Annotated in this window: 236 protein-coding genes, 2 pseudogenes, 2 riboswitches and 2 other annotated features (2 of these 242 cut by a window edge); of the genes and pseudogenes, 172 read left to right on the top strand and 66 right to left on the bottom strand. The window is 52.4% G+C overall.

The genetic code is table 11. The annotated features are described in order from the left end of the window. Positions 1-475: the start of a magnesium transporter gene (gene mgtE, locus EVJ34_RS09180; protein ID WP_131435943.1), read on the bottom strand. It extends 884 nt beyond the left edge of the window; 475 of the gene's 1,359 nt are visible here — the first part of the coding sequence; it begins with the start codon at positions 473-475; its stop codon lies off the left edge, out of view. 342 nt (positions 476-817) lie between these two features. Here mgtE and arcA point away from each other — a divergent pair, with 342 nt between their 5' ends. The 8 genes from arcA to cydC all read left to right on the top strand — a co-directional run bounded on the left by arcA (position 818) and on the right by cydC (position 12,500). After that, positions 818-2,047, top strand: coding sequence for an arginine deiminase (gene arcA / locus EVJ34_RS09185; protein ID WP_031199961.1), 1,230 nt, complete (start codon positions 818-820; stop codon positions 2,045-2,047). A gap of 16 nt (positions 2,048-2,063) precedes the next feature. After that, positions 2,064-3,092, top strand: coding sequence for an ornithine carbamoyltransferase (gene argF / locus EVJ34_RS09190; protein ID WP_131485387.1), 1,029 nt, complete (start codon positions 2,064-2,066; stop codon positions 3,090-3,092). A gap of 53 nt (positions 3,093-3,145) precedes the next feature. Continuing rightward, entirely contained in the window at positions 3,146-4,621 is a 1,476-nt protein-coding gene (gene arcD, locus EVJ34_RS09195; RefSeq protein WP_131485388.1) for an arginine-ornithine antiporter, read from the top strand. A 15-nt stretch (positions 4,622-4,636) separates the two neighbouring features. Further along, the gene (arcC, locus tag EVJ34_RS09200) at positions 4,637-5,599 is read left to right on the top strand and encodes a carbamate kinase (protein ID WP_131485389.1); all 963 of its coding nucleotides are present in this window, start codon (positions 4,637-4,639) and stop codon (positions 5,597-5,599) included. A gap of 180 nt (positions 5,600-5,779) precedes the next feature. Beyond that, on the top strand, positions 5,780-8,122 hold the full coding sequence (locus EVJ34_RS09205; protein WP_131485390.1) for a glycoside hydrolase family 31 protein: 2,343 nt from the start codon (positions 5,780-5,782) through the stop codon (positions 8,120-8,122). A 127-nt stretch (positions 8,123-8,249) separates the two neighbouring features. Continuing rightward, on the top strand, positions 8,250-8,936 hold the full coding sequence (locus tag EVJ34_RS09210) for a Crp/Fnr family transcriptional regulator (protein ID WP_131485391.1): 687 nt from the start codon (positions 8,250-8,252) through the stop codon (positions 8,934-8,936). A gap of 127 nt (positions 8,937-9,063) precedes the next feature. Continuing rightward, positions 9,064-10,788 (top strand): thiol reductant ABC exporter subunit CydD, encoded by a 1,725-nt coding sequence (gene cydD / locus EVJ34_RS09215; protein WP_131485392.1) that lies wholly within the window; start codon positions 9,064-9,066, stop codon positions 10,786-10,788. Beyond that, positions 10,785-12,500: a thiol reductant ABC exporter subunit CydC gene (gene cydC / locus EVJ34_RS09220; RefSeq protein WP_131485393.1), complete on the top strand. Its 1,716-nt coding sequence runs from the start codon at positions 10,785-10,787 to the stop codon at positions 12,498-12,500. The genes cydD and cydC overlap by 4 nt, the downstream gene beginning before the upstream one ends. Positions 12,501-12,746: 246 nt before the next feature. On the opposite strand, the gene EVJ34_RS09225 is transcribed toward cydC, so the two are convergent. Together EVJ34_RS09225 and EVJ34_RS09230 are read right to left on the bottom strand one after the other, a co-directional pair. After that, positions 12,747-13,271 (bottom strand): hypothetical protein, encoded by a 525-nt coding sequence (locus EVJ34_RS09225; protein ID WP_131485394.1) that lies wholly within the window; start codon positions 13,269-13,271, stop codon positions 12,747-12,749. A 147-nt stretch (positions 13,272-13,418) separates the two neighbouring features. Beyond that, positions 13,419-14,489, bottom strand: a complete 1,071-nt coding sequence (locus EVJ34_RS09230; protein ID WP_131485395.1) for a GGDEF domain-containing protein — start codon at positions 14,487-14,489, stop codon at positions 13,419-13,421. Between the two features lie 250 nt (positions 14,490-14,739). On the opposite strand from EVJ34_RS09230, the gene EVJ34_RS09235 reads away from it, so the two are divergent. The 6 genes from EVJ34_RS09235 (at position 14,740) to EVJ34_RS09260 (ending at position 18,866) form a co-directional block, all read left to right on the top strand. Further along, positions 14,740-14,922, top strand: coding sequence for a hypothetical protein (locus EVJ34_RS09235; RefSeq protein ID WP_021065984.1), 183 nt, complete (start codon positions 14,740-14,742; stop codon positions 14,920-14,922). 80 nt (positions 14,923-15,002) lie between these two features. Further along, a complete protein-coding gene (gene msrA, locus EVJ34_RS09240) occupies positions 15,003-15,953 on the top strand; it encodes a peptide-methionine (S)-S-oxide reductase MsrA (RefSeq protein WP_131485396.1) in 951 nt (316 codons plus the stop codon). A 13-nt stretch (positions 15,954-15,966) separates the two neighbouring features. Next, positions 15,967-17,262, top strand: a complete 1,296-nt coding sequence (locus tag EVJ34_RS09245) for a DUF2252 domain-containing protein (protein ID WP_131435922.1) — start codon at positions 15,967-15,969, stop codon at positions 17,260-17,262. Between the two features lie 68 nt (positions 17,263-17,330). Next, positions 17,331-17,609: a DUF5327 family protein gene (locus EVJ34_RS09250; RefSeq protein WP_131435920.1), complete on the top strand. Its 279-nt coding sequence runs from the start codon at positions 17,331-17,333 to the stop codon at positions 17,607-17,609. Between the two features lie 108 nt (positions 17,610-17,717). Continuing rightward, positions 17,718-18,083, top strand: a complete 366-nt coding sequence (locus tag EVJ34_RS09255) for a rhodanese-like domain-containing protein (protein WP_131435918.1) — start codon at positions 17,718-17,720, stop codon at positions 18,081-18,083. Positions 18,084-18,233: 150 nt separating this feature from the next. Further along, complete coding sequence (locus tag EVJ34_RS09260) at positions 18,234-18,866, top strand: HAD family hydrolase (RefSeq protein ID WP_131435916.1); 633 nt, start codon at positions 18,234-18,236, stop codon at positions 18,864-18,866. Positions 18,867-18,903: 37 nt separating this feature from the next. On the opposite strand, the gene EVJ34_RS09270 is transcribed toward EVJ34_RS09260, so the two are convergent. Continuing rightward, positions 18,904-20,316, bottom strand: coding sequence for an NAD-dependent succinate-semialdehyde dehydrogenase (locus EVJ34_RS09270; RefSeq protein WP_131435914.1), 1,413 nt, complete (start codon positions 20,314-20,316; stop codon positions 18,904-18,906). 86 nt (positions 20,317-20,402) lie between these two features. Here EVJ34_RS09270 and EVJ34_RS09275 point away from each other — a divergent pair, with 86 nt between their 5' ends. Genes EVJ34_RS09275 through EVJ34_RS09285 form a run of 3 tightly spaced genes read left to right on the top strand, consistent with a single transcriptional unit; the run spans position 20,403 to position 22,503 of the window. Then, on the top strand, positions 20,403-20,918 hold the full coding sequence (locus EVJ34_RS09275; protein ID WP_131485397.1) for a glycerol-3-phosphate acyltransferase: 516 nt from the start codon (positions 20,403-20,405) through the stop codon (positions 20,916-20,918). Beyond that, positions 20,911-21,459, top strand: coding sequence for a GNAT family N-acetyltransferase (locus EVJ34_RS09280; protein ID WP_131485398.1), 549 nt, complete (start codon positions 20,911-20,913; stop codon positions 21,457-21,459). The genes EVJ34_RS09275 and EVJ34_RS09280 overlap by 8 nt, the downstream gene beginning before the upstream one ends. Before the next feature lie 6 nt (positions 21,460-21,465). After that, positions 21,466-22,503: a pyridoxal-phosphate-dependent aminotransferase family protein gene (locus EVJ34_RS09285; RefSeq protein ID WP_131485399.1), complete on the top strand. Its 1,038-nt coding sequence runs from the start codon at positions 21,466-21,468 to the stop codon at positions 22,501-22,503. Here EVJ34_RS09285 and EVJ34_RS09290 read toward each other — a convergent pair. Next, positions 22,442-24,079, bottom strand: a complete 1,638-nt coding sequence (locus EVJ34_RS09290; RefSeq protein WP_131485400.1) for an ABC1 kinase family protein — start codon at positions 24,077-24,079, stop codon at positions 22,442-22,444. The two genes, EVJ34_RS09285 and EVJ34_RS09290, sit on opposite strands and share 62 nt — an antisense overlap. A gap of 94 nt (positions 24,080-24,173) precedes the next feature. On the opposite strand from EVJ34_RS09290, the gene EVJ34_RS09295 reads away from it, so the two are divergent. From EVJ34_RS09295 to EVJ34_RS09305, 3 genes are all read left to right on the top strand, one after another. Then, positions 24,174-24,779, top strand: coding sequence for a trimeric intracellular cation channel family protein (locus EVJ34_RS09295; RefSeq protein WP_131435906.1), 606 nt, complete (start codon positions 24,174-24,176; stop codon positions 24,777-24,779). Between the two features lie 14 nt (positions 24,780-24,793). Next, entirely contained in the window at positions 24,794-25,159 is a 366-nt protein-coding gene (locus EVJ34_RS09300; RefSeq protein ID WP_131435904.1) for a DUF423 domain-containing protein, read from the top strand. Between the two features lie 462 nt (positions 25,160-25,621). Beyond that, entirely contained in the window at positions 25,622-27,163 is a 1,542-nt protein-coding gene (locus EVJ34_RS09305; RefSeq protein WP_131485401.1) for a murein hydrolase activator EnvC family protein, read from the top strand. A gap of 96 nt (positions 27,164-27,259) precedes the next feature. Here the strand turns inward: EVJ34_RS09305 and EVJ34_RS09310 are convergent, their stop codons facing one another. After that, positions 27,260-28,627, bottom strand: coding sequence for an amino acid permease (locus EVJ34_RS09310; protein WP_483297323.1), 1,368 nt, complete (start codon positions 28,625-28,627; stop codon positions 27,260-27,262). Positions 28,628-28,816: 189 nt separating this feature from the next. Further along, positions 28,817-29,046, top strand: a binding site (T-box leader). Positions 29,047-29,096: 50 nt separating this feature from the next. Then, positions 29,097-29,321 (top strand) — a binding site (T-box leader). A 56-nt stretch (positions 29,322-29,377) separates the two neighbouring features. Here EVJ34_RS09310 and trpD point away from each other — a divergent pair. Genes trpD through trpA form a run of 5 tightly spaced genes read left to right on the top strand, consistent with a single transcriptional unit; the run spans position 29,378 to position 33,612 of the window. Continuing rightward, complete coding sequence (gene trpD, locus EVJ34_RS09315; protein ID WP_131485403.1) at positions 29,378-30,367, top strand: anthranilate phosphoribosyltransferase; 990 nt, start codon at positions 29,378-29,380, stop codon at positions 30,365-30,367. Next, on the top strand, positions 30,364-31,125 hold the full coding sequence (gene trpC / locus EVJ34_RS09320; protein ID WP_131485404.1) for an indole-3-glycerol phosphate synthase TrpC: 762 nt from the start codon (positions 30,364-30,366) through the stop codon (positions 31,123-31,125). Before trpD ends, trpC begins: the two co-directional genes overlap by 4 nt. Continuing rightward, a complete protein-coding gene (locus EVJ34_RS09325) occupies positions 31,101-31,673 on the top strand; it encodes a phosphoribosylanthranilate isomerase (RefSeq protein WP_131485405.1) in 573 nt (190 codons plus the stop codon). The genes trpC and EVJ34_RS09325 overlap by 25 nt, the downstream gene beginning before the upstream one ends. After that, positions 31,655-32,836: a tryptophan synthase subunit beta gene (gene trpB, locus EVJ34_RS09330; protein WP_131435892.1), complete on the top strand. Its 1,182-nt coding sequence runs from the start codon at positions 31,655-31,657 to the stop codon at positions 32,834-32,836. Before EVJ34_RS09325 ends, trpB begins: the two co-directional genes overlap by 19 nt. Beyond that, the gene (trpA, locus tag EVJ34_RS09335; protein WP_131485406.1) at positions 32,836-33,612 is read left to right on the top strand and encodes a tryptophan synthase subunit alpha; all 777 of its coding nucleotides are present in this window, start codon (positions 32,836-32,838) and stop codon (positions 33,610-33,612) included. Before trpB ends, trpA begins: the two co-directional genes overlap by 1 nt. Positions 33,613-33,662: 50 nt before the next feature. Here the strand turns inward: trpA and EVJ34_RS09340 are convergent, their stop codons facing one another. Beyond that, entirely contained in the window at positions 33,663-35,159 is a 1,497-nt protein-coding gene (locus EVJ34_RS09340; RefSeq protein WP_131485407.1) for a potassium/proton antiporter, read from the bottom strand. A gap of 154 nt (positions 35,160-35,313) precedes the next feature. On the opposite strand from EVJ34_RS09340, the gene EVJ34_RS09345 reads away from it, so the two are divergent. After that, positions 35,314-36,249 (top strand): ATP-grasp domain-containing protein, encoded by a 936-nt coding sequence (locus tag EVJ34_RS09345; RefSeq protein WP_131435887.1) that lies wholly within the window; start codon positions 35,314-35,316, stop codon positions 36,247-36,249. Between the two features lie 18 nt (positions 36,250-36,267). On the opposite strand, the gene EVJ34_RS15815 is transcribed toward EVJ34_RS09345, so the two are convergent. Both EVJ34_RS15815 and hemQ read right to left on the bottom strand, forming a co-directional pair. Next, positions 36,268-36,414 carry a hypothetical protein gene (locus EVJ34_RS15815; RefSeq protein ID WP_021066006.1) on the bottom strand — a complete coding sequence of 49 codons (147 nt, stop codon included), beginning with the start codon at positions 36,412-36,414 and terminating at the stop codon, positions 36,268-36,270. A 77-nt stretch (positions 36,415-36,491) separates the two neighbouring features. Continuing rightward, positions 36,492-37,271 (bottom strand): hydrogen peroxide-dependent heme synthase, encoded by a 780-nt coding sequence (gene hemQ / locus EVJ34_RS09350; RefSeq protein WP_131435886.1) that lies wholly within the window; start codon positions 37,269-37,271, stop codon positions 36,492-36,494. 338 nt (positions 37,272-37,609) lie between these two features. On the opposite strand from hemQ, the gene pta reads away from it, so the two are divergent. The 3 genes from pta to EVJ34_RS09365 all read left to right on the top strand — a co-directional run bounded on the left by pta (position 37,610) and on the right by EVJ34_RS09365 (position 39,199). Then, positions 37,610-38,599 carry a phosphate acetyltransferase gene (pta, locus tag EVJ34_RS09355; RefSeq protein ID WP_131485408.1) on the top strand — a complete coding sequence of 330 codons (990 nt, stop codon included), beginning with the start codon at positions 37,610-37,612 and terminating at the stop codon, positions 38,597-38,599. 136 nt (positions 38,600-38,735) lie between these two features. Next, the gene (locus EVJ34_RS09360; RefSeq protein ID WP_131485409.1) at positions 38,736-39,035 is read left to right on the top strand and encodes a rhodanese-like domain-containing protein; all 300 of its coding nucleotides are present in this window, start codon (positions 38,736-38,738) and stop codon (positions 39,033-39,035) included. After that, complete coding sequence (locus tag EVJ34_RS09365) at positions 39,011-39,199, top strand: hypothetical protein (RefSeq protein WP_131485410.1); 189 nt, start codon at positions 39,011-39,013, stop codon at positions 39,197-39,199. The genes EVJ34_RS09360 and EVJ34_RS09365 overlap by 25 nt, the downstream gene beginning before the upstream one ends. Positions 39,200-39,237: 38 nt before the next feature. Here the strand turns inward: EVJ34_RS09365 and folE2 are convergent, their stop codons facing one another. Further along, positions 39,238-40,146: a GTP cyclohydrolase FolE2 gene (folE2, locus tag EVJ34_RS09370; RefSeq protein WP_131485411.1), complete on the bottom strand. Its 909-nt coding sequence runs from the start codon at positions 40,144-40,146 to the stop codon at positions 39,238-39,240. A 252-nt stretch (positions 40,147-40,398) separates the two neighbouring features. Here folE2 and EVJ34_RS09375 point away from each other — a divergent pair, with 252 nt between their 5' ends. Together EVJ34_RS09375 and EVJ34_RS09380 are read left to right on the top strand one after the other, a co-directional pair. Then, positions 40,399-41,229: a TerC family protein gene (locus EVJ34_RS09375; protein ID WP_131435876.1), complete on the top strand. Its 831-nt coding sequence runs from the start codon at positions 40,399-40,401 to the stop codon at positions 41,227-41,229. Positions 41,230-41,572: 343 nt separating this feature from the next. After that, complete coding sequence (locus EVJ34_RS09380; protein ID WP_131485412.1) at positions 41,573-42,187, top strand: hypothetical protein; 615 nt, start codon at positions 41,573-41,575, stop codon at positions 42,185-42,187. A gap of 381 nt (positions 42,188-42,568) precedes the next feature. Here EVJ34_RS09380 and EVJ34_RS09385 read toward each other — a convergent pair whose 3' ends face one another. Genes EVJ34_RS09385 through EVJ34_RS09400 form a run of 4 tightly spaced genes read right to left on the bottom strand, consistent with a single transcriptional unit; the run spans position 42,569 to position 45,534 of the window. After that, the gene (locus tag EVJ34_RS09385) at positions 42,569-43,102 is read right to left on the bottom strand and encodes a 1,2-dihydroxy-3-keto-5-methylthiopentene dioxygenase (RefSeq protein ID WP_021066014.1); all 534 of its coding nucleotides are present in this window, start codon (positions 43,100-43,102) and stop codon (positions 42,569-42,571) included. 13 nt (positions 43,103-43,115) lie between these two features. Continuing rightward, a complete protein-coding gene (locus EVJ34_RS09390) occupies positions 43,116-43,733 on the bottom strand; it encodes a methylthioribulose 1-phosphate dehydratase (protein WP_131435872.1) in 618 nt (205 codons plus the stop codon). Next, positions 43,730-44,380: a 2-hydroxy-3-keto-5-methylthiopentenyl-1-phosphate phosphatase gene (locus EVJ34_RS09395; protein WP_131485413.1), complete on the bottom strand. Its 651-nt coding sequence runs from the start codon at positions 44,378-44,380 to the stop codon at positions 43,730-43,732. Before EVJ34_RS09395 ends, EVJ34_RS09390 begins: the two co-directional genes overlap by 4 nt. Beyond that, positions 44,377-45,534, bottom strand: a complete 1,158-nt coding sequence (locus EVJ34_RS09400) for a 2,3-diketo-5-methylthiopentyl-1-phosphate enolase (RefSeq protein ID WP_131485414.1) — start codon at positions 45,532-45,534, stop codon at positions 44,377-44,379. The genes EVJ34_RS09395 and EVJ34_RS09400 overlap by 4 nt, the downstream gene beginning before the upstream one ends. A gap of 70 nt (positions 45,535-45,604) precedes the next feature. After that, a riboswitch (SAM riboswitch) is annotated at positions 45,605-45,706 on the bottom strand. Between the two features lie 205 nt (positions 45,707-45,911). Then, a riboswitch (SAM riboswitch) is annotated at positions 45,912-46,014 on the top strand. Between the two features lie 81 nt (positions 46,015-46,095). Here EVJ34_RS09400 and mtnK point away from each other — a divergent pair. From mtnK to EVJ34_RS09425, 5 genes are read left to right on the top strand one after another with little or no spacing between them, the layout of a single operon-like run. Beyond that, positions 46,096-47,250, top strand: a complete 1,155-nt coding sequence (mtnK, locus tag EVJ34_RS09405) for an S-methyl-5-thioribose kinase (RefSeq protein WP_131485415.1) — start codon at positions 46,096-46,098, stop codon at positions 47,248-47,250. Continuing rightward, positions 47,247-48,281, top strand: coding sequence for an S-methyl-5-thioribose-1-phosphate isomerase (gene mtnA, locus EVJ34_RS09410; RefSeq protein ID WP_131485416.1), 1,035 nt, complete (start codon positions 47,247-47,249; stop codon positions 48,279-48,281). The genes mtnK and mtnA overlap by 4 nt, the downstream gene beginning before the upstream one ends. After that, positions 48,274-49,350, top strand: a complete 1,077-nt coding sequence (locus EVJ34_RS09415) for a sugar ABC transporter substrate-binding protein (protein WP_131485417.1) — start codon at positions 48,274-48,276, stop codon at positions 49,348-49,350. The genes mtnA and EVJ34_RS09415 overlap by 8 nt, the downstream gene beginning before the upstream one ends. Next, positions 49,350-50,723: a sugar ABC transporter ATP-binding protein gene (locus EVJ34_RS09420; RefSeq protein WP_131485418.1), complete on the top strand. Its 1,374-nt coding sequence runs from the start codon at positions 49,350-49,352 to the stop codon at positions 50,721-50,723. The genes EVJ34_RS09415 and EVJ34_RS09420 overlap by 1 nt, the downstream gene beginning before the upstream one ends. A 1-nt stretch (position 50,724) precedes the next feature. Further along, a complete protein-coding gene (locus EVJ34_RS09425; protein ID WP_131485419.1) occupies positions 50,725-51,726 on the top strand; it encodes an ABC transporter permease in 1,002 nt (333 codons plus the stop codon). Between the two features lie 9 nt (positions 51,727-51,735). On the opposite strand, the gene EVJ34_RS09430 is transcribed toward EVJ34_RS09425, so the two are convergent. Next, complete coding sequence (locus EVJ34_RS09430) at positions 51,736-52,221, bottom strand: GNAT family N-acetyltransferase (protein ID WP_131485420.1); 486 nt, start codon at positions 52,219-52,221, stop codon at positions 51,736-51,738. A gap of 79 nt (positions 52,222-52,300) precedes the next feature. On the opposite strand from EVJ34_RS09430, the gene EVJ34_RS09435 reads away from it, so the two are divergent. Then, a complete protein-coding gene (locus EVJ34_RS09435) occupies positions 52,301-52,681 on the top strand; it encodes a VOC family protein (protein WP_131435854.1) in 381 nt (126 codons plus the stop codon). Positions 52,682-52,709: 28 nt separating this feature from the next. On the opposite strand, the gene EVJ34_RS09440 is transcribed toward EVJ34_RS09435, so the two are convergent. Next, the gene (locus EVJ34_RS09440) at positions 52,710-53,015 is read right to left on the bottom strand and encodes a winged helix-turn-helix transcriptional regulator (RefSeq protein ID WP_131435852.1); all 306 of its coding nucleotides are present in this window, start codon (positions 53,013-53,015) and stop codon (positions 52,710-52,712) included. Positions 53,016-53,132: 117 nt separating this feature from the next. Between EVJ34_RS09440 and EVJ34_RS09445 the strand changes: the two genes are divergently transcribed. The 3 genes from EVJ34_RS09445 to EVJ34_RS09455 are packed head-to-tail and all read left to right on the top strand — an operon-like array spanning position 53,133 to position 55,716. Next, on the top strand, positions 53,133-53,624 hold the full coding sequence (locus EVJ34_RS09445) for a lactoylglutathione lyase family protein (protein ID WP_131485421.1): 492 nt from the start codon (positions 53,133-53,135) through the stop codon (positions 53,622-53,624). 2 nt (positions 53,625-53,626) lie between these two features. Next, on the top strand, positions 53,627-54,607 hold the full coding sequence (locus EVJ34_RS09450; RefSeq protein WP_131485422.1) for a zinc-binding dehydrogenase: 981 nt from the start codon (positions 53,627-53,629) through the stop codon (positions 54,605-54,607). 50 nt (positions 54,608-54,657) lie between these two features. Continuing rightward, a complete protein-coding gene (locus EVJ34_RS09455; protein ID WP_131485423.1) occupies positions 54,658-55,716 on the top strand; it encodes a threonine aldolase family protein in 1,059 nt (352 codons plus the stop codon). A gap of 57 nt (positions 55,717-55,773) precedes the next feature. Here EVJ34_RS09455 and EVJ34_RS09460 read toward each other — a convergent pair whose 3' ends face one another. Continuing rightward, a complete protein-coding gene (locus EVJ34_RS09460; protein ID WP_131485424.1) occupies positions 55,774-56,952 on the bottom strand; it encodes a TsoY family (seleno)protein in 1,179 nt (392 codons plus the stop codon). 332 nt (positions 56,953-57,284) lie between these two features. Here EVJ34_RS09460 and EVJ34_RS09465 point away from each other — a divergent pair, with 332 nt between their 5' ends. The 5 genes from EVJ34_RS09465 (at position 57,285) to EVJ34_RS09485 (ending at position 61,208) form a co-directional block, all read left to right on the top strand. Next, positions 57,285-58,478, top strand: a complete 1,194-nt coding sequence (locus EVJ34_RS09465) for an NAD(P)/FAD-dependent oxidoreductase (protein WP_131485425.1) — start codon at positions 57,285-57,287, stop codon at positions 58,476-58,478. Between the two features lie 17 nt (positions 58,479-58,495). Further along, the gene (locus EVJ34_RS09470) at positions 58,496-59,050 is read left to right on the top strand and encodes a hypothetical protein (RefSeq protein ID WP_131435840.1); all 555 of its coding nucleotides are present in this window, start codon (positions 58,496-58,498) and stop codon (positions 59,048-59,050) included. Positions 59,051-59,168: 118 nt separating this feature from the next. Continuing rightward, entirely contained in the window at positions 59,169-60,194 is a 1,026-nt protein-coding gene (locus tag EVJ34_RS09475; protein WP_161568902.1) for a sensor histidine kinase, read from the top strand. Then, a complete protein-coding gene (locus tag EVJ34_RS09480; RefSeq protein ID WP_236636681.1) occupies positions 60,181-60,822 on the top strand; it encodes a response regulator in 642 nt (213 codons plus the stop codon). Before EVJ34_RS09475 ends, EVJ34_RS09480 begins: the two co-directional genes overlap by 14 nt. A 14-nt stretch (positions 60,823-60,836) precedes the next feature. After that, positions 60,837-61,208, top strand: coding sequence for a YidH family protein (locus tag EVJ34_RS09485; protein WP_131435836.1), 372 nt, complete (start codon positions 60,837-60,839; stop codon positions 61,206-61,208). A 45-nt stretch (positions 61,209-61,253) separates the two neighbouring features. On the opposite strand, the gene EVJ34_RS09490 is transcribed toward EVJ34_RS09485, so the two are convergent. From EVJ34_RS09490 to EVJ34_RS09510, 5 genes are all read right to left on the bottom strand, one after another. Next, a complete protein-coding gene (locus tag EVJ34_RS09490; RefSeq protein ID WP_131485427.1) occupies positions 61,254-61,754 on the bottom strand; it encodes an SRPBCC family protein in 501 nt (166 codons plus the stop codon). A 78-nt stretch (positions 61,755-61,832) separates the two neighbouring features. Next, on the bottom strand, positions 61,833-64,127 hold the full coding sequence (gene gshAB / locus EVJ34_RS09495; RefSeq protein ID WP_131485428.1) for a bifunctional glutamate--cysteine ligase GshA/glutathione synthetase GshB: 2,295 nt from the start codon (positions 64,125-64,127) through the stop codon (positions 61,833-61,835). After that, on the bottom strand, positions 64,111-65,439 hold the full coding sequence (locus EVJ34_RS09500; RefSeq protein ID WP_131485429.1) for an MATE family efflux transporter: 1,329 nt from the start codon (positions 65,437-65,439) through the stop codon (positions 64,111-64,113). The genes gshAB and EVJ34_RS09500 overlap by 17 nt, the downstream gene beginning before the upstream one ends. A gap of 133 nt (positions 65,440-65,572) precedes the next feature. Further along, positions 65,573-66,049 carry a hypothetical protein gene (locus EVJ34_RS09505; RefSeq protein WP_131435828.1) on the bottom strand — a complete coding sequence of 159 codons (477 nt, stop codon included), beginning with the start codon at positions 66,047-66,049 and terminating at the stop codon, positions 65,573-65,575. Further along, a complete protein-coding gene (locus EVJ34_RS09510) occupies positions 66,046-66,255 on the bottom strand; it encodes a helix-turn-helix transcriptional regulator (protein ID WP_131435826.1) in 210 nt (69 codons plus the stop codon). The genes EVJ34_RS09505 and EVJ34_RS09510 overlap by 4 nt, the downstream gene beginning before the upstream one ends. Before the next feature lie 119 nt (positions 66,256-66,374). Here EVJ34_RS09510 and EVJ34_RS09515 point away from each other — a divergent pair, with 119 nt between their 5' ends. Continuing rightward, on the top strand, positions 66,375-67,307 hold the full coding sequence (locus tag EVJ34_RS09515; RefSeq protein ID WP_131485430.1) for a ring-cleaving dioxygenase: 933 nt from the start codon (positions 66,375-66,377) through the stop codon (positions 67,305-67,307). A 21-nt stretch (positions 67,308-67,328) separates the two neighbouring features. On the opposite strand, the gene EVJ34_RS09520 is transcribed toward EVJ34_RS09515, so the two are convergent. Further along, on the bottom strand, positions 67,329-67,769 hold the full coding sequence (locus EVJ34_RS09520) for an RrF2 family transcriptional regulator (protein ID WP_131485431.1): 441 nt from the start codon (positions 67,767-67,769) through the stop codon (positions 67,329-67,331). Positions 67,770-67,959: 190 nt separating this feature from the next. Between EVJ34_RS09520 and EVJ34_RS09525 the strand changes: the two genes are divergently transcribed. Together EVJ34_RS09525 and EVJ34_RS15885 are read left to right on the top strand one after the other, a co-directional pair. After that, positions 67,960-68,916: a globin domain-containing protein gene (locus EVJ34_RS09525; RefSeq protein ID WP_236636682.1), complete on the top strand. Its 957-nt coding sequence runs from the start codon at positions 67,960-67,962 to the stop codon at positions 68,914-68,916. Continuing rightward, complete coding sequence (locus tag EVJ34_RS15885) at positions 68,913-69,062, top strand: hypothetical protein (protein WP_236636683.1); 150 nt, start codon at positions 68,913-68,915, stop codon at positions 69,060-69,062. Before EVJ34_RS09525 ends, EVJ34_RS15885 begins: the two co-directional genes overlap by 4 nt. A gap of 61 nt (positions 69,063-69,123) precedes the next feature. Here EVJ34_RS15885 and EVJ34_RS09530 read toward each other — a convergent pair whose 3' ends face one another. Genes EVJ34_RS09530 through EVJ34_RS09555 form a run of 6 tightly spaced genes read right to left on the bottom strand, consistent with a single transcriptional unit; the run spans position 69,124 to position 72,717 of the window. After that, a complete protein-coding gene (locus EVJ34_RS09530; protein WP_131435819.1) occupies positions 69,124-69,672 on the bottom strand; it encodes a hypothetical protein in 549 nt (182 codons plus the stop codon). A gap of 22 nt (positions 69,673-69,694) precedes the next feature. Then, a complete protein-coding gene (locus EVJ34_RS09535; protein WP_131485432.1) occupies positions 69,695-70,207 on the bottom strand; it encodes a hypothetical protein in 513 nt (170 codons plus the stop codon). Between the two features lie 59 nt (positions 70,208-70,266). Continuing rightward, positions 70,267-70,680 (bottom strand): DUF350 domain-containing protein, encoded by a 414-nt coding sequence (locus tag EVJ34_RS09540; RefSeq protein WP_021066039.1) that lies wholly within the window; start codon positions 70,678-70,680, stop codon positions 70,267-70,269. Then, positions 70,677-71,900 carry a glutathionylspermidine synthase family protein gene (locus EVJ34_RS09545; RefSeq protein ID WP_131485433.1) on the bottom strand — a complete coding sequence of 408 codons (1,224 nt, stop codon included), beginning with the start codon at positions 71,898-71,900 and terminating at the stop codon, positions 70,677-70,679. Before EVJ34_RS09545 ends, EVJ34_RS09540 begins: the two co-directional genes overlap by 4 nt. Then, complete coding sequence (locus EVJ34_RS09550; protein WP_021066041.1) at positions 71,897-72,262, bottom strand: hypothetical protein; 366 nt, start codon at positions 72,260-72,262, stop codon at positions 71,897-71,899. Before EVJ34_RS09550 ends, EVJ34_RS09545 begins: the two co-directional genes overlap by 4 nt. Continuing rightward, the gene (locus EVJ34_RS09555; protein ID WP_021066042.1) at positions 72,259-72,717 is read right to left on the bottom strand and encodes a hypothetical protein; all 459 of its coding nucleotides are present in this window, start codon (positions 72,715-72,717) and stop codon (positions 72,259-72,261) included. Before EVJ34_RS09555 ends, EVJ34_RS09550 begins: the two co-directional genes overlap by 4 nt. Before the next feature lie 103 nt (positions 72,718-72,820). Here EVJ34_RS09555 and EVJ34_RS09560 point away from each other — a divergent pair, with 103 nt between their 5' ends. From EVJ34_RS09560 to amyS, 5 genes are all read left to right on the top strand, one after another. Further along, complete coding sequence (locus tag EVJ34_RS09560) at positions 72,821-73,852, top strand: ion channel (RefSeq protein ID WP_131485434.1); 1,032 nt, start codon at positions 72,821-72,823, stop codon at positions 73,850-73,852. After that, entirely contained in the window at positions 73,852-74,979 is a 1,128-nt protein-coding gene (locus tag EVJ34_RS09565; RefSeq protein ID WP_131485435.1) for a YfbR-like 5'-deoxynucleotidase, read from the top strand. The genes EVJ34_RS09560 and EVJ34_RS09565 overlap by 1 nt, the downstream gene beginning before the upstream one ends. Before the next feature lie 113 nt (positions 74,980-75,092). After that, positions 75,093-75,425, top strand: a complete 333-nt coding sequence (locus EVJ34_RS09570) for a PadR family transcriptional regulator (protein ID WP_131485436.1) — start codon at positions 75,093-75,095, stop codon at positions 75,423-75,425. Then, positions 75,422-75,949 carry a DUF2812 domain-containing protein gene (locus EVJ34_RS09575; protein ID WP_131485437.1) on the top strand — a complete coding sequence of 176 codons (528 nt, stop codon included), beginning with the start codon at positions 75,422-75,424 and terminating at the stop codon, positions 75,947-75,949. The genes EVJ34_RS09570 and EVJ34_RS09575 overlap by 4 nt, the downstream gene beginning before the upstream one ends. Positions 75,950-76,121: 172 nt before the next feature. Continuing rightward, entirely contained in the window at positions 76,122-77,666 is a 1,545-nt protein-coding gene (amyS, locus tag EVJ34_RS09580) for an alpha-amylase (RefSeq protein WP_131485438.1), read from the top strand. 56 nt (positions 77,667-77,722) lie between these two features. Here the strand turns inward: amyS and EVJ34_RS09585 are convergent, their stop codons facing one another. Then, the gene (locus EVJ34_RS09585) at positions 77,723-78,553 is read right to left on the bottom strand and encodes a lipoate--protein ligase family protein (RefSeq protein WP_131485439.1); all 831 of its coding nucleotides are present in this window, start codon (positions 78,551-78,553) and stop codon (positions 77,723-77,725) included. 18 nt (positions 78,554-78,571) lie between these two features. Further along, a complete protein-coding gene (gene lipA, locus EVJ34_RS09590) occupies positions 78,572-79,471 on the bottom strand; it encodes a lipoyl synthase (RefSeq protein WP_330857566.1) in 900 nt (299 codons plus the stop codon). A gap of 326 nt (positions 79,472-79,797) precedes the next feature. Here lipA and EVJ34_RS09595 point away from each other — a divergent pair, with 326 nt between their 5' ends. Beyond that, on the top strand, positions 79,798-81,747 hold the full coding sequence (locus EVJ34_RS09595) for a glycoside hydrolase family 3 protein (protein WP_131485440.1): 1,950 nt from the start codon (positions 79,798-79,800) through the stop codon (positions 81,745-81,747). Positions 81,748-81,787: 40 nt separating this feature from the next. Here EVJ34_RS09595 and EVJ34_RS09600 read toward each other — a convergent pair whose 3' ends face one another. Genes EVJ34_RS09600 through EVJ34_RS09610 form a run of 3 tightly spaced genes read right to left on the bottom strand, consistent with a single transcriptional unit; the run spans position 81,788 to position 83,833 of the window. Next, positions 81,788-82,135, bottom strand: a complete 348-nt coding sequence (locus tag EVJ34_RS09600) for a hypothetical protein (RefSeq protein WP_131485441.1) — start codon at positions 82,133-82,135, stop codon at positions 81,788-81,790. After that, positions 82,135-82,980 carry a DegV family protein gene (locus EVJ34_RS09605; protein WP_131485442.1) on the bottom strand — a complete coding sequence of 282 codons (846 nt, stop codon included), beginning with the start codon at positions 82,978-82,980 and terminating at the stop codon, positions 82,135-82,137. Before EVJ34_RS09605 ends, EVJ34_RS09600 begins: the two co-directional genes overlap by 1 nt. Before the next feature lie 4 nt (positions 82,981-82,984). Next, positions 82,985-83,833, bottom strand: a complete 849-nt coding sequence (locus EVJ34_RS09610; RefSeq protein WP_131485443.1) for a lipoate--protein ligase family protein — start codon at positions 83,831-83,833, stop codon at positions 82,985-82,987. Between the two features lie 100 nt (positions 83,834-83,933). Between EVJ34_RS09610 and EVJ34_RS09615 the strand changes: the two genes are divergently transcribed. Then, entirely contained in the window at positions 83,934-85,229 is a 1,296-nt protein-coding gene (locus EVJ34_RS09615) for an HD domain-containing protein (protein ID WP_131435790.1), read from the top strand. 23 nt (positions 85,230-85,252) lie between these two features. Beyond that, positions 85,253-86,839 (top strand): Na/Pi cotransporter family protein, encoded by a 1,587-nt coding sequence (locus EVJ34_RS09620; RefSeq protein ID WP_131485444.1) that lies wholly within the window; start codon positions 85,253-85,255, stop codon positions 86,837-86,839. Between the two features lie 40 nt (positions 86,840-86,879). Here EVJ34_RS09620 and EVJ34_RS09625 read toward each other — a convergent pair whose 3' ends face one another. Continuing rightward, positions 86,880-87,068 (bottom strand): 2-hydroxymuconate tautomerase, encoded by a 189-nt coding sequence (locus EVJ34_RS09625; RefSeq protein ID WP_012727443.1) that lies wholly within the window; start codon positions 87,066-87,068, stop codon positions 86,880-86,882. A gap of 164 nt (positions 87,069-87,232) precedes the next feature. Here EVJ34_RS09625 and ypfJ point away from each other — a divergent pair, with 164 nt between their 5' ends. The 9 genes from ypfJ to EVJ34_RS09670 all read left to right on the top strand — a co-directional run bounded on the left by ypfJ (position 87,233) and on the right by EVJ34_RS09670 (position 95,600). After that, positions 87,233-88,087 carry a KPN_02809 family neutral zinc metallopeptidase gene (ypfJ, locus tag EVJ34_RS09630; RefSeq protein WP_131485445.1) on the top strand — a complete coding sequence of 285 codons (855 nt, stop codon included), beginning with the start codon at positions 87,233-87,235 and terminating at the stop codon, positions 88,085-88,087. A 108-nt stretch (positions 88,088-88,195) separates the two neighbouring features. Next, positions 88,196-89,044 (top strand): MurR/RpiR family transcriptional regulator, encoded by an 849-nt coding sequence (locus EVJ34_RS09635; protein WP_131435782.1) that lies wholly within the window; start codon positions 88,196-88,198, stop codon positions 89,042-89,044. Then, positions 89,041-89,520 carry a GNAT family N-acetyltransferase gene (locus EVJ34_RS09640; protein ID WP_131485446.1) on the top strand — a complete coding sequence of 160 codons (480 nt, stop codon included), beginning with the start codon at positions 89,041-89,043 and terminating at the stop codon, positions 89,518-89,520. Before EVJ34_RS09635 ends, EVJ34_RS09640 begins: the two co-directional genes overlap by 4 nt. Positions 89,521-89,639: 119 nt before the next feature. Beyond that, positions 89,640-90,533 carry an N-acetylmuramic acid 6-phosphate etherase gene (gene murQ / locus EVJ34_RS09645; RefSeq protein ID WP_131485447.1) on the top strand — a complete coding sequence of 298 codons (894 nt, stop codon included), beginning with the start codon at positions 89,640-89,642 and terminating at the stop codon, positions 90,531-90,533. Between the two features lie 12 nt (positions 90,534-90,545). Beyond that, positions 90,546-91,919 carry a PTS transporter subunit EIIC gene (locus EVJ34_RS09650; RefSeq protein ID WP_131485448.1) on the top strand — a complete coding sequence of 458 codons (1,374 nt, stop codon included), beginning with the start codon at positions 90,546-90,548 and terminating at the stop codon, positions 91,917-91,919. 54 nt (positions 91,920-91,973) lie between these two features. Next, positions 91,974-93,026 carry a DUF871 domain-containing protein gene (locus tag EVJ34_RS09655; RefSeq protein ID WP_131485449.1) on the top strand — a complete coding sequence of 351 codons (1,053 nt, stop codon included), beginning with the start codon at positions 91,974-91,976 and terminating at the stop codon, positions 93,024-93,026. 57 nt (positions 93,027-93,083) lie between these two features. Then, a complete protein-coding gene (locus tag EVJ34_RS09660; RefSeq protein WP_131435772.1) occupies positions 93,084-93,587 on the top strand; it encodes a YwhD family protein in 504 nt (167 codons plus the stop codon). 157 nt (positions 93,588-93,744) lie between these two features. Beyond that, positions 93,745-95,007 carry a dicarboxylate/amino acid:cation symporter gene (locus tag EVJ34_RS09665; protein WP_131485450.1) on the top strand — a complete coding sequence of 421 codons (1,263 nt, stop codon included), beginning with the start codon at positions 93,745-93,747 and terminating at the stop codon, positions 95,005-95,007. Between the two features lie 59 nt (positions 95,008-95,066). Next, complete coding sequence (locus EVJ34_RS09670) at positions 95,067-95,600, top strand: TVP38/TMEM64 family protein (protein ID WP_131435768.1); 534 nt, start codon at positions 95,067-95,069, stop codon at positions 95,598-95,600. Here the strand turns inward: EVJ34_RS09670 and cls are convergent. Continuing rightward, positions 95,576-97,105, bottom strand: coding sequence for a cardiolipin synthase (gene cls / locus EVJ34_RS09675; protein WP_131485451.1), 1,530 nt, complete (start codon positions 97,103-97,105; stop codon positions 95,576-95,578). The two genes, EVJ34_RS09670 and cls, sit on opposite strands and share 25 nt — an antisense overlap. A gap of 133 nt (positions 97,106-97,238) precedes the next feature. Between cls and EVJ34_RS15730 the strand changes: the two genes are divergently transcribed. After that, the gene (locus EVJ34_RS15730) at positions 97,239-97,382 is read left to right on the top strand and encodes a hypothetical protein (protein WP_161566909.1); all 144 of its coding nucleotides are present in this window, start codon (positions 97,239-97,241) and stop codon (positions 97,380-97,382) included. A 38-nt stretch (positions 97,383-97,420) separates the two neighbouring features. On the opposite strand, the gene EVJ34_RS09680 is transcribed toward EVJ34_RS15730, so the two are convergent. Next, positions 97,421-98,341, bottom strand: coding sequence for an EAL domain-containing protein (locus tag EVJ34_RS09680; RefSeq protein ID WP_201739935.1), 921 nt, complete (start codon positions 98,339-98,341; stop codon positions 97,421-97,423). Positions 98,342-98,545: 204 nt separating this feature from the next. Between EVJ34_RS09680 and speE the strand changes: the two genes are divergently transcribed. From speE to EVJ34_RS09700, 4 genes are all read left to right on the top strand, one after another. Further along, a complete protein-coding gene (speE, locus tag EVJ34_RS09685) occupies positions 98,546-99,385 on the top strand; it encodes a polyamine aminopropyltransferase (RefSeq protein ID WP_131435764.1) in 840 nt (279 codons plus the stop codon). Further along, on the top strand, positions 99,382-100,263 hold the full coding sequence (speB, locus tag EVJ34_RS09690; protein WP_131485452.1) for an agmatinase: 882 nt from the start codon (positions 99,382-99,384) through the stop codon (positions 100,261-100,263). Before speE ends, speB begins: the two co-directional genes overlap by 4 nt. Before the next feature lie 2 nt (positions 100,264-100,265). Next, positions 100,266-100,634, top strand: coding sequence for a Na-translocating system protein MpsC family protein (locus EVJ34_RS09695; protein WP_131435761.1), 369 nt, complete (start codon positions 100,266-100,268; stop codon positions 100,632-100,634). Positions 100,635-100,827: 193 nt separating this feature from the next. After that, entirely contained in the window at positions 100,828-101,778 is a 951-nt protein-coding gene (locus EVJ34_RS09700; protein ID WP_131435759.1) for a sodium-dependent bicarbonate transport family permease, read from the top strand. Between the two features lie 36 nt (positions 101,779-101,814). Here EVJ34_RS09700 and EVJ34_RS09705 read toward each other — a convergent pair whose 3' ends face one another. Then, entirely contained in the window at positions 101,815-102,567 is a 753-nt protein-coding gene (locus EVJ34_RS09705; protein WP_131438132.1) for a homing endonuclease associated repeat-containing protein, read from the bottom strand. 418 nt (positions 102,568-102,985) lie between these two features. On the opposite strand from EVJ34_RS09705, the gene EVJ34_RS09710 reads away from it, so the two are divergent. The 5 genes from EVJ34_RS09710 to EVJ34_RS09730 all read left to right on the top strand — a co-directional run bounded on the left by EVJ34_RS09710 (position 102,986) and on the right by EVJ34_RS09730 (position 108,237). Beyond that, positions 102,986-104,905: a polysaccharide biosynthesis protein gene (locus tag EVJ34_RS09710; protein ID WP_131485453.1), complete on the top strand. Its 1,920-nt coding sequence runs from the start codon at positions 102,986-102,988 to the stop codon at positions 104,903-104,905. Positions 104,906-104,935: 30 nt separating this feature from the next. After that, positions 104,936-105,787, top strand: a complete 852-nt coding sequence (locus EVJ34_RS09715) for an NAD-dependent epimerase/dehydratase family protein (protein ID WP_131485454.1) — start codon at positions 104,936-104,938, stop codon at positions 105,785-105,787. Continuing rightward, positions 105,784-106,926, top strand: a complete 1,143-nt coding sequence (locus tag EVJ34_RS09720) for an aminotransferase class V-fold PLP-dependent enzyme (protein ID WP_131485455.1) — start codon at positions 105,784-105,786, stop codon at positions 106,924-106,926. The genes EVJ34_RS09715 and EVJ34_RS09720 overlap by 4 nt, the downstream gene beginning before the upstream one ends. Before the next feature lie 12 nt (positions 106,927-106,938). Then, positions 106,939-107,520, top strand: coding sequence for a hypothetical protein (locus EVJ34_RS09725; RefSeq protein ID WP_131485456.1), 582 nt, complete (start codon positions 106,939-106,941; stop codon positions 107,518-107,520). 63 nt (positions 107,521-107,583) lie between these two features. Beyond that, positions 107,584-108,237 carry a hypothetical protein gene (locus EVJ34_RS09730; protein ID WP_131485457.1) on the top strand — a complete coding sequence of 218 codons (654 nt, stop codon included), beginning with the start codon at positions 107,584-107,586 and terminating at the stop codon, positions 108,235-108,237. A 26-nt stretch (positions 108,238-108,263) separates the two neighbouring features. Here the strand turns inward: EVJ34_RS09730 and EVJ34_RS09735 are convergent, their stop codons facing one another. Both EVJ34_RS09735 and EVJ34_RS09740 read right to left on the bottom strand, forming a co-directional pair. Then, complete coding sequence (locus tag EVJ34_RS09735) at positions 108,264-109,028, bottom strand: MerR family transcriptional regulator (protein ID WP_131485458.1); 765 nt, start codon at positions 109,026-109,028, stop codon at positions 108,264-108,266. A 53-nt stretch (positions 109,029-109,081) separates the two neighbouring features. Beyond that, complete coding sequence (locus tag EVJ34_RS09740; protein ID WP_131485459.1) at positions 109,082-109,540, bottom strand: GNAT family N-acetyltransferase; 459 nt, start codon at positions 109,538-109,540, stop codon at positions 109,082-109,084. Between the two features lie 214 nt (positions 109,541-109,754). Between EVJ34_RS09740 and EVJ34_RS09745 the strand changes: the two genes are divergently transcribed. The 7 genes from EVJ34_RS09745 (at position 109,755) to EVJ34_RS09775 (ending at position 116,746) form a co-directional block, all read left to right on the top strand. After that, positions 109,755-111,464, top strand: coding sequence for a glycoside hydrolase family 13 protein (locus EVJ34_RS09745; protein ID WP_304988503.1), 1,710 nt, complete (start codon positions 109,755-109,757; stop codon positions 111,462-111,464). Positions 111,465-111,551: 87 nt separating this feature from the next. Further along, positions 111,552-112,211, top strand: a complete 660-nt coding sequence (locus EVJ34_RS09750) for a Type 1 glutamine amidotransferase-like domain-containing protein (RefSeq protein WP_131485460.1) — start codon at positions 111,552-111,554, stop codon at positions 112,209-112,211. 186 nt (positions 112,212-112,397) lie between these two features. Further along, positions 112,398-112,817, top strand: coding sequence for a YwiB family protein (locus EVJ34_RS09755; protein WP_131438152.1), 420 nt, complete (start codon positions 112,398-112,400; stop codon positions 112,815-112,817). Beyond that, positions 112,814-113,242, top strand: a complete 429-nt coding sequence (locus EVJ34_RS09760; protein ID WP_131485461.1) for a hypothetical protein — start codon at positions 112,814-112,816, stop codon at positions 113,240-113,242. The genes EVJ34_RS09755 and EVJ34_RS09760 overlap by 4 nt, the downstream gene beginning before the upstream one ends. Positions 113,243-113,288: 46 nt before the next feature. Then, positions 113,289-113,804 (top strand): GNAT family N-acetyltransferase, encoded by a 516-nt coding sequence (locus EVJ34_RS09765; RefSeq protein WP_131485462.1) that lies wholly within the window; start codon positions 113,289-113,291, stop codon positions 113,802-113,804. A 6-nt stretch (positions 113,805-113,810) separates the two neighbouring features. Beyond that, positions 113,811-114,527, top strand: coding sequence for a hypothetical protein (locus EVJ34_RS09770; RefSeq protein ID WP_131485463.1), 717 nt, complete (start codon positions 113,811-113,813; stop codon positions 114,525-114,527). Between the two features lie 89 nt (positions 114,528-114,616). Next, complete coding sequence (locus EVJ34_RS09775) at positions 114,617-116,746, top strand: (Fe-S)-binding protein (RefSeq protein ID WP_131485464.1); 2,130 nt, start codon at positions 114,617-114,619, stop codon at positions 116,744-116,746. Positions 116,747-116,781: 35 nt separating this feature from the next. Here EVJ34_RS09775 and EVJ34_RS09780 read toward each other — a convergent pair whose 3' ends face one another. Further along, positions 116,782-118,083, bottom strand: coding sequence for a globin-coupled sensor protein (locus EVJ34_RS09780; protein ID WP_131485465.1), 1,302 nt, complete (start codon positions 118,081-118,083; stop codon positions 116,782-116,784). Positions 118,084-118,254: 171 nt separating this feature from the next. On the opposite strand from EVJ34_RS09780, the gene EVJ34_RS09785 reads away from it, so the two are divergent. The 5 genes from EVJ34_RS09785 to EVJ34_RS09805 all read left to right on the top strand — a co-directional run bounded on the left by EVJ34_RS09785 (position 118,255) and on the right by EVJ34_RS09805 (position 123,520). Continuing rightward, positions 118,255-119,574: an MFS transporter gene (locus EVJ34_RS09785; RefSeq protein ID WP_131485466.1), complete on the top strand. Its 1,320-nt coding sequence runs from the start codon at positions 118,255-118,257 to the stop codon at positions 119,572-119,574. 80 nt (positions 119,575-119,654) lie between these two features. Further along, on the top strand, positions 119,655-120,134 hold the full coding sequence (gene rpoE / locus EVJ34_RS09790; protein ID WP_131485467.1) for a DNA-directed RNA polymerase subunit delta: 480 nt from the start codon (positions 119,655-119,657) through the stop codon (positions 120,132-120,134). Between the two features lie 235 nt (positions 120,135-120,369). Next, on the top strand, positions 120,370-121,965 hold the full coding sequence (locus tag EVJ34_RS09795; RefSeq protein WP_131438168.1) for a CTP synthase: 1,596 nt from the start codon (positions 120,370-120,372) through the stop codon (positions 121,963-121,965). A 133-nt stretch (positions 121,966-122,098) separates the two neighbouring features. Next, positions 122,099-122,929 carry a TVP38/TMEM64 family protein gene (locus tag EVJ34_RS09800; RefSeq protein WP_131438170.1) on the top strand — a complete coding sequence of 277 codons (831 nt, stop codon included), beginning with the start codon at positions 122,099-122,101 and terminating at the stop codon, positions 122,927-122,929. 42 nt (positions 122,930-122,971) lie between these two features. Continuing rightward, positions 122,972-123,520, top strand: coding sequence for a GNAT family N-acetyltransferase (locus tag EVJ34_RS09805; protein ID WP_131485468.1), 549 nt, complete (start codon positions 122,972-122,974; stop codon positions 123,518-123,520). A 14-nt stretch (positions 123,521-123,534) separates the two neighbouring features. Here EVJ34_RS09805 and EVJ34_RS09810 read toward each other — a convergent pair whose 3' ends face one another. The 3 genes from EVJ34_RS09810 to EVJ34_RS09820 form a co-directional block, all read right to left on the bottom strand. Beyond that, positions 123,535-124,203, bottom strand: coding sequence for a helix-turn-helix transcriptional regulator (locus tag EVJ34_RS09810; protein WP_131438174.1), 669 nt, complete (start codon positions 124,201-124,203; stop codon positions 123,535-123,537). Between the two features lie 114 nt (positions 124,204-124,317). After that, positions 124,318-124,530, bottom strand: coding sequence for a hypothetical protein (locus EVJ34_RS09815; RefSeq protein WP_131485469.1), 213 nt, complete (start codon positions 124,528-124,530; stop codon positions 124,318-124,320). A 267-nt stretch (positions 124,531-124,797) separates the two neighbouring features. After that, the gene (locus EVJ34_RS09820; RefSeq protein WP_131485470.1) at positions 124,798-125,913 is read right to left on the bottom strand and encodes an NADH-dependent flavin oxidoreductase; all 1,116 of its coding nucleotides are present in this window, start codon (positions 125,911-125,913) and stop codon (positions 124,798-124,800) included. Positions 125,914-126,175: 262 nt separating this feature from the next. Between EVJ34_RS09820 and EVJ34_RS09825 the strand changes: the two genes are divergently transcribed. After that, complete coding sequence (locus EVJ34_RS09825) at positions 126,176-127,831, top strand: glycerol-3-phosphate dehydrogenase/oxidase (protein ID WP_131485471.1); 1,656 nt, start codon at positions 126,176-126,178, stop codon at positions 127,829-127,831. 37 nt (positions 127,832-127,868) lie between these two features. On the opposite strand, the gene EVJ34_RS09830 is transcribed toward EVJ34_RS09825, so the two are convergent. Beyond that, on the bottom strand, positions 127,869-128,312 hold the full coding sequence (locus EVJ34_RS09830) for a hypothetical protein (protein ID WP_131485472.1): 444 nt from the start codon (positions 128,310-128,312) through the stop codon (positions 127,869-127,871). A 112-nt stretch (positions 128,313-128,424) separates the two neighbouring features. On the opposite strand from EVJ34_RS09830, the gene EVJ34_RS09835 reads away from it, so the two are divergent. The 10 genes and pseudogenes from EVJ34_RS09835 to EVJ34_RS09880 all read left to right on the top strand — a co-directional run bounded on the left by EVJ34_RS09835 (position 128,425) and on the right by EVJ34_RS09880 (position 136,783). Then, positions 128,425-128,775 (top strand): YxeA family protein, encoded by a 351-nt coding sequence (locus EVJ34_RS09835; protein WP_131438185.1) that lies wholly within the window; start codon positions 128,425-128,427, stop codon positions 128,773-128,775. Positions 128,776-128,855: 80 nt separating this feature from the next. Further along, the gene (locus EVJ34_RS09840; protein ID WP_236634648.1) at positions 128,856-129,218 is read left to right on the top strand and encodes a response regulator; all 363 of its coding nucleotides are present in this window, start codon (positions 128,856-128,858) and stop codon (positions 129,216-129,218) included. 157 nt (positions 129,219-129,375) lie between these two features. Continuing rightward, entirely contained in the window at positions 129,376-130,230 is an 855-nt protein-coding gene (fba, locus tag EVJ34_RS09845) for a class II fructose-1,6-bisphosphate aldolase (RefSeq protein WP_021066099.1), read from the top strand. A 171-nt stretch (positions 130,231-130,401) separates the two neighbouring features. Further along, on the top strand, positions 130,402-131,052 hold the full coding sequence (fsa, locus tag EVJ34_RS09850) for a fructose-6-phosphate aldolase (protein WP_131438187.1): 651 nt from the start codon (positions 130,402-130,404) through the stop codon (positions 131,050-131,052). Positions 131,053-131,078: 26 nt separating this feature from the next. Next, entirely contained in the window at positions 131,079-132,332 is a 1,254-nt protein-coding gene (gene murA, locus EVJ34_RS09855; RefSeq protein WP_131485473.1) for a UDP-N-acetylglucosamine 1-carboxyvinyltransferase, read from the top strand. Positions 132,333-132,349: 17 nt separating this feature from the next. Further along, positions 132,350-133,318 (top strand): class II fructose-bisphosphatase, encoded by a 969-nt coding sequence (gene glpX / locus EVJ34_RS09860; protein WP_029594665.1) that lies wholly within the window; start codon positions 132,350-132,352, stop codon positions 133,316-133,318. Between the two features lie 118 nt (positions 133,319-133,436). Beyond that, positions 133,437-133,859: pseudogene (locus EVJ34_RS09865) on the top strand (IS607 family transposase); the annotation flags it as partial. Next, positions 133,789-134,904, top strand: a complete 1,116-nt coding sequence (locus EVJ34_RS09870; protein ID WP_131485474.1) for an RNA-guided endonuclease InsQ/TnpB family protein — start codon at positions 133,789-133,791, stop codon at positions 134,902-134,904. The pseudogene EVJ34_RS09865 and the gene EVJ34_RS09870, both read left to right, overlap by 71 nt. A 192-nt stretch (positions 134,905-135,096) precedes the next feature. Continuing rightward, positions 135,097-136,023, top strand: a complete 927-nt coding sequence (locus EVJ34_RS09875; RefSeq protein ID WP_131438195.1) for an ATP-binding cassette domain-containing protein — start codon at positions 135,097-135,099, stop codon at positions 136,021-136,023. Beyond that, positions 136,013-136,783: an ABC transporter permease gene (locus tag EVJ34_RS09880; protein ID WP_131485475.1), complete on the top strand. Its 771-nt coding sequence runs from the start codon at positions 136,013-136,015 to the stop codon at positions 136,781-136,783. Before EVJ34_RS09875 ends, EVJ34_RS09880 begins: the two co-directional genes overlap by 11 nt. 10 nt (positions 136,784-136,793) lie before the next feature. Here EVJ34_RS09880 and EVJ34_RS09885 read toward each other — a convergent pair whose 3' ends face one another. Further along, positions 136,794-137,192, bottom strand: a complete 399-nt coding sequence (locus EVJ34_RS09885) for a hypothetical protein (protein ID WP_131436422.1) — start codon at positions 137,190-137,192, stop codon at positions 136,794-136,796. A gap of 118 nt (positions 137,193-137,310) precedes the next feature. Between EVJ34_RS09885 and EVJ34_RS09890 the strand changes: the two genes are divergently transcribed. After that, positions 137,311-137,817: a DUF421 domain-containing protein gene (locus tag EVJ34_RS09890; protein ID WP_131436420.1), complete on the top strand. Its 507-nt coding sequence runs from the start codon at positions 137,311-137,313 to the stop codon at positions 137,815-137,817. A 23-nt stretch (positions 137,818-137,840) separates the two neighbouring features. On the opposite strand, the gene EVJ34_RS09895 is transcribed toward EVJ34_RS09890, so the two are convergent. Beyond that, on the bottom strand, positions 137,841-138,542 hold the full coding sequence (locus EVJ34_RS09895; protein WP_131436418.1) for a C40 family peptidase: 702 nt from the start codon (positions 138,540-138,542) through the stop codon (positions 137,841-137,843). Between the two features lie 377 nt (positions 138,543-138,919). On the opposite strand from EVJ34_RS09895, the gene rho reads away from it, so the two are divergent. The 10 genes from rho to EVJ34_RS09945 all read left to right on the top strand — a co-directional run bounded on the left by rho (position 138,920) and on the right by EVJ34_RS09945 (position 147,140). After that, positions 138,920-140,260, top strand: a complete 1,341-nt coding sequence (gene rho, locus EVJ34_RS09900) for a transcription termination factor Rho (protein ID WP_021066108.1) — start codon at positions 138,920-138,922, stop codon at positions 140,258-140,260. Positions 140,261-140,342: 82 nt separating this feature from the next. Further along, the gene (locus tag EVJ34_RS09905) at positions 140,343-140,585 is read left to right on the top strand and encodes a type B 50S ribosomal protein L31 (RefSeq protein WP_021066109.1); all 243 of its coding nucleotides are present in this window, start codon (positions 140,343-140,345) and stop codon (positions 140,583-140,585) included. 99 nt (positions 140,586-140,684) lie between these two features. Beyond that, positions 140,685-141,908: a cation:proton antiporter gene (locus tag EVJ34_RS09910; protein ID WP_131485476.1), complete on the top strand. Its 1,224-nt coding sequence runs from the start codon at positions 140,685-140,687 to the stop codon at positions 141,906-141,908. 116 nt (positions 141,909-142,024) lie between these two features. Then, on the top strand, positions 142,025-142,636 hold the full coding sequence (locus EVJ34_RS09915; RefSeq protein ID WP_021066110.1) for a thymidine kinase: 612 nt from the start codon (positions 142,025-142,027) through the stop codon (positions 142,634-142,636). Between the two features lie 78 nt (positions 142,637-142,714). Then, positions 142,715-143,785 carry a peptide chain release factor 1 gene (gene prfA, locus EVJ34_RS09920; protein WP_114165369.1) on the top strand — a complete coding sequence of 357 codons (1,071 nt, stop codon included), beginning with the start codon at positions 142,715-142,717 and terminating at the stop codon, positions 143,783-143,785. Continuing rightward, a complete protein-coding gene (gene prmC / locus EVJ34_RS09925) occupies positions 143,785-144,657 on the top strand; it encodes a peptide chain release factor N(5)-glutamine methyltransferase (protein WP_131485636.1) in 873 nt (290 codons plus the stop codon). The genes prfA and prmC overlap by 1 nt, the downstream gene beginning before the upstream one ends. Continuing rightward, positions 144,623-145,633, top strand: coding sequence for an L-threonylcarbamoyladenylate synthase (locus EVJ34_RS09930; protein WP_131485477.1), 1,011 nt, complete (start codon positions 144,623-144,625; stop codon positions 145,631-145,633). The genes prmC and EVJ34_RS09930 overlap by 35 nt, the downstream gene beginning before the upstream one ends. 22 nt (positions 145,634-145,655) lie before the next feature. Continuing rightward, positions 145,656-146,156: a low molecular weight protein arginine phosphatase gene (locus tag EVJ34_RS09935; protein WP_131436411.1), complete on the top strand. Its 501-nt coding sequence runs from the start codon at positions 145,656-145,658 to the stop codon at positions 146,154-146,156. A 4-nt stretch (positions 146,157-146,160) separates the two neighbouring features. Beyond that, on the top strand, positions 146,161-146,601 hold the full coding sequence (gene rpiB, locus EVJ34_RS09940; RefSeq protein ID WP_021066115.1) for a ribose 5-phosphate isomerase B: 441 nt from the start codon (positions 146,161-146,163) through the stop codon (positions 146,599-146,601). Then, entirely contained in the window at positions 146,598-147,140 is a 543-nt protein-coding gene (locus EVJ34_RS09945) for a TIGR01440 family protein (RefSeq protein ID WP_131485637.1), read from the top strand. Before rpiB ends, EVJ34_RS09945 begins: the two co-directional genes overlap by 4 nt. A gap of 35 nt (positions 147,141-147,175) precedes the next feature. Here EVJ34_RS09945 and EVJ34_RS09950 read toward each other — a convergent pair whose 3' ends face one another. After that, positions 147,176-147,961 (bottom strand): alpha/beta hydrolase, encoded by a 786-nt coding sequence (locus EVJ34_RS09950; RefSeq protein ID WP_131485478.1) that lies wholly within the window; start codon positions 147,959-147,961, stop codon positions 147,176-147,178. Positions 147,962-148,090: 129 nt separating this feature from the next. Here EVJ34_RS09950 and glyA point away from each other — a divergent pair, with 129 nt between their 5' ends. From glyA to EVJ34_RS10000, 10 genes are all read left to right on the top strand, one after another. Continuing rightward, the gene (glyA, locus tag EVJ34_RS09955) at positions 148,091-149,344 is read left to right on the top strand and encodes a serine hydroxymethyltransferase (RefSeq protein ID WP_131436405.1); all 1,254 of its coding nucleotides are present in this window, start codon (positions 148,091-148,093) and stop codon (positions 149,342-149,344) included. Between the two features lie 3 nt (positions 149,345-149,347). Further along, positions 149,348-150,283, top strand: coding sequence for a hypothetical protein (locus EVJ34_RS09960; protein ID WP_131436403.1), 936 nt, complete (start codon positions 149,348-149,350; stop codon positions 150,281-150,283). Between the two features lie 108 nt (positions 150,284-150,391). Then, complete coding sequence (locus tag EVJ34_RS09965) at positions 150,392-150,661, top strand: hypothetical protein (RefSeq protein WP_131485479.1); 270 nt, start codon at positions 150,392-150,394, stop codon at positions 150,659-150,661. Positions 150,662-150,731: 70 nt separating this feature from the next. Further along, a complete protein-coding gene (locus EVJ34_RS09970; protein WP_131485480.1) occupies positions 150,732-151,409 on the top strand; it encodes a response regulator transcription factor in 678 nt (225 codons plus the stop codon). 1 nt (position 151,410) lies between these two features. After that, the gene (locus EVJ34_RS09975) at positions 151,411-152,649 is read left to right on the top strand and encodes a sensor histidine kinase (protein ID WP_131485481.1); all 1,239 of its coding nucleotides are present in this window, start codon (positions 151,411-151,413) and stop codon (positions 152,647-152,649) included. Positions 152,650-152,765: 116 nt separating this feature from the next. Next, the gene (locus tag EVJ34_RS09980; protein WP_236636685.1) at positions 152,766-153,455 is read left to right on the top strand and encodes a hypothetical protein; all 690 of its coding nucleotides are present in this window, start codon (positions 152,766-152,768) and stop codon (positions 153,453-153,455) included. Positions 153,456-153,583: 128 nt separating this feature from the next. Then, positions 153,584-154,813 carry a hypothetical protein gene (locus EVJ34_RS09985; protein WP_131485483.1) on the top strand — a complete coding sequence of 410 codons (1,230 nt, stop codon included), beginning with the start codon at positions 153,584-153,586 and terminating at the stop codon, positions 154,811-154,813. Positions 154,814-155,174: 361 nt separating this feature from the next. After that, positions 155,175-156,449: an endo alpha-1,4 polygalactosaminidase gene (locus EVJ34_RS15960; RefSeq protein WP_161568903.1), complete on the top strand. Its 1,275-nt coding sequence runs from the start codon at positions 155,175-155,177 to the stop codon at positions 156,447-156,449. A gap of 143 nt (positions 156,450-156,592) precedes the next feature. Then, on the top strand, positions 156,593-157,222 hold the full coding sequence (upp, locus tag EVJ34_RS09995; RefSeq protein WP_021066126.1) for a uracil phosphoribosyltransferase: 630 nt from the start codon (positions 156,593-156,595) through the stop codon (positions 157,220-157,222). A 155-nt stretch (positions 157,223-157,377) separates the two neighbouring features. Next, entirely contained in the window at positions 157,378-158,529 is a 1,152-nt protein-coding gene (locus tag EVJ34_RS10000; protein WP_236636686.1) for a GGDEF domain-containing protein, read from the top strand. A gap of 62 nt (positions 158,530-158,591) precedes the next feature. On the opposite strand, the gene EVJ34_RS10005 is transcribed toward EVJ34_RS10000, so the two are convergent. The 4 genes from EVJ34_RS10005 to EVJ34_RS10020 all read right to left on the bottom strand — a co-directional run bounded on the left by EVJ34_RS10005 (position 158,592) and on the right by EVJ34_RS10020 (position 164,212). After that, positions 158,592-160,178, bottom strand: a complete 1,587-nt coding sequence (locus EVJ34_RS10005) for an ABC transporter permease/substrate-binding protein (protein WP_131485486.1) — start codon at positions 160,176-160,178, stop codon at positions 158,592-158,594. Next, positions 160,175-161,299, bottom strand: a complete 1,125-nt coding sequence (locus EVJ34_RS10010; RefSeq protein WP_131485487.1) for an ABC transporter ATP-binding protein — start codon at positions 161,297-161,299, stop codon at positions 160,175-160,177. The genes EVJ34_RS10005 and EVJ34_RS10010 overlap by 4 nt, the downstream gene beginning before the upstream one ends. A gap of 184 nt (positions 161,300-161,483) precedes the next feature. Next, positions 161,484-162,815, bottom strand: a complete 1,332-nt coding sequence (locus tag EVJ34_RS10015; RefSeq protein ID WP_236636687.1) for a (Fe-S)-binding protein — start codon at positions 162,813-162,815, stop codon at positions 161,484-161,486. Next, a complete protein-coding gene (locus tag EVJ34_RS10020) occupies positions 162,812-164,212 on the bottom strand; it encodes an FAD-binding oxidoreductase (protein ID WP_236636691.1) in 1,401 nt (466 codons plus the stop codon). Before EVJ34_RS10020 ends, EVJ34_RS10015 begins: the two co-directional genes overlap by 4 nt. A gap of 645 nt (positions 164,213-164,857) precedes the next feature. On the opposite strand from EVJ34_RS10020, the gene EVJ34_RS10025 reads away from it, so the two are divergent. From EVJ34_RS10025 to EVJ34_RS10100, 16 genes are all read left to right on the top strand, one after another. Beyond that, the gene (locus tag EVJ34_RS10025) at positions 164,858-165,085 is read left to right on the top strand and encodes a hypothetical protein (protein WP_114165157.1); all 228 of its coding nucleotides are present in this window, start codon (positions 164,858-164,860) and stop codon (positions 165,083-165,085) included. Continuing rightward, complete coding sequence (locus EVJ34_RS10030) at positions 165,082-165,510, top strand: ATP synthase subunit I (protein ID WP_114165156.1); 429 nt, start codon at positions 165,082-165,084, stop codon at positions 165,508-165,510. The genes EVJ34_RS10025 and EVJ34_RS10030 overlap by 4 nt, the downstream gene beginning before the upstream one ends. Further along, on the top strand, positions 165,510-166,247 hold the full coding sequence (gene atpB / locus EVJ34_RS10035) for a F0F1 ATP synthase subunit A (protein WP_021066134.1): 738 nt from the start codon (positions 165,510-165,512) through the stop codon (positions 166,245-166,247). Before EVJ34_RS10030 ends, atpB begins: the two co-directional genes overlap by 1 nt. A gap of 78 nt (positions 166,248-166,325) precedes the next feature. Next, positions 166,326-166,538: a F0F1 ATP synthase subunit C gene (gene atpE / locus EVJ34_RS10040; RefSeq protein ID WP_024370837.1), complete on the top strand. Its 213-nt coding sequence runs from the start codon at positions 166,326-166,328 to the stop codon at positions 166,536-166,538. Positions 166,539-166,609: 71 nt separating this feature from the next. Beyond that, positions 166,610-167,137, top strand: a complete 528-nt coding sequence (gene atpF, locus EVJ34_RS10045; protein ID WP_131436383.1) for a F0F1 ATP synthase subunit B — start codon at positions 166,610-166,612, stop codon at positions 167,135-167,137. Next, complete coding sequence (locus tag EVJ34_RS10050) at positions 167,137-167,670, top strand: F0F1 ATP synthase subunit delta (protein WP_021066137.1); 534 nt, start codon at positions 167,137-167,139, stop codon at positions 167,668-167,670. Before atpF ends, EVJ34_RS10050 begins: the two co-directional genes overlap by 1 nt. Positions 167,671-167,688: 18 nt before the next feature. Then, positions 167,689-169,197, top strand: a complete 1,509-nt coding sequence (gene atpA, locus EVJ34_RS10055; RefSeq protein ID WP_131436381.1) for a F0F1 ATP synthase subunit alpha — start codon at positions 167,689-167,691, stop codon at positions 169,195-169,197. 36 nt (positions 169,198-169,233) lie between these two features. Beyond that, on the top strand, positions 169,234-170,091 hold the full coding sequence (gene atpG, locus EVJ34_RS10060; RefSeq protein WP_131485489.1) for an ATP synthase F1 subunit gamma: 858 nt from the start codon (positions 169,234-169,236) through the stop codon (positions 170,089-170,091). Positions 170,092-170,125: 34 nt separating this feature from the next. Beyond that, the gene (gene atpD / locus EVJ34_RS10065; protein WP_021066140.1) at positions 170,126-171,544 is read left to right on the top strand and encodes a F0F1 ATP synthase subunit beta; all 1,419 of its coding nucleotides are present in this window, start codon (positions 170,126-170,128) and stop codon (positions 171,542-171,544) included. A gap of 28 nt (positions 171,545-171,572) precedes the next feature. Next, on the top strand, positions 171,573-171,983 hold the full coding sequence (locus EVJ34_RS10070; RefSeq protein ID WP_021066141.1) for a F0F1 ATP synthase subunit epsilon: 411 nt from the start codon (positions 171,573-171,575) through the stop codon (positions 171,981-171,983). 172 nt (positions 171,984-172,155) lie between these two features. After that, the gene (locus tag EVJ34_RS10075; protein ID WP_131485490.1) at positions 172,156-173,352 is read left to right on the top strand and encodes an EAL and HDOD domain-containing protein; all 1,197 of its coding nucleotides are present in this window, start codon (positions 172,156-172,158) and stop codon (positions 173,350-173,352) included. Positions 173,353-173,552: 200 nt separating this feature from the next. Then, a complete protein-coding gene (locus tag EVJ34_RS10080) occupies positions 173,553-173,771 on the top strand; it encodes a DUF1146 family protein (protein ID WP_114165150.1) in 219 nt (72 codons plus the stop codon). A 243-nt stretch (positions 173,772-174,014) separates the two neighbouring features. Continuing rightward, a complete protein-coding gene (murA, locus tag EVJ34_RS10085) occupies positions 174,015-175,316 on the top strand; it encodes a UDP-N-acetylglucosamine 1-carboxyvinyltransferase (RefSeq protein ID WP_131436378.1) in 1,302 nt (433 codons plus the stop codon). A gap of 77 nt (positions 175,317-175,393) precedes the next feature. Further along, positions 175,394-176,380 (top strand): rod shape-determining protein, encoded by a 987-nt coding sequence (gene mreB / locus EVJ34_RS10090; RefSeq protein WP_131436376.1) that lies wholly within the window; start codon positions 175,394-175,396, stop codon positions 176,378-176,380. A gap of 148 nt (positions 176,381-176,528) precedes the next feature. Beyond that, the gene (locus EVJ34_RS16010) at positions 176,529-176,633 is read left to right on the top strand and encodes a DUF4275 family protein (protein ID WP_131436374.1); all 105 of its coding nucleotides are present in this window, start codon (positions 176,529-176,531) and stop codon (positions 176,631-176,633) included. Continuing rightward, a complete protein-coding gene (locus EVJ34_RS10100) occupies positions 176,634-177,395 on the top strand; it encodes an SDR family oxidoreductase (RefSeq protein WP_131436372.1) in 762 nt (253 codons plus the stop codon). A gap of 133 nt (positions 177,396-177,528) precedes the next feature. On the opposite strand, the gene EVJ34_RS10105 is transcribed toward EVJ34_RS10100, so the two are convergent. Beyond that, entirely contained in the window at positions 177,529-178,308 is a 780-nt protein-coding gene (locus tag EVJ34_RS10105; RefSeq protein ID WP_131485491.1) for a response regulator, read from the bottom strand. Next, positions 178,289-180,100, bottom strand: coding sequence for a sensor histidine kinase (locus EVJ34_RS10110; protein ID WP_131485492.1), 1,812 nt, complete (start codon positions 180,098-180,100; stop codon positions 178,289-178,291). The genes EVJ34_RS10105 and EVJ34_RS10110 overlap by 20 nt, the downstream gene beginning before the upstream one ends. Before the next feature lie 181 nt (positions 180,101-180,281). Here EVJ34_RS10110 and EVJ34_RS10115 point away from each other — a divergent pair, with 181 nt between their 5' ends. The 4 genes from EVJ34_RS10115 (at position 180,282) to EVJ34_RS10130 (ending at position 185,059) form a co-directional block, all read left to right on the top strand. Then, positions 180,282-182,213, top strand: a complete 1,932-nt coding sequence (locus EVJ34_RS10115) for a sensor histidine kinase (protein ID WP_131485493.1) — start codon at positions 180,282-180,284, stop codon at positions 182,211-182,213. Between the two features lie 119 nt (positions 182,214-182,332). Then, positions 182,333-183,106, top strand: coding sequence for a flagellar hook-basal body protein (locus EVJ34_RS10120; RefSeq protein WP_131485494.1), 774 nt, complete (start codon positions 182,333-182,335; stop codon positions 183,104-183,106). Positions 183,107-183,117: 11 nt separating this feature from the next. Continuing rightward, the gene (locus EVJ34_RS10125) at positions 183,118-183,897 is read left to right on the top strand and encodes a flagellar hook-basal body protein (RefSeq protein ID WP_131485495.1); all 780 of its coding nucleotides are present in this window, start codon (positions 183,118-183,120) and stop codon (positions 183,895-183,897) included. A 64-nt stretch (positions 183,898-183,961) separates the two neighbouring features. Continuing rightward, the gene (locus EVJ34_RS10130) at positions 183,962-185,059 is read left to right on the top strand and encodes a glycerate kinase family protein (RefSeq protein ID WP_236636688.1); all 1,098 of its coding nucleotides are present in this window, start codon (positions 183,962-183,964) and stop codon (positions 185,057-185,059) included. A gap of 27 nt (positions 185,060-185,086) precedes the next feature. Here EVJ34_RS10130 and mscL read toward each other — a convergent pair whose 3' ends face one another. Next, positions 185,087-185,464: a large-conductance mechanosensitive channel protein MscL gene (gene mscL / locus EVJ34_RS10135; RefSeq protein WP_131485496.1), complete on the bottom strand. Its 378-nt coding sequence runs from the start codon at positions 185,462-185,464 to the stop codon at positions 185,087-185,089. 206 nt (positions 185,465-185,670) lie between these two features. On the opposite strand from mscL, the gene EVJ34_RS10140 reads away from it, so the two are divergent. The 13 genes from EVJ34_RS10140 (at position 185,671) to arcC (EVJ34_RS10200) (ending at position 199,629) form a co-directional block, all read left to right on the top strand. Further along, positions 185,671-185,922: a DNA-directed RNA polymerase subunit beta gene (locus EVJ34_RS10140; RefSeq protein ID WP_029594701.1), complete on the top strand. Its 252-nt coding sequence runs from the start codon at positions 185,671-185,673 to the stop codon at positions 185,920-185,922. A gap of 13 nt (positions 185,923-185,935) precedes the next feature. Next, the gene (gene fabZ, locus EVJ34_RS10145; protein WP_131436363.1) at positions 185,936-186,358 is read left to right on the top strand and encodes a 3-hydroxyacyl-ACP dehydratase FabZ; all 423 of its coding nucleotides are present in this window, start codon (positions 185,936-185,938) and stop codon (positions 186,356-186,358) included. 12 nt (positions 186,359-186,370) lie between these two features. Continuing rightward, on the top strand, positions 186,371-186,820 hold the full coding sequence (locus EVJ34_RS10150) for a hypothetical protein (protein ID WP_131485497.1): 450 nt from the start codon (positions 186,371-186,373) through the stop codon (positions 186,818-186,820). A gap of 97 nt (positions 186,821-186,917) precedes the next feature. Then, positions 186,918-188,657 (top strand): methyl-accepting chemotaxis protein, encoded by a 1,740-nt coding sequence (locus tag EVJ34_RS10155; RefSeq protein ID WP_131485498.1) that lies wholly within the window; start codon positions 186,918-186,920, stop codon positions 188,655-188,657. Between the two features lie 63 nt (positions 188,658-188,720). Next, positions 188,721-189,770, top strand: a complete 1,050-nt coding sequence (locus EVJ34_RS10160; RefSeq protein ID WP_131485499.1) for a C45 family autoproteolytic acyltransferase/hydrolase — start codon at positions 188,721-188,723, stop codon at positions 189,768-189,770. Between the two features lie 110 nt (positions 189,771-189,880). Next, on the top strand, positions 189,881-190,159 hold the full coding sequence (locus EVJ34_RS10165) for a hypothetical protein (RefSeq protein ID WP_201739687.1): 279 nt from the start codon (positions 189,881-189,883) through the stop codon (positions 190,157-190,159). A 134-nt stretch (positions 190,160-190,293) separates the two neighbouring features. Continuing rightward, positions 190,294-192,831, top strand: a complete 2,538-nt coding sequence (locus EVJ34_RS10170; RefSeq protein WP_161568904.1) for a sensor histidine kinase — start codon at positions 190,294-190,296, stop codon at positions 192,829-192,831. Positions 192,832-192,834: 3 nt separating this feature from the next. Next, complete coding sequence (locus EVJ34_RS10175) at positions 192,835-193,518, top strand: response regulator transcription factor (RefSeq protein WP_131436355.1); 684 nt, start codon at positions 192,835-192,837, stop codon at positions 193,516-193,518. A gap of 125 nt (positions 193,519-193,643) precedes the next feature. Beyond that, entirely contained in the window at positions 193,644-194,885 is a 1,242-nt protein-coding gene (locus EVJ34_RS10180; RefSeq protein ID WP_131485501.1) for an MFS transporter, read from the top strand. Between the two features lie 12 nt (positions 194,886-194,897). Next, complete coding sequence (fdrA, locus tag EVJ34_RS10185) at positions 194,898-196,589, top strand: acyl-CoA synthetase FdrA (RefSeq protein WP_131485502.1); 1,692 nt, start codon at positions 194,898-194,900, stop codon at positions 196,587-196,589. Positions 196,590-196,601: 12 nt separating this feature from the next. Then, complete coding sequence (locus tag EVJ34_RS10190; protein WP_201739937.1) at positions 196,602-197,873, top strand: YlbE family protein; 1,272 nt, start codon at positions 196,602-196,604, stop codon at positions 197,871-197,873. Further along, positions 197,870-198,670 carry an oxamate carbamoyltransferase subunit AllH family protein gene (locus tag EVJ34_RS10195; protein ID WP_131485503.1) on the top strand — a complete coding sequence of 267 codons (801 nt, stop codon included), beginning with the start codon at positions 197,870-197,872 and terminating at the stop codon, positions 198,668-198,670. The genes EVJ34_RS10190 and EVJ34_RS10195 overlap by 4 nt, the downstream gene beginning before the upstream one ends. After that, positions 198,667-199,629: a carbamate kinase gene (gene arcC, locus EVJ34_RS10200; protein WP_131485504.1), complete on the top strand. Its 963-nt coding sequence runs from the start codon at positions 198,667-198,669 to the stop codon at positions 199,627-199,629. Before EVJ34_RS10195 ends, arcC (EVJ34_RS10200) begins: the two co-directional genes overlap by 4 nt. A gap of 99 nt (positions 199,630-199,728) precedes the next feature. Here the strand turns inward: arcC (EVJ34_RS10200) and EVJ34_RS10205 are convergent, their stop codons facing one another. Then, positions 199,729-200,079, bottom strand: a complete 351-nt coding sequence (locus tag EVJ34_RS10205; RefSeq protein WP_131485505.1) for a class I SAM-dependent methyltransferase — start codon at positions 200,077-200,079, stop codon at positions 199,729-199,731. A gap of 242 nt (positions 200,080-200,321) precedes the next feature. Between EVJ34_RS10205 and EVJ34_RS10210 the strand changes: the two genes are divergently transcribed. From EVJ34_RS10210 to EVJ34_RS10225, 4 genes are read left to right on the top strand one after another with little or no spacing between them, the layout of a single operon-like run. Continuing rightward, the gene (locus EVJ34_RS10210; protein WP_131436348.1) at positions 200,322-200,723 is read left to right on the top strand and encodes a hypothetical protein; all 402 of its coding nucleotides are present in this window, start codon (positions 200,322-200,324) and stop codon (positions 200,721-200,723) included. A 4-nt stretch (positions 200,724-200,727) separates the two neighbouring features. Continuing rightward, entirely contained in the window at positions 200,728-201,513 is a 786-nt protein-coding gene (locus EVJ34_RS10215) for an ImmA/IrrE family metallo-endopeptidase (protein ID WP_131436347.1), read from the top strand. Between the two features lie 6 nt (positions 201,514-201,519). Then, positions 201,520-202,425 carry a hypothetical protein gene (locus tag EVJ34_RS10220; RefSeq protein ID WP_131485506.1) on the top strand — a complete coding sequence of 302 codons (906 nt, stop codon included), beginning with the start codon at positions 201,520-201,522 and terminating at the stop codon, positions 202,423-202,425. A 31-nt stretch (positions 202,426-202,456) separates the two neighbouring features. Further along, entirely contained in the window at positions 202,457-203,938 is a 1,482-nt protein-coding gene (locus EVJ34_RS10225) for a cryptochrome/photolyase family protein (RefSeq protein WP_131485507.1), read from the top strand. Positions 203,939-204,023: 85 nt separating this feature from the next. Here the strand turns inward: EVJ34_RS10225 and EVJ34_RS10230 are convergent, their stop codons facing one another. Then, positions 204,024-204,698 (bottom strand): hypothetical protein, encoded by a 675-nt coding sequence (locus EVJ34_RS10230; protein WP_131485508.1) that lies wholly within the window; start codon positions 204,696-204,698, stop codon positions 204,024-204,026. 304 nt (positions 204,699-205,002) lie between these two features. Between EVJ34_RS10230 and EVJ34_RS10235 the strand changes: the two genes are divergently transcribed. The 6 genes from EVJ34_RS10235 to EVJ34_RS10260 are packed head-to-tail and all read left to right on the top strand — an operon-like array spanning position 205,003 to position 210,400. Beyond that, a complete protein-coding gene (locus EVJ34_RS10235) occupies positions 205,003-205,590 on the top strand; it encodes a glycerol-3-phosphate responsive antiterminator (RefSeq protein ID WP_483297307.1) in 588 nt (195 codons plus the stop codon). After that, on the top strand, positions 205,587-206,678 hold the full coding sequence (locus EVJ34_RS10240; RefSeq protein WP_131485509.1) for an ABC transporter ATP-binding protein: 1,092 nt from the start codon (positions 205,587-205,589) through the stop codon (positions 206,676-206,678). Before EVJ34_RS10235 ends, EVJ34_RS10240 begins: the two co-directional genes overlap by 4 nt. Further along, positions 206,675-207,580: a carbohydrate ABC transporter permease gene (locus tag EVJ34_RS10245; protein ID WP_131485510.1), complete on the top strand. Its 906-nt coding sequence runs from the start codon at positions 206,675-206,677 to the stop codon at positions 207,578-207,580. Before EVJ34_RS10240 ends, EVJ34_RS10245 begins: the two co-directional genes overlap by 4 nt. Beyond that, on the top strand, positions 207,577-208,386 hold the full coding sequence (locus EVJ34_RS10250; RefSeq protein WP_131436337.1) for a carbohydrate ABC transporter permease: 810 nt from the start codon (positions 207,577-207,579) through the stop codon (positions 208,384-208,386). The genes EVJ34_RS10245 and EVJ34_RS10250 overlap by 4 nt, the downstream gene beginning before the upstream one ends. Before the next feature lie 12 nt (positions 208,387-208,398). Continuing rightward, positions 208,399-209,709 carry an ABC transporter substrate-binding protein gene (locus tag EVJ34_RS10255; protein ID WP_483297324.1) on the top strand — a complete coding sequence of 437 codons (1,311 nt, stop codon included), beginning with the start codon at positions 208,399-208,401 and terminating at the stop codon, positions 209,707-209,709. A 1-nt stretch (position 209,710) separates the two neighbouring features. After that, entirely contained in the window at positions 209,711-210,400 is a 690-nt protein-coding gene (locus EVJ34_RS10260; RefSeq protein ID WP_161568905.1) for a glycerophosphodiester phosphodiesterase, read from the top strand. Positions 210,401-210,435: 35 nt separating this feature from the next. Here EVJ34_RS10260 and EVJ34_RS10265 read toward each other — a convergent pair whose 3' ends face one another. After that, positions 210,436-211,713, bottom strand: a complete 1,278-nt coding sequence (locus EVJ34_RS10265) for a glycoside hydrolase family 32 protein (RefSeq protein ID WP_131485513.1) — start codon at positions 211,711-211,713, stop codon at positions 210,436-210,438. Next, complete coding sequence (locus EVJ34_RS10270; RefSeq protein ID WP_131485641.1) at positions 211,710-214,049, bottom strand: glycoside hydrolase family 65 protein; 2,340 nt, start codon at positions 214,047-214,049, stop codon at positions 211,710-211,712. Before EVJ34_RS10270 ends, EVJ34_RS10265 begins: the two co-directional genes overlap by 4 nt. A gap of 171 nt (positions 214,050-214,220) precedes the next feature. Between EVJ34_RS10270 and EVJ34_RS10275 the strand changes: the two genes are divergently transcribed. After that, positions 214,221-214,934: a DUF1189 domain-containing protein gene (locus EVJ34_RS10275; RefSeq protein ID WP_131485514.1), complete on the top strand. Its 714-nt coding sequence runs from the start codon at positions 214,221-214,223 to the stop codon at positions 214,932-214,934. Here the strand turns inward: EVJ34_RS10275 and EVJ34_RS10280 are convergent, their stop codons facing one another. After that, complete coding sequence (locus tag EVJ34_RS10280; protein ID WP_131485516.1) at positions 214,935-215,951, bottom strand: LacI family DNA-binding transcriptional regulator; 1,017 nt, start codon at positions 215,949-215,951, stop codon at positions 214,935-214,937. Positions 215,952-216,181: 230 nt separating this feature from the next. Between EVJ34_RS10280 and EVJ34_RS10285 the strand changes: the two genes are divergently transcribed. The 7 genes from EVJ34_RS10285 (at position 216,182) to EVJ34_RS10315 (ending at position 223,119) form a co-directional block, all read left to right on the top strand. Then, a complete protein-coding gene (locus EVJ34_RS10285) occupies positions 216,182-217,459 on the top strand; it encodes an ABC transporter substrate-binding protein (protein ID WP_131485518.1) in 1,278 nt (425 codons plus the stop codon). Between the two features lie 60 nt (positions 217,460-217,519). Continuing rightward, positions 217,520-218,485, top strand: a complete 966-nt coding sequence (locus EVJ34_RS10290) for a carbohydrate ABC transporter permease (protein WP_131485520.1) — start codon at positions 217,520-217,522, stop codon at positions 218,483-218,485. A 12-nt stretch (positions 218,486-218,497) separates the two neighbouring features. Continuing rightward, on the top strand, positions 218,498-219,322 hold the full coding sequence (locus EVJ34_RS10295) for a carbohydrate ABC transporter permease (protein ID WP_084592872.1): 825 nt from the start codon (positions 218,498-218,500) through the stop codon (positions 219,320-219,322). A gap of 11 nt (positions 219,323-219,333) precedes the next feature. Continuing rightward, positions 219,334-219,984, top strand: a complete 651-nt coding sequence (gene pgmB / locus EVJ34_RS10300) for a beta-phosphoglucomutase (RefSeq protein ID WP_131485522.1) — start codon at positions 219,334-219,336, stop codon at positions 219,982-219,984. A gap of 55 nt (positions 219,985-220,039) precedes the next feature. Then, on the top strand, positions 220,040-221,653 hold the full coding sequence (locus EVJ34_RS10305) for an alpha-glucosidase (protein ID WP_131485524.1): 1,614 nt from the start codon (positions 220,040-220,042) through the stop codon (positions 221,651-221,653). A gap of 142 nt (positions 221,654-221,795) precedes the next feature. Beyond that, positions 221,796-222,182 carry a MerR family transcriptional regulator gene (locus EVJ34_RS10310; RefSeq protein WP_131485526.1) on the top strand — a complete coding sequence of 129 codons (387 nt, stop codon included), beginning with the start codon at positions 221,796-221,798 and terminating at the stop codon, positions 222,180-222,182. 88 nt (positions 222,183-222,270) lie between these two features. Further along, positions 222,271-223,119 (top strand): oxidoreductase, encoded by an 849-nt coding sequence (locus tag EVJ34_RS10315; protein ID WP_131485528.1) that lies wholly within the window; start codon positions 222,271-222,273, stop codon positions 223,117-223,119. Positions 223,120-223,184: 65 nt separating this feature from the next. On the opposite strand, the gene EVJ34_RS10320 is transcribed toward EVJ34_RS10315, so the two are convergent. Both EVJ34_RS10320 and EVJ34_RS15820 read right to left on the bottom strand, forming a co-directional pair. After that, positions 223,185-224,270: a GGDEF domain-containing protein gene (locus tag EVJ34_RS10320; RefSeq protein ID WP_131485530.1), complete on the bottom strand. Its 1,086-nt coding sequence runs from the start codon at positions 224,268-224,270 to the stop codon at positions 223,185-223,187. A gap of 257 nt (positions 224,271-224,527) precedes the next feature. Continuing rightward, positions 224,528-224,674, bottom strand: coding sequence for a hypothetical protein (locus tag EVJ34_RS15820; RefSeq protein ID WP_021066172.1), 147 nt, complete (start codon positions 224,672-224,674; stop codon positions 224,528-224,530). A 246-nt stretch (positions 224,675-224,920) separates the two neighbouring features. Here EVJ34_RS15820 and EVJ34_RS10325 point away from each other — a divergent pair, with 246 nt between their 5' ends. Next, positions 224,921-226,363, top strand: a complete 1,443-nt coding sequence (locus EVJ34_RS10325) for a carbon starvation CstA family protein (protein WP_131485532.1) — start codon at positions 224,921-224,923, stop codon at positions 226,361-226,363. A 30-nt stretch (positions 226,364-226,393) separates the two neighbouring features. On the opposite strand, the gene EVJ34_RS10330 is transcribed toward EVJ34_RS10325, so the two are convergent. The 4 genes and pseudogenes from EVJ34_RS10330 to EVJ34_RS10345 all read right to left on the bottom strand — a co-directional run. After that, on the bottom strand, positions 226,394-227,569 hold the full coding sequence (locus tag EVJ34_RS10330) for a sensor histidine kinase (RefSeq protein WP_131485534.1): 1,176 nt from the start codon (positions 227,567-227,569) through the stop codon (positions 226,394-226,396). A gap of 202 nt (positions 227,570-227,771) precedes the next feature. Then, a complete protein-coding gene (locus EVJ34_RS10335; RefSeq protein ID WP_131485536.1) occupies positions 227,772-228,488 on the bottom strand; it encodes a peptidoglycan DD-metalloendopeptidase family protein in 717 nt (238 codons plus the stop codon). Positions 228,489-228,962: 474 nt separating this feature from the next. Continuing rightward, positions 228,963-229,544, bottom strand: a complete 582-nt coding sequence (locus tag EVJ34_RS10340) for a YdhK family protein (protein WP_131485538.1) — start codon at positions 229,542-229,544, stop codon at positions 228,963-228,965. 26 nt (positions 229,545-229,570) lie between these two features. After that, positions 229,571-229,801: pseudogene (locus tag EVJ34_RS10345) on the bottom strand (multicopper oxidase domain-containing protein); the annotation flags it as partial. A gap of 394 nt (positions 229,802-230,195) precedes the next feature. Between EVJ34_RS10345 and EVJ34_RS10350 the strand changes: the two are divergent. Then, a protein-coding gene (locus EVJ34_RS10350; RefSeq protein WP_131485542.1) for a F510_1955 family glycosylhydrolase crosses the window boundary here: on the top strand, positions 230,196-230,686 show its 5' portion. 466 nt of this gene lie beyond the right edge of the window; 491 of the gene's 957 nt are visible here — the first part of the coding sequence; the start codon lies at positions 230,196-230,198; the stop codon falls past the right edge of the window.

Below are 230,686 nucleotides of genomic sequence, written 5' to 3' on the forward strand. Positions count from 1 at the left end.
CAAGCGTCGCCCCGATAGTCTTATCCGCTTTCAACACGATGAATTCGGTCGTCATGATCGCGCCGGCCGTATCGTCTGGATAGCGCATCAAGTCTTTGACCTCGGTCGCCTCGGTCTCGTCCATCAACTCGAACAGTTCGTTCATGAAATCGTCAGGGAGCTCGTTCATCAAGTCGGCAGCGTTATCTGAGAACATATCGTTCAACACGCGCACGGCGAACGGACGAGGCATTTCTTGAATGAACTGTTCTTGCTCATCGAGCTCAAGTTTTTCAAAGAGATCGGTGAACGACTCAGGGGACAAAGCATCGTAAACGAACTGGCGGTCCGGTTGTTCGAGCTCGATGAAAAGGTCGGCTTGTTCACCTGGATGGAGGGTGAGGAACATGTCGCGGAAATCGACCGGATCCCCTTTTTGGATGAGCGCTGTCACTTGGGCTTCATGACGGGCGCGTTCTGTACGTTCGATTGCCATCGACTCACTTCCTTTTCATATCATTTGTCTATATTATGTCACGACTTCAGTTGGGCTCAAACAAAATCAAAAAAATGTTATAGAATTTTTTCACAATCTATACGGAAGGTATACGTTACGTCTGCCCGGTTTCGTAGAACCGATCATTCCATTCTTGAGTGTTCATTCACCGTGTCGCACAGTCTATACACTTTTCTGTGGAATCCCCCACAGGCCAAACGTCGGACTTGCCCACCTCGGAATTGGGTAAGTTGATAATGTAAGGGTAGAAACACACCCGAATCACAAGGAGGAAGCGAGATGATATCGATGACGGATCAACAAACCGCACGGGATACAACGCTGAAACATCCGATCCACGTGTATTCAGAAATTGGTGAACTTAGGACGGTACTATTAAAACGCCCCGGGCGCGAATTGGAAAATTTGACCCCGGAATATTTGGAACGGCTCTTATTTGACGACATTCCTCATCTTCCGGTCATTCAAAAAGAACATGACTACTTTGCGAGCGTGCTCCAAAATCGTGGAGTAGAAGTGCTCTATCTAGAAAATTTGATGGCGGAGACGTTGTCGCTACCAGGAGTGCGCGAACGTTTTGTCGCCGATATCTTATCGGAGTCGAAATCGAATATAAACGGCTCGTACGAGACACTGAAAGAATATTTGCTCGCCTATGACAATGAAAAATTGATTGAAACCGTCATGGCCGGGATTCGGAAATCCGAGATCAAGCCGGAAAAACGGCGTCACTTGCACGAGATGATCGAAGACACGTACCCGTTCTATCTCGATCCGATGCCGAACTTATATTTCACTCGTGACCCGGCGGCGGCCATTGGGAATGGGTTATCGATCAACCGAATGAAAGAGCCGGCCCGTCGGCGCGAATCGTTGTTCACGCAATATATTATGCGCTATCACCCACGGTTTGCGAAACATGACATTCCCATCTGGTCGGACCGAGACTACCGCTTCGCGATGGAAGGTGGGGATGAGCTCGTCCTCTCGAAAGAAGTCGTCGCCATCGGGATTTCCGAACGGACGACGGCGCAAGGGATTGAGCGGGTTGCCCTCAACTTGTTGAAGAACGGCGGCACGTTCAAAAAAGTCATCGCCATCGAGATTCCGAAGTCACGCGCCTTCATGCACCTCGATACGGTCTTCACGATGGTCGATCATGACAAGTTCACCATCCATCCGTTCATTCAAGGCCCGGGAGGGAAGATGAATATTTTTGAACTGACGTTGAACGCAGAAGGTGAACTTCACATCACGCAACATACCGATTTGTTGAACGTATTGAAAGCAGCACTCGGCCTCGATGAGATCGTCTTAATTCCATGTGGGGGCGGGGACCCGATCGCAGCGGCCCGCGAGCAATGGAACGACGGATCGAATACACTCGCCATCGCGCCAGGGGTCGTCGTCACATACGATCGCAACTACGTCTCGAACGAGCTGCTTCGCTCTGAAGGAGTCGAAGTCATCGAAATCATGTCGAGTGAACTGTCGCGTGGCCGTGGGGGTCCACGCTGTATGAGCTGTCCGATTATCCGCGAAGACATTTAACGAGGAGGAAACGAGCATGTCCACAACGTACAACTTTGATTTGAAAGGCCGTCATTTTCTATCATTGAACGATTTTTCAGGAGACGAGTTGAACTATTTGATCGATTTATCGGCCGCCTTCAAGCGTCAAAAGAAACAAGGCGTCCCGCATCGCATCTGTGAAGGGAAGAATGTGGCCCTGTTGTTTGAGAAACCATCGACGCGGACGCGTTGTGCGTTCACCGTGGCGGCCATCGATCTAGGCATGCATCCGGAATACCTCGGGAAATCGGATATTCAGTTCGGCAAAAAAGAATCGGTGCGCGACACGGCAATCGTGCTCGGGCGTATGTTTGACGGCATCCAATTCCGCGGCTTCGCCCACGAGACGGTCGAGGGACTGGCCAAAGACGCCGGCGTCCCGGTATGGAACGGTTTGACAGATTTGTATCACCCGACGCAAATCTTGGCTGACTTCTTGACCGTCAAAGAGCAAAAAGGTGAGCTTTCTGGCATCCGCTTCGTCTACGTCGGCGACGGACGCAACAATATGGGCAACACGCTTCTCATTGGTGGGGCCAAAGTTGGGATGGATATGCGGATCTGTGCGCCGAAATCGCTTTGGCCATCGGATGAGGTCGTCGATTTCGCCCGCTCGGTCGCAGCCGAGACCGGGGCGACAATCACACTGACCGAAAGCATCGATGAAGCGGTCGCCGACGCCGACGTGATTTACACCGACGTCTGGGTATCGATGGGCGAAGAGGCCGAGTTCGCCGAGCGCATCAAGCTGCTTCACCCGTATCAAGTCAACATGGACATGCTCACGAAGACGAACAATCCGGACGTCATGTTCCTTCACTGTCTGCCGGCCTTCCACGACTTGGAGACTGAAGTCGGCCGGGCGATTCATGCGGAGTACGGATTGACCGAGATGGAAGTCACGGACGAGGTGTTCCGGAGCCGCCATTCCTTCGTCTTTGATGAAGCCGAGAACCGCATGCACACGATTAAAGCGGTGATGGCCGCGACGCTCACCGATACAAACGAATGGCTTGAACGCTGACGGACGGGAGGGTCCTCCCCTCCGGTTCGTACTAAACGAAAGGGATGAGTTCAATGTCTACGAAAATAGCGCATGACTCAAGTGGAACGGCTGGCGTACAACCAGAGAAGAAAGATCGACGTTTAGGGCTCGGAGCGCTGACGGCACTCGTCGTCGGTTCAATGATTGGGGGCGGCGCCTTCAACTTGGCGGCCGACTTGGCCCAAGGTGCGAACGCGGGAGCGATTTTGATCGGGTGGGTCATCACCGGGATCGGGATTATCGCTCTCGGCCTCAGTTTTCAAAATTTGACGATGCGTCGTCCGGATCTCGATGGTGGGGTGTACAGTTACGCCCGGGCCGGCTTCGGTCAGTTTGTCGGGTTCAATTCGGCGTGGGGCTACTGGCTCTCCGCTTGGCTTGGCAACGTCGCTTATGCGACGCTCTTGTTCAGTTCGGTCGGCTATTTCTTCCCAATCTTTGAAGGCGGTCAAAACATCGCTTCAATCATTGGCGCCTCGATTATGTTATGGCTCGTGCATGCGTTGATTTTACGAGGTATCCACGAGGCGTCGATGATCAATATCATCACGACAATCGCTAAACTCGTACCGATTTTTGCCTTCATCACAATCACGTTATTCTTCTTCAACCTCGACAATTTCACGTTCGACTTCTGGGGTCAGGGCGGCTTCTCTTGGAGTAGTGTGAGAGACCAGGTCGTCTCGACGATGCTCGTCACGTTATGGGTGTTCATCGGGGTCGAAGGAGCGGTCGTCTTGTCCGGACGGGCTCGCAAGCGTTCGGACGTCGGGAAAGCAACGGTCATCGGGTTGCTCGGCACACTTGTTATCTATCTGCTCATCTCGGTCATGTCACTCGGCCTTATGAATCCGGAAAACGTGGCGAACGCCTCACAACCGGCGATGGCGTACTTGCTTGAATCAGCGGTCGGGCCGTGGGGCGCGATGCTCATCAATGGCGGTCTCGTCATCTCTGTTCTCGGGGCCTGGCTCGGCTGGACACTGCTCGCTGCGGAGATCCCATTTGTGGCCGGAAAGGACGGCGTGTTCCCGAAATGGTTCACGAAAGAGAATAAAAACAATGCGCCGGCCAATGCACTATGGCTTACCAACGGGTTGATCCAGCTGTTCCTCTTCACGTTCCTCTTCTCGGATGCGGCATATAACTTCGCGTTCTCGCTCGCTTCGAGTGCGATTTTGATTCCGTACGTCTTCTCGGCCTTCTATCAAGTCAAGGTGGCCAAAAATGGCATCGGCTATAATGCCAGTGAGCGCCGGACGCGTGACCTCATCATCGGTGCCGTCGCCTCGATTTACGGAATTTGGCTCATCTATGCGGCTGGAATCGACTACCTTCTCCTCACGACGTTACTATACGCACCGGGAACGTTGCTCTACATCAAGGCACAGCGTGAGAACGGCATCAAGACGTTGACGAAGGCGGAATGGATCGTGGCCGGTATCTTGACGGTGCTCGCGATCTTGGCTGTCGTACGCATCGTCTCAGGAAATATCTCAGTCTTTTGATCGGGGGAAACCAATATGCGGAATAAACGAGTAGTCATCGCGTTAGGTGGAAATGCGATTCAACAAGGGAAAGATGCGACGGCCGAGGCTCAAATTCGAGCCGTCGAGGCGACAGCGGAATCGCTGGCTGCCTTGATTGCCGAGGGGGTCGACGTCATCATCACCCATGGGAACGGTCCACAAGTCGGGAACTTGATGTTACAACAAGCCGCATCAGACAGTCCGGCGACGCCGGCTTTGCCGCTCGACGTCTGCGGTGCGATGACGCAAGGAATGATCGGGTATTGGTTCGAAAACGCCCTTGCCAAGGCACTAAGAGTCCGTGGCTTGGAACGTTCGATTGCCCCGATCGTCACGCGGTCGGTCGTCGACCCGAATGATAGTGCTTTCAGCCACCCGACGAAACCGATCGGTCCGTTCTACGATGAGGAAGAAGCTCGACAAATGGAACGGACGACTGGTTACGTCTTCAAAGAAGATGCCGGTCGCGGCCATCGTCGCGTCGTCCCGAGCCCGTATCCGGTCGCGATTCTCGAACATAAAGTCATCCGTGACCTCGTCGCCCATGAACATATTGTCGTCGCCTCTGGCGGCGGTGGGATTCCCGTCATCGATACACCGGACGGTTATACCGGGGTCGAGGCGGTCATCGATAAAGACTTCGCTGCCGCGAAGCTCGCTGAACTCGTCGAGGCGGACATGCTCCTCATTTTGACGGCCGTCGACCACGTGTTCGTCGATTTCGGGACGCCGTTGGCGCGAGCGCTCGAGGAGACGACGAAAGAACAGCTCGAGGTATATATCGCCGAAGGGCAGTTCGCGCCAGGCAGTATGCTGCCGAAAGTACGGGCCGCCCTTCAATTTGCAGAGTCGGGACACGATCGGGTCGCCGTCATCACGTCACTCGAGCAAGCGCTAGCGGCGGTGCGGGGCGATGTCGGGACGCGTGTCCGACTCGCTGCGACACTCCAACAATAAAACATAAAGCTGCAGACGCATTTGTCTGTGGCTTTTTTTCGTGAATCGGCATCTCGTCGTTTTTGATTCGGCTACATGGGGAAGGAATGTTGTATGTCGATTCAGACATTGCTATCATCGTTTGTGTAAACGTTTGCACATGTGGAAAGGAAGTGACGAAGAGCGGCAACGCTCGAGCTTATGCGTCTATTTGAAGAGGAGAACGTCTATACGAAGCAAATGAAACCGCAGGCAGATGATCGGGCGATCGTCCAAGGGAGCTGTTATCGCTTCACGGTGCTGACGAGCCAGTTGATTCGGATGGAATACGCGGAGGATGGGGTGTTTGAAGACCGGCCGACCCAAGTCGTCTTTAACCGGGCGTTCGAAGTTCCAGAGTTTCGCGTGATCGAGGACGAGACGGAGCTACAAATCATCACGGAGCACGTCCATCTGTACTATACGAAAGGGCCGTTCGCACCGAACACATTGTATGTCGATGTGAAAGGGAATTTCAGTACGTATTATAGCCGCTATACGTTCAACGGGCCGGAGCGGACGTTGAAAGGGACGGCGCGAACGCTCGACCACGTCGATGGGGCGACGGAACTCGGCGAGGGGATCGCCTCGAAACAAGGATATGCCGTCATTGATGACTCTGATTCGTTCATCATGACGGAAGACCGTTTCGTCGAACCGCGTCGTAAACACATCCATGACTTGTACTACTTTGGATATGGACATGAATATAAGCGCGCACTCCGTGACTTCTACCAACTGACGGGTCCGACGCCGCTCTTACCGCGGAAAGCGCTCGGCAATTGGTGGAGCCGCTATTGGCGCTATGATGAGACGGAATATAAAGAACTCATGCGTCGGTTTAAGACAGAGGACATCCCGTTCTCGGTCAGTGTCATCGATATGGACTGGCACGTCACCGACGTCCCGGAAGAGTATGGTAGTGGGTGGACGGGCTACTCTTGGAACAAGAATTTGTTCCCAGACCCAAAAGGTTTCTTGACGTGGCTTAAACAAGAAGGACTACTCGTCACGTTGAACCTGCACCCGGCAGACGGCGTGCGTGCGTTCGAAGATCAATATGCGGCGATGGCCGAGGCGATGGGACTTGAACCGTCCCACGGCGACCGCATCCCGTTCGACTTTTCCGACAAACGATTCATACAAGCCTACTTCGAACAGATGCACCACCCTCATGAAGACGACGGTGTAGACTTTTGGTGGATCGACTGGCAACAAGGGTCGACATCGAAAATGGAAGGACTCGACCCGCTCTGGATGCTGAACCACTATCACGCCACCGATATCGCCCGGGATGGCAATCGACCGCTCATCTTCTCCCGGTACTCGGGACCCGGTAGTCACCGCTATCCGGTCGGATTCTCCGGAGATACGTTGATTTCATGGGCATCGCTCGCATTCCAGCCGTATTTCACGGCGACGGCAGCCAATATCGGTTACGGTTGGTGGAGCCACGATATCGGTGGCCATTACCGAGGCTCGAAAGACGACGAGCTTGCCGCACGCTGGGTCGCGTTCGGCGTATTCAGTCCGATCATGCGGCTACACTCGACGTTGAGCACGTTCAACGGGAAGGAACCGTGGCGCTTCGGTCTCGAGGCGGAGCGATCGATGAAGACGTTCTTGCGACTGCGTCATCAATTGATCCCGTACATTTATACGATGAATTGGCGAAACCATGCGGATGCCTTGCCGCTCATCTTACCGATGTACTACGAACATCCGGACGAGGACGCGGCGTATGAAGTACCGAACGAATATTACTTCGGCAGTGAGCTCATCGTTTCGCCGATCGTCGAGCCGATGAACCAACAGCTCCACGTCGCCGCCACGAATGTCTGGTTGCCGAAAGGTGACTGGTTCGACTTCTTTACCGGTCATCGCTATGCGGGCGAGAAGTCGATTCGAGTGTTCCGGGGACTCGATGAGCAGGCAGTGTTCGCGAAAGCTGGGGCCATCATCCCGATGGCGCGGCATTATTCGGGACGTAACGATACGGATAACCCGAGTGAATTAGAAATACTCGTCTTCCCAGGGGCATCGAACACGTTCACGCTTTATGAAGACAATGGGACGGATCGTGACTATGAGGCGGGTGCTTACGCTGAGACGACGTTCACGCTCGATTGGGAGGAACGGAAGCTCCACATCCACGTCACGGGTGACCGGACCGTCTTGCCGTCTGACCGTACCGTCACGTTGCTTCTCCGAGGCGTGACCGGTTCCGGCGAGTATAGTCGGGAGACACAGACACTTCGTCTCGAAGTCGGTTCAATTGATGAGGAGATGACAGTGTCGCTCCCGGTCGAACTGACGACGAACGACCATCGGCTCAATCGTTTGTATCGTTTCTTGGATCGTGCCGAAATGTCCTATGATTTAAAAGATCGGTTATATCGAACGGCGGCCGCGAAGACACGGCTCGAGGCATGGCTGTTCGACTTGCATGCGCTTGAACTCGACCGCGACTTGCAAGACGCGATCATGGAATTGATGCTCGATTGAATAACTTGCTGTGGGGAGGGGGTTTGTCCCCTCTTTTTTTGTCAGAAAATCGTCGGTTTTTGTAAGCGTTTTCAAATTAAAACCAACTATACTAAAAGGAGAGGGAAGATCGATTGGAGGGTTCGACATGAAACCAAAATGGACGGTAGACGATTTGCGACAACTCGATGTGTTCGTCAAATGTGCCACGCGTGAGCTCGAGGTGCTGTTGCCCCATGTCTATTGTCGGACGTACCGAAAAGGACAGCTGTTATTTATGGAAGGCGATCCCCGAGAACGTATCTACTTTTTGATTAGCGGTTACGTGAAGATTGAGCGTAGCAATGAGACGGCGACCCATCAATATACGGACTACTTGAAACCGAAGCAACTGTTTCCGTATCGAGGTTTGCTGACGGAACCGTACTATCAACATTCGGCGGAGGCGTTGACCGATATCGAGGTCATCTATATGCCGACGGACCGATTCGAACAACTCGTCTCTCGGAACGCATCGATGCTGCTCCATATCGTCGGGCAGATGAATCGGATTCTCGATTTGCACGAACGACGGGTGCAGGACATCATAACGCCGAGTGCGACCGACCGGGTGCTCAACACGATTCATTACTTGATTGAAGACCTCGGGGAACCGGAAGCAGAGGGCGTGCGTGTCCGTTGTCCGTTCACGACAATCGAAATCTCACGTTTGTCGGGCACATCGCGAGAGACGGTGTCGAACATCTTATCACGCTTGCGAAAAGAAGACGTGCTTCAATTCGACGCGCGTGAATTGATGATTGGACATCCCGAATATTTCGAACAATCGACTTGATGGCGCCTCGTGTCGGACGTGGCGTCTTTTGCATATGTGACTAAGCGAAGCGTTCGCCTTGAAAGAGCGCATCAGTTATAATTAGTGAGAATCCTCACAAAGAAAAGTTTCCTTATTGATAGAAAGGATGAACGCAGTGAAACGACTGCAAGCTCTCGCTTTAGCAGAAAAACGCCATATCGTCGGACTTGTCATCGCGGCAGTGATGATTGGCTTATCGATTTTGGCGCAAGCGTATTTAATTGTCGACATTGTCGATCAAGTCTTTTTGAAGAATGCATCGTTTGAAAGCATCGTCCCGACGCTCGGTTGGCTCATCTTCGCGCTCGTCACCCGCGCCTTGTTCGGGTATATGTCAGGACGGATCGGAGCAAGTCTATCGGAGAAGGCGAAACGGTCACTGCGGTTGCAGTTGCTCGACCGTTATACATCGAATCCGATCGAGACGTCATTATCCGGTCAGTCGGGTAAGAAAGTCAGCGTCTTCATGGACGCGGTCGATGAGGTCGATGCCTACTTCAGCCAATATTGGCCGCAAGTCATTCAAACGTCGATTATCCCATTGCTCATTCTTGTTGTCGTCTTCAGTCAACATTGGATCTCGGGCGTCATCATGATGGTGACGGCACCGTTCATTCCAATCTTTTTTATTATCATCGGGATTGCGACACAGAAGAAGTCGGAAGAACAGATGGAGAAAATGAATCAGTTCTCTGGCAAGTTTTTGGACGTCTTGCAAGGACTGACGACGTTGAAACTATATGGTCGGACTGAACGTGAGGCGGAAGCCATCGAGAAGAGCAGTCTCGATTTTCGTGACGCGACGATGGTCGTCTTGAAGACGGCGTTCTTGTCAGGGCTCATGCTCGAGTTCATCTCGATGCTCAGCACGGGCGTCGTCGCACTCGAAGTGGCGCTACAAATGGTCGTCTGGGAGAACTTGACGTTCTTCTCCGGCTTTTTGATTCTCGTCTTGGCCCCGGAATACTATTTGGCCATTAAAGACCTCGGTGGTGCGTTCCATACCGGACGAGGAAGCATGGGAGCGGCTGACCGTATTTTCGAAGCGCTCGACGCACCGGATGAGCGACTACAGTGGGGCGACCGGACGTTGATGAGTCGGACGCCCGAACTCGAGCTTGCCGAAGTATCGTTCGCTTATGAAGGTGGACGTTTCACGCTGTATCCATTAAGCGGTGTGATTCCTGCCGGTGCTCACGTGGCACTCGTCGGGGCGAGCGGGTCCGGCAAAACGACCATCTTGAACGTGTTGTCCGGGCTCGTCAAACCCGACAGCGGACGTGTCCTCGTGGACGGAGATCCACTCGAGACGTACACCGATTCGTCATGGTACGACACAATCGGCTATATCTCGCAAAACCCTTATTTGTTCGCCGGTACCGTCGCCGATAATATCGCCCTTGGTGAGACGGCGGACGAGGCAAGCATCTTGGAAGCGGCGACAGCGGCCGGATTGACCGATGTCATCGACCAGTTGCCGAACGGCATTCATACCGAGCTCGGTGAAGGGGGTTATGGCTTGTCCGGAGGCGAACGGCAACGGCTCGCCCTAGCCCGTGCCTTCTTAAAACGTCCAGGAATCATTTTGTTCGATGAACCGACGACAGGTCTTGATTTGGTGACCGAACAAATCGTTCGCCGCTCGATCGATGAGTTGTCGCGCGACGCGACGCTCGTCACGGTCGCGCATCGCCTGCATACAATCAAACAAGCCGATGCGATTTGGTTCGTGGACGAAGGACGTCTCATCGCCCAAGGCACGCATGACGACTTGCTCAGCGTTCCGCAATACGCGGACTTGTTCACGCTACAGAAAGGAGTGAGAGGATGAATTCCCTTTGGACGATCACGAAATGGATGATGCGAGAGAAAAAGGATATCGTCCTCTCCATCTTCTTTGGTTACGTGGCCGGTATTGCGGCTGTCGCCTTGTTCGCGGCGAGCGGCTACCTCGTCTCTCGGGCGGGGCTCGTTCCGCCGCTCTATGCACTTATGGTACCTGTCGTTCTGATTAAGCTGTTCGGTGTGGTTCGAGCGAGTGCACGTTATCAAGAGCGATTGGCCTCGCACCGAGCGACATTCACGATTTTGAGCGAGTTGCGGGTCCGGTTTTACCGCCAGCTCGAACCGCTCGTGCCGAGCATCTTTGCCAAGTATCGCAGCGGAGATTTGCTCGCCCGCGTTGTCGGTGATGTCGAGAGTTTACAGAACTACTTTTTACGGGTCTTCTACCCGCCAATCATTTTGGTGCTCGTCTTCTTGAGCACGATTTTCTTCGTCACGTACTTTTCGGTCTGGGTCAGTGTCTGGATCTTATTCGGCGTCTTCGTGACCGGTTTCTTGATTCCGGCCTTCTTCGCCCGTGTGCGTGCCAAACATGACCGGGAACTTCGTACTTTGCGGGGCGACCTCTCAAGCGGGATGACGGAGATGATGTACGGGTATCGCGATTTATTGCTTCATCATCAACTCGGACGGACTCGCGGCGAGTTGCTTGAACAGAGCGACCGTTACGCCGAGGCGCAGAAACGAGATGTGACGAACCAGTTCTTCAACTCCTCGCTCGTTGTAGCGGCATCATTACTCGTCTCGTGGGGCGTTTTGGCCATCGGGGCTTATCTCGTCGTCGACGGCGAGTTGAACGGTCTATTTTTGGCCATGCTCATCATGATGTCACTCACCGCGTTTGAGAACGCGACACCGATGGCGGTGTTCCCAGGCCACTTTGCCGACAGCAAACAAGCGGCCGATCGTCTGTTTGAAGTGATCGAGCCAAGTGAAGCGATCGTCATGGCCGAATCGTCCCGTACCGACGTGGTGCTTGAGACAGCTCCTGACGTATCGTTTGAACGGGTGATCTATCGCTATCCGGATACGTTCCGCGACGTGCTGAGCGACGTCGATGTGACATTACGCAACGGCTCGAAGACTGTCATCGTCGGACCAAGTGGTTCTGGTAAGTCGACACTGTTGCAACTGTTGCTCGCTTTTGTCAGACCAGATTCGGGTGAGGTGAGGCTTGGCGGCCATCGCGTCGACGATGTCACGCAAGCGTCCGTCTGGCGCCATGCGAGTGTTGTACTTCAAGAGAACCATTTCTTCTTCGGTACGATGCGAGAAAACTTGGCGCTCGCCGGGGACTTCTCGGACAACGAGATGGATGCAGCACTCGCGAGTGTTCGTCTCGGTTTCTCGCTCGACGAGCCGGTCCTTGAGAAAGGGGCGAACTTGTCGGGCGGGGAACGGCAACGTCTTGCCATCGCTCGCGCCTTGTTGAAGAATGGCTTGCTTTGGATTCTTGACGAAGCGACGTCGGCGCTCGATGCGCGGACCGAGGCCGACGTGTTCGAAGAAATTTTCCGTCAAGCCGATGAAGCGACGCTCGTCATGGTCAGTCACCGTCTGACCGGACTCGAACGTTTCGATCACATCATCGTCATGGAAGGCGGACGCATCGTCGAGACCGGATCGTATGATGAACTGATGCAGGCACGCGGTGTATTTTATGGGTTGAAACAAATCGAACAAGATATCTTTGCATGAAAAAACGAGCGGCTCCGTCGGAGAGCCGCTCGTTTTTTGGATGGCAAATTTGGGTGCAACAAATGGGGGTTGTCGCATTGCTTTCAAAAAGAGTGTCGTGGAGGGGAATCCACGTGACGTAATGGTTTGGGGAACGTTTACGTCAAGCTTTGGGAGCTACAATTAGAGTATAAGTGATAACGATTCTCATTGTCAATTAGTAAGTTGTAGAAAAAAACCACAACCGGTTCGGGTTGTGGTTGGTCGTCAGCTCGACGGTACGCCTTTTCGAAGCGTGAAGCGAAGCAAGCTGAACAAGTAACGCGTATAGAAGAGCGCGAACGCATAAAATACAGCGATGGCTGATGCGCCGAGTTCAACCCCAGGAATGTTCATCAAGAACTCGAGGATGAGAATCGACAGCAAGAAGATATAGAGGCCGGCATCGAGATAGAGCGGCATCAATTTGCCATGCTGATGCCAGAACGTCCGGACGAGCGGTGCGACGATCATCCCGATGATGCGCTCCGCGAAACCGATGCTGAGCACAGAAATCATGAACGCCGCGACCGTCTCAAACGATACGAGCTCTGAGAAAGCGAACATAGAAATGAGGAGAAGCGGACCGATCAAAATCATCATCGAGAGGGACGTGCGTAAAAAAATCAACAAGTTCCGTTTAATCGTGCCGACTCCCCCGAAGAGCGACTGCCGGAACGTCTTGCCACGTTGATAGTCGAGGATGAACGATCCCACAAACATCAAACCGAATAGTGATAACAATACTGTCATGAAATGAGTTTCCCCTTTGTCTGTCCAAATCTATGATCAACTGTAAAAATCATCGAATCAAAGTCTAGCCTAGTGTACCGATTCACTAGTTGAAAGTAAAGCGGGAAAACTGCGGGAAACCGCAATCTTTTGCGAACATGAGGCGCTTTATGACGCCAAGATGAATCGATTTCGTCCCGATTCCTTTGCGTGATATAACGCTTCATCGGCGTGTTTCAATACGCTATCGACTTCAATATCATTCGAATGGCAGGCCCCGAGCGAAATGGTGATATGAAGTGTTCCTGCGCTTGTCTCGAACGGGAACGTCGAGACTTTTTCTCGTATAGATTCGGCAAGACGGGTCACTTCATCTCGATTGGCGTTCGGCATGATGATTAAAAATTCTTCACCACCGAAGCGGCCGACGAGATGCTGCTCTTCACTTTCGGCGACGAGCAACATGCCGAGCTCCCGCAATACGTCGTCCCCGACATCATGGCCATACGTGTCATTGACGCGTTTGAAATGGTCGATGTCGACGAGAATCAAAGCGTACTCTTTCGCTTCGACGTTCAAGTTGGCCATCGCCTCGTTCAGTAGGCGCCGGTTGGCGATGCCGGTCAACGCGTCCGTTCGGGCAAGTTGTTGCTGGTGTTGGACGTTCTCGAAATGGCGTCGCAACTCTTGGAGCAAACGATAGGCGGCACAGGCACCTCCGTATACCATAACAGTGTAGGCGAGAATAACAGGATAGAACAGTTCGGTTGGTAGAGCATAATAGATGGCGGAGCCGAAAACGACGACACTGATGGTCATGAAGATGAGCAACGTGTTGCGGGTATTATCAAGCTTTAGTCGCAATAAGCTGATTGGAAGGACGAGACCAATCATTGTGATGACGGCCAAATAAAAGCCGATATACGCTCCGTCGGTGACCATCAAAAATCGGCCGACCAAAAAGATGATGGCTGCGACTGTCCCACTCACCCAACCACCGAATAAGACGGCAAGAGAGATGGGGATGGAGCGCAAGTCGATTAAGATTCCTTCGAGCGGCAATGCGTTCGCCAGTAAAATTAAGGCGACGACTCCGCTCTGAATACCGAGGAGGATTCGACTTTTCAATGGCGCTTTCGGTGTGAGCCGTGGTCGATTGCGGAACGGGAGAAACGAAATCGTGAATAACGTGAACAGGATACACAGATTCAGAAAAAAAGAGTTGATGATTGTGAGCATGATCATATCCCCTAACATGAAATGGAAATAATTAGTTTTAGTTTAGCATATTTAACATCGTATTGCCTGCATGTGACGGCGTGCAATGTACTCACTATTTATGCCATTCGTCCCACATCAATGTCGGACGGTTGGTCGATAACCGTTTCATTTCCGTAACGTAATAGGTACCTCCTTTGAATGGACACATCATCTTCTTTTCATTCAGCGCAAACAAATTTGGTATGATAGAAAAAAAGGGGGACTGTCTGTGCGGTATTGGGATCATTTTAAGAGAGCCTTCATTCCGATTGCGCTCATCTTGATCGGGTTAGCCATCTTTTATACTTTATCGGCTCGAGGCAACCTGGCGTTGACTGTTCTCGGAGCAGCCATCGTCGGTGTCATCTTATTTTTAGTGATGCGTCATATGAATCGGGTCGAGGAAGATTAAACGAGAACACGTTCACGGTTCTCGTTTTTTGTTGTCGACGAGATTTTTTGGGTACACTACATAGTAAGGAGGGATTTATTATGGCAAAAGCTACATTTGCGGGAGGCTGTTTTTGGTGCATGGTCAAACCGTTTCATAAATACGAAGGAGTCGAGCGTGTCATTTCCGGTTATACGGGCGGGCATGTCGATAACCCGACGTACAAACAAGTCTGTTCGGAGACGACCGGTCACCTAGAGGCGATTGAGGTCACGTTTGATCCGGATGTCATCTCGTATGAAGAACTGTTGCGTATCTATTGGCGTCAAATCGACCCGACCGATGGCGGCGGACAGTTTAACGACCGCGGTGAATCGTATCGACCGGCCATCTTCTATCATTCGGAGGAACAGCGTGCGGCGGCTGAACGGTCGAAACAAGAAATCGAGGACTCGGGGCGCTTCGACCGATCGATTGAAGTCGAGATCCGTCCAGCGAAGACATTTTGGGAAGCGGAAGATTACCATCAAGACTACTACAAGAAAAATCCATTCCGTTACGAGATGTACCGCGTCGGTTCTGGCCGGGCCAAGTTCGTGAAAGAGGTGTGGAGCGACAAGAAGCTACAGAAAGACTTGAAAGATCGTCTGACGCCGATTCAATATAAAGTCACGCAAGAGAACGGAACCGAGCCCCCGTTCCAGAACGAGTATTGGGATGAGGAGCGGGAAGGGTTATACGTCGATGTCATCGATGGGACGCCGCTCTTCACATCGCGTGACAAGTTCCAATCGAACTGCGGTTGGCCGAGCTTTGCGCGCCCGATCGAAGAAAAACGCATCGATATGAACATGGACACGACGCACCACATGGTCCGGACCGAGGTCCGTTCCAAGGGAGCCGACAGCCATCTCGGTCACTTGTTCGATGACGGCCCGAAAGAACTTGGAGGTCTGCGCTACTGCATCAACTCGGCGGCACTCCGTTTCATTCCAAAAGAAGAATTAGAGTCTGCAGGTTATGGAGAGTATAAGCACTTATTCGATGCGTGAAGGGGAGAAGGGCATGTTCACATCCGTCAAACAACAGATTCGTCGTGAGACGCTCGCGACCGTCTTGGATTACTACGACAAATCGATTCGTAATTTATCCGAGGCTGCCAGAGATGAGAAGTACAACAAGATGAGCGCGACCCCGTTCTCGTTTTTCCGAGGGAGTTCCCACTTGTTCTATTACGATTTTGCGAAAGTACCGCTCGCGTTTGACACCGATGCGTCCCATCCGACGTTCATTCAAGGGGATTTGCATTTTGAAAACTTCGGTGTGTTCGAAGATGGGGCCGGGACGATTATATACGACGTGAACGACTTTGACGAGGCGTATCTCGGGTCTTATTTGTTTGATGTCCTTCGCATGGCGATCTCGGTCGATTTGTTTGCCGCAGAGTCAGGGTTTGACGCGACGCATGCCATCGAGACGTATGCAGCGACATACGCGCTCGCGATTGAGCGTTATGCGAATGGGAAGGACGAAGATGTCCAGTTCACGAAAGCGAACACGTGCAAAGCCATCAAGAAAGTGATTAAAAAGGCAGAGAAGAAGAAAGACGCATTCATGGCGGAGCGGACGGAAGTAAGGGATGAGGAACGTTATTTTGCGACAAGCGACGATCTCGTCCCGGTCAGTCCGAAGACCGCCGAGCATATCAAACAGGCGTGGCCGGATTATTTGGCATCCTTATCGGAGAAGCATCGACACCATGCCGACCATTACGAAATCAAAGACATCGCCATTAAACGGGAGAGCGGGACGGCTTCGATCGGACTCGAACGGTATTATATTTTGATTGAAGGTGCGGACGCGGAGCATGACGAGGATATCATCCTCGAGATGAAGCAGGCTCAATCGGCTGTCCCTTCGCTCTTCTTGCCGACCCATCCGTTGTTTGAGGATGGCTTGTCGCATCAAGGGTCCCGCGTCATCGCGGCCCAACGCGCCATGGTGCATAGTCGTGACCCGTATCTCGGCTATTTGACGATGGACGGGAACGAGTATTACGTGCGGCAACGGTCACCTTACAAGCGGAAAGTGAAAGCGAAGCACATCAAGAATGAAGAATCGCTCATCGAGACGTTAAAAGTCCAGGCGGAAATCACGGCCAAAATTCATGCACGGGCGGATGCGGATGCGAACGTGCTCGATTATGAGGCGAGTGAACGAATTGCGGCAGCCATCGGAGCGTCGCGACCGCTATTCATTCGCCAAATCTCGCGGTGGTCCCAATTTTACGCCAATCAGGTCCGATTCGACTTCGAGGCGTTCCAATCTTGGCTCAAGACGCGTGCGGAGACTCACGTCTGACGAGCACCGGACTTGCGGTCAGCCCCACGTTTGCCTCAGAATGGAACGGTAAAGGATGTGTACGACGTATGATTACAGAACAACAGGTCATCACGCAGATGAAACAAGTGATGAGCCAAATCGAACAGTCGAGTGGGGAGACGCAAAAGCGCCATTTGGCCAAGTTGATGGGCTATTGCGAGCTGTTGCTCGCTGATTCGGCTCCGGCTAAGACGCAACCTACTACGGCGCCTATGGCCGAGCCGGTCGAGTCGAAACCGCCGCTTGATCGGCAGATGGCGGCATTCCTTGGAATCCCGCTTGAAGAAGAGGACAAACCAAAAACCGATTCATTGCTCGACTTTTAAGCTGTGCCCTTGAGGCGCAGCTTTTTTTGTGTGAGTCGAACGTATTGACTTATATACCTAAGGGGGTATAATGAGATTAACTAAACGATACGTAACGGAGGCGTGCATATGCTTGATTTCTTGTTTGTCGCAGTAGTGATTGGATTGATTTATTTTTGGTGGACGAAGCGAAACAACGTCAAAACGGTTTCGACCGATGAATTGAAACGGAAGATTGCTGAAGAACGGAACATTCAGTTGTTGGATGTCCGTGAGCCCCAAGAATACCGGGCCGGGCATATCAAGCAGGCGAAAAATGTGCCACTATCGGGATTCGGGAACGCAAGTGCCCAATATCCGAAAGATAAAGAACGTCCGGTCTATGTCATCTGTCAAAGCGGGATGCGAAGTCAACGGGCCGCGGCCATGTTGAAAAGCGCGGGCTATACGGACGTCTACTCGGTCAAAGGCGGCATGAGTTTCTGGCGTGGCTGACAGTTCTCGGTTGAACATTTGTTCAGCCGTTTTTTTTTAGACCCTGAAAATCTCTTTTAGAGGCTAGATTTGCCGTGTGACGTTTCCACTTTCGGTTTTCAGGGGATTCTGCTACGGTAGGAACATAGGAAAGAGAGAGGGGACCAGACAATGGCAGTCATTTTATTTGATATCGATGGGACGCTCGTTGACACGACCGGACCGATGACACAAGCAATCCACGAGGCGTTAGAGCAACTTCCTCATTTACCGAAACCGAGTGAGGACGCGGTCCGTTCAGGTTACGGATTGGCCGGTAACGCGTTTTGGGAACACGTCATCCCGGAGGCAACAATCGAGGAGATTCACCAAATCCGCAAGCTCCGTCATGAGACGCTCGAGCGAGCGATGGAAGGCCAACACGTCTTGTTCGATGGGATTTACGAGATGCTCGAGGCGCTCCATGCGAAAGGACACACGTTGACGACCGCGAGTAACTGTGGGGTCCATTATTTGAACCTCATGCTCGACTCTCAAAACATTCGCCAGTTCATGACGGCTCCAGAATGTCTCGAATCCGTGAACGGCGAGAAAAAAGCTGACATTTTGACGGCGCATCGTCTCCGTCACGGCGAGAACGATTACGTGATGGTTGGAGACCGGAAATCGGATGTCGAAGCGGCACGCGCGCACGACTTCCCGGTCGTCTTGACAGGTTTTGGCTTTGGGAACGAAGACGAGTGGGCACTCGCGGATCATGTCATCGCGACACCGAACGATTTGATTGCCTTGGTCGAAAAATGAAAAAACCGGTTGAACGCGCGACGTTCAACCGGTTTTTTTAGAGTCCGAGCGAAATGTATTTCACTTCTAAAAATTCTTCAATGCCATGGTGACCGCCTTCGCGGCCGAGGCCGCTCTGCTTCCATCCACCGAACGGGGCTTGCGGTGTTGACGGAAGTCCGTCATTGACACCGACGATACCGTATTCGAGTGATTCAGCCAAATAGAGAGCCTCGTTGATGTCTTGCGTGAACACATAGGCGGCAAGACCGAACGGGGTCGCATTCGCCCGCTCAATCACTTCCTCGAGCGTATCGAACGACGCAATCGGGGCGACAGGACCGAACGTCTCCTCGTTCATGCACAGCATATCTTCATTCGCATAGCGGACGACGGCCGGCCGGACGAATAACCCATCGAGCTGTTCGCCACCCGTGATTTCCCCACCCCGAATTTGAGCGTCTTCCAGGTGCTTCATCACTTTTTCGACCGCGGCCTCGTCGATGAGCGGACCGATATCCGTCCCTTCATCAAGACCATTCCCGACTTCGAGCGCCGCGACGGCCTCGATGAATTTTTCAGAGAACGCATCGACGATCGATTGCTCGACATAAATTCGGTTGGCGCAGACGCACGTCTGTCCGCCGTTACGGAATTTCGTGGCAACGGCTTGAGGGACGGCTTTATCGAGGTCTGCCTGCGCCGTGACGATGAGCGGGGCGTGACCACCCAGCTCGAGCGAGATTTTCTTCATCGTATCGGCTGCGCCGCGCATGAGCGTCTTGCCAACCTCGGTCGAACCTGTGAAGGTCAATTTGCGGACGCGAGGATCGTGTTGCCACGTATTCACGATGTCAGACGCTTTGCCGGTGACGAGATTGATGACACCGGGTGGAAAGCCGGCTTTCTCGGCCAGTTTGACGAGTTCGATGGCCGTCAATGGTGTCGCCGAGGCTGGTTTCAGGACGACGGTGCAACCAGCGGCCAGCGCCGGCGCGAGCTTCCGGGTGATCATCGCCGCCGGGAAATTCCATGGCGTGATGGCGGCGACGACGCCGACCGGTTGTTTAATGGCGAAGATACGTTTTTTGTTCGAAGAGGCCGGGATCGTCTCGCCGTATACGCGTCTTCCTTCCGCGGCATACCATTCGATGAAGCCGTTCGCATAACGGACTTCACCGATGGCTTCTTGGAGCGGCTTACCTTGCTCCTCGACCATCGTCCGAGCGATGGCTTCTGTATGTTCATCAATCAGCCGGTTCCATTCGAGCAGCAGGGCGCCTCGTTCTTCGGCCGTTTTCTGTTGCCAATTTTTCAAGGCGTCGTGGGCGGCATCGACAGCCTGCTTTGCTTCGGCCGTGTCACTCTTTGTCACCGTGGCCATGATGTTTCCGGTGGCGGGATTTCGCACCTCGATCGTGTCCGATGTATCAATCCATTCTCCATTGATGAAATTGTTTTCCACTCGCATCTTGATTTCCCCTTTCGTCTAGGTCACATTTTAAAAGTACCCGATTTCAAAAAACATACACAATTTTACAAAGGGGAGGTGTCGTCATGTGGGTCATCATCTTGGGGTATGTCGTCGGTAGTATCCTTGGCGGGCGCTTATACGGCAGGTGCAGTGGTCAACATTTAGCAACGAGTGGGTCGGGAAACACGGGTGCCCGCAATGCGTTGCGGATCGGCGGGAAGCAAGCCTTCTTGTTCGTTTACGGATTCGACGTCCTGAAGACGGTTCTCGTGTTGTCGATCAGTGGTCCAAACTTTTTTGAGACCGGGCTCGCCTTGACGCTTGGCCACATTTATCCGATGTGGCATATTCGTTCCGGGGGGAAGGGGTACGCCGTATTTTCTGGAATAATATTAGCGTACAGCCCGTTATGGTTTATCGTGGGACTTCTGCTGTTGCTGCTTCTCATCAAATTGACTGGTAACTCGCGCGAGACGGGGCTCTTCATGCTCGCACTCCTGCCGCTCGCGGCCTGGGGGGACGCGACAGATGTCAGTGTGGCTAGTTTGACTGTGATTTTGATCGTGTACCATCATATAAGGGGGAAACAACGTGCTTGAATTTCGAAGAGCGACGCCGGGGGATGCGGAAGCGATTCATCGATTGAACTATGAGACGTTTGTCGAAGAAATCCCGCAACATCATCCGAACGTGGAGCGACGACTTGTCGATCGCTTCCATGATACGAATACATATTGGATTGGGTTGGCGGACGGGCAACTCGTCGCCATGTGTGCGATCCGTGACGAGCACCCGTTCTCACTTGAACAAAAAGGCGTGGCGCTGCCGCCGGGAGAGTGGATTGAAGTGCGGCTACTGGCCGTGACGCCCGCCTATCGGAATACGCGAACGTTTGCCGGACTCATGCGAGCGATGCTCATGGAGGCGACAGACCGAGGCGTGGAAGGGATTGTCATCAGCGGCACCGTACGCGAACAGAAGCTGTATCGGCGCTTCGGATTTGTCCCGTTCGCAAAACCAATCGGGACGATGGAGGCGTTATATGTACCGATGAAGCTGACCCGCTCTGGATTCATGCAATCCGAGACAGCGCGAACGTTGCGTCCGAAACTACTCCTCGCCGGGCCGGTCGAACTGTAGAGTCACGTGCGCTCCGCACTTGCTGTCCAGCCGGTATCGCATCGGTCGGTCGCTGCCAGTCGTCTGCTCCATTCGGTCCAGTCGAGGCTGAGTGAACTCGTTAAGTTGCCCCATGTCTACACATTGCTCGGGAGCGGAACGATTGCGAACGATGCCGTAGCCGCACAATTGACTGGACGCGGCGTAATCATCGACACCGGGGAGTTTGGAAGACGGCTGATTGACCATGCGACCCGGGCTGGACTTGAATTTGATGTCATCCCACTTTCGTCCGGGCGTCGTCTCGACTTAAAGCGAATCGGACAGCATGCACCCGATTGGATGTGGACGGTCCATTGCGAGACGTCGACAGGCAAGCTAGTCGATTTGGACCACTTGCGTCAGTATGCACGAACGTATCGCACGAAGATTGCGATTGATGCGATCAGTGCGGTCGGGACGAAAGTGACCGACTATTCGTTTGCGCATCTGGTGACGTTCGTCTCGGGCAAAGCGCTCCGCAATGCCCCTGGATTGGCGTTTGTCGCCATGCGCGAACGAGCTGTCCCGAACCCGTTAATTCCGCGTTATTTGGACTTGGCGGGCTATGACCCGATCGCCTTCACCCAATCGGTCCCGCTCATTCAAGCGATGGACGTCGCGTTGAGCGAACTGACAGAGGCGGAGATTGCGACGCATCAATCAAAACTCGATGTGTTCGTACGTGAATTGTTGCGCCGAGGTGTACCTGTTGAACTCGGGGATGACCAAGCGCCAGGTATTTTTTCACTCACGTTACCCGAAAACCTTTCCTCGATTGAGTTAGGGCATCAATTGGCGTTCCATGGCTATCAAGTCCAGTATGAGAGCACCTATTTGCGGCATGCGAATTGTCTCCAAGTCTCAACGATGGGATGGACGACTGAACGGGATTTGCATCAAGTCGCCGCCTATATCGGGACGTGGCTCCAGAAAAAAACCGCCACTCGAGAGAGTGACGGAATCAGACACGGAAATCTTGGCGGGCCAAATGACGAATCTTTCGACCGAGGCGTCTTGAATTGAAATAGGCGACAACGGCGACGATGCAACCTGACCAAAACAGCCATTCGTCAGGTCGGATATAACCGAACAGGCCGACGAGGAGACCGAGGATGATGATACCTGAGTTGAACGTCTGGCGGTGGAGCAGTTCCTTTGACTCGAGGTCGCGTTGGAACATCGCCTGCTCGGATAGGCGCTTCCGGGTCGGCTCTTTTAAGTAGTTATCGAGCAGCGGCGGTACGTTTAGTAATTTCTTCCCGTAGTTGAGTGCCGTCATGACGTAACGGTTCTGAATCGTCGTTCCGTCTGATTCGAGCCATTGAATCACAATCGGTTTACCGAGCGTGAATAAATCGATTTTCGGGTCGAGGATTTGTAAAATCCCAAGCAACGTCGAGGCGGCCCGACCGAAGAAGGCGAACTCGGCCGGCAACTGGATCGGCTCGTTTTTGACGAGTAATTGAATATCTTGTAATACTTTCTCGATCAGCTTCGTATCGACCGTATCGATATCGGTCTCCAAATAGAACGTGACCGCCTTTTCGAGTGCTTGCCGAATGTTGTGCTTGTTCGCTGTCGGCAACAGGAAACGCAAGTCCTCAAGTCCATCGACGACTCCGTCATAATCGAGCGAGATGAACGCCTGCAAGATTTTACGGATGGTCGCCATGTCCTGAGCGGTCGATGATCCGACCATCCCGAAGTCGAGCAGGATGATGGTTCCGTCGGCCCGGATTTGTACGTTTCCGGGGTGCGGATCAGCATGGAATTGTCCGCCGAACAACAGTTGCTCGGCTGCCATCGTGAACAATCGTTCGGCAAGTGCGGAGCGGTCGATATTATTTTCTTTTAAGAAAGCGAGGTCGGTGATGCGACGGGCTTCGACCCAATCCATCGTCAACACTCGGTTCGTGCACAGATGGTCATAATAATCCGGGATGTATACGTCGGGGTTGTCGGCATATTTCGCTTTGAAATAATGGGCGTTCTTCAATTCAGTCTGGAAATTTAATTCATCCCCGATGACAAAAATCATTTGGCGATATAAGCTATCTAAGTCGGTCGATTTTGCTAGCGAGGTTCGCTTGAGCATCGTCGTGACGACTCGCATCGCTTTGAAGTCGGTCCGAATGATTTTTTCGATATCCGGACGTTGGATTTTCAAGGCGACACGCTTCCCGTTCTCAAGGAGTGTGGCGCCGTAGACTTCACCGATCGAAGCAGAGGCGACGGCGTCGATGCCGACGTCTTTCACGACTTGGGTGTACGGGACGCCCCATTCTGCTTCCAGGATAGCGCGAGACTTGTCCCAACCCGATGTCGGGACACGGTCGACGAGCTCGGATAACTCATTCAATACGGACGGAGGTAACAAATCGGCCCGGATTGATAAAAACTGCCCGAGCTTGATCAACAGCCCTTCGAGTCGGAGCGCGTTCCGCTTATACTCGCGGGCAAGGTTCAACATGAGCGCCTCATACTCTTCGGTCGACGCGAGACCTTGTTGCTGTTTGCGGGAGAATGCATAAATTTTAATGATGAATCGGGCGAACATCGTGACGATAATCCATATGCGGAACAAGGCGATTCGTTTCATAAAAGTACCGACATCCTTTACAAGCAGTCGCTCGACTGATCTGATTTTTTGTATCTTAACTTTACCACAGAATGCTTTCAAGAAAGGGCAAGGGATGTTTATGGAGTGGGAATTACTCAACGTCGTCGGAACAATCGCGTTCGCGGCGAGCGGTGCCATCATCGCGATGGACGAGAAATATGATATTTTTGGGGTGTGGCTACTCGCTTTCACGACAGCTTTCGGTGGCGGGGCGATTCGAAACGTCTTGCTCGGGAACCCCGTCAGTTTGATTTGGCAACAAAACGATCTCTTCATCCTTTGTTTTCTTGTCGCGTTGCTCATCTTCCTGCTGCCGAGCGTCGTCTTGCCCCATTGGGAACGCTGGGGCGTCATCGTCGATGCGATTGGGCTCGTCGCTTTCGCGTTTCAAGGCGCACAAGTCGCCATCAAGCTGGATTTACCGCTATCGGCGGCGATTGCGGCTGCCGTCTTGACGGGTGTCGGCGGTGGGGTCGTCCGTGATTTGTTGGCCGGCCGCAAGCCGCTCGTCCTCCAGTCTGAAGTGTACGCGATGTGGGCGATTATCATCGCGGTCGTCACGTATTATTTCCGGCTTGAAGGAGGACTGCCTGTCTACGCCTTACTCGTTGTCGTCGCGGCGCTTCGAGTGATATCCTACTATCGGAAGTGGAATTTACCTGCACGCAAAGTGCGATAAGGGGGAAACTAGTTATGAAACTTTTACTCATCATCGGCGCTGCCTTAATGGCGCTCGGCGTCGCGCTAGGTGCTTTCGGGGCCCACGCCTTGAAAGAGCGTCTGGCACCGAACATGCTCGCCAACTGGCAGACCGGCGTGCTCTATCATATGATTCACGCCATCGGCATCATCGCCTTAGCGAGCATCTTGACGAAAGTGAGTATCAGTCAGTTCAACACGGCAGGCTGGCTCATGTTTGCTGGCATTCTCTTTTTCTCAGGCAGCCTATACGTGATGGCATTGACTGGAATCACGAAGCTTGGGGCGGTCACGCCGATTGGTGGCGTCTTGTTTATCGCGGCATGGGTGTTTGTCATCATTGGCGCTCTCAAAATGTAATCAAACGTTAACGTGTGGTTAACAGTCATCGTATAACATGTGAAGTGTGAGACCCCTCGTCTTCACACGACAACGAACAATTGGCCCGGTTGGCCTCTTCGCTTTGAGCGAGAGACCAACCAGGCCCTTTTTTACGTTTTTTGGGAATGGTTATATTTAGAAAAAGGACTGGATGATGTTATTTAGATATAAGGTAAACGATTTCCTATTTTCAACTATTGTTACAAACGTGTTTCGAGAAAAGAAAAGTGAAAACATGTTGAAATATAATGGAATGAGGAGCTACATAAGGTTTTTGCTTCAATAGCCGTAACAAAAGTGAAATATAACTTTAACAGGAAAACATTCGACACTTCGATATAATTAGTCGTGTTGAAACTAAAAAATTAATCGTTTTTGTTACATAGCAAAACGACTGACCTTAAATCGAACGTGAACGCCAATCCCCTTACATTAGAAAGGATGTCCCCATTGATCAATTGGAAACGTACCGTCTCGACACTTACGCTTAGCGCGCTTCTGCTTGGAACGCACTCGGTGGCTGATGCCTCGACGTCAATCAAGGAGAAACAAGAACAGCAGAAAAAAGTGCAAGAGCAACGAAATAACGTCAAACAGAACCAATCGAACACGTCTTCAAAAATTAAGCAAAACAAAGACGAAATCTCGAAAGTCCAAACGGAAGTCAACAAGATGGACGCCCAACTTCAAGACATCATCAACGATGTTGCGGCAAAACGCCAAGAAATCAAGCGGACCGAGTTGAAGATTGAAGACCTTGAAGCCGACATTAAAGGCTATGAGAAAAAGATGAAAGCCCAAGAAGCGATGATGAAAGAGCGCATGGCCACGATGCAAACGAACGGCGGCGGCTCAATCAACTGGGCGGAGTTTATCTTCGGTTCGAAAAACTTCTCGGATTTGATCACGCGTATGATCACGGCCGGAACGATTCAACGGAGTGACCAAGAGTTGTTTGAAGACTACGAAGCGACCCGTCAATCGTTACAAGAAGCGCAAGCGTCATTGAAAGAAGAGCGCGCTTCGCTCTTAAAACAACAAAAAGCGCTTGAAGTGCGCCAAGCTCAGCTCGAGAAGAAGATGAAAGAGCGCGAAGCCCGCATCAAAGAGCTCGAGAAGAAGAATATTAAGTTCGAATCGCAAATCTTCGACCTTCAAGAAATCGAAGCGACGTTAATCGCCCAAGAAGAAGCGATTGCGGCTGAGATTGAAGCACAACGTCGTGAAGAAGAAGAAGCACGTCGTCGCGCTGAAGAAGCGGCTCGTCAAGAAGCAGCGCGTAAGGCTGAAGAAGCTCGTCAAGCGGAAGCGGCTCAAGCAGCGGCAGCGGCACGTCAAGCAGAAGAAGCAAGAGCGGCAGCGGCAAAAGCTGAGGCAGAACGAGCAGCAGCTCAAAAACAGCAGAACAATAATAATAGTACCCAGTCATCTGCATCTTCAAACCAGACGACACAAAATAGTACACCGGCTCCAAAACCGGTAGCACCGAAACCTGCACCAAAACCAACACCTGCACCAAAACCGAAACCAACACCAACTGCACCGACGACATCGGCACCAGCACCATCGGGCGCGATGTTCATTCAACCGGCGGCAGGACGTTATACGCAAGGTTTCGGACCGGCAAGCGGTCAATTCGGCTACACGTTCCATAACGGTGTCGATATCGCCGGACCTGTCGGGACGCCAATCCGTGCCGCGGCAACCGGAACAGTCATCCGTGCCGGCTGGGGTGGTGCTTACGGGAATCACGTCATGATTGCCCACGTCATCAACGGACAAGTATGGACAACGGTCTATGCTCACTTGAACTCGGTCTCAGTTAGCGCCGGACAACGTGTGACACAAGGATCGAACATCGGTGGACTCGGGAACACGGGTAACTCTTCAGGCCCGCACCTTCACTTCGAGATCCACAAAGGCAGCTACTCGTACTCGTCATCGAGCGCGGGCAGCACAGTCAACCCACGTCAATTCTTCTGATGTTCAACGAGCACCCGTCCATCGTGATAGGTGCTCGTTTTTATATGCCCATAAATCAAAAAATGAGCGCCTACCTTGAACCGGTAGGCGCTCATTTTAGTTGGCTTGTTCGATGTCGTCCGATTGATTGTTTGATTTGCGGAACCGCTCACGGACGAGATAGATGATGGTCAATCCGACCAACCATGGGATCCCGAACTTGAGCAAAATGTTGAAGTCGGTGAACCATGTCGTGATCATCAGGCTGAGCAACAGCCCAGCACCGAGTAACGGCAAGAACGGGTAACCGATCATGCGGACCGGTAATTTCCGTCCTGTCCATTTTTTTCGGAAGAACAAATGTGAGACGAATACCATGAACCATGTGAAGATGGCTCCGAACATCGAGATCCCCATCAGGAATGGATACGATGTTTCCATGAACACTTGCAGCAATGCCGCGAGAATGATACCGCCTGTCGAGACGAGCAGGGCAGGCATTGGAATCCCGCTGCCACTGACTTTTTTGAAGATTCGTGGAGCGTCTCCAGCTTCGGCGAGGGAATACATCATCCGCGTCGACGCGTAGAGTTGTGCGTTCATCGCCGATAAGGCGGCGATCAAGATGACAAAGTTCAAAATGCCGGCTGCGCCAGGCACGTCGAATTGTTGCATAACGAGAACGAACGGGCTTTGATCGATCCCGGCCTGCTGCCACGGGATGAGCATGAGCATGATACCGATTGTGACGAGATAAAAGAACGTCAAGCGGAATACGGTCGCGCGCAACGCTTTCGGGACGGCGCGGTCCGGGTCTTTTGCTTCGCCAGCCGTCACAGCGACGAGTTCGGTCCCGAGGAAACTAAAGAGCGAGATGAAAATCGTCACCCACATCCCGTAAAATCCGAAAGCGAAGAATCCTTCATCGCCTGTCGTGATCGATTCGATGGGTGAACCGGGTTGACCGAAAAGTGTGGCCGCCCCGAGGACGATGAAGAGAATAATGGCGGTCACTTTAATGAATGATAACCAGTATTCGGTCGTCCCGAACGTATGAACGTGCCGGGCGTTGACGTAAATAAGCAAGCCGCCGAACAAGGCGACCCAGACAAATCCGTTCACATCAGGGAACCAATAACGCATATAGATGGCAATGGCGCTCACTTCGACGCCGATGGCGAGGACGTTGGCAACCCAGTACGAGTAGCGGACCAAAAAGCCGGCGAGTGGATGGACGTACCGCTCGGCGATCGTGCCGAACGAGCCCGAGGTCGGATGGGCGACGGTCATTTCAGCGAGACAGCCCATTAGTAACAGGACGATGAACGCCCCGATGGCGTAACTGACGAGCACACTCGGTCCTGCCGTTTGGATGGCGAGCCCGCTTCCGAGGAAGAGGCCCGTCCCGATGGCGCTACCGAGCGAAATCATCGTCAACTGCCGTGTGGACAGTTCACGTTTTAATTTGCTAGTTTCCAAATTCAATTCTCCTTTAGTTGAGTGAAGTGTTGTTGGGGACGACTATAGCAGACAAAAAAAACGAGTGTCAACTCACGAAATCGTAAAAAGCGGCATCGTTTTGGTGGCACCTATAGAAGCAAAGTTTTTTTGCACGCTTTTGTTTGACAGGTAGTTGCTCGCCCTGTATAGTACGAGTTAACTTAACTGAAACGAATAAAGGCGTCGACGAAGAGAAGTAACGACGGTCCCCGTATGACAGAGAGCTGATGGTTGGTGTGAATCAGTATGCGGGACGTCGCGAATGGACTTCCGAGCTCTAAACCGAAACTTTTAGTAGGCTTTAGCGGGTCACCCACCGTTACCAGGGGAAAGCGGATGATTGTCCGTGAAGTGGGTTCTACGGAACCAACGAAGGTGGCACCACGGGGTTACTCGTCCTTCTCATAGCGCAAGCTATGAGTCGGGCGGGTAACCCTTTTTCGTTTCAATGCATAGTAAATCAGTGATTGAGAAGAGTAGCGTGAATAAGTCTCGTCAAGAGAGCCGGGGGTGGTGGGATCCTGGCCGAGACATTTACGTGAATGGGCTCATGAGAGCATGGCTGAATCAAGTAGGTCATGACGGCTTCCCCCGTTATCGGGATACGATGTGATAGCATCGGAAAGTGGGATCGATTGATCCAACGAGAGGTGGCACCGCGGTCCATACCGTCCTCCATACGACAGACGTCGTATGGAGTTTTTTTATACCCAAAATGCTTGAGGAGGAACGGACATGTTAACACGACTATTGACGAACCCATTGACGACGAATGAAATGAAACGGGCGGCGGCCGAGCTGTTCCAAGCTGACGAAGCGCAAATCGCCGAGGTGTTACTCGCCATGAAAGCGCGTGGTGAGACGGCCGAGGAGATGGCTGGACTCGCTGATTACATCCGTGAGGCGGCAACGTTCCCCGAGACGATGCTCCCCGTGCTCGATGTATGTGGCACGGGCGGCGACGGGGCGAACACGTTCAATATCAGTTCGACGGTCGCATTCGTCTTGGCGGGGCTCGATATCCCGGTCGCCAAACATGGGAATCGCAGCGTGTCGAGCCGATCAGGCAGTGCCGACGTCCTCGAGTCATTAAATATCCCGATCGTCCAAAGTCATGAGGCGATGCTCGCCGACCTCGAGCGGACGAACTTGAGTTTCTTGTTCGCCCAACACATCCATCCGGTCATGAAGCACGTCATGCCGGTCCGGAAACGACTCGCTACAGCGACCATCTTCAATCAAATCGGTCCGTTGACGAACCCGCTCAAGCCGAAACGGCAATTGATTGGCGTGTACCATCCATCGCTCATCGAGAAGATGGCGACGGCGATGCGCCACCTCGGTGTCGAGCGCGGAATGGTCGTCCATGGGGCAGGCGGGCTGGATGAAGCGAGTCTCGCCGGAAGAAACGACGTCTTATTCTTCAACGGCGACAAAGTGGCCCGCTACACGGTCGACCCACGCGACGTCGGATTGATGCGAGCTCCGCTGTCGGCCTTGCAAGGCGGGACACCGGCTGAAAATGCCGAGACGCTCCTCGCCGTCTTGAACGGAGAGACAGGACCGGCGCGAGACGTCGTCTTATTGAATGCCGCACTCGCCCTATGTACGTACGGGACGGTCCAAACGCTTCGCGAAGGCGTCGCCGTAGCAACGGCAAGCATCGATGAAGGGCACGCCATCCGCGTACTCAAACAATTACAACGAACGGAGGTCGGCGCATGAGCTACTTGACGAAAATCATCGGAACGAAAATCGAAGAGGTCAATCAAATGGGAGAAGTGGAGTTCGAGAAGACGGAACCGATTTCCTTACCTCGACTAATGAGTGAAGGATTTCATGTCATCGCGGAAATCAAGCGATCTTCCCCGTCAAAAGGCGTGATTCGAGAGGAAGTGGACGTTGTGAGTCGAGCCCGCACGTATGAACGGGCGGGAGCGACGATGATTTCCGTCTTGACGGATGTGACGTATTTCAACGGTTCGTTTGACGACTTGCGTGATGTCGCGGCCGCTGTCGACATCCCGGTCCTCTGTAAAGACTTTATCATCGACGAACAACAGCTTGACCGGGCGAAGGCGGCCGGGGCGAGTGCGGCACTGTTAATCGTCGCGGCGCTTCATCCGAGCCGGCTCCACGCCTTGAAGACGTATGCCCGATCTATCGGTCTCGACGTTCTCGTCGAAGTGCACGATGAGACTGAGCTAATGACGGCACTCGAACTCGGCGATGTGTTAATTGGCATCAATAATCGTAATTTGAAGACGTTCGAGGTCTCGCTCGATACGTCGGTCGACTTGATGGCAAAGTATCCAGATGTCGCGTTCGTCAGCGAGAGCGGTGTCAGCACAGGCGAGGCGGCCTACCGTTTACGGACAGCCGGTGCCCGGGCGATTCTCGTCGGGGAGGCGCTCATGCGGCAGGACGACCCGACATCCTTAATCGAGGAGTTGACGTCATGTTCGTTAAAATATGTGGATTGACGACCGAAGCAAGTGTCGTCGCAGCGGTAGAAGCGGGAGTAGATGCCATCGGGTTTGTCTTCGCGAACAGTCCACGTCAAATCGACATCACGACGGCGAAGCGGCTTCGGGGGTTAATCCCAGAAGATGTCCGCGTCGTCGGCGTGTTTCTCGACCCGACAGTGAACGAAGTCGAGGCTACTATCGCCTGTAGATTGACTGACATTCAACTGCACCGTCGGACGCGGCCGCTTGAATCGTTCCGACAGTTCGGACTTCCGCTCATCGAGGCCGATCATGGGTCGGAGGCAGATATCATTTTACTCGATGCCCCGACACCAGGCAGTGGAAAGACGCTCGATTGGGAGACGCTCGAACGGCCAAAGCAGACGTTTTGGCTCGCCGGTGGATTGACCGTCGACAATGTCGGTGCGGCGATTCGCGCCATGCGACCGGACGGCGTCGATGTCTCAAGTGGTGTGGAGACGAATGGACAGAAAGATCACGATAAGATTCGCGCGTTCATCCGACGCGCCAAGGAGGAAACACAATGTATACACAACCAGTGAACGGAAAGTTTGGACCATATGGCGGAAAATATATCCCTGAGACGCTCATGCAAGCAGTCGAAGAGCTCGAAGTGGCGTACGAGGAAGCGAAACAAGACCCTGAATTCCAGGAACGCTTCAACGATCTCCTCAGCGAGTATGTAGGACGAGAAACACCGCTCTATTATGCGGAGAACATGAGCCGCCGCCTCGGGACGAACGTCTATTTAAAACGAGAAGATTTGAACCATACCGGTGCCCATAAAATCAACAACACGATTGGCCAGGCGCTTCTCGCCAAACGAATGGGCAAACGAAAAGTCGTCGCCGAAACAGGGGCCGGACAGCACGGGGTCGCTACGGCGACGGTATGTGCGCTCCTCAATCTCGAATGTACGATTTTCATGGGTGAGGTCGACGTCGAACGTCAAGAATTGAACGTGTTTCGGATGGAGTTACTCGGTGCGACCGTTGTTCCCGTTAAGTCGGGAAGTCGAACGTTAAAAGATGCCGTCAACGAGGCGCTCCGTTACTGGGTCAAACACGTCGATGACACCCATTACGTGATGGGGTCGGTGCTTGGACCGCACCCGTTCCCGACGATGGTCCGCGATTTCCAAAGCGTCATCGGGACAGAGACGCGCCGCCAAGTCCTCGAGAAGACAGGGCGTCTGCCAGACGCGGTCGTCGCCTGTGTCGGCGGTGGGAGCAACGCGATGGGCATGTTCTATCCATTCTTGAATGACGAAACGGTCGCTTTATATGGTGTCGAGGCGGCAGGTAGTGGTGTCGATACGGACAAGCATGCGGCGACGCTCACGAAAGGTGAGGTCGGGGTGCTCCACGGGTCGCTCATGTACGTCTTGCAAGACGCGGCTGGCCAAATTCAAGAAGCACACTCCATCTCAGCCGGACTCGATTATCCGGGCGTCGGACCGGAGCACAGCTTCTTGAAAGATATCGAACGGGTCCGCTATGCGGCGGTCACGGACGAGGACGCCCTCGCGGCCTGCATGACGCTTAGCCGCCAAGAAGGAATTATCCCGGCCCTCGAGTCGTCCCACGCACTCGCTTATGCGGAGACACTCGCGGCAACGATGGATGAGGACGATGTGCTCGTCATCTGTCTGTCTGGACGCGGTGACAAGGATGTTCATACGATTCGAGAAAGGGTGACACAATAATGAGATTAGATGAAGCGATTCGACAGCGCAGCGAAGGGACGGCGTTCGTCCCATACATCATGGCTGGGGACGGAGGTCTCGACAGCTTGGTTCCGACGATCGAGCGGTTGGAAGCGATGGGGGCGACGGCGATTGAGCTTGGCATCCCGTTCTCTGATCCGGTGGCAGACGGTCCCATCATCGAAGCGGCCGGAATGCGTGCCCTCGAACAAGGTGTGACGTTGACGGACGTGTTGGACTGTTTAATAGAAGGAACGGGTCGTTTTTCAGTGCCGATTGTCCTCATGACGTACTTAAATCCGGTGTTCCGATTCGGGGTCGAGCGCTTCTTCGAACGAGCGGCAGCGTCTGGGGTCAGCGGCGTCATCATTCCCGATTTGCCGTTCGAAGAGAGTCTTGATTTATTTGCGGGCATCAATCGTCACGGGGTCGCGGTCGTACCTCTCGTCACGTTAACGAGTAGTCAGACCCGCATCGACACGATTTTAAATCAGGCGGAAGGATTCGTCTATGCGGTGACGCTCAAAGGGACGACCGGAAAGACGGATGTATTCCCTGATGAGTTGCTCGACCACTTACGTTCATTGACGGAACGGTCACCGGTACCGGTGCTCGCCGGTTTCGGTGTCCATCGCGCCGATCAAGTCCGCACACTCGGGACGGCCTGTGACGGTGTCGTCGTCGGCAGCTTCATCGTCGAGGCGCTCCACGCCGGACGTGAACAGGACGTGGCCGCGTTGATTGCATCGGCGCGGACGGTCAGCGTAAAAAAATAAGGGATCGTGCCTCGGCACGATCCCTTATTCATTCTTTCGAGAAACGATAATCATAATTCGACGCGTTCCAAACCATCTTCACCGAATTTTCGGTCGAGCTGATCATGACGATACGTCGAGGCGAGGACGTATAACAAGTCGCCCGGCTCGATTTTCGTCTGTCCCGTCGGCGGGATGAGGTAGTCTTGACGGACGATCGCATTCACGACCGTGTTCGGTGGCAACGTGATATCGGCGAGCGTCTTTCCAATCATCGAAGATTCCTCGGTCGCCACGTATGGAACGAGCTGATGTTGCGACTGTTTGCTCGACACGAGTGCGATCGTATACGGCGAGCGGATTTTATCAGGCCCAAGCAAATCGAGCTTCGCCGCGAGTGGCGTCAATGTCGTCCCTTGAATCAAGGCGCTTGTTACGACGACGAAGAAGACGGCATTGAAGATAATCTGACTGTTATCGATTCCAGCGATGAGTGGGAACGTGGCGAGGACGATTGGGACGGCACCTTTCAGTCCGGCCCAAGAGATGAACAACTTCTCCTTGTTCGTGAATTCCATGGTGATCGTTGATAAATAAACGGCGATTGGCCGGGCAATAAACATCAAGATGAACGAAATCAACAAGCCTTTCCAAATGAGGTCAGGGTCAAGCAACTGTCTCGGGAAGACGAGAAGGCCGAGGATGACGAACATGATGATTTGCATGATCCAGGCGAGTGCCTCGGAAAATTGAACAATCGTTACTTCATGGGCTGTATGCGCATTCCCGACGATCATCGCGGCGAGGTAGACGGCGAGTAGGCCGCTGCCTGCAAAGTAGGCGGCGACACCATACGTCATAAAAGCCATCGAAATCATCAGGACGGCGTGCAGGCCACTCGATTCGAGTCGCAAGTGGTTGAGCATGAGACGGGATAAGTTGCCGAGCATGTAACCGACGAACGCTCCGACGATGATTTGTAGGACGAACATCCAAAGACCGTCCCAAATCGTCGTGTCGGGTTTCAACATGAAATCGAGGGCGAGAATCGTCAAGAACATCGCCATCGGGTCATTCGTGCCGGACTCGGCTTCGAGTGTCGCGCCAACTTTCGGCGAGATATTCTTTCCTTTGAAAGCGGCAAAGACGGCAGCTGCATCGGTTGAACCGATAATCGCGCCGAACAGGAAAGATTCAATCCAGTCGAAACCAAATACGAAATGAACGGCCACGGCGACGAGCCCGGTCGTCAACAAGACGCCGATGGTGGCGAGTGAAGCGGACGGGGCGAGGACGCTTCGGATCGACGACCATTTCGTCTGCAAGCCACCTTCGAACAAAATGACGACGAGTGCGGCGACCCCGATCATTTGGGCGAGATTGGTGTCATCGAAGAAAATCAAACCGGTGATATCGCTACCCATCAACATGCCGATCCCCATAAATAAAATCAAGGCAGGCAAGCCAAAACGAGTCGATACGCGTGTGGCCAACACCCCGGCGACAAGGAGCAGACCAAATAACAGAATCAAAATATCAGTACTCAAAATCGGTGCGGTCAAACACATCACTTCCTTCTTCACGTAACTATTCGCATGTATTATTAAGTTCATTATACCATGAAATGGTTATGAATTAAGAATCAACGCATCGTTAATTATGTACATTGGAATAATCGGATATGGATGTGGTAAAGTAGGGGAAATCAAAAGGGGGATTCACATGGCTAAAATTCACGTGCTCCATGAAAACAATGAGTGGACGGACCATCTCGTCCGACGACTCGAGGAATTGTCACTGCCTTATGAACTGTGGCATCTCGATCAAGGCATCATCGACATCGCTGCTGAACCGCCGGAAGGCGTCTTTTATAACCGGATGAGCGCTTCGTCGCATACGCGGGGACATCGATACGCGCCGGAGTTGACGGAAGGGGTGCTCGCTTGGCTCGAGGCGAACGGCCGGACCGTCTTCAACGGCACACGCGCGATTCGGCTCGAAGTGAGCAAAGTCAATCAGTATACGGCGCTCCGCCAAGAGGGAATTCCGGTACCGAAGACGATTGCAGCTGTCGGGAAAGCCCAAATCATCGAGGCGGCCGAGAAGCTCGGACTGACGCCATTCATCACGAAGCACAACCGGGCCGGCAAAGGGCTCGGGGTTCAGTTATTTCATTCCGTTGATGCATTGAAGGCATACGTGAACGGACCGACGTTCGAGGAGTCGATTGACGGGATTACGCTCATCCAACAATATATCGAGGCGCCGAAACCGTTCATCACACGCTGTGAGTTCATCGGTGGCAAGTTCGTTTACGCGGTGCGCGTCGATACGTCAGACGGCTTCGAACTCTGCCCGGCCGACGCTTGCTCGATTGAAGACCAGTTTTGCCCGGTCGGCGAGACACCGCCAGCGAAGTTCGAAATCATCGATGGCTTCAATGACCCGATTATCAAACAGTTGGAGACGTTCCTCCAAAAGAATGAGATTGCGGTCGCCGGAATTGAAATCATCGAAGACGAGGGTGGCAACGTCTACGCGTATGACGTCAATACGAACACGAACTATAATTCAGACGCCGAAGCGAAAGCAGGACAGTATGGCATGCTCGAGCTCGCGACATTCCTTGGTGACGCCTTAGCGGTCACTTCGAAATAAACGCAAAAAAAAGAAGGGTCAGGCTTTTGCCTGACCCTTTCGCTGTGTATGTTGTAATTGTTGTTCAAATCGAAGTTGGACTAGTTCTGCCGTCGGTGCCATTCGTTCGATGAACGAATCTAAACGTTTCGCCGTGTCTCGATCTGATTCCTTGAACACGCGCATCGTTGTTCACCTCATTGATCATTGTAATGTTGCTTCTACAACAATGATTCCCGAGGGCATGAACGCGTAAACCTCGTTTACCCGAGGAATGTGGCAAGTTCTTCTTTAGGAAGGATGTTTCCGACATAAAAATCGCCGAACTCGCCATATTTGGCACTGACTTCGTCAAAGCGCATCTCATAGACGATCTTTTTGAATTGGAGCGAGTCTTCTGCGAACAACGTGACGCCCCATTCCCAACCGTCGAAACCGGTCGAGCCGCCGATGAACTGTTGGATTTTACCGGCATAGCTGCGGCCGATCATGCTGTGGCGATACATGAGCTCTTTACGCTCATCCATCGACAACGAGTACCAGTTGTCCCCATCGCGACGAGCCTTGCTCATCGGGTAGAAGCAAATGTGGGCTGCTTTCGGGAGTGTCGGATAGAGGCGGGCCCGGATGTGTGGATTCTCGTACGGGTCACCGTCCCCTGAACCGCGATACATGCCGAGTTCGATGACCGAGACATAGGAGTAACTCGGAATCATGTAATCGTATAATGTTGTCTTCCGAAGGGCGAGCTCGACTTGCTCGAGTTCTTTGAACGTCGGACGAAGGACCATCAAGACGACGTCTGCCTTTTGGCCAAGGATCGAGTAGAAAGCGTGACTCCCTTCACCGCGTGTCTCGACATCTTCAAGCGAGCCGAGGAAGGCGACGAACTCGTCAATCATCTCTTGACGGGCGATTGGATCGACTGTTTTTAAGCGAGTCCAATCGATAGAACGGAAATCATGGAGCGTATACCAACCGTCTAACGTGGCGGCTGCGTGTTGCGTATCGGTTGTCGGTGCTGGTGTTGGACGTTCTGACATTAAAAAAACTCCTTTCGAGACTAGGCTTCGCTGACTATTTTACCATACACGATTGACCGCCTGGCAAATTTGACGCCGTTGTGAGGCTAGTCACACTTCAAGGCGGGTAAAGAGGTAAAGAGCGAGTTTTATGAAAACGGCTTCACAATAGCCTGTATCAGTCGAAAACTGTAAACTGTTCTATCCATATAATGATTGATTTCAAGCGATTTATGACGAAATGGGCAGAATAGTTTATTTTAAAAAACGTACTGTGTATAATAAAACTCGCATATGGACGAGAGCGTCCGAGAGAGAAAAAATCCGATTTCTTCTAATCGAAAAGGAGTTCATTCACTATGAAACTATTTGACACGTTGAAACAAAAAGTCAGCCCGATTCGCCCGACCATCGTCTTCCCAGAAGGCGTTGACGAGCGCGTCCTCGGCGCAGCTGTTCGTTTAAAGAATGACGGTATGGTCGAACCGATCGTCATCGGACCAAAAGCTGAACTCGAAGCGGTCGCAACGAAGCACGGCTTTGACATCTCAGGTTTGACGCAATACGACCCAGCGACGTACGAAGACATCGATACACTCGTCGAATCGTTCGTCGAGCGCCGTAAAGGCAAAGCGACACCGGAACAGGCACGTGAATTGTTGTCGTCAGACGTGAACTACTTCGGTACGATGCTCGTCCACACAGGGAAAGCGGAAGGTCTCGTCTCAGGCGCGATGCACGCGACAGCCGACACGGTTCGTCCGGCCCTTCAAATCATCAAGATGCAAACAGGCATCAAAAAGACGTCAGGCGTCTTCATCATGGTACGCGACGACGAGCAGTACGTCTTCTCAGACTGCGCGATCAACATCGCACCGGACGCGGCTGACCTCGCCGAGAACGCCTATTTGTCAGCGTTGACAGCGAAGACGTTCGGCATCGAGCCGCAAGTCGCGCTCCTCAGCTTCTCGACAAAAGGTTCAGCGAAGTCACCTGAGACAGAAAAAGTCATCGAAGCGACCCGTCTCGCCAAAGAGAAGGCACCCAACCTTCCAATCGACGGCGAACTTCAATTCGACGCGGCGTTCGTCCCGAGCGTAGCGGCGAAGAAGGCACCAGGTTCTGAAGTGGCCGGTAACGCGAACGTCTTCGTCTTCCCAAGCCTCGAAGCCGGAAACATCGGCTACAAGATGGTTCAACGTTTCGGCGGATTCGAAGCAATCGGACCAATCCTTCAAGGTCTTAACAAGCCGGTCAACGACTTGTCGCGCGGCTGTAACGAAGAGGACGTCTACAAATTGACACTCATCACAGCGGCACAAGCCATCGACGAGCGCAACGAAGCGTAAGTCGCAAGCATCCTTCCTGAGCGAAGGATGCTTTTTTTATGGTCATTGTGACGATGATACGACGGTCAATTGGCGTTTGTTTGACACGAAACTGAGGTAAACTAGTAGGGGACAACACTTTTAAGGGGGAACTACCATGCAAAGCATCCATGCAACCGAATTACGTGAGAAACTTGAGAACGGCGAATCGCTCCATATCATCGACGTGCGCGAACAAGACGAGTACGACTCGGGTCACATCCCGAACGTGCCGCTCTATCCACTATCCGAATTCCCGGCGGTGGCAGACAAACTCGCGAAAGACAACGTTTATTACATTATCTGCCGTTCAGGCGGCCGCAGTCAGACGGCGGGTGACTATTTGGAGTCGGAAGGCCACAAGGTCGTCAACGTCGAAGGCGGCATGCTCGCGTGGGACGGCGATATCGAGGCGTGATGCTCGACAATCCATGGGTCGTCGTACCGCTGTTGATTGCGCTCTATTTGACCGTCTATACGTTCGTCAAACGAGTCGATGGCGACAAGTGGCGACTCGTCTGGGTGATCTGGATCATCGTCATCGTCATGTTGTTGACGATTCGACTCGTCCAAAGTCTATAGAAAAACGAGTGAAGCCCGCGTTGGGCCTCACTCGTTTTTTAGTTATCGCGCTTATCGAACGTAATTGACGCAATCGCGTCGTGCTGGTGAATCGATTCTTCGTTGCGACATTCGACGAAGAAGTTGACGACTTGTTTCATCTCGTATAAGTCAGCCGCGATCAAGCGGACCATATCTTCGACGAAACGCGGGTTCTCGTATGCGATTTCCGTCGCACGTTTCTCATCCGGACGTTTCAAGACCGGGTGAAGCGGTGCTGACGCGTTCGACTCAGCCGCATCGAGCAGTGCGAGTCTCCAGTCGAAACCGTCAAGTGCTGTCTCGTCTAGACCTGCTTCGATTGTAATGTAGCCACGTTGGTTGTGGGCGCTATACTCGCTAATTTCTTTTGAACATGGGCAAAGCGTCGTCACGTTGATGATGAGACCGACTGTCACGCTCGCCATTCCTGTCTCGAGGTTGTATGTCACGTTATGCATAACGTCAGCGTTCATGAGACCGCTGAGACCTGTGGCTGGTGCTTTCCGGCTGAAGAACCATGGATAGCGGACCGTCAATTGACCTTCCGTTTGTTCCATGCGCTCGGCAAGTTCTTGAGCGAACTCGATGAGCGACTGGTTCGATAACGTCCAGCCTTGCGTATGATACGCGTCGAGCTGCTCCGTTAAACGCGACATGTTAATGCCTTTACGATCTTGGACGAGTGATGTCGTCAATTCAAACGTAGCGACCGTCGCTTGGATCCCGTCCGGTGTTTCGATGTTGACGGGATGTTTGACGTTCGAGATCCCGACACTGTCGAGTGCGAACAAGAAGTTCTTCGGTGTATTTTGAAGATCTACCATTTTATCTTTTTCTGTCGGTTTCGTGCCTTTGACCGGCGGGACCGAGCCGAATAGTTTATGTCGTTCTGCTTTAGTAGGTAAAGCGACATGGCTTGTAGACATAATCGGATTCTCCTTTTTAAGAGGGCTAATGACCGCCACTCGTTCTTGTTAGGATTTTATCACGAAATGGATACAAACTGGGTATCATTTTGCTTCGCGAACATGCTGTGAACCTGTTTTGCGAAAAAAAACTTCAGACATTGAAGAAAAGAAGATTGATTTAATTTACGTACGGGAATAGAATGTTCCTGTGAACTTAAAAAATAGATCACTATTAAATATGAAGGAACACAAACAAAAGGGGATGTTTTAATGGATTGGCAGTTAATCCTGCAGTACGCCTGGATCATCGTCGTACTCGTCGGTCTTGAAGGGCTGCTTTCTGCAGACAACGCACTCGTCTTGGCCGTCATGGTCAAGCATTTGCCGCGGACAGAGCAGAAGAAGGCACTCTTTTACGGATTACTCGGAGCGTTCGTTTTCCGCTTCATCGCATTGTTCTTGATCTCGTTCTTGATCAACGTCTGGCAAGTCCAGGCGCTCGGTGCGCTTTACTTGATCGGAATGAGTGCACGGCACCTGTATATGACCTATAAGGCACGTAAGATGGATCCGAAACAAGATCTCGCTGCTGAGGCGAAAGAAGAGACGGCCATCACGGAGAAGCCGGTCACGAAGAAAGAGTTCTGGTGGACGGTCGCGAAAGTCGAGTTCGCCGATATCGCCTTCGCGGTCGATTCGATTCTCGCAGCGGTCGCGCTCGCGGTCAGCTTGCCGCCACTCGGTCTCGGTGAAATCGGTGGAATTGACTCAGGTCAGTTCTTCGTCGTCTTGACAGGTGGACTCATCGGGGTCATCTTGATGCGTTTCGCCGCTCGCGTTTTCGTCAAGTTGTTGCATCAACGTCCGACACTTGAGACAGCCGCCTTTATCATCGTCGGTTGGGTCGGTGTGAAGTTGACGGTACTCGTTCTTGAGCATCCAGGCTTTAAAGAGTTGATTGCCGGCACACCGTTCGCGTTCATGGGTCTTCCAGACGGTTTTGTCCACTCGCTAGGTTGGACGTTATTCTTCTGGTCGGTCATGGTTGGGATTGCTTTATGGGGCTGGTTCTCGTCAAAACCGACAGCGGTCAAACATTAAAAAAATCCTGTCTCGCGCATAAGCGTGAGACAGGATTTTTTGGTTAGACAGTTACGTCTTGTTTTTCGTAAATCGGCACCCGTTTTTTTATTTGTTGGTTCTTTTCGAAAATCTTAAGCCAATAAAAAATAAAGCGGCTAACACTAACGAGATATTAGTTACTAAGATGATTTGTGGATTGTTAATTATCCTGCCGTTGAGAAAGTTGACAACCACAATTAGCAACAAAATTACCGAAAAAAAGTATTTTATAGCATTTTTCCCCATAAGAACACTTCCTTTTTTTGTTTTCTTATATTATTTTAAACATGTGTGAAAATTAAAAACAAGGGGAGCAGTGAACATGTTTTTCAAAAAAACACTCGTTTCAACAATTGTTTTTGCGATGCTTGTTTTAGGTATTTCACCGCACGCATCACGAGCAGAAACAACTGAACCTGTAGATCAGCAGTCTGAGATTCTAGAAATGCTATCAGATGAAAATGATCCGCTTGTAAAACTATTAGATGAAATACCTATGGAGATTGCAGAACAGGGTCCTGCACGTTCAGTAGAGTGGCTTAATGAACACAATGCTGAATTGAAGGGTATTTTTATCGCCGACGGTGAGTTCGTTAAATTTATGCCAGTTCAAAAAGAGACACCATCAGTAAGAGCTATGGCGGTTTCGGGGGCATGTGTATGGGCAGTTACAAAAGCAATAGGTTTGAATTTCATACCTTGGGCTAAAATCTTAAAGGTTAAAACCGTCGCAAAGTCTTTTGGGGGTCTAGCGCAACTTACTAAGTTGGTATATACATCGTACAAACATCAAAGAAATCTCGGTTTAGGTCAAAAGAACGCAATTAAAAAGGCTGTCCGACTCGTTTTAGGTAAGAAAGGCTTCGAAGAAACTAAAATTGAAGCTGTATATCAATTTTTCGAAATGGATGCCGTTGTAGAAAAGTGTTTTTTGTGAGAATTTGTTTCTTAAAAACGTCTAAATTCACTAAAAGAATTGTGAATTTAAACGTTTTTTATCTTTTCTTCTTGGTTCTTTTCTTTTTTTTAGAATTTCGGAAAGAAAAAGACCTGAAATCGAAGTGAACTGTACACGGTACTAACTCATATCGGAAGTGAATTTGGGATGTCGAAAAAGATAGTTACGTCAAAGGAGATAAATCAGTTAAGCACAAATATGTACGTTAAATCCGAAAGACCATCGGCTACTATAATCTTCATGGTTATCAATGAAAATGAAAAGATGACCCCTGTAAAGGAATCATCTCTTTGGAGCAGTGTAAGTTTTTAAAAGCATCCTTTGCACATTGGACAATTGATTTCTGCGAGAGACCTATTTTTATGCCGTAACGTCTTGTTTCTCGTAAATCGGCACCCATCCTTCCGTCGTCACGAAAATCCGGACGGCGACGACTTTGCGGTCATCTTGGAGCGTGAAGTAGTGGCGCGTGTTCACCGGTACCGAGATGAGGTCACCCGGATTGAGCTCGATGTTGAAGTAACCGCGCTCGGCGTCGTCGATAGCGAAGATACCATGACCGCTGACGATGAAGCGGACCTCGTCATCCGTGTGATGGTGCTCTTTTTGGAAGTTGACGAGCAGTTCGTCCAAGTTCGGCGTCGCATCCGACAATGAAATGACGTCGGCCGTCTCGTAGCCGCGGCGCTCCGATACGTCGCGAATCTCATCGCGGAACGTCGACAAGATGGCTTGTTTGTCCTCGTCCGTCAACTGGTAGTTCTCTTGAAGGTTTTCTGGGAGCTTTGTGATATCCCACTGCTCGTACAAAATCCCGCGGGACTCTAAAAAGGCACTCACTTCAGTTTGATCGACGTAACGCTCTTCGGTTTGTTGGAAATAGACAGTTGCCATGGTTGGTTCCTCCTTATGAATGGACGCCTAGGGCGCGTAGTTTTAATGTATAGCTGAACAAAAATTCGTAAGCTTCTAAATAGCGTTTGGCCGCGGCCGGGGTCTTGCCCCATACCGTGATGCCATGATTGCGAATCAGGACAGCGCCGGCGCTTGTATTGACATGCGGCGCAAATGCGGCCGCGAGCGTCGGGATATCAGCGTGGTTCTCAATGATTGGGACGCGGACGACCGCGTCCTCGTCCCAGAAGTCAAGCGCCTTGATGATTTCTTGACCGGTGAAGACGACTTCGCCGGTGGCGGCATGGAGCTCGGAGATGACGTTATTGTCAATCGTATGGACATGGAGCGAACAGGCCGCCTCGGTGCGATTGAACACCTCGACGTGGAGCAGCGTCTCAGCGGATGGCCGACCGTTCTGTTCTCCAATCAAACGTCCGGCCGCATCGACATGAACGAAGTCGTCCGGTGTTCGTTTCCGTTTATCTCGTCCGCTCGCCGTGACGAGAAATTCGAGCGGATCGTCACTGACACGAATCGCCAAATTCCCACTCGTTCCGGGGAACCAGTCGCGGGCGGCGAGTTCGTCTTTAATGTCGGCGAGTTCGAGCCAACGTGTCGTGATGCTCATACGGCCACCTCCTGCAGATGATGAGTGATGTCGTCAAACGTCTCGAATGGGGCGTAAGCGATCCCTTCTGCCTCACAGAGCGTGATGAGTTGCCCCCGCGCGTAGACGACGTCGGCACGCTTCGCGACCTCGAAGTCGGTCACCGAGTCACCAATCACGATCAAGCGGTCAGCGGGATTGACGATGCGACGGGCAATCGTCGGTTTGCAGCAGCCGCAATCGTTCGTACATTGCTCGTCGCAAGCATATGGCCATGCGACGGTGACCGTCTCATCGGAAAAATCAGCGACGTTACAGTAGATATGCTCGGGATCGACGTAGCCTGCTAAAATCGGCTGGACGAAAAAGTCCATCCCGCCGCTGACGACGTCAAACTTCCAGCCGTGTGCTTCCACTTGTGCGAGTAAGTCCGGAAATCCTTGACGCACGGTGATACGATTCAACAAATAGTCGCGATACGTCTCGGCGTCCGTACTCGGGAGCAATGCGAACATTTGCCCGACCCCGGAGCGAATCGACATCCGCTGCTCAAGGACCGCATCTTTCAACTCGACCCAATCGGGCGGGGCGAACGCCTTCATTAAGGCAATGATATTGTCTTCCGCTGTGATCGTCCCGTCGAAGTCGCAGAGAATATGGACCGTCATCGTTGTGCCCATGCCTTCAACGCGGTATCGACTTCGTCCGACTGTCCCTCAGTTTGACCGAGGACGTGGTCGATTGCTTGCCGGAAAGCGCGAGCCCCGGCGGCTGCACCGTCCGGGTGACCGTGAATGCCACCGCCGGCGTTGATGACGACATTCGTTCCGAAATCACGGATGATGTCTTTGACGAGTCCCGGATGAATCCCGGCTGACGGGACCGGTAAAATCGGTTTCGACCAATGCGGTTCGGCGCTCTTGTCACGAATCACGAACGCCTCGTCACGCGGTGTCGCGAGCGAGCCGTACGGAGACGGGAAGAGCGTCAAATCGGCACCGGCGAGGCGAGGGAGTTTACCGAGCAAGAGCGAATGACTGATTGAACCGGTCAAGGCGCCGGCAAAGGCCGGATGCGCCAAAATCGGAACGCGGATGTCTAGATCGTTCGCGAGTTCGCACAATGTGTCGAGACCGTACGTATAAACGTTGAACAGGAGTGCTGTCGCACCCGCCTCGATGAGACGGAGCGCCTGGTCACGCAGACCGAAGACGGGGCCGCTCAACGTGATGGCGTAGAGGACGCGTTTCCCGGTCGTCTCGAAGTGGGCTTGAATGACGTCCGCTCCGATACGGGCCCGTTCGAGCGACGGGGTGAGCGGATTGTCGTATAAAATCTCGTCGTCTTTGACGATATCAATCCCACCGGCGAATTGATCGCGGAGTTGCTGCTCGAGAAACGCGAGATCTCGCCCGATGACGCCTTTGAAGATGCTCATGACGAGCGGGCGATCATGGACGCCGAGCAACTCGCGAATCCCGTCGACACCGAACTTAGCACCCTTGAAATCGGGAGCGAGCGTCTCGGGCAACGTCAGGTCGATTAACCGAATCGAATCGTCGAGGGACAGTTTCCCGAACGTCGTCGTCAAGATGGATGAGAAGTCAGGGCTGACATTATGTAACGGATAGCGGATCGTGAAGCGGCTCGTTGTGTCTGTATGAGATGTCGAGACGACCTCACCACGGTATGCCTGTAACTGCTCTTGCTCTAAGTGAGGCAGCTCCGTCCATGTGCCGACGGTCAGCTCGAGGGCGATTTTGTCAGCGACGGCCGCAACCGCGTCCGTTCGTTTGATTTCATATGTAGCAGTGATACTCAAAAAAGTTCCTCCTTCCAGGCAAATAAAAAATGACCCCATGCCGAGGCAAGAGGTCATCATAAAAAATGAACTCTTATCTCTCAGCTTACGCTGCAAGAATTAGCACCGTGCCATCTCTGGTCGGTTGCTGCGACATCATCGGGCTCGTCCCTCCGTCTGCTCTTGATAAGAATGTGATTTGAAGTTGTGAAATTTAATTGAATTTTTGCACAGAATCGCCATGTCGTCAATTCCTTTTTTTCCAAAAAAAATATTTTGGGAAGTTGTTTCCATATATGCACAAAAAAAGACGGAGTTTTGTCGGGAAAATGACGTTGACAATCGTGACGTCGAGTCCGTAATATTCATCACATAAGTTCACCGAATCGAATAAACCACTCTTATCGCGAGTTGGCAGAGGGAATTGGCCCGATGACGCCGCAGCAACCGACCACTAGGCACGGTGCTACATCCACCAGACGAATGTCTGACAGATGAGAGGAACAACCAATTTGGCTGTGCCTCTTTCTCGCGGAGAAAGGGGCTTTTTTTGTGGGCAACGTACAGGAAGGGGAAAACATCATGTCATATCAACCATTTACAGAACAGACCGTCGTCGAGCATGTGAAAACGTTGGGGTTAATCGAAGACGGAGGCATCACGCATTGCGAAGAGATCGGGGACGGCAATTTGAACCTCGTGTTCCGCATCCGACAAGGCGAAACGAGTCTCGTCGTCAAACAGGCGCTCCCGTATGCGAAAGTCGTCGGTGAAAGTTGGCCCCTCACACTTGAACGGGCGTGGATTGAGCAGTTGGCGTTGCGCGAATTCGCCAACGTCGTCCCTCGTTTCGTGCCAATCGTACTTGGTAGTGACCGCACGCTCGCCTACACGATTTTAGAGGATCTGTCAGATTTTGATATCGTTCGGACAGGCTATTTGGAAGGGAAAACGTATCCTGAACTGGCCCGCCATGTTGGTGAATTTTTAGGCGAGACGCTGTTCGCGACGTCGGATTACGCGGCCGGACCGATTGCGAAGAAGCGGATTGAACGTGACTATTATAACCCGGAACTGTGTGACATCACCGAGAAACTCATCTTCACCGATCCGTTCAAAGACGCGGAGTCGAATAATATCGAAGCGGCACTACGAGACGACGTCGAGCGACTTTGGGAAGACCAGGCGCTCAAAGTCGAGGTGACGAAACTGAAAGTCGGCTTTGTCACAAAACATGAGGCACTCCTGCATGGAGACTTACATACGGGTAGCATCTTTGCGACCCAACAAGAGACGAAGATTATCGATCCGGAGTTCGCGTTTTACGGACCGTTCGGTTTCGATATCGGGCAAATCGTCGCTCATTTGACGCTATCGACATTCCATGACCCACTTAAGCGCTTCGAGCGTTTCACGGACGTCTTGACGGTGTGGGAGACGTTTGAGAAGACGTTCCGGGCCAACTTTGAGCGCGCCGTCGAGCCATTCAACACGATTGGTTTTGTCGACGAGTTGTTGCGGACGATCTTCAGCGACACGATCGGCTACGCCGGTTGCGAGCTCATTCGTCGTGCCATCGGGCTCGCCGGCGTCGCCGATCTCGAGACGTTGCCGGAAGCGACGCGTCTTGAACGAAAACGTGACGCGCTCACTCTTGGGACAGCGCTTATTAAAGAACGCCATAACGTCGAATCGATTGACGACTTAGTGACGCTTTTGTCGGGGGTGCGCGTATGACGGTACAAAACATCCGCTTTAATTCGCAAACGGAAGAACTCATCGTATTGGATCAGACGTTATTACCGCATGAAGAACGCTACGTCACGATCGAGACGCTCGAACAGGCCGAACATGCTATCGAGACGCTCCAAGTCCGAGGTGCCCCGGCCATCGCTTACTTCGGGGCGTTCGTCCTCGCCAAAGAGGCGGGTCGGTTAGTCGACGACCCGGACTTCACGCGTCGCCTCGACCTCGTCGGCCGTCGGTTGGTCGCGACACGTCCGACGGCGGTCAATCTTCAAAATGTGATCGAGTCGCTCCTCGACTTGAACGTCGGGGACGACTTTGAAGCGATCGCCGAGGAAATCAAACGACGCGCCATCGCGTTGTACGACCGGGACGTTGACACGTATCGGGCCATTGGCGAGCATGCACTGACGGTGTTGCCGGCCGGGGGGAACGTGTTGACGATCTGTAACGCCGGTGCAATCGCGACATCGCGTTACGGCACGGCGCTCGCGCCATTTTATGTCGGGAAAGAACGCGGTGTATCCTTCAACGTCTTCGCCTGTGAGACACGACCGCTCCTTCAAGGGGCACGCCTCACGGTCTGGGAGCTCGATCGTGCTGATATCGACGTGACGCTCATCACCGACAATATGGCGGCTTGGACGATTCAGTCAAAACGAGTCGACGCCATCATCGTCGGAGCTGACCGGATCACACGGACGGGTCACGTCGCCAATAAGATTGGAACGTTGCAGCTCGCCGTTCTCGCCAAGCATTACGGCATTCCGTTCTACGTCGCGGCGCCGCATTCGACGTTCGATTTGACGGCAGACGATACGATTGAAATCGAGGAGCGGAACCCGTTAGAAGTCACCCACATCGGCGGTCAACCGACGGCACCTGTCGGCATCACCGTCTTCAATCCGGCGTTCGACGTCACCACGCCAGACCTCATCACTGGACTCATCACCGAGGCGGGTGTGTTCGAGCCGACAGAGGCCGCCATCACACAACATGTAGGAGGAACGATCCATGTCTAAAAAAATCTTGATTTTATTATTCACATTCGTCTTGGCGCTCGTCGGTTGCACAAACGAGCAAGCGGCCCCATCGAAGCCGGCCGAGAAGACGCCGGAGACGAAACCCGTCTCAGTTTCGAACGGGACGTTACCGAAAGACATCGATGTCGCCCTCATTATGCAGATGTCGATTGGGACGTTCTCGTCACAGTATATCGATGGGGTGACGGAACAAGTCGAATCGTTCGGCGGCAACGTGAAAGTGTACAACGCCGACAACGATCTGTCGAAGATGGCGAGCTACGTCGATACGGCGACAACACAAGGGGTCGATGTCATCTTGATTGACCATGGCCGCGCCGATGCGCTGAAAGAACCGGTCCAACGCGCACTCGACAAAGGGATTAAAGTCGTCGCGTTCGACAACGATTTGACGAACGAAGGGGTGACGGTCATCGACCAAGACGACTATTCGCTCGCTTGGCGTTCGCTCAAGGCACTCGCCGAAGATTTGGACGGTGAAGGAAACATCGTCACGATTTGGGTCGGTGGCTTCACACCGATGGAACGACGCCACACGATTTATGATGCGTTCTTGAAACGTTACCCGGGCATCACGGAAGTCGCCAAGTTCGGTTCGGCGACGAACAATACGGCGCTCGACACACAGAGCCAGATGGAAGCGATTTTGAAGAAGTATCCGGAAGGCGAAATCGATGCCGTGTTCGCCATGTGGGACGAATTCGCCAAAGGGGCGAGCCGTGCCATCAAACAAGCGGGGCGTGATGAAATCGCCGTCTATGGAATCGATTTGAGTGATGAAGACCTTCAGCTCATGCAAGAGGACGGCAGCCCGTGGAAAGTGACGGCGGCGACCGACCCGGCTGAAATTGGACGGATCCAAGTTCGTTACGCGTATCAAAAATTAGCTGGTGAAGAGACGCCGTCTATTCATTCGGTCGACCCGTACCTCGTCGACCGTGACGTCTTGCCGAACGAGAAAGTGACGATGGACGACCTTGGCCAATACGTCCCGAACTGGGGCGCATCAGACGCGGCCTGGTCGGACTGGATGAAAGGGACGGACTGATGTTACGGCTTGAACGCGTCACGAAACGCTACGGTGACGTCACGGTACTCGACGATGTCACCTTCACCCTTCGACGTGGTGAGGTGCACGGTTTGCTCGGGTTGAACGGGGCCGGAAAGAGCACGCTCGTGAAGCTGTTGAGTGGCGCCATCATCCCGACGTCCGGGACGATCGAGCTCGACGAGGCGGCAATCACACTCACACCGGCCGAGGCGATCCGCCTTGGGATCATCACGGTGTCACAAGAAGTCGATGACGCCCTTTATCTTGATTTACCTGTCTATGAGAACGTCGTCCCGTGGCAGACGATCGAACGGATTCGTCCTCGCGAACTAAAACGGCGAGCAATCACCTACTTGGAACGCGTCGGACTAGAGATTGACGTGACCGAACCGGTCGGCCGTTTCCCGCTCAGTGTCAAACAACGTATCTTGATTGCCCGAGCACTCGCGAGTGATGCGACCTACCTCTTGCTCGACGAACCGACGGCCGCCTTGTCGACGGATGATGCGGCGTCACTACTCGCGCTATTGCAGTCGCTCGCAGAGGAAGGCGTCGGTATTTTTCTCATCACCCACCGTTCGGACGAATTGTCACGCGTCACCACGACTTCGACATTCCTCCGAGATGGTCGCATCGCCTACGAAGGTCCGTTTCAGCCGTTGTCTGACGAGGACATCCACGCCTATCTCAGTGGGGCCGGTATGACGACCGCAGTGGAAAAGGCGACACCGGGAACGGACGAACGAATCCGGGCGGAGCTCACACTCCCGACATTCGGGACCGAGTTGTCACTCACCGCATATAAAGGCGAAGTCGTCGGCATCGGCGGCGTCACCGGGAGCGGGAAGACGGAGTTGATCGAGGCGCTGTTCGGTCTCTCCGGTGTCAAGCAACGCATCACATTGGACGGGAAACCGCTCAACATTCGCGAACCGCGTCAGGCAGTCCAATCCGGATTCGCCCTCGTACCGGAAGAACGTCGGAAGCAGGGGCTGTTCCTCGATGATTCGATTGAACGGAACGTCCTCGCGATTGAAGGGAAGGCGAACGCGGTCACGCGCGTCTTGGCCTCGTTACGTGTGAAATACGACCAGGTCGGGCAACCGGTCCGGGAGCTGAGCGGGGGGAATCAACAAAAAATCGTCCTCAGTAAGTGGCTCCTCGAGGACCGCGATGTTTATTTGCTCGACGAACCGACGAAAGGCGTCGACGTGACGGCGAAACGCGATATATATGAACTTGTCACCCGCCTTGCCAAAGACGGGAAGACGGTCATTTTCACCTCGAGTGAACCGAATGAATTAGAATTGATCGCCAACAGGACGCTTTGGCTCGACCGCGGCCGTTGGCAACAGAAAGGAGGCGTCTAACATGGCCCAACTCGTCATCAAGCAACGCACGAAACGTTTCAGCGGCATCGGTCAATACGGGACGTTGTTCGCGATTCTCGCACTCATTGCCGTCTTCGGTGTGACGAATGACCAGTTTTTGATGTATGCGAACTTCAGCGACATCATCAAGTCTGTATCGATCGTCTCGCTGCTCGCCCTCGGGGTGACGTTCTCGCTCATCGTCGGCGGATTCGACTTATCGGTCGGCTCGACGGCGAGCCTCGCGACAATCGGGGCGGCGTCGAGCCTCGTATTACATAGTCAAGAACTGCTCGTCGCCTTGCTCGTCCCACTTGTGCTCGGCATGCTCGTCGGGCTGCTGAACGCGCTCGTGACGATCAAGTTCCGCTTACCGGACTTGCTCGCGACGCTCGCCATCATGTATGTCATCAACGGGGTTCAATTGACGTACACAAAAGGTTTTTCAATCTATGACAACATGCCGATTGAGGGAGGGACGGCGCCAGGACGTTTTATCCCGTCGTTCCTGTTCATCGGCCAAGGTTCGATCGGACCAATCCCGTTCGTCGCCATCTTGATGATTCTCTTCTTCGCCGGGGCCCATCTGTTTTTGACGTATTCGAAGACGGGTCGCGAGTTTTATTACGTCGGCTCGAACGTCGAGGCGGCCCGCCGTTCCGGCATCGCCGTCACGCGCATCAAGTTATACGCCTACGTGTTGAGCGGCTTGTTCGCAGCCATCGGCGGCATCATTTTGGCGTCACGCATCGGTACGGGACAAGTATCGGCCGGTGCACCGCTGTTGATGGACGCCGTCGCGGCCGCCTATATTGGCTACGCCGTCTTCGGTACCGGACGACCGAACGTCGTCGGCACGTTGATCGGTGCCATCTTGATTGGCATTTTATTGAACGGACTGACGATGTGGGACGTGCCATATTACGCACAAGACATCGTCAAAGGCGCGATTTTGATTGCGGCGCTCGGCTTGTCATACATCCAAAAGAAACAGCTCACATAGGAAAAGTCCTCAGAACGGTTGGTTCTGAGGACTTTCTTGACGTTCCATCTGGATAAAGGTGAACGTGCTCCCGTTCGTCGATTGTTGAAACGAACCGGTCTGTTTGAAACCGCACGTCTCATAGACACGGATCGCCCGCACGTTGAAGGCGGCGACGGACAAAGTGATTCGGTCTGGACCGAACTTAGTGTCGACGAACTCGAGGATCGATGTGATGAACGCTCGTCCGCTCCCGTTCCCGTTCAAATCGGGTTTCATGCCGAGGCCAATATCGACCGTTTCAGCATCCGTTTGCGCGACGCTCACGAACCCGACGAGTTCACCGTTGGACGTGATGGCGAACACCAACTGTCCGCGCTGTTCGACGTCTAAAAATTCGGCCAAATCGTCCTGATCGGCCTCCATGTCATAAAACGCATACTCGCCTTCGTAATGCCACGTATAGGCGATCGTTTCCGCCTGTAGTTGGGTCAGGACAGCGAATTGATGGGTCATTTGATTTTCCTCGATTCAAGAATAGGATGGAGTGCTACACTCATTATAGTACGACCAATTTTGGAAATGAGGTGACCACATGGGAATCAAGTTAGACATGATTGGAATTGTCGTCGAAGACATGAAACGGGCGCTCGACTTTTACCGTTTGCTCGGCCTGTCGATCCCGGAAGCGATGGATGAGGAAGCGCACGTCGAGGTCGATGACGGCGGTGTCCGGCTCGCCTTCGACACGGTCGAAGTGGCGGAGTCGGTGTATGGGGAATGGAAGCCGGCGACGGGACACCGGGTCGAACTCGCCTTCTTGTGCGACAGTCGGGATGAGTTGGATGCGCGCTATGAAGCGATCGTTGGGCACGGCTATGCCTCACACCGCGAACCATGGGATGCGTTTTGGGGACAACGTTACGCTATCGTCATCGACCCGGACGGAAACCTGATCAGTCTATTCGCAGCATGACAAAACCCGCGCCGGATTCGTCGCGGGTTTATTCGTCGCGTGTCTCGCCCCAAGAGCAGAGCGCCTTCATCGCTGGTTGCAGGCTGAATGCCTCCTCGGTGAGCGAGTATTCGACGTGAAGCTGTTTCTCGGTCGAATAGTCGATGCGGCGGACCATGCCAAGTTGTTCGAGTTCACGGAGTTGGTCGGTCAACACTTTACGGCTGACGTTAGGGATGGCGCGCTGAATCTCCGAGAAGCGGCGCGGGCCGTTCTCGAGCGTACAGTACACTTGAGGCCGCCATTTACCGCCGATGATGTCGAGCGCCTTATTGACGGGGAACGGGGTCGTCATGTTCAATTCGCCTCGCTTTCGGGTAGTTACTTGAATGTGCGTACTTTTTTTATTGCTTCGATGAAGGTATCGTATCGTTATCCAACAAATTGAGCAAACAAAAAGGAGCGGATGACAGTGACTTATCCACGTACATTCTCACATATCGGACTATCGGTCCCGAGTGTGACGGAAGCAGTTAAATTTTATGAGGACGTGATGGGCTGGTATACGATTATGCAACCATCAGACGTCATCGAGGACGACTCGCCGATCGGTGTCATGTGCACGGACGTGTTCGGACCGGGTTGGGGCAGTTTCAAAATTGCCCACATGTCGACCGGTGATAAGATTGGGATTGAGCTATTCGAATTTCCGAACAATGAGAAGCCCGAGAACAATTTCGAGTTTTGGAAGACGGGCATTTTCCACTACTGTGTCCAAGACCCGGACATCGAAGGACTCGTCGAGAAAATTGTCGCCCACGGCGGCAAACAACGGATGCCGATTCGCGAGTATTACCCGGGTGATAAGCCGTATCGGATGGTGTACTGCGAAGACCCGTTCGGCAACCTCGTCGAGATCTACTCCCATTCATATGAATTGACGTATTCGGAAGGAGCGTATTGAACATGAAAGCATGGCTACTTGACCAACCTGGGTTAGAGCATCTACACATCGGCGAGACAGAGAGGCCGACGCCGGAAGCAGGCGAACTGCTCATCAAAGTCGAAGCGGTCGCCTTGAACCCGGTCGATTATAAAGTCGGCACGAACGGCAACCCGAATTGGGCGTACCCGCACATTCTCGGTGTCGACCTCGTCGGGGAAGTCGTCGAAGTCGGTTCGAGCATCGCGAACATCATCACCGGTTCACGTGTCGCCGTCCATACGAGCCTCGGGAACAACGGCGGTTTCGCCGAGTACGCGGTCGTCGATGCGCGTGCTTGTGCCGTCGTACCGCCGGACGTGAGCGATGAAGCGGCAGCGGCCATCCTGTGTGCCGGGATGACGGCATATGAGGCGGTCATGCAAAAGTTGAACACGCGCGATAAAGAGACGATTTTGATCCATGCCGGAGCGGGCGGGGTCGGTGGCTATGCGATTCAGCTCGCGAAGAAACTCGGTCTCAAAGTGTTCACGACAGCATCGCCGGACAACTTTGACTGGGTCACATCGCTCGGTGCCGATGTCGCCATCGACTACAACGTCGAGGACGTGACGGAGAAAATCATGGAACACACGGACGGTCGTGGTGTCGACTTGATCTTGAACACGGTCGGTCGTGACGTGGCGACGGCCGACCTTGATCGGCTCGCATTTAGCGGGCAGCTCGCTTATATCGCTGGTCCACCTGATATGTCGAATATGAAAGGCTTTACGCTGTCACCATCCATTCATGAAGTCGCCCTTGGCGCGGCCCATGCGAGTGAGGACGAACGAGCCATCCGCAACTTGTCTTATATGGCAGAAGAATTGATGAAGCTGCTCGAAGCGGGCGAGTTGAACGATCTCGTCACGGACGTGTTGCCGTTCGAACGGTTGAAAGATGGGCTTGAACAGCTCCAAACACGAAAAGTACGCGGGAAATTGATTGTCCGCATGCGCGACTAAAATGACGGCCTCCTGTCTTCGGATAGGGGGCTTCTTGTGGAGGGGATGACATGGATTTACAGGCATCGTATCAACAGACGTCACGCCAACTGAGTGGGCACGGAAAACGGAACGTCGGCGTCTTGAAGCAGGCGTTGGAAGCAATCGATGCAAATCAATCGAGCGACCACTACGGAACGGGCGAGGTCATCGAGCGATTCGAGCAAAAACTGAGTAAAGACTTAGGAATAGAAGACGCGATCTTCTTTCCGAGCGGCACGATGGCGCAACAGATTGCCTTACGCATTTGGGCAAACGAGACCGGCAATCGAAGCGTCGCCTATCATCCGCTCTGTCACTTGGAGATTCATGAACAGGACGGATTGAAGCAGCTACATCATCTCGAACCGATTTTGATTGGAGACGACAAGCGATTGATGACGCTCGACGAAGTGAAGGCGTTACCGGACGTCGCCTGTCTCTTGATCGAGTTGCCGCAACGCGAGCTCGGCGGTTACTTGCCGCCCTTCGCTGAACTTGAAGCGATCAGTCGTCATTGCCGGGAGCGAGGGATTCGCTTGCATCTCGACGGAGCGCGTTTGTTCGAGACGCTCCCGTACTATGAGAAGACGGCCGAAGAAGTGTGTGCTTTGTTTGATAGCGTCTACGTCTCGTTTTATAAAGGAATCGGCGGGATTGCTGGCGCCATCCTGGCCGGACCAAAACCGTTCTGTGCCGAGGCGAGAATATGGAAACGTCGTTACGGCGGCGACTTGATCGGTTTGTACCCATACATCATTCCGGCCGACTATTACTATGAGCTCCGGAAGGATCGGATGGGGATGTATGTTGAGCAGGCGAAGGACCTGGCCCATCGATTCAATGCGATCGACGGGGTATGGACGACGCCCGAGATACCGGTGACAAATATGTTTCATCTTCATATGAACGGCGATATCGAAACCGTCTCGAATCGGATTGAACGCATCCAAGTCGAGACCGGGATTGGCATCACAGGCTATCTCATCCCGCATGATGGTCATTGTTCGACCGAAATCAGTATCGGGGATGCGTATGGAGAGATTGAGCCGTCATGGCTTGACGAACTGTTTCGAATATTTCACCCTTAAATGGAAAAGCGCCCTCTCACGTGACGAATGTCTGGCGAGAGGGCGCTTTTCGATTGCTTACGCGGCTTCGAGTTTTGATTTGCTCGATTGAGACGCCAAATGTTTCATCGATAGTTTGATAAGCCATTGGATGGTCTTCACTTGAATGAAGGCGAGCGGGGACAACACTACATAATGGGCCAGACTATGTGCCGTGAGTAATTCGTTTTGAACGAGCCCCCAGTGGACGAAAAACATCCCGAGAACGACATAGGCGACACCTGGACAGATGAGACCGAAACTTGCCGCGCCATCCGGTTGTTCCGTGAAATAGTCGAGACGACGTAATGCGCTGAACCCGATCAAGCCGACAGCCGTGCTCGCCATGAACAGTACGCCCAACACGACGAAGAGTAAGGGAGCATTGACATCTGTCTCGAGTAAGCGATGGGATATCATCGAATAGATTCGGACGAACGTGATTCCAGTGAGCGTGAAAATCGGGATGAGAAGCCAGACGGTCGGTGCACTTGATTTAGCAAGTCCCTTTGACAATATCGCTCGTAAGCTCATGCCTCCGAAAAAGAAAAGGATTCCTCCGACGAGCGTCAAAAAGAAGAGGGACGTGACTGCCGCGGTGACAGAAACCCATGGTATCGTTGACATGGCGGCAGGACTGGCCAAACCGACGGCAATCATGACGAAAGCGAACGCACCTAAAAATTGACCGAACTGATTGAGGTTGTCGACGGGAAATTTGCCGTTGACTAATATGTGCGAGATATATTGGGTGTAACGGACGAGCGCGTACACGCCAATCCCTAAAAATGCAACCAAAGCGAACGGGAACAGAAGTTGCACGTTGGCCCATAGTCCGGGGATGAACAGGGCTCCAAGAATGAACAAGACGTTCACACTCATTGCGTACGTCAGCGGTTCGGCCATGACAGCTACTTCACCGGGAGTCCCTTTAAGTGTTTGGTAAGCGGACGTGCGCTTAAATTCGTTGAACGAGCGAACGTTCCAAATGAGCAGACGGAAGTGGTTCGCAGCGAGCGCTAAGATGATGATGGAAACCATAACAACGAGCATTTGTGCCATCCCACCTGCTTCAAACGTGGTTCGCAAATGATCAAAGTGAGGTAGCGGTGAATCAGGATGGGGAATTAAAAACATGAAATACATAAAAAATGAGACGGCCAGCCCGCCGTTTCCTAGGGCAGATAAAAAGTAGAGCGGATGATAGTGTTGTTTCATCGTGAAAGAATCCTCCTAAAAAAATAAGATAACCACTTTATACCCCCTTAGGTATGTGAGGTCAATACATCCTGCATGATATGAGGGGATTCCCCTATCGGTCGGTCCATCGAATGCAGCGACTCGACACAGTGATTAAAGTCACGGATTGCGGCGTTATGACAAGTGTCGAAAAGGAGGGAAAACGTATGAAATAGCAGGGATTCGACTAAAAATGAGGGACTTCCCCTATATCAGTTGTATGCGCTCTCAACTATGCTGAAGACGTGAGGTAGTTCACGAAATTGACATATCCTAGCACATCAATCGGGAGACGAAAGGGGATTTACTTTATGCGTACACATTATCGAGTCATTATCGTTGGAGCCGGTACCGGAGGGATTAGTGTCGCCGCTCGTTTACTACGTGATAAACATCATTTGGCAGATGAAATTTTGCTAATCGACCCTGAGGAGAAGCATTATTATCAACCGCTCTGGACACTTGTCGGGGCGGGTGCCGCAAAAAAAGAAGAATCAGAACGAGGGATGGAAACACTTATCCCGAGTGGTGCAAAATGGCTTCAGGACAAGGTGATTGGCTTTAACCCTGAAGCCAATCAAGTTGAGACGGCGAGTCATGGGATGATGGAATACGACTACTTGATCGTCGCTTCTGGCATTGAAATCGATTGGGGTCGAATCAAGGGGTTAGAAGCGGCGCTCGGCACGAAACAAGTATGTAGCAACTACTCGTATCAGCACGTCGATTACACGTGGGATACCCTTAGGGGTTTTGAAGGCGGAACAGCACTGTTCACACACCCCGCCTCGCCTGTAAAGTGTGGAGGTGCACCGCAAAAAATCATGTATTTGGCAGAAGACTATTTCGTGAAGACCGGCGTTCGCGATAACAGTAAAATCGTCTTTGGATCGGCCAATCCAGCCATTTTTGATGTCGCCAAGTATCGGTCCGCGCTCGAAAAAGTACTTGAGCGAAAACGGATTGACACACATTTCCGCGTTAATCTAATTGAGATCAAAGCAGATGAAAAGACTGCGGTGTTCGAACATTTAGATAGCGGGGAAACGTTCGATCTCCACTATGATATGATTCACGTCACACCACCGATGCAAGCCCCGGCGGTCATTCGAAACAGTAAGCTCGCCGATGCGGGCGGGTGGGTCGATGTCGACATGTATACGCTTCAACATAAACAATATAAAAACATCTTCGGACTCGGAGATTGCACGAATTTGCCGACATCGAAGACGGGGGCCGCCATTCGGAAGCAGGCACCAGTCGTCGCTAAAAATGTGAGCGATCTCATGTATGGACAAGTCCCGGTCGCTTCATATGATGGCTATTCGTCTTGCCCGATTGTCACAGGATACAACAAGCTCATCTTGGCTGAATTTGATTATGAAAAGGTCCCACAAGAGTCGATGCCGTTCAATCAGGCGAAAGAGCGCCATAGCATGTATATCTTGAAGAAAGATTTTCTTCCGATTATGTATTGGAACGGGATGTTGAAAGGGACGATGTGAGGAAGGGGGAGAAGACGATGGAACATACAACAATGAACAAATCGTTAGAAACGGCATTGACCCGTCCGGACGTCGAGCAAGCGCTCGTCTCCCTCGTCGAACGGTTGCCAGAGATTGAAAAGTCGCTACGACGCCTCGAAGACGCTGTCGACTTTGGCAAGGCGACGATGAACGATCAACACGTGAAAGACAAGCTTGATTCCCTTCTCGACTCATCCAATTTGCAAATCGAGACGCTCGAGGCGGCGGTCAAACTGGCTGAGAAACTACCGATGTTGCTCCAGATGACGAACCAACTTGAACAAGTGCTCGCTTTCGCCCAAGACGTCTATAGTGACGAACAGACACGCGAACTGATTGGACAACGAGTCGATGAATATGTGTCGCCCGTAAAAGAAAAGGCGGTTGCGACGCGTACACTACTCACTGAAATCCGAGACCGGGCCGAACGGGACGATCGTCAAATTACCTTGTTCTCGCTCATCCGTTGGTTGAAAGAGCCATCGGTCCAACATGGGCTAAAGTATATGCAAGCGACAGTGGAAGTGTTGTCTGAGCAAACGAAAAAATAACACCTTCCTCCGGACGTGACTCGATCACGTCCGGTTTTTGTATTCACATTAGTTGGCATCTTTTACCCATGGGGGTATGATGAGGGGAGATGGTACGATACGGAAAGGAGGAGTCGAATTGGCGTTACAAGACTTTGAGGGGCAGATTTTAAACGTCTTAAAAGATGGTGTTATCGTGATGGATCACGAACGGAAAATTATCACGATGAACGATGCGGCCGAACAGTTGACTGGATGGCGGCTAGGCGAACCTGTCCCGTATTGCTCATTCTGTCAACAGCGTAAAGTTGAACGAGGCGAAGAACGATGTTATTTGATTCAACATGAGCGCTCTCCGTACTTCACCTCAGAGATGCCGACTTATTCAGGGAAGATGGTCGATGTCGAGATGAATACGGCACGCATATTGAATGACCCGGTGTCGGGCTCGACGTATTATTTGCTCGTCCTGCGTGACTTTACAGAACGAAAGCGCCGTGAAGCCCATGCGCTTCGTGAACAGATGGTACGCGAACTCATTCAAGCGCGGGAAGAAGAACATGAACGGCTCGCTCAAGAGCTTCATGACGGGGTCGGCCAGTCCCTTTTCAGTATCGCTCTTGCCCTCGGCGCCCTTCAATCCGATGTAAAAGACGTAGAAAAGAAAGAATATATCGAGTCGGTGCTCGCTGAAGTCAGTCGGTTGATTGACAACGTGAAAGGTTATTCGAAACGCTTACGTCCTATCGAGCTCGATCAATTCGGACTCGGTTCAGCATTGAGCGTATTAGTTGATAGTTTTGCCACGCAATATCCGCTCGTCGTGTTTCATACGGATATCCGCTTGTCGTTCCGATATGACCGTGTCATCGAGATCAATATATATCGCATTATCCAGGAAGCTCTCGTCAACAGTATGAAGTATGCTCATCCGAATACAATCGATGTCCGAATCGTTGAACGAAATGGTGGCATTGATTTATCACTGAAAGATGACGGGGTAGGATTCGATCCACAAAAAGTTGTAAAAGGGCTGGGCCTTCGGCACATGGAAGAGCGGGCGAAAACGATCCATGGGACGTTCACACTTCAATCGATTCCGGGACAAGGTACTGACATTTCAGTGTCTGTGCCGCTAGAGCGGGGTCTCTATGACACCGATTAAAGTATTGATTGTCGACGACCACGAACTCGTCCGACGTGGTCTGAAGTTAATGTTTCGCCCATATGAAGAGATTGATGTCGTAGGTGAGGCAGTCGATGGAACGACTGCCATTCAAGAAGCGATTCGTATGACACCTGATGTGGTGCTGCTCGATATCACGATGCCGAACGGCCTCGACGGCTTTATGACAGCGACAGCGCTAGCGGAAGAAGTGCCGGGCGTCAAAGTCATCTTACTCACGATGCATGATGAGGAGCTATACATCAAACGAGCCCTTGAACTCGATGTCCCCGGCTATCTATCCAAAAATAGTGATCCGGGTCAGCTTGTCGATGGCATCAAGCAAGTGATGGAAGGGAAGCGTTACTATGCGACCTCGCTGTCGGAAGCATTTATCGAGAAAGTAGTGTCGCAAAAGAAAGAGTCGGTGCTGACGCGGCGCGAGTCGGAAATTGTACGTTTGACGACGCTCGGTTACGGCAATATCGAGATTGGAGAGAAACTTGGAATCAGTCCAAAAACGGTCGAGAACCATAAAAGCCGTGTCATGCATAAACTGCAAATCAAACATCGACATGAGCTCGTGCAATTCGCACTGAAAAATAGATTGGTTGACTACGATGGCTAGAAAGAAGGGAAGTTATGAAACTAGATTTAGAGAAGACGGTCGATTCACAATACATCCAGCAACACCTCGCCAATGAGCGGACGTTCCTCGCCTGGATTCGGACGGCGATCACGGTCATCGGGATCGGTTTTCTCGTGACGAATTTCCACTATTATCGGAGCGAGAACTTGAGCGGGACCGAGCATCAATTGATCACAGCGATCGGCATCTTGTCGATCATCTTCGGAATCGCGACCATCCTCGTCGGAACCCGGTCGTATTTGAAGAAAGTGCATACGATCAATTCCCAACAGTTCAAATCGGCGAAGATGAGCCTTGTCGCGCTCGCGATCGGGATGGTGTTCATTTTCACGTTGATCTTGATTGTCAGCTACTTCTTATTTTAACGACAAACAAGCACCGTGCCTCGGAGAGAGGGACGGTGCTTGTTGTTAGCGCGAGATGATGGCGTCGAGCCGTTCGAGTTGCGAGGAGAAACCTTCGACGGCACCCATCTCGACGACGCGCTGGAGCGACTCGTTGTCTGTGAACTCGGAGCGGCTGATGAGCAGCGTGCCGTTCGGGATATCGACGAATTCATTCGTGATCGTCATGACGGGGAGTTCGGGATTGATGTGGCCGTCCGCGTCCGAGAACGCATCTGTGTAGACGATTTTTCGATGCGGGTCGATCTCGAGGAACGTCGATTTTCCCCATGACTCCATGCCGTAGTAATCACCTTGCTCTTTGTCGACACACGTCATTTTGTAGTGCCACGTCCCACCCGGTTCGAATTCGAACGTGCGAATTTCCGTTGCCCATCCGGCCGGCCCCCACCACGTTTCAAGATGGGCTGGCGTCGAGAACGCCTCGAATACGAGCTCACGCGGTGCGCTGAAGCTTCGTTCGACGATCAACGTGTTGCCTTCGATCTTAGATTTCACTTTTTCCATTGGAAAGACCCCTTTCTTGAGAAAGAAGATTACGCATATCTAATCAATGTAATCTCTATTCCCGGTTCACGAGGCGTTTCAACCTTTTTCATCAAACAGTAAGTCGAGCACGGTCTCACCGATCGGCCGTTCCTTGCCTTCATACGGGAAGGAGTGGATATGGATGGCCGGATTAAAGTTCAACTCGATGATGCCGTAGTCGATGTCCCTATCCAGCGAGGGGATCATCATATCGACGCCGCAAATCGTCGCGCCGATCGCTTTTGCCGAATCGACCGCAATCTGTTTATAGGAGTCGGCGATCCGGTCCGTATAGTCGATGCTGTCACCGCCCGTGCTGATGTTCGAGTTCTCACGCAAGAAGATGCGCTCACCCTCGGCGAGGACACTGTCTGGCGTCTTGCCTTGCGGGCGTAAGAACGACACGACGATATCATCGAGGTCGATTTTCTCGAGCGGTGTCTTATAGCCTTTGCCACGGAGCGGGTCCTCGTTTTTCTTAGCGACGAGCTCCCGAATCGTCGACACACCGTCTCCGGTCACGTTCGCCGGGACGCGGTGCAAAATGCCAGCGACCTCGTCACCGATGACGAGGAATCGATACTCTTTCCCGGGCAGGAACGTCTCGAGAAGGACGACTTCGTCAAACGTACGAGCGTGACGGAACGCCTCGAGTGCCTCGTCGAACGTCGTCCCGTCCTTGAAGATGTGGATGCCAATCCCGAAGTTCGTCGATTTCGGCTTCAAGACGATCGGCTCGTTCGTGAACGTAGGCCAAGCGTTCTGTAAATCGGCTTCAGTGCGGAGTTCGACCCCGCTCGGTACGCGGATGCCATGTTCAGCGAGCACGTGTTTCGTCACCGTCTTATTCTCCATCATGAGGACGGATACGTAGTTGTCTTTCGATGTCTTCGTCGCTTGTTTGACGTACTCGGTCTGGTTGCCGTGTCGGATGCGGATGAACTGGTCATCCTGGTCGATCACGTCGATCGCATAGCCACGTTTCAAGGCCGCCTTTATCAAAATCTGTGTCGACAGTTCCATATCCGTGTAGCCGTGCATCCGGAATCGGTTGGCGTATGCGTCTTGATAGAACACCTCGGCTTGCCGGAGCGACCAGTCCGTATAGCCGTCTGTCGTCATGGCGGAAGTAAGCCGCGACGCGTAAGTCGCCTCGACATGGTCGATTCGTTCCCGGACGGAGGCGAAGCCGTCATCGAACCCGAGGGTATAACGTTCATTGAACGCTTCAATCTCGTCGAGCAGATCGCGTGCGTATGTTTGTAAAGTCATCGCTTCGCCATCACGGTACAGCACGAGCGATGGGGATAGACCTTCCTTCGCCACACGCTGCTGATTGTGGAACGCCTCGGCTTGCCAGTCCGCAAATCGTGTCTCATCTTTTAACGTCAAGTAGAGCAAGAAGACATGCAGGAACTGTAGGTCGGAAAGAGCGATGCCGGTCTTCTCGAACGGGTTGAGATCGATATTGCGAATCTCGATATAGTCGATGCCATTCGCCTCGAGCCGTTCCAAGTCGTTGCCGCCCCGGGAGGTCTTCAGGCGGATTGGGGAATAGAGCTCATTCGGGTTGGCGATATCGCCTTGGGCGATGAAGCGGCGCACACTGTCAGTGTAATGGGAGAGCGTCGAATAATCGGGATAGAGCGGTTCGACGTTCGTATAGCCACAGTCGCTATTCCGGTACGACAGCGCCGTCGCATTCGAATACACATCCTCGCTGAGCGCCTGCATTTGGCTGACGCAGCGCTCTTCATAGCTCGTATGGACAGCCGGGGTCCCGCCGAGCAAATAGACGACGAGCCAACGTGTCCGTAAATAGTTGCGGACGAGTTTTAAATACAGGTCGTTCTTGAAACGGTCATAGCGCTCGGGTGACCCTTCATAGAGGGCGGCAATCAACTCATCCGCGAACGAGAAGTTGAAATGGATGCCCGAGATGAGCTGCTTCTTCGCCCCATATTTTTGGAGCAGGTGCTCCCGATAGCGGCCTGCCTCAAGGCCTGAACTGCCGAAGTCTGCGAGTGGGATGACCCCGCCGTCTGGGAGTGCACATGGCATCGACTGCGGCCAAAGCCGCTCATTGCCGATATTCAGTGCCGTGATGTCGTATAGTGTCTCTAAAAAGTTGTGTGCTCCTTTCACGGTCGGGAACGTCGGCGTGATCAGTTCAATCTGACTTTCTGAGAAGTCAGTCGTGATATATGGATGCGTCGCCTTGTCTCCAAGTGCTGTCGGATGCTTCGTGACGGCGAGCGTTCCTTCAGGGGTCACGCGGAGCATCTCACGCTCGATGGCGAAACGTCCGCTCGTGAGAAGTTGCTTGGATAATTGCTTAAATTGCTTCGGCAAGGGAAGTCACTTCCTTTTTCAATAGTCGGACATAGAGGGCAGAGACGAGCCCTTTGATGATGCTCGAGACGGCGATGCTCCACCAGATGGCATCGAGACCGAGAGCCGGTTCGAGGAGGATGGCGAGCGGGATGCGGGCGACGGTGAAGACGATGGAGATCGTCGCTGGGATTTTCGGCAGTCCGAGTCCCGAGAAGTAGCCGTTCCCGATCATTTCGAGTGAGGCGAAAATGAGCGAAATTCCGATGATGCGCAAATAACTCGCGCCGATTTCAATCGTTCTCAGGTCGTCGACGAACAACCCGATGAGCACGTCCGGCACGACCAAGAAGACGAGGGTGATCAGGCCGGTATACAAGACGCCGAGTCGTGTCGTTACCCGGTACCCTTCATGAACACGATCGACTTTGCGGGCGCCGAGATTTTGTCCGGTGTAACTGGCGATGGCGCCGTTCAGTCCACCGATCATCATATAGGCGATCGACTCGATCTGCAGCCCGATACGCTGTGCCGCGATCGCCTCGGTCCCGTACGAGCCGATCATGCGGGCGAGGAAGATGCTAATGACAGTGAACAAGACGCGCTGGGTCGCCATTGGGAACCCGAGGCGAAGAATTTCTTTATAGTCCGTGTGATCTGGTTCGACCGTCTCTTCCCAATCGAACAAGGCGCGGGCACGATGCCAGAAGAAGCCGAACATGACGACGTTCGCGACGAGCGTAGCGAGACCGGCACCGACGACACCGAGTCCGAGCGGATAGATGAAGAGCGGTGAGAGAATCATATTGAGCGTGACCCCGGTCGCATTAATGCGCATCGCTGTCGTCGTGTTGCCATAGGCGCTGAAGAGCCGGGCGAACAGCAGGTTGAAAAACGAGAAGACGAGCATCGGGGCGCTGACGAGCAAGTAGCTGTACGCCAACCGCTCGACATTTGGTGCGTCCATGTTCAAAAAGTCGATCAATGTCTGACCGAACAGGATTAGGAGAAAGACGAACAACAGGCCGAGGCCGAGGTTCATCCGTCTCCCGGCCCGAACGTAACGCTGAATCAACGCTTGGTCCCGCCGTCCGACGGCTTGCGACACTTTGATCCCAGCGCCGACGACGATGAGCGATTGGATCGCTTGACCGAGCATGATATAAAAGCTGGCCGCGCCGATGCTGGCGACGGCGTCGCTACCGAGCGCGCCGACCCAGAACATATCGACGAGGCTATAGGTGAACTGTAAAAGCGAACTACCGACGAGCGGGAGGGCGAGCGCCACAATGACGCGTTGAACCTGTCCAGTCGTCAAATCGATGGTTTTCACGATGAAAGACCCCTTCAACACATTTAGTATATAACCATTTAGTTATATATAAGCACGACGGGATTGAATTGGCAATCGTGGGGAGCGACTCGACGAAAAATCGACACAAAAAAAGGAATTCGAGGTGAATTCCTTACTGGGTATAGGCGCGGATCCAAGTCGTCATATAGACGAGTGTCGAGATAATGAGTGTCGAGGCGAGTGCGTAAATCGGATAGGTCGGGAAAGCATCTTGGAACAATGGATAGAACAAAAACGTCATCATCATGATGGGCACAGATATTCCGAAAGAAGTGTAAGCATTTTTTGTTGATTTTTTCGTAATGAATCGTTCACGCTCATCTGTTTCTTCAAATTCGGTCATTCGGATGGACCATTGCCAAAATGACAGACTATGATCAGATCTCGTTTTGTAAGAGTAGATTGACCAGATTACACCGAATACGATAAGAGCAATCCAAGGTAAGGCATTCATTTCGAAAACAAGCGTACCTTCGTTTTGATAACTCGACATGGCTTGGTATACTCCTGCAGTAAACGAGCCAATAGACATGGCCATCAATACATACAAGATGATGCTTGAAAGGGATTGAACTATGACACGCTTCATTCTATTTCCTCCTCAATCTTAAAAATGGATTCGACCGGTTCCTCGAATACGCGCGCGATTTGCATCGCCAGCAGAAGCGATGGGGTGTAACTCCCTTTTTCGAGCGAGATGATCGTCTGTCTCGTCACACCGACTTTGGCCGCCAAGTCACCTTGGGTCAGTTGATGCCGGGCCCGCAACTCTTTGACGCGATTGATTAATGGCATGCCGCCACCTCATTTCTTGTTTCTACTTATAGTGTAAAGTAAACTTTACTTAATGTAAAGAAGACTTTACTTATTTGGAGGTGGTACAATGGAATTAATAGTGAAAGGGGAGAAGTCGGATGAAGGCGATTGTAGGACAGCATCACGTGTCGGCGATGACTGGGGACGCAAAGAAGAACTTGCGATTCTATACGGAAGTACTCGGGATGCGGCTCGTCAAAAAGACGGTCAACCAAGACGATCCATCGATGTATCACTTGTTTTACGCAGATGAATCGGGGACGCCGGGGACGGATTTGACGTTCTTCGAGCTCCCGTTTCTCGGACAGACGTATCGAGGAAGCAGCAGCATCTCACGGACGGCGCTTCAGGTGCCGGAAGGGTCACTCCCGTATTGGCGCGAGCGTTTCGAATCGTTCAACGTGTTGCATGATGAGGTCGAGGAGGTATTAGGTCGTCCGACGCTCTACTTCGAGGATGAGGAAGGACAGCGGCTCTGTCTCGTCGAGGGCGGGTCAGGGACGCCGTGGAAAAACGGACCGGTGCCGGCAGACGTTGCCGTCTTCGGTCTCGGGTTCAGTGAGTGGACGGTACGACGGATCGAAAAGACGGAGCGGGTACTGACGGACGTGCTCGGCTATCGCTTCGCGTCCGAGTTCGAACGGAACGGTCAACCGGTTCGTGTGTTCGAGACGGGAGACGGAGGTGTGTCGACAGAGATTCATCTCGTCGACCGTCACGATTTACCGTCGGAGCGGCCAGGACGAGGCAGTGTCCACCACGTCGCGATCCGCGTCGAGGATGATGACGAGATGAAACATTGGGTCGAGCGGCTCGATTCATTCGGCATCAGTCATTCGGGGCTAATCGACCGTTATTATTTCAAATCGATTTACTTCCGCGAGCCGAGCGGGATCTTAGTGGAACTCGCGACGGATGGACCTGGTTTTGCGACCGACGAACCGGTCGAGACGCTCGGGGAACGTTTGGCGTTGCCGCCGTTTCTTGAGCCACGGCGAGCCGAGATTGAGGCCAAATTGAAGCCGCTGTAACAGACAAACCCGACGGACAATTCAGTCCGTCGGGTTTTGTATGCCTAGCAAAAGGGCCAGTTCGTTCGTCCGATTGGCGACAAGGTCGGCAATCGTATAGCGGTCGAGCACGTGCAGGAACGCCAGCATCGCCTCGTTCAACACGCTCCGCAAATCGCATGCGGGGGCGATGACACATCGTCCTTCGCCGAAACATTCGACGAGCTCGAACGGTTCCATCGTCCGGACGACGTCGCCGACGTTAATGTCTTCCATCGGTCGGGCGAGTCGGAAGCCGCCACCACGCCCGCGCACGGACTCGAGATAGCCGTGTTTGCCGAGCTCATAGACGACCTTCATGACGTGATTCTTTGAAATCTGATATTGGTCTGCCACTTCTTGAATCGTCACAAGACGATGCGAGAACGTGGCACTATACATAAGTGTTCGGAGTGCGTAGTCGCACGTTTGCGTGAGCCGCATGTTGTTTCACCTCTTCATTCGTTCATTGTACAAGACATCTGACGAAAGCGCGACGACGGAAGATGTGAAAAAAGCGTGGCGGATTCAAGGCGGAAATTTGAACTTGTATTTAAACAAGTATTTTATATATTGATTTTACCGTGATTTAACTCACATAATGAACATGAACTTTCAAAAAGGGGGAAACAAAATGTTAGATCAACAAACGATGGATATCGTCAAAGCAACCGCACCGGTCTTGAAAGACCACGGTGTCGCCATCACGAGTCACTTCTATAAACGCATGTTCGAAAACAACCCGGAAGTCCGCCACTTCTTCAACCATACGAACCAAAAACGCGGTCGTCAGCCAGAGGCGCTCGCAAACGCTGTCTATGCGGCAGCCGTCCATATCGATCGTCTCGAAGCGATTCTTCCGGCCATCCAACCGGCGCTTCATAAACATAAGAGCTTGAACATCCGCCCGGAGCATTATCCAATCGTCGGCGAGAACTTACTCGGCGCGATTCAAGACGTGCTCGGTGAAGCGGCGACGCCAGACATCATTGACGCATGGGCGAAAGCATATGGTGTCATCGCCGACGTCTTCATCTCGCTCGAGAAACAAATGTATGCCGATGCGCCATGGATTGGTTTCAAACCGTTCACGGTCGCTGAAGTGATCGAAGACACGCCGGAAGTGAAACGATTCCATATCAAAGCGAACGATGGCGTCGTCGGGACGGCCATCCCAGGTCAATACATCTCGGTCCAAGCACACATCGCTGGGGAAGACATCTTGCACCACCGTCAATATAGCGTCGTCGAGACGACTGAAGACGGCTACTGGATTGCTCCGAAGGCGGAAGGACTCGTCTCGAACTGGCTCCATGAGCAGACGGTCGGTACGGAAATTCCAGTGAGTGCCCCGGCTGGCGAATTCGTGCTTGAAGACACGGACCGCCCGCTCACACTTGTCGCAGGCGGAATCGGTATCACGCCGCTCTTCAACATGGCGAAGACGGCACTCGGTCAAGGTCGTTCGGTCACGTTGCTCCATGCTGTCCGCAGCACGAACCTCCGTCCGCTCAGTGAAGAGCTCGATGAACTCGTGAACGTTGGTCTTCACCTCATCACGCACGTCGATGACACGTATCAGGTTGCATGAGTGCGACACAACTCGAAGCACTCGATGTCGAGGGACACGACGTCTACACGTGCGGGCCGACCGCGATGATGGAGACGGTCGTCCAAATGATTCCACAAGCCCGTTACGAGTTCTTTGGTCCATCGGCCGTACTCGCCAAAGCATAAGAAAAGACGACCGCGAAAGCAGTCGTCACACTACCGCAGACCGGTCATCGATTTGCGGTTTTTATAATTGTTCAGAATGAAGCACATTTTTTTCGTGGTCGAGCGTTTCGAGTGTCCAGTCGCCACGTAGCGTTTTCTCTAGAGTGATTAAGTAAGTCCTGACATACCCTTCGTCTTGAGGGTCGTTGACCGTGTAGATTTTGCTCCAACCTGAAGCCTGTAACCGCAAGTAGACGACGTCTTCGGGTTGTTCATTCAACCGAATCCCAATGTATTCGTCTGTTCCGTTGCCGAGATGAGCCCAGTCGAATGGTGTTTCTTCAATTGTGTCACGAGTTGAGCTGCTAAACTCTCCATTCATTTTCATGATCCCTAGACCGAGGATTGTGCCGTCTGCGTTCGTGAAGAGAGTGACGGTTGAATCTTCCAATTTGTGATATTCATAAGCATACCACCCTTGGGTAGTCATCTGGTCGTTCAATTCTTGTTGCGCTTGGTCAGATGCTTGTTTTCGCTGTTCGTCGTTATAAGACCGGACACCGGCCGTGACTGAAATGGCGATGATGATGATCATACCTGTTAGGAATAATGCGAGTCCACGTTTTGACATTTTGCCTCTCCTTGTTCAGTTTTCAGAAATCGATCGAGTCAATGACTTGCTCATTTTGGTCTAACGTTTGAAGGGTCCAGTCGGATGTTGGTCTATTGCGCAACTCGATAATGTGTGTGGCAGCATAGTCATCTTCTTCGGGACGGTTGAGGACGTGTTGTTCTTGTATGCGTTCTCCGATGATACGAAGGTAGGCCACATTCTGAGGCTGCTTGTTCAAGCGAATCCCTATATAGTTATTGGAATCGTCACTCGAATAGATATAGTCAAACGGAGACATATCCAGGATTTCAACGGTTCCATAGCCATAGCCGTCGACACTCATGTCGGCGAGTCCGAGCAACGTCTCGTCTTCGTTTGTGAAGAGGGCGAGTGTCGCATCATCTGTTTTGAGATATTCGTATGCGTGAAAATTATTGTCCGCCAGGTAACGTTTCAATTGTTGTCTCTCATAAAAATAACTTCCGATTCCTGAAAAGACGATAACGACCGTGATACAAATGAGCAAAGCCCAAGTTAGTCTGCGTGTAGACATTTCGTTCCTCCTCTACAAGTACAGCCCATGCCTCAATCCTGAGCGCATGGGCTGTTTGATTAGTACGTCAAGCTCGCGGCAACGATGATGCCGACGACGAGTGAGGCGGAGAAGAGGCTGATCCCGATGGCGAGGTTGCCGTTCTCGACTTCTTTCTCTAAGTTCACGCCTGGCGTCAGGACGTATTCAAACGTCCAGAAAGCGAGCACTTGAGCGAGAATCCCGACGAGTCCCCAGATGAAGGCGTCGAGTAAGTTGACGCTGTTCGCCCACACCGTGTAGATGACGATGGCGAGACCGATCGCTTTCCCCCAAAGTTTGAGTGCGACAGCGACGTTACCTTCTTTAATCAATTTGCGTTCCGAATACTTCGTCGTGAGGGCAAAGACGACGAGTCCAGCTAAAATGAGGCCAAACCCTGTACCGAGGTGAGCGAGGAAGCTCAAGATGGAATCGAGCGTGATGAACGTCATAAGTTATTCTCCTTTGTTGTGCCAATGGCTAAGTAGTAGGACTGGTTGTTCGTGATCATACTGCCTGCGCGGACGCCGAGGGCGGACGGCTGGCCGTTCAAGCAAAAGCAGCCGACCATGTAGTGTGTCTCGAGTGGGCCGTTGACCGTGTTCGTCAGACGAGTCGGCAGCTCGACGAACTGTTGATACACCGCCGTCTCGTCCGCGTATGTCTGGAGCGTCTCTTTATGGAAGGGGACACCGGCTTGGTCATAGAGGATGACCGAGTCGCCTTCCCGTCCGAAGGCGGGCTTTTGCACGTACGCACTCTGACCGATAAACGGCTCGGCCTCGAGATACGTCGGTAAAAAGTACGTCTCGATGATGAATCGCTCCGCTTCGTCGAAATATGTATTGGCCTCATACAGTTCCCAAATGAGCGCTTGGACGCCTTTAGACTGCATGAGAAACGCCGAGAGCGGATTGAGGATCGAGACGTGTTTGGCTGCGTTCAAATCGAGCAGGCGGATGCCGATCAAATCACCATTGGATGCCTGGTCATCGACCAAATGTTCGATTGGGTACGTCTGACGATATAAGACGTCGACTTTTTCCCCGGACGGTGTGAAGACGCCGTCCGTATCGACGAGCAATTGGTCGAGCGGGATGAACTCCGACGGCAAATCGAGCGTCTCTTGAAGGAAACGCGTCGTCCATTTGTCCTCGATGTTATCATCGTGGGCCGTAAAGACGATTTTCGGTGTCCCGTCCCGGTCGAGTCGTTGCCACGCCGCGATGACGGCTTTTCGCAGTTCGGTCTTGAGCTCGTCGGTCGACGCCGCGTTCGGGTCATCGAGTCCGAATTCTGTCGTTACATAGCCATTCACGTCGAACAGTTCTTTGATAAACGTCGGCGTGTCAGCATTGAACTCCATCAACTTGATGGTGCCGTCTTTGACGATCCAGTCGTAGCGGCCGATAATCGTCTCTTGGGGGAGCGCCTTGTCCCGAAGGAACGGCAGGCTCGCCTCGGGATAGCCGAGCAAGCGGAGCGTGTCGTCCGGGAGCGTCCGGAGCAGGCGGTTCGTCTTGCGGAAAATCGCATCGACGTCACGCGTCGCTTCCCGAACCTGTCTCACCGCATCTTCCGACATGGCGAGACAGTCGTAAAGGGCGTACTCCTCGTCATTCAAGTCAGGCCAAAAGAAAGGGATTTGGCCGAACAACGCATTGCGATTCATCCCCCGAAACCGCCTTTTGAGCCGCTCCCGAGTCCCGAGTTGGAGCCTGAGTTTGATTTGTTCGGGGTGATGCTGCTGGCGCCACCATTTGAACGGTAATTTTTATAGGCCGATGAATTCTTCAATGCACTCTTTGAGTTGAATAAGCTGCCGAGCAAGAAGAAGCTTCCGAAGTGAGGAGAGCGATCATCGTCACAGTAATATGATTCCGTCTCATCATCCCAATCCCAATCGTCGCACTCGTAGCCGGTCGGTTCTTCCGGTAACGTCGCTTGTTCTGTTTCGTCGGTGCCACAAGCCGCGAGCGACGCGGTCAAGACGGCGGCCGACAGCCCGCTCAAGATTTTTTTGCTTGTCTTCATGTTGATTCCTCCAATGTATAACCTGTAGGGGTGACGTAAATGACATAGACGCCACGATCTTCGTCCGTTTCGGCCGAGTCGCGTTCGTACTCTTTGCCGGCGACGTACAAGTATTGACTGCCGAGCATGGCGAGCGCGTCGAGATGCCGGTCGACGTAATACGCCTCGAGCATCGGATTGTCGAACCGGTCGTCGAGCGTCCGGATTTCGACTTTGATATCGGTCGTCTCGTGCTTGTCGACGGGGCCTTCCGTGTAGCGGTCGACGTAAATCAAGAAGTATTGCTCGCCTTCGAGCGCTGATGAGCGCTGTTTGTAGGTCATGCCGTCTTTTACGAAAAATTCGCATTCGCGACGGGCGAGTACTTCATCGAGGCCGAGCGATGTATAATGGTAGAGTGGCTCGAACGAAAGTTCATTTTTATAGAGTCGATATTCTAAAACGATTGAGTTCATGACGTCGTCCTTTCTTTTTTCTTTCTATACGGAACCGAACGCAAAGTGGTTTCGTAAATCTATTAAGTTGTCTCTAGTATATAGGAAAAGGAGGGGTTTTTCTGTGCATATCTTTTTTCGTGTCTGGCGCGGATTATCGAAATTATCGTTCTTGAACGTCGTCTTGGCATCGCTCGTCATCATCTTGACCGGTACCGTCCTCGGTCAACGACTGGAACCCGAGACGTTCCCTTCGATGTTCGACTCGTTTTGGTGGACGATGACGACACTCACGACCGTCGGCTACGGCGACTTTTTCCCGACTTCGGTCGCGGGGCGTTGGCTCGGGATTTTCTTATTCCTATTCGGGATTGGGATTATCGGGGCATTGATTGGAAAACTCGTTGAAGTCGGTGCGACGTTTCAACGGTTAAAACGGGAGGGGAAGTTAGTGTATCGAGGAGAAGGGCATTACGTCTATATCGGCTGGTCGCCAAAGACGAAAAAAGCGATTGATGAGGTGCTCATTTATGAGCCGAAGGCAGAAATCGTCTTAATCGACCAATTGAAAGAAGAACCATACGATCACGACAACGTTCACTACGTCTATGGCGATGCGTCGGACGAGGCGGTCCTGTTACAAGCTAATATTTTGAAGGCACGTCGGATTGCTATTTTCGCCGATGTGCGTATCACGGAGACGCTCCTTGCCGACGGAAAATCATTGCTCATCGCATCCGCGGTCGAGGCACTATCGTCTGAGCGCGGCGTCGATTTGCATACGGTCGTCGAGGTATGCGAGGAACGAAACATCTCGAAATTCAAACACGTCCGGATTGACGACTTCATTCTCGCGAACGACTCCGTGTCGCTCCTCATGGCGAAAGCGACGCTCCAACCGGGAACGACGTCGATTTTCCGTCAGCTGCTCAGTAAACAGTCGGGTGGCAACATTCAGGCGCTCGCGCCGAAGCCAGAATGGACGACGGTGCGGGACGCTGCCGAGAGCTTGATGCACCAAGGCGTCACGTTAATTGCCGTCAACGACCGGCTCGATTACGCGACGGCGCTCGACTCACCGCTTGAATCGAACGACATGCTCTATATCGTCTGTCACGACGATTCTTGGGAGCGACTGAACCAAGGAGGAATTTGATGCATAACGGAACGTTTATCCGCAAGATGACACGCATGCAAAACGTGCAACGCTGGGACGAGTATGCGCCGCATTATCATGACAACGCGGCGAGCCACAGTTTCCGTGTCGCCGTCTTCAGCTTGATCGCGGCGTACTACGAAGAGAATAAGGGACAAAACGTCAATTTGCTAGATGTGCTCGGCAAGGCGCTGTTCCATGATATGAACGAAGTGCAAACCGGTCCGATCATGCACCGGACGAAAAAAGAGCCGACGCTCAAAGAACATATCGAACGGATGGAGCGGACGGCGAGTCTTGGGCTCGTCGACTTGTTGTCGCAGTCGCTGCGTCCGCATTTCTATCGATTCCTCGTCGAGGCGGAGGACGACTCGTTCGAAGGGCGGCTCGTCGATGGGATCGACTCGTTCGACGCGATGCTGTTCGTCCGCCGGGAAGTCGGACACGGCTCGCCCCATTTCGTCGCGAAGCTTGAAGAGATGAAAGCGGCCCTGCGCGATCATCCGCTCGAATCGGTCCGCTGGCTCTACGAGCAAGTCGAGGCGGACACGGACGTGGCGACGTTCATCGAGAACGTCATGCGGATGGACAGTGTCAGACGTTGGAAAGGCCGGTTCAATACGATTGACGACAACGATGCCATCCACGGGTTCCGAGCGGCCGGACTCGGGCTGTTTAGCGGCTTGCTCGAACGTGAGAAGTATGACGTCGACGTCGATGTCGCCGAACTGACGGCCCGCCTTCTCTGTCACGACCTCGTCGAAGGGGTGACCGGAGACGTGCTCGGTCCGGTGAAACATTCGACCGCCGAGACCGGTGCGGCCTTCGAGGCATATGAACGGGCTGAGAGCGAAGCGCTCTTGTCGCTCCTCCCGGACTATATGCAACCGGCGTTCCGACGCTATATGGCTGATTCAAAAGATGATACGTATGAGGGCATGCTCGTCGATATGATGGACAAACTCGATGCGCTCATCAAGATGAACATGGAGCGGAAGATGAACGGGGCCGAGTATGAGGTCACGTATCGGGAGCAACTCCGAAAAGTGCAGATGAGCTACGAGAACCCGAGCATGTTGTTCTTTTTGGCATATATCCTGCACGATTTAGATTATGTCACTAGTTAACGAGGTCGCAGACGACTGTCTGCGGCTTTTTTTATATCATTCATTGACATATATCATTTAACGATATATAGTAAAAGTAAGATATATCAATGAATGATATAGGAGGTGGCAGGATGCCGCGTAACGACACGATTGAACTCGGAGAATTGACCGACAGCATGTTCTACATTCTGCTCGCCTTGACCGAGGCGCGTCACGGCTACTTGATTATGCAGTTCGTCGAGGAATTGACGAACGGACGGATCAAGATTGGCCCGGCGTCGATGTATACGATTATCAAAAAGCTCGTGAACGCACAACTCATCGAGCCGCTCGATGGGGACGGGAAGAAGAAGAGTTATGTGATCACGACACAAGGCCGTGCCCTCGTGACCGAGGATTTGAAACGACGGCAAGCGATTGTTGACGATGCACGCTTCATTTTGGAAGAGGAGGGATACCGATGAAACGCAAATACATGTCGAGTTGGGGACTGGCGTTCGCCGAAGAGCGGGAGATGAAAAAGCTGCAACAAATGGCCGCCGAAGGCTGGCATTTAGAGAAGTTCGCTCCGCTCGGGTATACGCTCGTCGAAGGGGAACCGATGGACGTGCGCTATAGTCTCGATTATCGTAAACGACCGGACGAGGATTACTTCGAGCTGTTCGCCGCGAGCGGATGGGAACATGTCACGTCGACCGGCGATGAGATTCATGTGTTCAAAGGCAGTCCGGACGCGACGCCTCTTTATACGGATTGCCAGACGACCCAAGAGAAATATGGGCAAGTCGAGCGGGCGATGGGGCGGGGTGCGCTCATCTGCTTGCTGTTATTCCTCGGATTCGTGTTCATGCTCCAATTGGATTGGCCGCAGACGGCGGAAGCCATCATTTTGGTGCTACAGACGCTTGTCGTCATCGGGCTCGTCTTCACAGGACTCCCGTATCTCGGTTTCCTCGTGAAGCGAAAACGTTTGGAACGGAATGAATGACTAGGCGGATGGCACAAGCCATCCGTTTTTGTTTTGGTCGACTGAACTATTCAAGAAAAAAATAGTTAGGCGCAGAGAACCGTTTTTTCGAAATCCTCTATTCAACGAAAGTAGAATCCGGCATGATGATTAATGAAAGCGCTTGCATTCATTTTGAAGAGGAGGAACAGGCATGGGTAAAAGACGGAAAGGGTTGGCGGTGACGGCTGGTGTCACCGCGATTGCACTGCTCGCCGGGCAACCGGTCGCACAGGCGGCGACGCCGCAAAACGGTACGATGATGCAGTACTTTGAATGGTACGTCCCGAACGACGGGCTGCATTGGAATCGGTTATCGAACGACTCGCAGCACTTGAAAGACATCGGGGTGACGACGGTGTGGATTCCACCGGCGTACAAAGGCACGTCACAAAACGACGTCGGATACGGAGCGTACGATTTATACGATCTCGGCGAGTTCAACCAAAAAGGGACGATCCGGACGAAGTATGGCACGAAAGCGCAGCTCCAGACCGCCATCTCGAACTTACGTGGGAAAGGCATCGGCGTGTACGGCGATGTTGTCATGAATCACAAGGGCGGGGCCGACTATACTGAAAGTGTCCAGGCGATCGAGGTCAATCCGTCGAACCGGAACCAAGAGACGTCCGGGGAGTACGGCATCTCGGCCTGGACAGGTTTCAACTTCGCGGGTCGCAACAATACATACTCGCCGTTCAAATGGCGCTGGTATCATTTTGACGGCACCGATTGGGATCAGTCACGCAGCTTGAGCCGTATCTATAAGTTCAAGAGTACGGGCAAGGCATGGGACACGGACGTATCGAACGAGAACGGCAACTATGACTACCTCATGTACGCGGACGTCGACTTCGAGCATCCCGAGGTCCGTCAAGAGATGAAGAACTGGGGTAAATGGTACGCTGATTCGCTCGGGCTCGACGGCTTCCGGTTGGATGCGGTCAAGCATATCAGCCATTCGTATTTGAAGGAGTGGGTGACGAGCGTGCGCCAGACGACCGGGAAAGAGATGTTCACGGTCGCCGAGTACTGGAAGAATGACCTCGGCGCCATCAATGACTATCTATATAAGACGGGTTATACGCATTCCGTCTTCGATGTGCCACTTCATTACAACTTCCAAGCGGCCGGTAACGGCGGCGGGTATTACGACATGCGCAACATCTTGAAAGGCACCGTCACTGAGCAACACCCGTCGCTGTCCGTGACGATTGTCGATAACCACGATTCACAGCCGGGACAGTCTCTCGAGTCGACGGTCGCCAACTGGTTCAAACCGCTCGCCTACGCGACCATCATGACGCGCGGACAAGGGTATCCGGCCCTCTTCTACGGGGACTATTACGGCACGAAAGGGACGACGAACCGCGAAATCCCGAACATGTCGGGCACGCTCCAACCGATTTTGAAGGCCCGGAAAGACTTCGCCTACGGGACGCAGCATGACTATCTCGACCATCAGGACGTCATCGGTTGGACACGTGAAGGCGTGAACGACCGCGCCAAATCGGGGCTTGCGACAATCCTTTCGGACGGTCCGGGCGGTTCGAAATGGATGTACGTCGGGAAGCAGAACGCTGGGGAGGTATGGAAGGACATGACGAACAACAACACGCGTCTCGTCACGATTAACGCCGACGGTTGGGGCCAGTTCTTCGTCAACGGCGGCTCGGTCTCGATCTATACGCAACAGTAATGAAAACACCCGGTTGAAGTGAGGTGATCCTCTCTTCAACCGGGTGTTTTGTTGATTCAACGTTTCCAGACCCAGTCGTCACTCTCGTATTTGGTGACGAGCTGACGAATCTCTTCTTGCTGGTCCTCGGTGAACGTCAGCGGTTCGAACGTCAAATCGAACGCGTCGCGGAATCCGTCTGTGAACGCCGCGGCGACCTCGTCGAAGGCGACCGGTCGACCGAGCGTCTCGTTCAAGGAGACGGCCTTGTCCCCGAAGCGCGCCTTCGCCTCCGCCTTTTCATCGGCCTCGAGATTGAAGCAGTCGAACAGGACGTCATCATCGATTGACAACGGGATCGACCCGTGCTGCAAAACGGCGCCTTGGTGGCGCACCTGGGCGCTCCCGGCAATCTTTTTTCCGTTGACGGCGAGCTCGTAATACGAAGCGGCGTCGAAGCAGACGGCCGACTTCGGCTTCCGGAGCGCTTCGCGGTCTGCCTCGGTCAGCGGCACTGAGAACTCGGCCGGGACGCCGAGCGCGTGGTAGCCACGGCGCACCCCTTCGGTCAGGAGGCGATAGCTCTCGATGACGTTCGTCGGCAAAGAGGGCATCGTTTCAGGCAAGATGACGCTATACGTCAGCTCGTCCGCGTGCAGAACGGCCCGCCCACCGGTCAAACGGCGGACGACCGGGATGCCATTCAAGGCGAGCGCGTCGCGGTCGAGATCGCGCGTCGCCCGTTGGAAGCGCCCGACGCTGATGGCGTGCGGGGTCCAAGCGTAAAAGCGGAGTGTCGGTTTTACGTCACCGCGCGCGACCCAGCCGGCGATGGCCTCATCGATGGCCATATTCTCGGCCGGGGACAGCGGGGCGGTGTGAAGCAAATGCCATGTCGTTCCAATCATAAACGTCTCTTCTTTCTCTTAGTCGATTGGCAACATCGTATGACGACGCGCCTTGTGGACTTGTTCGTCCGCGTGATATGAAGAACGTACGAGCGGTCCGGCCTCGCAGTGCGAGAACCCTTTAGACAAGGCAATCTCTTTTAGCTCGGCGAACTCATCTGGATGGTAGTAGCGCTCGACGTCGAGGTGCTTCTTCGTCGGCTGTAAATATTGACCGAGCGTAAGAATATCGACATGATGGGCCCGGAGATCGTCCATCGCTTCAATCAACTCTTCGCGTGTCTCGCCAAGTCCGACCATGATCGACGACTTCGTCGGGATGTCCGGGTTCAGCTCTTTCGACCGTTTTAAAAACTCAAGCGTCCGATCGTACGTCGCTTTCGCCCGAACTCTCGGCGTCAAGCGGCGGACCGTCTCCAAATTATGGTTCATGATGTCCGGGCCGGCATCGATCAGCGTCTGGAGCGCCGAGAAGTCACCCATCATATCGGACGGGAGCACTTCGATCGACGTCTCCGGATTCATGGAACGGACGGCGCGGACCGTCTCGGCGAATACGGTCGCCCCGTAGTCGCTCAAGTCGTCGCGGGCGACGGCCGTGATGACGACGTGCTTCAAGTTCATGAGGCGGACCGACTCGGCGACGCGTTTCGGTTCTTCCCAGTCGAGTTCATTCGGCTTGCCCGTCGTGACCGCGCAGAAGCGGCAAGCGCGGGTGCAGATGCTCCCGAGAATCATGAACGTTGCGGTGCGGCGGACGGCCCAGCATTCATGGATGTTCGGACATTTTGCTTCCTCACAGACCGTATGTAGATTTTTCTCGCGCATCATGTTTTTGAGACCGGTATATGTCTCGTTCGTGTTCAGTTTAATCTTTAACCACTCCGGCTTTCGTTTCAGTTCCCCTCGTGCCAAGATGATTTCCCCCTTTTTGAAAGTTAACCCCTAACAAAAAGAGTTTACCAAAGATGAGGACGAATTCGAACCAGCGAAATTATTGGCTTTGCCAATACAGTTTGGTTGTGTGTCAAAACAGAATATATATTTCAAAATGGTTACGCTTTCATGTGAAGTGTTGTTTCCCATTTTTTGAATTGTTATACTGACGTTGACCACCTGAATAAGGACCATATGTGACTGATACGATCAGGCATGGGGTGAACGAGCGTTGGTGAGGCAACGCTTCTTCCTCCATGCCTTTTTGTTTGGGGGTCGGGGAAACTTTCAAAAAAGGAGTGGGGAACATGAACAAAGCACTGAACTGGACGGCGACACTGGGGCTAACGACAGCATTACTCGTCTCATCGGTCCCGATGGCGAACGCGGTCGTGGCAGAGGAGACGCCGGCACCGTCGATTGAACAGCGTGTCGATACGAAGCTCGAATCGATGACGCTTGAACAGAAGCTCGGTCAAATGATCATGCCAGACTTCCGATTATGGAACGGGGCAAACCATACGGCTCTCGCACCAGACGTGGCGCGTGTCATCGATCGGTTTGATCTCGGGGGTGTCATCTTGTTCGCGGAAAACGTGACCGAGACCGAACAGACGACGAAACTCGTCCACGACCTCCAAGAAGTCATCAAACAAGATGAAAGCAACGATATTCCATTGTTCATCACGATCGACCAAGAGGGTGGGATTGTGACACGGCTCGGGACAGGTACGAACTTGCCGGGAAACATGGCGCTCGGGGCGACCCGGAGCAGCCAGTACGCCTATGACGCGGGGAATATCATCGGTTCGGAGTTGAACGCGCTCGGGGTGAACGTCAACTTCGGTCCGGTATTGGACGTCAACAACAACCCGGCCAACCCGGTTATCGGCGTGCGCTCGTTCTCGAGCGACCCGGAACTCGTCGGCGAGCTCGGCTCGGCGATGACGCAAGGCATTCAAGACCAGGGCGTCGCCGCGACGGCGAAACACTTCCCGGGTCATGGTGACACGGCGGTCGACTCGCATTACGGACTCCCGATCGTCGACAAATCACTCGAAGACTTGCGAGGCCTCGAGTTATTGCCGTTCAAACGGGCCATCACTGAAGGCATCGATATGATTATGACGGCACACATCGGCATGCCACAAATCGAGGATGAGGTCGTCAACTCACCACGCGGCACGTTCCCGCTACCGGCGACGTTGTCAGACGATGTCATCACCGGCGTCTTGCGTGAAGAGATGGGCTATGAAGGCATCGTCGTCACGGACGCCTTGAACATGCAAGCGATCGCCGACAACTTCACAGAAGCGGAAGCGGTCATCAAAACGTTCGAGGCGGGTGTCGATATCGCCCTCATGCCGACGATCTTACGGTCGAACGCGGACGTCGTGAAACTCGAGACGATCTTTGACGATGTCATCGCGGCCGTCGAAGACGGACGCCTGTCAGAAGACAAGATTGATGCAGCGGTCGAGCGCATTTTGACGCTCAAAGCGAAACGCGGTATTTGGGATGAGTTGGTCGACACGACGACGCTCGAGGCGAAACTCGCTGAGGCGAAAGCGGTCGTCGGCAGTGCCGAGCATAAAGCGAAAGAACGTGAGATCGCCGAGGCGGCGGTCACGCTCGTGAAAAACGACGACAAGACGCTTCCGTTCAAACCGAAAAAAGGCGAGACGGTCCTCGTCTTGTCACCGGCGAAAGACCAGACGGACAGCATGATCAAGACGATTAAGTCGCTCGAGAAGAACGCCGGCAATATGAAAGACGTGAACGTCATCGCCGCGAACTATACGGCATCGACGAAGCACTTGGATCAAAACCCGGCATTGAAAGAAAAACTCGACGCGGCCGACTATATCATCGTCGGCTCGAACGTGAACAACAGCGCCAAGCTGAAATCGACGTCGGCTGATCACTACGTACCGGCCGAAGTGTTCCGTTACGCGAACGAGACGGGCAAGAAGTCAGTCTTGCTCAGTTTGCGCAACCCTTACGATGTGGCCGTTCAACCGGACGCACCGGCCCAGCTCCTCATCTACGGGTTCAAAGGTGATCCGAATGGACCGGACTCAGAGGCAGGCAATGCCAAATCGGCAGGACCGAACCTCCCGGCCGGCATTCGCGCCATCTTCGGTGAAGTGAAACCGACGGGCAAACTCCCGGTCGACGTACCGACGTTCGAGAACGGCGCGTTCGGTGACGACTTGCACCTCGAGTTTGGTGACGGATTCCGCAACTGGAACAAGTAAACAAAAACCGCGAGCGCCCCATAAGGGTGCTCGCGGTTTTTCATTTGAATAACGTATCAAGGATGGCGTAGTTGACGGTTTCGAACTCGCGATCGCGGAGACCGTGTCCTTGTTCCAAGTTAAAACTGTAAACGACATGCATGACACCATCGCGTCGTTTGACAAAAAAGTCGTACATGACGTCCGGTTCATCATTGAACGTGACATGGAACATGGTACCGAATTGAGTGATACTGGCATGCGATGAATAAGACGAATCAGACAGTGCATGATGTTCCTGCAAATAGTTTTGAAGAAATTGTCGTTTATGGGCTTCATCGATGTGAAACAACGTATATGCTCCAATCAGCAGGAGTAATCCCGTCGTGAGCCAAACGCGTCGTTTCATCACGCCTCAAAATAACCGACGACAAGAAGGCCCGGACCGGTGTGCGCTCCGATGGCCGATCCGACAATCGTCTTCGTGACGCTCGCCGGATTCACGTGCTGCCGAAGCAACGCCTCGAACTGGTCGGCTTTGACCGGGTCATCGCCGTGACCGATGAAGACGTGTCCACCCTCGACGAGTGGCTTCGATTCGGTCATCCACTCCGCGATGCGGCGCATCACTTTTTTATGTCCGCGAACCTTTTCGATTGGGACGAGTTTGCCGTCTTCGACCGTGAGGAGCGGTAAAATGGTCAACAAGTCACCGATGAACGCGCTCGCTTTCGAGACGCGACCGCCGCGCATCAAATATTCGAGTGATTCGACCGTGAACAAATGACGGATTTTGCCGACAAGTGACGTCGCGTAGGCGACCGTCTCTTCATACGAGTGGTCTTGGCCATACTCGGCGACCGTCTTGACGAACAACCCTTGTCCGACCGAGGCGGCGCGCGTATCAAGAATATGGAACGTGCTGTTCGGGTATTCTTCTTTAAGTAGGTTTCCGACCATGACGGCCGTCTGATAGGTGCCTGAAAGCTCACCAGAGAAAGCGAGATACAGGAATGGGATCTCCGATTCGAGATGTTGACGGAAGCATTGTTCGATCCGGGTCGTCTCGATTTGGAACGTCTTCGGCGTTTTCCCGGCACGCATCGCATCGTATACATCTTTCGGTTGGATCGTTTCCCCGTCTAAAAATTCCTCGTTGTCGATGACGACACCGAGCGGTAACAGTTCGAGACCGTACTCGATGACCTGGTCTTGGGTCAAATCGGCGCCGGTGTCAGTTATGATTTTAAACATGCATTCACTCCTCTGCTAGTTGGTGTTCAATGTCACGGATCGGTTCGTTGCGCTTCCACATCCGGTCGAGCTGGGTCGCGAGCGTCGCTTGTTCGTCCGCATCGAGTGTGCCCGGAATGAGTCGGCTCACGCCGTTCAGGACGGTATAGGCGCGTCGCAGCACGTCATCGACCGTGAGCGGGATTCCAAGCAAGTCCTCGAGCGACGCCATCGTCTCAGGGACGATTTCGGGATAAGTGAACCGTGTCGCTTCGCCTTGGATGGCTTGCGTATAAAAGTCACGGATGAGCGCGGCGCGGTCGCTGCCGCTCTTGCGGACGCTCAAGTAGATTTGGACGGCGACGCCGCCACGGACGCGTCGCTGTGAGATACCGGCGAACTTTTTCCCGTCAATCGATAAATCGAAGCTACCCGGGCAGTAGGAGCCGACGATTTCGCCAGGCACGATGTCGGTCGTCACGTCTTGGAACATGAGTTGAATGAGTGACGTCATCGCCTCGTAGCCGCTATCGATTTGAATCCCGTCTCTCTCGGGTAAAATCAAAGATAAGTTCAACACGTCCGCGTCCAAGACGACGGCCAGTCCTCCTGAATTACGGACGACAGGGCGGAATCCGTGCTCATGAAGCAAACGGATGCCGTCTGCCAAGTGGGGCAGACGAGCGTCTTGAATCCCGAGCACGACCGTGTTGAGATGAACCCAGGCTCTGAGGACGGCACCTGACGTCGCGGTCGACGCACAGAGCGTATCGTCCGTCGCGAACGATTGCTCGGCTTGAAACGCGGGACCGAGCGATGACTGATCGATGACACGATAGGTCGGTTGTTGCAATAATGGATGGGTCATATACATATTTCCTTTTCACTAAATAATTTCCTCCCCATTATAGCATGGGAGGAACCACGCGTTAGAAGTCGAATCCAATCAATAATGAAATGTAGGGGGCAACGTCATGTATACGTCACGAGGTCAATTGTCAGGCTCGAAAGTGTTCAAAGATCCGGTTCACCGTTATATATACGTCTATGATCATCTCGTCTGGGAATTGATCAATACGAAAGAGTTTCAACGGTTGCGGCGCATCAAACAGCTCGGGACGTCGTTTTTGACGTTCCATGGCGCCGAGCATACGCGGTTCCATCATTCACTCGGCGTGTATGAAATCGCTCGGCAGCTGATCGATCAGTTCCATGAGTATCCGGAGTGGGACGATCGCAACCGTGAGTTGTTGCTGGCGGCGGCACTCCTGCACGATGTCGGGCACGGTCCGTTCTCACACGCGTTCGAGCACGTCTTCGCCGTCCGTCACGAGGTGTGGACCGAACGAATCATCCTCGGTGACACGGAAGTGAACAAAGTGCTGTCGGAGATGGGTGTCGGTTTCCCGGAAGAAGTCGCGGCCATCATCAATAAGACGCATCCGAACCGTCTGCTCGTCAACATTCTCAGTTCGCAACTCGATGTCGACCGGATGGACTACCTGCTACGCGACGCCCATTTCGCCGGCGTCAGTTACGGGAAGTTCGATCTTGAGCGGATGCTACGGGTGTTACGTCCAGACGAAGACCAAGTCGTCGTCAAACAGTCGGGGATGCATACGATTGAAGACTATATCATGCGACGCTATCAGATGTATTGGCAAGTGTACTTGCATCCGGCGACACGATCGAGTGACTTGTTGCTTAAAGCCGTGCTCGAACGGGCGCAAGAACTGTACGAGTCGGGCTACGTTTTCGAGATGATTCCGAAGCACTTCTTGCCGATCTTCAATCATGAGGATATGTCGCTCGAACACTACTTAAAGCTCGATGAGACGATCGTCTATTTCTATTTCCAAGAATGGATGGATGAGTCCGATCCGATTTTGGCCGACCTCGCGAGCCGCTTCGTCAACCGACGTCTGTTGAAATATAAGAACTTCCCGGAAGCGAACCGTGTCCGTTATATGGACCGTCTTCGTTCGACGATGGAGTCGATCGGCTTGCCGACCCGCTACTATTTGCTCGAGGACCAGCTCAGCCAATTGCCATACGATTTGTATAAAGGGCATGGGAAATATGAAGGCATTTACCTCAAAATGAATGATGGCGATCGCCGAGAGATTTCGGAAGTGTCGATGCTCGTCCAATCGATTTTGAACTCACGACAGTCTGATGAGAAAATCTATTATCCGGAGGACGTACTGCTCAACTTAAAAAATTATGCGTCAGAAAAGACGTGGATGTTGTCAACGTTACGGGGCGATTGAATCGTTGAAAAGGAAGTGACACCATGGGGATCGGGACATTGGTCGGTGGGGTCGGCATCTTCCTACTCGGGATGATGCTGTTGACGGATACGTTGAAAAACATGGCCGGGGAAAGGCTCCGGCAACGCTTGAACCTGTTGGCAGAGGGACCGTTGTCAGGTGCGTTTCTCGGGGCCACAATGACGGCACTCTTCCAGTCATCGACCGTGACGACGCTCATGACAATCAGTTTCGTCAGCGCTGGTCTGTTGACGTTCACCCAAGCACTCACGCTCGTCATCGGGGCGAATGCCGGTAGCGCGACGACCGGATGGATTGTGGCGCTCTTAGGTTATAACGTCGACATCCGTGAACTATTGCTTCCGCTCATCGGAGTCGGCATGGCGCTTCGGTTAATCGGACGGCGCGTCAAACGCATCGGCATGCTCATGGTCGGACTCGGACTCATTTTCGTCGGCATCGGAACGCTCCAGGAGGCGATGCGCGAAGTCGTTACGTTCTCGTTCACTGGATGGGATACGGATACGCCACTCCACCAGCTAGCGCTCCTCGGCACAGGCCTGTTGATGACCGTCCTGTTGCAATCTTCGAGCATCGGTCTCGTTTTGACGATGACGGCGCTCGCGACCGATACGGTGACACTCGCCCAAGCCTGTCTGCTTGTCCTTGGCCAAAGTGCCGGGACGAGTCTCGTCGTCGCGCTCGGGTCAATCGGGGGCTGGAAGTCGGCTCGTCGCATCGTGTTGGCGCACGTGCTCGTCCATGGTTCAATTTTACTCATCGGCTGGCTGACCTTTCCGCTCTTGTTCGGCGTCGTGAACGGCGTGGCCGACCGTCTCAATTGGAACGAACTGTTGCGACTCGCTTTGTTTCACACGTCGTTCCATCTGCTCGGCGTGTTCACGTTCTTACCGTTCCATGAGGCGTTTAGCCGCCGATTACTCAAATGGGTCCCGAGCCGGGCGGAGAAGCTGACTCGTTTTTTGAACCCGAATATGGCCCGCATCCCGACGGTCGCACTCGAGGCGGCCCGGCGCTCGTTAATCGAGATTGAGCGCTATCTCGGCAAAGAGACGCGACTGTTGCTCGCGGAAGGACGGAAGCGCGATGATGAACTGCAACTCGTCGAGAAGACGCTCGGGGACGTCCGTGTCTTTTTGAGCATGGTTCAATTGGAAGAAGGGCAAGGACGCAACGACTACGGACAACATGTGTCACTGCTTCATACGATTGACCATTTGGAGCGGTGGCTGTTCGTCATGCGAGAAGTCGACCCGGTCGACGCCCTCCGTGATACGGACTTCCTGGTCGCGCGCCAACTCGTCTTACATGAACTCGACATGGTGGAGACGCTCAATCATCACACGCCCCCGGAAGACTCCCGGCAGTGGAAGCTCGCCTCGAAACAACTCGCCGAATATCGCAAGGCGCACCGGGCCGAATTACTCGAGGAGACAGCGGCCAATCAGCTCGAGATGGACCAGACGATTCAAAAAGTGCAGGCCCTCCTCTGGCTCGACCGGATCGGCTATCACATTTGGCGGGCGACACGTCATCTCATTAAACCGACCGTCCCGAGCGAGCGGTTTGAAGTGAATTTGGAAGACTAAATAACGACCGCCCTCCGAGATGGAAGGGCGGTCGTTATGTTTACTTCTTATCCGCGTGCATGACACCGGCTTGGCCGTAGTGCGTCGCGTCCATCTCTTCGATGAAGACGGTGATGTTTTCTTTCGGTGCGTTCGTCGTCTCCGAGACGGCGTCCGTCACTTTTTCAATCAACGCACGTTTTTGTTCGACCGTGCGGCCTGGGAGCATTTTAACCGTTACGTATGGCATCACATTTCCTCCTTTTAGTTCGTTCTCTTTCATTTTAGTGAAAGACGGACAGACTGGGAAGAATAAAGTCGAATCCGTACACGGGGTCATATAAATTTGCAGGTGCGAAATATGTGAAAACGGGGTAAGGAACAAGACAGACTAGTCGTAGGAGGAACAGGTGCATGAAATGGAAGGGCAGACAAGCAAGTCGAAACGTCGAAGATCGACGGGGGCAACGTGTCGGAGGGAAAGGGATCGCAGGGATTGGCGGGGGCTTCGGTCTCATCTTGGTCATCGTCTTCACATTGCTCAACGGGGGCAATCCGGCAGACATCGTCAACAATATCGGGATTGGCGAGCCACAATCGTCCGAGACGTATGAAGGCTCGGCGCGGGAAGAAGAGATGGCGGACTTCGTGTCGGTCGTGCTAAGAGATACCGAAGAAGTGTGGACTGATATTTTTGCGGAAAACGGATTGACGTATCGGGAGCCGACGCTCGTCATCTATAAAGATCAAGTCGAATCGGCTTGCGGCATCGCGGGATCAGCGGTCGGACCGTTCTACTGTCCGGGTGACCAAAAACTATACATCGATTTAAGTTTCTATGATGACTTGAGTCAACAGTTCAACGCACCGGGTGACTTCGCGATGGCGTACGTCGTCGCCCACGAGGTCGGTCACCACGTCCAGACGTTGCTCGGCACGACGGACGAGATCATGCCGCTCCGAAACGAGATGAGTGAGACGCAGTTCAACAAATATTTGGTCCGCTTCGAACTTCAGGCCGATTATTATGCAGGCGTCTGGGCCTACCACGCCCAAGGGATGGGTTATCTTGAGGCCGGCGACGTCGAAGAGGCGATGAACGCGGCGCACCAAATCGGGGATGACACGCTTCAAAAACAGGCACGCGGCTATGTGACACCGGACTCGTTCACCCACGGGACGTCTGAGCAGCGGAAACGCTGGTTCGACAAAGGGTTCCAAAACGGGACGATTCAAGGCGGCGATACGTTCAATTCGAACAACTTATAACGATGCGGTCAGGCTTCGGCTTGGCCTTTTTTCATATCCAAGTTGGCTTGTGAAGAAAGAATCCGCTATCATGGAAACAGAAACTAGAAGTAGGAAGGGGATGACCCGATGGAATCCTTACTCAAAAAAATCGAACTCGCTAAAAGTGAGATGACGTCTGTGGAGAAGAAAATCGCAGACTATATTTTGACCCACTCGACGCTCGTTCCGAACATGACGACGAAAGAGCTCGCTCAAAAGACGGACGTATCAGAAGCGAGTATCGTCCGCTTCGCCCGCGTCGTCGGCATCGACAGCTTTAAGGCGTTCAAGCTCGCCCTCGTCAAAGATTTGGCAATTACCGAGACGACGCTCACTGACTTCAACGTGTTGCAACACAAAGACACACCATATGACTCGTTCCAAAAAGTCATCCACGTGAACAAGATGGCGATTGAGGCGTGCGCCGAGGCGATGGACAAACGCGAGCTCGAGCATGCGATCGATACGTTCGCCCGGGCCACGCGGGTCGTGTTTTATGGGGTCGGTGGCTCGTCGACGGCGGCGTACGACGCCCAATACAAATTCACGAAGCTCGGTTATGCGGCGCAGACGTCGCAAGATTTCCATTACATGTTGTCCCTTATCCCGCACCTCGGACCGACTGACGTATTCGTCGCCATCAGCACCTCGGGACGGACGAAAGACGTGCTCGAGCTCGTCCGCTTCGCCAAGAAGAAAGGGGTACCGGTCGTCGCCATCACGGACCTCGATAAATCTCCGCTCTATCGAGAGGCGGACGTCCGACTATGCACGCCGAGCGTCGAACGTGATTTCCGCATCGCGAGCATCGCGTCGAGGATGACGCAGTTGACAATCATCGACACGCTTTATATGGGTCTGTTGCACCGAAAAGGCGAGGGATTGATTGACCGCTATGCTGAAGCGCGTGATGAGATGGTGAAATTGCGCCGATGATTCATCCTTACGATGAGAGTAGGCGCGAGGACGTCGGAGAATTCCTCTTGCGGCAACGGGTGTTCGCGAGCTTGAACAGGCAGACCCCGGAAGCGTTTCGAGATGAGAATTTGACCGACTTTGAAGCGGATGGGACAGTCAGTCTCGTCTTTGAAGAGCGGGGCATCATCGCGGTCGCTGATCTATTGAAGCAACATCCGGTCGACGGGTCGCTTTGGCTCGGGCTGTTTATGGTCGATGAGCGGTTGTATGGCACCGGGATTGCGACGCGTTTGTATGAACAGCTCGAACACGTGTACATGCGTCCGTTCCAGACGGTGTTTCGACTCGGAGTCTTACCTCACAATGAGCGGGCACGCCGCTTTTGGGAACGGCAAGGTTATGTATATGAAAAAGGTTCCGTCACGACACGGGGCGACCGTGTCCATGTGATGAAAAAAATCGTTGAAGGAAAGGCTCGGTCCGATAGGGGCTGAGCTTTTTCTGTGGGAATGGACAAATCGTCATTTGTTTATGAAATTTAAATTCTTTATTTTTATAATTAAGTTTGATTTTCAATTTCAATTTAGTACAATGAAATCAGAGAGAAGAAAGGATGGTGGCGATGTTAGACAAACTGGCTACTGAAAGACGGAATAAACGAACGATGCACTTGGACGAGATGGCAGTCGAGGAGTTCCTCGCGGTGATGAACGAGGAAGACCAATCGGTCCCCCACGTCATTAAAGAAGAGCTATCGGTCATTGCCGAAGTGACGAAGCGTGCCATCGCATCCTTCAAACAAGGCGGACGTTTGATTTATATCGGCGCAGGGACGAGCGGACGGCTCGGCATCTTGGATGCGGCAGAATGTGTGCCGACGTTCGGTGTGTCACCGGACATGGTCATCGGACTCATCGCCGGAGGCGAGCGGGCGTTGATTAAAGCCGTCGAGGGGGCAGAAGACAGCAAGGATTTGGCAGTCAATGATTTGAAAGCGCTTCATTTGAATGCGTTCGACACCGTCATCGGGATTGCTGCGAGCGGCCGGACACCGTACGTCATCGGCGGGCTCGATTACGCCCGCGAAGTCGGCGCGACGACAGCCGCGTTATCATGTAACAAAGGATCAAAAATCAGCGACCACGCCGAATATAAGATCGAAGTCGAGACGGGTCCTGAAGTGTTGACCGGTTCAACGCGCTTGAAAGCAGGGACGGCGCAAAAACTCGTCCTCAACATGATCTCGACGGCGTCGATGATTGGGGTAGGGAAAGTGTATCAAAACTTGATGGTCGACGTGCAACCGACGAACGAGAAGTTGGAAGTACGGGCCAAACGGATGATTGCGGAAGCGACAGGGGTCGACGAACAGACGGCCGCGCGTTATTTCAATTCATCCGGTGGGCACGTCAAGACGGCGATCGTCATGATTTTAGCCGATGTCCCGCATGCGGAGGCAGTCGAGCGATTAGAGCGTGCGAACGGATTTGTCCGTGACGCACTATAAGGGGGATTCGAGATGAAGAAAGAAGAGGTTCTGGCACATGCGATACTCGAGCATGTCGGGGGAAAAGATAACATTCGTCAACTCGCGCACTGTATGACACGTGTGCGCTTGGCGCTCAAAGATCCGACGAAAGCAGATCTCGCCGCTTTGAAAAAAATCGATGGTGTCATGGGTGTCATCGATGATGAGACGTTGCAAATCGTCGTTGGTCCGGGGACAGTCAACCGCGTGGCGGACCACCTCAGCCGTGAGACGGGTCTTGCGATTGGGGAAGAGTCGGTCGATGAGAACTTGACGCCGGACGAACGGGCGGCCATCGAACGTCAAAAAGTGAAAGATAAACAGAAGTCGCCGTTCAAGCGCTTCTTGCGTCGCTTAGGGAACATCTTTATCCCGCTCATTCCGGGACTTGTCGCTTCAGGTATCATCAATGGGACTGCCAACTTCGCGAAGAACGCCGGGGTCGACCCGACCGAAACGTGGATGCAAATCCTCTTATTGCTCGGTAGCACGGTCTTCGCCTATCTCGCCATCCTCGTCGGGTGGAACACGGCCAAAGAGTTCGGCGGGACGCCGGTACTCGGGGCCATCGCCGGGGGAATTCTCTTCAACCCGATGCTCGCCGACATCACCATTTATGGGGAACCGCTCGTCGTCGGGCGGGGTGGATTGTTCGGGGTCATCTTTGCGGCTTGGCTCATGACCTACATCGAGAAACACGTACGTCGCTTCATGCCGACGGCAGTCGATATCATCTTCACACCGCTTCTCACGGTCCTCGTCGTCGGTTTCACAGCGCTCTATGCGATCATGCCGGTCGCAGGCGTGTTGTCAGACGGGATCATGCAAGGATTGAACGCTGTACTTGAAGTCGGTGGACCGGTAGCAGGGGCTGTCCTTGCTGGATTCTTCTTGCCACTCGTCATGGTCGGGTTGCACCACGGACTCACGCCGATTCACTTGGAGTTGCTCAACACGGTCGGGAACACGGCACTCTTACCAATTTTGGCGATGGCTGGGGCTGGACAAGTCGGTGCGGCGCTCGCGATTTTCGTGAAGACGCGCAACCAACGCCTCCGCAACATCATCAAAGGGGCGATTCCGGTCGGATTCCTCGGCATCGGCGAGCCACTCCTTTACGGGGTCACGCTCCCGCTTGGCCGTCCGTTCTTAACGGCTTGTATGGGAGCCGCGGTCGGTGGTGCCTTCCAAGCGACGATGAAGACGGCAGCGCTCGGGATTGGGGTCTCGGGTCTCTCGCTCACGCCGCTCATCGACAACGGCATGTACTTGACGTACATTGCAGGTCTTGTCATTTCGTATACGGCTGGCTTCATCTTCACGTATTTCTTCGGCTTCAAAGAAGAAATGGCAGACGGGATTTAACAATCGAGGCGGCTCTTTGGAGTCGCCTTTTCATTTGATGAGGAGGGTTTTCTGATGAAAGGATTATCGGTTTATTTGAGCGAACCGCTCACACCACAGTTCAAAACATGGGTCGGACGCATGCGCGAGATGGGTTTCACCTCGATGTTCACGTCACTGCATATTCCCGAGGACGACACGTCGGTGTATACGGAACGGCTTCGTGACCTCGGGGCGCTCGCACAAGAACTCGACATGGAACTGTTCGCCGATATCGCACCGACGTCGCTCGCCGCGCTCGGCAAGACGTGGGACGATGCCCATACGCTCACCGAGTGGGGCGTGACGGGACTCCGTGTCGATTACGGCGTGACCCCGAAACAAGTCGCCGACTTGTCGAGGCGGATGACGGTCGCCTTGAACGCGAGCACGCTGTCTGAAGCGGAACTCATAAAGATGAAGCGTCACGGTCTCGTGACGGACAACGTCGAGGCATGGCACAATTTCTATCCGCGTCCGGAGACGGGACTTGATCGAGACTGGTTCGATGCCAAGAACGATTGGCTGAAGCGACAAGGGTTGAGCGTCCAGGCATTCATTCCTGGCGACGGGACACTCCGGGGGCCACTGTTCGAACGGCTGCCGACGCTCGAGGACCATCGCCCGTTGTCGACGTTCGCCTGCTACATGGACCTTGTTGATTCGGTCGACCGCATTTTAATCGGCGATCCGGGGCTCGCTGATGAGACGATTGAACAGTTCGCCTCACACACCGACGAGATACTCGTTCTGCGAGCCGAGGCGGATACGACAATCGAGGCAGCTTTCTATCGTGTCCAGACGAATCGGATGGACCCCGCACGCGACGTCATCCGCTCGGTCGAATCGAGGGGCTATGGGCGCCCGGGGGACCGTTTGCTCGAACCGATGGAAGCGAGACCTCGTCCGCTCGGGACGGTCACAGTCGACAATGCGAAGTATGGGCGTTATGCTGGTGAGCTGCAAGTGACGAAACGCGATTTAGTGGCAGACGAACGGGTCAACGTCCTGGGGCGCGTCATCGAGGCAGACCGGCCGCTCATCCAAACGATTGGACCGGGTACGAAGTTTCGAATCGAGTGGTGCTGACGTTCCGGATTGCCACATTCCCTCGTCTTTGTGTACAGTAGAGAGGGAGGGAATGCCATGAAAGAGATTAATTTTAACATCGTCGCTGACGATTCGACCGATGGCCATGGCGGCTTTGGGGTCGGTTCGCTCAGTTTGAACAATATGTCTCCTGTCATCATCGATGTCGAGGCGGGGACCGCGGTCATCGATATGGGGGCCATGCATGCCAAATCGGCGATCGAAAAACGCATCAAGTTTTTAACGGACCCGGAAGCGGTACCGAACGGGAAACCGTACTGGATCGTCTGGGTCACGGTCGGACGGAAGCCGGAAGGGTTCTATTATGGCGGTGTCGCAGCATGCGACATGTCAATCGACCTCGAGGCGCGGCGTGGCTATAAGCTATTGCCATACCACGTCAATCAGATGGATAAGTCGCTCAAAGGACGCATCCTGATTGACATGATGGACGCACCGTCACGAAGCGTGCTCGCTGCGTTCTTGAAAGAACATCGTCCTGAGATTTGGGAGCAATCGACCGAACTTCAAACCGAACTTGCGCGTCTCGATGCCGAGTGAAAAGATTGGACCGTTTCGGTCTCCAATCTTTTTTGTTTTCGTTCAAGGGAAGATGGGAACATGAATTTGTTATGATGTTGTGATTTTACGGTAATTGTATGAATATTCAGCATTATGCTATACTAAACGCACTGTGCAAAAAAGAAAGGGTGACACGATGAGTGAAACGAAGAAAATTTTAATTGGCCTCGCCTTAGGGGTCGTTGTCGGGCTAGGGCTCGCCGGTTTGTCCGGTAACGTATACGACGTCGTCAATACGTATATCCTTTCCCCAATCGGTACTGTATTTTTAAATTTGATTAAAATGCTAGTCGTCCCGATCGTCTTCTTCTCGATTATTCTCGGCGTCATGGGTCTTGGGGACCCGAAAGAGCTCGGGCGGGTCGGATCGAAGGCGCTCCTCTTCTTCTTGACGACGACGGCGCTCGCCATCGTCTTGGCGATGGGTGTCGCTTCGGTCATCAAACCGGGAGAGCGTGGTGATTTCCCGACGACTGGATTGGAATTTGAATCAACATCGACGGAGGAATCGTCAAATATCGTGCAGACATTCGTCAACATGATTCCGACGAACCCAATTCAAGCGCTCGCCGAAGGGAACATGCTTCAAATTATCGTCTTTGCGGCACTCATCGGATTCGCGATGATCGCGCTCGGCGAACGGGCCAAGACGTGGCGCCGTTTCGTCAAACAAGGCGACCGCATCATGATGCACTTGATTCACTTAGTCATGAAGCTCGCCCCATACGGTGCGTTCGCGTTGATTGCCTCGGCAATTGGCGGAATCGGACTCGATGCTGTCAAAGCGATGGCATGGTATATGTTCGCCGTCGTCTTGACGCTATTTTTACACTCGGTCATCGTCTACGGCGGGGCGCTCGTCTTGCTCGGGAAGATGAGTCCGGTCTTCTTCTTTAAAAACTTCTACGAAGCGATCACGCTCGCGTTTTCGACATCGTCTTCGAACGCGACGCTTCCTGTATCGATGGAGCTCGCCCAGACAAAACTCGGCGTGCCACGTTCCATCTCTTCATTCGTCCAGCCGCTCGGCGCGACAGTGAACATGGACGGGACGGCCATCATGCAAGGGGTCGCAACGATTTTCATCGCGCAAGTGTTTGCGGCTGATTTGACGATGACTGAACTGGTGACCGTCGTCATCACGGCGGTACTCGCCTCAATCGGGACGGCGGGCGTACCAGGTGTCGGGCTCATCATGCTCGCGCTCGTCTTGCAGTCGGTCAACTTACCGGTCGAAGGGATTGCCCTGATCATCGGTGTCGACCGGATTCTCGACATGCTCCGGACGTCGGTCAACATTACCGGCGACGCAACATGCGCGGTCGTTGTCTCGAAACTTGAAGAGAAACACCTTCCACCTGTCGATGAAGACGCGTGGGATGAAGTCGAAGCCAAATAAGCAAAAGGCTGACCCGTCAATTGATGGGCCAGCCTTTTCACTTGAAGTGAGGGAAATGTATGGAATGGGCAGCTTTGCCAATCCCGTTGTTTATTGTAATCAGTATCTTGTTAAATGCGCTCATCGCCGTCGCCGGGGTGCTTCCGAGCGCATTTTTGACGGCGCTGAACGTGCAACTGCTAGGGTTCGGACCGGGTGTCACCGTCTCCATCATCGGCGAGGCGGCCGGGGCTGTGCTCAGTTTCATTTTGTATCGCAAGGCGCTTCATCGATATACGTCACCGGACGGGAAGCGGCTGCGGCGTCTCCGTGAGGCGGAAGGCGTCGAGGCTTGGTTCCTCGTCCTCGGTCTCCGGCTGTTGCCGTTCGTGCCGTCCGGTCTCGTCACGCTGTCGGCCGCGTTCAGTCGGATGTCGCTCCCTTCGTTCGCTGTAGCGAGCACCATCGGAAAAGTACCGGCGCTATTCATTGAGGCGCTTGCCGTCACGGCTGTCCTGACCGTGTCGACCGGATGGCAGCTCGTTCTCGTCGCCGTTCTCGCCGTCCTATACGTCGTTTGGCGTTTGTCTCAAAGAAGTGGCGAGAAGATATGACAGAACGCCTCGACGAACCGTTTACCGTTCGATTTCTTACGAAGCGTCGACCAATCGACGAGAATCGATTCGTCAAAGTCTTTCAAGAACGCTTGTTGAAGTTTCTTGACTGATGACGTCTCGTACTGGGTAATCGTCATCTCATGATTCAAATACATGCTCCGAAAATCGAAGTTAGCCGTCCCAACGAGCGCAATCTTGCCATCGATGAGGACGGTTTTGGCATGGATAAAATGACGATTGTATTTATAAATCCGGATGTTGCGTTTGAGCAGCTGCTCGAAATAATACTCGGTCGCATGGAAACTGAACCATTCGTCTCCTTTTCCGGGGACAACGATCCGGACGTCGATGCCGCGCTTGCCGGCGACTTCTAACAGCGCGAGCATTTCGGGAGGCGGAATCAAGTAAGGGGTCGTCATCCAAATCGATTCTTTCGCCTCCATCAATAGAGCCATGAGCCCGTCTCGAATCGTCACGTCTTTCCCCGGTGATGTGACGAGCAGTTGGGTCGCCCCGTTTCCGTCTTGCGGCTCGTGAATGAAGTATTTCGGAAGATGTTGGTCGTCGGCGAACAAATCCCACGTTTCGCTCTCTTCCTCATGTCCGGCGTATAGCCAGTTCTCGATGAATAAACGCTGAAGTTCTCGCACGAGCGGTCCTTCGACGCGCAGATGGGTGTCACGCCAAAAACCAAGTTTCTTATGTCTACCGAGATATTCATCTCCTACATTCAATCCACCGGTGTAAGCAATCTGTCCGTCGATGACAATCAACTTTTGATGGTTGCGGAAGTTGGCGTTAAAGACGAGGAGCGGGTGAACGACCGGGTCGAACGCCTCGACGTGGACACGCGACTCGCGGAGCGGTTCGAGAAATGCTTCGCTAATCTCTTGACTCCCGAGACCGTCATATAAAAAGCGGACGGTAACGTTCTCGTTAGATCGTTTGATTAAAGCGTCGCGAATCTTCAGTGAGATTTCATCGGTCCGGAACAGATAGTACTGGACATGGATGTGATGAGTCGCTTGCTCGATGTCTTTAATTACAGCATCGAATTTTTCCTCACCGTTCACGAGTAGTTTCGTCGATGTATGACCATCCGCACCAGTCGCCCCGAGCTTCTCGAGTGTTCGTGTGAGCGGAAAACGATCGGATACGTCGTTTGTCGTCTCAATCCGTTCTTCTTCAATTGCTTGCCGGAACAAACGTATTTCGGTCGAGGTTCGTTTGATGCGACGGTGCCGTCGTGGTGTTCGACCGAATAGCACCCAGGCGAGGGCGCCGAGGAACGGGAGAAATAAGACGGCGAGCAGCCAAGCAAGTTTGGCCTGAGGTTGCACGTGATCGAACAAAATATGCCAACCGACAATGAGCGGAATGAGAATGGCGGCACCAATTAAAAATGGGATGAGCCCATCAATCGAATAAAGCAAACCAAGAAGGAAGATGCCGAGTACAATCATGATGAGGAGTTGCAAGACGCGTCGTTTCAACCAGTACACCTTCTTTCTGTTCAGTTATCATCTCTAATTTCTTTCCACCGTTTACACGTTCTTAACCTAAAAAACGTTTTAACGTGAAGTGCAGGGGAATTAACCGTACTGTACGACACAACATAAAAAGGGGGTGTTCGTGATGAAGAAAAAAGGTACATTGGCCGCGTCGCTATTGGCGACAGGAATCATTCTCGGGGCTTGCGGGGGAGCCGAGGAAGAACCGATGAACAATGAAGACACAGAGATGCAAGAAGACATGGACGAAGAGGAAGACGAGGATTAAAAAATGGCCTAGAGCGTGTGCTCTAGGCCTTTGTTGCGTCAAAGCGCATAAGGGGATGGCTTCCCAAAGTAATAACCTTGGGCGAGATCGAACCCGAGTTCGCGACAGACGTCCACTTCTTCAGCGCGTTCGATGCCTTCGGCGAGGAGTGTAATCTCCATCGAGCTGGTCAATTGGCGGACATTCTTTAAGAATGCTCTCTTCTCAGCATCCTGGTCACAAAATGAAATATACGATCGATCGATTTTGACGTAGTCCGGCTCAAGGCGCTCTAACATGTCAAGCGTCGAGAACCCGGCACCGACATCGTCGAGAGCCACTTTCATTCCACGTTTCTTATAAGTAGCGAACACATGTTGAAGGTGGGCGACATCTCGAACTTTTTCTGTCTCGACGACTTCAAAGATGAATCGATCCGCATCGAGTCCATACTGGTCGATGATTTCGAACGTGTGTTGTAAGCAGTAATCAGGATTGTAAATCGTAGACGGCAAAAAATTAATGAACGTCTTCTCATAAGGTGCGACAGCATGGTACGTTGCTTTGATTGCTTCAGCTCGAGCGCGTTGATCAAGTTTTGAATGCAGTCCGTATCGGTTGGCGGCGCGAAATAGTTCTCCCGGTGAGATCTTGCTCTTACTGCGAAGGAGCGCCTCGTAACCGAACCGCTCGCCCGTATCGAGATGGACGATCGGTTGCAAGTGACTTTCGAACTCCCCATGTTGGATAAGCTCGATCGTATCACGATTGGCAATCTGTTCAAGCAAATCGACTGCCGACAGAATTGGCGTTTGCTGCTTCGTGGCAGGGTCGACACAATAGACATCGTCCTCGACTAAAGATAACTTAGTCTTGAGCTCATCAAATGATTCGTATGGATGATGTTGGTCGTTGACGACTAACAAGCCCCGTTCAAAGAACGGGATTGTCGTGGAACAAGCCACGCAAGGAGACCACATAGAATCTCTCCTTTCTAATTAAAAATACATCTATATCCAGTTTATCGGCTAAACCTCACAGAAAACTCACGCGGATGGGCAAATAAATAAAAAAATCGTGCAAAATGCGGACAGTTTTTGTATACTTCCTATCGTATGAATAAGAAGCGCCTCAAAACGCCACTCGCATACGAACAACTTTTTAATCAGAAAGGGGTTCTATCGATGGACCAAAAATTAAAATTATGGTTTACGGAGCACCAGACAGAAGATTACGGGATCACGTTCCGTGTAAACCACGTTTATGAGAGCGAACAAACGGAGTTTCAACGACTAGAAATGGTCGAAACGGACGAGTTCGGAACAATGTTGTTACTTGACGGAATGGTCATGACGACGGATAAGGACGAATTCGTCTATCACGAGATGGTGGCTCACGTCCCACTCTTTACACACCCAAATCCGAAGCACGTGCTCGTTGTCGGCGGCGGAGACGGCGGCGTCATCCGTGAGATTATGAAACACCCATCAGTCGAAAAAGCAGTTCTCGTCGACATCGACGGGAAAGTCATTGAATATTCAAAGAAATACTTACCAAATATCGCAGGCGAACTCGATAACCCGCGCGTTGAAGTCATCGTCGGCGACGGCTTCATGCATATCGCCGAGTCAGAGAACGAGTACGACGTGATCATGGTCGACTCGACAGAACCGGTCGGCCCAGCGGCCAACTTGTTCACGAAAGGATTCTACGCTGGAATCTCGAGAGCACTCAAAGACGACGGCATCTTCGTCGCGCAGACGGACAACCCATGGTTTACGCCGGAGCTCATCCAGACGGTTCAACGTGACGTGAAAGAGATTTTCCCAATCACGAAGCTTTACACGGCGAACGTACCGACGTATCCGAGTGGCATGTGGACGTTCACAATCGGTTCGAAGCAGTACGACCCGGAACAAGTACCGGCCGAGCGCTTCCATGATATCGAGACGAAGTACTACACGCCGAAGCTACACCATGCGGCATTCGTTCTTCCTAAATTTGTGGAGGACTTGACGAAATGATTAAACGTTTCGATGAAGCCTATTCAGGCAAAGTATTCATTGCGAGCCTGCCAGAAGTCACAGATGCGAAGACGGTGCTTTACGGGATGCCGATGGACTGGACGGTCAGTTTCCGTCCGGGCTCACGTTTCGGTCCGAACCGGATCCGTGAAGTCTCGATCGGACTTGAAGAATACAGTCCGTACCTTGACGGAGACTTGAGTGAAGCCGCCGTCTATGACGCCGGTGATATCCCACTTCCGTTCGGGAACGCCCAGAAGTCGCTTGACATGATCGAGTCGTTCGTCAAAGACGTCATCCAAGCAGGCAAGTTCCCGCTCGGTATGGGTGGGGAACACCTCGTCACGTGGCCGGTCATCAAGGCGATGCACGATGCGTATGGCGACGATTTCGTCATTCTTCACTTCGATGCGCACACGGACCTCCGTGACGAATACGAAGGCGAGCCGTTGTCACACTCGACACCGCTCAAAAAAGCGGCCGAACTCATCGGGCCATCGAACTGTTACTCGTTCGGAATTCGTTCGGGAATGAAAGAAGAGTTCGACTGGGTCAAAGAAGTCGGCTATAACATGTATCAATATGAAGTGATCGAACCGCTCAAACGTGTGTTACCGACACTCGCCGGGAAAAAAGTGTACGTCACGATCGACATCGACGTCCTCGATCCATCGGCGGCACCGGGAACGGGTACGCAAGAGATTGGTGGCATCACGACGAAAGAATTGCTCGAAGCGGTCCATGCCATCGCGAACGCCGACCTCGACATCATCGGTGCCGACCTCGTCGAAGTATCACCAGCTTATGATCAATCGGACATGACGGCCATCGCCGCAGCGAAAATCCTTCGCGAGATGATGATTGGATTCGTGAAGTAACGATGCCGAAAAAAGGTCAGCTCGAAATGGAACTGAGTGCTCGCATCACCCAATGGGAGAAAGAGTATCTCGGGCGTGGCTCTTTGACGTGTAAGGCAGACCTGCTCCGCGACTTGGCCATCGTGACGCTTCAAGGCGTCTTGACCCCGGCCGAGTACGAACTGGCCGCCAAATCGGCCGGTCGTGAGCAATTGAAGAAATACCGTAACAACCTCGTCGAATCAGGCCGGGCCCAGCTCGAGACGATTTTGTATGACGTGCTCGGTCGACGGCTCGTCTCGCTTCATACGGATATCAGCACGAAGACGGGGGAACGCCTCATCGTCTTTCGACTTGATGCACCGTGGGATGCTGGGATTGACAAGCCGTGACGACATTTTTAAACTAGAGTCAGAGACGGTTCAGGATTGGGAAGTGTCCGTGCGATTTTCCCGTCGTCCTGGCCCGGAGCTGATGAACTAAAAACCCGACAGTTGTCGGCTAGACGGAGCGAACGTGTTCGAGCCGTCGGCATGCAGCGCACACCTTTCTTTGGTGTGCGCTTTTGTCGTCTAGGAGGAAAAGATGGAACTATTGACGTTTTTGATGACGAGCGCCCCGGTGCTCCTATTTGTGACAGGTGTGATTGCTGCCCTCGGCAAGTCGAATTTGAAAATTCCTGAGTCGCTCAGTATCACACTCAATTTGTACTTACTGCTCGCCATTGGATTGAAAGGAGGGATGGGACTCGCCTCTGTATCGATGGACGAGTTGGCACTCCCGCTCGCTGTGACGCTCGTGCTCGGTATCGTGCTTCCGCTTGTCGCGTTCGGCCTTGGACTTCTTCTCAAGTTCACGTTTCCGGAACGAATCGCCATGGCAGCCACGTTCGGGTCGGTTTCACTCGTGACGTACGTTGCGGCGACGGCCCAGCTTGAACGTCTCGGTATCAGTTATGAACCGTTCATGACGACACTCGTCGTCGTCCTCGAGATTCCAGGTCTCGTCGTCGCACTGTTGTTGTACAATCAAAGCCGCGTTCTCGGAATTACGGCTGCACCGAGCCAGTCACTCTCCGTCATCCGCGACAGTCTGCTCTCGAAAAGTATCTTACTGCTCCTGGCCGGTCTCGTCGTCGGCCTTGTCACGCCAGATACGTCGGCCTTGACCCCGTTTTTCGTCGATTTGTTCCCGGGTGTGTTGTTGTTATTCTTGCTCAGTCTCGGCGTAAAGGTCGGCCATCAGCTGAAGACGGTACCATCGTATGGGGTGAAATTTTTAGTCGTCGGGATGACGTTCCCACTCGTTGGCGCGACCATCGGCTTTTTCGCGGCCGGTATGGCCGGATTGTCTGACGGGGGGACGATTCTTTTGATGACGCTCGCGGCGAGCGGATCGTACATCGCCGCACCGGCCATGCTCCAAGCATCGGTCCCGGAAGCGGAGCCGTCGTTTTATTTGACGCTCGCTCTCGCCGTCACGTTCCCGTTCAACTTGCTCGTCGGCATCCCATTGTTCATTTCAATCGTCACTTGAAAACAAGCCCTGTCTCATCATGAGACAGGGCTTGTTTTATTGAGCAATCGTTTGTTCTTCCATACATTTTAAGGCCGCCGTCCAACTGCCGAAGAGGGCGTTGATTGTCGACGTGCTCGGCACGTTGCGTCCCTCGGCCCATTTCCGGTAATGCAGGATGCTAAAGTGGGACAATTCATGTTTTGCGACACGGAGTGCCTCGATGACGTCCTCTTCGTCCCATTTTCGTTTCGGTGGGGCGATGTCGAGTACGAATAAGGCGTAACTCCAAGAACCGTACTTCCGGGCAATCGTCGCGACGGTCGGATAGCCACGCTCTTGGGCCCAGATGGCGTAGTGCTGGGACGTGAGGCGTTCGAGTTCTTCGGACGCTTCAATCAACGCTTGGATGATGCGCTCTTCATTGTTTTTCGCGGCGGTCGTCTGAAGTTTCGCTTCCCGGAGCGCGTTCGACCAAGAGCCGAAACGGCTGCTGATTAACGTGAGCGACGGTGAACGCGTCACTTTCGACCACTCCCGATACGTTTGACTCGTGAAGAGCGGTAACTCCTCGGCGGCTTGGTTCAACGCGCGGAGGATATCTTCATCCGAGTAGTAATGGAACGACATTTGGATTTGCGCGGCGGCGAGCGCCTCGCGCCAAGACCCGAACTGATGGATGACGGTGGAAAGGGACGGAACATTTTTGTTTTGCGACCATACGCTATACCGTTTCGAATCGAGCTCGGCATGTTCTTGAGCAGCTAACTGCAACGCTTGTACGATTTGAGGGCGTGTCCATTTTTTCATCTTGGTGTCTCTCCTTTGGAGGGAGACGCAGCGAGCGTCTCGGAAGGTCTCTTGGTGTGAATGAACAGGATGTCTTGGTTGAAGAGTCAACGAGCTAGTCAAAAAGAATGGTCAAGATCGATTTCTACCTCCTCGTGCCGAATCTTTACAGGATGCAAAATAATGTCAACGATACCCAATTCGGGTTATGTATATTTCCATTTCCCGTTTGTCAGACAATTATTCATTAAATGAATGAAATCATGATAATCATTTCGTGAACTCCTTTTTTGCATCTATGTCGTTAATGAGAAAAAGCTTGTCTTATCTTTAAATTTGTTGAGGAGAGTCGGGTAGTTTACTAGCATCGACGCATCTATTGCGCATTCCAACTTACACCATGAACGAACAACTTAGACTCTTGGAGGTGCGAACTACCATGGCAACGCTCGTTAACGTCTATCGGAAGAATCAGCGCAATTTGCTCTTTTTATGTCTCGACATCTTGATCGTCTCGTTTGTATTATACGTGACGTTTGAACTGATGTTCTCCACAATCACATCGTATACGGCACTTGGATCGAGCGAGATGTTGATGATGGTCGCCATTAAAATCATCAGCTTCAGCCTCGTCGGGACCGTCCTCAAGATTCATCGTATCGACTGGCGTTACGCGTCCATCCATGAGATGAAACAAGTTGCCATCGCTTTGTTGAGCAGCGATTTAATCTTGTATGCCTACAACCAATTTCATTTCGGGGCAGGCCTTGGCATGATGATTGCCGTACAAGGGTTGCTCGCATTCAACCTGATTTTGTTCACCCGCTTTTTAGCTCGAAACCATGTATTCGATGTGTTCAAACCGCATTCGAACCACCCCGGACGAAAAGCACTCATCATCGGGGCCGGAGATTCGGGACAGTTGGTTGTCCGTGAGTTGAAAGAGCATCGGACGACCGTCCTGCACGTCGTCGGTCTACTTGATGACAATCCGCACCTACAGTCGCTTTACGTGCACGGGGTGCCTGTCATCGGATTGACAGACGACTTAGAGCGCATCATTCAAGAACATGGTATCGAAGTGGTCATCTTGGCTATCCCAAGTTTGCCTTATGCACGGCGTCTCGCTTTGCTGAAACGAATTGAGAAGACGGGCGCGGAATCACATGCATTACCGATGATCTCGGAGCTCGCGACAGGGAAGGTCTCCATCAATGAGATTCGTGAAGTGAAAATTGAGGATTTGCTCGGTCGCGAACCGGTTCAGTTGGACATATCCGGCATATCTCGTCATGTAGAGGGTGCGACCGTGCTCGTCACAGGCGCCGGGGGCTCGATTGGTTCGGAGTTATGTCGCCAATTGATTAAATTCGCCCCGGCAGAAATTATTCTCCTCGGTCATGGGGAGAACAGTATTTATTTGATCGAACGAGAGTTGCGCGGGCTCGGCACGGAGACACGTCTGCATCCGGTCATCGGTGACGTGCAAGACGAGGCGCGGCTCGAAGACGTGTTCCGCACGTATAAACCGGACATCGTCTATCATGCCGCGGCCCATAAACATGTACCGCTCATGGAAGATAACCCGCTCGAAGCCGTCAAAAACAATATTTATGGGACGAAACATATGGTCGATGTCGCAGACCGGCATAACGTGAGCCGTTTCATCATGGTCTCGACGGACAAGGCGGTCAATCCGACGAACGTGATGGGCTCGACGAAACGAATCGCCGAGATGGTCGTCCAAGAGAAGGCTCGTTCGAGTGAGACAATCTTTGCGGTCGTCCGGTTCGGAAACGTCTTAGGCAGTCGCGGCTCGGTCGTGCCACTCTTTAAAGAACAGATTCTCCGGGGAGGACCGGTCACTGTCACCGATCCCGAGATGACCCGCTATTTCATGACCATCCCGGAAGCGAGTCGTCTTGTCATCCAAGCGAGCGTCTTGTCACGAGGCGGCGAAGTATTCGTCCTTGATATGGGCGAGCCTGTCAAAATCATCGATTTGGCAAAAAAGATGATCGAGTTGAGCGGATTCACAACTGAACAGATTGGCATCGAGGTCACTGGGATTCGACCGGGTGAGAAGTTGTATGAAGAGCTGCTCGCCGCGAGTGAGCTCTGTCCGGAAGCGAACGTCTTCCCGAAAATTTTTGTCGGACAAACCCGGCCTTTCAAGACCGTCGCTTCCGTCCTGCATCTCATCGAGACGTTACGGGATGACCGGGAAGCCTTGACTTACTTGTTGCTCTTTATCGCCAATAGTGACGATCTTGATCGAGACATCGATCGTCTCTTCACGCACGGTGTGAAACGGATGCGTCCCTATATCGCCGGGACACGTCTCGCTGATGGAAGTTGAAGGTCATCACGATTGAAGAGGGGGAGAACGATGAACGATCAAACGGTGCTTATCGTCGGAGTAGCTGGTTTTCAAGGGTTTCATATCGCACGTCGGCTGTTGCACGAAGGGTTTGACGTCGTCGGGATTGACGATGAAGGGCGGCATAAGACGCGAATCGCCAAACAGCGCCTCTACGTACTCACCCACCCGCGCTTTCATTTGATTCGTTCGACGCTCGCGAACAAGACGGTCATGCGCAGCGTCTTAAACAGATACGAACCGAGGCACATCATCTTATGTTCGACGCGTCGGCATAGCGGTAGTGAAGAGCCGCTTGAACGTTACGAGTTGATGAAACGCTATATCGCCATCCAAACGAAACGGGTCCCTGTCGAATCGTTCATCACGTTCGACTTGCCGTTAAAACAAGAGGACGGAGAACGGCCGGGGATTCACTTGTTCACAGAAGACATCTTTGGCCCTTGGGACGACGTCTCGACGCTCGTATCAAAGGCGATTGTCGCCGTCGACCGCGGTGTCCGACTCTCCGGGTACTTCGCGACGGACATCATCAACGTCTCCTATATCGACGACGTCGTCGAGTCGGTCGTTCGCTTGCTGCGCTTGATTGAAACCGGGATGTCACCAATCGGATATTTCCAAATCCCAGCCTCCGACTACGTGAACGTCCAAACGTTACTGTCTGACATCGGGCATCTCCTCAACAAGTCGGCGAAGACGTCACTGCCGATGAGAGAGTCGATCCTCCGGCAGTCGGACGTTCCGCCGCTCGATACGCTGATTGGATTCAGACCGAGCACATCATTGTTTGAAGGACTCGAGCAAGTCGTCGATTGGTATATCTCGTACAAAACCATGATGAAGGAGGGCATCAAATGAACATCCTACTATCGAAGCCCCATATGTCGGGCCGTGAGATGGCCTATATCGAAGAGGCGTTCGCGAGCAATTGGATTGCCCCGCTTGGCCCGAACGTCAATGCGTTCGAAGCGGAAGTGGCCGCTTATGCGGACCACCCGTACGCCCTAGCGACAAGTTCAGGAACCGCCGCCCTCCACTTGGCATTGCTCACGCTCGGCGTCCAAACAGGTGATACGGTCTTCTGTCAGTCGCTCACATTCGTGGCATCGGTTAACCCGATCCGTTACGTCGGCGCGACCCCGGTCTTTATCGACTCGGAAATGACGACGTGGAATATGTCCCCGGATGCGCTCCGTAAAGCGTTCGTCCAAGCGGCGACAAAAGGGAGACTGCCGAAAGCGGTCATTGTCGTTCACTTGTACGGCGTCGTCGCAAAAATTGGGGAGATTCGCCACATCTGCCGTGAGTACGGCGTCCCGTTGATTGAGGACGCAGCCGAATCACTCGGCTCGACGTGGCACGGGCAGATGACGGGTACGATTGGTGACATCGGATTCTATTCGTTCAACGGTAATAAAATCATCACGACGTCTGGTGGAGGCATGCTTCTGACACCGAACGACGAGATGAGACAACTGGCGCTCAAGTTGGCCACGCAAGCCCGAGAAGACATGCCACATTATGAGCACGAACAGGTCGGTTATAACTATCGGTTGAGCAACGTCTCGGCCGGGATTGGTCGGGGGCAGCTTGAAGTGATTGAACAGCGCGTTCAAGCACGCCGTCGCGTCTTCGCCCGCTATGAGCGTATGTTTCGTCAGCTCGGGACGACGTATCAACAGGAAGTGCCGCACTCGCGGGCCAATCGCTGGCTGACCGCCATGCAGTTGGATCAGACCGACTTACACCGCGACACGTTGATCGAACGCCTCGCTAGCGCCGGCATCGAATCCCGTCCTGTCTGGAAGCCAATGCACTTACAACCGGTGTATCGCGATGCCGAGTACGTGACAGTCGACGGAAAAGATGTAAGTCGCCACTTGTTCGAGAACGGCATCTGCCTTCCGTCGGGATCGGATTTGACACTCGGCGAACAACAGCAAGTCATCCAGACCGTGCTCGATACGCGCTCAATCGTCACGGAACAAAGCGTCTGAGGAGGACGAACGATGAACCGGGAAGCAGAGATCATTCAAGCGCTTCGAGCCGCTGCATCTCTGACTCCGACCCTCACGGTCAAACAATATCAGCTCTGGAGCCGAGACCGAGACGTCCCGACATTTCTCGACGTTCTCAATTTTCACGGGTCATGGACCGGTGCCTTGAAGGCAGCCGGCCTCTTAGAAGCCCGAAAACACTATACACAACAAGAACTCGTTGCAGCGCTTCGGCTCGCACTTGAACAGGAAGGGAAGTTGACGAGCACTCATTATCAACAATGGGTGCAAGATCATACCGGCCCTTCCCTAGGTGATATTATTTCCCATTTCGGGTCTTGGAGTCTGGCCGTGAAAACGGTAGAGCGTCTAGAGGAGCTCCATTTTACCGTCCAGCCAGAACGTGAAAAAGCAGAAATCGTCCAATCGTTGCTAGAAGCAAGCCGTATCATCGTACCGTTCAACGCGATCACCTATCAAAAATGGGCGAAACAACATAGACGACCAAGTGTCGCCAAAGTATCCCGGCGGTACGGTTCCTGGAAACGGGCGCTCGCTGAACTAGAAATTCGTGAGTCGTGTGACGGGAAGTGAGGAGCAATTGGGTAAAACAAACTTTGAAAAACGGGTCTTTTTCAGGGAAGGGAGGAGAACGACGTGGTCCGACCAATCGTACTACTCATGGGAGAGCACCGGACATCTGCCTACGTCTATCATGCGATCCGCAATTTAGGGGTGACCCATGTCATTCAGGAAGATGGACCGAGCGAGCATCGCCCGGCATCCATCAAGCATTGGCTGACGCACGTATACGTCCGGCTGATGTCGCCCGTCATGCGCCTCTCGAGCCGGACACGGATTCAAGAGCTTAAACGTCGCTATCCATTGAACGACGAACCGATCCCGTTCCATCACACCTTACGCGTCACGTCATTGAACGACATGAAGACGATGATGTGGCTCGACCGCCTCGACCCGCAACTGATCGTCATTCACGAGGCGGGTCCGATCGAACCGAGCGTCCTCGCCCGGTTCGACTGTCCGGTGTTGACGGTGAAACCGACGATGGCAGAAGGGCAACTTGAAGCGTACTGGGCGTTCCGGGCCAAGCCCGACGTCTGTGAAGTCAGAATCGAGCAATGGACCGAACGGGGATGGTCCGTGGTCGACCGGTCTTTGCTCTATATCGGCGGGACCGACAACTTTGCGACATACCCTTACTTGCAGCTCACGACGGGGCTCCCGCTCTTGAGGCATCAAATCGAGTTGTTGCTAAAGGAAGAAGTCTATGACCGTCGAACGGCAAAATAACGGCCAAAGCGTGATGCTTTGGCCGTTTAGCTTTGGGTGATGCAATAGTGTTGGATGGCGTCATTATAATAGACGGCCAGCCCTGGCGCGTACTTGTCATAGAACGCGGTGAAACGTTCGTCCATGACGTACATCTGACCGAGTCCGCTGAACATGTCGAGCGAGCAATCATAAAACTGGTCATTGATGAACAGGTGGTTCGCCCGGACGACCGCTTGGACACGCGGATCTTCAACCGGGATACCGGTCGTGAACAAGTCGACGAGCGGCTTGACGAGATTCATTTGCTGTTGACTGAGCGTTTCCCAGTCTTCTTTCGATCGCTTGTCGGCGCGCTCACGTGACGTCTTGTACGCCTCGCTCTCGCCCCAACGTTCTTCTGTCTCCGCCTCGTGCTTCGCTTCATGGGCTTTCAATTCGTCAAACGACAGTCCGTTGAACAACGACTTGTCTTCCATTGGAATTCCTCCTCTCAGTGAGGTGAGTGTTGATTCCGCCGTCTCGGCGAGCGTCGCAAAATAGGCGGCTTTCGTGCGTAACGCGGTCACTTGCTCTTCAAGGGCGCGCGCCCGATCGAACGGTTCGGCCTCGAGTAAGCTTTGGATCGTCTCGAGCGGAAAGTCGAGCGAACGGTACAGCAGAATCGTCTGCAATCGCTTGGCGTCATGTGATGAGTAACGGCGATACCCGTTAGCGTCACGGTCGGCAATAAGCAGACCGACCGCATCATAGTGCCGTAGCGTCCGTGTGGTCGTTCCGGCGAGTATGGCGAGCTGTTGAATCGTATACATCTCCTCACCTCCTTGGATTCAGCGTACACGTTGACGTCGCGTCAAGGTCAAGCCTATTTTTCAAACAAAGAGAACCCACCTCGTTCGCCGACATAACGGAAGCCGAAACGGGGATAATAGGCGTTCAAAAATGGATTCGTGGCGACGCAGTCGAGGCGAACCCGGTCCGGCGTCGCTGCAAGTGCATGACGCATCAACTGTTCGCCGACTTGCTGGCCTTTCATCCGGTCATCGACGACAAGGCGATGCAAATAGACGGCCGCGTCAGAATCGTCCCACAAGTTCTCGTCCCAAGACGTCGGCGGAATCAAACTGACCGCCCCGGCGATGTCTCCGTTCGCTTCGTATACATAAACGGTCCCGTTCGTGACGTCATGGGTCACAAAATCGGTCCGGCTCGGTTCTAAATATTTTTGCCACTGCGTTTTTCCAGCGGCCCGAAACGATTGCGCTTTCGTCAAAATCAATTGATCAATCGCCAAAAGATCGGCCTGTGTGGCCAAACGGATCATGTAAGTCGCCTCACTTTCATTTCATTTCAAATTCGTGTAGGGTACACGATGAGTAAGCTGTTGAAAACATCTTTGTGTCGTGGAATGATTTTTGGTAAGATAAACTTACTGCAATCGTGCAAACGATTGCGCTAACGAGATGAAGAGACAACAGCACTGATATTAGTATATAGGATGCGCAGTGAGTTTAGGGACAAGGGAGTATCATTGACACATGCAACTTTTACAACGTGACCAACACACACAAACGAAAACACTGAAACGAAACTGGTGGAAAGAAGCCGTCGCTTATCAAATCTACCCGCGCAGTTTTTACGATGCGAACGGGGACGGGATCGGTGACATTCAAGGGATCATCGACAAACTCGATTACTTGAAAGATCTCGGCGTCGACGTCATTTGGATTTGTCCGATGTACAAGTCACCGAACGATGACAACGGGTATGACATTAGTGACTATCAAGACATCATGGATGAGTTCGGGACGATGGAAGACTTCGACCGTCTATTGACAGAAGTCCACGCGCGCGGCATGAAGCTGCTGCTCGACCTCGTCGTCAACCATACGTCAGATGAGCATCCATGGTTCATCGAGTCGAAGAGCTCGAAAGACAACCCGAAGCGCGACTGGTACATTTGGCGCGACGGCAAGCCCGACGGCTCGAAACCGAACAACTGGGAGTCGATCTTCGGCGGGTCGGCCTGGGAGTTCGATGAGACGACCGAGCAATACTTCTTGCACGTCTTCTCGAAGAAACAGCCGGACCTGAACTGGGAGAACGCGGAGATGCGTCAGACGATCTACAACATGATCAACTGGTGGCTCGATAAAGGCATCGACGGGTTCCGTGTCGACGCCATCAGTCACATCCGGAAGCACCCGTCGTTCGGCGACTTGCCGAACCCGGAAGGCCTCGATTTCGTCCCGTCGTTCGAGATGCACATGAACGTCGACGGGATTCACGGTTACTTGGAAGAACTTCGCGACGAGACGTTCAATAAACACGACATCATGACGGTCGGTGAAGCGAACGGTGTCTCGCCTGACGATGCCCACCTTTGGGTCGGTGAGAAGGAAGGCAAGATGAACATGGTGTTCCAATTCGAACACATGGGCCTCTGGCGTGAAGACGCTGAATCGAAGCTCGACGTCGTTCACTTGAAGAACGTCCTCACGAAATGGCAAAAAGGCCTCGAAGCGGACGGCTGGAACGCCCTTTACGTCGAGAACCACGACCAGACACGGACCGTGTCATCGTGGGGTGATGACGAGCGCTATTGGAAAGAAAGCGCCAAGTCAATCGCGATGATGTATTTCCTTATGCAAGGGACGCCGTTCATCTATCAAGGGCAAGAGATCGGCATGACGAACGTGAAATTCGACTCGATCGACCAGTACGACGACATCGCGACGCGTAACCGTTATTACATCGGTCTCGAACATGGCAAGAGCCATGACGAGATGATGGACATCACGTGGAACTCGTCACGTGACAACACGCGGACGCCGATGCAATGGAACGCGGGACCGAATGCAGGATTCACGTTCGCAGAGAAGTCTTGGTTCGGCATCAACCCGAACTATACGGACATCAACGTCGATGCTCAGCTCGAAGATGAGGACTCGATTCTCAACTTCTATAAAGAGATGATTCGTCTTCGCAAGCAAGACGAGACGTTCGTCTATGGGACGTATGACATCGTCTTGCCGGAACATCCGGAAATCTATGCGTACACGCGTACGCTTGGTGACTCGCAATACCTCGTCATGACGAACTTGACGGGGAAAGAAGCCATCTTTGCGACGGAGATCACGCTTCGCTCAGAAGACGTCGTCTTGAAAAACATGCCGCTCGAGCCGCATGATGAGACGACATTGCTTCACTTGAAACCGTTCGAAGGACGTGTCTATAAATTGAGTTAATCCGAAGGCCGCCTCTGTGCGGTCTTTTTTGAGCACAGGGAAATAACGAATGAGCACGAATCTATTTAATGATGAGGAGGGATCGGAGTGAGATTATTACTGACATCGGCCGGTATCAAAAATGAACGAATCAAACAATCGTTGCTCGAGTTACTAGGGAGACCGATTGAGGAGTGTAACGCCCTTTGTATTCCGACCGCGATTTACGCGCTACCAGGTGGGACGAATCACGCGTGGAACTTTTTCAACGGTGATTTCTCGACGCCGATGTGTGAGGTAGGGTGGAAGTCGGTCGGGGTCCTCGAATTGAGTGCCCTCCCAAGCCTTGATGAAACGGTGTGGAGACCGGCGTTCGACGAAGCGGATGTGTTGTTGGTCAACGGAGGCGACCCACTGTTCTTGCATTATTGGATGAAGCAGTCTGGTGTCGCGCAGCTGTTGCCGGATTGGAAGGGCGTCTATGTCGGTTTGAGTGCCGGTAGCATGGTTATGACCCCACGCATCGGGGAGGCGTTTGTCGGTTGGCAGGCCCCAGGCGTCCAAAGCGATGAGACGCTAGGCTACGTCGATTTCTCGATTTTCCCTCACCTCGATCATGAGATGTTGCCAGAGAACACGTCCGAGCATGCGATCGAATGGGCAGAGATGCTGGCTGGGCCGAGCTACGCCATTGATGACGAGACGGCGATTCGAGTCGTCGACGGACGCATCGACGTGATTTCAGAAGGGCATTGGTTGAAGTTTTAACAAAACGAACGGCCGCGGATTATCACGTCCACGGTCTTTTGCTTGAAGCGGACTTCTTGCACGCACATAATATAAAATTGATCAGCCGCGACGTGTGAAGCGCGTGAGAACCGGGAAAGAAAAAGTTACCGATTCCGGACTATTCGCGAGATATGGTACGATGGGACAGCGGAAAGGGGAATCACCATGGCAATTGAACCGAAACGCGTACGTGTGCGCCAAAAGACGACGATCCGTGAGATCGCGGAACCGATCGAGCTACTAGCCGATGGGCTCTATTATGAATTGAAGACCGGCTTCATCTTGACGTTCGATCAAGAACGAGAAGACGGTGTCGTCCCGACGACCATCAAATATACAACGGGCCGGCTTGCGCTCATCTGTAAAGGGCCGATCGAGATGAATCATTCCTTTATCGAAGGACGCTTGACGCAGAGCCTATATAAAAACCCATACATGTCCATGACGATGGCGACAACGACGGAGCGGCTCGATGTCGCCGACGGTAGTTGCCGATTCATCTACGAGTTATCGATGAACGACGACTTAGCGGGCAACTATGAAGTCGACGTCACGTGGACGTTTGAAGGAGGAGACGAAACATGAACTTTGCAGAACGTGTGAAAAAGATTGAAGAGATGTTGAACGAAGATTGGTTCGAGATGCTCGAGACGAACGAGGACGAGTATGAAGAGTGGCGCGGACGCCTCGAGGACCACGCAGAGCAGGTCGTCGGGCACTACGACAACGAGACCGGCGTCGATATGGACTCGGTCGATAAATTACTCCAATTGAACGATGAGTTTCCGCTTCTTTATGGAGAGGATACGGTTCGGCTCTATATCGCCTTGATCGAGGCGCGGCCAGAAGACAAATCGGTGTATGAACGCTACATCGACTACTTGGCGGCTATCGGTGACGCGACGCATGAAGCGTTTTTACGGTTTCATACACTCGTGGAAGCGGGCCGGTTAGAAGAAGCGCGCGGGATCGCATCTCAGATGCCAAAACGATTAGGACTCGAAGACTAAGGCCGCATTGCGGTCTTTTTCATACATAGAAACAGGGGGGAGTCAGATGTTGCGACTCGTGAAGACATCAATGGATCAGGAAGCAAAAGTGATCGACTTTTTAAAGGAATGGCGGGAACGGGGCGAGACGATCGTCCCGAACGCGGTCGACCGTGACGCGTCTGACTTCGCGTCATACGTCAAACAAATCCGTGATAAAGAGTTACGGGTGAACAACGTCAGTTGGGTGCCGAGCACGACGTATTGGCTAACGGACGGGGAGGAGTTGCTCGGGGCGGCGAATATCCGCCACGAATTGAATGACAACCTCATCAACTTTGGAGGACATATCGGGTACGGCATCAAGCCGAGCGCTCGCGGGCGGGGTCTCGCCACGAAACAGCTTGAACTCGCGCTCGAGAAGGCGAAAGAACTCGGCATCGAGCGGGCCTTGATCACGTGCGATCGGACGAACGTGGCGTCACGCCAAGTCATTTTGAACAACGGCGGGGTGCCGGACACACCGTTCATGGAGGGAAGCGGCAAGGTCGTCGAACGGTTTTGGATTGAACTGAAAGGGTGACACGAGATGGCGAATTGGATCGTGTTCTATTTAGCGCTCATCAATTTTTTTGGGATTTATCTGTTTCCACGAGACCGGGTGCCATCTCAAAAATGGTTCTCATTTTCAAGTGGGATCGCCATCACGTATTTTTTCATGTATCTGTTGCCGTCGCTCAACAAGCGGCAAGATACGCTTCGAGTGGATTGGCTCGACCTGGCTCTGCCATCCGAAATTTATGTCATCAGCCTACTCGGCTTCACCGTCTTTTACGGAACGATGCGTGTCGTCCGGACCCCGTATTTTCAAGATGAAACGGTGGACCAAAATGTCTCGTACTGGCTCCAGGTGACGCTTCTGACGGCATACATGTCTTTCTCGGCATATGTCGTCACCGCCTCTTCAGTCACATTCGTCGCCCGCAGCTTTTATGCGACGGCGCTCGGTGTCCATTTCCTCGCCGTCGGCCACGACCTCTATCGTCACTACGGGAAACGTTACATCCGGCAAGGACGTTATTTTTTGAGTGGCGGGATTCTCGTCGGCGGCTTCTTCTCTCGTTTTGTCGAGTTGCCGACCCATATCGAGGCAATTTTATTCGCCTTCGTCGCCGGGGCAATGATTCTGAACATCGTCAAGTTCGAGCTCCCGGCCGACCGTAATCTTCACTTTCGGACGTTCGTGCTCGCAGTCGTCGGGTATGGCGGTATCCTCTTATTCTTAAAGCACGTACTCAATTTTTGACCGCTTCAATAAAATGAATGACTGTTCATTCATTGTTTGGTATACTGAATTCAAGATTGAATCCGTTTTCATAAGGGGGAGTTTTGGGGATGTCTACATTTTTAATCGTCAACTGGATTCTATTCTTGCTCGTCCTCGGCTATGGACTATATTTGTTCGCCTCGCTGGTGTATCAGCGCTATACGTTCATCAAGCTCGGGAAACAGGCAGAGTGGAGCCAAACGAACAAAGAACGGCTTGAACAGGTCATGATCAACGTGTTCGGCCAAAAAAAATTGTTGAAAGATAAGAAGAGCGGCATCATTCACGTCATGATGTTCTATGGGTTCATCCTCGTCCAGTTCGGGGCCATCGACTTCATCTGGAAAGGGCTTGCTGTCGGGACGCGTTTCCCGCACATCCCGCTCGGTCCGCTCTATCCGATTTTCACGTTCATGCAAGAAATCGTCATGCTCATGATTCTCGTTGCGGTCGTTTGGGGATTCTACCGCCGTTATGTCGAGAAGCTCGTGCGCTTGAAACGAAACTTCTTGGCCGGTCTCGCCCTCATCTTCATCGGTGGGCTGATGGTATCGGTCTTGTTCGGAAACGGGTTTTACCTCGTCTATAAAGAAGAGCTCCCGATGTGGGGCGAGCCGGTCGCGACACTCATCGGTTCGGCGTTCGCCTGGGTACCTGGCGGTGTCGCCTTCGCCTTGTTCGTCGTCTTCTGGTGGCTACACCTCTTGTTCTTGCTCAGCTTTATGATTTATATCCCGCAAGGCAAGCATGCTCACTTGATTGCCGGGACGCTCAACGTTTGGCTCGGACGGACACATAAGGTCGGTCGTCTCGCGCCAGTCGATTTCTCAGCGATGGAAGAGGACGAGGAGTCGGATGAAGAAATCGTCTTCGGCGTCAATAAAATCGAGGACTTCAACCAAAAACAACTCGTCGATCTATATGCCTGTGTCGAGTGCGGACGCTGTACGAACGTCTGCCCGGCGACAGGGACCGGGAAGATGTTGTCGCCGATGGACCTCATCGTCAAACTACGCGACCATATGAACATGAAAGGGGCCGCCATCACGCGCAAATCGCCGTGGGCTCCGGCACTCATGTTCCAAAACACGCAAGGGGCCGAGATCGCGGCTGCGGCGATGAATGGAAACATGCTCGTCGCCGACGAGTTGATTGGCAACGTCATCACCGAAGAAGAGATTTGGGCATGTACGACGTGTCGCAACTGTGAGGATCAATGTCCGGTCATGAACGAGCACGTCGACAAGATCATCGACCTTCGTCGTTACCTCGTCATGATGGAAGGGAAGATGGATCCTGAGGCGCAGCGTACGGTCGCGAACATCGAACGTCAAGGCAATCCGTGGGGGATGAACCGGAAAGAGCGCGAGAACTGGCGCAAAGACCGGGAAGAACTCGTCATTCCGACAGCGAAAGAGAAGAAGAAGGCCGGCGAAGAGTTCGAATTCCTCTTCTGGGTCGGGGCGATGGGCTCATACGATAGCCGCAGCCAAAAAGTCGCCCAAAGCTTTGCGAGCGTCTTGAACAAGGCTGGTGTCTCGTTCGCCATCCTCGGGAACGAAGAGAAGAACTCAGGGGACACACCACGCCGCATCGGGAATGAGCTGTTGTTCCAAGAGCTCGCCGAGGCGAACATCAAACTGTTCGAAAAGTACGGGGTCACAAAGATCGTCACAGTCGACCCGCACGCGTACAACACGTTCAAAAACGAGTATCCGGACTTCGGACTAAGTGGTGTGAAAGTATATCACCATACCGAGCTCCTGGCTGAGCTCCTCGATACAGGCCGGGTCAAGCCGGACTTCTCTGTGAACGAGCGCGTCGTCTATCACGACTCGTGTTACCTTGGACGCTATAACGGCATTTACGATGCCCCGCGTTTTGTACTCGAACGCATCCCGGGTGTCGAACTCGTCGAGGCGGACCGGAACCGTGAGAACGGCATGTGCTGCGGCGCCGGCGGCGGTCTCATGTGGCAAGAGGAGAAAGTCGGGACGCGCGTCAACGTAGCCCGGACCGAGCAATTGCTTGAGACGAAGCCAACGGTCATCGGCTCGGCCTGTCCGTATTGCTTGACGATGCTCTCCGACGGGACGAAAGCGAAAGAAGTCGATGAAACGGTCGGCACGTTCGATGTCGTCGAACTACTCGATCGCTCCCTCGCTCCGCTCGAAATACTAGAACCACTCATGCAATAAAAACAAGGCACGGTCCGCGGACCGTGCCTTGTTTGTTAGGACTGCATCTCAGCAGTCGCCAACAAAGAAGACGTCAAGTGCGATAAGCCTTGCGTCGTCTCGTTGATGGCTGAGATCGTCTCGACCATTTGGCCGAGGTCTTGCTTATTGCGTTCAAATGATAGGACGTAATTGCCCATCTCGTCTTTGACGGTCGAAAAACCGACTTTGACGGCGCCGAGTTGGCGCATCGCTTCGTCGTTCGTCCGATGCATCTGGCCCATCTGGTCGAGCAGGGCGGCGATGTTTGCCTCATTTTCATGAATGAGGACGTTAATTTGACTGCTCAGTTGTTTCGCGTTTTCGGCGAGCGTCCGCACTTCGGTCGCGACGACGGCGAAACCTTTGCCGTGTTCACCGGCCCGAGCCGCTTCAATCGATGCGTTCAAGGCGAGCAAGTTCGTCTGATTGGCAATCTGTTCGATGCTACGCGTCATACTGACGATATCTTGTGAACCGTCTTTCAGGGCGGTGATGCGCTCGAGTGAGGCATCGATATACGTCGTCGATTGCTTGAACTCGGTTTCCATCTGCTCGATTTGTTCACCGTTCGTATGCGTCAAGTTCATCAAGTGTCGGCTCAACGTCTCCGTCTGCTCGGTCTCGGATAAGACTTGATGGGCACGTTTGCTCGTCTCGGACATGGCGTGGCCGGTCTGTTCCATCGTCGTCGCGACTTCGGTACTGACGCGGTTCACGTCGTTCAATAATGTCATCCGGGCTACATTCCCTGATTCAATTTCATCGAGTCTGGCATCGACATATTGCTCTGTAACGATTTGCGCGTCCAAGTTCATCGCGTGGGATAAGGCGAGGAGTGATTCGGTCATCGTGGCAGGATCGTGTTGATAATGTTCGACGATCTTAGGGATGAGTAACGTGTTGAAGGCGGAATACGTCGCGAGGAACCAGACGACCGGTACTGAGAAGTGGTGATGCGTCTGACCCATCCGCTTGCGCATGGCGAGAAACTTGTCATCGATGTTCCCGGTCAACAAGCTCCGGAAGTAGTCAGCGAATACTTTTTTAAGTCGCTCGCGTGTCGACGAGGCGTTGGCGATTTTGACCATGTCGGGTTGAAGCATCAAATGATCGAGTACGTTTTCGAGTACGTCATCTAACACCGACTCGACGAGCGGGGCCATCGTTTGAAGTCGTTTGACTTGAGAGGACGTATAGCCCATATAATGCGCCCGTCCGTTCAAATTCGGATCGGTCGGTTGGGCGATCGTCGTCATATCGGGGAAGCCGATCGATGCGACGTAGGCGGTAGATTTTGATTTACGGAACAATGCCATGTTTTATTCTCCTTTTTTCTCATATAGCTAAAATGCCATTCTCCTCTATATCGGCAAAGATGTGAAAAAAATGAGAAATTGATGTGCGAAGAAGCAGGTTGTGCTCGTGCTAGAAGCGGGAAGAAAAAAGAGAAGGCGGTTCGGACATTTTTGAGAAATGGGGTGTTCCGTTTGAAGAACACGGTCGTGTTATTGACGATTGTCAGTGCCCTCAGCAGTCAAATCTTGCCTCAAATTTTGTTTTTGTCCATCATGGCGGTCGAAGACGGCGTCGGGCGATTAATTCCGTTCATGATTTTTTATGTCGCGAGCATGTCGGGGCTATTGCTATGGGTGTATGTCATCGGTCGGCTTGGGTCGAAGCAAACATTTTTACTCGCGCTATCGGTCTTGGTCGTTGGTCTCATCTGCTTCTTGTTGCCGTTCGCTTGGGGCATCGAAGTGAGCGCATTTTTAGTCGGTGTCGGCTCGATTGGTGTCGGTTCGATTATGACGACGATTCTATCACAGCTAGGCGAATTGTCGGCACCCAAAGAACCGTCAGACGAAAAAGGGAGTTCGTTACCTCTTGTACTCGCCCTCTTGGCCTGGGTCGTCGCCTTCTCCTATACACTGATTCAGTCGTATAACGGGGCCGTCGTCCTTTTTCTCGTCAGTCTCGTCCTGCCGTATCTGTTCGTGAGAAAGCTTCCGCTCGAGAAAACGGCGACGTGGACTTGGGCGACGGGGAAGTTCGTGCGTGCTTTCATCGCCGTCACCGTGTTCACATTGGTCAGCCGTCTCCTCAGCCTGTTGGAAGGGGCGAGCGGGTACGTGGAAATCTTTTTATTGATGATCGTTCTGCTCGGATACGTCGGATGGGTCATGTTCCAAGAGCGGACGCAGACTTATGTCAGCGCGACCCGGACGCGACAAGTCCAGTTGCTCTCTTTCGTTGTCGGCTTGTTCGGCGGATGGACGTTGATTGGTGCTGTGTTCGTCAGTCTGGCCTTGTACTCGTTTCAAGTGATCTTGTTCTATGTGTTTATCCCCTTCCTAGCAGGTGTCATCGGTTGGATTTTGTTGAGCCGTGTGTTCGATGTAGCGCGCCATCCGTATTACGTCCTGCTCGTCACATCGCTGTTATTTTTCTTGAGTTTTTTTGAGCCGCTTCTGTTTATCCCTGTCTTGTTTGTGAGCGGGTACGTCCAGACGATGTATGCGAGTGCGGGTCACGTCTATTTGTACGCATCCTACGGGGACAATAAAGAGTTCGCTTCGCTGCTCTTGCAACTATGGAAACGGTTTGGGATGATCATCGCGTATTCCGCGCTCATGGTCGGATTACTCGGCTACGGTCTGTATACTGGACAGTCGGTCAATGCGGAGCTATCATTTAAAATTCCGCGCAGTTGGATGGTCGGGGTGCTCGGACTGACGTGGATCTTCAACGTTGGGTTGATCACCATCTACTGGTTTCGCATCCAAAAAACCGTTCAAACTTCAAAATAATTTCCTCTAGCTTTTTCATATCGGTTTTGTTTATAATGAGGAGTGATGTTTAACTAGTGACGGAAAAGGAGTGTCCTTTAATGAATAAATCGTTGATCGATTTCGTTTACGAAATTCTTCAAAAGACTGGGGAGCAACCAGTTTCATTTGATGAGATCCGTGAGCTGATCAGACAAAACTATACGTTCGCGAGTGAAGAGGAAGAGCTCGAGAAAATCGCGCAACTCTACACGGACATGAACATCGACGGACTATTCGTCAACTTGGGAGCTAACCGTTGGGCGCTTCGTGTTTGGTATCCGTTCGATAAGTCAGACGAAGATCTCGTCATCGAGGCACGCCAACGCGGTGAGCTCGATGAGTTCGAAGAAGAGATTGACGAGACGGATGAGGGAATCGTCGACATTGAAGACGACCTTGACGTCTTTGCAAAAGGTGAAGATTTTGACGCATCTGAATTCGATGCCGAGGACGCAGCCGAAAAAGTGGAAGGCCTTGACGAGTTCGAGGACGAAGACTTGGACGACGACCTCGACTTAGAAGATGAGGATGATTTATAAGAGACCGCAAAAAGCCGGGCATTTGTCCCGGCTAGGCGTGTCTCTTTTTCTTTTTTGACAGTTGAAAAAAAGAAAAAATAATGACTTGACGACTGCATCGTCTCTGACGTAAATTAGTCATGGGCTAGTTTAGCACGTAACGATGCAGCAAAAGTGTCCTCCATTTCAGTGGGGGCACTTTTGCTTTTTTTGTTTTTCCGTTTCCCGTTGTGGCATTTAAGAGAGGAGAATGATGATGACAAAGTATATTTTCGTAACAGGTGGGGTAGTATCTTCACTCGGTAAAGGGATTACAGCCGCTTCACTCGCACGTCTACTCAAAAACCGAGGTTTGAACGTGACGATTCAGAAATTTGACCCGTATATCAATATCGACCCAGGGACGATGAGCCCGTACCAGCACGGTGAGGTATTCGTCACGGATGACGGCGCCGAGACAGACCTTGACCTCGGTCACTACGAGCGTTTCATCGATATCAACTTGTCGCAAAACGCCAACGTGACATCAGGTCGCATCTATTCGACCGTATTGAAGAAAGAACGCCGTGGCGACTATAACGGAGGAACGGTCCAAGTTATCCCGCACATCACGAACGAGATTAAAGATCGCGTCTTCCGTGCCGGTCGCGAGACGAACGCAGACGTCGTCATCACAGAGATTGGTGGAACAGTCGGGGACATCGAGTCGCTTCCGTTCATTGAGGCCATTCGTCAAGTGAAGAACGACATCGGCAAAGAGAACGTCATGTACGTCCACTGTACGCTCGTGCCTTATCTCCGTGCTGCCGGTGAAATGAAGACGAAACCGACGCAACATAGCGTCAAGGAGCTTCGCAGTTACGGGATTCAACCGGACATCATCGTCCTCCGTACCGAACACGACATCCCTGAAGATATGCGTGAGAAGATCGCCTTGTTCTGTGACACGCGCAAAGAAGCGGTCATCGAGGCGCAAGATGCGTCGACGCTTTACGAAGTGCCGCTCAATCTCCAAAAACAAGGAATGGACCAACTCGTCAACGACTACTTCGGCTTCAACACACCAGCCGCTGACATGACGGCTTGGAAAGAGCTCGTTCACACGGTCACGCACCTCGAGAAGAAAGTGAAGATTGCGCTCGTCGGGAAATATGTCGAACTTCGCGACGCATACATCTCGGTCGCTGAATCACTCAAACACGCCGGTTACGCCTTCAATGCCGACATCGACATCGACTGGGTCAACGCCGAAGAAGTGACGGCAGAAAACGTCGAGACGCTGCTCGGAGATGCTGATGGGATTCTCGTCCCAGGTGGATTTGGAGAACGCGGCATCGAAGGGAAAATCGAAGCGACGCGTTATGCACGTGAGAATAACGTCCCATTCTTCGGGATTTGCCTCGGCATGCAGCTCGCCACGGTCGAATTCGCCCGCAACGTTTTGAAGCTCGACGGTGCCCACTCGGCGGAAATCGATCCGACGACGAACTATCCGATTATCGATTTGCTTCCAGAACAAAAAGACATCGAAGACCTTGGCGGAACGCTTCGTCTCGGCCTGTATCCATGTAAGCTCGAGCCTGGCACGAAAGCGCACGCCGCTTACAATCAAGAGCTCGTTTATGAGCGCCATCGTCATCGTTATGAGTTCAACAACGAGTATCGTGAAGCGTTCGAGGCAGAAGGGTTCAAGTTCTCAGGAACGAGCCCAGACGGCCGTCTCGTCGAAATCATCGAGATTCCAGAGCACAAGTGGTTTGTCGCGTCACAGTTCCATCCAGAACTCATTTCGCGCCCAGAGCGTCCGCAACGCTTGTTCCACGATTTCATCCAAGCTTCACTCGGCGAATGAGTGGCAGGTCACAGTCTCAGACTGTGACCTTTTTTCTCGGGCAAAAGGCTGATACATTCCGAAGCGCGAGATGGATACATCGATCTAGGAATCCGGGTACACTAAGAGTAGAACAGGGAGAGGGCGATGCGACATGCAGAAACGAAGGATGATGTATATCGGATATGGGGCGGCGCTCGTCACGCTTAGTCTGTTGCCGTTCGTCGTCTTGCCGACGCTATACCTTCCTTATCAACTCGGGTGGACCGGAGTGGTATTGCTCGCGCTCTCGATTGGCTTATTACGGTCGATTCGAGAGGGGTCGAATACGTACTTGAAACAGATGCTCAAAGTCACGTTCACGTTGTTCTTGTTATTCGTCTTCGTGTATTACGTCTCGTTCGGTCTCGTTTTATACGATTCATATGGGCTCGAGCGACTGCTCGAACAGTATGAGGACCAGGCGATGTGGCTGTTTGCCGCGTTCAGTTTCCTGCAACCGATCGCGCTCCCTGTCCCAGAGGCGATCAGCGTTCCGATTGGAAGTGTCGCCCTCGGACCGCTGCGAGCGGCCTTGATCGGAAGTGTTGCGACGACGCTCGGCATTCTCGTCATGTACGGACTTGCCCGATTCGGACGGGAACGGATCATGCGCCTCATCGACGCCGACAAACTCGCGACGTACGACCGATACGTGGACAAATACGGACTCGGCGTCTTGCTCGTCTTGTTCATCATCCCGATTTTGCCCGACGAGATCATCTGCTTAGCTGCCGGCTTCAGTCGCGTGCCGTTCCCACGTTTCGTGTTGATCGCCATCGGTGCGAAGCTTCTCACGTCGTTCGGTCTCGCGTATTCGGTCTCACTCGGTGAATTATTTATCACCGGTGCGAGTCCGTTTGCGGTCGTCTCGGTGACGGCGAGCCTCTTGCTCGTCATCTTGGCGCTCGTCTGGCGGAAACGAAAAAAAGGAAATTCGAATTGATGTCTCGAAACAGTCAGGAGCACAAATAGAGAGGACGAGGGTATGGTTCATGATGAAGAATTACTGATTCGACCGATCGAGGCACGTGATTTAGATCGGTTATGGGAATTGATGTACAAAGACGAAGCGCCGGAATTTAAACAATGGGACGCTCCGTATTTTGCACATCGGGCACAAACGTATGAGGTATACCGAACGAGTGCGGACGAACACATCGGCCGTGACGACATGTGGGTCATCGAGGTCGATGGGATCGTCTACGGGACGGTTTCCTTCTATTATGAAGACGATGGACAGAACTGGCTCGAGGTCGGGATCATCCTCCATCAAGCCGACCGCTGGAATCGAGGTATCGGAACACGGGCACTCAAGCTGTGGATCGACCATCTGTTTCAGACGCTGCCGACGGTTCGTGTCGGGCTGACGACATGGTCTGGCAATGAGCGGATGATGAGAGTGGCCGAGAAGGTCGGCATGCAACTCGAAGGTCGGATTCGCCAGGTACGTGTCGTCGACAACGTGCGTTACGACTCGATTCGCATGGGTGTATTGCGAAAAGAATGGATGACAGAAAGCGCTAAGTCTCGGTAGAGGCTTAGCGCTTTCTAGGTGTGGAACAATTGGCGGTATTGGAGCGGGGTCATTTGTTTGTACGTTTTGAACGTGTTGATATAAGCCGTACATGAAGCGAAGCGATATTTTTCACCGATGGTACAAATCGGCAAGTTTGTCCCGAGCAAATCAGCGATGGATGCATCGATGCGCCGGCGCCGGATGCGTTCCGGCACACTTTCGCCGACTTCCTGCTTGAATAGTGTCGACAAATAATTATTCGATAACCCGATTTGGTGGGCGATCCAAGGGAGTGACAACTCGGGCTCTTTCAAATGGTCTTCAATCAAATGAATGGCTGTCGTGACGTTCGGATTGGTCGACACGGGCGGAGATAAAAATGCCATCATCTTCGTTAAATAATCAACGATGACCGGGATCGCATAAATAAAATCAAGCGTCGTCGTCAACTCGTCAATCAAGATGAGGAGCGCGCTCGTATAATTGAGAGCGGTTTGGACGTTCGGATTATTGACTGGGATTAAGCGAATCACATGATAGACGAGCCCACGATAGTAAAAGCGGACACTCATGTACTCATCTGAGACGGGAAGCTTAAGCAAATCGAGCGTCAGTGTTTCGAGTAACTGCTCGGCCCGAATCGGATGAGAGCTACGGAGCGCACTCACGATCTGTTGGTCAAGCGTATAAAAATTTTCCACATGCTGAAAGTCATCGAACAACTTTCGATCACGATGAAGGTTGTTCAGAAATTGGCGTTTTATTTTATTTTCCAACGGATGATTCACTTCTTTCGTCGTACGATCGGGAACCGTTTATTTATTGCGTGGAACGTTCCGCTTGGTCGCTTGTTTCAACTCGGCGATTTCGCGAGAAAAGACTTCTTCGTGGGAACGGGCGGATGATTCGAGGCGGTGTTCGAGTTCTTTGCTTTTTTGTCGATACGTTTCGGCGACTTGTTTCGTCCGCTGTTGATGCTGATTAAGCTGCTTGTTATGCGCATCGAGATCAATTGGCTTTTTCGTCATACATGATATGCCCCTTTCAAAAGATGGTCAAACGGACAGGTGAGGCACAAGCGAGGCTCGACCTGTAGTCTTTAAAGGAGGAAACGGCTCCTTTCCTTAGCTTACGAAGGGAGCAGTAGGTTGGAAAGTTAGGTCAACACGAAAGAAGCGGTGAAAAAGAATAAAAATGTGACAATTTTGTGTCCAGAATGTGAATCCTTTCTCACAGTATTCTAGCGATAAATGAGAACAAAAAATCCGCAGACGTGAGGTCTACGGACGATGATGTTATTTTACAGCTTGATCTTTGATCGGGAACCAACCGGCACGCGTCGTAATAGCGTTCCAAAGCGGAGCCGGAACGGCGAGTTCGGCTTGTTTGTTCAAATCGAGTTCGGTCTCGATTTCGTCTTCCCGGTCATCTTTCACTTTGTCGAGCCAATCCGGATCGATGATGAGCTCACGGCCGAGCGCGGCGAGGTCGATGACGTTCAGTGCGTCTTCGACTTGACCTGGGCGCTGAAGCTGTCCGACTCCGATGAGCGGGACGGCACCGTTAATGCGTTTAGCGATGCGATCAATCGACCGCTCCGTCACGTTCTCGTTTCGCATCGATCCGATGTTGAAGTTCCAGAGCGAGGCGTGGAGATAGTCGAGATTTTCCTCGAGCAACATATCGATCAATACGTCCGTATCGTCGAGCGTGATGCCTGGCTCTTCGACTTCTTCAGGGGAGAAGCGGTAGCCGATTAAGAAATCGTCTGCGCCTTCAGCTGCACGCTTCACTGAACGGATGACTTCACGTGGGAACGTGAGACGTGCGTTCACATCGCCGCCGAAGCGGTCGTCGCGTCGGTTCGAGTGAGGTGAGAAGAACTGTTGAATCAGATACGTGTTCGCCCCGTGAATCTCGACACCGTCAAATCCGGCTTCGATGGCCCGACGTGTCGCGTCGCCGAACGCCTCGATGATTGTCTCGACTTCTTCGGTCTCGAGGGCACGCGGCGTGGCGGCTCCTTCACGGACCGGTGCTACGGCGCTGGCGCTCACAGGTTGTTCGTTCGGTACGAGTTCTGGAGGAGACATACGTCCTGCATGGAAGATTTGGAGAATCGCTTTCGCACCTTCCGCTTTTAAACTCTCAGCGAGCTGACGAAGCCCAGGGATGAATTTGTCGTCATTCACACCAAAGGCGTTCGGGAACCCTTTGCCGTCTTCGGTCACGTAAGCACATGCCGTGATGGCGAGGCCGACGTTCTTCGCCCGCTTCCGGTAATAGGCGAGTTCGTGTTCCGACACTTCACCCGTCGGTTCTGACGAATAGTGCGTCATCGGCGCAAGTACGAGCCGATTGTGGAGCTCGACGCCGTTTTTGAATTGGAAAGGTTGTAACATGCGTTTCATAAAAAAACTCCTCCTTGTTGGTGATACCTTGAAGTCTAGTCTTCTCTTTTTAAAATTGCGAGCGGGACGCTTTCTGAGGAGCAGGTTGCACACTCGGTGAGCGGGTCAATGGTTGAACATGTGAGAATAGGGTATAATACAGGAGAAAAGTTGATAACCGGTTGGAGACTACAGAGAGACCACGACATGGGGGGCGAAGCCTTGTTTTGTTGTGGTCTCTTTTCATATACATCTGATCGGATACATTATAGGAGGGGACAAGATGGAAATCAAAAATTTCTCAGCGAAAGAACGTGCCAAACGATATGAACAATTGACAGGGGAGCGCCATGATATTCTCGTTGTCGGCGGAGGGATCACCGGTGCTGGGATCGCACTTGACGCCGCATCCCGCGGAATGAAGACGGCCGTGCTCGAGATGCAGGACTTCGCAGCCGGAACGTCGAGCCGCTCGACGAAACTCGTCCATGGTGGATTACGTTACTTGAAACAGTTCGAAGTCGCGCTCGTCGCCGAAGTCGGGAAAGAGCGTGCCATCGTCTATGAGAACGGGCCACACGTCACGACACCGGAACGCATGCTACTACCGATGCATAAAGGTGGCACATTCGGGCCACTCTCGACCGCAGTCGGCTTGATGGTGTATGACTTCTTGGCTGGTGTGAAACGTGCTGAACGGCGCTTGATGTTGAAGCCGGATGAAGTCATTCAAAAAGCACCGCTCGTCAAAAAAGACGGCCTCGTCGGTGGCGGCTATTACGTCGAATACCGGACGGATGACGCCCGGATGACCATCGAAGTCGCGAAAGAGGCGGCGAACCATGGTGCCCTCTTGATGAACTATTCGAAAGTGACCGGCCTCATCTACGAGCAAGGCAAAGTCGTCGGCGTGCATGTCGAGGACCAAATCGACGGCAAGACGTATGATGTCTATGCGAAGAAAGTCATCAATGCGACCGGTCCTTGGGTCGACGTGCTCCGCGAACAGGATGGCTCGAACAAAGGGAAGATGCTTCGTTTGACGAAAGGGATTCACCTCGTCATCGACCAATCGAAATTCCCGCTCAAACAAGCCATCTACTTCGATACGCCGGATAAGCGGATGGTATTCGCGATTCCACGTGACGGGAAGGCATACGTTGGGACGACAGACACGTTCTTCGATAAGGATAAAGCACACCCACGGATGACGACTGAGGATCGTGACTATATTTTAGAGGCGATTCACTATATGTTCCCAGACGTGAACGTGACAGCGGACGACGTTGAGTCGAGTTGGGCCGGGATTCGTCCACTGATTTATGAAGAAGGCAAAGATCCGTCTGAAATCTCACGGAAAGATGAAGTGTGGCAGTCAGAGAGCGGCTTGATTACAATCGCCGGTGGGAAGTTGACCGGTTACCGCAAGATGTCAGAGACAGTCGTCGATTTGGTGGCGAAACTGCTCAAGCAAGAAGAAGGTATCGTCTTCCTTGCCTCGCGCACGAAACATATGCCGATGTCTGGTGGTCATGTCGGTGGTTCGAACGGGTTCGACGATTTCTTGACGAAGAAGAAGGCTGAACTGAAAAACATCGGTCTCGAGGATGACAAGGCCGAACAGCTCGTCCGTCTGTACGGATCGAATATCGACCGTGTCGTCGAACGGATGGATACGAACGCGTACGACCTTCCCGAGATCGTCTACGCACAGCTCATTTACGGTATCGAAGAAGAGTCGGTCGTTCGAGCCATCGACTTCCTCGTCCGCCGCACTGGCGCGATGTTCTTCGACATCGATTTTGTCCGCAACTATAAAGATGGCGTGCTCCGTGCCATGGCCGACGTCTTTAAGTGGTCGGATGCCCGTCTCGCTGAAGAGCGGGCCGAAGTCGACAAAGAGATCGACCTCGCTGTCGTCCCAGTGACGGTTGAATAATGAAACGAAAGGAACCTCGCCGCGGCGAGGTTCCTTTTCATATGCCTAATTCGTCATAATACGCCATGATGCGTTCGTCGAGTGCCTCGACGACGTCCTCATCGCCCGAAAAATAAAGGATGAGATATGTCCCGTCCTCTCGGTATACTTCTGCCTCGACCGTCAACGTTGTCGGCCGCGCCTCGAAGATGACGTTAATTGTTCCGAGCGGGTGGGGCATCGCTTCGTCGAGTGTCGGGTCTGCCGCAAGTCGTTCCATCTGAGAAATGTCAGATTCTCGAATCGGCTCATCGAACGTCTCGGATAGAACAGCGAACGTATCCGCAAAGTCCCCTAATTCGGTATCGATTGAGGCGGCAAGAGGGATATCCTCTTCATAAAAGGCGTTCAGGTCGTTATCGTCGCCAAATAACGAGGCGCTGAGTGCGACCATACTTCCAATCGTCAAGACGAACAACACGTATAACAAATATTGTTTCATAATGTAACTCCCATTCGCTTCATGTCTTTAGTATACCAGTGCATCATGTGTTTAGAAATGGGGACACAATGGTATTGAAAAAGATGGAAATAAGGGAGGCGGAGGTTATTCGATGAAGCGAATAGTTAAGATTAGTGGTGTCGTCCTCATCTTATTGCTCGGCGGGCTACTAGTCGACACAGATCGTCTGTTTGCCGATATCTACTATACGAAAGTGCCGAGCAGAAACGTCACCGATCAAGGGACGACATACACGTATGAGATGATCGGTTATGACGAAGAAGGGAAGAAACGTCCGATCACGCTCCGGGCGCCGACGCGATTGGCTGAAGGTGATTTCCTAAAAGTGTATATCAAAGACGAGGGGAAAGTGACCGCCTACGAGTCGGTAGTGGAATCCGAAGTGCCAGCCCAGTTGAAGGACGAACAGACCGACGAACCGGTATCCATCCCGTTGCCTTGATTTCAAAATAGTCGCGTCGCCAAATGAAAGTGGATTTGGTATGGTAAGAGTATTGCAAACTATGGAGAGAAGGTAGATGGATGTCACGGATGTTAATCGCAGACGATCAAGACGGGATCCGGTTGATGTTGGCGCAAGTGTTCCAAAACCTCGGCATCGAGGTCGACACGGCGAACGACGGACTGAGTGCCTGGGAAAAACTCGAACAGAACGGATATGATTTAGTATTGCTCGATATGAACATGCCGCGCATGTTCGGCCATGAAGTGCTCCGCAACATGCGCCAACAAGACATCGATACCCCGGTCATGATTATGACCGCGTTCGGAGAGAAATCGACGCTCGAAGAAGTGCAACGGCTAGGCATTGCTGCGCAATTTGAGAAGCCGTTTGATATTTACGGTATGATTGAAAAAGTGAAGGAAGTCCTGAAAATCACGTAATTCGTCACGAAGATGACATATGTAAACGCTTGCGCAGAGCCATTTCTATGCCCGAATAGCATAGGCACACGTTTCGACGTGTGTTATAATGGGAACGAATTGCACGGGGGCATTTTTCCCAAAGTGCACAATAGCGAACAGACAGGAGGATGTCATTATGCCATTAGTATCAATGACAGAAATGCTTAACAAAGCATTTGAAGGCAAGTATGCAGTCGGCCAATTCAACATCAACAACCTCGAGTGGACGCAAGCGATTCTTCGCGCTGCGGAAGACGAGAAATCACCAGTTATCCTCGGTGTATCAGAAGGTGCAGCGAAGTACATGGGTGGCTTCACAACAGTTGTTAAAATGACTGAAGGTCTCATGCACGACTACAACATCACTGTTCCAGTTGCAATCCACCTCGACCACGGTTCATCTTTCGACAAGTGTAAAGCAGCGATCGACGCTGGTTTCACGTCTGTTATGATCGACGGTTCACACCACCCGATCGAAGAGAACATCGAAATGACGAAACAAGTCGTTGAATACGCACACGCTAAAGGCGCTTCGGTTGAAGCGGAAGTCGGCACAGTCGGCGGCGAAGAAGACGGCGTAGTTGGCGGCGTACAATACGCTGACCTCGACGAGTGCGTACGCGTCGTGAAAGAAGCGAAAGTTGACGCTCTTGCGGCAGCACTCGGTTCTGTACACGGAGAATACCAAGGCGAGCCTAAACTCGGCTTCAAAGAGATGGAAGAAATCGCGGAAGCGACAAAAACTCCACTCGTTCTTCACGGCGGTTCAGGTATCCCTGAGCACCAGATCAAAAAAGCAATCGAGCTCGGACACAGCAAAATCAACGTTAACACAGAGTGCCAACAAGAATGGACTCGTGCCGTACGTGAGAAGCTCAACACGGACTCGAAAGTATATGACCCACGTAAAGTCATCGGCCCTGGTGTCGAAGCGATCTACAACGTCGTTACTGGCAAAATGCGTGAGTTCGGTTCAAGCAACCAAGCATAATCCTGTCACATCAGTCGGTTCTCCCTGTGAGAACCGGCTTTTTTTATGGAGCGCTCATCGGTTCGATGTTCGCCATCGCCGCTCTGATGCAAAGGGTGTAGCAATTCCACGACACTTTCCTCATAATAAGAAGTGTAAGCGATCACAACACCATTCGAGGAGGAATTGGACATGCGTTTTTTCATTGACACGGCAAACGTGGAAGACATCAAGAAAGCTCATCAGATGGGCGTCATCGGGGGCGTGACGACGAATCCATCACTCGTCGCCAAAGAAGGCGTCGATTTCCATACACGGCTACGCGAAATCTGTGAGATCGTCGGGGATCTCTCGGTCAGCGCGGAAGTTATTGCGCTCGACGCAGCGGGTATGGTGGAAGAAGGAAAGGAACTTGCGGCCATCGCGCCGAATATTACTGTCAAGGTACCGATGACGCCAGCAGGGATGGAAGCGGTCAATACGTTTTCACAGCTCGGCATCAAGACGAACGTGACGCTCATCTTTAACGCCAACCAAGCGCTACTCGCGGCTCGGGCCGGCGCGTCATACGTCTCGCCATTCATCGGTCGTTTGGATGATATCGGTCAAGATGGTCTCGACCTCATCGAGACGATTGCCAATATCTTTGCCATCCATGGCATCGAGACAGAAATCATCGCAGCTTCCGTTCGCCATCCGGTCCACGCGACGAAGGCGGCCCTTCTTGGAGCCGACATCGCCACGGTACCATATAAAGTCATCGAACAGATGATGAAACATCCGCTCACTGACAAAGGGATCGAGCAATTCTTAGCGGATTGGAACAACGCTCAATCCAAATAAGTTTGTCGCAGAAAGGTTTGATCATCGTGGAAATTCTCCATATCGTAGGACAGCAAAAACTTGAAGGAACAGTTGACATTAGCGGGGCCAAACAAAGCGCATTACCTTGTCTCGTCGCAGCACTTTTGACGGAAGAACCGGTGACGATTGAGAACGTCCCCGTGATCGAGGACGTCGAAGTGATGCTCAGTCTATTACAAGAACTCGGAGTCGCGATTGAACGAGACGGGGAGCGGATGACGCTTCATGCGAAAGACGCTGTCGCCATGCCACTACTCGGCTCAGAAACGCGTAAAGTCCGAGCCGCTGTCTATTTGCTTGGGGTGTTTGCGGCTCGTTTTGGGAAAGGGGCCGTCGGGCTTCCCGGTGGATATGCGATTGGTCCACGACCGATCGATTTACATTTGAAAGCACTCGAACGTCTTGGGATTAAAGTCGAGAACGAGTCGGGACTGTATCATGTGAACGCTGAAAAGTTGGATGGGAATCGGATTTATCTCGATCTCCGTTCATTCGGGGCGACGGTGAGCGCAATGCTCGCGGCCGTGCTCGCTGACGGGACGACCGTCATCGAGAACGCGGCCATCGATCCGGAAATTGTCGATGTCGCGACGATGCTCACTTCGATGGGGGCCCACGTCATCGGGGCGGGTACCGACGAGATTCGTATTAAAGGGGTCGATAAACTCCACGGTTGTACACATACACTCATCCCTGACCGCTTAGAGGCCGGGACGTTCATGATTTATGGCGCGGTCGCGGGCGAAGTGACGGTTCGGAACGTCATTCCGACCCATTTAGAAGGTGTCATTCAAAAACTGATGGATTACGGAGCTGAAGTCGAAGTGGACGAAGAATCGGTCACGGTGCGGGCGAACGCTTTTCATCCGATCGATATTCGTGTCTTCCACTATTCGGGGTACCCGACCGACCTGCAGCCGATCATGTCGGCCGCGTTGTTGAAAGCGGATGGGACGAGTATCGTCACGGACAAGCTGTACGCCCAACGTTTCCGCCATATTGCGGAGATGCGGCGTATGAACGCACAAATCACGCTCGAGGACGCTTCGGCCGTCATCCGTGGCGGCACGACACTGGCCAATGCGGAAATGGAATGCGCAGACGCACGGAGCGGGGCGGCACTCGTCTTGGCAGGACTTCAGGCAAGCGGTGAATCGACAGTGATTCACGCAGAAAAATTGAACGATTCATATGTTGATTTCGTTGGCAAACTAAAACAACTCGGCGCTCTCGTCTGGGTCGATGAGGCGTCCGAGTAACAAAGGGGAGAATTCGGGTGGAACGTAGTTTATCAATGGAGTTGGTCCGAGTCACAGAAGCGGCAGCGCTATCTTCGGCTCGTTGGATGGGTAAAGGCTTGAAAGAAGAAGCGGACGACGCGGCGACGACCGCGATGCGTGAAGTGTTCGATACGATCCCGATGAAAGGGGTCGTCGTCATCGGAGAAGGTGAGATGGATGAGGCACCGATGCTCTATATCGGGGAGAAGGTCGGGAACGGCTACGGCTCACGCCTCGACGTCGCCGTCGATCCGCTCGAAGGGACGAGCATCGTCGCGACGGGTACGTGGGGAGCGCTCGCCGTTCTTGCCGTCGCCGATGCTGGAGATTTATTGCACGCGCCGGACATGTATATGGACAAGATTGCCGTCGGTCCGGAAGCGGCCGGATTGATCAGTCTCGACAATTCGATTGAAGAGAATATCGCCATCGTCGCCAAGGCGAAGAACAAGAACGTCGAAGACGTCGTCGTCACGATTTTACATCGTGACCGTCACGAAGAGATGATTCAACGTGTCCGGGCGACAGGTGCCCGCATCAAGTTAATTCCAGACGGAGACGTGGCTGCGGCCATCAATACGGCGTTCCCGAAAACGGGCGTCGACTTATTGCTCGGCTCGGGCGGTGCACCGGAAGGCGTCATCGCAGCCGTCGCCATGAAATGTCTCGGTGGTGACTTCCAAGGTCGTCTGTTGCCTGAAGACGAAGCCCAAGAGAAGCGTTGCCAAGACATGGGCATCGCCGATACGGGACGGATTTTATTGCTAGACGATCTCGTCAAAGGCGAAGACTGCATCTTTGCCGCGACGGGCGTGACGGACGGGGAGCTTCTCCGCGGCGTCCAGTTCACCGGACAGGGCGGTCAGACGCACTCGGTCGTCATGCGTGCCAAGTCAGGGACGGTTCGCTTTGTCGAAGGCATCCACTCATTGAAGAAAAAACCGAAAATGGTAATGAAACCTTGATTCTCTCGAGCTGTGGACATGACGTCCACAGCTTTTTTGATGTGTTCTTACATATTTAATATGCGGCTAGAACGGGAATGGGAAGACAGGAGGTTTCAATAGTAATTTGTTAAGTTGACAGGTCGACTTCCTTCGAAACTTCTTGAACGCAAGAGGCGCCATCCCCGGCGAAGTGATCAAGGATGTCGGCAGCGGATTGAATTACAAGCGTAAGAGGTGGAACATTCTGTTGGACGAGGTGATGGTTGGGGAAATCTCTCAAGTGTATGTGACGCACAAAAACCGATTCATCCGATTCGGTTTTGACTGGTTCGAGTCATTGTTCGAGAAGAACTGGGCCGAATTGATCGTCGTCCACAATGAAGACCTGTCTTCTCAAGAAGAGCTCGTCCAAGACTTGATTTCCACCATACATGTGTTCCCTTGCAGGATTTATGGCCTTCGTAAGTACAAAAATAAGATAGAGGGAGATGAGGAGGTTGTTGAAAGCATACAGGACGGAAATCAGGCCGAGCGACGAGCAGGCAGTGATGATCCATAAGACGATTGGGACTTGCCGGTATGTCTACAACCTCTATCTGCAAAAGAACAAAGAGGCGTATAAAGCCGACTCTTCGTTCCTCTCAGGCTACGACTTCTCCAAGTGGTTGAACAACGAACACGCTAGACGAGAAGAGTTCGCGTGGATAAAGGAGGTCCCGAGTAAAGCTGTCAAACAGGCGATCATGAACGCGGAGACGGCATATAAGAAGTTCTTCAAGAAGCTGGCATCCTTCCCGTGTTTCAAGAGAAAGAGCGACTACGGTTCGTTCTACCTGATCGGGACGATCCATGTGAAGCGTCATCTCATCCAACTGCCCAAGTTGGGCAAGGTAAGGCTGAAAGAGAAAGGATACATCCCCTCTGCCGGTGTGAGGAGCGCCACCGTCTCTCGCGAGGGCGACCGATACTTCGTGTCTGTACTGGTCGAGGAGCAGGAGGCTTGCAAGAAAAAGTCAGGACCATCCGAAGGTATCGGCATCGACATGGGAATCAAGATGTTTCTGTATACGTCCGATGGCGAGCACGTGGCGAACGTCAGCAGATCCAACCAACTCGCCAAGCTGACAAAAAGTCTGAAGCATCAACAACGGAAGCTGGCCCGGCGTGTAAAAGGTTCTGCCAATTTTCAAAAGCAGAAGGTAATCGTCCAACGGTTGCATCGACGCATCCGAAACATCAAGACGGACCTCAAGCGAAAGACCGTTCTCAAAATCGTGAAGAAGAATCCACAGTTCATCACGATCGAACATCTCCATGTGAAGGGCATGATGAAGAATCGAACCCTCTCGAACGCGTTCCAGCAGATCGGGATCGGGTATTTCACCGACTGGCTGAAGGTCAAGTGTGCCGAATGCGAAATCGAACTGAGGCGCGTGGACCGGTTCTATCCATCCAGTCAGATTTGTTCGTGCTGTGGAGAGAGGAAGAAGATGCTCTTACATGTGAGAACGTATGATTGTGAACATTGCGGGATGAGTTTGGATAGGGATTGGAACGCGAGCATCAATTTGAAGAACGCAAAAGACTACACTGTGTTGGTGTAAAAAAGGGAGCGTAACTGCTGATAATACAACACAACATATAAGTTTTAGATCTTATACGGTGGGCTACATCGGAATTCACGCCTGTGGACTATGGACACAACTCGCTCATGCGAGACATAGGTCGAAGCAGGAAACCATCTAAAACAAAACGTTGAACACGTTTGTATATGTTTTTAGTAGCAGGTGTGTGTGATGATTGAAGTGGAATCGCTCGTCAAAACGTTCGGGGATGTCCCAGCCGTCGATGGCATCTCATTTTCGGTACAGGAAGGCGAGATTTTTGCGTTCCTTGGACCGAACGGGGCCGGGAAGTCGACGACCGTTCAAATGTTGACGACGCTCGTCCGACCGACCGAAGGGAAGGCGCGGGTAAATGGATTTGATGTCGTGAAACAAGAAAAAGACGTCCGACTGTCAATCGGTGTCGCTCTGCAGGAGACCGGGATCGACAAAGTATTGACCGGGAGGGAACTGCTCGTCCTGCAAGGCCGGTTATTCAAAATGACGAAACAAGAGGCGGAAACACGCGCCGAAGAATTGCTCCGTGTCGTTTCGTTGACTGAAGCGGCCGACCGGAGAAGCGGGACGTATTCGGGTGGGATGCGGCGCCGGCTCGATTTAGCGCTCACACTCGTTCATCGACCGACCGTCTTGTTTTTAGACGAACCGACGACCGGGCTTGATCCTGCGAGTCGCATTGAAATATGGAATGAAGTGAGACGACTGAACGAAGAGTTCGGCACGACGATTTTTCTGACGACCCAATACTTAGAAGAAGCGGATGAACTGGCCGATCGCATTGCCATCATCCACCACGGGAAACTCGTCAGTGAAGGGACGGCGGAAGAGCTGAAGCGTCTCGTCGGCGGCGAGACGATTTCGATGATGTTTCATAGTTCGCAAGAGGCGACGGCGGCCGCGGGTCTGTTCGGTCACACGGCTTCAGGCCTCGAGGTTGGCTTCGAACTGCACGACTATACGTTAATGGATATCGTCCGTCGACTCGATGAACAGGGACTTCAACCAGAACGTCTTACCGTGAAGCAACCGTCGCTCGATGACGTATTTTTAAAAGTGACCGGCGAATCATACGAAGGAGGTGTGCCGGATGTGGACTGAGACATGGCTCTTCACGAAACGGAGTCTCATCACGACGATTCGTAATCCGTTTTCATTCATCCCGAACTTGATTATCTCTGTCTTCTTCCTGCTCGTGTACACGAGCGGTCTGTCGAGCGTCGCCTCACTCCCGCAGTTTGACGGGACCGCCTATTTGAACTTCATCTTACCCGTCTCAATCGTTTCTGGGGCGGTCGGTGGGGCCGGTGGGACGGGGCAGGCGCTCGTACGTGATATCGAGAGCGGCTATTTCGCCCGCTTGCTTCTGACTCCGGCGACGCGGACGGCGATCGTGCTCGGCCCGATGATTGCCGGGATGCTACAACTGCTCGTCCAGACACTCCTCATCTTCGGGGTGGCGTTCTTGCTCGGTTTGTCGATCCCGGTCGGCCTGCCTGGTTTCTTGTTCACGGTATTGCTCGCCATCGGATTCGGCCTCGGTTTTGCCGGCTACTCGGTCGGCGTCGCCTTGAAGACACGGAACGCTCAGGCCGCCCAAGCCGGGACACTTTTGTTCTTCCCGCTCATCTTCTTGTCGACGACGTTCGTCCCGAAAGAGTTGATTGAGGCGGAATGGCTCAAAGTGGCGGCGACGTTTAATCCGACGACGTACATCTTTGAAGGGATGCGTGCCGTCTTGACACAACCGACGATCGACTGGAGCGCGTTATCGGCCGGACTCGCTGTCGCCGGGGCAATGAGCGTCATCATGGTCGTGTTTGCGGCGACGAACGCGCGCGGTGCCTTGAAACAAAAATGACGAGCGGGAATCATACCCGCTCGTCCTGGTCGATCATAAACGTGACAATCAAAAAGAGAACAAAACTGATTAAGGAGACCGTGCCCCCGATGATGAAGTAGACGAGGGTGACGGTCTCATTCCATTGGAACGGGTTCATCGTATAGAACCACATGCCGCTCGTCAATCCGATTGATCCGATGACGGCCGTCCATCCGTGAATCGTGACGAGCAGTTGGTTTCGGACCGAATAGACACGATAGAACACGCCCCAGGCGAAGACCGATAACCAACCGGCGAGCAAGATATGGGCATGGATCGGACGAAAGGCATAACTGCCGGCCCCGGACATATGCGAACCGATCGCCGTCCCGATGACACCAAACAAGGCGGCGAGGCGAATCAAACGAAGACTCCAAACGTTTTCCATGGTGTAAAACAACTCCTTCAAGGTGATGGCTTTATCGTAACGAAGCCAGATGAACGGAAGATGAACAGGGATTGAATCGATGCGCTTCGTGGAACAGCAGTAGAGAAGGAGGGAGACGATGGATCAACTGAGAACAATGATACAAATCATACTGACCGGGGTAGGTGCCTACTTGGCGATCATCCTCATCTTGCGAGTCTCCGGTAAACGGACACTCGCTAAAATGAACGCTTTCGATTTTATCGTCACCGTCGCGCTCGGATCGATTTTGGCCACGACACTGACGAGTCGACAGACGCCGTTATTGAACGGACTGACCGCGTTTGCGACACTCGTGTTCATGCAATACGTCATGGCCAAGTTGGCGACCCGGTCAAAACGGGTGAATCAACTGATCAAGTCGACGCCGGCACTGCTTTACTATGACGGTGCTTATTTAGAGGAGACGATGCGCCGTGAACGGGTGCTCGAGATCGAAGTGTTGCAGGCGATTCGATCGAGCGGTACGGATTTCAATCAAGTCGAGGCCGTCGTCTTGGAGACGGATGGGACGTTCTCGGTGTTGACGAGCACGGACACGGTGTTACGAAACGTCGAGACGAAAAAAACGACCCGGTTCCAATGAACCGGGTCGTTTGATCATTTGAATTAGAGGTACGTGCCTGCACCGACATAACGTGGTGCCCAGTAACCTGATGTGAAGCTGGCGTATTTAACACCGCCTGTTTCAGAGTTGATCATTTGCGTTTTGCTAAGTGCCATTCCAACGTGTTGGATTGTGCGACCGTTGTGTGAGAAGAACACGAGATCACCGGCTTGAATCGCTGACTTCGAAACTTTTTTCGAGTTTGCGTATTGCGAGCGAGAATCACGTGGAATCGATTTGTTGATGGCTTTCTTGTAAACGTGACCTGTGTAACCTGAGCAGTCAAATCCAGCAGTTGTCGTTCCGCCGTAACGGTAAGGTGTACCGAGGTACTTCTTCGACTCAGCAACCAATTTTGAACGGGCGCTTGAAGAAGACGTTGTTACTTTTTTGGCAGTCGTTGTCTTCGAGCTCGTCGCTTTCAAGTACGTATACGTCGATGAAGCTGAGATATAACGGTGAGTCCCTTTATAGTTGATTTTGTAGAACGAACCAACTTTACCGAGGTATGTATAGCGTTGGCCTTTGTTCATTTTTGCTGAAACTTTCGATGTGAGCGACGGTGCTGTGCGAATGTTCAAACCGTTAACTTTCGAGTAAGCGAACTTTCCGCTAGCAGCTTCTGCTTGTTCACCTGTTGTGAAAGCAAGACCCGAGAAAGCGAGAGTGGCAGCGACAATGATAGATGCGAAACGCTTTAACATATTGTTTTCCCTCCGTTTTTTAAAATAAAACCCTAAGTGGCTGTATATGGTCGATGTGTGTAAACAAGTTTAGAGCACAAGTTGCGTATGTTACCCGGTTTCCTGTGCAAATAAACTATATCATGCGCAAGACCGATGGCATTTTTCAATCACAAGACAAAAACAGTTTTCTTGTAATATATTTGAAACAATATGCGAGAATAGAGACTTGTTTGTTACATAGGAAGGGGAAAGGCTGTTATGTTTTCAATAACAGGGGAATAGACTGACATAAAGCCGTTTTTCAAACAGTGACGGTTCGATCAAATTGTGATTAGATGAATGAGGACTGAACGTTTACTTTTTAAATATAGAATCATGAAAGACAGGTGACTTGAATGAGTCAAACGACAGAACCGGCTAAAAATTACACGCTTCGGGAACTCGAGACGAAGACGTTGAAAGAATTATATGAGATCGCGAAAGAAGTGAACGTGCCCCAATATCGAGAGGCACGCAAGCGCGAGCTCATGTTTCGGATTTTAAAATCACAGGCTGAATCGAAAGATCTTTATTTCCTCGAAGGCATCCTTGAGATTATCCCGCCGAATCCACAATCCCAAAACGATGGCGGCTTCGGTTTCCTCCGACCGATCAACTACTCTCAATCGTCTGAAGATATCTACATCGCCGCCTCGCAAATCCGGCGCTTTAATCTTCGCAACGGTGACCTCGTGACGGGGAAAGTCCGGAAACCGAAAGAGAACGAACGGTTCCAAGGGCTGCTCAGTGTCGAGGCGGTAAACGGTGAGACGACCGACTCGACCCGGAATCGGGATTACTTCCCGGCGCTCACGCCGATTTATCCGGAACAGCAGATGGTGCTCGAGACAGAGCCGAACCATTTGTCGGTCCGCGTCATGGACATGATCGCGCCTGTCGGATTTGGACAGCGTGGGTTGATTGTCGCCCCGCCGAAAGCCGGGAAGACATCGCTTTTAAAAGAGATCGCCAACTCGATCACGACGAACCATCCGAACGTCGAGTTGATCATTCTCTTGATTGACGAACGGCCAGAAGAAGTGACGGACATCCAGCGCTCAGTGCCGGGCGCAGACGTCGCCTACTCGACGTTTGACGAGACACCGGAAAACCATGCCCGGATTTCGGAACTCGTCTTAGAGCGGGCGATGCGGCTCGTCGAACATAAGAAGGACGTCGTCATCTTGCTCGACTCGATCACCCGTCTGACGCGAGCGTACAACTTGTCTGTCCCGCCAAGTGGTCGAACGCTCTCCGGCGGGATTGATCCGGCCGCGTTCCATAAACCGAAGAAGTTCTTTGGGGCGGCCCGTAACATCGAGGACGGCGGCAGTTTGACGATCCTCGGTACGGCGCTCGTCGACACGGGGTCACGTATGGACGACGTCATCTATGAAGAGTTCAAAGGGACGGGGAACATGGAGCTCCACCTCGACCGGAAACTCGCGGAACGCCGAATCTTCCCGGCCATCGACATCCGTCGTTCGGGAACGCGCAAAGAAGAATTGCTGCTCGGCAAAGGCGAACTCGACTCGCTTTGGACAATTCGTCGCACGATGAACGAGTCACCAGACTTCGTCGATCAGTTCTTGCGCCGGGTCCGCGAAACGAAAACGAACCTCGACTTTTTTGCGGCGCTCGAGGCCGATAAGAAAAAGAGTCGCCGGCCAGTGAAAAAAACGAAAACGGACTTGTAAATCCGTGAACCGGGTGCTATTATATTCTAGTGAACTTTCTCTAGGTTGAAAGAATACTTAGGGCCGAAGGAGTTGAAAAGCAATGAAACAAGGAATCCACCCAGAATACCGTAAAGTCGTATTCATGGACTCGACGACTGAGTTCAAATTCATCTCTGGTTCGACTCGTTACTCTAACGAGACAATCACGATGGAAGATGGTAACGAATACCCACTCATCCGTGTCGATGTATCTTCTGACTCGCACCCGTTCTACACAGGTCGCCAGAAATTCGCATCTGCAGACGGTCGTATCGAGCGCTTCAACAAGAAGTACCAACGTTAATCGTCAACTTGTATGCACACCGCCTAGGGATTGCCCTTGGCGGTTTTTTATTGTCTTCTGATGGGTAAATAGACGAAAGACTGACGTGAGGGGGCTTTTATGGAATTCGTGCTGATTAGTATCAGTTTATTGATCGGGGTCGGCATATTGTCGCAATGGTTAGCCTGGCGCTATCAAATCCCGGCCATCATCGTCATGACGGTCGCAGGTATATTGGCCGGACCGATTTTTGGATTGTTCGACCCGCGCGAGCTGCTCGGTGAACTGTATAGTCCAATCATTTCGTTTGCGGTCGCCATTATTTTGTTCGAGGGAAGCCTCGGCCTCCACTTTAGTGAAATCAATCAATTTCGCCGGTCCATCGTCCGTATCGTGACGATTGGCGTGACGTTGTCGTTCGTCGGGGCCTCACTGTTGATTCAATACGTCGGGGGCCTGCATTGGGTCGTGGCTTGGACGATGGGGGCGTTGTTCGTCGTCACTGGTCCGACGGTCGTCATCCCGTTGTTACGCCAGGCGCATTTGAAAGATCGCGTCGGTGCCATTTTGAAATGGGAAGGGATCATCGTCGACCCGGTCGGTGCCCTCCTCGGTTTGTTCGTCATCCGCCTTGGCTATATCGTTTACGAAGGAATGGACTTATGGATGCAATTATTGTTCGCGGGCGCTTGTCTCGTCGGCATCGGTCTCGGTTACTTGTTCGGGCACGTGTTGATGGGTTGGTTTGTCGGTGAGAAAATCCCTCGTTATCTCCGGGCCTCGGTCACGTTGACGGCCGTCTTGATTTTGTTTTCATTGAGTGAATTTATGATGCATGAAGTCGGTCTGCTCGCCGTGACAGCGATGGGGATGACGATGGCGAATACGAAACATCGTGATGAGGAGATCATCGAGGAGTTACAATCATTTAAAGAAGACATCTCGATCTTGCTCATCTCATCGGTGTTTATCTTGTTGACGGCGTCGTTATCACGCGATGAACTGCTCAACATCTTCCAATGGCCGCTCCTGCTGACAATTGCCGGTATTTTGTTTCTCGTCCGTCCGCTCGCGATTTACGGATCGACGATGGGGGTCGGCCTTCCGCTCAGTGAGCGCGGCTTCATCGGATGGATTGCACCGCGTGGAATTGTCGCGATGACGGTCGCCGGTTTCTTCGCAGAGGAAGTGGCGCATCTTGGTATTGCTGACGCGTCGCAAATGCTACCGCTCACGATCGGGCTCGTCTTTATTTCCGTGACATTGCACGGATTGACGATTCGTCCGCTCGCTCGAAAATTGCAGTTGATCGATTATAAAAAAGAAGAAGCGGCAGACGAATGAAGCAAAATCGGGACGGTAGCATGCCGTTCCGATTTTTGTTAGAAGTCAACCCTTTTCCTGTGACCGAAAGATGGTTATAATCGGAAAGCGATTAACGAAGGAGAGGGCGAAGTAGAATGATGCATGTGACGAACCGTTACGGTTGGATTGAAGTGATTTGTGGGAGTATGTTTTCTGGGAAGTCGGAGGAACTCATCCGCCGTGTCCGTCGGGCGCATTACGGTAAAATCCCTGTCCAAGTGTTCAAACCAGCGATCGACGACCGGTACCACGAAGAGAATGTCGTCTCACATAGCGGCAACTCGGTCGTGGCCGTGCCGATTCAATCGAGTCAAGATTTGTACGATGCGGTGCGTGAAGAGACGCAAGTCATCGCCATCGATGAGGTTCAATTTTTCGACGAAGGAATCGTCGATGTGATTGAGCAATTGGCGTCAGAAGACAAACGTGTCATCTGCGCCGGACTCGATATGGACTTCCGAGGTGAGCCGTTCACGATGATGCCAGAACTGTTGTCGCGTGCGGAGTTCGTCACGAAGTTGCAGGCGATTTGCCTATCATGCGGAGCGCCGGCTTCGCGGACGCAACGATTGATTGACGGAGAACCGGCTCGCTTTGAGGACCCGGTTATCTTGGTCGGCGCCTCGGAGTCATACGAACCGCGTTGCCGCCATTGCCATGACGTCCCGAATAAACCACGCCCGGTCCGCCATACAGTGGCCGACTGACGTCAACGGACCGCCCCGGCGGTTCGTTTTTTGCTATAATGAAGACAGTTCGATTTGACGGAGAAAGGACGGATCATCATGTTTGACCGTTTGAGCGTATTAGAAGAACGCTATATGCAATTAAATGAGATGCTCGCTGACCCAGAAGTGCTCAGCGATGCGAATAAATTACGACAATATTCAAAAGAACAATCGCAACTCGAGGAGACGGTACAGGCGTACCGCCACTATAAAGAGACGAGCACGGCGTATAAAGAAGCGAAACTCATGCTTGAGGACCGCACGCTCGATGCCGACATGCGCGAGCTCGCCAAAGAAGAGATGACGCTCCTCGAGCCTGAAGTGAAGGCGCTCGAGGCGAAACTGCGTGTACTTTTATTGCCGAAAGACCCGAACGACGACAAGAACGTCATCGTCGAGATTCGCGGGGCGGCCGGCGGGGACGAGGCGGCCCTGTTCGCGGGCGACTTGTACAAGATGTACACACGGTTCGCCGAACGTCAGAACTGGAAAGCCGAATTGATTGACGCCAACTACACAGAACTTGGCGGTTTCAAAGAAGTGACGTTCCTGATCAACGGGACCGGCGCCTACTCGAAACTGAAGTTCGAGAATGGGGCGCACCGGGTTCAACGCGTCCCGTCGACCGAGTCGGGCGGACGCATCCACACGTCGACGGCGACCGTCGCGGTGTTGCCGGAAGCGGAAGACGTCGAAGTACACATCGATATGAAAGACGTTCGCGTCGATACGTTCACATCCTCTGGTCCGGGAGGTCAGTCAGTCAACACGACCCAATCGGCCGTGCGCTTGACGCACATCCCATCGGGGCTCGTCGTCTCGTGTCAGGATGAGAAGTCACAGCATAAAAACAAAGATAAAGCGCTCAAAGTACTCCGGGCCCGTCTCTATGACAAGATGCAGAGCGAGCACCTCGAAGAACTGTCGGCACAACGGAAATCTGCCGTCGGAACGGGTGACCGTTCGGAGCGGATTCGGACGTATAATTTCCCACAGAGCCGTGTGACCGATCACCGTATCGGACTGACACTTCAAAAGCTCGACCGTGTCCTCGCCGGGGAACTTGAAGATATCATCGACGCCCTTGTCATGGACGAACAGGCCCGTCTGATGGAGGATGTCGATTGATGCGGATCGCGGCGAAGCTGAAACAAGCGGAACGGGATCTGTTGGCGATGAATCGTGACGCCTCGACAGCAGAGTGGTGGCTCATGCACGTCCTCGACGTCGACCGGACAGGACTGCTCATCCGTTTGTCAGACGAATTGACACCGGAAGAAGAAGCATCGTTTGAAGCAGGGTTCGAGCGTCTGATTGCGGGCGAACCGGTGCAACACTTGATCGGTCACGCCCCGTTTTTCGGACGGATGTTCGAGGTCAATCGTGACGTCTTGATTCCGCGCCCGGAGACGGAAGAATTGATTGAATGGGTCGTCAAGCATGTGCAAGACGTGGCCGATGATGACATCGTCGATATCGGGACGGGAAGCGGCGCGATCGCCGTCACGCTCAGTCTCGAACTCGGCGTCCGCGTCCAAACGGTCGATATTTCCCGGGAAGCGATCGCTGTCGCGAAACGAAACGCAGCATCACTCGGGGCCGATGTGTCCTTCCATGAAGGAGACTGCCTCACCCCGCTTGCCGATCATTCGATTCGCGTCCTCGTCTCGAATCCGCCTTATATCGAGGCGGATGAACTGCTCGATGAGACGGTCGCGAGCTATGAACCTCACCTTGCTTTGTTCGGAGGAGCGGACGGACTCGAGTTTTATCGAAAAATAATCGCCGACTCGATGCGCGTCTTGTGTGCCGATTGGCAATTGATTGCATTTGAAATCGGGTATAATCAAGGACAAGTTGTGAAATCGTACCTGTCCGAACGTTATCCTGAAGCAGAAACGGGTATTTTAAAAGATATAAACGGCAAAGACCGAATCGTCTACGCCGTGAGGGAAGGGATTGCGCATGGAAACGAAATGGATCAAGCCGACAGAAGTTGAGGAAGGGGTACGTCTCTTGCGGACGGGCGAGGTGATCGCCATGCCGACGGAAACCGTCTACGGACTCGCTGGAGATGCGACGAACGATGTCGCTATCAAAAAGATTTTTGAGGCGAAAGGCAGACCGTCTGACAACCCGCTCATCGTCCATGTGGCCTCGGTCGAACAGGCCGAGCATTTCGCGCAAACCATCCCGCCGGTCGCGAGACGCTTGATGGACGCGTTTTGGCCCGGTGCCTTGACCATCATCTTACCGTCGAACGGTCGGGCGTCGTCACTTGTGACAGCTGGTCTTGATTCGATTGGATTGCGGATGCCGGATCACCCGGCCGCACTCGATTTGATCCGCACGTCCGGTCTTGGACTGGCAGCACCAAGTGCGAACCGTTCGGGACGTCCATCCCCGACGTCGGCCCGGCACGTGGCAGATGATTTGACCGGTCGGATCGCGGGTATTATGGATGGGGGACCGACAGGCATCGGTGTCGAGTCGACCGTGATCGACTGCACGACGGAACCGGCGACGATTTTACGTCCGGGCGGCGTGACGAAAGAAGCGATTGAGTCGGTCATCGGCCCGGTCATTCTCGATGCCAACTTGAGCGATGAATCAGCTGCGCCACGATCACCAGGAATGAAGTACACCCACTACGCTCCGAGCGCACCTCTTTATTTAGTTGAAGGAGGACGCGACGACCTCATCCGTGTCATTGCGACACGGCAGGCGGCGGGCAAGCGAGTTGGCGCACTCGTATTCGATGAAGCGACGACCCCGGCTGACGTCACCCTCTCTCTCGGGATTTCGATGGAGACAGCGGCCCGGCGTTTGTATGAGGCGTTGCGAAAGTTTGATGAGACGGATGTGGAAGAGATTTACGTGAATCGGATTGAACCGACGGGAGTCGCTCTTGCCGTCTATAACCGCCTCTACAAGGCGGCAGGTGGTAAAGTCATCCGTCCACAGGAAGAGGCTTAAGGACATAGAGGAGGATCACGCGATGTCAATGAAACGCGTATTATTCATATGTAGTGGCAACACATGCCGAAGCCCGATGGCGATGGCCCTGCTTCGCTCGAAGGTGACGGGGGACGAGTTTGATATTCGTTCGGCCGGTCTTCGGACGATGCAAGGGTTCGACGCATCAGAAAATGCACTCCAAGTGTTGCGTGAACGAGGGATTGAGCTCGATCATGTGACGCAGACATTCGACGACGTCCTCGGACGTTGGGCGGACGTCATCTTGACGATGACGCGGGCGCATCGTGAACAGATTCGGGACACGAATCCGGATTTGGCTGACCGTACGTTCACGTTATATGAGTTCGTCACGGGACTCGAGCGTGATATCAACGATCCGTTCGGAGGGTCGATGAACGTCTATCGCCAAGTTCGAAATGAACTCGAACCACTCGTGAACCGACTTGTGCTAAAATTGACGAATGACGGGTCAAAGGTGACGAAACCACCGAGACGCCTACCAAAGAAGACGGGGGAATGAACGAATGAAAATCGCAATTGGCGCCGATCATGGCGGATTCAACTTGAAGAAAGACATCATCGGACTATTGGAAGAGCTCGGTCATGAGTATAAGGACTTCGGGACACACTCGGCCGAGTCGATCGATTACCCAGACGTGGCCATTCCGGTCGCTGAAGCTGTCGCAGCCGGCGAGTTCGACCGTGGCATCTTGATTTGCGGGACTGGGATTGGCATCGGCATCGCTGCCAACAAAGTGAAAGGCATCCGGGCGGCACTCGTGCACGACTCGTTCAGCGCGAAAGCGACGCGTCAACACAACGACTCGAACATCATGACGATGGGCGAGCGCGTCATCGGACCGGGACTTGCACTCGATTTAGTGGCGACATGGCTCGATACAGACTTCGAGGGCGGACGCCACTCGAACCGTGTCGACAAGATGAGCGCTTACGAAACGAAGTGACGGCGATGAAGGCGGAGCTTTTGAACTTATTGACGGAGTTGCATGAACGGTTTCCGTTAGATGAGGAAAAGATTCTCGTCATCGGTTGTTCGACGAGTGAGGTCGTCGGGAAGACGATCGGGAAAGCCGGGTCGATTGATGTGGCATCGGACTTCATCGAAGCGTTTCTGACGTTTCGCGACAAGACCGGTGTCCATCTTGCCTTCCAAGGGTGTGAACATATCAATCGAGCGCTCACGGTCGAGCGCCGGACGCAAAAACAGTTCGGTTTGACGGAAGTGACGGTCGTGCCGGTCCGCGCAGCGGGCGGGGCGATGGCCGAGAAGGCGTATGAGAGCTTCGAGGCTCCGTGCGTCGTCGAATCGATTCAAGCAGATGCCGGCATCGATATCGGGTCGACGCTGATCGGCATGCACTTGAAACCGGTCGCGATCCCGGTCCGATTGTCGGCGAAGCAGCTCGGCGAGGCGTATGTCACGTTCGCCGTCACGCGGCCGAAACTGATTGGCGGCCCCCGGGCCCACTATCCAGCGAAATAACGAAAGCCGGTCGTGAGGACCGGCTTTTTTGTATGTTATAACTCTTCACTGAACAAGTAGGAAAGGACCATCGGGAACCGTTCACGCCAAGCGAGCTCGTTATGCACGCCTTCCTCGATGACCTCGAAGCGGATGTGGTCGACTTTGTCACGGAGGAGCGCATAGACGCGTTCGCTCGACTCGAGATACATCTCGTTCGTCGGTCCGTCCGCGGTCGGTTGCTCGACTTCTTTGCGGCCGACATCCATATACAGACGTTCGACACCACTCAAATCGCTTGACTCGATCAACTGCTCGAGCTCGGTCTGGTTGAACCAGAACGCTGAGGACAACGAAGCGACGCGTTTGAAGACGTCGGGATAGACGCAAGCGGCGTAAATCGAGATTAAGCCCCCCATCGAGCTGCCCATCATCGCCGTCTCGTCCGGATTCGTCCGATAGTCCGCATCAATCATCGGCTTCAACTCTTGGGCGATATATTCGATATAAGCCGATCCTTGGCCACCGAGCGCTACGTCTTGGCCGAGCAGGCTCTCGCCGATGTACGGGTTTTCCCACGGGCCGTATTCGTCGAGCCGCATCTCGCCTGGGGCGCTGTCAATGCCGACGATAATCAAGTCACGTTTCGAAGCATCCAAATACTCGCCGGCGCGCCAGCTCATCTTGTAGCTCGCGTCCTCGTCAGCGAACACGTTCTGTCCGTCATGCATATAGAGCACGGGATAACGTTTGTCCGTCGTGTCGTAATCCACTGGTGTATAAATCCGAACCGTCCGCTCGCGTTCAAACGGGGTAATTGTGATCTGTTTTGTCTCAATCATACAAATCCTCCTCTAATCGTCTTCTTCATTATGATACCCAACTTGACCTCTGATTAGACGATACCCAAAAAAAGAAGCATATGTTACGATGGGGGTGTTGATTTTTAGACATTCAGAGGGGGTTTCAACATGGTAAACACGACGAAGTTGAAAGTGCAGGATGCGGAATTGTTTGAAGCAATGCAACACGAGCTTGGACGTCAACGCGAGAACATCGAACTCATTGCCTCGGAGAATTTTGTCTCAGAAGCAGTCATGGAAGCGCAAGGCGGCGTGCTCACAAACAAGTATGCAGAAGGTTATCCAGGTCGCCGTTACTACGGTGGGTGTGAGTTTGTCGACGTGGCCGAGAACTTGGCCCGCGACCGCGCGAAAGAGCTGTTCGGTGCAGAACACGCCAACGTCCAACCGCACTCGGGTGCCCAAGCGAACATGGCCGTCTACTTTACAGTCCTTGAAGCTGGTGACACGGTGCTCGGCATGAACTTGTCACACGGTGGTCATTTGACGCACGGAAGTCCGGTCAACTTCTCAGGCGTTCAATACAACTTCGTCGAATACGGTGTGGACAAAGAGACAGAACATATCGATTACGACGTTGTCGCTGCCCTCGCGAAAGAACATAAACCAAAACTCATCGTCGCGGGTGCTTCGGCGTACCCACGGACGATCGATTTCGCTAAGTTCCGTGAAATCGCTGATAGCGTCGGTGCCTACCTCATGGTCGACATGGCCCACATCGCCGGTCTCGTCGCGGCCGGGCTTCACCCGAACCCGGTCGAGCACGCGCATTTCGTGACGACGACGACGCACAAGACGCTTCGCGGTCCACGCGGCGGCATGATTCTCTGTAAAGAAGAGTTCGCCAAGGCGATCGATAAGTCGATTTTCCCAGGGATTCAAGGCGGTCCGCTCATGCACGTCATCGCTGCGAAGGCAGTGGCGTTCGGAGAAGCGCTTCAACCTGAGTTCAAAGATTATCAGGCACAAGTCATCAAGAACGCACAAGTGCTCGCGCAAGGGCTAGAAGAGGAAGGGCTCCGCATCGTATCGGGCGGTACGGATAACCACCTTCTCCTCGTTGACCTCCGCGGCATCGACATTACCGGGAAAGCGGCTGAGCACGCGCTCGACGCGGCCGGTATCACGGTCAACAAAAATACGATTCCATTCGATCCGGCATCACCGTTCGTCACGAGCGGGATTCGACTCGGGACGGCAGCGATGACGACACGCGGATTGAAAGAAGATGACATGCGTGAAGTCGCTCGCCTGATCGGACGTGTCTTGACGAACCATGAAGATGAGGCGGTACTCGCCGAAGCGCACGAAGCCGTGCGCACGTTGACGGCGAAGTTCCCGCTCTATCCTGAACGAGGCTGACGAATGGACGTACGGACACTCGCAGATCGGGAACTCGCGGAACTGCCGCTCATCGATATGACAGAATGGCTCGCAAGAAAAGGGGAGCACGACCCGACGTTTCGCCTCGTCGCGAACGAGTTCGGTGTCGTCACGACGCTACTCGACCACGGCTATTATATCGAGGCAAGTGAACGGATCGTACCGCTTCTCGGGATGAAAGTGCCGGCGGCGTTTCATCGGCTCGGGCTCGCGCTCGAAGTGAAAGCGAACGGAAAGAAGGCGGCCAAGCGCCGCTTTCGTTCGTTCTCGCCGGCTGTCATCGGTCACGCGGACTTGTCGGACTGGCGTAACGCCTTCAAATGGGACAAGACTTGGCTCGGCCTGCCGCTCGTCGTCGCACTCGGGCTGGTTGCGCTCGCCTTTTGGCCGGATTCGGCGCCGCCTCCAGTGACGCCGACCGCATCCGACGAACGAGTCATGACAGTGACCGAAGACGAGGCGCTTGCGAAACGGTTAGAAGAACTCGAGCAAGAAGTCGCACGACTTGAGGAAGCGAACGAGGCGTTGCAAACGGAGGATGAGACAGACGAGACGGTCGCATCGCCTGAGGCACCGGCTGTCATCCCGCTATCTAAAGTCGAGACGCTCGTCTCGGACAAACGATACGAGGAAGCCGATGCGCTTCTCGTCGGCAAAGCGAAAGCCGGGCAGGAGCAGGCGGTCGGGTTTTATCGGTTGCTCGTCGACAACAAGCTCGGCGAAGCGGAAATCGATGACTATGCCGCCTACGTCGACAGTTATCCAGAGTCGGGATATAAGGCGGACGTTCTATGGATGAAAGGCATCGCCGAGAAGAAGGCCGGGGACGACACGTACCGGACGACGCTCGCCGAGGTCGCCGCCATGGACGGGACGTATTGGGCTCCGATCGCCAAATCGGTGCTCGAAGAAGAATGAGGTCGCAGCGCGCTGTGGCCTTTTTTCTCATCAAATTCTAATCTGTTTCACCGTTCTTTCTCAGCTCGCTCCCGTACAGTAAAGAAAAAGGATAAGGGAGAGGGACATATGCGCTCAACTAGCAGAGGAAAGATTGGAAGATTGATTCGAGGAGTGGCCGTCGGTGCGCTCGCATTGACACTCATGGCGGCAGGAGTCGCCGGCTTCTTATTATTCACCTTGACCGGTAACGCTTGGCTTGACCAAATCGCCCAAGTCGGGACCGATGTGGCGTTTCAAGTAGAAGGATTTGAGACGAGGTTTGACCAAATCGGCGACTCGCTCGAGCTACGCGTCGAACAAGCGATTCCGGAAGCGGTTCGCCCGTTTTTTGATTGAGGAATCCGGGAACACATAAATGATGCGTCGGGCGGACTGCTCGGCGTTTTTTTGAGAAAGGATGAACATCATGCCTACGATTCTCGTCGTCGAAGACGATGCTAAAATTGCTAGACTGCTCGAACTTGAACTTATGCATGCCGGTTATCAAGTCGAGGTCGCCCATGACGGGAGGGCCGGGCTCGACCGGGCGCTCACCGGCGGGATTGACTTGATGTTGCTCGATGTCATGCTGCCCCAGATGAGCGGACTCGAAGTCGTGCGCCGCGTCAAAGAAGAGCAGCCGCTCCTCCCGGTATTGATGGTGACGGCACGCGGGGACCGCTACGATAAAGTGAGCGGGCTCGACCTCGGAGCCGACGATTACATCACGAAACCGTTCGAGATGGAAGAGTTGCTCGCACGGATTCGGGCGTTTTTACGGATGCGGCAACATGTCCAAGTCGATACGAGCGAACGGGTCTTGTCTTATGAAGGGTTGACCGTCGATGTCAATCGCCACGAGGTGTTGTGCGAAGGTCAGAAGATCGACTTGACCCGGCGTGAGTTCGATTTGCTCGTCTATTTGCTCGAACATCCGGAGCGAGTGCTCACGCGCGACCAACTCGTCGAGCACGTCTGGGGTTTTGATTATTACGGCGACACGAACGTCGTCGACGTGTATATCCGCTATGTCCGCAAGAAACTCGGCGGGTCTTGGATTCAGACGGTCCGAGGCGTCGGTTATATGTTGAAGCGTGGTGAATAAGATGAAGCTACGGACGAAAATCGCCCTGGCGATGGCGGGGTTCATGTTGTTCCTCCTCATCACCTCGTTCGGCGTCGCCTGGCTCGTCTCACGCCAACAGATCGTCGACGCCCGCTATGACGTCTTGCGCCAAGCGCTCAACTTGCTCGAAGAAGACGAGCGGAATCGGCAAGCCGTCTTGTCGTTGCACGAGGACAGTGTCGTGCTCGAGCGACAAGCGAACGGTGATTGGGGCATCATCGGCGGACAGGCCGAGGAAGGTCTGCGGTTTCCCGTCAATTTTGGCGAACCGGCCCTCGTCGACGATTGGTTCGTCATCGCGACATCGAACGGGCTCGGCTATGCGTTTCAAGACGCGGCCGTGAGCGAGACGCTCCAGACGCTCGCGACGATTTTTCTCGTCATCTTCTTGATCGCCGTGGCGATGACGTTCGTCGGCAGTCTGTGGATCGTCAGGCAAGGACTCATTCCGCTCCGCCGTCTCGAAACGACGATGGAACGAATCACGGAATCGGGCACGCTCGAGACGATCGATGTGGGCACGAGCCAAGATGAAGTGTCGACGCTCGCAACCGGCTTCAATCAGATGATTGGTCGGGTCGAAGGGTCGATGGAGCAACAACGGCGCTTCGTCGCCGATGTTTCACATGAACTGAAGACGCCGCTCACGGTCATCGAAGGATACGCCAAACTGCTCCGGCGCTGGGGACAGAGCGACCCGGCCGTCCGTGACGAGGCGATCGACCATATTTTGACCGAATCCAGACAAATGCGCGAAGACTTGATTGAACCGATGCTCGAGTTGAGCCGTTTCTCCTCACTTGAAGAAGTGGAGACCGAGCCGATCGAGCTGAACGAATTGGCCGGACAATTGACCGAGCGGTTTGAACGATCGCATGGGGTCCACGTGCCAATCGAGGCGATGGGAGCATGGCAGGGGCATCGCGATTCGTTGCAACGGCTCGTCATCATCTTCATCGACAACAGCTTGAAGTATGCGACTGACACGCGCGTGACGATGACGCCGGATCGCATCGAAGTACGCGACCATGGGACGATGCTCAATGAGGAGGACCGGGCACGGTTATTTGATCGGTTCTATCGACTTGATGAGGCACGGGACCGGAGTGGTAGCGGACTTGGTCTCGCCATCGCCAAGGAAGTGGCGGATTTGAACGGATGGACGGTCGGCAGTTATGCGAACGCGCCGGACGGCAGCGTCTTCTACGTCACAAAATGACAAAACTTTCGCAGATTCTCATCATTTTCTAATGGAATCCTCGTGGTGCTGTAAGGTCACCGTTCTATGATGAAGATGTAGAACAAGTTCACCACATGAAACGAGGAGGAAACATCATGAAATTAATCGGATGGATATTAGGAGTCGGGTTGGCGGTACTAGCTGTCGCCGGAATCGGGTTGTATGTCGCGAACGACAAGACGGACACGGTCATCGTTCCACGCGCGGTCGATAGCGTGAACAGCGGAACGAATGATGCCGCAGACGATGCGCAAGATGATGCGAGTCAAGAAGCAGCCACTTCGTCAGAAGGATCAGCATCGAACGATACACCGGTCCGTTCGGTCGATGACGATGATTATGAATTGTATGGTACCCTCGTCAGCCTATCAGACCGTGACGTGACGATCAGCTTCAGCGGTAAAGAATCGACGTATCCGCTCGCGGACCGTCATGAGATTGACGACGATACACCGAAAGCAGGGGACCGCGTCAAATTGGAATTCAATCAAAACGAGGAAGTGAAGGAAGTCGACCGTGAGAGTGACGACTTCGACATCTACGGCACGTTCGTCAGCCTGTCTGACCGTGACGTGACAATCGAGCGTGACGGCAAGTCAGAGACGTTCAAACTCGCGAGCCGCTACGTGCTTGACGACGAGGCGCCAAAAGCTGGTGACCGTGTCAAACTCGAGTTGAACCTTCAACAGCAAGTGAAAGAGATTGAACGTGAGGATGACCGGGATGATCAAGATAATCAAAGCGACGATCAAGATGACCAAGCCGACGACCGAGATGACGACTAAAAAAATGCCACACAAGTGGCATTTTTTGTGTGTTCTTCTAACTGTATAAGTAATTATTATTGTATGATAAAGTGAAAAAGAAAATTTTAGGTGACAGTGCCCAAATATATGTGAAAGGAGCGAGCGGGGTGAAAGATGCGATTAGGTTAATCGGGTTAGCTACACTCTTATTGAGCGGGTGCGGGGTGAACGAAATCAACGCGCTCAATTTGCGACCATTGTCGACGTACGCGATTCAACAAGATCAAAACGTCCCGTTGACGTCCGCGTTAAAGTCGCGATTATTGAACTATTGTGAACAAAAACCGACAGGCGTGTTGCCGATACGCCGGGCCGAAGTGGCGACAATCACATTCCGTCATCCTTTCTACAACGAGTTGGGCAGCAAGACCATTAAATATTGGCGGAGCGGGGACGCTCGCTACGTCTCTTGCTTGAACAGTAACGAGCAAAACGCACGCGTCTTCCTGACAGATGAAATCGTAGAGTTCGAGACTGCCGTTACGGCGAATCTTCTTGAAATCGATGTCGGTGACACGTTCTCGTTCATTCCCGAACCGAACGGCGAAAACGTGTTACAGTCTTTCTCAGTCAATGAAGCGCACGAGACGATGATCCCAGGTTCTGTCTTCCGTTACCATACGCCGGACCGGGGTGCGCTCCACGTCGCGTACGAAGTCTTTCAGGATGGTGTAGCGACAGGTCAATTGATCGAGCCGAAATTATTCGTCTTCGAAAGTGGCAAAAATGAAGGTTTTGCGTTCTTAACGCAATTGGCGGATCGACGGATTGCGCTCCAGATTGGAAGGGAAGATGCGTGGGAACGTACCGTCTTCTCATCCCTTTTCACTGGCGAACACGTCGCCATCGACTCGTTAGAAGTTGTTTTCCCATCAGATTCGAATGCACGTCGACTCTTGAAGCGGGTCGTCCTATCCAGTGCACCAATTGGAGAAATCACCGAGCAGGCATCGACCGAGTTGTCGGAACGTTATGGGACCGTGGTCGAAGTATGGGGGACGGTGAAACGTCCTGGAGCCGGTGAGTTGACGATTACATCGGAGCAAAAAGAGTCGATGCGTTTGGTGACGTATGAGACCGAGACAAAAATCGCGCATCTCGGTGGTCCGAGTACGAGCGACCTGTTTGAATTGTTATCGCATGCGAAGCCGAGTAGTAAAGAACTGACCGGGGAACGATGTGGCACAATCGCGGTTTATGAGCAATTGACCGAACAACGGTTTGACGTCTGGATGGAGGAAGGGGAAGATACCATTCAATTGATGGATATCAAGACGAAACAGGTTTACTTGATTGATCGACTCGAATTAGAGTCGATGCTGGATACGTACATATGACCAAATAACTTATTTTTTACCCGTTTCATGACACTTTCATGTCGTGAAGCGGTTTTTTGTTGTCAAATTGACACTATGTTTTCGTAAAAAACTATCCTATAATTTTTTTTGCGAAGGTTCAACATTACATATACGAATCCGATACATTCATAAAACACACAGCACTAACCTTCTCGTCATTTGAATAAACAGAAAAGGGGGAGCAACGAGACACAACTCCATTCAACCATCATCGTCCGTCACCACGTTTTGTCAGTCATCAGGAGAGGAATAAGTAGTGAAATTGAAAAAGTTAATGATGTCTCTAACGGTAGTGTTGTTGATTGTTAGTCTGAACATGTCTAAAACGGGGGCGCAAACCATGAACCCACTCGACGGTGTGAAGAACTATCAGGTGTATTATGGCCATCCAACTGAAACGATTTTAAAAGATATGCAGAACTACGATCTCGTCATCATTGAGCCGCTCCATTACACGAAAGCGCAAGTGGAGCAAATCAAAGCGCGCGGGACAAAAGTGCTCGGTTATATTAGCGTCATGGAAGTCGCGACATGGAACACTGGTCTCATGTCAAAACTTCAGTCAGGGGACTTCTTTACGCGTAACGGACAACGTGTCCATTACTCGGAATGGGACTCGTACTTGACGAACATCGCCTCGCCACATTTCCAAGGATTACTCCTTACGGAAATCCAGAACCAAGTTATCGCCAAAGGCATCGATGGCGTGTTCATGGACACGGTCGGTGATATCGATAACGAACATTTGAACAATCCGACCGTGCTCAAGCAGCAACGGGACGGTCTCGTCAACTTCTTGAAACAAGCGCGGGCCCGCTATGGGGATATCGCCATGGTTCAAAACTGGGGCTTCGATACACTTGAAACGTCGACGGCACAATACGTCGACGGCATCATGTGGGAGAGCTTCAACGCCGATACTATCAAGAGTGACGCGTGGTCACAAAACATGATCAAGAAATTACAAGCGGTCGATGCATCGCATTCGGTCAAGACGCTCACGATTTCGACGCGTCAAAGCGCCGACAGCCACAAGCTCGCCAAAGATTCTGGGTTCATCCACTTCCATGAAGCAGATGCTTACGTGAACTGGAACGCGGGGCTCGTGACACGGACGGCAGATACGACACCGGCAACGAAGCCGGCTGAAACGACAACGCCGAAGCCGGTCGAAACGACAACACCGAAGCCGGCTGAAACGACAACGCCGAAGCCGGCCGAAACGACAGCGCCGAAGCCGGTCGAAACGACAGCGCCGAAGCCGGTCGAAACGACAGCGCCGAAGCCGGCCGAAACGACAACGCCGAAGCCGGTCGAAACGACAACAACGAAGCCTGTGACAGAAACGGCAACAACACCAGTCGCCCAACCAACGACAGCGCCAACGAAACCGACTACGTCGACGAAAGAACAGACGTCGTCAAAAACCGAGTCGACACAAAAGACAAAAGCCGAGTTAAAGCAGGAAAAGAAAGAAAAGAAAAAGGCAAAGAAACACGCGAAAAAACATGCGGTCAAGCATGAAACGTCAAAACACCACCACGCCGCCAAAGGCAAGATGTGCGAAAAAGTGAAGCACAAGACAACCGGGTTTCTAAATTTCTTCAAATTCTAATCGATATGTCACCTGAAGCCCGAAGGATCGATTCCGCTCCTTCGGGTTTCGTCTGACCTCTTAGAAAACAGAAGTTGACTCTACCTTTCTCAGAAAAGTTAGGGTACAATGCTCAAGAGAGATTGAGAGAGGAGTGAAGCATGATGGGCAAAGTACACGTTTATGACCACCCATTGATTCAGCACAAGATGACGATTATGCGCAAAGTAGAGACGGGGACAAAGCAGTTCCGTGAACTCGTAGACGAGGTTTCGTCACTCATGGCATATGAAATTACACGCGACCTTCCGCTTACTGATGTAGAAATCGAGACACCTGTCTCTGTATCGACACAGAAGATGATTGCCGGCAAGAAATTGGGAATCGTCCCAATTTTACGGGCGGGCCTTGGCATGGTGGATGGCTTCCTCAAAATGATGCCGAACGTCAAAGTCGGTCACATCGGTTTGTACCGTGACCCGGAGACGCTCGAGCCGCACGAATACTATCTCAAGTTGCCGACGGACGTTACAGAGCGTGACTTCATCGTCGTCGACCCGATGCTTGCGACAGGTGGTTCTGCCGCTGACGCGATTGCCGCGCTTAAAAAGCATGGTGCCAAGTCGATCAAACTTGCTTGCCTCTGTGCAGCCCCTGAAGGTGTGGAGCGTGTTCAAGCTGAACACCCGGACGTCGAAATCTATCTCGCCGCACTTGACGAGAAGTTGAACGACCATGGTTACATCGTCCCAGGACTCGGTGACGCGGGTGACCGGTTGTTTGGAACAAAATAAGATTGAGCTTGATGAAGAGGATCCAAGTGGTCCTCTTTTTTTTGTGGAATGTGCCGTGAACGATTGAAAATAGTTGAGGTGAAGCGAGTCACGACCGATAGTAGAAAAGGAAGGGACCACATGAAGGTCCGATTATGAAAAAGGGAAGAGACGCCGTGCAGACTAAATTCTCGCTACTACAAAGATATTTACTCATCTCCTTGATGGCGTTGTTTTTAACGAGCGTCTGGAGTTATAGCGCGTTTCAAGACATCGAGCAGGAGAACCGACGGATCGTCGAAGAGGCGATTCCGATCGCGAACGCCGCCTCAGAGTTGCTCCGTCTGTTGCTCGACCAAGAGCTGTCGGTCCGTGGCTATACATACAATCAAGATACGCTGTCGCTCGAACAGTATGAGGCGACGAAGCGCTCATTAGCAGAGACGATTCAAATCATAAACGAACTCGACGACCGTCATCCTGTCATGCAGGAATTGATTCAAGACGAGGCGATGCCGCTGATCCGCCAAATGGAGATGTTTCACAAATCGCAAATCCGACTTGTCGAGTCCGGAGACATCGACATGGCGAACGCGCGTCGCTACAGTGGCATTGCCTATATCAACCAATTTCGGGCCGTCGATGCGGCGATTCGTGAGGAGATCGACAAAATCATCCAACAGGCGTCACTTCGTAGTGACACCGCCTCGAGCTCGGCGAAATGGGTCATCGTGATTGTCGTGGGAATTGCATTGTTATTGTTGATGACGTTCATGCATACGTTCCGACTTGAACGGAGTAAACAAGCACTCATCCATCGCTCGCTCCATGACGCGTTGACCGGCATTTGGAATCGTCGTGCCTTCGACGAACGGTTCGAACGGATGTGGGAGGAGGTTGCGGAGACCGGCGACGTGATCGCCCTCTTATTGCTCGATATCGATGCGTTCAAGATGTACAACGATACATACGGACACTTGGCCGGAGACGCTTGTCTCGAGCGAGTGGCGACAACAATCGCCAAGGCGGTTGGTGAAGACGGCATGACAGCCCGGTACGGCGGAGAAGAGTTTGCCGTGTTGCTCCGTCCACGTCACGCCCGACAACCGAAAGAGATTGCCGAATGCATCCGCCAAGCGGTGCTCAAACTGAACATCCCGCATGAAGGTTATCAACCGCTTCGGAAAGTGAGTGTCAGTATCGGTGTCGCCGAGCACGCGCCTGCGCCGGATAGCGAGAAAGCTGATTTAATCGAGGCGGCCGATCGGGCGCTCTATCAGGCGAAGCGGAGCGGGCGCAATCGCGTCTCAATCGGGAAAGCCGTTTGAATCAAGGCACGCCAAAAGACGACCATTCCGATGGATACGGGATGGTCGTCTTTCGCATATGCTTATTCTTCGATTAATCCTTCTTCGATGAGGAAGTCGCGGGCGACTTTCTCTGGACGTTGTTTTTCGACGTCAGCAAGATAATTGAGTTCTTGCATCGTCTCATCCGTGATTTTCCCGCTCAGCAAGTTCAATACGTCGGCGAGCTCTGGATGCTCGGCGAGCGTCTCTTCGCTGACGATCGGCACTGCATAATACGGTGGGAAGAACTGCTTGTCGTCCTCGAGGACGGTCAAGTCGAAACGTTTGAGCAATCCGTCGGTCGAGAAGCTGTCGATGGCGTTACTCTCATTGTTCATGAGTGCTGTGTAGCGAAGTCCGCCGTCGACCGGTTTCACGTCTTGGAAGTTGAACGGGTACGCCTCTTTCAAGCCGAGGTATCCGTCCTCCCGGTTCGAGAACTCAATTGTCGGCCCGAAGACGAGCTCATCACTCACAGCTGCGAGGTCGGAGACGGTCTTCAAATCGTACGTGTCGACATCTTCTTGTTTGACGGCGATGGCGTATGTGTTATTGAAGCCGATCGGGTCGAGCGTGCGGATATCAAAGCGTTCCTGCACTTGCGTCACGACTTTGTCGTAGACGACATCGGGGTCGTTCTCGACTTCTTGTTTCAATACGTCGACGAACAATGTGCCCGTATATTCGACATATGTGTCGATTTCACCAGTACGAAGTGCGCTGAAGGCGACTTGCGTCCCGCCGAGGTTCAGTTGACGTTTCACATCGAGGTCGGTCTTGTCTTCAATCAAATCGGCGACCATGTTCCCGAGAATTAATTGCTCGGTGAAGTTTTTCGAACCGACGACGATCGTATCGTCTTCACGGGTGAAGGCGTAAATCGAACCGGCGAGGAGAAGGGCGAACGCCGTCGCGATGACGATGAGCGGTTTCGTCACTTTCTTCGCCGAGCGGCGCGTCTTTTTCTTCATCCGGCCGTCCGCGAGGACGATGCCGTTCGGGGCAACTTTATATTCGATGCGGCTGACGATGAAGTCAATCAACAAGGCGAGCAATCCGGCCGGGATGGCACCGGCAAGGATTTGGTTGTTGTCGACGGTCTGGATTCCGGCGAAGACGAGGTACCCGAGGCCACCTGCTCCGACGAACGCTGAGATCGTCATGAGACCGACGGCTGTGACCGCCGAGATTCGAATTCCGGCCATGATAATCGGCAGTGCGAGCGGAAGCTGGATCTTACTCAAAATTTGGCGGTCGGTGAGTCCGATCCCTTTGGCCGACTCAAGCGTATCGCCCGGAATGCTCGATAGTCCCGTGTACGTGTTTTTCACGATTGGGAGGAGCGAGTACAAGACGACCATGATAATGGCCGGAGTCGATCCGATCCCGATGAATGGAATCAAAAACCCGAGAAGCGCTAAACTCGGTACGGCTTGGACGACGCTCGTCAGACCGAGAATCGGCTTGGCGAGACGCGGGACCCGTAAGATGAGAATCCCGAGCGGTACCCCGAGTAAGACCGCGAGTGAGACGGCGAAGACCGTCAGTTGTAAGTGTTCGAGCAAGAGCGTCCCGATTTGGTCGGTGTTGCTCGTGAAGTAATTAAAAAACGATTGAATGGCGTTCATAAAGTTTCCTCCTCTTGCATGAATTGCTCACTGAGGACGGAAAGCAAGCTGCTGCGTGTAATCAAGCCGTGTAGAATCGAACCGTCGACAACAGGAAGGTACCCTTGATCGCTCGTGTTCATGACGTCTAAAATGTCGAGGAGTGAGTCCTCGACCGAGACGAAGGCATAGTTCGTGTTCATGACTTCCTCGAGCCGCTTCGCTTTGTCTTGGATGCTGTGAACGTCCTTCAATTTGATAAGCCCTTGGAGGACGCGATCACGGTCCGTAATCAACAGGCTGTCGACCTTACGGGAGCGCATAATCTCAATCGCTTGAAGTACGGTCCGCTTCCCGCTGATCGATACCGGATCGGTGATCATGATGTCTTTCGCCTTGATGAACTCCGGGCTGTTCCAAATCCGATTTTTCCCGATGAATGACTCGACGTATTCGTCTTTCGGGTTCCGGAGAATTTGTTCCGGAGTATCGAATTGGACGATTTCTCCATCGCGCATGATACAAATGCGATCGGCCAGCTTGATCGCCTCATCCATATCATGGGTGACGAACACAATCGTCTTTTTCACTTCTTCTTGAAGATTGAACAGCTCTTCTTGGAGGTCATTTCGCGTGACGGGGTCGAGGGCACTGAACGGTTCATCCATTAAAATGACTTCCGGATCGTTCATGAGGGCTCGGGCGAAGCCGATACGTTGTTGCTGCCCGCCGCTCAATTCGCTCGGATAGCGATCGATGAACTGATCCGGGTCGAGACCGACCATGCGGAGCAGGTGTTCGGTGCGTGCGTCCATGTCTTGTTCGGCGTGTCCTTCGAGACTCGCAATCAATTGGATGTTTTCGCGAATCGTCATATGCGGAAAGAGGCCGGTCTGTTGAATGACGTACCCCATCTGGCGCCGCAGTTCGATCGGATCCATTTTGCGTGTGTCTTGTCCGTTGACGATGATCGTGCCTTCGGTCGGCTCGATTAAACGGTTAATCATTTTGAGTGATGTTGTCTTTCCACAGCCGGATGGGCCGATAAAGACGACGAGTTCACCTTTATTGATGGTGAGGTTCATCTCTTTCAAGACGGTCGTGTTCTTGAATGTTTTTTGCACTTGTTTAAATTCAATCATGCAGTCACCCTTTTCAGTAATTATTTTCACATAACCTTATATGCCCGTTGTTAGATGATTGTAAACATTTTTTTCGAAAAAAGCGTTTGAACCTCTGATAAAGCGGGGATTATTATTGCCTTTTTTTTATTCGGAATGAAAAAGAGAGGAGGACACGTGTAGTCAGTGTCTTCCTCTCAATTCGTTAGTTCGCATGATTGTCCATCGCCTCGACGAGCAAATCCGCCAAATGGACGGCGCGCATCGAGTCGGTCCCATGTTCTTGAATTCCAAGCTGCATCTGCATGTGACAGCCTGGATTCGATGTCACGATTGTTTGTGCCGCAGTGGCGTTGACATGCCCCATCTTCATCTCGAGGATATCGTTGGCGATGACGGGTTGCAACAGATTGTAGACGCCGGCCGAGCCGCAACAGTGGTCGGCGTGTTGCTGTTCGATATAGACGGACCCCTTGATTGCCTGGAGCAACACCCGCGGAGCGAGCGCGCCTTTTTGGACGTTGCGCAGGTGGCACGAGTCTTGGTACGTAATGACTTGCTCTGGAAGCGTGAGCGGTACGCGGTCGAGGAAGCCGACCTCAAGCAAAATCGAGGCGAAGTCTTTAATCTTGGCCGTGAACCGTTCCGCGCGTTCGGCCCATTCCGGGTCGTGCTTCAACAGATGGTCATAACCGATGAGGAACGCCCCGCAACCGCCTGCGTTCGTGATGATGTAGTCGACGTCCTCGGCCTCGAACGCGGCAATATTCTGCTTGGCGAGCGTGACGGCGCCCGTCTGTTCGCCGGCATGGCCGTGCAACGCCCCACAACATTGCTGCATGTTCGGGATGACGATGTCGCAACCTGCAGCTTGGAGCAGTTTGATCGTGTTCGCGTTCGTCTCATAAAACATCGTATCCATCAAGCAACCGCTGAAGAAGGCGACCCGGGCCGTCGGTGAACCCGTCGCTCGAATCCGCTCGGGACGACGTCTTCGCTCCGTCTTCGCTGGGACCGTCGGTAAAATCGTCTCCATCTTTTGAAGCTGGTCCGGAAACCAGTCGAGGATGCGGAGTTTATGGGTGAGCGTCTGGACGCCGGACTGTTGATAAAAGCGAAGGAAGCCCGTCGCCGTCTCCATCTTTGCTTTGTTCAAGAACAGTCCGTCAAAGACGACTTTCCGGACGATTCGTTCGCGGACCGGCATCTGCCCGGTCGCGCGTTTGTGATCGGTGATGGCGGCCCGGGCGTCCTCGAGCAAGACGCTATAGCGCACCCCGGCCGGGCATGCCGGCTCGCAGGCGAGACAGCCCAGACATTCGTTGAGCGTCTTCTCGACGCCTTCGTCCGGTTCAATCAACCCATCGACGACCCCTTTCATGATGGCGATGCGGCCGCGCGGGGAGGCGGACTCGTCTTTCGAGCGGATATACGTCGGGCACGTCGGCAGGCAAAAGCCGCAGCGCATGCAACCGAGCATCTCTTCATAGTCGAGCTTTTCGGTCATGCGGGTGGCGAGTTCGGGCGACTGCTTCATGATGTGCCTCCTTGGACGATACGTTTTTTCGCCGCTTTGGCGAACATCTTCTGCGGATTCATGATGCCGTGCGGGTCGAAGGCGAGCTTGATGCCTTTCATGACGTCAATCCCGGCCGGTCCGAGCTTCCATTCGAGATAGGGGGCTTTCATTGCCCCGACCCCATGCTCGCCGGTGATCGTCCCGCCGAGGTCGAGCGCGGCAGCGAAAATATCGGCGAACGCCGCCTCGACACGTTCCATCTCCTCATGATTTCGGGCATCGGTCGAGACCGTCGGATGCAGGTTGCCGTCCCCGGCGTGGCCGAACGTGGCGATTTGAATGTCGTACGCCCGGCCGATCGCTTCGATGCGTCGGACCATCTCAGCGATCTCGCTCCGTGGCACGGTCGCATCCTCTAAAATCGTCGTCGGGTTGAGGCGGGCGAGGGCGGACAAGGCGATGCGACGCGCATATCGGAGCGTTTCGGCATGTGCCTCGTCCCGGGCCACTTCGACCGATAAGGCGCCTTCTTCTAAACAGACGGCATGCATCGCCTCGATGTCGTGCCGGACGACGTCACGCGGGCCGTCCTGTTCTAATAGAAGGAGAGCGCCGACGTCAGTAGGCAATCCGATGTTCGCATACGCCTCGACGACCTCGATCGTCTTCTTGTCCATGAACTCGAGCGTCGCCGGAATAATCCGGTTCTCGATGATGCGGCTCACCGTTCGGGCCGCGCTGTCCAAGTCCTCGAAATAAGCGAGCATCGTCTGTTTCGTCTCAGGGAGTGGGATGAGCTTGAGCGTCGCTTGTGTGATGACGGCGAGCGTCCCTTCCGAGCCGACGAGGAGACGCGTCAAATCGTACCCGGCCACGTCCTTGGCGAGCTTTCCGCCCGTATGGAGCACGTCGCCGTTCGGGAGCACCGCTTCGAGCGCGAGCACGTAATCGGCCGTCACGCCGTACTTCAATCCGCGCAACCCGCCCGAATTCTCGCTAATGTTGCCGCCGATTGTCGAGATTTTCATCGAGCTCGGGTCCGGTGGATAGAACAGGCCTTTCGCCTCGACGGCTTCCGCTAGGTGGGCGGTGATGCATCCCGGTTCGACCGTCACCGTCAAATTCTTCTCGTCAATCTCGCTGATGCGGTCCATATGTCGGAAGTCCATGACGACACCACCCGAGAGCGGCGTCGTGCCGCCGGCGAGATTCGTCGCCGAGCCACGGGGGACGATCGGGACCCGGTGTTCGTGGCACAGCCGCAACACGGCCTGTACATGTTCGGTCGAGCGGGGGGCGACAATGGCGTCTGGCATCGCTTGATAGTTTGGTGTCGCGTCAAACGAATAGGCGAGTCGGGTCGTCGGATCCGTGAAGACGACATCGGCACCGATTTCCTCACGTAATTGATTCATCCAGTCCATGGTAGTTCCTCCTCACACGCATCAACATTCTCATGATGCGGGCGTCGGTTTCGAAAGTCACAAAATCGACACATTTTTAGATAGCGCTTACATCGTAATCGTAGCCATTCGAACTGGTATTGTCCACCCATTTCGGCTTGATGGGAAGGGATTTCCAGAAGAGTAGGCGGGCGAAATCGCCCTGTGATATTCATCACTACAAATTCATCAGAACCCCTCGACATGACAAAAAGATAATCGGTATACTGATACAGGACGATGTAAACGATTTCAAAATCGGGTCAACGTTCGTTTCAAAACCTTTTGTGAACGTAAGCCGTTTGTCATTGTGTTTTCCAAAACGTGGAGGTATAACTGAACTATTCTTCATCTGATTCGCAATGTGAAATGTTATAAAGTCAACATTTTTATTTCACGGTTTCTTCATACTTTTTTAAAATTTAATGATTTTAATTTAGTTTGTGAACTGCGTAAAAGCCTTGATACAACTTGATTTAAAGCGCTTTTATAATTGTGAAATCCATTGACTTCTTATGCCATTTCCAGTACTCTGAACTTGTGTGACTTTTGATGGTCACGCGAGTGTGAATTCGATGGAGAAGACGGAAAGCTCGGCAGCTCGAAAGGGGGATTTGGATGACGAAAAAAGACAATCGTTACCTATCCTACGCCTCGCTCGCCTCTCAAATTTCGACCGCGCTCGCTGGACCGATCGTCATCGGTTATCTCGTTGGCCAATACGGGGCGAGACGTGAATTTTGGGGCACGTTTGGTTGGAATGTGTCGGTGCTTCTCGGAATGGCTTTCGGGATCACGGCGCTTGTTCTCACCCTTCGAAGTTTACTGACAGGAGAGGACGAATGAAGCTAGAACAAACGGAACTACAACAAGTGCAAGCAGACAGAAAAGCACAACAGCAGTTGATGAAACGCTATACGAAGTGGTTTATCGGATGGTTCGCCATTCTCCTCATCGGAGCGCTCATCGTCCCTATGTACAAACCGGTATTTCTCGGTTTGTTCCTAGGTGGGGTCGCCAGTCTGATCATTCTACATATGCAGAATCGAAGCGTCATTCGCATGTTTGACGTCATCGAACATGGACGACGCCCAAAGTCGCACGGGACTGTTTCAAGGATGGCAGTCGGTGCACTAGCCGTGATAGTCGGTCTCTTTTATGAGGATCGAGTATCGCTGATCGCGGTGGTAACTGGTCTAATCGCCGGCCACATCATACAATTTGGCGAGTTCACACTTGCCCAGCTCAGCAGGAAAAGAGGTGAATACTAATGGGTCATGAGTTTCCCACATATTCTCTACAACTCGGAGATTATACGTTATATGGGAGCTGGACGAACGTCATTACGGTGCTGATCGCATCACTACTCGTATTTACGTTTGCCGTTTGGGGAACGCGACGCTTGGCTATGAAGCCGACGGGTAAGCAGAACTTAATGGAATTCTTCGCAGAATTCACACGCGGGATTATCTCGAGTGCGATGGACTGGAAGACAGGTGGCCGTTTCATCGGGTTTGGAATGACGTTGATTTTGTTCATTCTCTTCTCGAACTTGATGGGTCTACCGTTTAACGTCATTTCTGGTCACTATCTATGGTTCAACTCACCGACGGCCGATCCTTACGTCACGTTGGCATTGTCGACACTCGTCGTTGCAATGTCGCACTATTACGGCGTGAAGCTACACGGTTTGAAGCACTACTCGGCGGAATTCGTGAAGCCGGTCTGGTTCTTATTGCCGATCAAGCTCATCGAGGAGTTCGCGAACACCTTGACGCTCGGTCTGCGTCTTTACGGTAACATCTTTGCCGGTGAAATCATGATTACCATCATCTTGGGACTCGCAATTACCGCAGAAGGGGCACTTAACCCGCTCGGTGCTGTGTTCGCAATTCTCCCAATGATTTTATGGCAAGGTTTCTCAATCTTTATCGGGGTTATCCAATCCTACATTTTCCTGACGCTTGCAATGGTGTACATCGGGCATAAAGCTTCTGCCGAGCATTAATTCGGGCAGGTCTCGCCAAAGCGTTGAACAAAAAAACTATTTACTTAACTTTTAGGAGGAATATACACAATGGAACAAATGAATCTTCTCGCAACAGCACTCGTTATCGGTCTTGGAGCACTCGCGGCTGGTATCGGTAACGGTCTCATCGTATACGGAACAGTACAAGGACAAGCACGTCAGCCAGAACTCAAAAACGAACTTCGTCAAACAATGTTCATCGGTATCGGTTTGGTTGAAGCCCTCCCGATCATCGGTGTGGCTGTCGGTTTCCTTCTCCTCAACTCTTGATTACGAGTTAACGAGAACAACGTAAGAGGGAGCGTGTCTCCCTCACTTATTTAGTCAAGAGGAGGGTATGCATGGATACGATGATGATTGCAGCTGGTGCTGGCGGCGAAGGCCTCCGCATCCTGGATATGATCTTTACACTTTTCACATTCCTCGTACTCTTGGCCCTGTTGAAGAAATTTGCTTGGGGACCACTCCTTGGAATGATGAGACAGCGTGAAGAGTATGTAGCGAACGAAATTGAGCTCGCTGAAAAGAGCCGCAAAGATGCGGAAACATATGTAGTCGAACAACGTGACGCGCTCAGCGCCGCACGTACAGAATCGAAAGAAATGCTTGATTCAAGCCGTCGTCAAGCAGAAGCGGAACAAGCACGCTTGGTGGAGCAGGCGCGTTTGGAAGCCGAACAAATCAAGATCGAGGCGGGTAAAGCGATCGAACGTGAGCGTGAGCTCGCGAAACAATCGCTCCAGACCGAAGTTGTCACACAGGCGCTCTCGGCCGCACGCCACGTCCTTCAGTCAGACCTCAAAGGCGACGAAGCGAAACAACGTGCCCTCGTTTCAGACTTCCTGTCTAAAGCGAAAGGTGCTAACTGATGAACACATCGTTAGCAAAACGCTATGCCAAAGCGCTCTTCGACTTAGCGCGGGAACAAGGCACGCTCGACCAAGTCGAAGCGGAAGTGCGTCTGCTCGATGAAGTGCTCCACGCGACTCCTGAACTCACGGACCTCTTAACGAATCCGGCGATCAGTGACAGCGAGCTTGCACAGCTTTTAACACATAGCTTTGGTGACATGACAGATATCGTGCTCAACACACTTCTCGTCATGGTCGAAAACGACCGTGCGAGCGAAGTTCGCGGCTTGTCGCGCTACGTCCTTGATTACATCAACGACTACCGTGGCATCGCCGAAGGGTTCGTCACGAGTGCTTACCCGTTGTCGGCAACAGAGTTGAAAGAAGTCGAACTCGTCTTCGGTCAGAAGATGAACAAGACGCTTCAATTGAAGAACGTCGTCGATGAAGACGTCATCGGTGGACTCCGTGTCCAGATCGGCTACACGACGTATGATGACACAATCGAAAACAAACTAACACGCCTCGAGCGTGAATTGTTGAATGCGTAAGAAATAGGGGTGAATTCAATGACGATCAAAGCTGAAGAAATCAGCGCCCTGCTAAAAGAGCGGATCGCTTCGTACGGTTCTGAAATCGAAGTCAGTGAGACAGGTACAGTCATTCAAGTAGGTGACGGTATCGCTCGTGCATACGGACTCGATAACGTTATGGCGGGGGAACTCGTAGAGTTCTCTAACGGCGTAATGGGCTTGGCGCAAAACTTAGAAGAAGGTAACGTCGGGATTATCATCCTTGGCGACTACAAAGGCATCAAAGAAGGTGACTCAGTAAAACGTACGGGTCGCATCATGGAAGTTCCAGTCGGTGAAGCGCTCCTCGGACGCGTCGTCAACCCGCTCGGACAACCAATCGACGGTCTCGGACCGATCGTGACGGACACATACAACCCGATCGAGCGTAAAGCTTACGGCGTTATGGCCCGTAAGTCAGTTCACGAACCGCTCCAAACTGGAATTAAGGCGATTGACGCCCTCGTACCAATCGGTCGCGGTCAGCGTGAGCTCATCATCGGTGACCGTCAAACTGGTAAGACTTCGATCGCAATCGATGCGATCATCAACCAAAAAGAAGAAAACATGATCTGTATCTACGTCGCAATCGGTCAGAAAGAATCGACTGTCCGTGGCGTAGTTGAGACGCTCCGTCAAAACGGCGCCCTCGATTACACGATCGTTGTTTCGGCATCGGCTTCACAGCCTGCCCCACTTCTTTACCTCGCACCATTCGCTGGGGTATCGATGGGTGAGTACTTCATGGACCGCGGACAACACGTCCTCGTCGTGTATGATGACCTCTCGAAACAAGCGGCAGCTTACCGTGAGCTCTCGCTTCTTCTCCGTCGTCCTCCAGGCCGCGAAGCCTACCCAGGGGATGTCTTCTACCTCCACTCACGCCTTCTTGAGCGTGCGGCGAAGTTGAACGACGAACTCGGCGGCGGTTCATTGACAGCCCTTCCGTTCATCGAGACACAAGCGTCGGATATCTCGGCTTACATCCCGACGAACGTAATCTCGATCACAGACGGTCAAATCTTCCTTCAGTCGGACCTCTTCTTCTCAGGGGTACGTCCAGCGATCAACGCCGGTCTCTCGGTATCGCGTGTAGGTGGTTCGGCTCAAGTGAAAGCGATGAAGAAAGTTGCCGGTACGCTCCGTCTTGACCTCGCGTCATACCGTGAGCTCGAAGCGTTCGCCCAGTTCGGGTCGGACCTCGACAAAGCGACACAAGCGAAACTCAACCGTGGACAACGTACGGTTGAAGTCTTGAAACAAGACTTGAACGCACCGCTCTCGGTCGACAAGCAAGTCATCATCATCTACGCTCTCACGAAAGGTCATCTCGATGACGTCCCAGTCGAAGACATCCGTCGTTTCGAAACAGAAATGAACGCATGGCTCGACCAAAACCGTGCGGACCTCTGCCGTGAAATCCGTCAAACAGGAAACCTTCCTGCTGACGAGGCGATGGTCGATGCACTTACGGAATTCAAAAAGACGTTCTCGCCATCGGTTTAATCCGGTGACGAGCGTCTATTAAGGTGGTGAATCGAAATGGCATCATTACGTGAGATCCAGATGCGGATCACCTCGACCCAAAGCACGAAGCAAATCACGAAAGCGATGAACATGGTGTCGGCCTCGAAATTGAACCGCGCTCAAGGGAGCAACGCCAACTTCAAGCCGTACATGACCAAGTTGCAAGAAGTCATCTCGTCGATTGCCGGCGGTACTTCAGGCGCAACACACCCGATGCTTCAAGTCCGTCCCGTCAAACGGACCGGCTATATCGTCATCACGTCAGACCGCGGACTTGCTGGTGGATACAACGCCAGCGTCCTTCGTGACGTGTATCGCGAGTTGAAAGCCAAACACGGTTCAACAGACGAATACCGTCTATACGTGATCGGGAAGGTCGGCGTTCAGTTCTTCAAGGCTCGTAACATTCCGGTGTACAGTGCCATGACAGGCTTGAACGACCAGCCAACATTCGTTGAAGTCGCAGAGATCGTCAAACAGACGGTCGGCGCGTTCAGTGAAGGCGAGATTGATGAATTGAAGCTCTGCTACAACTCATTCATCTCTGTCATCAGCCAAGAAGTGAAGATCGATCGATTGCTTCCGCTTGGGAATATCGAACAGACCGCATCTAATGTGATGTATGAATACGAACCAGAAGAAGAAACGATCTTAGCAGCGCTCCTCCCGCGTTACGCGGAAGGACTCATCTATGGCGCGCTCCTCGATGCGAAAGTATCGGAGCACGCGGCTCGGATGACGGCGATGTCGAACGCGACAGACAACGCGGATGAACTCATCCGTGGACTCAAGCTCAAGTTCAACCGCGCGCGTCAAGCGGCGATCACACAAGAAATCACAGAGATTGTCGGAGGTGCGGCTGCGCTTGAATAAGCGCACGCCCTCTAGATTGTAGGAGGCTAACACGATGAACGAATACGGCATGAAAGGCCGCGTAGTCGCAGTCATGGGCCCAGTTATCGACGTTAAGTTCGACAACCACTTACCGAACATCTACAACGCCCTTAAAGTCACGCACGTGGCTGAATCGGCGCAAGATGTCAGTGTCGACTTGACGCTCGAGGTGGCGATTCACCTTGGAGATGACACGGTCCGTACGATTGCGATGGACTCAACGGACGGCGTTCGCCGCGGCATGGAAGTACTTGACTTAGGTTCACCGATTTCAGTACCGGTCGGAGAAGAGACGCTCGGTCGTGTCTTCAACGTACTTGGTAACCCGATTGACGATAAAGAAGTGTCACCGACTGTCCGTCGGTCACCGATTCACCGTCTCGCACCGACGTTCGATGAGTTGTCGACAAAAGTTGAAATCTTGGAAACAGGAATCAAAGTCGTCGATCTTCTCGCACCATACATCAAAGGTGGTAAAATCGGCCTCTTCGGTGGTGCCGGTGTAGGGAAAACCGTTCTCATCCAGGAACTCATCAACAACATCGCGCAAGAGCACAGCGGGATTTCTGTATTCGCAGGAGTCGGTGAGCGTACGCGTGAAGGAAATGACTTGTTCCACGAGATGACGGACTCAGGCGTTATCAAGCAAACGGCGATGGTCTTCGGTCAGATGAACGAACCACCGGGCGCGCGTCTTCGCGTAGCCTTGACGGGTCTTACAATGGCTGAATACTTCCGCGATGAGCAAGGACAAGACGTTCTTCTCTTCGTCGATAACATCTTCCGTTTCACACAGGCAGGTTCGGAAGTTTCGGCCCTTCTCGGTCGGATGCCATCTGCCGTAGGTTACCAGCCAACACTCGCAACGGAAATGGGTATGCTTCAAGAGCGAATCACGTCGACAGCGAAAGGATCGGTTACATCGATCCAAGCCGTATACGTACCAGCCGATGACTATACTGACCCGGCTCCAGCGACAACGTTCGCTCACCTTGATGCAACGACTAACTTGGAGCGTCGTCTTTCGGAGATGGGGATTTACCCAGCCGTTGACCCGCTCGCATCGACTTCACGTGCTCTCTCGCCTGACATCGTCGGACCAGAGCACTACGAAGTAGCCCGTAACGTGCAGCAAACGCTTCAGCGTTACAAAGAACTTCAAGATATCATCGCAATCCTCGGTATGGACGAGTTGTCTGAAGACGATAAGCTTACGGTTCACCGTGCCCGTCGTATTCAATTCTTCTTGTCACAAAACTTCCACGTGGCTGAGCAGTTCACAGGCCAAAAAGGTTCGTACGTACCAGTTAAAGAGACAGTTCGCGGCTTCAAAGAGATCCTTGATGGTAAACACGATGATCTTCCAGAAGATGCATTCCGTCTCGTTGGTCCAATCGAAGACGTCATCGAAAAAGCGAAGACGTTGGTCTAAGACCTACACGGAAGGGGGAAACTAGACGATGAATACTCTTCACGTCAACGTCGTCACCCCGGATGGTGCAGCCTATGAGGGCGAGGCACGGATGGTCGTCGCAAAATCGGTGACTGGTGAACTCGGTATCTTACCGAAACACATCCCGATGGTGACACCGCTCGATATCTCAGTTCTCAAACTGCGCCACGAAGATGGTGGACGCACGCTGATCGCACTCAGCGGCGGTTTCATGGAAGTTCGTCCCGACACGGTGACGATCTTAGCTGAAACAGCCGAAATGGCGGATAAAATCGACTACGACCGTGCTTCTGCGGCGAAAGTTCGTGCCGAGCGTCGTCTTCAAGACACGAAGCTCTCGGATCTCGAATTCCGCCGTGCGGAGCTCGCGCTCAAAAAAGCGATCAACCGCTTGAGCATTCGCGATATTAAAGAATAACCGACATCTCTCCTGTAGCCGCAGGAGAGATGTTTTTGTTTATCCACCGAATGAATCACGTTCCTTCTATATATAGGTCCAAAGTATCAAAAGTTTTACGACCAAATAGTGGAAGATAGGCCACGTTTATCCGATAATAGAGGTGGGAACTACGGTAAAGGAGCTAAAGGGAATGAAAGTTTATGTGGCACGCCAACCGATCTTTGACCAAAAATTACGTGTCTGTGGCTATGAACTGTTGTATCGCCGCAGCGAGAAAAATATATTTGAACATGTCGACGACGCCCTTGCGACTGCCGACGTGATTCACAACGCCTATCTCGTCTTTAACTTTCGGGAGTTGACAGAAGGGACGCGGGCGTTCATCAATTTTCCGCAAAATTTGATTGAGAGCGAAGTGCCAGCCTTGTTGCCGCGGCAGACACTCGTCGTTGAAGTACTCGAACACGTCGAGCCGACGGAAAAAGTTTTGGCGGCGTTACGTTCGTTGCGCCGTAAGGGGTATACGATCGCCTTGGATGACTTCGTGTTCGAGGAGAAGTATCGACCGCTCATCGGACTCGCTGATATCATTAAAATTGATTATCAGGCGACACCGATTGACCAACAGAAGCGGTTGATCGATGCGCTCGGGCATCGCGTCGAATTTTTAGCGGAGAAGATTGAGACACCGTTCGAATATGAAATCGCTAAGAACCTCGGCTATCACATGTTCCAAGGTTATTTCTTCAGCCGGCCGACGGTCGTCCACGGTGCCGAGGTTCATCCGCTCCGGCACACGCTCGTCGAAGTATTGAAAGAGCTCGATGCACCGGAACCGAACTTCCGCCGCATCGCCAGTCAAATCGAACGGAGCGTCGACTTGTCTTATAAGATGCTGCGCTCGGTCAATACGGTCTATCAAAAAGGGCGTCACACGATTCAATCAATCGAGCAAGCCGTCGCCCGAATCGGTCTTGATGAGATGCGGCGCTGGTCGTATTTGATGCTGCTTCGTGAACTGCAGACGTCCGAATCAAAAGAGTTGATCAAACAGAGCGTCATCCGCGGCAAGATGATGGAGCTGATTGCTGCCGAGACATTGCCGCGCATGACAGCGTTCGATGCGTTCATCACCGGAATTTTCTCGTCGCTTGACGTCATTTTAGACGAAGAGATGCAGTCGCTCGTCTCGGAGCTTCCGGTCGAACCGGTCGTCAAAGCAGCGTTACTCGGAGAAAGCAACGAGTTGCGTGGCTTGCTCGAGATGGTTCTCGCTTACGAGCAGTTGACGGTGCCTGTCGAGGAGACCGCGCCGGACTTGTCATCTTACTATGTCGAGGCGATTCGATGGAGTCAAACGTATGATGGTGAAATGAATAATGTTTGAAATGTTGAAGGGACGTCAATTACTGTACTAAGGCCATGCGCCGGTTGACGTTCCTTTTTTTGTATGCGGTTTATGGAGAGAAAGCGAGTTGATCGGATGAACCCATTCCACCACTCACTTCAATGCTAAGTCTTTTTTTCTCTGACGCGACATGCTATGATTAAAAATGGTACGAATTTTTGAAAAGAGGGGAATCGTCGATGCTGAACACCGTGTTATCGCTCGTCATTTACGTCGTTGCGATTTACGTCGCTTGGTGGGCACTCATGCCGGTCAAATGGGACCGCGTGCTCAATCAAGTGAGGAGTCCGCAAGCAGCTGTCTTGCGCGTCCTCGTGGCCGTCGTCTTCGGTTCACTAATCGCCCAGTTCTTTTTGGAGTATATCCGATTGGCCCAGGCGCTCGCACCATTACAGTAGGCGGGAGAATGATTACTAAACTGTAATCCTGCTGTAACGTTTCCTATATGTTTATCGTGTAGGATAAATTCGTCTGACATGACGAATTTTCATCAGAATTTTATGAGTGCTATTATTAATTTTATTCTCTCTGGTGAAGCGTCACGTTTTACAAACCATCCTAGTAATCGACATAACCACATCCGGTGACGGATATCGACGTATAAAACAAAAAAACAACGAAGTTGGAGGACAAAGAGAGATATGAAGGATTTGATTGTAGTCCGTGGAGGACGTAAATTGTCAGGTACTGTGCGTGTTGAAGGAGCTAAAAACGCCGTACTCAAAACATTGGTTGCCACTCTTTTAGCAAGCGAAGGAAAGTCGGTACTTCAAAACGTACCACGCCTCGCTGACGTGTACACGATTAACAAAGTTCTTCGTCACCTCGGTGCAGAGGTTGCGTTTGACGAAGCAAATAACGAAGTCACTGTCGATGCGTCGGGCACAATCAAAGACGAGGCGCCGCTTGAGTACGTCCGCAAGATGCGTGCGTCAATCCTTGTCATGGGTCCTCTCCTTGCTCGTCTTGGACATGCGCGTGTTGCGATGCCAGGCGGATGCTCGATCGGGTCACGTCCGATTGACCTCCACTTAAAAGGATTCGAGGCTATGGGCGCGAAGACGGTCATCGGCAACGGTTTCGTCGAAGCTTCAGTCGACGGTCGTTTGAAAGGTGCGAAGATTTACTTGGACTTCCCATCTGTGGGCGCGACAGAAAACATCATGATGGCGGCAGTCCTCGCTGAAGGGACGACTGTCATCGAAAACGTCGCCAAAGAACCTGAAATCGTCGACCTTGCCAACTTCTTGAACGGTATGGGCGCACACGTCCGTGGTGCCGGCACAGAAACGATTCGAATCGAAGGCGTGGATAAACTTCACGGAGCTGAGCATTCCATCATCCCTGACCGCATCGAAGCTGGTACGTTCCTCGTTGCTGGAGCCATCACAGGCGGCGACATCGAAGTCATCGGTGCTGAGCGCGAGCACCTTCGTCCGCTCATCTCGAAGATGGAAGAAATGGGCGTCAAGTTCGAGGATACGTCAGAAGGGATGCGCGTCATCGCACCGGACGTATTGAAACCGGTCGACGTGAAGACGATGCCACACCCTGGTTTCCCGACTGACATCCAAGCACAAATGATGGCGCTCGTCTTGAAAGCAGGTGGCACATCAGTCATCACGGAAACCGTGTTCGAGAACCGCTTCATGCACGTGGAAGAATTCCGCCGTATGAATGCAGACATTAAAATCGAAGGACGTTCAGCGATCATCAAAGGCGGCGTTCGCCTCCAAGGTGCTGAAGTCGTCTCGACCGATCTTCGTGCCGGTGCCGCGCTCGTCCTCGCTGGACTCATCGCGGACGAAGAGACACGCGTCGGCGATCTCTATCACATCGACCGTGGCTACGTCGACTTCCACAAGAAGCTTCAAGCACTCGGCGCTGACATCGAACGGATTCAAGGAAACGTTGAAGTTGCCGAAGAAATGGTCAAGAACTAATTTATAGACTCATAGGAGCGAGGAGAGACTCTTCTCGCTCTTTTCAATGAAGTAACGAACGGAGGAACCTACACACCATGTTTTCAAAAGATATCGGGATTGATTTAGGAACAGCAAACGTCGTCATCCACGTCAAAGGTCGAGGCATCGTCCTCGATGAGCCATCCGTCGTTGCCATCAAGCGTTCGACAGGGAAAGTGCTCGCTGTCGGGACCGAAGCGTATGAGATGGTCGGCCGTACGCCAGGCGACATCGTCGCCATCCGTCCACTGCGTGATGGGGTCATCGCTGACTTCGCGACAACCGAAGAGATGCTTCGTCATTTCGTCGAGAAAATCCAAGTCCGCGGTTTCTTTGGCGGAATTCGTATGCTGATCTGTACACCGGCGAACGTGACACCGGTCGAAGCAAAAGCGATCCGTGAGGCGGCTGAAAAGGCCGGTGCGAAAGAAGTCTTTCTCGCCTTAGAGCCGAAGGCAGCAGCGGTCGGTTCGGGTATGGATATCTGGAAGCCGGTCGGACATATGATCGTCGACATCGGTGGTGGGACGACAGACGTTGCCATCCTTTCGATGGGCGATATCGTCTGCGGCGAAACGATTAAAATCGCTGGAGACCGTTTCGATACGGATATCCTCCGCGCCATCAAGGACAAGCATAAGCTCGTCATCGGTGAGCGGACAGCCGAGCAAATCAAGAAAGAGATTGCGACGGTCTTCCCGGGCGGCCGCAACGAGACGATGGATATCCGCGGTCGCGACATGGTGCGTGGGCTTCCACGTACGGTAACGATCACGTCTGAAGAACTCCGTGAAGCGATGGCCGAGTCGGCGAACGAAATCGTCGAAGCGACGAAACGCGTTCTTGAGCAAACGCCTCCGGAACTCGCGGCCGACATTATCGACCGCGGCATCATCATGACAGGCGGCGGCTCGCTCCTCCACGGCATCGATCAGCTCGTGGCCGAGCGTGTCGGGTTGCCGGTCATGATCGCCGAAGAACCGACGCTCAGCGTCGCGCACGGCACGGGCATCATGCTCGAGCACTTGGATCGGTTGAAGTAATATCATCTAAAGGTACGGCGTCTGTGGGCGTCGTGCCTTTTTTGTGTCCAAAACTGTTCGAATTTCCTGGAATTGGATAGACTGAAGAAGGGAGGGATGTAGATGAATCCATTGATCGATCGCCTGACCGCGAGGGGGTTATGCGGATGTGTATATCGTCGACCCAGCCTATACATGGACGTTTGTTGTTCCGCATGAAGCGGACTGGGGCCCATACTTCCTCACTAAATCAGGTAGAAAAGGGGATCATTGAATGACACGACCCATTACACTCATCACCGGTGTTAGCCGGACACAAGGTATCGGAGCAGCCGTCGCCAGAAAACTCGCTGCAGCAGGGCATGACTTGTATGTGACGCATTGGAGCCCGTTTGATGGGACGGAAGGCGTCGGGGCCGAACCAGACTTCATTGACGGTTTCGTCGACGAGTTACGGGCATCAGGAGCCCGCGTCGCACATGAAGCGTACGATTTAGCGTCTGGAGACGTAGAAGGGCTGCTCAATCGCGTCGAGGCTGTGCTTGGGACTCCGAGCCGTTTGATCAACAATGCGACGTATGAGCGACATGTGAGCGTCGATACGTTCACGATGGAGACGCTACGTCGTCATTATCTCGTCAATAACGAAGGGACGCTCGGTCTGACGTTCGCCTTCATCGAACGATATAAACAGGCCGGGCATACGGACGGACGCATTCTGTTTATGGTATCCGGGGGAGCGGATGCATCCAATTTGGCCTATATCGCCACGAAAGGTATGTTGATTGCTATCACGCCAGCACTGGCCAATGGAGCAGGACAGTACGGGATTTCCGTGAATGCGCTCGACCCAGGACCGACCGATACGGGTTGGATTGATGACGCGCTCCGTGAGCAACTCATACCGGTATTCCCACATGGACGCGTCGGCACACCTGAGGACACGGCCCGCTACGTCGCTTTTCTCATGGGGCCGGACGGGGCGTGGGTCAACGGACAACATCTTCATGTCGACGGGGGCTTCGTCGGACGTTAAAAAGAGCTTGTCCCATAGATAGGGACAAGCTTGGGTTGTGAACGAACCGATTCGCCAAACAGCGAGTTGGTTCGTTTTTTGTATTTGATGAAAGGATGAGCGTATAAGATGATGTTGGTCGACAAGCTCTTTTTCAATGCCACGTATAGTCTTTATCGACAAAGAGTCGGGCAGCCAAATCCGTTTGTGGGAATGGCTTGCGCTTTGCGTCCAACCAATCATGGTAATCGCATAGACAGGCGTCGTCCAAGTGAAGCGAATACCCGTTGTTGATCGTCTGGACCGAGATACTCAAATCGTACTCGGCAAGCGTCTTCTTTAACCGATAGACAAGATTATAGACGTTATGGAGCGCCCGTTGCGGCTCGTCGATATCGGGATAAAGGGTTTCGGCAATCAACCACTTGTTAACGACTTTATCGCGATGGAAAATCAAGTAGGCGAACAGTTCCTCGGTCTTTTGCGTCGGCCATTTCACGAGGTCACCGTCTTGCGTCTTGACCGAGAAATGATCGAGACATTGAATCGTACACGTACGGTGATGGTCGATCGACATGGTCTCCGTATACCGTTTCAAGACACGGGGGACGAGGTCATGAATCATCTGTTCGGTAATCGGCTTGAGCAAATAGTGCGTCGCCTGTAGGTTGAACGCCTCGATTGCGTATTGGCTATGCGCCGTCGTGAAGACGACTTGTGTCGTCTCAGGCAAGTGTTTGGCAAAATCGAGACCGTTCATTTGGGGCATCTCGATATCAAGAAAGACGAGGTCGACTTCTTGATTTGCGAGAAATTCGAGTGCTTGGAACGGATCTTGGAACGACCCCATCCATTTCAAGTTCGGTTCGGCTTGGATGAGGCGTTCCATCATCCTTAAAATATGGTGTTCATCTTCAATCAAGATCGTGCGCATGTTGCTCGTTCATCCTCTCTCGTTTTGGGAGTCGGATATGCACATGCGTGCCGACTCCTGGTTCAGAATTTAATTTAAACGTGGCACCTGGTATGAAGTCGATCCGATTCTTGACGTTCGGGATGCCAATTCCGTTCGATCGTCTTAAGTGAGGTGCCGGGTTGAACCCGATGCCGTTGTCGGCGATTCGGATCTCAATTGCGTCATCTGAAGATTGTACTGATAGCATGAGTCGTTTGATACCTGTTTGTTTCATCAACCCGTGTTGGACCGCGTTCTCAACGAGCGGTTGCAATAACAATGGTGGGATTGAGGCGTTGAGGACGGATTCGTCGATATCTTTCGTGATGGTGAACGCGTCATTGAAGCGCGTCTGCTCGATCATCAAATATGAATCGATGACGTCGAGTTCTTGACCGAGTGAAATATCGGTCTCGGTACGTCCGTTCTCGAAAATGAAACGGACATACGTGCTCAAATGACTGAGCAAACGTGCCGCCTCGGTCGGCGCCGTATAACAAAGCGCAATCACGTTCCCAAACGTGTTGTATAGAAAGTGCGGCTTGATTTGGGCGTTGAAAAATGAAATCTCACTCTGTTTTGCGAACGTCTGCACTTCTCGTTTCTGTCGCTTATCCGTCGACAAGTGAATCGGGAGCAAGGTGAACATGAGCAAGAAGTAAATGAGCGACATGACGCTCGTATACAGCTCTTGATTCGGATGGTCAATCAGAACGTTAATCAACTGTCCGACATAGCCGATGATAAGTGAAATCGTGAACACGAGAAACTCGAACGGATAGCCGTCGTCTTTTCGTTCGAACAGCCAATTGATGTTCAGCCCGGTCCAGAAAAACGTGATGAACAGGACGTAAACCCAAGGGAATTGGTCAAAGGTCGCGTGCGCATCTTCAGGCAGCACCAAAGCGATCAAACTGAACGCATAGAGCGGGTAGGATGCGTATTTCAAAAAGTGCCGAAACGGGACACGTTCGAGACGTAACGCAAAGTTGATTAACATCGCGACGCTCAGGAGTGCCGTCATCAAATTTAACTTATGGGCGAACACGTAAGACATCATAGGGACGATTTCGAATACAATCATTTGATCACTCGTCATAAGCGAGACACTGACGAGGAAAAAGAACGCAGCCCCATATAAATAGAGGGATTCCTTGCGGTGGAACAGCCAAACGATTGCGTAGAATGAAAAAATGAGGAGCGAGATGAGGATGATCACGAACTCATAACTGAAGTATTGATTATGGTAGGTCATCATATTGCTCGTTGGACCGATGAGAAGACTATCGGAAATACCAGTCGAGAGCTCATTTGTCTCAGCCGTTTGAATCGTCAAACGAAACGTCGGCGTACGCGTATCCAAAAGAACGAGATAGGCATGCCGAGGGTCTTCATCTGTCGATGCATAGACCGGTGAGACAGTTTCTCCATCAATGAGGAGGTTGACGTGTGGGTGGTTACGCGGTACACGCAAAGCGTATTGACCGGCTGGAAGTGAAATGTCAGCTTCATAGGTTGCCATTTTATGTGGTGTCACATGTGGGATTTGTCGATAAGACTCGCGGTCGACTCGCTCGAGCAGGCTCGATTGAAAGCGCCACGTCCCGTCGAGACGCATGAGTTGTTCAGTCACACGAGAATCGGTCAAATCGGCCGTTCCTTGTGTGACAGTGACTGAGTCGTCGATCGTCTGTCCGCGCGTCAAGGCGTAGCCGCCTGCGAGCGCGAAGAAGATCATCAACACGACCAGCCCAATCGATTTAGGGGTCATCTGCATATTCCCTTCGTGATTTGTGAGTTTCTTGTGAGAAACGAACGATATACTGACACTAATCGTTCACATATAAACGTGACGAATGTTTTCTTATCGTACACGAAACTGACTTTTTTGAATAGCCGAACATACTGACTTATCCAATCTGACAATCCCCCGATATGAAAGAAGGCCACATATGAAACGCTGGATCGAACAACGAATTAGCCGCCAAGTGCTCACCGTGTTTTACGTATTGATTGCCTTAATCACGTTGACGTCACTCGGCACATACTTTTATACCCAACAGGCGATCCGCGAAACGACAGTCGAGCTTGAACGCATCAGTGAACAACGATCGCGGGCGACCGATTTGTTTGAGACATGGCAGTCGATGCAATACGAGATGCGAGGGCACGTCTTGCTCGGAGAAGATGCGTTACTGGCTGAAGTCAAACGAGCCCAGGACCGAATCGACGACCAGACGAGCTGGTTCGAACAAAACGCTGTGACGAGCGAAGAGACGACGTTCGCGGACGATGCGCGGTTGCTTTTTACCATCTATACGACCCGGGTCATGCCTGGCCTCGAGCGTTACGTCGTCGCTAAAGCGAACGGAGAGGTCGATGAGCCGTTCTTACAGATGGCAACGGTCGGCCAACTCATGCCGAGCAACGCATCATCGAATCAGACGCGATTCAAGTTAAATTCAAATAGTGCGGCAGATATGAGCGCGAGCATTGTCGACATGGAATCCGTGTTCACGGACTATCGGTCCGACCTCGACTTTCAAGAGACGGGTTTGCGCGAGCAACTGTCCGAACAGCTCGCGAAAGCCCAGTGGATGTGGTTGCTCATCCTACTCGGTGCTTTGTTCATTCTGTTCATCAGTTTGCAACCGTATATCGTTCGTTTGACGAAACAGCTTGAGGCACTCATCACTAACAGTGAACGGCTCGCAGTCGACCCGCATGCCACGCTCATTCCAATCAAACCACTCCAAAACGAGGTCGGTCAACTGTCGAAATCATTCACGGAGATGTCGGGCTCATTGATTCACCAGCACGATGAACTTGAGAAAGAACGCGAGAAGACGGCCCGGATTCTCCATACGATGCGAGATGCCATCGTCTTTGTCGAAGTGGACACGAATCAACGCTTCGCCAACGAGGCGTTGTTCGATTTGTATGACCAACCATTTCCATTTGGAGACCGTCAAAGCTTATATCCGATTGATGCGTTTTACGAACCGTTCATGGATCAAATTGATGACAAAGACGGTCTCAACCGGTTCACACACCGGGCGAAGAACTGTGGAATCTTCGATGAGACGTTTACGTATTCGATGCAAGGGGGAAGACGTATCGTACGGATGTACGCTGAACCGATTGAACTGCAGGACGAACGTTTCGGCGTAATGTTTGTGTCGCGGGACGTGACGAAGGAGATTGAAGTCGACCGCTTGAAGACGGAACTCGTCGCAACGGTGTCTCATGAGCTTCGCACGCCGCTCACATCGATTCTCGGCTTTACCGAACTGCTTGAACATCGTCACGTCGACGAAGAGAAGCGGAAACGCTATTTGAGCATGATTCACAGTGAGACGACGCGGCTCGAGCGGCTCGTCAGCAACTTGCTTGATGTTCAAAAAATGGAGGCCGGTAAAGCGGAGCAAGACTTCAAAGTCGAGAGTTTATTCGAACTGTTGTCGGACGTTCTCGAGATTCATGCCGGTTCGACCGAGTTGCATGCGTTCCATTTCGATTGTGATGAAACGCTTCGCGTCTCAGGAGACCCGGCGCAACTGCGCCAAGTATTCTCAAACATCTTGAACAACGCCATTAAATATTCACCCGACGGCGGAAATATCGCCGTCAACGTCTCGTGCGAGGACGATGTCATCCGGATCGCCATCGAAGACGAAGGCATGGGTGTGGCACCCGCAGATGCCGAACGATTATTTGATAAGTTTTACCGTGTCCAGAACGAGCAGAGTCGCAATATTGGAGGCACCGGCCTCGGACTCGCCATCTGTAAAGAGATTATTGAATCGCACGGTGGGACGATCAGCGTCCGTTCGGAACTTGGAAACGGGACGACGATGATGGTCGAACTTCCGATTGTCGCTTGATGCAAAACCACTTCACGGCGAAGTGGTTTTTTTAGTTTTTTTCAAAAAACGGTGAATGAAACGTTCATTTGGTACGATATACAGAGTGAAGACTTTGAACGATGAAAGGAAGACGAACCATGCTACGCGGATTATATACAGCGGCGGGCGCGATGAACGCGCTCCAGCGCCAACAAGAGATTTTGAGCAATAACCTCGGTAACGTCCGGACGCCTGGATTCAAGGCGTCAAACGGCGTCGTCCGTTCGTTCCCAGAAATGTTGCTCGCCCAAGTAAGTAACCCCGGCAATGCGCGCTCGCGCGTCCAAGGTGAGGTCGGCACGTTATCGACCGGCGTTTACCTGCAAGAGACGATGCCCCGGTTCTCGAGCGGGAGTATCTCGGAGACGGGAAGCCCGACCGACGTATATATGAAGGTGCCGGTTGATGCGACGGGTGCTGCCATGTTCGCCGTTGAACAGAACGGCGAGACGCTCTATACGACGAACGGCCGCTTCGCGGTCGATGAGGAGCGCTTCTTGCGCTCAGCGGACGGTGGGTATATTCTTTCGGACGCCGGCGAACGCATCCAGTTGCCGTCAAGTGAGTTCACGTTGTCGGTCGATGGTCAAATCACGTCGCTCGGTCAGAACGTGGCGACACTCGGAGCCGTCCAAGTCAATGATTTAGCAACGCTTGAGCAGGTCGGGAATGACTACCGGGTCAACGGAGACGCTCCACCCGCTGCGAACGTCCAGTTTCAACAAGGATTTATCGAAGAGGCGAACGTCGACCTTGATCGGACGATGGCCGACTTGATGACGACGTACCGCCAGTTCGAGGCGAACCAAAAAGTCGTCCAAGCGTATGACAAGAGTGCCGAGCGGGCCATTGAGATCGCTCGGATTCGTTAAGGAGGAAGCCCATGCAATCGATTTATAACTCGGTCTCGTCGCTCACCCAGCTTCAGCGTCAACTCGACGTGACGGGCCATAACATCGCCAACGTCGATACGGCCGGCTATAAGCGGGAACAGACCCATTTCGCCTCACTGTTGTCACAGGCGTACGACAATCAACCGCGTGCCGAGCTCGAAGTCGGACGCGACACGCCGAACGGGATTCGCATCGGGGTCGGCGGTCATGTCGCCGATATTAGCCAGCAGTTCAATATCGGCCAAATCCGTAAGACCGACCGCGGCCTGGACGTATTCTTGAAAGCGAGCCGCCAGTTCTTCGCCGTCGAGACAGAGAACGGTGTCGGACTGACTCGGAGCGGGAATATGCAGCTGTCGGTCGGTGACACGACGACGCTCGTCGATGTGAACGGGAACGCCCTCCTTGGTGCGGACGGCAATCCGATCGTCATGCCGAACGAGGCGACGGCGCACCGTGTCCGTCAAGACGGGATGGTCGTCGCTAGCGTGAACGGCGTCGAACAAGAATTCGGACGTCTCGATATCGTCGAGGTGCGCAACACGTCAGCACTCCGTCCGCTCGGCGACAACGTCTATGCGGCCGACTTGGCGGCTGACGTCGACCGTCCGCTCGGCAATCTGTTGATGGAAGGGACGCTTGAATCGTCGAACGTCGATTTGACGAAAGAGATGACCGACATGACAATCACGCAGCGTGCGTATCAGATGAACTCGCGGGCGTTGTCGATGAGTGACCAGATGATGGGACTCGTGACGTCACTTCGTTAATCACAGACCGTTCTTCCTCGGAAGGGCGGTTTTTGCGTTACACTGAATAGGAGGAGGGATGGACATGCGAATTGGCGTGGCGATGGATTCGTTCAAAGGATCATTGACAAGCGTGGAGGCGAACCGAGCCGTTTCTCGGGCGCTCGCTGGGCACGACGTCGTCGAGGTACCGATCTCAGACGGTGGGGAAGGCTTTTTAGATGCGTGGTTGCTGACACATCCGGATGCCGAAATCGTCACGCAGGACGTCATGTCGCTCGACGGGACGTTACGAACAACGCGTTACGGGTGGCTCGAGGCGGGACGAGAAGCGGTCATCGAAGTGGCCGAGGCGTCCGGGCTCACACTCGTCGATACGCTCGACCCGTGGCGCTATAGTTCGTACGGAACGGGTTTGCAAATCCGGCAAGCGCTCGAGCGTGGGGCGACACGCATTACCGTCGGACTCGGGGGCAGCGCGACCGTCGACGGAGGAAAGGGATTGCTCGAGGCACTCGGTGTCCGCTTCCTCGATTCAATGGAACACGTCATTGAACCGTTCCCACATCAGCTCGAACGTGTCGTACGAAGCGATTGGTCACAACTGATTCCAGAAGCGCACCATATCGAGTGGCGCATCGCCTCGGACGTGACGAACCCACTCCTTGGACCAATGGGGGCGGCCGCCGTGTTCGGACCCCAGAAAGGATTGGTCCCGCAAGACGTCGCGAGTTACGAGGAACGACTTTCCGCATTCGCCCGTTGTTTCGAACGCGACTTGACCACGCGGCCTGGGGCAGGTGCGGCCGGAGGCGTCGGCTTCGCGCTCTATCAGCTCGGTGCCTCATACGTGAGCGGCATTGAAGAAGTCATACGTTGGTCGAACCTGGAGGAGAAGCTGCGCACGGCCGACTGGTTGATCACCGGGGAAGGCCGGTTCGATGAACAGTCACTCCACGGGAAAGCGCCATACGGGTTGGCGCGTCTCGCCCACACACACGGGATTCCGACGCTCGTTTTCGCCGGGCAAACAGACTTGGTTGCGGTGCCAGAGGTCGGTATCAAGGCCGTGTTCCCAATTGTTTCCCGGGTGATGACGCTCGAGGAAGCGATGCAACAAGCGGAACGACACCTCACGAATGCCGTCAGCCGAGTGATGTCGATCCTCGACAAAAACGCCTGAACCGACTTCGGTTCAGGCGTTAACACGTTATGGACGCTCTTTTAACAAGTCACGGATTTCAGATAGGAGCTGCTCTTCACGCGACAGTTCCGGTTCGGGTGTCTCTTCGACCGCTTTCTCACGTTTCAGACGGTTCAATGTTTTGACCATCATGAACAAGGCGAAGGCGATGAGGAAAAACTTGATGACTTCTTGTAGGAAGTTCCCGTACGTCACGTTCACGCCGAGCACCGACACCGCGAGCGTCGAGAAGTCGATCCCGCCGATGAGGATGCCGAGGAACGGCATGAAGATGTCGTTGACGAGCGACGTGACGATGGCCGTGAAGGCGGCCCCGAGGATAAAGGCGACGGCCAGGTCGATGACATTGCCTTTGATTGCAAACTCTTTGAACTCTTTCCACATAAAAATAAACCCTCCTAAATGATGAATACTCTTACGGTAGCACAGCATAGATGGAAGCGGACAGTATTTTTCACATAAGCGTCGCCCTTGCCCTAGGCCGGGCGCTTGTTCGACGTATGGTAGATACGTTACACTTAGAGAGAACTCATGCTACGGTTTTATTACCTGGTACTAATATGTTATAATTAATTCAGCTGAAAGGATGTATGGACGTGGCGAACGAAGAACAAAACGGCTCGGAACAGACCGAGTCTAAAGAGCGGACGGAGCGGAAACGATTATCGAACCATCGACGTTTCCCAATCTTGTTACGCGTCATCGTTGTCCTGTTGTTGGCTTTCGTGATGCTTGCGATTGGGGCCATCATCGGGTACAGCGTGATTGGCGGAGGCGAGTGGAAGGACGTGTTCAACATCGACACGTGGCGCCATATCACCGATTTTTGGCTAACATCATAAGGGTGGTGGAACCATGTACACGATTGAACAGATTAAAGAAGTGATTCCGCATCGGTACCCGTTTTTGCTCATCGACCGAATTCTTGAAGTCGAAGAAGGCAAACGGGCCGTTGGATTAAAGAATGTGACGGCGAACGAAGAGTTCTTCAATGGACATTTCCCAGACTATAACGTCATGCCTGGCGTGTTGATTGTCGAGGCGCTCGCGCAAGTCGGGGCGTTCGCGATGCTCAAGCAAGAGTCGAATCGCGGCAAGCTCGCGTTCTTCGCAGGCATCGATGGATGCCGCTTCAAACGTCAAGTCGTCCCGGGTGATCAATTGCGCCTCGAGGTCGAGATTTTGAAAGTGCGCGGACCAATCGGTAAAGGGCGCGCCGTGGCGACAGTCGATGGAGAAATTGCTTGTGAAGCAGAACTCACTTTCGCCTTGAAGTGAGGAGAGAACGAGATGCGCGTATTGGTGATTGCCTTGATTCTCGGATTGGCGGCCATCGTCGGTTGTCAACAAGTACAAGAGGACCCGGCCGAAGAAAACGTCGTGTTCGAGCAGGACGTCGATGATGCGATGATCGACAAACGGGCCGGTCAATCAGAATCGATTGCGGTCTCGCTCGAGCGGACGAACAGCTCGACGATGCTGTTCACGATTCGGATGCTCGAAGACCGCCGTCTCGATCCGACGACGATCATCAGTTATGAAGTCGACGGCACCCGTGTCCCAATCCCGTTCGGGGAACTTGTCGCTGAACGCGAAGGGGACGTGCGGACGTACGTCTATCAAGCAGATTTGAACCCTGACCTATTCGTCACCGAGACACTCCCCCTCTTCCATATCGGAGAAGAAGGCGAGGCCGAGGTCTCGATGCCGCTCGAGGTTGTGGATTCGACAAATAAATGAACAAACGGATGATTTTTGTCGAAAATCATCCGTTTTTTTGTGGACTCTTTTCGCCAGTCGTCCGATATAGGAGGTAAGGACGAATGGAGGGAACCACATGAAACGAAACAAACCACAGTCACTGCAGACACGCATTTTGGCGATGATGTTGGCGTTCATCACGCTGCTGATCGTCACATTCGGCGTGTTGCAGTACGTCAGCACGAAGCATACGGTGCAGAGCTCGATGCAGGCGGTCCTGTTGGCGGACGGGGCTCGCATCAGCGAGGCAATCGACGCGGAAGCGTATGCGGCTTTTTTACAGAATCCGACGAAAGATGAACAGTTCGAGCAGTTTCGGGAACAGCTCGACACATATCGGACGCAAATCGGGGCGATGTACGTGTACACACTCGCAGCTGACGGCGAAGAACTTCAAATCATCGTCGACGGCATGAGCGCGTCGGACGCCGTCGATATCGGCACACCGACGACAGCGACGTCATTCGCGGACGCGAGAGCGGCGTTTGAAGGTGGGACCGTCACGACACCAATCGTCGAAGACCCGGAATACGGGGACTATATGACCGTGCTCGTTCCAATCAAACAAGGCGGAGAAACCATCGGCGTCCTCGGAATCGACAAAGGGGCGAGCGACATCGCCGCGGTGACGGAAGACGTGCTCCAAGAGAGCCTTCCGCTGATCCTCATCGGGCTCCTCATCTTGCTTGGGATCGCCTCGGTCATCATCTGGCGTTACCTCGGCTGGAAACTCCGTCCGCTCCGTGAGCTCGAACGCGTCGCGACCTACATCGCGAGTGGCGACTTGGCGACGGCAGCTCGTGAGATGGACAACATTCAGTTGAAGGCGAACGACGAGATCAAGCGGCTCACCGCTTCGATGGATCAGATGACGAAGATGCTCCGTGACTTGATCTCTGGATTGCAGTCGTCCGCTCAGACGGTGCGCGATGAGAGTGGCAACGTGGCGAGCATTTCAGAAGAAGTGAACGATGCCTCGCGCCAAATCGCGTTCACGATGGAAGAAATCGCGGGCGGCGTCGAGAACCAGAGCGTTCTCACAATGAAACTGTACGGACACATGAACGAGTTCTCGGGACTCGTCGACCAGACGACACAAGACGGAAGCGGTGTGAGCGAACAAGCGGAAGTCGTCAGTCGCGTGACGGCCGAAGGGCTCCTCCTCATGGAGGATGCCGTCGGCAAGATGACGAACATCCATCTGCAAGTACGCGAGTCGCAAGGCCAAGTGAACGACTTCGAGCAACAGGCGGACGAAGTGACGGCGCTCGTCACGATGATTCGTCAAATTTCGGAACAGACGAACTTGCTCGCCTTGAACGCGGCCATCGAAGCGGCCCGTGCTGGCGAACATGGGAAAGGTTTCGCCGTCGTCGCTTCCGAGATTCGAAAGTTGTCGAACAGTGTGGCCCGGTCGGTCAGTGAGATCTCTGAAATCGTCGGCAGCGTCAAACGGAACTCAATCGCGCTCGGTGAGACGTTCACGGACAGCATGCACGCCGCCGAGGACGGCAAGCGGACGCTCGAAGCGACGAAGCGTGCCTTCAATGAGATCGAGCAGAGCGTGCGCGAGATGCAGCGCCTGACGAAATCGATGCAAGGACAACTCGGACGCGTCAAGACGAATCAAGACGACATCAAACGCGGTCTGTCGGACATCGCGTCCATCTCGGAAGAGAGTACGGCCGGCAACGAGGAAGTGGCCGCCTCGACCGAACAGATGTCGGCGACGAGCGAGACGATGAACCGGCTCGTCAAAGATTTGTCGCATACGGCCGAGGACATGCAGCGCATGAGCCGACAGTTCAAGTTGTAAACAGTCTCAAGTCAGACAGACCTCCGTTGCGTCCGTTATACTAGGCGCAAGGGAGGTTTTTGCATGCAACGTGTCTCTAGTGAACTCACACAATTCCGCGGCAGTCATTACGACTTTGGCCGTTTTCAAGGTACTTATATTAAGCGTAGCAAACTGCTCGAGAACCGGACCGACCAGTGGAAGCTCCGCGTCCCGCGCTTTGAGATCGACGAGCGCGAGGCGAAGCAGGCGTTCGACCGGTTCGCTCCGAAGATTTGGGAGGAACTGCTCGGTCTGCAGGACGAGCTCGAGTTGACGCTCGCCGACACGCTCCTTCACTTCGGTCATTTCCGGGTCAATAATCCGGTCAGCGGCTGTTCGATTTTGACGGGGGACAACTTCCTCGTCCGCAACTACGACTATCACCCGATGACATACGACGGACGCTATAACGTGTTCCAACCAGACGAAGGCTACGCCGTCATCGGGCCCGTCTCGCGTGTCACTGGCCGGATGGACGGGATGAACGAGAAAGGGCTCGCCATGGGTTATAACTTCATTAACCGCCGGCGGCCTGGAGATGGGTTCGTCTGCCAGATGATCGGCCGAATTATTCTCGAGACGTGCGCCACGGTCGAAGAGGCGGTCGATCTGCTGCAAGAGATTCCACACCGCGGCTCGTTCACGTATGTCGTCCACGACAAGTCGTCGAAGACACGCGTCATCGAGGCGACACCGCGCGACATCCGTGTCCGCGAGTCGAATATCTGCACGAACCATTTCGAACTGTTGCAGCACGAGAATCGCTACCATCTTGATGATTCAACACGTCGGATGATGGAAATCAAGATGTATCAACATATCGTCCAGGACGCCGAGAGTGCGTTCCGGCTCATGAATGACTCGGACAAGGGCGTTTTCTCGGAGCTGTACAAGAGCTGGGCCGGTACGATTCATACGGCGGCCTACTTCCCGGAGACGCTCGAGACGTGGTTCGCCCTAGGCGGCGACCGCGACCCGGTCATCTTCGATTTTCAGGAGTGGCTCGACGGCAAGGACTTTGAGTTACATGCCCTCGACGGAGAGATCGCGACCGATATCGAGTTCGCGAACACGGTCCAACTTTGGCGATAACACAAACAAGCAGCGACACGGCGTCGCTGCTTGTTTTCATTCGTTTGACGCACGTCAGGCCGCACTGTTTTCCGTAAAACCGGGAATACAACAAACAGGAGGGATTTATGATGAAACGAATCGGATTACTAGCTATCATGCTCAGTTTGATTGTCGTCCTCGGCGGCTGTGTGCCGGGCGACGGGACGTACACGACCGACCCGGCCGGCTTCTTTTGGGGCGTCTGGCACGGGTGGATCGCACCGGTGTCACTCGTTTTAGGACTATTCAATGACACATATCGCGTCTACGAAGTGAACAACACCGGTTGGTTCTACGATTTAGGTTTCTATATCGCCATCATCAGCGGGTTTGGTGGCGTGGCGGTCACACGAAAGAGCCGGGGATAAGTCAAAAGAGTTGGCCATATATGGTCAACTCTTTTTTTGTCACGGCATCGCCATAACAAAAACATAAAAAAAGCGGAGGAATATCTAAAAAAAGTATAAACCGTGCTACTCTTTTTTTATAGGTGGTGATGAACATGATGCGGCAGATTCGAGCGATGCGAGAAACGTTTAGAGGCAGACTATTATTTGATTTTATCTTACTAATTCTCGTCTCGGGCCTATTCTCGCTGTTGATTTATTTGGCGGACACGGTCCAAAACGTGAAAGAAGAGTTCGCGCAACAAGACATCGCGACGAAACAGATGCAATCGATTGTGTACGACTATATCGAGCAAAGTCGCCAAGTCATTCAAACGGCTGCGGTCAATATCAGTTTATCTCGGGAGACGGGCGCATCGGTGGAGTGGGAGCAAGCGATGCTCGACAACATCAAACGCCATAATTCAAGATTTGAAAATTTGTACATTGCCGATTCATCGGGTCAGACGATCGCCTTCTCTCCGATGACGAATGAGGATGGGGTCTCGAACATTGGATTGGATTTCAGCAATCGATTTTACTTCGAACGGATTCAAACGAGCGAGACGACGTATGTGTCGCACGTGTTTCAAGGAAGAGGCGGGAGTCGCAAACCGCTCATTGTCATTGCGACTCCCATTTTTAATGAACGAGAAGAGATGGAAGGATACGTGTTAGGTGCACTCAACCTAGAAGGGATTGGCGAGACCCTGATTGATAACAATTTTAACGAGTTACAATACCCGGTCGTCGTCGATGATCGCAATCAAATCGTCTTTCATCCAGACGACTATCCGTTGACAAAAGTGAAAGCGATTGCAACGAATCCGAGTGAGTCGGGAGATCCGCTTTGGGGCAATGTGTGGCGTGTGTACGATGAGGAAACACAACAATCACAACTTGCCACGTATGCAGAAGTCCCGACATATGAGTGGACGGTATGGATTGCGCGTCCTGTGAATAGCATCATATCCGCCATCGCCAAAACGTTACTCCCGAATACTATTCTGTTTTTAATCGTAGCAATGATTATGCTCGTGCTCGGATTGGTATTGTCACGAAAACTCAATCAGTCGTTAGCCGACTTCGTAAATCAGACCGAATTGATGGTCGACCGTGCCGAGGCACCGGATGTGGTAACCCATTTGACTTCGATTCAGGCTCCAAAAGAAATCATTGGACTGGCCAAACAATTTGCCGTGATGGCGGATGATGTCCGGGCGGGACAAGAAAACTTGAGACGATTGAACGAGGAACTCGAGAAAAAAGTAAAAGTGCGGACGCATGAATTAGAGCAAAATAATCTAGAGTTACAGGCGCTGAATCAATTCATGACGTCGTTCCGTCATGCACCGGACACGATTGCGCTTGTCCAGAGCACGTTGCGGGAGGTATCTGCCATCTTGCCATATCCGTTGTTCGTCTCGCTACCGGACCAGGTGATCTCAAAAGATGCGATTTTATCGCAAGAGAGCTTGTATGAATTTATCGAGACCCAGCAAGACGCCTACCGGTTTCAAGTCAATGCGCTGTATTACGGGGGACAGGCCAGTGGCATGCTTCTCGTCGGGCTGACGATGAATCAGACGATTTCGAAGCGGGAAGACATTTTTCTCCACACGTTAGCGGACGCATTCTCGATGTTACTCGACAATAAGCTTCTCGTTGACGAGACGACGAAGCAAAATGCGTTATGGCATGCGACGTTGAGCAGTATGTCAGAAGGTGTCATCGTCTTGAATGAGGCGGGGGAAATCGAATATGTGAACCGTTTTATGGAAATTTATTTTGATCTGCACGCATCGAGCCGTGCTGACGATTGGCAGCAACTCATGGATGAACATATGGTGGGGAATGCGCCGCTGCGCTTATTGCGAGACGAGCAGATTTTCCAAGTCCAACCGTTCTCGGTCGTCGATTCCTCTGATTCGATTGGACAAGGCTATATCGTACGAAACGTGACCAGGGAAGTCGAGATCGACCAGCTGAAGGACAATCTGATCTCGCTCGCCTCACACGAGTTCAAAACGCCGCTCACGAACATTCGCGGAAGCGTCGAGACGTTGATGCGAGAAGATGTGACGTGGGAAGACTCATTCCGTCATGAATTGTTGCAAGGGATTCAAGAAGACTCCCAACGAATCCGTCAACTGATCGACGATTGGCTCGACATCACGAAAATCGAATCTGGCAACTTCCCGGTCGAGATCGAGGCGGTCCTGTTGAAACCTTATGTCGAAGGCATCATTCATGAACTTCAAATTGATACGTATACGACTTATCATTTGCAGGGACCAGCCGTCGTCGAAGTCGACTTCAATCGATTCCGACAAGTGCTCGTCAACTTGCTGACCAACTCGGTTCGTTATAGTGACGGTCCGCCAACGATTCAAATTCGGACTTACGAATCTGACAACACATGGACCCTCATCCTCGAAGATCAAGGGATCGGCATTCGCCAAGATCACTTGGAACGGATTTTTGACCGTTTTTATCAAGTCGAAATGAAGTCGACGCGACGTAAAGGCGGGACCGGGCTTGGTTTGGCAATCTGTAAAGGAATCATTGAAGCCCATGGCGGAAAGATATGGGCGGAGAGTGAATTGGGTCGAGGCACTCGATTCTATATTGAGTTACCGAAAGGAGAAGAATAAATCATGCAGACGATTGCGATTGTAGAAGATGAGAAGAAAATCGCGCGATTCGTGGCAGCCAATTTATCGTCGCTCGGTTACACGGTCCATGATTACCCGGACGGCTCGTCTTTTTTAGAGGATGTCGAGCGCCGTCAAATTGATTTGGTACTGCTCGATATCATGATGCCGCATATGGACGGTTTTGAGGTTTTACGCCGTCTCCGCACCGTCTCAGACGTCCCGGTCATTTTACTGACGGCGCGGAGTCAGGCGAAAGATAAAGTCGACGGGTTGAATTTAGGAGCAGATGATTATTTGACGAAGCCGTTTGCGTTGGAGGAGTTGTTTGCTCGGGTGAAAGCTGTGCTCCGGCGTTCGAGCGTGACCGAAACGCGCGACAATACGGTCGAGATCAAAGGGGTAGAAATCGATCGCTTGCGAAATCGGGTGTTTCACCAAGGACAAGAAGTCAAATTGACTCAAAATGAATTTTCTCTTCTGTTAGAGCTCGTGAAGCATTTAGATCAAGTCGTCCAACACCGTGAGCTGCTTCAAGCCGTTTGGGGACCAGAATATGGGGGAGAAGTGGAATATTTGCGGGTCACGATCGGTCGGATTCGTAAGAAATTAAAATCGGCCGGAGCGATGGGGGCGGCCGATCAACTGAAAACGTATCCGGGCATCGGATACGCCTTACTCTCGTAAGCGCCTTAGGGCGCTTTTTTTTATGGAATTGTTACGGAGACCCTCTTTCTGTTTATGCGTTTCTTATGGGGTGAGACGTAAAGTAAACATGTAAGCGATACCAAAAATAGAAAGGAAGTAACCCCATGAGCACATCCCCAGTCTCTCAACCCGTTTTAGAGGCGAAGAAAGAACGCATCCCGTATTGGTGGAAAGTCGTCGCCGTCTTTTTCTTAGGTTGGATGTTTATGTATGCCGACCGGACGATCTTGAACCCGGTCATGCCGAACTTGGCGCAAGAATTCGGATTGAACAACGCACAACTCGGTTTGATCAACAGTGTCTTCTTCCTCACGTACGCTATCGCCCAAATTCCTTCCGGTTCACTCGGCGATAAGTTTGGACGTAAACGCATTTTAGTGCCTGGTTTTATTCTATTCGGACTCTTTACCGGTATCACCGGACTCGCTACAACCTTTCTCTTATTCATGATTGCCCGGGCAATCACAGGACTTGGAGAAGGAACCTACTACGGTCCGCAATATGCGCTATCATCGGAAGCGATTCCGAAACAATTTTTGACGATTGGAACGGCCATCATCAACAGCGGGATGGCACTTGGTATTTCGCTCGGTTATATCTCATCGAGTTACTTGACGCTCGAACTCGGAATGAGTTGGCGGACACCGTTTTACTTCATGACGATTCCAACAATCTTAACCGGAATTTTGATTTGGTTCGTCGTCAAAGAGAAGAGACCGGAACGTGTCGAAAACACGGCCGATAAATCTGACTTCAAAATCATGAGCCTATTTAAAAATCGCAACTTGCTCGCAACGTTCGTCATGGTCTTCTGTTCACTTTACGGCTTCTTCATGATCCTCACGTGGCTCCCGCAATACCTGCAAGTGGAGCGTGGTTTCCAAGGAAGCGATGTCGGTTTCATCTCGTCACTCGTCCCATGGGCGTCTATCCCAGGTGCGTTATTGATCGGTTACCTGTCGGATAAGATGGGCAAGAAAAAACCACTCGTATTCGTACTTGTGCCATTATCGATCGCATCAATCTTAGCAGTCGTCTTCGTCGAGAGCACACCGCTCCTGTTCACGGCGCTCATCATCTACGGATTGACTGGGAAGTTAGCGCTCGATCCGGTCCTCCTCTCATTCGTAGCGAACAACGCTCCGAAAAAAGTGTACGGAACCGTGTTCGGTGTCTATAACTTCGTCGGAATGACGTCGTCGATTTTGGCCCCTTACCTCACGGGATATTTGGTCGACCAATCTGGATCGATGCAAACCGGATTTTACTTGGCAGCAGTCTTACTCGTCATCGGAATGATCGCGATGCTGTTCACAAAAGAAACCGTCAAACCGACGGAAGCATAAGGAGAGAACCGTATGTTGACAACAATCATTCAAGAAAACACATATCAGGACTCGGTGACGTTGATGGTGTTATCGAACCACGTCTCAAGTCTCGAAGGCATCAATAAAGTCTCCATCATGATGGGGACCCCTGCCAACCTTGATATTTTCAAAAGTACTGGATTCTATACAGAAGAGTTAGAGGCGGCGACGCCACAAGACATGTGTATCGTCGTCGATGCGGAAACGGATCAGACGGAACCGCTCTTGGCTGCGATTCATGACTTTTTGAACAATCAAACGAAACAGGATTCGGGAGATAAGAAAGAAGTCCGATCTTGGAAGGCGGCACTCGAAGAATTGCCGGGTGCAAACTTGGCCCTGTTGTCGATTCCGGGCCAATATGTCGAATATGAGGCCAGAAAAGCACTCAATCAAGGGATGAGCGTCCATATTTTCAGTGACAACGTTCCTGTCGACGTCGAACGTGAATTGAAGCAGTTCGCTGATGAGAAAGGATTGTTGGTCATGGGCCCGGATTGTGGGACCGCATCTCTTGCAGGGATTCCACTTGCCTTCACCAACGTCGTTCAAAAGGGGCGCGTCGGCATCGTCGGAGCCTCAGGGACAGGGATTCAAGAAGTGGCGACGTTGATTGACCGTCTCGGTGGGGGTGTCTCCCATGCGATTGGAACGGGCGGCCGCGACCTGTCGACTGAAATCGGTGGGATTTCGATGAAAGCAGGCATCCGAGCTCTCGCACAAGACGAATCGACAGACACGATCGTCGTCATCTCAAAACCGCCTGCCAAAGCAGTGCGGGAAGAGATTGAACAATTACTTCAACAAATCACTAAACCAGTCGTGGCCTTCTTCGTCGGTGAACACGGTCTGGCCCCAGACAATCACGTCGTCTACGCAGATACATCAGAAGAGACGGCGTTACTCGCACTCGGCAAGTCGACAGACGAACGGACACGGGTTGAACACATCCCGGGCGAGGCGACACGAATTGTCGGACTGTTCTCAGGCGGCACGTTGGCTGCGGAAACCGCAGACTTGCTCGCTCTCTCATTTGGAGTGGAGGCAGACCGGGAGCATCGTGACGGCTTCTCGTTCGATTATGAAGGAAATGTCGTCATCGATTTAGGCGATGACGTGTATACGCAAGGCAAGCCACACCCGATGATCGATCCATCGACGCGCATCGATTTCATCAATCGTTACTGTGATACGAATGACTCGATTGTGCTTCTGTTAGATAACGTTCTCGGGTACGGCTCGCACGACAATATGGCCGGTGCCCTGCTCCCGACGTTACAAGCGCTTCAGACGTCACGGCCGAACGTCCACGTCATCGTCAACGTTTGTGGCACCGAGCAAGATCCGCAACGGTACAGCGCCCAAAAACAACTCTTTGAATCAGCCGGTATCTTCGTCGCCGAAAGCAACGTGGCCGCAGTCGAATATGCCCTTCGCATGATTGGAAACGAAGTGCCACAGTTTGAACAAAAAGCTGTTCCAACGGTAGCATCGAGTCCGCAAACCGTCGAGTCATCGGAAGCCATCCAACAGTTGTTGCGCGCACCAAAAGTCGTTAACTTAGGTCTTCGTTCGTTCGCGGAAGCCGTGGCGAGCGAGGGTGGTCAAAGCGTCCAGTACAACTGGCAACCGACAGCCGGCGGAAAACCACATCTACAGCGCTTGTTAGCGCTCATGTCTTGAGGAGGAAAACAAATGAGTATCGGAGCCATGATTCAAGAAGCGAATGCGAAAGTCGTACAAACCATCCTAGAAGGCCAGCCGTTTTTGACGGACGTCGTTCCGGCGCATACGGTCATCCCTATCCTAAAAGATAAAGTGCTGTTACACGCCGGACCACCGATTGCATATGACGATATGACGGGACCGATGAAAGGGGCGGCCATCGGGGCGGTCATCTTCGAACAATGGACAGACGATTATGAAGAGGCGGAACGGATGCTCGAGCGTGGAGAAGTTACCTTTACGCCATGCCATCACGTCAATGCCGTCGGTCCGATGGGTGGGATCACGTCTGGGCATATGCCGGTGCTCGTCGTTGAAAATCGGAGCGGTAGCGCGAAGGCGTATTGCACGATGAACGAAGGGATCGGGAAAGTCATGCGATTCGGTGCCAATGATGCCGAAGTCATCTCGCGATTGCACTGGATGAAAGACGTGCTCGGGCCGGTTCTTTCGAAAACGCTCCAAGAGACGGGCGATGGCGTCAACTTGAACGTCATCATCTCGAAGGCGATCACGATGGGGGATGAGTTCCATCAACGGAATATCGCTGCCTCTGTCTTGTTATTGAAGGAATTGGCACCTTATCTCATGTTGGCGGACGTGGCTGACACGGAGCGGCGTGACGTCTTGCAGTTCCTCGCTGATACCGATCAATTCTTTTTGAACATCATGATGGCCACATGTAAGGCCGTCCTCGACGAAGCGCGACTACACGAAGCCGGAACGATCGTGACGGCGATGACCCGAAACGGGAAAGAGTTCGGTATTCGCATTAGCGGCATGGGAGACGAGTGGTTCACGGCGCCAGTCAACATGCCGGAAGGATTGTTCTTCACGGGCTATAGCCAAGACGATGCGAACCCGGATATCGGGGACAGCGCCATCACCGAAACATACGGAGTCGGCGGGATGGCCATGGTCGCGGCACCAGGCGTGACCCGCTTCCTCGGTCGAGCCGGAGCGAGTGAGGCGCAAGCGATCAGTGAAGAGATGATTGAGATTTGCGATCGCCACAACCCGAATTTGAGCATCCCATCTTGGGACTTCCAAGGTGCCTGTGTCGGCATCGACATTCGGAAAGTCGTCGAGACCGGAATCACGCCGATCATCAACACGGGGATTGCCCACCGCGAACCAGGAATCGGTCAAGTCGGGGCAGGAACGGTTCGTGCGCCATTGGCCTGCTTCGAGAAGGCGCTCGAGGCATACGCCGAAAAACTTGGATTGGTCCAACACGCATGAGACAGATTGGGGCGGCATACAGTACGTATGCTGCCTCTCTCCTTCAAGAGTTCCCTCAGACGCTGCAAGTCGAGGCCGTCTTTCAAAACGGCTATAACCTGCGAATGGGTGGACACTTACTCTATATCGGGACGACAAAAAATGGACACACGCCTTTTGGGATCCACTTAAAAACAGTCGATCGATTGGAGTGGAGAGTCGGGGATTGTTTATTGGCCGGCATCGGCGCGACCATCCACCATATTCAAACCGGGGTTACGATTTACCCGGACCGGGTGCTACGGATGAAAGTGGAACGGGTTAAGCCAAACCGAAGTAACTTGATCGCGAACCTTCATCAACTCGAACTTCATTTAGATGAGCTAGGTCATGATTGGAGTCACGCTTATCGAGAGCGACAAGAACCGTTGTATCAGTACTTGACGAACATCGGACAAGCGGAAGGGAAGCATTTGATCGGCTACGGCAAAGGATTGACGCCTAGTGGAGATGACGTGTTGGTCGGCTATATGGCCGTGTGTGAAGTGTTAGGACGACCGATGAAATGGCAGAGCGACTATGTGATGGCGGCTAAATATCGGACGACGAGGAGCTCAGTCGCGTTTTATGAAGCAGCGTTACGGGGGGAATATACGAGCGAACTCAAATGGCTTATCACCGCACTCTTGACTGAACCGTTCTCCAATTGTCAGGACGCATGGGAACGTCTCATTACGTTTGGAAGTACGTCCGGCCAAGACACGGCGCTCGGCATATATTTGGCATTGAAACAAGAACTGGAGGAAATGGACAGATGAAAAAACGAATTGTCATTGCACTTGGCGGGAATGCGATTTTGACAGATGATGGCACGGCAGAGGCACAGCGGGAGGCCATTATGGAAACCGTGCGCCACATCGCTGATTTGGTCGAAGAGGGACATGAGGTCGTGCTTAGTCACGGGAACGGACCTCAAATCGGGGCGATTTTGATTCAACAACAAATGGCTGACTCTGAGAAAACACCTGCAATGGATTTAGGGACGTGTGGGGCGATGTCGCAAGGCATGATCGGGTATTGGTTCCAACAGTTATTGAAGAATGAATTGGCGCGTCGCGGGATTGAACGTCAAGTCGTGGCGATGATCACCCAGTCAGAAGTCTCGTCCATGGATCCAGCTTTTGATCAGCCGACAAAACCGATCGGTCCGTTTTATAGCGAGACCGAGGCAGTTGAGATGCAGGCAATCGGTGACGTCATGATTGAGGATGCCGGACGCGGTTATCGAAAAGTCGTCGCAAGTCCGAAGCCGATTCAAATCGTCGAGGCACCAGTCATTCAAGACTTGCTCGATGCAGGGCATCTCGTTATCGCTGCCGGAGGGGGCGGTGTTCCAGTCGTTCGAGAGCAGTACACACTTCGAGGCGTCGAAGCCGTCATCGATAAGGATTTTGCGGCCGCGCAATTGGCCCGGTCCATCGAAGCGACACATTTGATGATCATTACGGGTGTATCGAATGTATACATTCATTACAATCAACCAAACCAAGAGAAGCTGGGGACAATCTCCACGTCTCGCCTTGAGCAGTTGATTGAGGAAAATCATTTTATGGCAGGCAGTATGTTACCAAAAGTCGAGGCGGCGCTCCAATTCATCGAAGCCGACTCGAACCGAGAAGCCGTGATCACAGACATCGCCTCGTTAAAAGGGGCAATCGCTGAAACAGAGGGTACGCGAATCCGATATGATGTCACGTCTCCGGACATGGTGTATTGATTGATTACGAATCGATAGTGGAATCAACACGCACACATCACACCTCTTTCTTTATTCCATATAAAGAAAGAGGTGTTTTCGTGTAGAGAGAACTTGGGGTCAAGCTTTCCGTCCCGTCACGGCGACCGTATGATAGTCGCGCGAGTCAGGTCCGCGTGTCTCGACGATGGCGGTCAGGCCGAGCGCGGAAGCGGTGGGGATGAACTGTTCTCGCACAATCGCTGCGATGCCGTCCCACGTCACGTCGCCTTTCCCGTCGCAGTACGTGATGACGAATGACCCACCTGGTGCGAGAACGCGATTGTCGGGCTGAAGATGCAGTTGCTCAATCGTCCAATCGACTTCGACCCGGTGTTGCCGGACCATCTTCTCGCCGATGTACGTCCCGACGATGCCGCGTGGGTTCTCGTATTGACTGTCAATCCATGTTTGGAGACGTTTTTGGACCATTGACTCAGTCCTCTCGTTAGATTTTTTTGTAAGTCGAGTGTAGCATAACTGAAAATCGCAAACTGGACGTTGTGGGCAAGAAATCTAGAAAAATTGACCTCCAATTAAAAAGTTTCTTGATATTCCGGTTAAAACAAACTTAAAATGAATTAAATGGTCATATTAAAGATTATAAATTTATTTTTTAATTATTTAGTTTGTTTTAACTGGAATAAAGGAATTGATAGTAAAGGGGGATTAAAATGAATCAAAATGAATTGAATCAATTGGTCGGTAGAAATATCAAGCTTTACATTGAAGCGACGGGAAAATCTCCGAAGTGGGTATATGAGCGAGCCGGTATGACGAAGTCGACCTATTACGACTTGTTAAAAGGGAGCGGCGATATCAATAAAAACGTCCAAAAAATAAACAGGTTGTTTCGAATCAACGAACCGTTTTATTTCTATAATGAACAGTTTGTGCCACCAAAAACAATCGAACAGATTGATTTAGAGTCTAATCTTATAAATGTTGCGGCTGCTAGCTATCATAAGAGCGGGAATGAACATCGTCTTGATGAAACGATGAAAATGCTTGAAGATTTCATCTCGATGATTGATGTATTAGAACGATTGAATCAAATAGACAAGGAGCGATCGTAATCTTATGATCAATCAGCAGAATCTGTTAGAAGTCATTACGCAGAATAAACGATTGCTGCCAGAAGTGATCAGCAAAGTAGAGAACACGAAAGACAAAGGCTTGTCATTTCGTTTAAAGACCCACGAAGCCATCAAAAATGAGTTAATGAAACACGCGCATGTATTGTTGTTTCCAAGCGAAGAGCAAAATTACGGAGGATTAGTCACATATCGAAACGGAAATTTTTATATTCACATTAATACGTCGCAACCAAGGGTTTACGAAAATTTTATGTGGGCTCATGAGTATTATCATTACATGTATGAACAAGAAGAAATTAAAAACAGTACCACGCAAACGTTTTTTGACGACTCTGTTTTAAGTGAGAATGAAAGAAAAGCTAACTTATTTGCTGCAGAACTATTAATCAACAGCCATGTTTTGAAAGAGTCGTATGAATCAATCAAAGAGCTTTATCCAGAGGACGACTATCGGTTGAACGTGATCCGTCTCATACCAATCTTTGAAGTGCCTTATAAATCGTTGGTCATAAAAATGACTCAGGATGGTGTAATTAATGAAACAGAGGGATTGAATGCAATCGATTATGACTATCGTAATCAACTGCCTAGTGATATCGACCATTCTTTATTCAACCCTACGCTTGCAATTAAACTGAACGAAATCAATCGTATGCTCCAACAACAACGAATCAATCCAATGCTTAGAGAAACGGATTTAGAAAGTCTTGAATCAGTTTATACGAAACACATGAAACGTCTTGTCGAGTTGCAGCAGGAGAAGTGGTGACTTTCGATGAGTGAGCTGAATGATTCGTTAATCACTTCAATTAATCCTTTTATCGATAGAAGGTATGTCCCACCGACTTCTCTTCAACAAGCGTGTCTGTTCGACACCATGATTTTGACTCGATTAGCCAAAATCGCGCGAGAACACCCTGAAGACATGAATCTCTTTATCGACGAGTTGGTTGCAATCAATACTGTTCTCTATATCCCGGAAACTATTCTTGCAGAAACGGCCGGAAATCAAGGTATGACGATGGAGCGATATCGCGATTTACACCAGCCCCTGTTCGAAAGACTGTCTGGGAATGTTCAAGTGCGCGTTCTTTCGTTTGAGATGATCTATGACATCTTAGCAACCACAATGGATCAGTCAGCACAGGCATTTCTCAAGTTTCGATTATTAAATGTCTATTTGAACCAAACGAACAAAATGATTCAACATGAGGTTGAGAGGGCCGCTTCACCAGACGAAATCTTTCATGCGTTATCACAACAGAAAAAAGATTTAGGAGAAAGAATATTACATCTATTAGCTTTTGTACTTTTAGAAGATGGGGTTCCTGATGTTCGTCTATTCAGCGATGAAGAAAAGGGTGTGTACAATGTGCGCCGTCTGCTCAGTGCTGATGAAAAAGTGCTCGCGTTGTTTCACATTCAGAATCAGGCATCCTTTCTGGCAACGTATCAGCTAGAATCATTTGATTGTTTGTTATGTAGCATCTTGAATAAACAACTAAACGTTTGGGATGAAGAGGAAATGGCAGTATTCTTGTCTAAGCATCGTGAAGGAAAACACCTCCATCGAAAAATTAGATTTTCGTATTCAGTTCGAGATGTGGACCAAAGACAACTTGATAATCAAGAACTCGTTCGATTTGTATGTCGGAATGAAGAATTCAGAATCACGTTCTAACAGAATGCGTACAAAGCAGAGGTGGATGTAAATGCGTTCCTTTTGGATTTTCGGCAATCAACTGTCGCACGAACTCGAGCTATTCGATCACGTTGAGAACGATGACGTCATCGTCATGATTGAGGCGACGTCACGGGCGACGTGGCGGCCGTATCATAAACAGAAACTTGTCCTCATCTTCTCGGCGATGCGCCACTTCGCTGAGGAACTGCGAGAAAAAGGCTACACCGTCGACTATCACGAGGCGGACTCGTTCCAGGAGGCGTGGAACGACCACTTCAAACGGTATGAACCGGAAGAGATCCATTACACGGCCGTCACCGACGCTGCGATGGAGAAGAAGTTGCACCAGTTCGGTCAGAAGCACAAGCTCGTCGAACATTCGGACGTGCCGCTCTTCTATTTAACGAAGGGGGAAGCCGTCGACACGATTGGCAATGCGCCGTGGCGGATGGACCGCTTCTATCGCCAGATGCGGAAACGGTTCGACGTCTTGCTCGAGGACGGAAAGCCACGGGGTGGCAAGTGGTCGTTCGATGCGGACAACCGTCAGCCGCCGAAAGCAGGACTCACGTTCCCGCCACCAATTCATTTCCGGCCGGACGCGATCACGAAAGAGGTCATCCGAAAAGTCGAGACGGACTTCGCCGACCACCCCGGAGACATCACTCCGTTCGTCTGGCCAGTGACACGCAGAGAGGCACGCCGTGCGCTCGCTCGTTTCGTCGAAGCGCGTCTCGAAACGTTCGGTCCGTATCAGGACGCGATGCTGTCGGACAATCAAGAGATGTCGCATAGTCTGTTGTCGGCGGCGATCAACATCGGGCTCCTCACACCTCATGAAGTCGTCGAGGCAGCGTGCGCAGCCGATGCACCGCTCGCTTCGGTGGAAGGATTCGTCCGTCAACTCCTCGGTTGGCGCGAATATATGCGCGCCGTCTATGTGGCGTCGATGCCTGGCTACGAGTCGGTCAATACGTTCAAGCACGAACGCGATTTGCCCGACTACTTCTGGGACGCGGAGACGGACATGCATTGTATCCATCAGAGTGTGAAGCCGGTCATCGAGCGAGCACACAACCACCATATTCAACGGCTTATGGTGCTCGGCAACTTTGCGACGCTGTTCGAGGTGTCGCCCCAGCAGACGAGCGACTGGTTCAATGAGATGTATATCGATGCCTACGACTGGGTCGTGTTGCCGAACGTGCTAGGGATGGCGCTCCATGCCGACGGCGGCAAGCTCGCTACGAAACCGTATATCGCTTCCGGCAAGTATATCGACCGGATGAGCGACTATTGTAAAGGCTGCAAGTATAATCCGAAACATACGACCGAGGACGACGCCTGTCCGTTCAACGCGCTCTATTGGCACTTTATCGACAAGCATGAAGAGCGGTTCGCGAAGAACCAGCGCATGAAGATGATGGTCCGTAACTGGCAAGGCCGCGATGATGAGGTCAAAGCCGATATTTTGGCGAAGGCGAGACAGACGCTAAAGGATATGTTTTAACGACAAAAATGATGAGAAAAAAATGACGTGAGCCGGATAAACTTCCTGGCTCACGTTTTTATAAGAACTTTTATTGATCGAACCATCATGGACTCGGCCAGTCGATGCCAATCTCAGAAAATGAGATTCTACTTTCTTCAATTCCTTCCACATCATTAGAATCCAGTATTTGAATATCCTCTTTCGATAAAACAATTCGCTCAGTAGGGTCCTTCAACTTTAAATGATACAGTTTTTCCACTAGTTCTAACTGCTCTTCCGTGAGTTCGTAATACTCTTCCCAATACGCAAGCGTAGCTTCATACGCTGACGCCTGTACTTTTAAAAGATCCGCCCCTCGTTCAAGCATGACGTCATAAGGATGACTCGAAAAAACGCGCTCGTCACTTTCCCATAAGACAGTCGTGACGACCGGACGAGTCGCTCCGTCCACTTCATCTAACAAGTATTGAAGCGTTTCTTGCTCAGCCATTTGTTGTACCTGGTCCGGAGCTTCGATGAAATATTGGTTTGCGTCTACTGGATTGACAGCGAAATAGTCGTTTCGGAAACCTGCGACATAGATCTCTTGACCAAATGCCACGGTCCCTCTGCTCCCTTGGCCATCATTGGTACTGTAGTTGTCACCCTCCCACGAATGTTCGTACGCTAAATCAGGAGCATCCGCGATAAAAACAGCATGAGCGATGGAGGCGAGGATGCAACCTTCCCATATGCTTTGACGGGTCCACTCATGTTCGGTGAGTTGAATTTTTTTCACGTCTATTCCCCCTAGTTATTCTCAAATGAAGGCTTTACTCGATTTCCGCTCACTAACAGTATAACTCGGTTAACAAGTAGACATTGATGTTAGTTCGGGTTGTTTGTAAATCTCATTCATGAAAGGTTTACGCTTTTTTGCACACGCTTCACAGACAATTTACAATCATCCGGTACGATAGGACTTGTGAGACCCCTCATGCCAAGTGAATAGCTATGGTAGAACATTCGAGAGACCAACAGAAGCCCGTACGTCGATGACGTCCTGTTTCTGTTGGTCCTTTTTTTAGGGAAGGATGATTCAAGTGAATGAAACGCTCCGCACAATCGGACAAGAGAAGATGATCGCCTCCATCAAATCACCAAAACAACTCGAGAAGTTCCTGCAGTCGGACGTGACGACGACGTTCCTCATGATGGGGACGCTTAGCACGCTCGACCGCTACGTCGCCCATTTGAAGCGGGAGAATCGGACCGTGTTCCTGCACGCTGAACGCATCAACGGCATCAGCCTCGACCGGGACGGCATCGACTATTTGGCGAAACGGGTGGGCGCCGATGGGATTGTGACGACGAAAGCGTCGGTCATCCAACATGCCAAACGGGCCGGCCTGATGACAGTGCAACGTCTGTTCCTCGTCGACTCGGACGCCATTTCATCGGGCATCAAGATGGCGAAAGACCAACAGCCGGACGCGCTCGAGTTGATGCCGGGTCTCATCCCGAGCGTCATCGAATACGTCGCGGAAAACGTCTCGTTACCGATTGTGACAGGCGGGATGATTCGGAAGCCGATTCATGTGCATGAAGCACTTCATCACGGTGCGTTTGCCGTCTCGACCGGGGACGAGCGGCTATGGGCGTCGCAAGGAACGAAGGAGGAGATCATATGAAATCGATTCAACTGCAAAACATCAAAAAAACGTACGACGAGACGGAAGTGATTCGCGGGATTGACGTGACGATCGAGGCAGGTGAATTCTTCGCCCTCGTCGGACCGTCCGGCTGCGGCAAGAGTACGATGCTGCGGATGATTGCCGGGCTCGAGTCAATCACGAGCGGGACGCTCCGCATCGACGGCGTCGCCGCGAACGATCTGAAGCCGAGCGAACGGCAACTGTCGATGGTCTTTCAAAACTATGCGCTCTATCCGCACATGACCGTCGAGAAGAACATCACGTTCGGGTTACATACGAAAGGACTGACGAAGCTCGAGCAGCGCGAACGTTGTTTGGAAGCGGCCGAGACGCTCGGACTGACCGACTATTTGAAGCGGAAGCCACGTGAACTGTCGGGTGGGCAGCGCCAACGGGTCGCCTTGGCACGGGCCATCGTGACCGAGTCGCCGATCTGTCTCATGGACGAGCCGCTCTCGAACTTGGACGCGAAGCTCCGAGCCAAGATGCGTTCGGAAATCCGGCAGCTGCAACGCAAGCTCAAGCTGACGATGATTTACGTCACGCACGACCAAGTCGAGGCGATGACGATGGCTGACCGGATGATGTTGTTGAACGATGGTGAGGTCCAACAAGTCGGTCAACCGCTGGATTTGTACAACAAGCCGGCGAACACGTTCGTCGCCTCGTTCATCGGGTCGCCGCCGATGAACCTGACGGCCGTGACACGGAGTGACTCGGGCTGGCTCGCCTCGGACGGACGTGTATTCCGACCGAACACGTCGACACGTGAGGATATGGGGACGCTCGGTATCCGGCCAGAACAAATCACACCGGCGAAAGACGAGATCACGTTCTACGCCGAGCTGAAGAACATCGAAGTGCTCGGGACGGAGACGATTCTCGCCTTTGACATGGGCGGCGCCGAATGGCTCGCCAAGTGGCCGGGACAATGGCCGCTCGCGATTGGGGAGAAGATTGCCTGTTACGTCGATCCGAAGCAGATGTCCTTGTTTGACACGAACGGGAATCGCATCGAGCCGCGGCAACCAAAACTGTTCGAGGCGTTGGAGGTGTTTCAATGACGGTCGCTCTTCCGAGACAACGAATCCGCACGCGGTTGTCTGACGCGGCGAGCGGACTGCTCTACTTGTCCCCGTCGATCGCATTATTTGGGATCTTCCTTGTCTATCCGCTGTTCCGGACGATTTACTTAAGTTTCTTTCAGACGGACACACAAGGGACACCGCTCAGTTATGTTGGTGGCGAGCATTACGCCAAGCTGTTCATGAGTGCCTCGTTCTGGCAGAGCATTCAGGCGACGGTCGGCTTCGTCCTGTTGACCGTGCCGCTCACGATTATCATCGCGCTCGGGCTCGCACTCCTCGCCAATGAAAAGTTACGTGGCATCGGGTTCTTCCGGACGGCGTTTTCCGCGACGATGGGGATGAGCGTCGCAGCCTCGTCGGTCATTTGGATGTTCATGTACAACCCGTCCATCGGCATCTTCAACCGCTTTTTGGAAGTGGTCGGGGCGAGTGGGGTGCAGTGGCTCCTCGACCCGCAGTACGCGCTCCTATCTGTGTCGCTCGCGACCGTCTGGATGAACATCGGTTTCACGTTCTTGATTCTCCTCGGCGGGCTGCAAAACATCGACCGGACGCTCTATGAAAGTGCGGATGTCGCCGGGACGGGATATTGGACCCAGCTCCGGGCGATCACGATCCCGATGCTGTCACCAACGCTCTTCTTCGTCGGCATCATCTCGCTCATCAACGCGTTCCAGACGTTCGGGCAGATTGACTTGTTGACGAAAGGCGGTCCGACGAACTCGACGAACGTCATCGTCTACGCCATCTACAAAGATGCGTTCATCAACTATAACGTCGGCGGGGCGAGTGCGCAGGCCGTGCTCTTGTTCCTCGCGGTCCTGGCGTTGACGTGGCTCCAGTTCAAGCTCGTCGAAAGGAAGGTGCATTACCAATGACGCTCCGGAAAATAGTCACGTATACGCTCCTTGTCTTGAGCACCGTCGTCATGCTGTTCCCGATCGCTTACGCGTTCTCGATCAGCTTGATGGATGGGAGCGAGGTGTTAAAAGGCAACCTCATCCCGCGCGACGTGACGTTCGACAACTATGTCGCCGCCTTCGAACGAATCCCGCTCATGACCTACTTGTGGAACAGTCTCGTCGTGGCGCTCCTCGTCATGGTCGGACAAGTCGTCTTGTCGAGTCTTGCCGCCTTCGCGTTCGTTTTCATCGACTTCAAAGGGAAGGGGCTCATCTTTATGCTGTTCCTCGCGACGATGATGGTGCCATGGGAAGCGACGATGGTCCCGAACTTCTTGACGATCCAGTCGCTCGGCTGGCTCAACTCGGTGTGGGGGCTGTCGGTGCCGTTCTTCGCGCTCGCGTTCGGGACGTTTTTGCTCCGGCAACAGTTCAAGACGATTCCGTACGAGATGTACGAGGCGTCGCAAATCGCTGGTATCAGCCGCTTCCGTTTCTTTTGGAACGTCGTCTTGCCCGTCTCGAAGACGCCGCTCGTCACACTGTCGGTATATAGCTTTTTGACGACATGGAACATGTACTTATGGCCGCTCCTCGTCACGAACACGGAGCAGGCGCGCACGGTGCAGATTGGAATTAAACAGATGCAGTCGAACGAAGTGGCATCGGATTGGGGCGTCGTCATGGCGGCGGTCATCTTGATCATCATCCCGACGCTGATGCTGTTATTCGCAGGACAAAAGCAGTTGCAAGAAGGTTTGACACAAGGTGCGATCAAATAATAGGGGGAATACATGATGAAAAAGAAAGCGTTATTCGCAGGGTTGGCTAGTTCGGTATTGTTGCTCGGGGCATGTGGTAGCGAAGAGGCGGAGCCGGCCGCTTCGGCGACGGAGGACGGGAAGACGGAAGTCGTATTTTGGCACGCGATGAGCGGGGATTTAGAGACTGCGCTCAACAACCAAGTCGACGCCTTCAACGAGTCGCAAGAGGAATATGAAGTGAAGCCGGTATTCCAAGGCACGTATGAAGAGGCGCTCACGAAGTTCAACGCCGTCGCCGGTTCGACAGATGCACCGGCCATCATGCAGACGTTCGAGGTCGGTACGAAATACATGATCGACACGAACAAAATCACGCCGGTCCAAGAGTTCATCGACAAAGAAGACTTCGATACGAATGTCTGGGAAGAGAACATCTTGAGCTATTATCAAGTCGACGGCAAGCAGTACTCGATGCCGTTCAACTCATCGACACCGGTGCTCATCTACAACAAGGACGCGTTCGAAAAAGCGGGACTCGACCCAGAGAAAGCGCCGCGGACATACGATAAGCTGAAGCAAGCGGCGAAGGCACTGACGACCGACGGACAGACCGGCTTCACGATGCTCAACTACGGTTGGTTCTTCGAGCAACTCGTCGCCGCGCAAGGCGGGTTATACGTCGATAACGACAACGGACGTAGCGGGGCGCCGACGAAAGCGGTATTTGACGGGGAAGAAGGACAGAACGCCTTCAATTTGATCAAAGAGATGTATGACGAAAAGACATTCATGAACGTCGGTCAAAACTGGGACGATATGCGTGCCGCTTTCCAATCAGGGAAAGTCGCCATGTATCTCGACTCTTCAGCTGGGATTCGCACCGTCGCGGACAATGCTGACTTCGAGGTCGGGGCATCGTACTTGCCGGTGCCGAACGAAGCGGAGCGTGAAGGCGTCATCATCGGCGGGGCCTCGCTCTGGATGGGTGACGGGATCGCCGACGAGACGAAGCAAGGCGCATGGGAGTTCATGAAGTATGCGGCGTCGAAAGAAGCACAGGCCAAATGGCACGTCGAGACGGGCTACTTCGCCATCAACCCAGAAGCGTATGACGAGCCGATCGTCAAAGAGATGTGGGCCGAGTATCCGCAACTGAAAGTGACGGTCGATCAATTGAGTGAGACGAAAGCTTCACCGGCAACACAAGGCGCGCTCATCTCGACGTTCCCGCAATCCCGTCAAAGTGTCGTCAACGCGATGGAGAGCCTATACCAAGGCGTATCGGTCGAGGACGCGTTGAAGCGTGCGGCCGATGAGACGACTTCCACCTTGGGGCAATGACATGTTGATTTACGCACATCGCGGCTATAGCGCCAAGTATCCCGAGAACACAATAAGCGCGTTCAAGGCGGCGTTGCCGCATGTCGATGGTATCGAGCTCGATGTCCAATTGACGCGCGACGGACGCCTCGTCGTCATCCATGACGAGACGGTCGACCGGACGACGAACGGGAGCGGCTTCGTCAAAGATATGACGCTCCGGCAGCTCCGCTTGCTCCGGACGGAGAGCGGGGAACGGATCCCGACGCTTGAGGAAGTACTCGTCTTGATTGAACCGTCCGACGTCACGCTCAACATCGAGCTGAAGACGGATCAGTTTGACTACGACGGAATCGAATATCTGACGTGGCTCGCCGTCACCGAGTTCAAGCTCGAGCAACGCGTCGTCTTCTCGTCGTTCAATCCGGATACGCTCGTCCGGTTACGGGATATCGCCCGAGAGGCGAGAATCGCCGTTTTGACCGGGGATGGGCATCCGAATCTGGTTGAATTTGTGGAACGCGTCGGGGCCGAGGCTGTCCATGCTCAACCGGAGTTTATCGGAACGAGAGACTGGATGACGCTTCGAGAGCAGAATCGCTTGATTCGACTATATACCATCAACGACCCGAACGAGCTGCCGGACATGACTGGTGTCAACGCCATCATGACGGACGAGGTCGAACAGTTTCAATCGAGGTCACATCAGTAAATAACACCCGAGACACTAGTCTCGGGTGTTATTAGTTAGAAGCGGTGTAAGGTTGCCGTTAGATCACCATGTAGTTGATGGGTGCGTGCAGACGTCGGATAGACGCGGCTCGAGAAGACGAACTCCCCATCGTTCACGAATACTTCCATGGAAGATGCATCGACGAAGATTCGGAACGTCGTGCCCGTTGCCTGTAGCCGACGGACATCTGTGCCTCGTGTCAATTCAAGCCAATCGCCTGTCTTCGAGAAAGTAGCGGCTTTTCCGAAACAGTCGAATTGAAAATCGCCATGCGTCGCAAACGACAACTCGAACGCATCTCCTTCGAACTTCGGACCAGCCAACACACGACTTTGTTGTCGAAGCGAAATCATCTCTTCAATCGGTGTCATGTATACACGATCATTCCGAAGTGATAGTTCACGTGGAATCGTCATCTGGTTCGTCCATCCCTCAGCTTGTTCCGGCCACTCGCGTTCCCACATGGCGTTCCAACCGATTAAAATCCGACGGCCGCGCTCGTCGAGAAACGTTTGAGCCGCGTAAAAGTCATGGCCATAGTCGAGCTCGGTGAAGGCATCATGCGTAAAACGCGGGAGTTCAAGATCGAGCGTGCCGACGAAATAGCCACATTGATGCAGGTTGTGATACCGGTCACCGTCGGGCTCCATTCCTTGGGGAGAGAGGAGCAAGACGTCTTGACCGTCAAGCGAGAAGATATCGGGGCATTCCCACATCCATCCATGCTTCCCGGTCTCGCCGGCAATGACGCCGCGCTCGGACCAATGGGTGGCGTCACCAGAGTCGTACAAGGCGACTTTCCCGTCCGTCGCGTCACGCGTGCCAAGCACCATATAGAAACGACCATCTACTTCCCATACTTTCGGGTCCCGGACGTGAGCGTTCCCTCGTTGCGGTATTTCAGAAATGAGTGGATTCTGCACAGCCTTTTCAAACGTCACGCCGTCGACAGACGTGGCGAGGCACTGGACTTGATTCAGCGCCTCCCGCTTCTCGTCGAGCCACGTGTTGCCGGTGTAATAGAGGTAAAGGACATCGTCTTTCACCAAGGCGCTTCCGGAGAAGACGCCGTCACGGTCATAGTCATGATCTGGCCGCAGTGCAATCGGCTTATGTTCCCAATGAAGCAGGTCGATCGATGTGGCGTGTCCCCAGTGCATATCGTCCCACTCCACACCGAACGGATGATATTGATAAAACAAATGATAGACACCGTTGAACTGACAGAGTCCGTTCGGGTCGTTCATCCAACCGAAGGGCGGAGCGAAATGGTAACGGGGACGGTAGCTCATACGGACAACACTTCGCTTGTGAATGTATCCGTGATTTCTCGTGTTTCTCCATACACTTCGATGACGAGCGGTTCGGTCGAAGGCGTGCGACGCGTGATCGTGACTTGATCTTGAGACGCTTGAACGTCGAGTGTCTCACCTTTCCAATCAATCGAGTACGTGAGGGCGTTCCACGCTTGCGGGAGCATTGGCGAGATGCGCAAGTTTCCACCTGTCATCCGGACACCGCCGAATCCGTTGACGACCGCTTGCCAAATCCCACCGAGCGATGCCGCGTGGATTCCTGCGTCAGACGTCTTCATATTCGGTCCGAGGTCGATTTCAGACGCGCGACGGAATAAGTCGTAGGCGAGCTTCTGGTCGCCGAGGTCTGAAGCAAGGACGCTATGTGTCGACAGAGAGAGCGACGAGTCATGTAGCGTCTTCGGCTCATAGTACTCCCAGTTGGCACGTTTGACGTCTGCCGAGAACAAATCTTCGAGCAAGTACATCAAAATCATGACGTCTGCTTGTTTCGATACTTGAATCTCGTTCACTTGCTCGAGGTTGTAGTCATAAAACATCGAGCCGACGTTTTCTTGGTTTTTGTATTTCGTTAAATCGATGATTTCTTTCTGTAGGTACGTGTCATCTTGTGGCAAGACACCATCTTCACGGGCTTGCGGCAAGTAAATCAAGTCAAGGACGTGACGGAACCGTTCGTCAGCTGTCTCCAAATCGAGCTTTTCGTTCAACTGTTCGAACAGTTCCGGCTTCTCTTGACGGAGCAGTTCCACATACTGAATCGCTGTTTGGATGTTCCAGTGCGCCGTGTAGTTCGTGAACGCATTGTTATCGACATGTTCCTTATACTCATCGGGACCGACGACTTGATTGATGTCATAGCGACCCTCAGCTTCATTCCACTCGAGTCGACTTGCCCAGAACTTGGCCGTATCGATGAGCAGTTCATAGCCGTAATTATCCATGAAATCTTGGTCACCCGTAACATGATAGTACTGCCAAGCCGCGAACGCGATGTCGGACGTGATATGTTGCTCGATGAAACCTGACCAAATCTTCGTCGCTTCACCTGTCACGATATCGGCGGCACCCCAGACTGGTGTCACTTCACCATCGTCGAGCCATGCCGATTCCCATGGAAACATCGCCCCCTCGTATCCGTTCTCTTTCGCTTTGCGGTGCGCTCCCGGCAATGATAAATAGCGATATTCGAGCAGACTGCGCGCGATTTTCGGGTTCGTGTACGTATAGTAAGGCAAGATGAAGATTTCAGTGTCCCAGAACGTATGACCTTTATAGCCTTCGCCTGACAATCCTTTCGCCGCGACATTCATCCGGTGATCATGTTTCGGGGTCATGACTGCTAAGTGGTACTGAGCGAAGCGGATTGCCAACTGATCGAACATTTCTTCCGATTCAATCGTAATGGGTGCGTGCGACCAGACGAGTTCGTCCCAAGCATTGACGTGGTCATTGAATAAACGATCGTATCCTTGTGCTTCGACGTCACGTGTCGCGTTCAATGCGAAGTTGGCAAGTTCTTCTGTCGTATCGACAGACAAGTCGCGATCACGGGATGTAAAGACGGTCGAATACTTCTCAATCGTCAATGTCTCATTCGCAGGGATGACGACGTCCGAATAGTCGAAGAAGATTTGGCGACGATCCATTTTGATGATGGACTTTGGCTCGAACGGCTCATGTTGGCTGAAACGATGAACGCTATGGAACGCAAAGTCGATGCCGGACTCGGTCGTCGTCTGTAGTTGCTGCATGAATCGACCGTCATAGAGACGTTTGTCGCCTTCTAAAAAATGTTGGACCCCACTGTTCGTCATTTGTCCATTAATCCCGGATGTCATCGTCAACACGCTCTCTTGTTTTGGTGTGATAGTGACACGTTGGGCGATGACATGCAAATTGTCCATTGACACGAAACGACGGAAGATGAGGTCATAAAGATCACCGTTTGGACTCTGCCACGTGACGTCACGCACGAGTTCGGCCTGTTTCAAGTTCAACGTGCGACGGTAGGCGAGAATCTCACCTTGCGTCAAATCAAAGCGGACCCCATTCAATGTGAACTCCATCCATAACACATCCGACGCGTTCGGCAGTTCGGTCACTTCGTTATCAGCAAATTTATTGAACGTTCCCGCGACAAATAAATTTCGTTGCTCGTTGGCATAGTGCTCCTCTGTGACCGAACGAAGTCCCATGTAGCCGTTTCCGAGCGAAAATACAGCTTCCCCTTTACCAAGCCAATTTGTACGGAACCCGTCCTCTGCAACGAGCCAATGTTGTAACTCCCCAGTACCAGTCGTATAGTTCATCAGTGTATTCGTCACCTTGTAACCTCCTGTATAATAAAGCGCTTTCTTGATTCGACCCCATTTTATCCGAAACGTTTCGGATATTCAACACTAATTTTCGTTCAATTTCTTCCATTACCTCGAAAAACGTGATTAAATGGGGTCAGAAACGTTTTAGAAAAGGGGTTTGACATGGAGCAGGTGATTGCTAGTCTGGGGTTTCAGTTCGAGAAGGTACAAGCATGGAGAAAGCAATCGATTTGGAAATCGATTTTCTATGTGATTATTGCGGTACTGATGGCGAACGCGCTCGTGTTCGGTTTGAAATGGGTGAACCAATCCAACGAAGCTGCGACGGAGTTGCCGGTGTTTACAGTCACAGAGGACGGAATTCAATACGAAGAGCCATTCCTATTCAACATGGAAGTGCTGGATTTGACGGTGATGGTAGGGGAAGAGCGGGAAACGGACGCGTTACAGACGCTCTTACTAGAGGACTCGGGCTGGGTGTTCAAACGCAGCGGCGTCTCGACCGATTTGAAGGCATACAGTAGCTTGCTCGGATTTTTAGGCGAGACGGAATTGACGGAACGAGATGTCGCGCAGATTCTAGAGGATTTGAAATGGTTCTACCCGCTCTACATTTATGGGGCGATCGTGGTGGATGTATTGATTCATCTCGTCGTCATTTCTTTCCTTGCCCTCGCAGGACTCGGATTCCGTCGCTTCGTGCCGATTCGCTATAAAGAGGCGTGGACGATTACGGCTTATGGCATCACGGCGCCGCTGTTAGTGCGAACAGTTATCGCTTTATTGCCGGTCACTGTGCCGATGCTATCTGTTCTATATTGGGCAACCGTCGGCATCTTTGCGTTTATGACGATACGAAAAATCGGCGATGAATGATCATCGCCGATTTTTCGCGACCGATTCTCTTAGAATCAGCTCATTATTGACGAACGCCTCGTGCGGCACGTCTTGTCCCTCGACGATATGGACGACCATCGAAGCGGCCTTCCGGCCCATCTCATACGGCTGTTGGCCGACCGTAGTAAGGGGCGGGGACACGTATTGGGACAACAAGATGTTATCAAACCCGATAATCGACAAATCTTCTGGCACATTCAAGCCGAGTTCACGTGTGGCCTGAAGGACACCGAGCGCCATCACGTCGGATGCGCAGAAGAACGCGGTTACCTCGGGATGGTTCAACAAAAACGGCAAGGCCGCGCTTTTTGAGGCGAGTTCTTCAAAATCACCGTTCAATACGTAATCATCACGAAACTCGATCCCGTTCTCTTGAAGCACTTGACGATACGCGTCATATCTGACCGTCGAGACATACGCATGGGCTGCACCGTTCATGAAGGCGATGTGACGATGCCCGAGTCGAATCAAATAGCGGACGGCCTGCTTGGCGCTTTCTAGTTGATTCGAAGTCACGTATCCGGTGTTCACGCCTTCGACAGGAATATCGACTAATACACAAGGAACAGTGCTCTCGATGGCTTCGAGCAAGTACGGGTCATCGCGTTTCAACCCTTGGATGACGACACCGTCAAGCTGGCGTTCGGCGCACATCTGGCCGTACGTTTTATTTTTTTGTTTAGACGTCGTCGTCGAGAGGAGGACGAACTCATAATCGAGCGTGGACAGCTCATCCGATACGCCACAGAGCGTCTCGAACAGAAAATTATCCTTCACACTTTCTCGTTTCAAGTCGGTGACGAGAAAGCCGATTGTCTTCGATTGCTTCTTAACTAGGCTACGAGCGAGGATGTTCGGGCTGTAACCGAGCTCTTTCGCGACGCTCATAATCTTGTCTCGCGTCTCTTTATTTACATCATCATACCCGTTCAACGCGCGGGACACGGTCGTGACGGAAAAGCCTGACGCTTTGGAGACATCTTTCAAAGTGGCCATGGTGGTAGACTCCTTCTCTATGAAAACGTTATGGTTAATCTTCAAATTTGATTTAGATATCTATAGTCTAGACGCAGAGTACGAGGTCTGTAAACCTCTAAAAACGGGGCTTTTTAACAAGTTTAAAAATAATACTTGATTTCCGAAACGTTTCGGGTATAAAATCAGGTTGTGAGTTGAAAGCGTTTACTTTAATTCGAGTTGGATCATCCATGAGGAGGAAATTACACATGAATAAAAAAGTATCAAAGCCATTATCTGTTTTCATGCTATCAGGTCTTGTCTTTACTGCCGCTTGTGGCGGCGAGGAGGAAGCGCAAGTCGCTTCAGACCCGTCTGAGCTCGAAGGAAAAGAAATCACGGTCGGGACATGGAAAGGGACAGACGCTGAGGTCAAGGCGTTCGATGAATTGCTAGCAGCTTTCACGGACGAGACGGGCATCAAAGTGAAGAAGAAAGTGTATAACGACTATCAAACGCAACTTCAAACAGACCTTGTCGGTGGAACAGCACCAGACGTCTTTTACGTCGATGCTTTTCTCGCCCCTGAACTTTCGAAGCAAGGGGTGCTTGAGCCACTCGATCAATATGTAGAGCAAACCGAAAAAGATTTGGGCGACTTTTATGAGCCGGCCATCAATGCGTTCAAATCAGAAGACCAGTTGTTCGGGCTACCGAAAGACTATTCGACGCTCGGTCTCTATTATAACAAGAAGATGATTGAGGATGCCGGATTCACAGCGGACGACATTCCGACAGAGATGGAAGACCTTCCTGGGTTCTTAAAAGAGTTGCAGGGCGAGCTCCCGTCGGGTGTGACACCAGCCATCACATCATCTGAGTTGGCGCGTCATATGTTCGTACTTCAGTCAGGTGGCACGGATATCGTCGATGGAGACGGAAAAGCGGTCTTGTCGCAACAAGATCAAATCGCTGCCTTGCAACCGCTTGTGGATGCTTACCAAGACAAACTTGTTCAACGACCAGCTGACCTTGGTCAAGGTTGGGCCGGTGACTCGTTCGGGGCTGAAAAAGCCGCTATCATGATTGAAGGAAACTGGGCGATTTCACATATCCAGCAAAACTTCCCGGATGTCGAGATGGGAACGAAAGAAGTCCCGACAATCGGTGGCGATAGCGGTTCGATGATGTTCACAGTATCGTACTCACTCAATAGCGATTCAGAAGAAAAAGCCGCAGGTTGGGAGTTCATCGATTACGCGACTTCGAAAGATGGCATGAAAATCTGGTCTGAAGGGGCAGGCGTCTTGCCGTCACTCAAATCAATTGCAGAAGAGCTTAACCTTCAAGACGATGAGTTGAAAGCACCGTTCGTTGCGGCTGGAGCGTATGCGACTCCTTGGCAAAAAGGGGACTCCCTCTCAATCGTTGCCCGTGAATACAACAACTTGTTGCCGGCAGCTCTAAAAGGCGACATGACGCTTGAAGAAGCAATGAAAAAAGCAGAAGAAACAGCGAATAAAGATATCGAGACGCAATTGCAATAAAGAAACAATTGGGCTCGCGTAACCGCGCGAGCCTCGTTGTGTTCGGAGAGGGAGGATCATATGGGCACACAGCTCGAAATCAATCGGCGTACGGATGCGGCATCGCAAGCACCACCGCCTAAAAAGAAAAAAGGTAGTGAGCGCAACCGTCGTGAATCGATGCAGGGCATCACGTTCATGTTGCCGACGCTGATCATCTTAGTGACATTCACGTTACTTCCGATTGCGTACTCGCTGTTCTTGTCGTTTACGCGCGTCAATTTATTTGGCGGCATCGATTTCCAATGGGTCGGCTTTGATAACTATGTCAACGCTTGGAACGATGACAGGGTTTGGACGGCATTGAAAAATACGTTCCGATATGCGTTGTTCGTCGTGCCGATTCAAACGGCGATTGCCTTGTTGATGGCTGCCGTCCTTAACTCAGGGATTCGGTTCCAAAACACGTTCCGGACGATTTACTTCTTGCCGACACTCACATCGAGTTCGGCGCTCACGATGATTTTCATGTTCTTATTCAGTTTGAACGGTCCAATTAACAACGTTCTCGTCAGTCTTGGGTTTCTCGAGGTACCAGTCAACTTCATCAACGAGACCGACTTTGCGCTTACGACCATCATGGTCATGAACATCTGGTCGACGGTTCCGTTCTTCATGACCATCTATTTGGCGGGACTGCAAGATATTCCGTCGTCACTTTATGAAGCGGCATCACTTGATGGGGCGAACGCGTGGCAGAAATTGATGAAAATCACGGTACCGAACTTGACGCCGGTCACAAACTACGTCTTATTGATGGGGATTATCGGTTGCTTCCAATTGTTCGATCAGGCGTATATCATCTCGGGAGGGACCGGAGGACCGAACAATGCGACGCTTACTTTCTCACTCATCATCTATCAATATGCGTTCAAGACGATTGGGACGATGGGCTATGCGTCAGCGCTGGCAATCATCTTGACGGTCATCATCTTCACAGTGTCGATGCTTGCCCGTAAGTTGAACAAGGAAGAATCCAACTATTAAGGAGGAATGGATATGAAAAAGAAAAAATGGCCGCGTATCGTGATGTATGTCATTCTCATCTCCTACGCGCTCGTCACACTGTATCCGTTCCTATGGGCAGTGCTCGCATCGTTCAAACCGTATAGTGAGATTGTGGCCGGGGGACTGACGCTTTGGCCGGAAAACCCGACACTCGCCAACTTTGAACATATCTTTACGAAAGACCCACTGTTCCCGCGATGGATCTTGAACTCGTTTCTGATTGCAACGGTCGGGACAATCGTGAACGTCATCTTCAACACGATGGCGGGATATTCACTCGCGCGGCTTCGGTTCCCAGGACGGAACTACTTATTCCTGTTGATTCTCGCAGTCATGATGGTACCGGGACAGATTTTGCTCATCCCGAACTATTTGATTATGCGTTCGCTCGGGATTCTCGATACGTATTCCGCCTTGATTATTCCCGGGGCAATCAACTTCGCGTACATCTTCTTGATGCGACAGTTCTTCATTAACTTCCCGCGTGAAGTGGAAGAAGCGGCGCAAGTCGATGGACTCAATCGGTTTCAGACGTTTTGGCGCATCGTTTTCCCGATGGCGAAAGCTTCGGTCGCGACGCAAGCCGTTTTCGTATTTCTTGGCTTCTGGAACGAGTTCTTAAAACCGCTCCTCTACATCACGTCGCCCGAGAAATACACGCTGACGCTCGGCCTGCAGTCGTTCCAAAGTCAAAACGCGACACAGTGGAACTACATCATGGCGGCCTCGGTCGTCAGTATTATTCCGATCATCATTTTGTATATCTTGCTGAATAAGTACTTCATGCAAGGATTGCGAATCGGTGGGGACAAATAAGGAGATTGACAATGAAAGCTTTCATTTTTGATTTAGACGGTGTCATCACCGATAGTGCCGAATATCATTATTTGGCTTGGAAAGCACTTGGTGAAGACCTCGGCATCCCGTTTGACCGTGAGTTCAACGAGACGCTCAAAGGCGTCAGCCGGACCGAGTCGCTCGAACGGATCCTTCGCCACGGAGGCCGCGAGAACGATTTTTCACTCGAAGAGAAGGAACGACTCGCCACGAAAAAGAATGAACACTATGTCTCGCTCATCTCGAAGATTACGAGCGATGATATTCTACCAGGAGTCGAGGCGTTTTTAAGCGAACTAAAAGAAGCAGGCTATAAGATTGGGATGGCGTCGGCGTCAAAGAACGCTCACATGGTGACACGCCAGCTCGGCTTGCTCCATGCGTTTGACCATATCGTCGATGCGGCAACCGTCGTGGACTCGAAACCACATCCGGAAGTGTTTTTGAAAGCAGCCGAAGCGCTAGCTGTCGATCCGAAAGATTGTGTCGGTGTCGAGGATGCGGTCGCGGGGGTTGAAGCGATTCATGCGGCCGGGATGTTCGCCGTTGGTATCGGCGACCCGCTTGTCTTGAACGAAGCGGACATTGTTTTCACGGATACGACCGGTCTCACGCTCGACAACGTCTTGACACGGAATTAAAAAACAAAGCCTCGAGTGGTGACGCTCGAGGCATTTTTAATGAGGAGGAGATCGAATGAAGCGAACCTGGTGGAAAGAGGCCGTCGTCTATCAAGTGTATTGGCGGAGCTTCCTGGATACGAACGGGGATGGCTACGGTGACTTGGAAGGAGTACGGCAGAAATTGCCGTATATCAAAGAACTTGGGGCGGACGTCGTGTGGTTGAACCCGTTCTACGTTTCGCCGGACAAGGACAACGGCTATGATATCGCCGACTACTACCGGGTCATGGACAAGGCGGGCACGATGGAGGACTTCGAGCGTTTGCTTCAGGAAGCGCATGCCATCGGGCTCAAAGTCATCCTCGACCTCGTCGTCAATCATACGTCTGACCAGCATGCATGGTTTTTAGAGGCAAAAGCATCGGTCGACTCACCTAAACGAGACTATTACATCTGGCATGACCCGGTCGACGGGAAAGCACCGAACAACTGGCGCTCATACTTTGCACCGTCGTGTTGGGAGTATCATGCGGAGAGCGAGCAATATTATTATCACTCGTTCGCCGTCGAACAACCGGATCTCAACTGGGAGAATGGAACGTTGCGACAGGAGATTTATCGCATGATGCGCTTCTGGCTCGACAAAGGCATCGACGGGTTTCGGATGGACGTCATCAACCTGCTGGCGAAACGAGAGGACTTGTCAGATGTGGCCGACCCGTATGACTTGAGTTACTTGGCGAACAATCCCGGCATCCATGACTATCTGCAAGAGATGCATGACCAAGTGCTGCAGCATTATGACTGCATGACGGTCGGCGAAATCCCGTTCGTGACGCCAGCCGAGGGAGCGCTCTATGTCGATGAGTCACGCCGTGAGCTCGACACGTTGTTTCATTTCCAAATTGCTGATGAGATGCCGACATGGGATATGCTTCGCTTTAAAGAGATTCAGCGAGATTGGTACGAGGGATTGAAGGGAAAAGGATGGAATTCACAATTCTTGAACAATCACGACCACACGCGCCAAGTGACACGTTACGGAAATGACCGCGAACATCGTATCGCTTCGGCGAAACTGCTCGCCACCCTCACGCATACGCTTCCGGGAATGCCATATATTTATCAAGGGGAAGAGATTGGGATGACCGGTGTCGCGTTCGATTCGATTGATGAGTACCAAGATATCGCGATGCGAAATCGTTACGCGGAAGAAGTGGCGAACGGACGGGATGCGCGAGAGGTGTTGACGAGTCTGCAACTGCTTAGCCGTGACAATTCGCGGACACCGATGCAATGGAACACCTTGAAACATGGAGGTTTCAGTAAGGGTAAGCCTTGGATGTCGATTAATCCAAATTACACGTATTTGAATGTCGAGACAGATTTGTCGCAAGAAGACTCGGTGTTTCGCTATTACCAACGGTTGATTCGACTGCGAAGAGAGAATCCGGCGCTTATATACGGAGAGTTCATGGACTTATTGCCGAACGACCCGTTCATTCATGTATACGAACGGACGCTCGAGCTTGAGCGCTTTGTTATTGTATTAAACCATTCCAATCACACACATGATGTTCCGCTACCAGTCGAAGGCATGGAACTACTCTTATCGAATATGGTGACTGAACATGAAAAGCTCGCTCCGCACGAGGCGAGGATTTATTACTCATCGCTACGACATTAATTGTCGGGAAATCACATTTGAAAAGTGGTGGGGTGCGTGTGGTTTGTGCCGTTACGCTTAGGTTAGCTCTAAGGTCGACAACTCATGTGAATTCCTGTATAAAATAACTTAAAGTCAAATTTAAGTTAAAGAGGGTGACGAAATGTACAGTATCACTGAAATCGGTAAAATAACGGGCTTACCGGCCTCGACACTTCGTTATTACGAGCAGGTGGGGATTCTTCCACATGTCGATCGGAACGATGTCGGACGAAGAGTGTATAGCGAAGAAGTGTTAGAATGGCTCGAATTAGTCATCGCATTAAAAGACACTGGAATGTCTATTGACGACATTCGAACATACACAGCCATGATTTTAGAAGGGGATGACACACTGAACAAACGGCGCGAGCTATTAGTCCAACATAAACAAGATGTTGAAATGAGCATCGCCAAGACGCAAGTGTATTTAGAAAAAATTATACGGAAAGTCGCTGTATACGATGTATTGATGCATCAAAAGAAAAAACAAAAAAATCCGCTCATTTAACCGCTTGACTTAAAGTTAACTTTAAGTTGTAGGCTATATATATGCTTTGAAAGAAAGCAAATCATATAAAGCCTAAGGAGTGAGTCTCATGTCTGAAAAAGTATGGTTCATCACAGGATGTTCGACTGGTTTTGGTCGTCACATTGCGAAAAAAGCGATTGATGCTGGGTATAAGGTAGTGGTTACAGCCAGAAACGTCAATCAGATTGAAGACATCGTAGCTGAAAATGCGGACAACACGCTCGCACTTACGCTTGATGTTACAAATCAGGATCAAGTCCACGAAGCTGTCCGTCAGACGATTGCGAAGTTTGGTCGAATCGATGTCTTGGTCAATAATGCTGGGATTGGGTATTTTAGTTCAGTAGAGGAAAGCGTGGAAGAAGAGACGCGCAAGATGTTTGAAGTGAATTTTTGGGGTTTGATGGAGATGACAAATGCGGTCTTACCTCATATGCGCAACCAAAAATCGGGTCATATTATTAACTTCTCGTCGGTTGGTGGGTTGGTGTCATTCCCAACTTTAGGTTACTACCATGCCACGAAGTATGCTGTAGAAGGTATATCGGAGAGTTTAAGTCAAGAAGTTGCACCTTTTGGCATTCATGTCACGTTAATTGAACCGAGTGGTTTCCGCACGGACTGGAGCGGTCGGTCGTCTGTGAAGACCGAAACGGCAATCCCCGAACTACAAGCTTCGGCAGTAGGGATGATGTTGCAAGGTGTATCGCAACAGAGCGGTCAAGAACCGGGTGACCCGGAAAAAGCAGCTGAAGCCGTATTGGCTGTCGTGGAATCAGAGACACCTCCTCTCCGTTTGTTATTGGGGAAAGCGGCTTATCAAGCCGTGACACATAAGCTGAATACGATGAGCACGAGTATTGAGTCATGGAAGGATACGACGTTACACGCTGACTTCGAGAGCGAAGTCGATTAAAACGAAATCGGCTCAACAAAAAGAGGAATCTTCCCGTCGAAGATTCCTCTTTTTGAATTCCGTCATTAATTTAACACGAGTGAACGCTCATTGACATTCGTGAGCACCACTTGATTTCGTCCCGAGTGTTTCGCTTCATACAATGCGTCATCCGCTGCTTCTGTCATTTTTTGAATTGGCTCCGATTTACCATGAGCAATCCCGATGGAAGCGGTAATGTGAATTGGAGGAAAGTCGTTGAGTACAAACACTTCATGCTCAATGCGCTTCCGAATCCGTTCGGCAACTTTTTCGACTTTTTCAACCGGGAGATCATACATCAAAATGACAAATTCTTCGCCACCAATCCGGGCGACTAAATCGTGCGATCTCGTTTCAATTAAGAGTAATTCAGCAAACCGTTGCAAGACGAGGTCGCCGTTCGCGTGACCATATGTATCGTTGACGCGTTTAAAGTGATCGATGTCCAAGGCGAGAACGTTATACGTTCGTTGTTTCGTCCCGAGTTCAGACGTATAACGGTCCCAGACGCGTCGATTGAATAGCCCGGTCAAGTGATCACGTTCAGCGGATTGCTTGTAGTCTTTAGATTGTCGTGTCGTCTGTTCAAGGTCGATTGTCAGCGCGCTTGAAAGCAACCCGACTGACATTCCGACAGTCCAGATTGTGGCAATGAGAGTGAAGTAAGCCACACTCCAACCAAGGTTGATCAACACGGCGACCGAGATAACCGACAGCGCCCAAACGTTTAACAGCATACTTTGTAAGAACACTCGCTCTGCTAGACGGCGATGAATCCAAAGCATACCGATGCTGACAAACCATGTTGCGACAAAGGCGATGACAGCTTGATCGGTGACGCCGAATAAAAAGCGCGTACTCCCGATAAAAGCGGTCGCGACGAACAGCGGCAAGCGTGCCCCATAAAAAGCAAGTAACACGAGTGGTAAGTGCCGCAAATCGACACGGACTGACTCGTTCACTTCTACACCGTTAAACATGAGGAACAAACCGAGCAGTCCAGCAAGTATCCCGATTAAGACGCCACGACCTCTTGATGAGAAGAATAGTTGTGAGTGAAACACTTTTGAAATGAGATAAAAGCCAGTGAAAGCGACACAAGCGTTGATCAATAGGGCAATAATGGGCATTCGATCACGACCTTACTAACAGAGTATACGTTAACGGTAACAGACTGCAAAAACTTGTCAATTCATATGACGTTTTTTTGAAAAAACCTGTAAAAGTAAGATTGTTCAATGTATTCAATGTTTTTATTTGCTCGTGCTTCTCATGACGGAAAGCAAAAAAATAAGAGAATGGACCACCTAAATCAATGGTAGATTCTCTTACCGCAGCACTTTATTTCCAGTGGGAAATTCGGCGATTGAAAGTAGATCGTGTCGCCTCACGCTTTCTTCTTCGTTCCTTGGAACGCGAAAAACATCGCAATGCCGATGCCGAGTCCGAGCCACCAGTTATCGAACAACAGGCCGAAGATGAGGATAAAAGCGACAGCGACCGGGAGTGCTAAAAATCCACGTTGGCGTTTCATGAAAATCATCCTTTCTACTTCTCTCTGTTCGACTGTTCCCGGTTTCGCATGGAATCATTCTAAAAGCAATCGTTTTCATAAAAACGGCTCAACGACAACGTTTGTCTAAAAGATGAACACTTCTGTTTTCATGTGAAATTGTGAGCAAACATATCTATTCAATGGATAGGAACCCTGCTATATTAATCATGTGATATATTTCACATGAGGAATTCATAAATCACTTATATATAGGAGGACCATCCCATGGTTACATTTTTCTTAGCGTTAGGACTATTATTGCTCGGTTATCTCGTCTACGGCCGGTACGTCGAGAAGACGTTCGGTATTAAAGAAGAACGGACGACGCCCGCCTATTCGTCACAGGACGGCATTGACTACGTACCGATGGGCACAAAGCGCAACTCAATGATTCAACTGTTGAACATCGCCGGCGTCGGCCCAATCTTTGGACCGATCATGGGGGCGTTGTACGGTCCGGTCGCATTCCTATGGATTGTACTTGGCTCGATCTTCGCTGGCGCGGTGCACGATTATTTGACGGGCATGATTTCGCTTCGCAACAACGGGGCACACTTGCCGCAACTCGCCGAGAAGTTTCTCGGTCGCTCGCTCCGCCATGTCGTCAACGGCTTTGCGCTTCTCTTGCTGCTCTTAGTCGGGACGGTGTTCGTCACATCACCAGCCAATATGATCAACAACTTGTTCGATGGCAACGGCTCGACGCTCGCGATCGTCACGTTCGGGATCTTTGCTTACTACATCTTGGCGACGCTCCTCCCAGTCGATAAAATCATCGGTCGCATCTATCCGTTCTTCGGGGCGCTTCTCTTGTTGAGCGCGATTGGGATTGCCGTCAGCCTATTCACGCAAGGCTACCAAATCCCGGAGATGACGTTGACGAACATGCACCCCGACAACTTGCCGCTCTGGCCGCTCATCTTCTTCACGATCTCGTGCGGTGCGCTCTCAGGCTTCCATGCTACGCAGTCCCCGATCATCTCGCGGACGACGATGAAAGAGAGCAACGGCCGCTCAATCTTTTACGGCATGATGATTGTCGAAGCCGTCATCGCCATGATTTGGGCGGCTGCCGCCATGGCCATCTTTGAGCCGGGTGAACTGCTCGCCATGATCAATGCCGGCACACCGGCGCTCGTCGTTCAGGAAGTGGCGACGCTCATGCTCGGCAGCATTGGTGGGACGCTCGCCATTCTCGGCGTCATCGTCTTACCGATCACGTCAGGCGACACGGCATTCCGTAGCGCCCGGATGATCATCGCCGACTACTTGAACATCGTCCAGAAGAAGTTCACATCACGTCTGTGGATCGCGCTTCCACTTTTCGTCTTGTCGTTCATCTTGACGAAAGTCGACTTCCGTCTGCTTTGGCAATACTTCAACTGGGCCAACCAGACGACGGCGGTCATCGCTTTGTTCGTCGGCGCGACGTACTTGTATATCAAAGGGCGGAACTACTGGGTCGCGCTTTTGCCGGGGACGTTCATGTTGTACGTCGTCTGGTTCTACATTTTGACGGCCCCGATTGGCTTCAAGATGGACGGGGTGCTTCCGTATATTCTGGCCACGATTGGCACGGTCACGCTGTTCGGCTTGTTCTTCCGACACGCGAAAGCGATGCGTGAACAACGGTTCGAGTGCGACATCACAAGCAATCAAGCAGCATGACAAAAGGGTTTGGCCTCGGCCAAACCCTTTTTACTCGGTCGTCTCTTGTTCCGTGAGTAGCGTCGTGCTCGTCGTGCTATGGGAGTACAGATAGATGGAGAACGTTGTCCCTTCTCCGTACACCGAATCGGCATGAATGCCCCAACCGTGCGCCTCGGCGATCCGTTTGCAGATACGGAGGCCGAGTCCGGTCCCTTTGATGGAACGGTGAGCATCCGAGTCGACCCGGTAATATTCGTCGAATACGTACGGGATGGCGTCGCTCGGGATACCAATTCCTGTGTCACGCACTGATAGGACATACGTTTCGCCCTCGATTGTCTGCTCGACATAGACCGTGCCACCATCCGGAGAGTACTTGACGGCGTTACCAATCAAGTTGTGGAGCAACTGCAACAGCTTCTCCTCGTCGGCCTCAATTGTCACATTTTCGGCCGATAAGACGACGTCGTGCTGAGGAGATGTCGCTTTGTAGTGGGCGACGACGTCCTCGAGCACCGGTCGCAAGGAGAACGTCGACAGCGACAACAGCTCTTCGGAGTAGTTGACGCGCTGATAGTCGAGGAAGTTGTCGACGAGCCGCTCGAGTCGTTCGGCTTCCCGTTTGACGAGCGACAACATCCCGTGTGTCTTGTCGTTGTCACTATGTTGGTACATGAGCAGCTCGGCATAGCCGTTGATAGCCGTGAGCGGGGAGCGGAACTCGTGGGACAGCTCGGCGAGGAAAGCATCCTTCTGCTCCTCGAACCGGATGGCGTCGGTGACGTCCCGCCACATGATGAACACGCCACGCGGGGTATGGGTGAAATTCAAAATGAGTTGCATCGTCCGCTCGCCAATCCGGAGCGACTTCGCGTCCATACTCGGGCAACAGCCGAACCGGTTCGTCATGAGCTCATCCCAAAACAACGTCACATCGTTTATGTCGGCGCCGTTCTGCTCGAACGTCTCATGAAAGAAACGACTCATGCCGTCGATATTCTGAAAACGACGCGTCTCCATGGACGGACAGATGGTGCGTAGCTGTTCATTCGAATACAGATGGTTCCGCGTGAAGTCGATATAGCAGACGGCGTCCTGGACTTCTTCGACGAGCGAGGCGATTGGGAAGGCATGAGGGGATCGTGATCGCTTCGTCACGACGGATCGACTGCTCGATGACCGTCCGTGATGTCTTCGAGCCGGATAGAACGATTTTCGATTCATGGGAAAACCTCCTTTCCATCATAGGTTGTATATGAAAGTAAGTGCGTACGTAGGATTCCCATTCATTATACGATATTCCGCTTTAATTCCCTATACCATCCATATACCTAAGCAAAAACGGGTCACAATCGGGATGTATGGACGATTCGGTATCGATTCTATGAAAAAAGCCTCCCTCGAGGATACGAGAGAGGCGTCAAAGTTAGAAGAGCGTGTATGGATTGACGCTGTTGGCAGCCGTTGAGCTGCTGTAGACGTACTTGTTTTTATGGATCTCGAAGTGGAGGTGGTTTCCGAACGAGTTGCCCGTGTTGCCGACCGTTCCGATTTTTGCCCCTTTGGCGACCGTCTGCCCTTTGACGACGTTCAAGCGGTCCATGTGAGCGTATACGCTCGTATACGCTTGGCCGTTGATCGTGTGTGAGATCATGACGTGGTTGCCGTAGGCGCCGTAGTTCCGGGCGACGATGACTTGGCCGGTGGCTGCGGCTTGGACCGTCGTGCCTTTAGCGGCTGCTAAATCGATGCCGTTATGGAACGTGTAGCCATATTTGCCGCTCGCCGGGCCGTAACCTTGCGTCAATGTCCCTTTCGTTGGGATCAAGAACTTGTTCGCTGTGACCGTTTGGAGTGACGTGCTGCTATATTTTTTCACATACGTACTTGATACGTATCTAGTACTACCATTATAACTGATTTTTGTCCATGAACCTGTTGCGCCAAGATACGTGAACGTTTGACCGAGTTTGGCACTGCCGACTTTTTGATAAGATGTCGATGGGCCCGTCCGCACGTTCAGGACGTTCGTCGTCACTTGGACTTTATACGATGTAGCTGCCTCTACCGGTGTCGAAGCGGGAACTGTTAAGCCGGAAACGAGAAGGGCGCCTAATGTGATCGTCATCAGTTGTTTTTTCATAGTATGGTAAATCCTTTCAATTATGTAACAATGCGACAGAACAATGATAATTACCTGATAAAAAAATTTTACCATCAAAAAATAGAATTAAATATGTCATTTATATTTCAAAAAAGTATAATCGTTATGAAAACAATCGTGGATGAAGTAAAGTCTATTCATACCAACATATATAACGTTTTTTTGACGTAAGGGTATATGCCTATAATTAAAATAAACTAATCTTTCGTAGTTTAGTCATTTTAAAAAGAGGGTAATTTTATTTGTTTAGACTAAATAAAAAAGGACAGATTGAAAATAAGCTATTTTGTAATTTATTTCCTTTTTTGATTTCAATTCTCTTGATTCCAAGTCTGGCGCTGAATAGTTCAAGTGTCTTCCTCCAATATGCATAAGCAAAAACCGAGGCGTGAGCCCCGGTTTAGCATGTCTGCCCTGACTGAGAAGGCGTGATATATTCGTTGAGCATTTCGGTTACGGTGCAGCTAGTTCTGCCTCGGTGACCCATTTATGATTGGTCACGTCTTCCCCAGGTTCTAACGTAAAGTCGACCATGTAGACGGTCGTCTTTTCAGCCGAATCGATGGTAGCGGTCGTGCCGCCCATACCGGTCATATGTTCCGCCTCGACATCGACTTCATCACCAATCTTATACGGGGCTTGTGTCGCATCTTCGATTTCCTCATGGATAATCCATTTATGGTCTTCGACGCGCTCCCCGCCATGCATTGGATCATATGAGATGCTATATACGACCGTGTCGTAGGCACCGACAATCGTCGCCTCGGCACCTTCCATCCCCAGCATATGGGCTTCTGTGATGACGGCCGTGTCACCGACCGCGAACGTCGGATTATCGGCTGTTTTCAAGCCTTCCGGTACGTCGCCAGAGCCGGACATGTCCATTCCTGCATGATTGTTTCCGTCCATCGTCTCTTCCATCTGGTCATTCATATTCGTGTCATTGTTCGTCGTTTCGTCTTCGCCACAGGCGACGAGCAAGCCGCTCAGTGAGAGTGCCATCGTCATCATTCCAAGTTTTTTGTTTACCTTCATCTGTATTCCCTCCAAACATAATGTGGTCAATCTACTTTTAATTGTCCCATCATCCCGTTTTCTTCATGTTCCAAGATGTGACAGTGATACATGAACGTCCCTGTTTCTGTGAACGTCATTTCAATTTTTACTTTTTCGCCAGCTGCGACGGCGACCGTATCCTTCCAGCCGCGTTCGTTGTCAGGCGGGGGCTGGCCGTCTCGTTCAAGTATTCGGAATTGGACGCCATGGACGTGGAACGGGTGGGTCTCGTGTCCCAACATCTAGCCTCCAGTAGCGAACGTGAACAATAGAAGGAACAGTCCAATCACGATACTTATGATACCCATCCCGATTACCCATTTTATGACACGGTTCATAAGACAACATCCTTTCTCATTAAAGCGAATGCCTATTTAGTTATACCAATCACTTATGAAATTTTTGTTAAACGAAAGTAATACCCAGGTCATGGGTCATCGATTTATATCTAAGTATGTACAATCAGACGATTCAAAAAGTGATGGCAAATCTTGTCCCATCCTTTTTCATGGATTTGATGAGCCTCAGTACCGTCATCGTCGCTTTGAACGCGCGGACGCTCAAACTTTAACAAGTTTTTCATCTTTAGTTTTTATACTAGGGAAGATGCTAAAGATGGAGGGACTTTAAATGAGACGAACATTGCTCGTACCGACGCTCATCATGACGGTATTCCTTGCCTCGTGTGGGGGAGCGGAACCAGTGAGCGAGACAATTGCACCGGACACGGAAGAAAATGAGGCGCCGACGGAACAGGCGCCGGACCGCTGGGAAGCGACAAAAACAGGCACAACGGTCTCGCATATCCATGGTGCCGGTTTTTGGCAAGACGGACGCCCGGTCATCGCGACGCATACGGGACTGATGGAATTCAGGGAAGACGGCTGGTACGAGTTGTCGTCGAACCGGCATGACTATATGGGCTTCGAGCTCGTCGCGGACGGCTTTTACGCGAGCGGTCACCCAGCGCAGGATTCGCCATATGAGAATCCGCTCGGCGTCGTCCGTGGAACCGAGAAAGGCGAGACGCTCGAGATTCGCTCGCTAGAAGGTGAAGCGGATTTTCACTATATGAGCGTAGGTTATGAAACAGAAAGTATTTACGTCTATTTAGAACAAGC

The sequence above is a fragment of the Exiguobacterium sp. SL-9 genome, assembly GCF_004336985.1.
GTDB lineage: Bacteria > Bacillota > Bacilli > Exiguobacteriales > Exiguobacteriaceae > Exiguobacterium.

Coding starts and splice junctions, on each gene's coding strand:
- argF (WP_131485387.1), top strand. CDS start 2,064: ATGTCCACAACGTACAACTTTGATTTGAAAGGCCGTCATTTTCTATCA.
- arcD (WP_131485388.1), top strand. CDS start 3,146: ATGTCTACGAAAATAGCGCATGACTCAAGTGGAACGGCTGGCGTACAA.
- arcC (WP_131485389.1), top strand. CDS start 4,637: ATGCGGAATAAACGAGTAGTCATCGCGTTAGGTGGAAATGCGATTCAA.
- EVJ34_RS09205 (WP_131485390.1), top strand. CDS start 5,780: ATGCGTCTATTTGAAGAGGAGAACGTCTATACGAAGCAAATGAAACCG.
- EVJ34_RS09210 (WP_131485391.1), top strand. CDS start 8,250: ATGAAACCAAAATGGACGGTAGACGATTTGCGACAACTCGATGTGTTC.
- cydD (WP_131485392.1), top strand. CDS start 9,064: ATGAACGCAGTGAAACGACTGCAAGCTCTCGCTTTAGCAGAAAAACGC.
- cydC (WP_131485393.1), top strand. CDS start 10,785: ATGAATTCCCTTTGGACGATCACGAAATGGATGATGCGAGAGAAAAAG.
- EVJ34_RS09225 (WP_131485394.1), bottom strand. CDS start 13,271: ATGACAGTATTGTTATCACTATTCGGTTTGATGTTTGTGGGATCGTTC.
- EVJ34_RS09230 (WP_131485395.1), bottom strand. CDS start 14,489: ATGCTCACAATCATCAACTCTTTTTTTCTGAATCTGTGTATCCTGTTC.
- msrA (WP_131485396.1), top strand. CDS start 15,003: ATGGCAAAAGCTACATTTGCGGGAGGCTGTTTTTGGTGCATGGTCAAA.
- EVJ34_RS09245 (WP_131435922.1), top strand. CDS start 15,967: ATGTTCACATCCGTCAAACAACAGATTCGTCGTGAGACGCTCGCGACC.
- EVJ34_RS09250 (WP_131435920.1), top strand. CDS start 17,331: ATGATTACAGAACAACAGGTCATCACGCAGATGAAACAAGTGATGAGC.
- EVJ34_RS09255 (WP_131435918.1), top strand. CDS start 17,718: ATGCTTGATTTCTTGTTTGTCGCAGTAGTGATTGGATTGATTTATTTT.
- EVJ34_RS09260 (WP_131435916.1), top strand. CDS start 18,234: ATGGCAGTCATTTTATTTGATATCGATGGGACGCTCGTTGACACGACC.
- EVJ34_RS09270 (WP_131435914.1), bottom strand. CDS start 20,316: ATGCGAGTGGAAAACAATTTCATCAATGGAGAATGGATTGATACATCG.
- EVJ34_RS09275 (WP_131485397.1), top strand. CDS start 20,403: ATGTGGGTCATCATCTTGGGGTATGTCGTCGGTAGTATCCTTGGCGGG.
- EVJ34_RS09290 (WP_131485400.1), bottom strand. CDS start 24,079: ATGAAACGAATCGCCTTGTTCCGCATATGGATTATCGTCACGATGTTC.
- EVJ34_RS09295 (WP_131435906.1), top strand. CDS start 24,174: ATGTTTATGGAGTGGGAATTACTCAACGTCGTCGGAACAATCGCGTTC.
- EVJ34_RS09300 (WP_131435904.1), top strand. CDS start 24,794: ATGAAACTTTTACTCATCATCGGCGCTGCCTTAATGGCGCTCGGCGTC.
- EVJ34_RS09305 (WP_131485401.1), top strand. CDS start 25,622: ATGTCCCCATTGATCAATTGGAAACGTACCGTCTCGACACTTACGCTT.
- trpD (WP_131485403.1), top strand. CDS start 29,378: ATGTTAACACGACTATTGACGAACCCATTGACGACGAATGAAATGAAA.
- trpC (WP_131485404.1), top strand. CDS start 30,364: ATGAGCTACTTGACGAAAATCATCGGAACGAAAATCGAAGAGGTCAAT.
- EVJ34_RS09325 (WP_131485405.1), top strand. CDS start 31,101: ATGTTCGTTAAAATATGTGGATTGACGACCGAAGCAAGTGTCGTCGCA.
- trpB (WP_131435892.1), top strand. CDS start 31,655: ATGTATACACAACCAGTGAACGGAAAGTTTGGACCATATGGCGGAAAA.
- trpA (WP_131485406.1), top strand. CDS start 32,836: ATGAGATTAGATGAAGCGATTCGACAGCGCAGCGAAGGGACGGCGTTC.
- EVJ34_RS09340 (WP_131485407.1), bottom strand. CDS start 35,159: ATGTGTTTGACCGCACCGATTTTGAGTACTGATATTTTGATTCTGTTA.
- EVJ34_RS09345 (WP_131435887.1), top strand. CDS start 35,314: ATGGCTAAAATTCACGTGCTCCATGAAAACAATGAGTGGACGGACCAT.
- EVJ34_RS15815 (WP_021066006.1), bottom strand. CDS start 36,414: ATGCGCGTGTTCAAGGAATCAGATCGAGACACGGCGAAACGTTTAGAT.
- hemQ (WP_131435886.1), bottom strand. CDS start 37,271: ATGTCAGAACGTCCAACACCAGCACCGACAACCGATACGCAACACGCA.
- pta (WP_131485408.1), top strand. CDS start 37,610: ATGAAACTATTTGACACGTTGAAACAAAAAGTCAGCCCGATTCGCCCG.
- EVJ34_RS09360 (WP_131485409.1), top strand. CDS start 38,736: ATGCAAAGCATCCATGCAACCGAATTACGTGAGAAACTTGAGAACGGC.
- folE2 (WP_131485411.1), bottom strand. CDS start 40,146: ATGTCTACAAGCCATGTCGCTTTACCTACTAAAGCAGAACGACATAAA.
- EVJ34_RS09375 (WP_131435876.1), top strand. CDS start 40,399: ATGGATTGGCAGTTAATCCTGCAGTACGCCTGGATCATCGTCGTACTC.
- EVJ34_RS09380 (WP_131485412.1), top strand. CDS start 41,573: ATGTTTTTCAAAAAAACACTCGTTTCAACAATTGTTTTTGCGATGCTT.
- EVJ34_RS09385 (WP_021066014.1), bottom strand. CDS start 43,102: ATGGCAACTGTCTATTTCCAACAAACCGAAGAGCGTTACGTCGATCAA.
- EVJ34_RS09390 (WP_131435872.1), bottom strand. CDS start 43,733: ATGAGCATCACGACACGTTGGCTCGAACTCGCCGACATTAAAGACGAA.
- EVJ34_RS09395 (WP_131485413.1), bottom strand. CDS start 44,380: ATGACGGTCCATATTCTCTGCGACTTCGACGGGACGATCACAGCGGAA.
- mtnK (WP_131485415.1), top strand. CDS start 46,096: ATGTCATATCAACCATTTACAGAACAGACCGTCGTCGAGCATGTGAAA.
- mtnA (WP_131485416.1), top strand. CDS start 47,247: ATGACGGTACAAAACATCCGCTTTAATTCGCAAACGGAAGAACTCATC.
- EVJ34_RS09415 (WP_131485417.1), top strand. CDS start 48,274: ATGTCTAAAAAAATCTTGATTTTATTATTCACATTCGTCTTGGCGCTC.
- EVJ34_RS09420 (WP_131485418.1), top strand. CDS start 49,350: ATGTTACGGCTTGAACGCGTCACGAAACGCTACGGTGACGTCACGGTA.
- EVJ34_RS09425 (WP_131485419.1), top strand. CDS start 50,725: ATGGCCCAACTCGTCATCAAGCAACGCACGAAACGTTTCAGCGGCATC.
- EVJ34_RS09430 (WP_131485420.1), bottom strand. CDS start 52,221: ATGACCCATCAATTCGCTGTCCTGACCCAACTACAGGCGGAAACGATC.
- EVJ34_RS09435 (WP_131435854.1), top strand. CDS start 52,301: ATGGGAATCAAGTTAGACATGATTGGAATTGTCGTCGAAGACATGAAA.
- EVJ34_RS09440 (WP_131435852.1), bottom strand. CDS start 53,015: ATGACGACCCCGTTCCCCGTCAATAAGGCGCTCGACATCATCGGCGGT.
- EVJ34_RS09450 (WP_131485422.1), top strand. CDS start 53,627: ATGAAAGCATGGCTACTTGACCAACCTGGGTTAGAGCATCTACACATC.
- EVJ34_RS09455 (WP_131485423.1), top strand. CDS start 54,658: ATGGATTTACAGGCATCGTATCAACAGACGTCACGCCAACTGAGTGGG.
- EVJ34_RS09460 (WP_131485424.1), bottom strand. CDS start 56,952: ATGAAACAACACTATCATCCGCTCTACTTTTTATCTGCCCTAGGAAAC.
- EVJ34_RS09465 (WP_131485425.1), top strand. CDS start 57,285: ATGCGTACACATTATCGAGTCATTATCGTTGGAGCCGGTACCGGAGGG.
- EVJ34_RS09470 (WP_131435840.1), top strand. CDS start 58,496: ATGGAACATACAACAATGAACAAATCGTTAGAAACGGCATTGACCCGT.
- EVJ34_RS09480 (WP_236636681.1), top strand. CDS start 60,181: ATGACACCGATTAAAGTATTGATTGTCGACGACCACGAACTCGTCCGA.
- EVJ34_RS09485 (WP_131435836.1), top strand. CDS start 60,837: ATGAAACTAGATTTAGAGAAGACGGTCGATTCACAATACATCCAGCAA.
- EVJ34_RS09490 (WP_131485427.1), bottom strand. CDS start 61,754: ATGGAAAAAGTGAAATCTAAGATCGAAGGCAACACGTTGATCGTCGAA.
- EVJ34_RS09505 (WP_131435828.1), bottom strand. CDS start 66,049: ATGAAGCGTGTCATAGTTCAATCCCTTTCAAGCATCATCTTGTATGTA.
- EVJ34_RS09510 (WP_131435826.1), bottom strand. CDS start 66,255: ATGCCATTAATCAATCGCGTCAAAGAGTTGCGGGCCCGGCATCAACTG.
- EVJ34_RS09515 (WP_131485430.1), top strand. CDS start 66,375: ATGAAGGCGATTGTAGGACAGCATCACGTGTCGGCGATGACTGGGGAC.
- EVJ34_RS09520 (WP_131485431.1), bottom strand. CDS start 67,769: ATGCGGCTCACGCAAACGTGCGACTACGCACTCCGAACACTTATGTAT.
- EVJ34_RS09525 (WP_236636682.1), top strand. CDS start 67,960: ATGTTAGATCAACAAACGATGGATATCGTCAAAGCAACCGCACCGGTC.
- EVJ34_RS15885 (WP_236636683.1), top strand. CDS start 68,913: ATGAGTGCGACACAACTCGAAGCACTCGATGTCGAGGGACACGACGTC.
- EVJ34_RS09530 (WP_131435819.1), bottom strand. CDS start 69,672: ATGTCAAAACGTGGACTCGCATTATTCCTAACAGGTATGATCATCATC.
- EVJ34_RS09535 (WP_131485432.1), bottom strand. CDS start 70,207: ATGTCTACACGCAGACTAACTTGGGCTTTGCTCATTTGTATCACGGTC.
- EVJ34_RS09540 (WP_021066039.1), bottom strand. CDS start 70,680: ATGACGTTCATCACGCTCGATTCCATCTTGAGCTTCCTCGCTCACCTC.
- EVJ34_RS09545 (WP_131485433.1), bottom strand. CDS start 71,900: ATGAATCGCAATGCGTTGTTCGGCCAAATCCCTTTCTTTTGGCCTGAC.
- EVJ34_RS09550 (WP_021066041.1), bottom strand. CDS start 72,262: ATGAAGACAAGCAAAAAAATCTTGAGCGGGCTGTCGGCCGCCGTCTTG.
- EVJ34_RS09555 (WP_021066042.1), bottom strand. CDS start 72,717: ATGAACTCAATCGTTTTAGAATATCGACTCTATAAAAATGAACTTTCG.
- EVJ34_RS09565 (WP_131485435.1), top strand. CDS start 73,852: ATGCATAACGGAACGTTTATCCGCAAGATGACACGCATGCAAAACGTG.
- EVJ34_RS09570 (WP_131485436.1), top strand. CDS start 75,093: ATGCCGCGTAACGACACGATTGAACTCGGAGAATTGACCGACAGCATG.
- EVJ34_RS09575 (WP_131485437.1), top strand. CDS start 75,422: ATGAAACGCAAATACATGTCGAGTTGGGGACTGGCGTTCGCCGAAGAG.
- amyS (WP_131485438.1), top strand. CDS start 76,122: ATGGGTAAAAGACGGAAAGGGTTGGCGGTGACGGCTGGTGTCACCGCG.
- EVJ34_RS09585 (WP_131485439.1), bottom strand. CDS start 78,553: ATGATTGGAACGACATGGCATTTGCTTCACACCGCCCCGCTGTCCCCG.
- EVJ34_RS09595 (WP_131485440.1), top strand. CDS start 79,798: ATGAACAAAGCACTGAACTGGACGGCGACACTGGGGCTAACGACAGCA.
- EVJ34_RS09600 (WP_131485441.1), bottom strand. CDS start 82,135: ATGAAACGACGCGTTTGGCTCACGACGGGATTACTCCTGCTGATTGGA.
- EVJ34_RS09605 (WP_131485442.1), bottom strand. CDS start 82,980: ATGTTTAAAATCATAACTGACACCGGCGCCGATTTGACCCAAGACCAG.
- EVJ34_RS09610 (WP_131485443.1), bottom strand. CDS start 83,833: ATGTATATGACCCATCCATTATTGCAACAACCGACCTATCGTGTCATC.
- EVJ34_RS09615 (WP_131435790.1), top strand. CDS start 83,934: ATGTATACGTCACGAGGTCAATTGTCAGGCTCGAAAGTGTTCAAAGAT.
- EVJ34_RS09620 (WP_131485444.1), top strand. CDS start 85,253: ATGGGGATCGGGACATTGGTCGGTGGGGTCGGCATCTTCCTACTCGGG.
- EVJ34_RS09625 (WP_012727443.1), bottom strand. CDS start 87,068: ATGCCATACGTAACGGTTAAAATGCTCCCAGGCCGCACGGTCGAACAA.
- ypfJ (WP_131485445.1), top strand. CDS start 87,233: ATGAAATGGAAGGGCAGACAAGCAAGTCGAAACGTCGAAGATCGACGG.
- EVJ34_RS09635 (WP_131435782.1), top strand. CDS start 88,196: ATGGAATCCTTACTCAAAAAAATCGAACTCGCTAAAAGTGAGATGACG.
- EVJ34_RS09640 (WP_131485446.1), top strand. CDS start 89,041: ATGATTCATCCTTACGATGAGAGTAGGCGCGAGGACGTCGGAGAATTC.
- murQ (WP_131485447.1), top strand. CDS start 89,640: ATGGTGGCGATGTTAGACAAACTGGCTACTGAAAGACGGAATAAACGA.
- EVJ34_RS09650 (WP_131485448.1), top strand. CDS start 90,546: ATGAAGAAAGAAGAGGTTCTGGCACATGCGATACTCGAGCATGTCGGG.
- EVJ34_RS09655 (WP_131485449.1), top strand. CDS start 91,974: ATGAAAGGATTATCGGTTTATTTGAGCGAACCGCTCACACCACAGTTC.
- EVJ34_RS09660 (WP_131435772.1), top strand. CDS start 93,084: ATGAAAGAGATTAATTTTAACATCGTCGCTGACGATTCGACCGATGGC.
- EVJ34_RS09665 (WP_131485450.1), top strand. CDS start 93,745: ATGAGTGAAACGAAGAAAATTTTAATTGGCCTCGCCTTAGGGGTCGTT.
- EVJ34_RS09670 (WP_131435768.1), top strand. CDS start 95,067: ATGGAATGGGCAGCTTTGCCAATCCCGTTGTTTATTGTAATCAGTATC.
- EVJ34_RS15730 (WP_161566909.1), top strand. CDS start 97,239: ATGAAGAAAAAAGGTACATTGGCCGCGTCGCTATTGGCGACAGGAATC.
- EVJ34_RS09680 (WP_201739935.1), bottom strand. CDS start 98,341: ATGTGGTCTCCTTGCGTGGCTTGTTCCACGACAATCCCGTTCTTTGAA.
- speE (WP_131435764.1), top strand. CDS start 98,546: ATGGACCAAAAATTAAAATTATGGTTTACGGAGCACCAGACAGAAGAT.
- speB (WP_131485452.1), top strand. CDS start 99,382: ATGATTAAACGTTTCGATGAAGCCTATTCAGGCAAAGTATTCATTGCG.
- EVJ34_RS09695 (WP_131435761.1), top strand. CDS start 100,266: ATGCCGAAAAAAGGTCAGCTCGAAATGGAACTGAGTGCTCGCATCACC.
- EVJ34_RS09700 (WP_131435759.1), top strand. CDS start 100,828: ATGGAACTATTGACGTTTTTGATGACGAGCGCCCCGGTGCTCCTATTT.
- EVJ34_RS09705 (WP_131438132.1), bottom strand. CDS start 102,567: ATGAAAAAATGGACACGCCCTCAAATCGTACAAGCGTTGCAGTTAGCT.
- EVJ34_RS09710 (WP_131485453.1), top strand. CDS start 102,986: ATGGCAACGCTCGTTAACGTCTATCGGAAGAATCAGCGCAATTTGCTC.
- EVJ34_RS09715 (WP_131485454.1), top strand. CDS start 104,936: ATGAACGATCAAACGGTGCTTATCGTCGGAGTAGCTGGTTTTCAAGGG.
- EVJ34_RS09720 (WP_131485455.1), top strand. CDS start 105,784: ATGAACATCCTACTATCGAAGCCCCATATGTCGGGCCGTGAGATGGCC.
- EVJ34_RS09725 (WP_131485456.1), top strand. CDS start 106,939: ATGAACCGGGAAGCAGAGATCATTCAAGCGCTTCGAGCCGCTGCATCT.
- EVJ34_RS09735 (WP_131485458.1), bottom strand. CDS start 109,028: ATGTATACGATTCAACAGCTCGCCATACTCGCCGGAACGACCACACGG.
- EVJ34_RS09740 (WP_131485459.1), bottom strand. CDS start 109,540: ATGATCCGTTTGGCCACACAGGCCGATCTTTTGGCGATTGATCAATTG.
- EVJ34_RS09745 (WP_304988503.1), top strand. CDS start 109,755: ATGCAACTTTTACAACGTGACCAACACACACAAACGAAAACACTGAAA.
- EVJ34_RS09755 (WP_131438152.1), top strand. CDS start 112,398: ATGGCAATTGAACCGAAACGCGTACGTGTGCGCCAAAAGACGACGATC.
- EVJ34_RS09760 (WP_131485461.1), top strand. CDS start 112,814: ATGAACTTTGCAGAACGTGTGAAAAAGATTGAAGAGATGTTGAACGAA.
- EVJ34_RS09765 (WP_131485462.1), top strand. CDS start 113,289: ATGTTGCGACTCGTGAAGACATCAATGGATCAGGAAGCAAAAGTGATC.
- EVJ34_RS09770 (WP_131485463.1), top strand. CDS start 113,811: ATGGCGAATTGGATCGTGTTCTATTTAGCGCTCATCAATTTTTTTGGG.
- EVJ34_RS09775 (WP_131485464.1), top strand. CDS start 114,617: ATGTCTACATTTTTAATCGTCAACTGGATTCTATTCTTGCTCGTCCTC.
- EVJ34_RS09780 (WP_131485465.1), bottom strand. CDS start 118,083: ATGGCATTGTTCCGTAAATCAAAATCTACCGCCTACGTCGCATCGATC.
- rpoE (WP_131485467.1), top strand. CDS start 119,655: ATGAATAAATCGTTGATCGATTTCGTTTACGAAATTCTTCAAAAGACT.
- EVJ34_RS09795 (WP_131438168.1), top strand. CDS start 120,370: ATGACAAAGTATATTTTCGTAACAGGTGGGGTAGTATCTTCACTCGGT.
- EVJ34_RS09800 (WP_131438170.1), top strand. CDS start 122,099: ATGCAGAAACGAAGGATGATGTATATCGGATATGGGGCGGCGCTCGTC.
- EVJ34_RS09805 (WP_131485468.1), top strand. CDS start 122,972: ATGGTTCATGATGAAGAATTACTGATTCGACCGATCGAGGCACGTGAT.
- EVJ34_RS09815 (WP_131485469.1), bottom strand. CDS start 124,530: ATGACGAAAAAGCCAATTGATCTCGATGCGCATAACAAGCAGCTTAAT.
- EVJ34_RS09820 (WP_131485470.1), bottom strand. CDS start 125,913: ATGAAACGCATGTTACAACCTTTCCAATTCAAAAACGGCGTCGAGCTC.
- EVJ34_RS09825 (WP_131485471.1), top strand. CDS start 126,176: ATGGAAATCAAAAATTTCTCAGCGAAAGAACGTGCCAAACGATATGAA.
- EVJ34_RS09830 (WP_131485472.1), bottom strand. CDS start 128,312: ATGAAACAATATTTGTTATACGTGTTGTTCGTCTTGACGATTGGAAGT.
- EVJ34_RS09835 (WP_131438185.1), top strand. CDS start 128,425: ATGAAGCGAATAGTTAAGATTAGTGGTGTCGTCCTCATCTTATTGCTC.
- EVJ34_RS09840 (WP_236634648.1), top strand. CDS start 128,856: ATGTCACGGATGTTAATCGCAGACGATCAAGACGGGATCCGGTTGATG.
- fba (WP_021066099.1), top strand. CDS start 129,376: ATGCCATTAGTATCAATGACAGAAATGCTTAACAAAGCATTTGAAGGC.
- fsa (WP_131438187.1), top strand. CDS start 130,402: ATGCGTTTTTTCATTGACACGGCAAACGTGGAAGACATCAAGAAAGCT.
- EVJ34_RS09870 (WP_131485474.1), top strand. CDS start 133,789: ATGAGGAGGTTGTTGAAAGCATACAGGACGGAAATCAGGCCGAGCGAC.
- EVJ34_RS09875 (WP_131438195.1), top strand. CDS start 135,097: ATGATTGAAGTGGAATCGCTCGTCAAAACGTTCGGGGATGTCCCAGCC.
- EVJ34_RS09880 (WP_131485475.1), top strand. CDS start 136,013: ATGTGGACTGAGACATGGCTCTTCACGAAACGGAGTCTCATCACGACG.
- EVJ34_RS09885 (WP_131436422.1), bottom strand. CDS start 137,192: ATGGAAAACGTTTGGAGTCTTCGTTTGATTCGCCTCGCCGCCTTGTTT.
- EVJ34_RS09890 (WP_131436420.1), top strand. CDS start 137,311: ATGGATCAACTGAGAACAATGATACAAATCATACTGACCGGGGTAGGT.
- EVJ34_RS09895 (WP_131436418.1), bottom strand. CDS start 138,542: ATGTTAAAGCGTTTCGCATCTATCATTGTCGCTGCCACTCTCGCTTTC.
- rho (WP_021066108.1), top strand. CDS start 138,920: ATGAGTCAAACGACAGAACCGGCTAAAAATTACACGCTTCGGGAACTC.
- EVJ34_RS09905 (WP_021066109.1), top strand. CDS start 140,343: ATGAAACAAGGAATCCACCCAGAATACCGTAAAGTCGTATTCATGGAC.
- EVJ34_RS09910 (WP_131485476.1), top strand. CDS start 140,685: ATGGAATTCGTGCTGATTAGTATCAGTTTATTGATCGGGGTCGGCATA.
- EVJ34_RS09915 (WP_021066110.1), top strand. CDS start 142,025: ATGATGCATGTGACGAACCGTTACGGTTGGATTGAAGTGATTTGTGGG.
- prfA (WP_114165369.1), top strand. CDS start 142,715: ATGTTTGACCGTTTGAGCGTATTAGAAGAACGCTATATGCAATTAAAT.
- prmC (WP_131485636.1), top strand. CDS start 143,785: ATGCGGATCGCGGCGAAGCTGAAACAAGCGGAACGGGATCTGTTGGCG.
- EVJ34_RS09930 (WP_131485477.1), top strand. CDS start 144,623: ATGGAAACGAAATGGATCAAGCCGACAGAAGTTGAGGAAGGGGTACGT.
- EVJ34_RS09935 (WP_131436411.1), top strand. CDS start 145,656: ATGTCAATGAAACGCGTATTATTCATATGTAGTGGCAACACATGCCGA.
- rpiB (WP_021066115.1), top strand. CDS start 146,161: ATGAAAATCGCAATTGGCGCCGATCATGGCGGATTCAACTTGAAGAAA.
- EVJ34_RS09950 (WP_131485478.1), bottom strand. CDS start 147,961: ATGATTGAGACAAAACAGATCACAATTACCCCGTTTGAACGCGAGCGG.
- glyA (WP_131436405.1), top strand. CDS start 148,091: ATGGTAAACACGACGAAGTTGAAAGTGCAGGATGCGGAATTGTTTGAA.
- EVJ34_RS09960 (WP_131436403.1), top strand. CDS start 149,348: ATGGACGTACGGACACTCGCAGATCGGGAACTCGCGGAACTGCCGCTC.
- EVJ34_RS09965 (WP_131485479.1), top strand. CDS start 150,392: ATGCGCTCAACTAGCAGAGGAAAGATTGGAAGATTGATTCGAGGAGTG.
- EVJ34_RS09970 (WP_131485480.1), top strand. CDS start 150,732: ATGCCTACGATTCTCGTCGTCGAAGACGATGCTAAAATTGCTAGACTG.
- EVJ34_RS09975 (WP_131485481.1), top strand. CDS start 151,411: ATGAAGCTACGGACGAAAATCGCCCTGGCGATGGCGGGGTTCATGTTG.
- EVJ34_RS09980 (WP_236636685.1), top strand. CDS start 152,766: ATGAAATTAATCGGATGGATATTAGGAGTCGGGTTGGCGGTACTAGCT.
- EVJ34_RS15960 (WP_161568903.1), top strand. CDS start 155,175: ATGAACCCACTCGACGGTGTGAAGAACTATCAGGTGTATTATGGCCAT.
- upp (WP_021066126.1), top strand. CDS start 156,593: ATGGGCAAAGTACACGTTTATGACCACCCATTGATTCAGCACAAGATG.
- EVJ34_RS10005 (WP_131485486.1), bottom strand. CDS start 160,178: ATGAACGCCATTCAATCGTTTTTTAATTACTTCACGAGCAACACCGAC.
- EVJ34_RS10010 (WP_131485487.1), bottom strand. CDS start 161,299: ATGATTGAATTTAAACAAGTGCAAAAAACATTCAAGAACACGACCGTC.
- EVJ34_RS10015 (WP_236636687.1), bottom strand. CDS start 162,815: ATGAAGCAGTCGCCCGAACTCGCCACCCGCATGACCGAAAAGCTCGAC.
- EVJ34_RS10020 (WP_236636691.1), bottom strand. CDS start 164,212: ATGAATCAATTACGTGAGGAAATCGGTGCCGATGTCGTCTTCACGGAT.
- EVJ34_RS10025 (WP_114165157.1), top strand. CDS start 164,858: ATGACGAAAAAAGACAATCGTTACCTATCCTACGCCTCGCTCGCCTCT.
- EVJ34_RS10030 (WP_114165156.1), top strand. CDS start 165,082: ATGAAGCTAGAACAAACGGAACTACAACAAGTGCAAGCAGACAGAAAA.
- atpB (WP_021066134.1), top strand. CDS start 165,510: ATGGGTCATGAGTTTCCCACATATTCTCTACAACTCGGAGATTATACG.
- atpE (WP_024370837.1), top strand. CDS start 166,326: ATGAATCTTCTCGCAACAGCACTCGTTATCGGTCTTGGAGCACTCGCG.
- atpF (WP_131436383.1), top strand. CDS start 166,610: ATGGATACGATGATGATTGCAGCTGGTGCTGGCGGCGAAGGCCTCCGC.
- EVJ34_RS10050 (WP_021066137.1), top strand. CDS start 167,137: ATGAACACATCGTTAGCAAAACGCTATGCCAAAGCGCTCTTCGACTTA.
- atpA (WP_131436381.1), top strand. CDS start 167,689: ATGACGATCAAAGCTGAAGAAATCAGCGCCCTGCTAAAAGAGCGGATC.
- atpG (WP_131485489.1), top strand. CDS start 169,234: ATGGCATCATTACGTGAGATCCAGATGCGGATCACCTCGACCCAAAGC.
- atpD (WP_021066140.1), top strand. CDS start 170,126: ATGAACGAATACGGCATGAAAGGCCGCGTAGTCGCAGTCATGGGCCCA.
- EVJ34_RS10070 (WP_021066141.1), top strand. CDS start 171,573: ATGAATACTCTTCACGTCAACGTCGTCACCCCGGATGGTGCAGCCTAT.
- EVJ34_RS10075 (WP_131485490.1), top strand. CDS start 172,156: ATGAAAGTTTATGTGGCACGCCAACCGATCTTTGACCAAAAATTACGT.
- EVJ34_RS10080 (WP_114165150.1), top strand. CDS start 173,553: ATGCTGAACACCGTGTTATCGCTCGTCATTTACGTCGTTGCGATTTAC.
- murA (WP_131436378.1), top strand. CDS start 174,015: ATGAAGGATTTGATTGTAGTCCGTGGAGGACGTAAATTGTCAGGTACT.
- mreB (WP_131436376.1), top strand. CDS start 175,394: ATGTTTTCAAAAGATATCGGGATTGATTTAGGAACAGCAAACGTCGTC.
- EVJ34_RS10100 (WP_131436372.1), top strand. CDS start 176,634: ATGACACGACCCATTACACTCATCACCGGTGTTAGCCGGACACAAGGT.
- EVJ34_RS10105 (WP_131485491.1), bottom strand. CDS start 178,308: ATGCGCACGATCTTGATTGAAGATGAACACCATATTTTAAGGATGATG.
- EVJ34_RS10110 (WP_131485492.1), bottom strand. CDS start 180,100: ATGACCCCTAAATCGATTGGGCTGGTCGTGTTGATGATCTTCTTCGCG.
- EVJ34_RS10115 (WP_131485493.1), top strand. CDS start 180,282: ATGAAACGCTGGATCGAACAACGAATTAGCCGCCAAGTGCTCACCGTG.
- EVJ34_RS10120 (WP_131485494.1), top strand. CDS start 182,333: ATGCTACGCGGATTATATACAGCGGCGGGCGCGATGAACGCGCTCCAG.
- EVJ34_RS10125 (WP_131485495.1), top strand. CDS start 183,118: ATGCAATCGATTTATAACTCGGTCTCGTCGCTCACCCAGCTTCAGCGT.
- EVJ34_RS10130 (WP_236636688.1), top strand. CDS start 183,962: ATGCGAATTGGCGTGGCGATGGATTCGTTCAAAGGATCATTGACAAGC.
- mscL (WP_131485496.1), bottom strand. CDS start 185,464: ATGTGGAAAGAGTTCAAAGAGTTTGCAATCAAAGGCAATGTCATCGAC.
- EVJ34_RS10140 (WP_029594701.1), top strand. CDS start 185,671: ATGGACGTGGCGAACGAAGAACAAAACGGCTCGGAACAGACCGAGTCT.
- fabZ (WP_131436363.1), top strand. CDS start 185,936: ATGTACACGATTGAACAGATTAAAGAAGTGATTCCGCATCGGTACCCG.
- EVJ34_RS10150 (WP_131485497.1), top strand. CDS start 186,371: ATGCGCGTATTGGTGATTGCCTTGATTCTCGGATTGGCGGCCATCGTC.
- EVJ34_RS10155 (WP_131485498.1), top strand. CDS start 186,918: ATGAAACGAAACAAACCACAGTCACTGCAGACACGCATTTTGGCGATG.
- EVJ34_RS10160 (WP_131485499.1), top strand. CDS start 188,721: ATGCAACGTGTCTCTAGTGAACTCACACAATTCCGCGGCAGTCATTAC.
- EVJ34_RS10165 (WP_201739687.1), top strand. CDS start 189,881: ATGAAACGAATCGGATTACTAGCTATCATGCTCAGTTTGATTGTCGTC.
- EVJ34_RS10170 (WP_161568904.1), top strand. CDS start 190,294: ATGATGCGGCAGATTCGAGCGATGCGAGAAACGTTTAGAGGCAGACTA.
- EVJ34_RS10175 (WP_131436355.1), top strand. CDS start 192,835: ATGCAGACGATTGCGATTGTAGAAGATGAGAAGAAAATCGCGCGATTC.
- EVJ34_RS10180 (WP_131485501.1), top strand. CDS start 193,644: ATGAGCACATCCCCAGTCTCTCAACCCGTTTTAGAGGCGAAGAAAGAA.
- fdrA (WP_131485502.1), top strand. CDS start 194,898: ATGTTGACAACAATCATTCAAGAAAACACATATCAGGACTCGGTGACG.
- EVJ34_RS10190 (WP_201739937.1), top strand. CDS start 196,602: ATGAGTATCGGAGCCATGATTCAAGAAGCGAATGCGAAAGTCGTACAA.
- EVJ34_RS10195 (WP_131485503.1), top strand. CDS start 197,870: ATGAGACAGATTGGGGCGGCATACAGTACGTATGCTGCCTCTCTCCTT.
- arcC (WP_131485504.1), top strand. CDS start 198,667: ATGAAAAAACGAATTGTCATTGCACTTGGCGGGAATGCGATTTTGACA.
- EVJ34_RS10205 (WP_131485505.1), bottom strand. CDS start 200,079: ATGGTCCAAAAACGTCTCCAAACATGGATTGACAGTCAATACGAGAAC.
- EVJ34_RS10210 (WP_131436348.1), top strand. CDS start 200,322: ATGAATCAAAATGAATTGAATCAATTGGTCGGTAGAAATATCAAGCTT.
- EVJ34_RS10215 (WP_131436347.1), top strand. CDS start 200,728: ATGATCAATCAGCAGAATCTGTTAGAAGTCATTACGCAGAATAAACGA.
- EVJ34_RS10220 (WP_131485506.1), top strand. CDS start 201,520: ATGAGTGAGCTGAATGATTCGTTAATCACTTCAATTAATCCTTTTATC.
- EVJ34_RS10225 (WP_131485507.1), top strand. CDS start 202,457: ATGCGTTCCTTTTGGATTTTCGGCAATCAACTGTCGCACGAACTCGAG.
- EVJ34_RS10240 (WP_131485509.1), top strand. CDS start 205,587: ATGAAATCGATTCAACTGCAAAACATCAAAAAAACGTACGACGAGACG.
- EVJ34_RS10245 (WP_131485510.1), top strand. CDS start 206,675: ATGACGGTCGCTCTTCCGAGACAACGAATCCGCACGCGGTTGTCTGAC.
- EVJ34_RS10250 (WP_131436337.1), top strand. CDS start 207,577: ATGACGCTCCGGAAAATAGTCACGTATACGCTCCTTGTCTTGAGCACC.
- EVJ34_RS10255 (WP_483297324.1), top strand. CDS start 208,399: ATGATGAAAAAGAAAGCGTTATTCGCAGGGTTGGCTAGTTCGGTATTG.
- EVJ34_RS10260 (WP_161568905.1), top strand. CDS start 209,711: ATGTTGATTTACGCACATCGCGGCTATAGCGCCAAGTATCCCGAGAAC.
- EVJ34_RS10265 (WP_131485513.1), bottom strand. CDS start 211,713: ATGAGCTACCGTCCCCGTTACCATTTCGCTCCGCCCTTCGGTTGGATG.
- EVJ34_RS10270 (WP_131485641.1), bottom strand. CDS start 214,049: ATGAACTATACGACTGGTACTGGGGAGTTACAACATTGGCTCGTTGCA.
- EVJ34_RS10275 (WP_131485514.1), top strand. CDS start 214,221: ATGGAGCAGGTGATTGCTAGTCTGGGGTTTCAGTTCGAGAAGGTACAA.
- EVJ34_RS10280 (WP_131485516.1), bottom strand. CDS start 215,951: ATGGCCACTTTGAAAGATGTCTCCAAAGCGTCAGGCTTTTCCGTCACG.
- EVJ34_RS10285 (WP_131485518.1), top strand. CDS start 216,182: ATGAATAAAAAAGTATCAAAGCCATTATCTGTTTTCATGCTATCAGGT.
- EVJ34_RS10290 (WP_131485520.1), top strand. CDS start 217,520: ATGGGCACACAGCTCGAAATCAATCGGCGTACGGATGCGGCATCGCAA.
- EVJ34_RS10295 (WP_084592872.1), top strand. CDS start 218,498: ATGAAAAAGAAAAAATGGCCGCGTATCGTGATGTATGTCATTCTCATC.
- pgmB (WP_131485522.1), top strand. CDS start 219,334: ATGAAAGCTTTCATTTTTGATTTAGACGGTGTCATCACCGATAGTGCC.
- EVJ34_RS10305 (WP_131485524.1), top strand. CDS start 220,040: ATGAAGCGAACCTGGTGGAAAGAGGCCGTCGTCTATCAAGTGTATTGG.
- EVJ34_RS10310 (WP_131485526.1), top strand. CDS start 221,796: ATGTACAGTATCACTGAAATCGGTAAAATAACGGGCTTACCGGCCTCG.
- EVJ34_RS10315 (WP_131485528.1), top strand. CDS start 222,271: ATGTCTGAAAAAGTATGGTTCATCACAGGATGTTCGACTGGTTTTGGT.
- EVJ34_RS10320 (WP_131485530.1), bottom strand. CDS start 224,270: ATGCCCATTATTGCCCTATTGATCAACGCTTGTGTCGCTTTCACTGGC.
- EVJ34_RS15820 (WP_021066172.1), bottom strand. CDS start 224,674: ATGAAACGCCAACGTGGATTTTTAGCACTCCCGGTCGCTGTCGCTTTT.
- EVJ34_RS10325 (WP_131485532.1), top strand. CDS start 224,921: ATGGTTACATTTTTCTTAGCGTTAGGACTATTATTGCTCGGTTATCTC.
- EVJ34_RS10330 (WP_131485534.1), bottom strand. CDS start 227,569: ATGAATCGAAAATCGTTCTATCCGGCTCGAAGACATCACGGACGGTCA.
- EVJ34_RS10335 (WP_131485536.1), bottom strand. CDS start 228,488: ATGAAAAAACAACTGATGACGATCACATTAGGCGCCCTTCTCGTTTCC.
- EVJ34_RS10340 (WP_131485538.1), bottom strand. CDS start 229,544: ATGAAGGTAAACAAAAAACTTGGAATGATGACGATGGCACTCTCACTG.